Raw genomic sequence first — 229321 nt, forward strand, 5'->3', positions numbered from 1 at the left:
TATTGATGCTGCGGGTCGCTGTATCGATAGCGAGCGCGTTGGCCTGGATGCGACCTTGCTGGTTGTCGAGCGAGGCGCCGGTAAGGGTCAGTTTTTCTCCGGCGTTGGCGATGATCCCACCGCGGTTATCAATCCCGTCCTGATGGGCCAGCGTCAGGGCCGCCTCACCACGTTGTTGCAGCACGCCTTCGCGGTTCGACAGCTGGCGGGCGGTGATGTCCAGCGTGTCGGCGGTAATGTTACCGCCGTCATTATCCAGTTTCCCCCCCGTGCGCACCGTCACTGTCCGGGCTTCCGTGCTGGCTTGTGCCGTGCGGATGTTACCCTGAGTTGCCGTCAGTTCGATCTGCCCAGCGCGGCTCTGACTGGCGCTAAAATTAAGGTCTGTTCCGCGGGCCGATATCTTTCCGGCGGCCTGATTTTGCCCGCTCACCTTCAGCGTACCTTCGCTGGTGAGCGTCAGGTTGCCCGTTGCGTTTGCGCTACCGTCGGGTTTTATCCCGGCTGCCAGCACGCCGCTGCTCTGGATGCCGCTGCGGGAGGAGAGGTGGATGGTCTCCTGCGCCTGAATCTGGCCGCTGTTGGTAAGGGTTCCGTCCGCATTCACCACCACATCGCCCGCCGAGGCGCCAATCACGCCGGCGTTACGCACGCCAAGGCCGCGCTCGGTTCCGCGCAGATGAATTTTACTGGCGTACATGCCGCCAAGCTGCGCCACGTCGAGCGTAAATTGTGGCCGCGAGCTCTCATCCCCGTTTTTCGCAGTCACGGCCTGATGCGCGGCATCCACGATATTGCGTCCGGTGCTCACCTTCAGCTCTTTTGCCCAGAGACCGGCATTCACTTTTACCGCGCGGGCAATCAGGTCAGTGCTGTCGGCGCGGGTGCTGTCCATCCCGCGCCCCTCGATAACAATCTCGCCGCGCTGCACGTCATAGCCGCTGATTTTCCCGTCGCTCATCTGTACCTGGCCGGTGGTCAGTGTCGTGCGGTTGGCGTTGATAAACCCGCAGCCATCGCAGGTAATCCCTGCCGGGTTAGCGATCACTACCTGTGCTTTTTTACCCGCCACTTCGATGATGCCGTTGAGTTTGCTGGGGTCGCGAGAACTGACCTCGTTAAGAATGACCTTCGCTTCCCCCCGAGCCAGCCAGGGGTTGGCGGCTACCATGCCGGCCAGCTCACTTTGCGTATTACGGGCAGCGTTATTCAGGATCACCCCTTTCTTGTCCACATCGAAACGGGAGAAGCTGTTGCGAGAGACACCGGCGTTGGACGGCGTCTGGATATTGACCTGCGGGGTACCATTCGCGCTACTGATGATGGTCGGCCGCTGGTTTTTAGCCGCTGCGCCGTTGGCGATAATATCGGCCTGCACGGTCTGCACCGCACCCAGCGCCAGCCACAGGCTAAAGCTTAACGCACTAACTTTACCGATCAGGCGGCTCAGCGTATGACCCGTACCGGACGCCCGGGTGCCGATCGCCCGGGCGATCTCCGGCACCACCATGAGCATTCCACGCGCCTGGTTGAAAATAATGCGATACAGATTCTTATTCATGGTCTATTCCTTTAAGCGCGAAAGCGATCACCAGTCCCAGTTGAGGTTAAAGCCGAAGGTGGCGTGGCTTGAGGAGAAGCCGTCTGGCTTCGAAAGGGGTGTGCCGGCGAAGAGGTCATAGTTGACCCGGAGTGCGCTGCCGCGCAGGCCAACCACGCCGCCCGCCAGGTGATGACCCAGCAGATACTCTGAGCCGACGCCGCTAATCTCGCCGTAATCCACACCGAGATAGAGCTCCTGTGCGGACAGTGGCGTACGCCAGGCGACATCGTTACGCACATACCACCCTTCGCTGGCATTGAGCGTGAGCTCACCATCGAATCCGCGTACCGACCAGCGGTTGCCGATAGCAAACTGATCCTGCGGCGTAAGCGGGGTGTTACTCATCTGGCGCAGGTACTGCAGGGTGTAGCGAAAGTTTTGTGAGCCGAGTGCAAAGGGCAGATCCAGCCCGGCGTTTATTTGCAGGATTTTGCTGAGTGCGGTGGCATAGCCGGGATACTCTTCCGGTGCGCGCTGAGCGCCAAACCAGCGGGTACCGCGCTGATAGCTGATGCCTGCATCCAGCGTCGCGGGGCCGATATAGTGGCGATGCTGTAATCCGGCCTTCCACGCGGCGGTTTGACGGCGCTGGACATCAACTTCGGTGTCATCGATAAAGTTGCGACTTTCCCGCGCTGAGACGTGATAGCTGAAAGTGGTTTTCTGGCTGCCGCTGCGGTGCAGTACCCGGCTGAGCTGCAGATCGAGATTTTTGCTCTTTCCGCTGTAGCGGTAATCCCCGTTGAGGCCGGGGCTGGTCTGGTAATAGTCGTAATCACTGGCGGTGATGCCCGCCAGCCAGTAGCCAAAGGGCACCGAATAGTGGGCCGTGTAGTTTGTGGTGCCTTTGCCATCTTTGCCGTTCAGATCGTGGCTGGCCGAGAGGTACATCAGGTCGCTTAAGGAAAAGGGATTATCCAGCGACAACGTGATACCAGCCTGATAGCGCCCGGTGGCGTTGCTGCCTGAGTCATCCAGCGACAGTCCCACGCGCCACGGCTTCTGCTGGTGGCGCGTAATGAGGATGTCGCTCTCGCCAGGCTTATTACCGGGCAAAATCTCCATGCTGGCTTCCACCGTGGGCAGCCGCTGTAAATTCTCCAGCCCCTGCTCGATATCGCGCAGATCCAGCAGGTTGCCCTCACGGGCAGGGAAGGCGCTGTAAAGCTGGATATAATTGCTGCTTTCCTACGTCAGGGTGACGTGACGGATATCGCCAGGCACCACCCTGAGCGCCAGTGTACCCTGACGTAAATCCTGAGCAGGCGCCAGCACTCGGGTGGTGATCCAGCCGTGATCAACCAGCCGATTTTGTAGGGCGCTCATCAACATGTTCACCCCTTTACCGCCGAGGCACTTCCCTTGCGCCTGATTCGCAATGCGCTGCAGCGGCAGCCAGTGGGGCAGGGCCTCTTGCCCACTGAGCGTGACGCGCGCAATGGGGAAGCAGGGGGTTTCCGAGGGAAAAATAAGCTGGCTGGAACGATCGTCGCTACCGGAGAGGCGCACGTCCGGAGTGGGTGGGGTAAGCTGTTGTTCAAGCGCCTTCTGACGCTGTTGCTGAATGATAAACTGATTGTCAGGCTCAGCGGCAAAGAGCGGCTGGCCGAGCGTAAGGCAGGCAAACGCCGCACATATCCCTTGTAGCGCACGAGGCATCATAAGCATTCCATGCTGTGATTGAAAAAGAAGCAGTCAGATCAGGAATGTTAATGTTTTTGCCGGGCAGATAAAGGGGCGTAATTCTTAAAAAGCAGTTAAATCTGAAAGATAGGGCGGGTGAGTACGAAAACGGACGGCCTAAGCCGCCCCTTTTCCTAATGGAACCACCAGCGGCGTCCCGGCCACCGGATCGTCAATAATCATGCAGCGCATGCCGTAGATCTGTTCGATCAGATCCGGCGTTACGATCGCTTTTGGTGCGCCTTCCGCCACGATCTTCCCGTCGCGCAGGGCAATCAGGTGGGTGGCATAGCGGCAAGCCTGATTAAGATCGTGTAATACCGCCGCCAGCGTATAGCCCTGAGTGCGGTTCAGCTCACTCAGCAGCTCCAGCAGATCAATTTGATGGCTGATATCGAGCCAGGTGGTCGGTTCGTCCAGCAGCATGATGGCGGTCTCTTGCGCCAGCACCATGGCGATCCACGCCCGCTGTCGTTGTCCACCAGAAAGGGTATCCACGCTTTGAGCGGCCAGATCGGTGATGCCCGTGGCCTGCATTGCGCGGGTTACCGCGGCCTCATCCTCTTTACGCCAGCGGGTAAACAGTGGCTGATGCGGGTAACGGCCGCGCGCCACCAGCTCCTGTACGGTGATATCTCCCGGGGTGGTGGCGTTCTGCGCCAGCAGACCAATACGGCGAGCCACCTCTTTGCTGGCGTAGCGCTGGATCTGCTCGCCGTCGAGATACACGCTTCCGGCCAGCGGCGTCATCAGGCGGCTCAGGGTGCGCAGCAGGGTCGATTTCCCGCAGCCGTTGGGGCCGATAATCGCCGTAAAGTGCCCGTCGGGAATGGAGACAGTCAGATCCTGCGCCACGGTTTTTTTGCCATAGCCAAGGGTAAGATTTTCGCCGCGCAAGCGGGTGGGTATTGTGCTCATTTCTTGCGTGACTCCTGAACAAGCAAGACGATGAGATAGATACCGCCAAGACTGACGGTAACTACCCCGACCGGAAGTTGATAAGGCATAAACAGCTGCTGGGCACAGAGATCGGCTGCCAGAAGCAGCAGCGAACCGCAAAGCGCGGCCTGGGTTAAGCCCCAGCGCGCGGTGCCGCTCAGACGGCGGGCGATATGCGGTGCGACCAGCGCAATAAATGAAATCGGCCCGGCGATGGCGGTGGCGGCCGCGGTCAGCACCACCGCCACCAGCATCAGCATTAAGCGCGAACGCTCCACGCCCACGCCCAGGGCACAGGCGCTGTCATCGCCCATCTCCAGCAATCGCATACGCTTCACCAGCAGCCAGGCACACAGCAGCATCAGGCCGATAATGGGGGTGGCTGGCAAGGTTTTCGCCCACGTCAGGCCATTTAGCGACCCCGCGTTCCACAGCCCGGCGGAGAGGGAGGTTTCCAGCGAAGCACGCAGCAAAAGCCAGGTATTGAAAGCCATCAGCATAGCCCGAACGCCAATGCCGATAATAATAAGACGGAAGGTTTCGATCCCGTTACGCCATGCCAGGGTCCAGACCACCAGCGAGGTCAGGATCCCGCCCAGCATCGCCGCCAGGGCTATCGCCGTCAGATGCTGACCAAAGAGCACCATGGCCACCAGCACGCCGCTCCAGGCCCCGGTGTTGAAGCCCATCACATCCGGGCTGCCTAATGGGTTACGCAGTAACGACTGGAATATGGCGCCGCTGACGCCAAGGGCTGCGCCCACCAGTATCGCCATCATCACGCGCGGCAGGCGCCACTCGGTGACCACCAGGGTGACGTTGCGCGGCGCGCTGCCAAGCAAGGCATCGATAACCTGCTGTATATCGAGGGTAACGGCGCCGCTGCACAGGCTCCAGAGGGCCACCAGCAGACTGGCGGCGACCAGCAGAAAACAGCTCAGCAGTAAACGTGGCGACGGGGCATTCACAGGCCACCTCCGCGTTTACGTCGTACCAGGAAAATAAGCACCGGCGCGCCGATAAAGGCGCTGACCACCGAGACCCGCAGCTCGCCCGGCACCAGCAGACGGCCAATAACGTCGGCATACAGCAGCAGGGCAGGGGTGGCAAGCAGGGTGACCGGCAACGACCAACGGTGATCGGCCCCCACCAGCCAGCGCGCCATGTGCGGCATCATCAGGCCAATAAAGGCAATGGGGCCAACGACCGCCGTCGCGCTGCCGCACAGGACGGTGATGGCCAGCAGGCCGATAAGCTGAGTGCGTGCCACCCGGCTGCCCAGCGCGGTGGCCGTGTCTGCGCCCAGGCTAAGACTGTTCAGGGCCCGGCTTAACATCAGTGCCACCACGGCGGCGATGACCACCGGTAACGTCACCACTTTAAGCGTCTGCAGGGTGCGGATATCCAGCGAGCCCGCCTGCCAGAAACGCAGCTGATCCCACACGTCCGGATTGAGCAGGGCGATGCCGTTGGATAAGCCTTCCAGCACGGCGCCCAGCGCCACCCCCGCCAGGGTTAAGCGCACCGGGCTGAGCTGCCCGCCCCCCTGACTGCCGGTAAAGGCCACCAGCAACGAGGCCGCCAGCGCGCCGCAAAAGGCCATCATCAGTTGTTCTACGGGGGAGGAGAATCCAAACAGCGCGGCGCCCAGCACGATGGCAAAACTGGCCCCGGAATTCACCCCCAGGATGCCGGGGTCGGCCAGCGGATTACGGGTCAGGGTCTGCATGAGGGCACCGGCCAGCCCCAGCGCCGCACCGGCCAGCAGGCCAGCAAGGGTACGGGGCAGGCGGGCATCCAGCACAATAGTACAGTCCGCGCTTTGACAGGTGCCGGACAGGGCATCGACAATCACGGCGGCGGGCAAAGGTTTTGCGCCAACCAGCAGGCTGAGTGCAGCGGCAAGAATTAACAGGAGCAACAAACCGGGCACGGCAAGGGCACGCCCGGTAGAAGGTGAAAACGACATAGCAACGTCCATGACTTGATAATGATAGTAATTATCGTTATCTATCTTATTTGGCTATGTTAGCATGTGCGGCCATGGAATTGGTAAAAAAAGAAACCATTAAGGCGTTGTAATGACCCAAAAATCCTGGCTGCTCAACCTCAGCCTGCTGAAGACTCACCCGGCGTATCGCGCCGTCTTTATCGCCCGCTTTATCTCTATTTTGTCCCTTGGCCTGCTGGGCGTCGCCGTGCCGGTACAGATCCAGGCCATGACGCACTCCAGCTGGCTGGTAGGGCTCTCGGTGACGCTGACCGGCGGGGCGATGTTTGTCGGCCTGATGGTGGGCGGGGTACTGGCCGACCGCTTTGAGCGAAAAAAACTGATTCTGCTGGCGCGGGGAACCTGCGGCGTCGGCTTCGTCGGGCTGTGTCTGAACGCGCTGCTGCCGGAACCGTCGTTGATTGCCATCTATGCGCTCGGACTCTGGGACGGCTTCTTTGCCTCTTTAGGGGTGACGGCGCTGCTGGCAGCAACGCCAGCGCTGGTGGGGCGTGAAAACCTGATGCAGGCGGGGGCGATCACCATGCTCACCGTGCGTCTGGGCTCCGTGATTTCGCCGATGGTGGGCGGCTTGTTGCTGGCTACCGGTAACGTGGCCTGGAACTACGGCCTGGCGGCGGCAGGCACCTTTATCACCACGCTGACCTTACTGCGTTTACCGCTGCTCCCGCCGCCCCCTCAGCAGCGTGAGCATCCGCTGAAATCCCTGCTGGCGGCGATTCGCTTCCTCTTTACCAATCCGCTGATTGGCGGCATTGCCCTGCTGGGCGGGCTGCTGACCATGGCCAGCGCAGTGCGCGTGCTCTATCCGGCGCTGGCGGGTGAGTGGCAGATGAGTGCCTCGCAGATTGGCCTGCTCTATGCGGCGATCCCCCTCGGCGCGGCGATCGGCGCGCTCACCAGCGGCAACCTGGCCCAGAGTGCGCGCCCGGGGTTAATCATGCTGGTGGCGACTTTCGTGTCGTTTATTGCCATCGCGCTCTTTAGCCTGATGCCTGTCTGGGCGCTGGGTGTGGTCTGCCTGGCACTGTTTGGCTGGCTGAGTGCGGTGAGCTCTCTGCTGCAATACACGCTGATTCAGACCCAGACGCCGGAAAATATGCTCGGACGGATTAACGGCCTGTGGACGGCGCAGAACGTGACCGGCGATGCCATCGGCGCGGCTATTCTGGGCGGCCTGGGCGCAATCATGACGCCGGTGGCCTCAGCCAGCAGCAGTGGATGTGTGCTGGCGATAGTGGGGGCGATTTTACTGGTAGGACTGGTGAAGCTGCGCCGGTTCAGAAACGAACCGGCCGCCTCTCAGGCTTAATGAAACAGCGACTGCAATCGGGTTAACACCCGCATCGCACTGTAGTAATCCAGGCGGAAGGTCTCGGTTCCCAGCGCCCAGACGCGTTTGTTCTGCACCGCGGGCAGGTGGGCCAGTAGCGGGTTGGCATAAATCGCGTCGACGTCTTTTTGATCCCCGGCGAACAGGAACAGCCCTTCGCCGTTCAGACCCGTCGCCAGATTTTCACCACCCAGTTGAATAATGTCATGGCGTTTACCCTGGCTTTGGGAGGTGGATAGCCCGGCGGGCAGCGTGGCCAGGCTAAAGCCCAGCTGTTGCAACAGTTGCCCCTGCGCAGAATCGGCAGTCCAGAGGTTCGCGCTGTGGGCTGCCGCAGTGTAGACCAGCGCATTTACCGGCTGCGGTGGCAGTTTCATCTGCTGCTTAACCTGGGCCAGCTGTTTATCGAACTCATGGATACGCTCCGCAGCCTGCTTTTCCTGACCGGTGATCGTGCCCAACTGCGTCAGCAGCGTCTGCCAGCTTTTATCGTCGTAATTGATCACAAGCGTGGGCGCAATGGCCGACAGCTGATCGTAAAGGGCCAGGGCCGAGTCGCCGCCGGTGGCGCTGATCAGAATCAGATCGGGCATCTGGGCGGCCACCGCTTCGGCGCTCGCCTCACCAATATAGAGACGCGAGAGTTTGCGCTGTTTGGCAATGTCACCCCACTGGCGCAAAAAGCCCTGGTCGTCTGCCACGCGGTTGTTAGGCGTGGTCGCCCCGCTGGCCACCACCGGCGCGTCGATTGCCAGCAGAGAGCCGGTAAGGGTCACGCTGGTCGAGACGATGCGCGTGGGTTTGCTTTCAAGGGTGTGCGTGCCGTGGCTGTCGGTCACCTGACGGGGCCAGTCGGCGGCGGTGGCTGAGGTTTCTCCTAAAACGAAAATGGCGCCCAGGAGCAGGGCATGACGGCAAACGGCGGGGAATTTCACAAAGCGGCGTCCTGTATTTGCTGAGGTTAATGCTTCTCATTTTCATGAAAGCGTCACGGGGATGCAAGCGATAGTCGCACAAGATGCGCTGTCTGCGGTTGACACCCTTGCGATGAGCGATTAGGTTAGCCACCAAAATATAAATGATAATAATTCTTACTGCTTTTATCATTTCAGGAGGATGATATGGATACGTCATTGGCCGAGGAAGTCCAACAGAACCCGGCCACGCTGCAATCAGACAGTTTCTTCTTTATGTCGCCTTATCGCAGCTTTACCACGTCCGGCTGTTTTGCCCGCTTCAACGAACCCGCTGAAAATGGCGAACATCTCTCGAGCGCTTTCCAGCAAAAACTGGCGCAGGCCTTTGCACAGGCGAAAGCCAGCGGCATCGCGAACCCCATCATGGTAGGCGCGATCCCCTTTGATACCCGTAAACCCTCTTCACTGTTTATTCCGCAACGCTGGCAGAGCTTTGCCCGTCCGGCACGTCAGCAGGCTGCGCGCTATGCCAGCCCAACGCAGACGCTGACCGTCGCCCAGCGCAGCGAGATCCCCGGCCAGCCGGTGTTCGAAGAGATGGTTGCCCGTGCCGCCGCGCTGACCGCGACGCCTCGCGTCAACAAGGTGGTGCTGTCGCGACTGATTGATATCGTCACCGAGGAGCAGATCGACAGCGGCGCGCTGCTGGAGCGTCTGATTGCGCAGAACCCGGCGAGCTTTAACTTCCACGTCCCCCTGGAAGATGGCGGCGTACTATTGGGTGCCAGCCCAGAACTGTTACTGCGCAAAGAGGGCAGCCACTTCAGCTCCCTGCCGCTGGCGGGATCGGCGCGTCGTCAGCCCGATGACATGCTCGACCGCGAAGCGGGTAACAAGCTGCTGGCCTCTCAAAAAGATCGTCACGAGCACGAGCTGGTGACCCAGGCGATGAAAAGCGTCCTGGAAACCCGTAGCCATCAGCTGACTATGCCCGCCTCGCCGCAATTGATCACCACCCCGACGTTGTGGCACCTGGCAACGCCGGTAGAGGGCGAGGCGCGTGCCGATGAAAACGCCCTGACGCTGGCCTGTTTACTGCACCCGACGCCGGCGCTGAGTGGCTTCCCGCATCTGGCCGCGAAAGCCCTGATTGCCGAACTGGAGCCCTTCGATCGCGAGCTGTTTGGCGGCATTGTTGGCTGGTGCGACAGTGAAGGCAACGGCGAGTGGGTGGTCACTATCCGCTGCGCACGCCTGCAGGCGAACACCGTGCGACTGTTCGCCGGCGCGGGTATTGTGCCGGCCTCCTCTCCGGTCGGTGAATGGCGCGAAACCGGCGTCAAACTCTCCACCATGCTGAACGTTTTTGGTTTGCACTAAGGAACAATCATGACCATTCCCTTTACCCGTTGGCCTGAGGATTTTGCCCGGCGCTATCGCGAAAAAGGTTACTGGCAGGATCTGCCGCTGACTGACATTCTGACCCGCCACGCCAGCAGCGACGCGACGGCCATCATCGACGGTGACCGCCAGTACAGCTATCGCCAGTTCCACCAGGCGGTGAACAATCTGGCCGCTTCGCTACAGGCGCAGGGCATCAAGCGCGGTGAGACGGCGCTGGTACAACTGGGCAACGTGGCCGAGTTCTACATCACTTTCTTTGCGCTGCTGCAGTTGGGCGTGGCGCCGGTTAATGCGCTTTTCAGCCATCAGCGCAGCGAGCTTAATGCCTACGCCAGCCAGATCGAACCGGTGGTGCTGATTGCCGATCGCGGGCATGCCCTGTTTACCGGCGATGATTTCCTTAACACCTTCGTCGATGAGCACCGTTCGGTGCGCATAGTCATGCTGCGCGGTGATAACGGTGAACACGCGCTGGAGACGGCGATGGCTCGCCAGGATCCTCACTTTATCGCCTCGCCGACCCCGGCCGATGAAGTGGCGTTCTTCCAGCTATCGGGCGGCAGTACCGGTACGCCGAAGCTGATCCCCCGCACCCATAACGACTACTACTACAGCATTCTGCGCAGCAACGAGATTTGCGCCATCACTGCCGATACACGCTATCTGAACGCGCTGCCTGCCGCCCATAATTTTGCGATGAGCTCGCCGGGTTCGCTGGGGGTGTTTATGGCGGGCGGTTGTGTCGCGCTGGCGCACGATCCCAGCGCCACCCACTGCTTCCCGCTGATTGCTCAGCATCAGCTGAACATGGCCTCGCTGGTGCCGCCGGCGGTTAGCCTGTGGTTACAGGCCATTGCCGATGGGGCAGATAAAAGCCAGCTCGCCTCTCTCACGCTGTTGCAGGTTGGCGGCGCACGGCTCTCTGCGACCCTGGCGGCACGTATTCCTGCTGAGATCGGCTGCCAGCTGCAGCAGGTATTTGGCATGGCGGAAGGGCTGGTGAATTACACCGCGCTCGACGACGCGCCGGAGAAGATTATGAATACCCAGGGCCGCCCAATGTGTCCGGACGACGAGGTCTGGGTGGCCGATGAAAACGGCAATCCGCTGCCGCGTGGGGAAGTGGGGCGCCTGATGACCCGCGGGCCCTATACCTTCCGTGGCTATTACAAAAGCCCGGAACACAACGCCAGCGCCTTCGATGCCAACGGTTTTTACTGCTCCGGCGACCTGATCGCTATCGATGAGCAGGGCTATATCACCGTCCAGGGGCGCGAGAAAGATCAGATCAACCGCGGCGGCGAAAAGATTGCCGCAGAAGAGATTGAGAACCTGCTGTTACGCCACGAGGCGGTGATCCATGCGGCACTGGTCAGCATGGAAGATAGCCTGCTGGGCGAGAAGAGCTGCGCGTATCTGGTGGTGAAACAGCCCCTGCGTGCCGTAGAGGTTCGCCGCTTCCTGCGTGAGCAGGGCGTCGCCGAATTTAAGCTGCCGGATCGCGTCGAGAGCGTGGATGCGCTGCCGCTGACGCCGGTGGGAAAAGTAGACAAGAAACAGTTGCGCCTGTGGCTGGCTGAACGCGCCCAGGGCTGAGGAACAGAAGATGGCCATTCCAAAATTAACCGCTTACGCGCTGCCGACCGTGGCAGATCTGCCTGATAACAAAGTGAACTGGGCGTTTGAACCCGAGCGCGCCGCGCTGCTGATCCATGATATGCAGGAGTATTTCCTCAATTTCTGGGGCGAAAACAGCGCGATGATGCAGCAGGTCGTGGCAAATATCGCTCGCCTTCGTGACTTCTGCAAAGCCCACAACATTCCGGTCTATTACACCGCCCAGCCGAAAGAGCAGAGCGATGAAGACCGTGCCCTGCTGAACGATATGTGGGGGCCGGGGCTGACCCGCTCCCCGGAGCAACAGCGCATTGTGGCCGGGCTGACGCCGGACGAAGCGGATACCGTGCTGGTCAAGTGGCGTTATAGCGCCTTCCATCGCTCCCCGCTGGAGCAGATGTTGAAAGATACCGGCCGTAACCAACTGATCATTACCGGTGTCTATGCGCACATCGGCTGCATGACCACCGCCACCGACGCTTTCATGCGAGATATTAAGCCTTTCTTCGTCGCCGATGCGCTGGCTGACTTTACCCGTGACGAGCACCTGATGTCACTTAAGTACGTGGCGGGTCGCTCCGGCCGCGTGGTGATGACCGATGAACTGCTGCCCTCTATTCCGGCATCAAAGGCGGCGCTGCGCGAAGTGATCCTGCCGCTGCTGGACGAATCCGACGAGCCGATGGATGACGAAAACCTGATCGATTACGGCCTCGATTCCGTACGCATGATGGCGCTGGCTGCCCGCTGGCGCAAAGTACACAGTGATATCGACTTCGTGATGCTGGCAAAAAATCCGACCCTCGACGCCTGGTGGGCGCTGCTCTCTCGCGAGGTGAAGTGATGGCCGGATTTGATTTTACCGGCAAAACCGTCTGGGTGACGGGGGCGGGTAAGGGGATTGGCTATGCGACGGCGCTGGCCTTCGTTGAGGCGGGGGCGAACGTGACCGGCTTTGACCTGGCGTTTCCGGCGCAGGATTATCCCTTTGCCACTGAAGTGCTGAACGTGGCGGATGCTGCCCAGGTGAGCACGATCTGTGCTCCTCTCCTTGCCGCTCAGGACCGTCTTGATGTGCTGGTCAACGCGGCCGGTATTCTGCGCATGGGGGCCACCGATGCCCTCACGCAAGAGGCATGGCAAGAGACGTTCGCGGTGAACGTCGGCGGTGCGTTTAACCTTTTTCAGCAGACGATGGGCCAGTTTCGTCGTCAGCAGGGTGGGGCGATAGTCACCGTGGCTTCGGATGCGGCACATACCCCCCGTATCGGCATGAGCGCCTATGGCGCCTCGAAAGCGGCATTAAAAAGCCTGGCGCTGACCGTCGGGCTGGAGCTGGCGAGCAGCGGCGTGCGGTGTAATCTGGTCTCACCGGGGTCAACGGACACCGATATGCAGCGCATCCTTTGGGTGAGCGATGATGCCGAGCAGCAGCGCATCCGCGGCTTTGGCGAGCAGTTTAAGCTGGGTATTCCGCTGGGCAAAATCGCCCGTCCGCAGGAGATTGCCAGCACCGTATTATTCCTGGCCTCCGATGCCGCCAGCCATATCACCCTGCAGGATATCGTGGTGGATGGCGGTTCAACCCTGGGGGCCTGAATGATCTGGAAACGTCACTTATCACTCGACGCGCTGAATGCCACCAGCCAGAACACGATGGTGGCCCACCTCGGCATCCTCTATACCCGCATCGGTGATGAGACGCTGGAAGCTGAAATGCCGGTAGATACCCGCACCCATCAACCCTTTGGTTTGCTGCACGGCGGGGCATCGGCTGCGCTGGCGGAGACGCTTGGCTCAATGGCCGGCTATCTGATGACCCGTGATGGGCAGAGCGTGGTGGGTACTGAGCTTAATGCCACGCATCACCGGGCAGTGTCGCAGGGTAAGGTGCGCGGCGTGTGCCAGCCGTTACATCTGGGGCGCACCAGCCAGAGCTGGGAGATTGTGGTCTATGACGAGCAGGGGCGGCGTTGCTGCACCTGTCGGCTAAGCACCATGGTGCTGGGATAATTGTTGCCCCCTTATCCTACGGGTGAGGGGGGCTGCTGCACCCGAAAGTGATCGGGTTAACAATGTGTTGTAAATACCTGGTTTTACCCCCCATTTCTACGTTTCAAAGTTGTTAAAAATGTCCCTGTGATCTAGAAACAAAATGTAACACCTCCTGTTTCACGCTAACGGACATCAACTATGAACAACTCAGGGAAATACCTCGTCTGGGCCATGCTCTCCGTAGTGGGAGCATTCGCGCTGGGCTACATCGCCCTCAACCGTGGTGAACAGATAAATGCGCTGTGGATTGTGGTTGCCTCAGTCTGTATCTATCTGATTGCTTATCGCTTTTATGGCAAGTTTATCGCCCGCAATGTGCTCTCAGTGGACAGCACGCGCATGACGCCTGCGGTGCGGCACAACGACGGTCTGGACTATGTGCCAACCGACAAAAAAGTGTTGTTTGGTCACCACTTTGCCGCTATCGCCGGGGCGGGGCCGCTGGTGGGGCCGGTACTGGCCGCACAGATGGGGTATTTACCTGGCATGATCTGGATCCTCGCCGGCGTGGTACTGGCCGGTGCGGTGCAGGATTTTATGGTGCTCTTCGTCTCCACCCGTCGCGACGGACGCTCGCTCGGTGAGCTGGTGAAAGAGGAGATGGGGGCCACCGCCGGGGTGATCGCGTTGATCGCCACCTTTATGATCATGGTGATCATTCTGGCGGTGCTGGCAATGATCGTGGTGAAAGCCTTAACCCACAGCCCGTGGGGAACGTACACCGTCGCCTTCACCATCCCGCTGGCGCTGTTTATGGGGATCTATATTCGCTATCTGCGTCCTAGACGTATTGGCGAAGTGTCGATCATCGGTCTGTTCTTCCTGGTGTTCGCCATTATCTCTGGCGGCTGGGTGGCGGAGAGCCCGACCTGGGCACCGTACTTTGACTTTACCGGCGTACAGCTGACCTGGATGCTGGTGGGCTACGGTTTCGTTGCGGCGGTACTGCCGGTGTGGCTGCTGCTGGCGCCGCGCGATTATCTCTCGACCTTCCTGAAAATCGGCACCATCGTTGGGCTGGCGATTGGCATTCTGATTATGCGCCCGACCCTGACCATGCCAGCGCTTACCAAGTTTATCGATGGCACCGGCCCGGTATGGACGGGTAACCTCTTCCCGTTCCTGTTTATCACTATCGCCTGCGGGGCGGTGTCGGGGTTCCATGCCCTGATCGCCTCCGGTACCACACCGAAGATGCTGGCCAATGAGAACCAGGCCTGCTTTATCGGCTACGGTGGGATGCTGATGGAGTCCTTCGTGGCGATTATGGCCCTGGTCTCTGCCTGCATTATCGATCCCGGCGTCTACTTCGCGATGAATAGCCCGATGGCGGTGCTGGCCCCGGCCGGTACGGCAGACGTGGTGGCCTCTGCGGCGCAGGTGGTGAGCGGCTGGGGCTTTGCGATCACGCCAGAAACCTTAACCCATATCGCGAATGAAGTAGGGGAGCAGTCTGTCATCTCCCGCGCGGGCGGGGCACCGACCCTGGCGGTGGGGATGGCATACATCCTGCACGGTGCGCTGGGTGGGCTGATGGATGTGTCGTTCTGGTATCATTTCGCCATTCTCTTTGAAGCGCTGTTTATTCTGACGGCGGTGGACGCGGGTACCCGTGCGGCACGCTTTATGCTGCAGGATCTGCTGGGGGTGATCTCACCCGGCCTGAAGCGCACCGATTCGCTGCCGGCGAACCTGCTGGCTACGGCGCTGTGCGTACTGGCGTGGGGCTACTTCCTGCATCAGGGGGTGGTGGATCCGCTCGGCGGCATTAACACGCTGTGGCCGCTGTTCGGTATCGCTAACCAGATGCTGGCAGGGATGGCACTGATGCTTTGCGCGGTCGTCCTGTTTAAGATGAAACGTCAGCGTTACGCCTGGGTCGCGCTGGTGCCGACCGCCTGGCTGCTGATTTGTACCCTGACCGCCGGCTGGCAGAAAGCCTTCAGCCCGGATACGAAGATCGGTTTCCTGGCGATTGCCAATAAGTTCCAGGCAATGATCGACAGTGGTAATATTCCTGCTCAGTACACCCAGTCGCAGCTGACACAGCTGGTGTTTAATAACCGTCTGGATGCCGGGCTGACCATCTTCTTTATGGTGGTCGTGGTCGTTCTGGCGTGGTTCTCTCTGAAGACCGCCCTGGCGGCGCTGAAGGTGGATACCCCAACGGCAAAAGAGACGCCGTATGAGCCGATGCCTGAAAACCTGGATGAGATCGTCACCCAGGCAAAAGGGGCGCATTAAACGAACCTCCCCCTCTCTCCGCCGGGGAGAGGGGTTAACAGAAGAGATATGGCATGTTCGACACCCTCTCCAAAGCAGGTAAATATTTAGGCCAGGCCGCCAAAATGATGATCGGCGTCCCGGACTACGACAACTACGTCGAGCATATGCGCGTCAATCATCCCGATCAGACGCCAATGACCTACGAGGCCTTTTTCCGCGATCGGCAGGATGCGCGCTACGGGGGCAAGGGCGGGGCGAAGTGCTGTTAACCCTCTTTCGGAAAGTAGAGGCTTATCTGCTCTTGTTTGCAGCCATAAATTGCGGCCAGTTTTTCGCGGGTGCGTTTTTGCGGGCGGGAATCAGGTGATTCAAGCTGTGAGACGGCAGACTGGCTGATGCCCAGTTTGTCGGCCACCTCCTGTTGGGATAACCCGCGCAGAATACGCCAGGCGGCCTGCAGACTGACATCCTGATAAGTCATGATACTGCATACCTCTCCGGGCAGTTCAACGTCATCATAACCGTCATGTTCAATTTCTATTTCTTCCAGATCGTCGTCGGTTTCATCGTCGATCTCTGCCATTTGTAAGCACATACGGAAGTATTCGTCATAGGGAATAACTGCGTACTGAGCGTTTCCTTCATCGTCCTTAATCAGTTGAACAGCCATAGGGCATATTCTCCTCGTGTGAATAAGTGGTCGTTGTACGACGCTTTACGGCAATCACATAGCAGTGCTTATCAGTTGTAAGCGCCTCTGCCGGGCGACAGAGGCTTACATCACTTGTGCGATCAGGCGTTCAACCCTCCATCCACGTCCAGACCCGTTCCGGAGATCTGCCCGGCGGCAGGGCTTGCCAGGAAGGTGACCGCGGCGGCGACATCCTCCGGTTGGCCATAGTGACCAAGCGCAATGAGCTGGCGCTGCGACGCGGCCTGCTCGCCATGCTCCGGGTTCATATCACTGTTTGTCGGGCCAGGATGGACAAGATTCACGGTGATGCCGCGTGGCCCTAAATCGCGCGCCAGCCCGCGAGTCAGAGAGTTGAGGGCAGATTTGGTCATTGAGTAGACAGCAATGCCCGGCTGGGCGACGCGGTTTGCCAGGCAACTGCCGATATTGATAATGCGCCCCCCCTCAGACATATGGACAAGGACTTCCTGGATGGCAATCACCACGCCGCGAATATTCACGTTGATCAGGGCGTCGATATCCGCCAGGGTCATCGATTCCAGCGGGCCGCCGCGCGCAATACCGGCATTGTTGACCAGGATATCCAGCCCACCAAGGGAACGTGCCGCCTGAGTAACAGCATCCTGGATCGCCTGCGCGTTGGCGCTGTCGGCCTGAATCGCCTCGCTGTGCCGACCTAGCCCCTTTATCTCATCCGCCACGGCCTGCGCTTTATCGGCGGATTTTTCGTATGTGATAACCACATCGGCGCCGGCGCGTGCCAGAGAGAGTGCGATGGCACGACCCAATCCACGGCTGGCGCCGGTAACCAGCGCCTTCTTACCTGTTAAATCGATCTGCATGATGACCTCGTTGCGAGAGTGGTGATAGCCATCATTAGTTATAGTCAATCTGTGCAACTATCGGTGGAAGGATTCGACCTTCTCAAACGCCGCGCGCAGAACCGCAGGGGTTAGCGCTACCGACAGATAATGAATCGACTCTACCGGACGCAGGGTGTGGGCGATCACCTTATCCAGCGCGGCGGTATCGTTGATATCGACGTCCAGCTCACGCAGCGTGGTAGGCAGATTGAAGCGCTGATAGGCCGCCACCAACTGTGCCAGAACATCATCCTGGCCGAGCAGGGCGCTCTGCACCAGAATACCGTAAGCCACTTTTGTGCCGTGCAGATATTTGTCTGTTTGCGGCAGCACGGTCAGCCCGTTATGCACTGCATGCGCTGCTGCGACGCGGGTATAGCGCTCGCCCAGGCCGCCCACCATCCCGCCACCCGCAATGATGGCATCAACCACATCGCGAAAACGTTGCGTCTGCTCACCGCGCGCCTGGTCCGCCAGCGCCTGTTCGCTGCTTTCCAGTAACACATCGCGGATCGCCAGGGCGCCGTTGATGCCCAGCCGCACGGTTAACGGCAGGGTTTCAGGCTGCGGGGCCAGCACCACCGCCTCGTACCATTTCGCCAGCGTGTCGCCGATGCCCGCCAGCAGATACTCCGCCGGGGCGTGAAGGATAATGTCAGGCTCGACCAGCACCAGGAAGTTGGCGTCGTCGAAAATCTCAAAGTGCAGGGCGGAACCCGCGTCGTTGTACCAGACCGAGAGCGGCGTCCAGGCCGCACAGGTGGCGGCGATGGTGGGAATGGCAACCACCGGCAGACCCAGACGTCGTGCCACGGCTTTCACCGTATCCAGCAGCGCACCGCCGCCAATGCCAATCACCACGCTGCGATCGTCGCCGGACTGTTTCACAAGATCTGCAACGTCGCGCTCACTGCAGTGGCCTTTAAACAGAATCTGCTTTGCCCCCTCAGCGTTAAAGCTCTCTGGCAAGAACGGGCGTGCGCCTTCGATGGCACGTTCGCCATAAATCCAGACCGCCCGGGAGAGCTGTTCTGGAGTGAAAAAGTCGTGCAGGCGTTGCAGGCTGCCGTTGTGAGAGAAGTAATTGGCCGGACCCGGAACGACGCGAATATCGGTGTTGCTCATGTTGTTATCCTTTTTGCGAAATGCTAACCTGATGTTATGTCTGGACATCTGGATGGCTAATGATATTTTGCTTTATCTTATGCCTTTTCCGTCGTTGTCAGTCAACCGTAGCTGTGAAAAATTCCATAAATCATAATATTAAAGAAGGATTTAACGCCGATGGTTTCAAGTCGCCTGGAGATGCGCGGCATCAGCCTGGCCTTTGCGGGCTTTCAGGCGCTGTCGCGTGTCGATTTCACCCTGATGGGCGGCTCTGTGCATGCCCTGACGGGCGCCAACGGTGCGGGGAAGTCCACGCTGATGGCGGTGCTTTGCGGCACCCACGACCATTACGAGGGCGAAATCAGCATTAATAACCAGGCGGTGACCATTCGCGAACCCCTGGATGCCAAACGGCTGGGGATTCATCTTGTACAGCAGGAGGTGGATGTCGCGCTGATCCCGGGCTTGAGCATTGCTGAAAATATCATGCTCGATCATCTGGCGCAGCCAGGGCACCGCTTTCGCTGGCGGAGTGTGCGCCAACAGGCGGAAGCGGCGCTGGCCCAATTGGATGTTCAGCTGGACGTACGCCGCCCTATCGACAGCTGTACGCTGGCGGAAAAACAGCAAATCTTGCTGGCGCGCGCCCTCTCGCATCACTGTCGTTTCCTGATCCTGGATGAACCTACCGCTCCGCTGGATGCGCATGAAAGCGAGCGTCTCTTTAACGTGGTGCGCCGTTTACAGCAGCAGGGGATCGGCGTGGTGTTTATCTCCCACCGCATTCATGAGCTGAAGGCGATTTGCGATACCTTAACCGTGCTGCGTGACGGCAAGCTGATTGAGACAGGCCCGATGGCGGCCCTGAGCGGCGAAGCGATCGTTGAGAAGATGCTCGGCCATGAGCTGAGCGACATTTACCCGCCCGCCCGCCCGCGCGTCAGCGACGAAACCTTGCTGCGCATTGAGGGGCTGCATGATGACGCGCTGCTAAAAGATATCTCCCTGCATCTGCGCAAAGGCGAGATTTTAGGTATCGCCGGGCTCGCGGGCGCAGGCAAAACGGAACTCTGCAAGGCGCTGTTCGGCGCCAGTAAAAGCCGGGTTGACCGCGGTGAACTGAATAACCGGGCCTGGCGCCCCCGCGATCCCGCCGATTCGGTCCTGCGCGGGCTGGCGCTGGTGCCGGAAGAGCGGCGCAAAGAGGGCATCTTTATCGATGAGCCGGTGAGCATGAACCTGGCGGTCAGCGCCGATAACACTTTCTCTCGCTGGAGTCTGTTTGGCCATCGCCAGGCATGGCGCTGGGCGGAAGAGGTGATCGCCCGTGTGGGCGTGCGAGCGCGCGGGCCAGGACAGGTACTGCGGCGACTCTCGGGTGGCAACCAGCAGAAGGTGGCGATCGGCAAATGGTTACGTGGCAACGCGCAGGTGCTCATTTTTGACGAACCCACCAAAGGGGTGGACGTGAAAGCCAAAACCGATCTCTTCCAGCTGATTGACGGCCTGGCGCGCGAAGGCAAAGGGGTGATCTACGCCTCTGGCGAATTTGCCGAGCTGGTCGGGCTTTGTGACCGCATCTGCGTCTTATGGGATGGGCGCATCGTGGCAGAGATTGCCGGGGCCGAGGCCCGGGAAGAGACATTACTTTACTATTCAACCGGAGGAACCGCGTCGTGAGCAAGGCCCTTTCAGTGAATGCGGCGGCGTCTGGCCGTCAGCAAATATTCGATTTTCTCTACAAATGGGGCATGTTGCTGACCGTTGTCGCCTTGATTGCGATATTTGGTATCGCATCAGACAACTTCCTCGATCCCTTCAACATTATCAATATCCTACGATCTATCGCCATTGTGACGGTGATTGCCATTGGCGTCTCCATCTCCCTGACCGTGGGCGGTTTTGACTTGTCGGTGGGCTCGACGGCCTCGCTTGCCAACGCGCTGGTCATTTCGCTCTTTGTCTGGCATGGCTTCGGCACCACGGAATCGATTCTGATCACCCTGGCGCTCTGTACGCTGGTAGGGCTGTTTAACACCTTTCTGATCGTCATCCTGCGCATTCCGGACATGCTCGCCACCCTTGCGAGCCTGTTTGTGATCCAGGGGGTAGCGATGACATACAGTTACGGCGGATCGATTACCGAAAATATGGTGCTGCCGAGCGGAGATATGGCGGAAGGGACGATTCCGGCAGCTTTTGGCGCGCTGGGGCAGGTACCCACGATCGTGATCATCATGCTGGTGGTGACCCTGGTGGCGCAGCTGGCGTTGTCACTCACGACCCACGGCCGTCGCATGTACGCCATTGGCGGCAATCCGGAAGCCGCGCGTTTATCCGGAATTCGTACGACCCGCTATAAGGTCGCTGCCTACGTCATCGCCTCATTGCTGGCCGGACTGGGCGGTATTCTGCTGGCCTCGCGCATTGGCTCGTCACAGGTGAACGCCGGGGGCGGCTATCTGATGGATGCGGTGGCGGCGGCGTGGATCGGTTTCTCACTGGCAGGCTCGGGTAAACCCAACGCACTGGGTACGCTGGTGGGGGCGGTGATCCTTGGCGTACTCTCCAACGGACTGGTGATGCTTTCGGTCCCCTATTACGCCATGGACATTATAAAAGGGCTGGTGCTGGCAGCGGCGCTGGCGATCACCTACATACAAAAACGCTAATAATTCACAACAACACAACGGGATAACAGAATGAAAAAAATGGCGCGCTCTTTGGTGGCACTGGGATTACTTGCAGCCTTACCCGGCTTTGCCGCCACGCCGGCTCCGGTTCCGGCGGCGATTGCTAACCATGACGGGCAGATCCGCATCGCGGTGATCCGTAATCTCGGTTCGGACGACAACACCACCCAGTTTGTCTCCGGTGCGATTCAGGAAGGGAAAAAGCTCGGCTTCAAAGTCAGCACCTTTTTAAGTAACGGTGACGATGCCAAATTCCAGGACTTCGTTAACCAGGCCATCAGCCAGAAATATGACGGCATTATTCTCTCCCAGGGGCGTGACCCGTACTCCACGGCGCTGGTGAAAAAAGCGGTAGATGCCGGCATAAAAGTGTCGGTGTTCGACACCGCCGTAAAGGGCGATATCCCGGGCGTGACCGTCACGCAGCAGGATGATGCCTCCCTGACCCATCTCTCCTTCGGCCAGCTGGCGAAAGATTTCAACGGCAAAGCCAATATCATTAAGCTGTGGGTCGCTGGCTTCCCGCCGATGGAGCGTCGTCAGGCGGCGTACCAGGAATTACAGAAGCAGTATCCGGGCATTAAAGAGCTCGAATCTATCGGCGCGGTCTCGTCTGACGTGCAGGGCGACACCGCCAACAAAGTCGGCGCCGTGCTGGCGAAATACCCGAAAGGGCAGATCGACGCTATCTGGGGCACCTGGGATGCCTTTAGTCAGGGAGCCTACAAAGCCCTGAAAGAGAACGGTCGTACAGAGATCAAACTCTATAGCATTGATATCTCCAACCAGGATCTGCAATTGATGCGTGAATCCGGCAGCCCGTGGAAAGTGAGCGTGGCGGTGGATCCGAAGCTAATTGGTGCTACCAATGTGCGGCTGATTGCCAACAAGATTGCCGGGGAAACCACGCCAGCAACCTATGACTTTAAAGCGGCCGCCATCTCTCAGGCGCTGCTGACGGCGCAGCCTGGGGCAGTTAACGTGGCATCGCTTGGCAAAATCATCCCGGGCTGGGGCCAGACCCAGGACTTCATCGCCCCGTGGTTTGCTACGCTCGAAGCCAAAAATAAATGAGTACGCTTCCCACGCCTGAATACAGCCGCAATATGCGGCTGATTGGCCATAGCGATCAGGGCGGTCGCCCGGACGGGGTGCAGCTGATGGTGCACCGTGGCTTTGCCTATATTGGACATATGGTGTCGCAGGGTTTTTCGATTGTGGATGTGCGCGATCCCAAAAATCCTCGCGCGGCCGGGTATGTGCCCGCACCACCCTGCACCTGGAATGTCCACCTGCAGGCGCATGACGATCTGCTGCTGGTGATCAATGCCCGGGATCTCTTTGCCGACGCCCGCTTCGCAGACGAGAAGGTCTACTACACCCGACAGGTGGGGGAGACCGTTAGTGACGTGCAGGACAAAGGCTGGAGCGCCGGGCTGCGTGTGTTTGATATTTCGACCCCTGACAAACCAAGTGAAATTGGCTTTTTATCGCTGAACGGTATCGGTATTCACCGCATCTGGTATGTGGGTGGACGCTGGGCTTATGTTTCGGCGCTGATCGACGGTTTTACCGATTACATATTTCTCACCATCGATCTGGCGGATCCGCGCAGGCCAGAGGTGGCGGGGCGCTGGTGGTTGCCGGGCATGAATCAGGCTGAAGGCGAGAAGCCAACGTGGGCGGACGGTAAGCGCTATGCGCTACATCACGCGATTATCGCCGGCGATACCGCCTACGGAAGCTGGCGCGACGGCGGACTGACGCTACTGGACGTGAAAGACAAAACCCAGCCGAAGCTGATCAGCCATCGCAACTGGAGTCCGCCGTTTGGCGGCGGTACGCACACGGCGCTGCCGTTGCCGGACCGGGATCTGCTGGTGGTGTTGGACGAAGCGGTACTCGACAATCAGGAGGATGGTGAGAAGCTCATCTGGCTTTTTGATATCCGCGAGCCGTCGAACCCGGTCAGTATTGCCACCTTCCCGCAGCCGGATGAGAGAGATTACGTAGCGAAAGGGGCGCACTTCGGTCCACACAACCTGCACGAGAACCGGCCTGGTAGCTTTGTTAGCTCGACGCTGATTTTTGCCACCTACCAGAACGCTGGGGTGCGCGCGTACGATATCTCGAATCCGTATCGTCCGGTGGAGACCGGGGCGCTGGTTCCGGCGGCGCCTGAGAGGATGATGGATACACGACCGAATCGCCCGCAGGTGATCCAGTCGTGTGATGTGTTTGTGGACGCGCAGGGGATTATCTACAGCACCGATTATAACGGTGGGCTGTCGGTGATTGAGTATTTGGGGTAAGTGCGGGTTGCTGCCCTCACCCCGGCCCTCTCCCACAGGGAGAGGGAGAAAATACCGGCCTCTCTTCTACAGGGAGAGGGAGAACTCAGCTGTACTGGCGCACCCGCGCCACCAGCTCTTCTGCGCTGTCGATGCGATCGGCAATGACTATCAGCGCTTTACCTAACTGAATGGCATGGCGCAGGCATTCATGGCGCATCGCCTCATCCTGAATGGTGTCGATATCCGCCACGTGCGACAGGCCGACGCTACGGCGAATCAGCTCGGTGCCGCAGAAGCCAATGGCATCCTTCCAGACCTTTTTGAGAAATTCCGACGCATAGCCGGGTTCACCCAGGGCGGCATCGCGGGTTTTTTCGCTTGCCAGCGCCTGGAAACGCTCTGCGAAGGTATTCCACAGTGTCTGAATATCCCTCAGACGCTGTTCGCGGGCGGCGGCGGCATCGCGAATGCCCAGATGCCCCGGCAGGCCGCAGAAGTTAAGCAACAGGTTGCCGATGGCGGTGCCCACGTCAAAACCGATTGGTCCAAAGTAGCCAAACTCGGCATCGATTGCCTTCAGGCTCTCTTCGGCGACAAAAATCGAGCCGCTGTGAATATCCCCATGCAGCAGCGCTTCGGCCTGCGAGAAGAAGCGGTGTTTCAGGGAGGCTACGGCAATTTTTAGCTGTCCATCGTTACGCAGGGCGGCAACATCATTTTCCAGCTCAGCCGGATAGTTGTTGCGCTCGTGCACCTGATACGGATCGTTAAAGAACAGATCTTCAGTGATCTCGCACATTTCCGGGTTGATGAATTTCGCCACCTGCGCTTTTTTATCGTGCGGGTGGAGGTAGAAATCGCTGGTATGGAACAGGGTATGCGCCAGATACTCCCCAAGCTGGCGTGCGGCCTGCGGGTAGTCCACATTTTTTATCAATTCACCGCGCCAGATACGGTGGCTGGAGAGATCTTCCATGACCATCACCGCCAGTTGCGGATCGTAATGGTGAATCTTTACCGTGTGCTGCGGGCTATGTTGATAGTGGGCAACCAGGGTTTCTGCCTCAAGACGCGCGCGATCCAGGGTTAATGGCCAGGATTCGCCCACGCAGCGTACGTATGGAAGCGCCTGTTTCACGATGATGCGACTGACACCCTCGGTATCAAAAATTTTAAAGACCAGGTTGAGATTGCCGTCGCCCACCTCTTTCGCCTCCACCAGCGATGACGGGTTATCGAGGCCGCCAAACTGTTGTGCGTACGCCACGGCGTCCTGAGCGGTAAAGGTACGGTATTGCGACATTGCCTGTTCCTCACTGATTCTGGTAATTAAGACATTTAGACGTCTATACATCTGAATTTTATCCTGACACAATGTTATACAACAACGCAACAGAGAATTAACGACATGCAGACATTACAGACGACCAGCCTGCGGGTGGTGGAAAATCAGTTATTTATTCTCGATCAACAGGCGCTTCCGCAGGAGAAACGCTGGCTGGATGCCTCCAGCGTAGAGGCGCTGGTCGGCCATATTCATGCCTTACGTGTACGCGGCGCGCCGCTGATTGGTCTGTCGGCCAGCCTGCTGTTGGCCCTGCTGGCCGAAGCGGGTAAAAACCGCGACGAGCTGGCACAGGCGCTTGAGACGCTGCGGGCCTCGCGGCCAACGGCGGTGAACCTGATGAATAATCTGGATCGCATGAAGCAGGCGTTGCAGCAGGAGAATTTTGTGCCAGCGCTGGTGACCGAAGCGTTACGCCTGATCGACGAAGATAAACAGCTGTGCGATGCCATTGCCCGCGCAGGCAGTCAGCTTGTGAAGCCGGGTAGCCGTCTGTTGACCCACTGTAATACCGGCGGGCTGGCAACGGCGGGCGTAGGCACGGCGCTGGGCGTGATTGCGCTGGCGCATCAGCAGGGCAATGTACGTAACGTCTGGGTGGATGAGACCCGTCCATTATTGCAGGGCGGCAGACTGACGGCGTGGGAACTGGGTGAATTAGGGGTGCCTTACCAACTGATCACCGATTCAATGGCCGCCAGTCTGATGGCGAAAGGGCAGGTGGATGCCGTCTGGGTGGGGGCTGACCGCATTGCCGCCAATGGCGACGTGGCGAATAAAATCGGCACTTACTCTCTGGCGGTACTGGCGAAGTTTCATGGGATTCCATTTTACGTTGCCGCGCCGCAAACGACGCTGGATCCGCACTGCCCAAACGGCGACGCGATCCCGATTGAACAGCGCGCCGCCAGCGAAGTCACGGGCGTGGCGGGGAGTTTTGGCGCAGTCCAGTGGGCCCCCACGGATGCGCAGGTTTACAACCCGGCGTTTGACGTGACGCCAGCAGCCTTGATTAGCGGTTGGGTGCTGGATACGGGCGTGGTTACGCCGCAGCAGGTGGCAGAAGGGAAATTTTCCTGAGTCTTCGAAGGAACTGAAGCGGTAGTGCTTTTAGACCCCCTCTCCCCGGAAGGGAGAGGGGGAGATATCATGCGAGGCGTGGATAGCCGTCAGCAATTGCATCGCCCGTAAACTGTGCGATCCAGCCTTCGGGATTATCGAAAATACGAATGGCGGTAAAGTTCGGCTCCGAACCCATATCAAACCAGTGCGGCGTGCCGGCAGGCACCGAGATCAGATCGTTTTTCTCACACAACACCTGATACACCCGATCCCCGATGTGCAGGCAGAACAGCCCTGCGCCCTCGACGAAGAAACGCACTTCGTCTTCGCCATGGGTGTGTTCGTTGAGGAACTTCGCACGCAGCGCCTCTTTTTGCGGGTTGTCGGCGCGCAGGCTGATCACATCCCAGCTCTGGTAGCCTTTCTCTGCCACCAGTTTATCGATCGCATGCTGGTAGGCGTTGATCACCGCCTCCGGTGCCGGATCCTGGCCTAAATCACGATCCGCCGCCCAGCGTTCAAACCGCACACCTTTGGCGTTGAGCTGTTCGGCAATTTCGGCGGCATCGGTGCTGTGCCACTGCGGCTGGCTGGCGTCTTTATCAGAATAAATCGTTAATGCGCTCATGAAGGGATCTGCTCCGGGTTAATGTCGTCAAACTGGTGCACCTGATGGTGATGGCTCGCGCCGTCGTCATCGCCGCGAATCAGTTGCAGGGTGCGAAAACCGGCCTGCTCAGCGGCGTCCAGCTCCTGATGTATATCGGACAGGAAAAGGATTTGCGACGGTGCAACGCTAATCTGCGCCGCGATGTTCTGATAAGACTGAACGTCGCGCTTAGCGCCCACATGGGTATCAAAATAGCCGCTGAAGAGATGCGTAATATCGCCCTCATCGCTGTAGCCAAATAACAGTTTTTGCGCAGCAACAGAGCCTGAGGAATAGACATAGCGATCAATGCCCTGAGCTTTCCATTTCTCCAGCGACGGCAGCACGTCGGGGTAGAGGTGGCCGGTAAAATCACCGTTAACGTAGCCGTCGTGCCAGATGATCCCTTGCAACGCTTTTAACGCGGTGGATTTGCGGTCTTCATCCATAAACTGCAACAGCGCGTCCGTTAGCTCGCTGACGCTGGCCTGCGGTGCGCCGATTTCATCGCGTAGATTATCCAGAATGGATTTCACCGGCTCGGCGTATTGCTGGGCTGCGACAAACGCTGTCAGCCGCTCACGCGCGTAGGGGAATAACACATTATGGACAAAACGAATATCAGTGGTCGTCCCTTCAATATCCGTCACAATCGCGCGAATCATACTCTCTCCAGTTGGCGTAAACGCATTTCACATTCAAATAAGAATTCAAGACCTTCCAGGTGACGACGGGCCTCAGCCACGTCGCGTCCCCAGCAGGTTAAGCCATGGCCGCGCAGAAGAAAACCATAATTAAGAGGGCGCTCTTGTGCGTAGTGGGCGATTCGCGAGGCGAGGGCATCAATATCCTGATCGTTATCGAATACGGCGATGGCCAGCGTATCCAGATGCGTGGTCTGGCCGGTCAGGGATTTCTGCATTTCAAAACCGCTGATCTTCAGCTCTGCCGTTTTGACGAGACGTGACAGCACGGTGGCATTCACCGTATGGACATGTAGCACGGCGTTGGCATCAGGAAACAGACGGTAGATTAAGGTATGCAGACCTGTTTCCGCCGACGGCTTACGCCCGGAAGGGGCACGGTTCGTCGCGATCTCTACTTGCAGAAAGTCTTGTTCGGTCAGGCTGCCTTTATCTTTGCCCGATTCGCTAAGCCAGCAAAACTGCGCGTCCTGACGGACAGACATATTGCCACCCGTGGCAGGCGCCCAGCCTTTGGCGCCAATCCAGCGGCAGGCGTCGACCAGTTGAGTAAGTTGCAGGTTTTCTGTCATATCCGTTCTACCTCTGTCTGTCAGTCAGGAAGCGTTATCTTATATAGACGTCTAAGCGTCTTGATTGCTAAAGACTAACATCGTGTTATAGTGGCAGCAACATAAGTATTACAAACAGGCATAACACAATGAACGATAACCCGTTGATTCCCAACTGCAAACTCCCCAATCTTGGCACCACCATCTTCACGCAAATGAGTGCTCTGGCCCAGCAGCACAACGCCATTAATCTTTCGCAGGGGTTTCCGGATTTCGATGGCCCGGGCTATTTGCAGGCCCGGCTGGCGCATCACGTTGCCGCCGGCGCAAATCAATATGCGCCGATGACCGGCGTTCAGCCTCTGCGCGAAGCCATTGCTGATAAAACGGCCGAGCTTTACGGCTACACACCAGATGCGAATACAGAAGTAACGGTTACCGCCGGCGCAACCGAAGCGTTATATGCGGCCATTACTGCGCTGGTACGCGCCGGTGATGAGGTGATCTGTTTTGACCCGAGCTACGACAGCTACGCGCCCGCGATTGAACTGGCTGGTGGGGTCGTGAAACGCATCGCGCTGCAGCCGCCACACTTTCGCCCGGACTGGCAGGCCTTTGCTGCTTTGTTGAGTGACAAAACACGTTTAGTGATCCTGAATACGCCGCATAACCCGTCAGCGACGGTATGGCGCAAGGCCGATTTCGCCGCCCTGTGGCAGGCGATTGCCGATCATGAAATCTACGTGCTGAGCGATGAAGTCTATGAGCATATCTGCTTCGCCGAAGAGGGACATGCCAGCGTGCTGTGCCATCCCCAGCTGCGCCAGCGCGCCATTGCGGTATCGTCCTTTGGCAAAACCTATCACATGACCGGCTGGAAAGTAGGTTACTGTGTGGCGCCGGCGGCCATCACCGCCGAGTTGCGCAAGGTGCATCAGTACCTGACCTTTTCGGTTAATACCCCGGCTCAGCTGGCGCTGGCAGATATGCTGCGCGCCGAACCGGGTCATTATCGCGAATTACCGGCGTTTTACCGGACGCGTCGGGACTGTTTTGTTAACGCCCTCGGCAATAGCCGCCTGAAGCTATTGCCCTGCGAGGGTACCTATTTCTTGCTCGCTGACTATAGCGCCATCTCCGATCTTGATGACGTGAGTTTCTGTCAGTGGCTGACAAAAGAGGTGGGCGTGGCCGCCATTCCGCTCTCAGTATTTTGTGCCGGGCCCTTCCCACATAAGCTTATTCGGCTCTGTTTTGCCAAGCAGGAGTCAACGCTTCTGGCCGCCGCAGAACGATTAAATACGTTGTGAAACGTAGATAAAATAATGCGATTCTGATCCCGGTGTAATACCCGATCAGAATCGATTATTTTTATGGACTAATTTGCGCAATAAAATGGGAGAAGCTGTTGCTGTTCAATGCGGAACGGTTATACATCATATGTATTTTCATTCGCGGCAGCTCAAAATCAGCATTGATCGCTCTCAATTCAAGAAAATCGGCATATCGCTGGAAAACAATTTCCGGGGCGATGCCAATCATATCTGAAGTGCTAACCATAGAGAGTATTGTCATGTAGGAGTCGCTACGAAAAGCGACATTGCGATCCGGGAGCGCTTCCGCAATGGTTGACTGGAAGTTTTTAACCCCTGGCTCCTCACTTAAAAAGGCGGTGAATTTCTCCTGCAGCAAGCTTTCGCGATCCGGGGCCTCCCCAATACGCGGATGGTCTTTTCGGCAGAACAGAACGAAGGGTATCTCTCTGAAATCGGTACAGGTAATCGACCGGTTTTGTAACGGCGTGAAGGAGAAGATCAGGTCGGCTTTTCGGTAGGCCAGTAAATCTTCAGCCGACTCACGCGTCACCATCATGTCATGCAGTTCAATTTCATAATTATGTTCGCCTATCAGCAGCTTTAGCGGCTCCATAATCACTTTAGTGGTAATTATTTGCGGACAGTAGATGATGAAGTTTTTCTTCAACTTACTGTTGTGCATGATATTAATGGTCTGCTCCAGCTGGTTTAGATTCTGTTCCAGATGGATATGCAAATTGGTGCCAACCGTCGTGGGCGTAATACCTTTACCCGAGCGGGTAATGACTCCAACTTATTGATAGTGTTTTATGTTCAGATAATGCCCGATGACTTTGTCATGCAGCTCCACCGATTTTGAGAACGACAGCGACTTCCGTCCCAGCCGTGCCAGGTGCTGCCTCAGATTCAGGTTATGCCGCTCAATTCGCTGCGTATATCGCTTGCTGATTACGTGCAGCTTTCCCTTCAGGCGGGATTCATACAGCGGCCAGCCATCCGTCATCCATATCACCACGTCAAAGGGTGACAGCAGGCTCATAAGACGCCCCAGCGTCGCCATAGTGCGTTCACCGAATACGTGCGCAACAACCGTCTTCCGGAGCCTGTCATACGCGTAAAACAGCCAGCGCTGGAGCGATTTAGCCCCGACATAGCCCCACTGTTCGTCCATTTCCGCGCAGACGATGACGTCACTGCCCGGCTGTATGCGCGAGGTTACCGACTGCGGCCTGAGTTTTTTAAGTGACGTAAAATCGTGTTGAGGCCAACGCCCATAATGCGGGCGGTTGCCCGGCATCCAACGCCATTCATGGCCATATCAATGATTTTCTGGTGCGTACCGGGTTGAGAAGCGGTGTAAGTGAACTGCAGTTGCCATGTTTTACGGCAGTGAGAGCAGAGATAGCGCTGATGTCCGGCGGTGCTTTTGCCGTTACGCACCACCCCGTCAGTAGCTGAACAGGAGGGACAGCTGATAGAAACAGAAGCCACTGGAGCACCTCAAAAACACCATCATACACTAAATCAGTAAGTTGGCAGCATCACCACCCGAGCGAATAAAAAGCGGATCGTTGAGTTGATTGCGCAACCGCTGTAATGACTGACTGACCGCCGAAGGGGTAATAAAAAGCGTTTCTGCCGCTTTGCTTATACTCAGATGCTGATAAATGCACTCAAATATCACCAGCAGGTTAAGGTCAAATTTCTTCAGATCATAAAGGTTAGCCATGTTTCTTCCTGATGTAGCTGTGCCGATAGCGCTTTTCGTATAAATGATAGCTATAGATTTAATTTAGCCATTTACAATCCATTTCAATGGCTAGCTTAATTACGTTTGAACGTGAACTAAATATATCATGCCTGTGGATTTATTCGAGACGAAGATTTTTATTAAATTATCCACGAAAGGGGTGGTGGCGGAGAGAAATGGCCGCCACCGGGTAACATTATTGTTTACCCATCATCATATCCAATTGTTTTTTTTCGGGCAGCCCGGTCACTTGTTGTAATTCGTTGTCGCTGTTCATGTAATAAATGGCGGGGGTGGCGTTTGCCCCGAGGGCATCCATAATGGCCTCGTGATCCTTCAGCGTTTTAAGGTGTTCAGCAGAGGGGGAAGAGGGGACATCTAACGACAATTTGCCGCCTGAGCTTTCATACTCATGCCAGACTTTGGCCGGATCTTTCGCCGCCAGAATGGCCGCAGCGGTGGCTTTGCTCTCGGGTTTGATGACGCCTACCAGCAACGTACGAAGTTGTACTTTTCCTGCCTTCACCCAGGGCTGTGCTTGCTGCCAGAACTGTTTGCAGTAAGGGCAGAACGGATCGGCGAAGACATAGATAACGCGCGGTGCCGCTTTATCCCCCTCCAGGAGCCATTGTGCTTTCTCCATGCGCTGCCACAGCTCGCGGCCGGCGGGCGCATAGATCTCTTTCTGAATCACCTTTTCGCTAAGGTTGGTCCCTTTATCATCGTACATGTACCCGGAGATAGCATGCTTGCCGTCTGGGGTCAGATAGATGGTGACCCCCATATCCTGATATTTGCCCAGCCAGCCTTTTACGCCGCCGGGTGCCTCGAAGGGTTTGATAATGGTGATACCCTGTTTTTCAATAGCTTTAACAGGGGCGGGTAACTCCTCTGCCTGCACCAGAGCGGGAATGAGAGAGAGTAAAAGGGTACGTTTCAACATAAAAATCCTTATATATCAGAGGCCAGGCAACTGATTCGACAAAACCTATCGCAACCATAGGCACAAGTGCGGTGCCGGGTAATTGTCCTTTATCATACAGGATGGTGTAATCCATAGCGCTGTTACGACCTTGCTAAAGGTAATGTAGAGCGCAACACATCGCCAGCTTCGGCTGGCACTGAAGTTACCCACGGGTATTTCAGGTATCAGGGCCGCCCGTAAAGGCGGCCTTTTTACGTTTAAGGGTTGATAACCGGTTTCAGGTGGGTTGTTAGGTATGGCTGATTGATTTGATAACGCCTACCCATTAGCCCCGATGAGCAAAGTTGGTTACCTTACACCTCAACGAAAACACGGAGGAAGTACAGATGTCTTTGATTAACACTAAAATTAAACCTTTCAAAAACCAGGCGTTCAAAAACGGTGAGTTCATTGAAGTAACCGAGAAAGATACCGAAGGTCGCTGGAGCGTCTTCTTCTTCTACCCGGCTGACTTTACTTTCGTTTGCCCGACCGAACTGGGCGACGTTGCAGACCACTATGAAGAGCTGCAGAAACTGGGCGTGGATGTTTACTCTGTCTCTACTGACACCCACTTCACCCACAAAGCATGGCACGGTAGCTCCGAAACCATCGCGAAAATCAAATACGCGATGATCGGTGACCCGACTGGCGCCCTGACCCGTAACTTCGACAACATGCGTGAAGACGAAGGCCTGGCAGATCGTGCAACCTTCGTTGTTGACCCGCAGGGCATCATCCAGGCAATCGAAGTTACCGCTGAAGGTATCGGCCGTGATGCGTCTGACCTGCTGCGTAAAGTGAAAGCGGCTCAGTACGTTGCTTCTCACCCAGGCGAAGTGTGCCCGGCGAAATGGAAAGAAGGCGAAGCGACCCTGGCTCCATCTTTAGATCTGGTTGGTAAAATCTAAGTTTTACTACCCGTTCATCAATGGGCGCGCCCGCGCCCATTTATTTCAGCACCATGATGCAAGTTGCATTCAGGCGGCCCAAATAAGGCGGCTTGCATGATGACGTTTTAAGAGAGGGAAGAACAATGCTCGACACAAATATGAAAACCCAGCTCAAGGCTTACCTTGAAAAACTGACCAAACCTGTTGAGCTGATTGCCACGCTGGATGACAGCGCTAAATCGGCAGAGATCAAGGAACTGCTGGCAGAGATTGCCGAACTGTCACCGAAAGTGACCTTTAAGGAAGATAACGCGCTGCCTGTGCGTAAGCCCTCTTTCCTGATTACTAACCCTGGCTCTGTGCAGGGGCCGCGCTTCGCCGGTTCTCCACTGGGCCACGAATTTACCTCCCTGGTACTGGCGTTGCTGTGGACCGGTGGGCATCCGTCCAAAGAGGCGCAGGCGCTGCTGGAGCAGATCCGCGATATCGACGGTGATTTCGAGTTCGAAACCTATTACTCGCTCTCTTGCCATAACTGCCCTGACGTTGTGCAGGCGCTGAACCTGATGTCGGTGCTGAATCCGCGTATCAAACACACGGCTATCGACGGCGGCGTGTATCAGAATGAGATCACCGAACGTAACGTAATGGGCGTTCCCGCGGTCTTTATGAACGGTAAAGAGTTTGGTCAGGGCCGTATGACGCTGGCTGAAATCGTGGCGAAAGTGGATACCGGCGCGGAAAAACGCGCAGCAGACGAGCTGAACAAACGCGATGCTTACGACGTACTGATCGTGGGCTCTGGCCCGGCAGGTGCGGCAGCGGCGGTCTACTCGGCACGTAAAGGTATTCGTACCGGTCTGATGGGCGAGCGTTTTGGCGGCCAGGTGCTCGACACCGTGGATATTGAAAACTATATCTCTGTGCCGAAAACCGAAGGCCAGAAGCTGGCCGGTGCCCTGAAAGCGCATGTTAGCGATTACGAAGTGGACGTGATTGACAGCCAGAGCGCCAGCAAACTGGTTCCGGCAGCGGTAGAAGGCGGGTTACACCAGATTGAAACCGCCTCCGGCGCGGTGCTGAAAGCACGCAGCATCATCATTGCAACCGGTGCCAAATGGCGCAACATGAACGTGCCGGGTGAAGATCACTATCGCACCAAAGGCGTGACCTATTGCCCACACTGCGACGGCCCGCTGTTTAAAGGTAAACGCGTGGCGGTGATCGGCGGCGGTAACTCCGGCGTGGAAGCGGCTATCGACCTGGCGGGTATCGTTGAACACGTTACGCTGCTGGAGTTTGCCCCTGAAATGAAAGCGGACCAGGTCCTGCAGGATAAAGTGCGTAGCCTGAAAAACGTCGATATCGTTCTGAATGCGCAGACGACGGAAGTGAAGGGCGACGGTAGCAAAGTGACAGGTCTGGAATACCGCGACCGCGTGAGCGGTGATGTGCACGGCGTACAGCTGTCGGGGATCTTCGTGCAGATTGGGCTGTTGCCAAACACTAACTGGCTGGAAGGCGCCATTGAGCGTAATCGCATGGGCGAAATCATCATTGACGCGAAATGCGAAACCAGCGTGAAGGGCGTGTTCGCAGCGGGCGACTGCACCACCGTACCGTACAAACAGATCATCATCGCTACCGGCGAAGGGGCGAAGGCGTCACTGAGTTCCTTTGATTATCTGATTCGCACCAGGACGGCATAAAAAAAAGTAAGACTACACCTGCAAAGTGAAGAGGCTACCCCCAGGGTAGCCTCTTTTTTTACCTGACGACCAACACCGGAATAAAGGCGTGGCGGATGACGCTTGACGCGTTCGAACCCAGCAGGTGGGTGGAAATTGAGGGGTTGCGCGAGCCAATCACCACCACATCGGCATTGAGTTCGCTGGCGACTTCATTAACCACATCGCGCACATTACCAAAACAGACGTGCGTTCTGATCCTGGACGGGTCAATGCTGAAATGGCTGACCATGGTCTTCAGGCGCGTTTGTGCTTCGTGCTCAATGTGCTCTTCGAAGCGGCGAATGTCCGCGGCGAAACGATGCAGGCCGAAGCTGGATGATCCGGGCAGGACATGCAATAAATGAATGATGCCATCCTGTTGTGCCAGGAATTCGGCGTGGCGAATCGCTTTATCACTCAGTTCCATTTCAAAAACATCCACCGGCATAATAATTGTCTGATACATGCGACTTTCTCCCTGTTAATTAACGCACTATCCATTCAATCACAAGAGAATGTCCGTTTCTGCCAGGCGGGTGGCACTTTTAATATCGTCTGAATAAATCTTTCAGGCAGAAAAGAGGGGCAAAAAAAGCCAATCGGGAGCGGGGAATTTATAGAGGTTAGTTACCAGTGCCGTTCAAGATAAAGCACAGCCATAATAATGACTGCCATTAACACCAGGAAAAAGAGTGAGATAACAAGCCCTTCGTTCATGACCGTCCCCGCGGCACTGAAACAAATTAAGCCTGGATTAACGGGAATTTACGCTCAATAGCACGAAAGTATGATTTTGCGGAAAGAGGATGCGCGGGCATCCTCTGTTCAAAGCGTCGGGACGCTTATTCAGAAAGGTTAACGCAGGTATTCACCGGCTGCTTCAGGTTGCCAGAGCAGCTCCAGCACCTCCAGATGCGTCGATGTGCCACCAGGTAATGCCCAGTTGATGGTATCTCCGGCGCGTAAACCAATCAGCGCTGCGCCAACCGGAGCCAGCACCGAAAGCTGGGTCGCGCTGTCGGTCATCTGCGCGGGATAGACCAGGGTGCGGACACGCACTTCCCCGGTGGTCAAATCGCGAAACTTTACCTTGCTGTTCATCGTCACCACATCATGCGGCATATTTTGCGGCGTGCACATCTGGGCGCGATCCAGCTCGGCATTGAGGGCATCAGCAACGGGCAGAGAAGCAAACGCCGGCTGCTCTAACAGGCGGTCGATACGTTCAGCATCGAGTTCATTAATGATGATTGTTGGTCGTGACATAATTTACTCCATGTCGTTAATGCTGCGACAACCGCAGAAAAGATCCCAAAAGAAAACCCTCGCCGTCTGGCAGCGAGGGTTTATCGTCTGATGATAATACTGACTCTGGCGCCATGTTTGAAGTGATCAAGCGCACATTCACAGAGGTGATTGTTCATAACCCGTCTCCCTGAGTCGTTTGTATGATTTTAGGCCCCGGCGCGTGATCCTTCGCCGTTTTGCATTATAGTTTTTAAGCGCCCGGATGGGGCGACTCAGGCAGACAGAAGACGGCCTGCCCGGGTGATAACGTCGTAAAATCTAACAGATTGCGTTACGCTGATTCTCCTGGGGGCAGGGGAATGAGCGAAGCGCAATTTACGCCCTGCCAGTCTCCATACTGTTCAGAGAGCGCTATGTACTTTTACCAACCTTCACAGGGGCACGGCCTGCCGCATGACCCGCTGAATGCCATCATTGGCCCGCGTCCGATTGGCTGGATCGCCTCTCGTAATGCGTCAGGGCAACACAACCTGGCACCCTACAGCTTCTTTAACTGCTTTAACTACCATCCGCCCATTATTGGCTTTGCCAGCAGTGGCTGGAAGGACAGCGTGCGTAACATCGTTGAGACCGGCGAGTTTGTCTGGAATCTTACGACCCGCACGCTGGCCAGCGCGATGAACGAAACATCCGCCAGCCTGCCGCACGGTGAGGATGAGTTTATTCGTGCCGGGCTAACCAAGGCTGAAAGCCGGGTTGTACAGGTACCACGAGTGGCTGAAAGCCCGGTGAACTTCGAATGTCGCTTATCACAATGTATTCAGCTCACCGCCGCGAATGGCGAAGCCATTGACACCTGGCTGGTGCTGGGGGAGGTGGTGGGGATTCATATCGATGAAGCGCTACTGCAGGACGGTATTTATCAGACGGCACGGGCGGAGCCTGTGCTCCGCGCCGGTGGACCGAGTGCTTACTTTGCAATAAGCGAAGACCAGCGTTTTGACCTGGTGCGCCCGGACGCGCGTAAGTAAGCGCTTAATATCCTACTTTATCGAGAACAAACTTTTTCCCACAGTTGCCCGGATGCGGCTGTGGGGCAAAGGATGAGGCCGCAAGCGGCGCGTTAACCTGGCTGGCCTGCAGCGAGATTTGCATTTCGGTGAGATAGGCAGGGTTGCCGTTACAGGTCAGCTTTACGGCTTTTACCGCTGGCTTGCCAAAGCTTTGGGCCACGGCCGCATCAAAAGCGCTGCGGCTGATGGTTTTGCCATAATTGGCGGCGAGGAACTGTCCCAGAGGGCTGCTTTTGACCTCCTGATTCATCCGCACCATCGTGCCAAAATAGGCGTCAGGATCGAATCCAAAACAGACGCCGTGCTTCGCATATTCATACCGTTCAAGGCAGGAGTTCCCTCCTGCGCCCGGCATGGACTCGCTCAGCTTTGCGGCCCCTGTAAGTGATAAACCCGTTTCTGCCGCGGCGCATTTCATCCCCGCTTTGGCTTCTGGCATGTTAGGAATCGGGCGAGTCGCGCAGCCGAAGCGCATCCAGCGGCGTTCATCCACACCACGCGCAGCAACCGACTTCGGCAGACCCGGCCACAGGCCATGGATCGTCAGGACCGCAGTTTTGTCCGTGCTCTCTTTTTGCAGGCGACACTCGTCCGGCTCGGCGCTCTTTCTGTCGTGCAGGCTCTGACAGAATCCTGACTGCCACGACAATGCCAGCACGTAGCGGTCAAAATCCCCGTACTGGGTTGCCTTCAGTGGCGTAGCTTGTGCGGCGCAGGCAAACATCGCCACGGCGGCGGCGCTGAGACGGTAAACGAAATCCTTCCTGAACATGTCAATTCCTGATAGTTGAAAGCAAATAATTACTTGCCGTAATTAAAACACAAAAAGCGCCAGACGGCGCTTTTTGCTGAGCGGCAGGTTAACCTGCTGCGGTGCCGGGCACCAGAATCTCGGTGGCGACAATCACAATCACTAGCCCCACCAGTACCGGAACTGAGGTGCGTTTTACCACTTCGAAAGGCGAAATTTTTGCCATACCGGCAACGGCAACCACCACACCAGAGACGGGAGAGATGGTACGGCCAAGATTGGAGGCCTGCAACATCGGGATCGAGAGATAGGCTGGGTTAATCCCCGATGAGTGCGCCAGTTTTGGAATCATCTCGACAAACGCATAAAACGGAGCATTGCCGGAGCCAGTGGTCATCGCGGCCAGCATGGTCAGTACCACCAGCACCAGCATCAGGATAATGCTTGCCGAGCCAAACGAGGTGGCGATAGAGATCAGGCTCTGAATAAAGCCTATGGTGCTCAGCCCCTGGGCGAAGACCCCGGCTGCCACCAGCAGCATCACTACGTTGGCAAAAGCATCGGCCATACCGCGCCACGCAACGTCGAGACCGCTAAAGACCTTCTGGATATTAAAACCCCGTACGAATTCCAGCACGGCGGCCACCAACATACAGATAACCAGGATGGTGATGATATGCAGCTGTGGGCCCCATTTGCCGTCGAAAATCAGGACGCCCACAATGGGTGTGAACGGCAGGGTGGCATAAAACGACGGTGCCGTGGTGGTGATCTCGTTCACATCCATCATTTCGTGAGAGATGTTCTCTTTTTTATCGAGGTAGCGCTGCCAGAAGAAGTGCGCGATAGCCATACCAATAATGGCCGCAATGGAGATGGGCAGGGTCGTTTTAAAGGCAAAATCAATCAGCGGCATTTCTGCGGCTTTCGCTGCAAGCACCACATCTCCGGAAGTGGGGGAGAGAATAATGGCTGCGGGGGAGGCGCAAATCGCCGCGGCGGCACCACGACTGATCCCCACGTTTACCATTACCGGGAACAGCGTTGCCATCAGTAGCACGCCCAAACCGGTGGCCGATGAAACTGCCAGCGACATCAGGCAAGCCACGAAATAGGCAGCAATCATCAACATATAAGGAGAATTGATGTATTGAAGCGGTTTTGAGGCCAGCTTCACGACCATGTCGTTGGCACCGATGTGCGTCATGTAAGCGGCAAAACCGCATAACATCATGATCATCATGCCGAGGTCGCCGCCGCGACTCATTAGCAGGATTTTGATGTACTCAACAATATCAGTCGCGGTGTAACCGGTGCTTTCCGCACTGGCAGGTAAAACCTGATGGCCCATCAGCGCGCTGACGATCAGCAGGGCCAGCCCCCCCACGAACAACACGCCGGTGGCTGAGTAGCCTTTGATGATATAGCGCGCGACGCCAACGATGACGACCACGCCGATAAGAAGCTCAATAACGGTAAGCATGTTTTCCCCTGTCCCCGACGCCCAGAGCGTATGGATAAAAGTAGTAAGAATCATAAGGTGTAAAAATGTGCCGAAATAATGGCCCAATATTGCTGACCAAAATCAATAAATCTACTACTAAAGGGGAGATCAGCGATATTTAGCAGACCTGGTAACGAAAGCCGTCCGTGTAAGGCCTACGCCTCCACTTTCACGTCGGTTACGCACCGCCGTCAAGGTGCTGCGCAAACATCGGAAGCTAAAAATTTCTTTGCGGAGCAAGGTGTTATATTTATTCGCGAGGTTCGGTTGGAGGTGTTATTTTCCACTCGCTTTTATTCATTGTAGAAATATATTTTTACCGGATGGTAAATGGGGTAAATAATTATTATCGCTGAGTTAATAATTATGCAGATAGCATATTATTTTTTTAGCCAGTCATTAGCAAACTCAGCGTGGGAGTGGCGTACAGCGTGCCTTGCCACCTTTTGAGCCTTTTTTAGCTGTATGTAGAGGATTATTAGCGTAATGGACAGGGTTATCCAGGATAAATCTTATTAGTAGTGATTAATAATTAAGAGTAGCGCTAATGTTGTTAAGGGTTCATTCAATTAAGCTATGCGAAGATAAGCGTTGAATACATAGCATGGTAATAGAATCGTGACAGTAATTAATAAATTTGCCCTGGTTTTTTTGTTTATTTTTGGTCAGCTTACACTCTCTTCCGCCGCGTTATCCGCTGAAAATGGAAGCGACAAAGGGTGGTTTTCAACGTTTAAGGATAACGTTGCGCAAACATGGAACGAACCCGAACATTATGACCTCTACGTACCGGCCATCACCTGGCATGCCCGTTTTGCCTATGATAAAGATAAGACCGACCGCTATAACGAGCGCCCATGGGGTGCTGGCTTTGGTCAGTCACGCTGGGATGAGAAAGGTAACTGGAACGGTATCTATCTGATGGCGTTTAAAGACTCCTATAACAAATGGGAGCCGATCGGGGGTTATGGCTGGGAAAAGACCCGGCGACCGCTGGCAGATGATAATTTCCACGTCGGATTGGGCTATACCGCTGGCGTCACCGCACGTGATAACTGGAAGTACATCCCCGTACCTGTATTGCTACCCCTGGCTTCCGTGGGTTACGGTCCGGCAACTTTCCAGATGACCTATATACCCGGAACGTATAATAACGGTAACGTCTATTTTGCCTGGATGCGCTTCCAGTTTTAACTGAGATAACTTTACATTTTGGTGAAAAAACAGTCAGTCATTGAATCGCAAAGGATAAAAAGGAAGTGGCAAAGATTAACGCGACTTTTGTCACTTTTTATAAAATCTCCGCTGGACAAAACGTCTCACAATTGATGTACTGATACCCGACACAGCATTAGTGTCTTTTTTTCATGTAAAGGTAATTTTGATGTCTAAGATTAAAGGTAACGTTAAGTGGTTTAATGAGTCCAAAGGATTCGGTTTCATTACTCCGGAAGATGGCAGCAAAGACGTGTTCGTACACTTCTCTGCAATCCAGAGCAATGGTTTCAAAACTCTGGCTGAAGGTCAGCGCGTTGAGTTTGAAATCACTAACGGTGCCAAAGGCCCTTCTGCTGCTAACGTAATCGCTCTGTAATCCAGACGAGACAGCAAGAATTTCAAAACCCGCTCACTGAGCGGGTTTTTTTCGTTTCAGCTTAGCTAAACAGATATAAATTCAGAAAGCTGGCGACGATAAGCAAACTCAGCATCACCATCCCCGCGCACATCATGTTCTCTTTCATCCCGGCACCCCTTCTCACAAGTTGGGCTCAGGGTGCCAGAGAAAAATTAAGACAACATTAACGCGCGGTTTCTATTGCGCGTTTGCGCCAGAAAAAAGCCAGAATGCGATCGCGGTCATCATCAGCGACCCCAGCAGGTTTAACGCGATATTCAATAACGCCCACGAAACACGGCCTTCCTGCAGCAAAAAGACGACTTCCGCCGAAAACGTAGAAAAGGTTGTCAGGCCACCACAAAAGCCGGTGGTGATCAGAAGCTTCCAGACAGGGTCAATGTGCGTCATGCGGTTGAACCAGGCCAGACCCATACCAATGATAAACGCACCGATCAGGTTGGCGGCCAGCGTGCCCAGGGGAATGATCTGATGCAGTGGGTTGAAGCGCATGCTTAACAAACAACGCGCAACGCTGCCCGTTCCGCCGCCAATAAATACGGCTAAAAGTAGTTGAAACACGAACAATACCTGCTATTTGATGTGTAGAGGTTATGAGTGTAACGCCGTTTATGGCAGGGGGAAAATATGTATGTCGCGGTAGGGCAGTTTGCAGTAACGCCGGAATGGCAAAAAAATGCAGAAACCTGTTTATCGCTGATGGAGCAGGCCGCGGAGCAGGGGGCCTCGCTGCTGGTGTTACCCGAAGCGCTGCTAGCGCGTAACGATAACGATCCGGATCTCTCAGTGAAATCGGCTCAGCCGCTCGATGGTGGTTTTCTCACATTGCTACTGGCTGAGAGCGCACGCAATACTATGACAACCGTCTTGACGCTGCATGTGCCTTCCACTGCGGGCAGGGCGGTGAATACGCTGGTTGCATTGCGGAGCGGCAAAATCGTTGAGCAGTACGCCAAACTGCATCTCTACGATGCGTTCAGTATTCAAGAGTCGAGGCTGGTGGATGCCGGAACGATCGTGCCGCCGCTTATCGAGATCGAGGGGATCCAGCTTGGGTTGATGACCTGTTACGATCTTCGTTTCCCGGAGATGGCGATCAATCTGGCGCTAGCGGGCGCACAGGTACTGGTACTCCCTGCGGCCTGGGTCCGGGGCCCCCTGAAGGAGCATCACTGGTCGACATTGCTGGTGGCCCGGGCGCTGGATACGACCTGTTATGTCGTGGCGGCAGGCGAGTGCGGGAACAAAAATATCGGGCAAAGCCGTGTCATCGATCCGCTGGGCGTGACCGTTGCCGCTGCGGCGGAGGCACCTGCGCTGTTAATCGCTGAAATCAACCCACAACGTATCGCCTATGCCCGGCAACAATTACCGGTGTTACGTAACCGCCGTTTTGCGCCACCGCAATTATTATGACGTTTTTTTCAACAAGGCTTGATTCACCTTGTTACAGATTGCTATTGTGTCAGCGCGCCAAATGACCGTTAATAAACTCGGGTTTTAAGGGCGCATTACGCAGCCTGTTTCAAGTCAAGAAGGTATCTATGGGTGAGATTAGTATTACCAAACTGCTGGTGGTTGCCGCACTGGTGGTCCTGCTGTTTGGTACTAAAAAGTTACGCACGCTGGGCGGAGATCTGGGTGCAGCCATTAAAGGCTTCAAAAAAGCGATGAACGACGATGATGTAACGGCAAAGAAAACGGCCGATGCAGACATCACCGCTGAGAAGCTCTCTCACAAAGAGTAATAGGCTCGCAGTAAACAAAAAAACCGGCTCAGGCCGGTTTTTTTATGGGGGAAATGTAAGCGGGTGTGATCCGCTTATTTCACCTCTTCCCCTTTCGCCTGCATATCGGCGTGGTAAGAAGAGCGGACAAACGGACCACAGGCTGCATGGGTAAAGCCCATTGCCATGGCTTCAGCTTTCATTTCATCAAACTCTTCCGGGCTGACGTAGCGCTGAACCGGCAGGTGGTGACGGCTTGGCTGGAGATACTGGCCCAGCGTCAGCATGGTCACGCCGTGACGACGCAGGTCGCGCATCACTTCAATAATCTCTTCGTTAGTTTCGCCCAGACCCACCATCAGACCCGATTTCGTTGGGATATCTGGATGCGCCTCTTTAAAGCGCTCCAGCAGCTTCAGAGACCAGTTGTAGTCTGCACCAGGACGTACCTGACGATACAGGCGTGGCACGTTTTCCAGGTTGTGGTTAAACACGTCTGGCGGCGTCGCGTTCAGGATCTCCAGAGCGCGGTCCATACGGCCACGGAAGTCAGGCACCAGCGTTTCAATTTTGATGTTCGGACTTTTCTCGCGAATCGCGGTAATGCAGTCGGCAAAGTGCTGAGCACCGCCGTCACGCAGATCGTCGCGGTCAACGGAGGTGATAACCACATAGCGCAGCGCCATGTCGGCAATTGTCTGTCCCAGTTTCTGCGGCTCATTCGCATCCGGCGCGACAGGGCGACCATGGGCAACGTCACAGAACGGGCAACGACGGGTACAGATGGCACCCAGGATCATGAAGGTCGCTGTACCGTGGTTGAAACACTCGGCCAGGTTAGGACAAGAGGCCTCTTCACAAACGGAGTGAAGGCCGTTTTTACGCATCGCCGCTTTGATTCCCTGGATACGCGACGAGTCGGCCGGAAGTTTGATTTTCATCCATTCCGGTTTTCTTAACAGCGCTTCGCGCTCCGTAGCCACGTTTTTAACCGGGATAAGGGCCATTTTATCGGCATCGCGGTATTTAACACCGCGTTCCATCACAATGGGTTTACTCATAGCGTGCGTGTTCCAGTTGCGAAATTCGAGGGAAAGCGTTTCTATTCAAGGGAATGTTGCAATTATCAACTATATTTGAACGAACGACAGGCAGTATATCATTGATACGGACGATAAAGCAGCCTGAGCGGTCGCCAATTTGTAAAATAGTTGTTGGATTGTGCGATTTGACCTACCCGCGACAGGCGTCAGGGGTAGTGTAATGACTCAAAACGTCTGACGGATAACGTTGATGACGTTTTCCAGTACCGGATCGCGCAGGCTCAGCTTGTTGTAATACAGCGAAATCTCAGCCGTTTCTGCATTGAGTTGCGCCAGAGGGATCTGCTCCAGCGGCCAGCAGTTGCGAAGCAGACTGAACATGCGCGTCGGCATGATACCAATCAAATCGCTGCTACCGATCAGGGCGGCAATCGTAAACATATTGTAACTACTAAAGCTCACCGGACGCTCCGGGAAGATCTCATTCACCCGCTGACGCAGGCCGTTCATACTTTGCCCTTCGGTAATTAGTAGCGTTTGTTCGTAATGGCGCAGATTTTCAATCGTGGCCGGCTGGCTCAGCGCCGGGTGATGCTTACGACACACCAATAACAAGGTGTCGGTAAACAGCACGGTATGGCTGAGCGCGCGTGCATTGAGCGTATTAGCATCAATAATCAGGTCGGTCTGAAATTGGGCAAGTTGCGCTTCCGCATCGGTAATCGGAATGTTGCGCAGCAGCAGTTGCGGTGCGTGAGTTTTGACGGCGTGGTAGATCTGTGGCATCAACAGTGCGCCGATGGAAGGCGTGGTACCGATGGTAATAGTACGCTGTTTGTCATAGCTGCCAGTCAGGTCCAGTGCCCCAAGGATCGACTCAAGCCCCTGACTAATATATTCATGCAGATGCGTGGCATACGCGGTTGGCGTAACCCCCTGGCCTTTACGAATGAAAAGCGGATCGGGAAATATGGCGCGTAACTTCTGGATAGACTGGCTTATAGCTGACGGCGTGAGATTAAGAATTTTCGCAGCATTAACGATTCCTTTGTGGACATATACTGCCTCGAATATTGTCAATAAGTTGAGGTCAATATTGCGTAAAGTCCGAAAAATTTGCGGTTTCGCATCTCCGCTCGGATCACTAAGGCGTTTTTCTGGACGATTATTATAATCCACGCTTTCGCTCCATTCTTGTTCGCAATATAAATAATAGTTGAAATTAAATATTATGCTTATTGTTCTGATTGAACAGTTTTGCCGTAGTTACTTGCTGTTAGGAATCAAACGGTTGCTTGACTGCTGCGCAGGTAGTGACTTGCCACTCGGATGGCCGTGCCGGCACAGGCTATTATTTAGCGCTTATTGGCAGGGGCTTTGCAGGCTTTTTGAAAATATAGAAACTCGTGTTTATTGTAAAGTCAAAATGCGGGGAAATAAGGATGGCCCGACAAATAAGTGGGCCAAAAAGGAATAATTTTAAGCATCCATATATTCATGGGGTGGATAGTTTAGCAGTGCTAAAAAAGCATTAACTAAACGAGGGCGAACATTATCAATCGCTATATTATCGCTGAACTGACGCATTTGGGTCATTTCCATCCCTGCGTAACCGCATGGATTGATTCGATGGAAAGGCGAAAGATCCATATCGATATTCAGGGCCAGTCCGTGAAATGAACAGCCTTTGCGGATGCGTAAACCAAGTGAGCAAATTTTCATCTCGCCCACGTAGACGCCTGGTGCATCGGCACGTGGATGGGCTTCAATATCGAATTCCGCCAGCGTATTGACCACCGTCTCCTCAAGCAGTGTGACCAGCTCCCGCACGCCCAGCTTTCTGCGCTTCAGGTTGAGTAACACATACATCACCTGCTGGCCCGGGCCGTGGTAGGTGACCTGACCGCCGCGGTCGCTCTGGATCACTGGAATGTCACCCGGCATCAGCAGATGCTCGGCTTTACCTGCCTGGCCCTGAGTGAAGACGGGCGGATGTTCAACCAACCATATTTCATCCAGGGTGTTTTCATCGCGGGTATCAGTGAATTCGTGCATAGCAATGGAGACTGGTTCATAGGGCTGTAGCCCCAGATGGCGGACAAGAATTTTATCCTGATGCAAAACAACATCTCCGAAAACGAGAGGAAAAGTGTAGCGGGGAGTATATCACAGGGGGAAAACGGGTTACCCGGCAAACCGGGTAACCGAGAGGATTAGAGCACCATACGTACGATTTCGATGTTACCGAGCTCTTCGTACAGGGTTTCCACTTGCTCAATGTGCGTCGCGGTGATGGTGATTGAAACCGAGTGGTAGTTACCTTTGCTGCTCGGTTTGACCGACGGAGAATAGTCACCCGGCGCATGGCGCTGTACCACTTCCACCACCTGATCAACCAACTCAGGTTTCGCCAGACCCATTACTTTGTAAGTAAAAGGGGTAGGGAATTCAAGCAGTTCGTTAAGTTTGGTTTTCATGTCAGCTCCGGTATTGCATAAAAAAAAGAATAACTCCCACGCGGGTGGGAGTTATCAGGTTACATAGTATATGGGGACGGAAATCACACTTTCAAGTGTTCAGATTTCAACCAAACCAGTGGTGGAACATCAATTTAATGTAATCAATGATTTTGCCAAAGAAATTGCCTTCCGGAATTTCTTCCAGCACCACCAGCGGACGCTGATCGATGGTTTTGCCATCAAGCTGGAAATTGATGGTGCCGACAACCTGATTTTTCTGCAACGGTGCATGCAGCTCGCTGGAAGTCAGCACATAGCTGGCTTTCAGGTCTTTCATACGGCCACGGGGAATGGTGAGATAGAGATCTTTATCCACACCTAAAGAGGCGCGATCGTTGCTGCCAAACCAGACGGGCTCGGAAGCAAACTCTTTACCGGCTTTCAGCGGGTTCACGGTTTCGAAGAAACGGAAGCCCCAGGTCAGCAGTTTTTTGCTCTCGGTTTCGCGACCTTTATAAGTACGACCGCCCATTACGGCAGAGATCAAGCGCATCTGACCTTCGGTGGCGGAAGCAACCAGGTTATAGCCGGCTTTATCGGTATGGCCGGTTTTGATGCCGTCTACCTTCAGGCTGTTATCCCACAGCAGGCCGTTACGGTTCATCTGGCGGATGCCGTTAAAGGTGAACTCTTTCTCTTTGTAGATAGAGTATTCGTTCGGCACATCACGAATCAGCGCCTGACCAATCAGCGCCATATCCCGTGCGGAGCTGTACTGCCCCTCTGCATCCAGGCCGTGTACCGTCTGGAAATGGCTGTTCTTCAGGCCCAGCGCGTTCACATAGCTGTTCATCAGACCGACGAAGGCATCCTGGCTACCGGCAGCAAAATCGGCCATCGCCACGCAGGCGTCATTACCGGATTGCAGGTTAATGCCACGAATCAGCTGGGATACCGGAACCTGCATGCCTGGTTTCAGGAACATCAGAGACGAGCCTTTAAAGACCGGGTTGCCCGTCGCCCAGGCATCGTTACCGATGGTGACCAGATCCGTCTCTTTAAATTTACCCGCTTTCATTGCCTGGCCGATGACATAGCTGGTCATCATTTTGGTCAGGCTGGCCGGATCACGGCGCGCGTCAGCGTTCTGTTCCGCCAGCACTTTGCCGGAGTTGTAGTCGATCAGGATATAAGATTCCGCGTCAATCTGCGGAACGCCAGGGATCATGGTCTTGATGTTAAGGTCATCGGCGTGAGCGGCAGACAGTGTGGCTGCGCAAAGCGCCGTGGTGAGCGCCATGCGCTGCACAAAACGAGCGGAGAGAGTGGTCTTCATGGTCAGAACAACGACGTCCGTGATGAAATTAAAAAAAGTGCCTTACTATAGCAAAAGCTATACAGGCAGGCATCCGACTTTCAGCGTGAGAGTGTTAACCACTCTGACAAAAACTGACAATTCGGACACCGCCGATTAATCATTTTGCAACAGCGATAAAGGACTGCAGTTGCGCTTCATTTTGTAAACGTTGTTGCAGCGCTGCGGCTTCACTCTTGCTGGCAAACGGGCCTAACTGGATACGCCAGACGGCGCCATTTTGTTCCAGACGACCCGGTACGCCAAACTTCTGGCTGAGCCCCTGCTGATACTGCTGGGCGCGAGCCTGATCGCTGACTGCACCAACCTGTACGACAAAGTTACCCGCAGCAGCAGGGGAGGCGGCAACGGCACCCTGGGTAGCGCCTGGCGCCGTGACCGGTGCTGTGTTTTGCGGCGCCGTAACGGGTGCAGCCGTTTGCGGCGCTGCAACCGGCTGCGGTGCCGGCGGCTCGCTACCTTCCAGCACGCCAGAAGCCAGCGTGGTTGGCGCACCGAGGAAGCCACTGCTGCTGACTGGCGCGCCCATGCTGTCTTCACTTTTCAGCGTATCGTTGCTGATAGCACGTACATCACCCTGGGGAACCGCAGGCTCAGCCGGGGAGGAGACGCTACCCATTCCGCCGCTTAAATCGGGGCGAGCAGGCAGAGCGTAGGTCTGTTTAGCGACCGTAGTGCAGGCCATACCCGGACCTGAAAGCGAACCATCCTGCGCCACGATGATAGGATCGATGCGCACTTTGGTATTGTTTGAGGTGTTCAGTCGGTCTGCCGCCGCGCGGGAGAGCGAAATAACGCGATCATTACCGTACGGGCCGCGATCGTTAATGCGCACCACAATCATCCGGCCATTGGCCAGGTTAGTGATACGGGCATAGCTCGGGATCGGCAGCGTTGGATGGGCGGCAGTAAGCTGCATAGGGTCGAACGCTTCGCCAGAAGCCGTCAGGTTACTGCCGGGCTCGGCATCATAAATCGCAGCCAGGCCAGCCTGACTGAAGCGCGAGGCATCCTGCACAATTTTATAGCTTTTGCCGTCACGCTCGTAATCCTGATTGGCGGTAGCGCTCAGCGGTTCAAAACGTGGATCGGCACCACTAATCTCAACAATCGGACCATTACAGACCGCTGGCTGCGCGGGTGCGACTGTCGCTTGCTGCTGACCATCGTCACTTGTACAGGCTGCCAGTAAACTTACTGCGATGCAGATCCCAGGCCACTGCTTGCGCATTGCGCTCCCCTTATACGCTCTTCGACAACATTTTTCTGTGGGTATGGATCGACATGACGATACCAAACCCGGCCATCAGCACGATCAGTGCCGACCCTCCGTAACTTACCAGCGGCAGCGGTACGCCAACCACCGGCAGAATACCGCTCACCATACCAATATTTACGAAAACATAAACGAATAAAATCAACATCAAGCCACCGGCCATTACACGACCAAAGGTGGTTTGCGCCCGCGCCGCAATCCACAGCCCACGCATGATAAGCAGTAGATAAAGCGCCAGCAGGATTAAGATGCCAACCAGCCCCAGCTCTTCTGCCAGTACCGCAAAGATAAAGTCGGTATGACGTTCAGGTAAGAACTCCAGCTGCGACTGGGTACCATGGAGCCAACCCTTTCCGCGCAGGCCACCGGAACCAATAGCAATCTTCGACTGTATAATATGATAGCCCGCCCCCAGTGGATCGCTCTCTGGATCCAGCAGCATCATGACGCGTTGACGTTGATAGTCGTGCATCAGGAAGAACCACAGGATGGGAATAAAGGCTGCCACCAGCACCACCGCGATGCCAATCAGACGCCAGCTCAGGCCGGAAAGGAACAGTACAAACAGACCGGAAAGGGCGATAAGAATCGAGGTTCCCAGGTCAGGCTGTGCCGCCACCAGCAGGGTAGGCAGGAAGATCAGCACCAGTGCGATAGCCGTGTTCTTCAGTGAGGGGGGGCAGACGTCGCGGTTGATAAAGCGCGCCACCATCAGCGGCACCGCAATTTTTGCAATCTCTGAGGGCTGAAAACGCACTATCCCCAGATCAAGCCAACGCTGTGCACCCTTGGAAATGGCGCCAAACGCATCGACGGCGACCAGCAGAATGATACAAAAAATATAGAGATAGGGGGCCCAGCCTTCATAGACACGAGGCGGGATCTGCGCCATCACCACCATCACCACCAGGCCCATGGTAATCTGGCCGATCTTGCGCTCCGTCATACCCAGGTCCTGGCCGCTGGCGCTCCAGATAACCAGCGCGCTATAAACCAGCAGCGCCAGCAAAATCAGCAGCATGGCCGGATCGATATGGATTTTGTCCCACAGCGATTTTTTATTCGGATTATCCGTCACGATTATTGGTCCTCCGCGGCGGCGGTAGCCGGGTTTTCATTTGGCAATTCGGTGTTGTTATCACCCAGCATGATGTGATCGAGGATCTGGCGCATGATGGTACCAACCGCCGGGCCGGCGCCGCCGTTTTCCAGAATAATCGAGACGGCAACCTGCGGGTTGTCATAAGGGGCGAAGCCGATCATCAGTTTGTGGTCACGCAGACGTTCGGCAATTTTATGCGCGTTATAGGTTTCGTTAGCCTTAAGGCCGAAGACCTGCGCAGTACCGGATTTCGCCGCAATTTTATAAGGTGCGCCCGCAAAGTATTTATGCGCCGTACCGTTCGCACGGTTCGCAACGCCAAACATCCCGTCTTTGGCAATTTCCCAATAACCGGAATGAATATCGCCCACCGGCGGCTCGTGCGGCTGAATCCAGGGGACTTTCTTGCCATTTTCAACGGTGCTCATCAGCAGGTGCGGCACTTTTACCACCCCGTCGTTAATCAGCGTCATCAGCGCTTTGTTCATCTGGATCGGCGTAGCGGTCCAGTAACCCTGACCGATACCCACCGGTATGGTATCGCCCTGATACCAGGGTTTTTTGAAGCGTTTTAGCTTCCATTCGCGGGTTGGCATGTTACCGGAGCGTTCTTCCGAAAGATCGATACCGGTGTAGTGGCCATAGCCAAATTTCCCCATCCACTCCGACAGCCTATCGATACCCATGTCGTAAGCGACCTGATAGAAGAAGGTATCGGCAGACTCTTCAAGTGATTTGGTGACATTCAGATGACCGTGACCCCATTTTTTCCAGTCACGGTACCGCTTTTCAGAACCTGGCAGCTGCCACCAGCCGGGGTCAAAGAGGCTGGTGTTACGGGTGATCACCCCAGAACTGAGGGCAGAAACGGCCACATACGGCTTCACGGTGGACGCCGGCGGGTAGACGCCCTGGGTGGCGCGGTTAATTAGCGGGGTGTTCGGGTCGTTCAGCAGGCCGGAGTAATCCTTGCTGGAGATCCCATCCACAAAGAGGTTCGGATCATAGCTTGGCGTTGAGACCAGCGACAGAATGCTGCCGGTACGCGGGTCGGTAACAATCACCGCCGCACGGCTGCCAGCCAGCAGGGTTTCGATATATTGCTGCAGCTTCAGATCGAGGGTCAGGTAGATATCATGCCCTGCCTGCGGCGGCACCTCTTTTAACTGGCGGATGACGCGGCCACGGTTGTTAACTTCAACCTCTTCATAGCCCGTCTGGCCATGCAGCACGTCTTCATAGTAACGCTCAATCCCCAGCTTGCCGATATCATGGGTCGCCGCGTAGTTAGCGAGTTTGCCATCTTTATCCAGGCGTTCGACGTCTTTATCGTTAATTTTAGAGACGTAGCCAATAACGTGGGTCAGGGCCGAGCCATAAGGGTAGAAGCGGCGTTTATAGCCTTTCACCTCAACGCCAGGGAAACGGTACTGGTTTACAGCAAAGCGGGCAACCTGGACTTCGGTCAGGTTCGTTTTCACCGGAATGGAGGTAAAGCGGTGTGAGCGTGAGCGCTCTTTTTTAAAGGTCGCGATATCTTCGTCATTCAGGTCCACCACGCTGCGCAGGGCTTCCAGCGTCTGCTGAACATTATCGACCTTCTCAGGCATCATTTCGATTTGGTAGATCGTGCGGTTCAGCGCCAGCGGCGTGCCGTTACGATCGTAGATAATGCCGCGACTCGGCGCGATGGGAACCAGTTTGATACGGTTTTTGTTAGAACGCGTCTGGTAGTCGGTAAAACGGACGACCTGCAGATTATAGAGGTTGGCAATTAGCACGCCAGTAAGCAGCAAAATCCCCAAAAAGGCGACCAGCGCCCGACGCACAAACAGCGCGGACTCAGCCGAATAGTCGCGAAAAGAATTCTGTAGTTTCATCCGCTGCTTAATTTATCCAGAACGTAATCATTACTCACGGTGATAAGGATGGTTGGTTGTGATACTCCACGCGCGGTAGAGGCTCTCGGCAACCAGCACCCGCACCAGAGGGTGGGGAAGTGTCAGCGCGGAGAGAGACCAACTCTGTTCTGCTGCCGCTTTGCAGGCAGGAGATAACCCCTCCGGGCCGCCAATCAGCAGGCTGACGTCGCGACCATCCTGCTTCCAGCGTTCGAGCTCGTGCGCCAGTTGGGGCGTATCCCAGGGTTTCCCCGGAATATCGAGAGTGACGATGCGGTTTTTACCTGCTGCAGCCAGCATCATCTCACCCTCTTTATCCAGAATGCGTTTGATATCCGCGTTTTTGCCACGCTTACCCGCCGGAATTTCGACCAGTTCAAACGGCATATCCTTAGGAAAACGGCGCAGATATTCAGTGAAACCGGTTTGTACCCAGTCGGGCATTTTGGTGCCAACGGCGACCAGCTGCAGCTTCACGCATTAACCCCAGAGCTTTTCCAGCTCATACAGGCGACGACTCTCTTCCTGCATGACGTGGACAATAACATCGCCTAAGTCAACAACGACCCAGTCTGCGGTCGCTTCACCTTCCACGCCCAGCGGTAACATACCTGCCGCGCGAGACGCCTGAACCACATGGTCAGCAATAGACGCGACATGGCGCGTGGAGGTACCGGTGCAGATGATCATGCAGTCGGTGATGCTTGATTTGCCCTGAACGTCAATGGCAATGATGTCCTGACCTTTCAGGTCATCAATTTTGTCGATAACAAAATCCTGGAGTGCTTTACCCTGCAAGTGTTCCCCCTGGGGTGAGTGAGATTGAGCAATATTAAATTCGTAGCCAGACAGTATACCTGAACTGACGGCGGCGTCGGGACAATTGTCACCGGACGGGCGTTTGGAGGCGGGTATCATCCCACCCCCGGTCAGAGATTGCATCGCCATTTTTGTAAAACAGTTTTTGTAAAAGCATGCCTGGCATCGCCTGGCTGCGGAGGATATCAGCCTGGATGGGGCTGTCAATGGCGAGAGCGTGAATGGACGGCTTTTTCAGCCTTTCAGCGCGTCGTTGTCGGTTTTCTGGTACAGACCCTGCTGCTGAATGTAACGAAGTACCGCTTCGGGTAACATTTCTGCGCAGGATTGGCCGTTCTGCAGGCGCTGACGAATCTGGGTGGCAGAGATATCAAACCACGGCGTTTCAGCCAGATAGATTTTACCGGCAGGCAAGGTATGCAGGTCGTCAACGTGGGGCGTCAGGTGCGCTTCCAGCCACTGCTGGTGCACCTCTTCTTTCATCGTTAAAGGATAGCCCGGGCGACGGCAGACAATAAGATGGCTGTTATTGAGGATGGTGTCGTACTGATACCAGGAGGGAAAGCTGAGTAACGAATCCTGCCCAATAATAAAGGCCAGCGGTGCGTCCGGGCCTTGCTCTTCTCGCCATGCCTGCAAGGTTTGCGCAGTCCAGGAGGGGGTATCCCGACGGAGCTCGCGCTCATCGAGGCGAAAAAGGGGTTTATCGGCAATCGCCAGCTCAAGCATAGTTTTACGCTGTTCGCTGGTCGCCTCCGGCTGAAGGCGATGAGGGGGCACATTGTTAGGCATGATGATAACCCGCTGCAGCCCAATCAGGTTTGCCAGTACCTCTACCGGCTTCAGGTGCCCATAGTGAACTGGGTCGAAAGTGCCGCCATACAGCGCCTGTAGCGTTTTCATATCAGCCTTCGATAAAAACATCAGCCAGTGCTTTATGGCACAGCAATAACGACAAGCTCTCCAGCTCTGACCATATCGACTGGCCGTAATCCTGTTTCAGCGTGAGTTCAGCGTGGGTCAACAGTTGCACGGCCTGACGCAATTGCTCCGGGCTGAGGCGGTTCAGCGCCTCGGTGGTTATCCCCCGGCGGTTTTGCCAGACGCGGTGCTTATCGAACAGCGCGCGCAGCGGCGTGTGAGCTGACTGACGTTTCAGATTAACCAGCAGCAAGAGTTCGCGCTGCAGGGTTCTGAGTAGGATCACCGGCTCGCTGCCCTCAAGACGCAGCTGCTGCAAAATGTGCAGGGCACGTTTGCTTTTGGCGGCCAGCAGGGCATCTACCCAGTGAAACGGGGTAAAGTGAGCGGCATCGTTCACCGCCTGCTCCACGCGGGGCAGGGTCAGTTTGCCATCCGGCCAGAGCAGAGAAAGACGCTCCAGCGCCTGGGCGAGGGCCAGCAAATTCCCTTCATAACAGTAACAGAGCAGCTGGTTGGCGGCATCGTCGAGCTGAAGGTTGTTCTGCCGGGCGCGGGCGGCCACCCATTTGGGTAGCTGCGCCTGTTCCGGTGTCTGGCAGGTGACCAGCACGGACTGGTTTGCTAACGCGGCGATCCAGGCGGCATTTTCTTGTGCTTTAGTGAGCTTATTGCCTCGCACTATCAGCAGCAGATCGCTGTGCAGCAGGCTTACCAACGTAGCGAGTTGCTCGTTGATGGCGGCGTTAGGGCCGTTTTCGGGTAGCTGGATCGACAACGTCTGTCGCGTGGCGAACAGGCTCATCGCCTGGCAAAGCGAAAAAATCTCCTGCCAGTCGGTGCTGTTATCCAGCGTAAAGCTATGGTGTTCGTCGAACCCCTGGGTCGCGGCTATCTGACGCACCGCGTCATGGCTCTCTTGTAACAGCAGCGGATCGTTTCCGAGTAACAGATACGCCGCGCGCAGCCCCTCTTTGAGCTGCGCGCGGAGTTGTTCAGGGTACAACCTGATCATCAGTTACCCAGCGTCGTGGAGACGCGAGGCGTGGTCGTAACGGGCGTCGCTTCTGCCGTCTCTTTTTTATCCGCAGCCTGGATACTCGGCAGCTTACGGATCAACTGTTCAGCCACTTTGTCGTACATTTCGTTGACGATAATGGTGCGTTCAGCATCTTTTGCCAGAGCTGCCTGCGGGTTATCGAAGAACGAACGGTACACTTTAGTACTGATCGGATAGATATCATGGCCCGGAATCAGTACTGCTGCGCTCACCTGCATGACCATCTGGTATTCCGCGGTACGACCATCCTGGAAGATGGAAGCGGTATCCTGGCTCAGGGATGAGCGCAAGACACGGAACGATGGCACATCCTGACGCAGAGAACCTTTTTCGATCAGTTCAACGCCGTTAAGGCGCAATTGGTTACGGATGGCACGGCTAAGCGGGCCATTCGGATCCCCGGAATCGAAGATCATGGTTTTCATCTGATCCGGCACCGCGGTGGTATTACGCAGGTGCCAGCCACAGCCAGCGGTGACAAGCACCGCCAGAGATAACAGTAATGTTGCCAGTTGTCGCACGCTTCCTCCTGCGCTTAGCCAACGACCAGATTCAGCAGTTTACCGGGTACGTAGATCACTTTACGTACGGTAACGCCGTCAAGGTACTTCGCCACCAGAGGCTCCTGAGCTGCACGTTCACGTACCTGCTCTTCAGAAGCATCCACTGCCACGGTGATTTTGCCACGCACTTTGCCGTTAACCTGCACCACCACCAGCGTGGTGTTTTCAACCATGGCTGCCTCGTCGGCAACTGGCCACGGCGCGTTGTCGATATCGCCTTCGCCGTTGAGCTCTTTCCACAGGGTAAAGCTGGCGTGCGGGGTGAACGGGTTCAGCATACGAACAACAGCCAGCAGCGCTTCGCGCATGACGGCACGATCCTGCTCGCCCTCCTGCGGGGCTTTCGCCAGTTTGTTCATCAGTTCCATAATAGCCGCAATTGCGGTATTGAAGGTCTGACGGCGACCAATATCGTCCGTAACTTTGGCAATCGTTTTATGCACATCACGGCGCAGTGCCTGCTGATCTTCAGTCAGAGCGTCAACCTTAAGATCCGCGACGTCGCCCTGTGCAAGGTGTTCATAAACCAGTTTCCAGACGCGTTTCAGGAAGCGGTTAGCCCCTTCAACGCCTGATTCCTGCCACTCCAGCGTCATATCTGCCGGTGAAGCAAACATCATAAACAGACGCACGGTATCCGCGCCGTAACGCTCAACCATCACCTGCGGGTCGATGCCGTTGTTTTTCGACTTGGACATCTTGCTCATGCCGGTATAAACCAGTTCATGACCTGCGGCGTCTTTCGCCTTAACAATACGGCCTTTCTCGTCGCGCTCAACAATCGCATCTACCGGGGAAACCCAGTTACGCTCGCCGTTCGCGCCCACGTAGTAGAAGGCATCTGCCAGCACCATACCCTGACACAGCAGCTGTTTGGCTGGCTCGTCAGAGTTAACCAGGCCTGCGTCACGCATCAATTTGTGGAAGAAGCGGAAATAGAGCAGGTGCATGATGGCGTGCTCGATACCACCGATGTAGATATCCACCGGCAGCCAGTAGTTTGCTGCTTCGGAATCCAGCATGCCTTCCTGATACTGCGGGCAGGTATAGCGCGCGTAGTACCAGGAGGACTCCATAAAGGTGTCGAAGGTGTCAGTTTCACGCAGCGCAGGCTGACCGTTCACGGTGGTTTTTGCCCACTCCGGATCGGCTTTGATTGGGCTGGTGATACCGTCCATGACGACGTCTTCCGGCAGGATCACCGGCAGCTGGTCTTCTGGCGTTGGCATTACGGTGCCATCTTCCAGCGTCACCATAGGGATTGGCGCACCCCAGTAACGCTGACGGGAAACGCCCCAGTCGCGCAGACGGTAGTTCACTTTACGCTCGCCAACGCCCATGGCAGCCAGCTTGTCGCCGATAGCGTTAAAGCCCTCTTCGAAGCTCAGACCGCTGAATTCGCCGGAGTTGAACAGGGTGCCTTTTTCGGTCAGCGCCTGTTCGGACAGGTCAGGCTCAGCGCCATCTGCCGCCAGGATAACCGGCTTGATGGTCAGGCCGTATTTCTTAGCAAACTCGTAATCGCGCTGATCGTGTCCCGGAACCGCCATCACAGCGCCGGTGCCGTACTCCATCAGTACGAAGTTAGCTGCCCAGACCGGCACGGCTTCGCCCGTCAGCGGGTGGATAGCGTTGAAACCGGTCGCAACACCTTTTTTCTCCATGGTCGCCATGTCGGCTTCGGCCACTTTGGTGTTACGGCATTCATCAATGAAGGCAGCCAGCTCTGGATTGTTTTCGGCGGCTTTCTGCGCCAGCGGGTGCCCTGCGGCTACGGCCAGGTAGGTCGCACCCATAAAGGTGTCCGGACGCGTGGTGTACACGGTCAGGGTCTGATCGTAGTTTTCTACGTTAAAGGTGATTTCCACCCCTTCAGAACGACCGATCCAGTTACGCTGCATGGTCTTCACGGTATCTGGCCAATGATCCAGATTATCCAGATCGTTCAGCAGCTCGTCAGCGTAAGCGGTAATTTTAATAAACCACTGCGGGATCTCTTTACGCTCAACTTTAGTGTCGCAGCGCCAGCAGCAGCCATCGATAACCTGTTCGTTCGCCAGTACGGTCTGGTCGTTCGGGCACCAGTTAACGGCAGAGGTCTTCTTATAGACCAGCCCTTTTTTGTAGAGCTCGGTGAAGAACTTCTGCTCCCAACGGTAATATTCCGGGGTACAGGTGGCCAGCTCGCGGCTCCAGTCATAGCCAAAGCCCAGCATTTTAAGCTGGTTTTTCATGTAAGCGATGTTGTCATAGGTCCACGGCGCAGGGGCCGTGTTGTTTTTCACCGCCGCCCCTTCAGCCGGCAGACCGAACGCATCCCAACCAATTGGCTGCAGCACGTTTTTGCCCAACATGCGTTGGTAGCGGGCGATCACATCACCGATGGTGTAGTTACGCACGTGGCCCATGTGTAGTCGACCAGAAGGATAGGGAAGCATCGACAGGCAGTAATACTTCTCTTTGCTCTCGTCTTCGGTGACTTCAAAGGTGCGCTTCTCGTCCCAGTGTTGCTGGACGTGGGATTCTATCTCTTCCGGGCGGTATTGCTCTTGCATGGCAGCCAGTGGTCCTGTGTTCAATACAGCTACAAATGTAGCCAATGTAAGTGGTATTCCAGATCCGCATAGCATAGCCCAAACGCCCGCGTCAAAACAGCCTTTAGCATAAAAGCGGCGGACATGAATTTACGCTATCTGTGGCAGAACTGACAAAGCGCTGAATAAATAAGGTCTATTATTAGAGACAGTTACTCACCCAGGAGGCATAAAGATGAACAAGGTTGCTCAATTTTACCGTGAACTGGTCGCCACGTTGACTGAACGTCTGCGTAACGGCGAGCGCGATATCGATGCGTTGGTAGAGCAGGCGCGTCTGAGGGTAATCCAGACGGGGGAGTTAACGCGGACAGAGGTTGAAGAGCTGACCCGGGCTGTGCGCCGCGATTTAGAAGAGTTTGCCCGTAGCTATGAAGAGAGCCAGGGCGAGGTGGCAGACAGCGTATTTATGCGGGTAATTAAAGAGAGTCTCTGGCAAGAGCTGGCGGATATCACCGATAAAACGCAGCTCGAATGGCGCGAGGTGTTTCAGGATCTCAACCATCATGGGGTCTATCACAGCGGCGAAGTGGTGGGGCTGGGGAATCTGGTTTGCGAAAACTGCCACTACCATCTGGCGGTTTATACCCCGGATGTGTTGCCGGTCTGCCCGAAATGCGGTCACGATCAGTTCCAGCGCCGCCCCTTCGAGCCGTAACCGTTTTGTGAACGAGTGAGAGGGGACGTGACGTTCCCTCAGCCCTGAGTCGGCGCGCTGAATCTGCGGAATGAGAGCGATGTCTCGGGGGTGTCCCACACCAGAATGAGCTGCAGCACAGGAGAATCTGACGGCTGCGGTGGAATATCGATCAACGACGTAATATATCCCCTGGCAATAAGCGCATTCTGTAGCGTGCGTGAAAAGAGCCGTACCCCTTCAACCCCAAGACATTTATTGACGGCCTGCTGAATAATCCCGCCAAAGAGCGTATACGCCAGCTGTGGGTTATCCGTATCAAATGTTACGTGAGTAATTTTTCTGCACGTGGTCTCGTGGGGAAAAAGGATCCGGTTCGGGCGTCGCTGAGGAGGCGCTGGGGCATATTTAGGCCTGTCCCAGCTGAAAGTCTGCTTTCGGTTATGACTTTGTCCGTGGAGATCCGGGATGCTGTTGGCAACGCTGGCGTGAGCAAATTGACAACCAAATAAGAGAAACAACAGGCCGGTGAACAGGCCATTGAAAATCATTGTCATGAAGCAACATCCATTTTGTTTCATTCACTGAGGTATAACGACGATCGTCACATCGCAAGATCCCTTCTCGCGAGGTTATAGCTTTGTCGTAATGGTGAAACAAAGCAAATAATGTCTGATTTAAGAAGCGCTAATTATGTCGGGGACGAATCAGGGCCGGATTGACTAACCCGGCCGCGCAGGGTTATTGCTGATAAAAAGCCAGTCGTTCTGCCAGCAGATCGACAAACGCCTGACGATCAATATCCAGCATCACTTCAGTATTCGGCGCGTTGCCACTGAGGAAGTAGTAATCGACCACGGTCATGCCTTGCGTATATTTGCCCTGCGTCTCAACGCCGACCCAACGTGTTACGGTAGTGAAGATCTCCGGCTTCAACAGCCAGGCGATGGTACAAGGGTCGTGCAACGGCGCTCCGTTAAAGCCCCATTTCTCGGTTTTATGATATTCCATAAAGAAGTCGAGGAGCTCGGCGACCGTGGTGGCGACGGGGTTGCCAATGCTGCGAAAACGTTCGATATCAGCGGCCATAATCTGCGCCCGATGAGTAACATCAAGGCCGGCCATCACCACCGGAATTCCGGACTGGAAGACAATTTCGGCAGCTTCAGGATCGACGAAAATGTTGAATTCCGCGCTGGGCGTCCAGTTGCCGAGCGTCATCGCGCCGCCCATAATCACGATTTTCGCGATCCTGTCATGCAATTCAGGGTGGCTGTTAAGCAGCAGCGCCACGTTAGTCTGCGGGCCTGTGGCAACCAGGGTGACGGGCTCGCTGCTTTCACGTAGCACCTTCGCCATCAGCTCAACTGCGGTGCAATTTTGTGGCGCAAAGCTGGGTTCCGGCAGCGCCGGGCCATCCAGTCCACTTTCGCCATGGACGTTGTCGGCAATAATCAACTCACGCATCAGCGGTTTTTGCGCGCCGCCGGCAACCGGAATATCGGTGCGCTGTAGCAGGGTGAGCATCCGCAAGACATTGCGCAGCGTTTTATCCGGGGTCTGGTTTCCGGCGGAAGAGGTCACCGCTTTGACATCCAGTTCGGGGGAGGCGAGGGCAAGAACAAGCGCTATCGCGTCATCATGACCCGGATCGCAGTCGAGGATTATTGGCTGTGCCATAGGACTCTCCGTTTCTCAGTGTAGTTTTGTGACAAGGCTAACGCTTACGCCATGAGCAGACGAGAACAAGAGAGTAAAAGCGTGAGGAGGTGCGCAATCCTGCGATTGCGCACCTTGGGTTTAGTGCAGAATTTTGGCGAGGAAGTCTTTCGCGCGGTCAGACTGTGGATTAGCAAAGAACTCTTCTTTGGCGGAGTCTTCGACGATCTTCCCTTCATCCATAAAGATGACGCGGTTAGCCACCTTGCGGGCAAAGCCCATCTCGTGGGTAACCACCATCATGGTCATGCCTTCGTTGGCCAGCTCAACCATTACGTCCAGCACCTCGTTGATCATCTCAGGGTCGAGCGCGGAGGTCGGTTCATCAAACAGCATAGCGACCGGATCCATGCACAGGGCGCGAGCAATGGCGACGCGCTGCTGCTGGCCGCCGGAAAGCTGCGCCGGGAATTTATCAGCATGCGCCGAAAGCCCAACGCGCTCCAGCAGCTTCAACCCTTTGTCACGAGCCGCCGCTTTATCGCGCTTGAGAACTTTCACCTGCGCCAGGGTTAGGTTCTCAATGATCGACAGGTGAGGGAACAGCTCAAAGTGCTGGAACACCATGCCCACCTTCGAACGCAGCTTCGCCAGATCGGTTTTCTTGCTATTTACCACGGTACCATTGACCGTGATCTCACCCTGCTGCACGGGTTCAAGGCCGTTCACCGTTTTGATAAGGGTGGATTTACCGGAACCCGATGGACCACAAACCACCACCACTTCGCCTTTCTTCACTTCCGTAGAGCAGTCGGTCAGCACCTGAAAGTGCCCATACCATTTAGAAACATTTTTCAGGGAAATCATTACACTGTCCTTTTCTTCAGCCAACTGACCAACAGCGACGCGCTTAAACTAATGACAAAATAGACCGCACCTGCAAACAGGATCATCTCGACCTGCGTACCGTCACGCTCACCAATCGTGGAGGCGGTACGGAAGAAGTCCGCCAGACTGAGTACATACACCAGCGAGGTATCCTGGAAGAGAACGATACCCTGAGTGAGCAGCAACGGAACCATGGCGCGAAATGCCTGCGGCAGAATGATCAGTTTCATCGACTGCCAGTGGGTCATCCCTAACGCCAATGCCGCACTGGACTGCCCGCGTGAAATACTCTGGATCCCGGCGCGGATAATCTCGGAGTAGTAGGCCGCTTCAAATATTGAGAAGGCCACCATCGCCGAGATCAGGCGAATATCGGACTTCGGCGAAAGCCCCAGAACATCCTGCAAGAATCCTGGAACGATCAGATAAAACCACAGCAGCACCATCACCAGCGGAATGGAGCGGAACACGTTTACGTATGCGGTCGCGAACCAGGCGACTGGCTTAAAGCTCGACAGACGCATGACTGCCAGCAGGGTGCCCCAGATAATCCCGACGATCACCGCCGTGATGGTAATCTTCAGGGTAATGACCAGACCGTCCAGCAGGTAGGGCATGGAGGGAACAATAGAACTCCAGTCAAACTCGTACATTATTTGCCCCCCAGGTTGCCCGGCAGGCGTACTTTACGTTCGACCAGGTTCATCACCAGCATGATGATGGCGTTAATCAGCACATAGGCCAGCGTAATCGCGGTGAAGGATTCCCAGGCGTGCGCGGAGTAATCCAGCAGTTTCCCGGCCTGTGCCGCCATATCCACCAGACCAATGGTTGAGGCGATGGCCGAGTTTTTCACCAGGTTCATCATCTCCGAGGTCATCGGTGGAACAATCACCCGATAGGCATTCGGCAGCAGTACGTAGCGGTACGCTTGCGGCAACGTTAGTCCCATCGCCAGCGCGGCGTTTTTCTGCCCACGGGGCAGCGACTGAATGGCGGCGCGTACCTGCTCGCACACGCGCGCAGCGGTAAACAGCCCCAGACAGAGCATCGAGGAGACAAAGAACTGAATGTTAGGATCCAGTTCCGCCTTGAACCACATGCCGATATCTTCCGGCAGCAGTTCTGGCACCACGAGGTACCAGGTAAAGAACTGAACGATTAATGGGACATTTCGGAACAGCTCCACGTAGAGCGTGCCGATTGATGAGAGAAAGCGATTCGGTACGGTGCGTAAAATACCGAACAGGGAGCCGACGAAGAAAGCGATGATCCAGGCCGTAATCGACAACGCGACGGTAACCTGAAAGCCGCTCCACAGCCAGCCAAGATAGGTGGTGTTGCCGAACGGGGCTTGTTGCAGAAAAATGCCCCAGTTCCAGTCTATTGACATAATAAACTCCAGAAAAAAAAGGGTAGCAGCGCTACCCTCGAAGATTGGTGAGAAGCTCATTTTTCGCGCTGAGTGGGGAACGACCACTCAACGTATAGTCTGTCCATGCTTCCCGACAATCGAGAGGGCAGGAGATCCCGCCCCTGTTGTTCTAATTAGTTAAGAGCCTTGTCGTTTGGTGATTTGAACAGCGCTTTCATGTCGTCAGACAGTTCAAAGTTCATATTCAGATTTTTTGGTGGGATAGGGTTCTTGAACCACTTATCGAACCATTTTTCCGCTTCGCCGGACGTCTGCACCTGAGCGATGGTGTCATCGATCAGTTTCTTAAAGTCCGCGTCATCTTTGCGCAGCATACAGCCGTAGGCCTCTTTCGACTGCGCTGTGCCGACGATTTCCCAGTTGTCTGGTTTCTTCGCCTTCGCACGTTCGCCCGCCAGCAGGGCATCATCCATCATGAACGCCACCGCGCGGCCGCTCTCCAGCGTACGGAAAGAGTCGCCATGGTCTTTGGCGCTGATGATACGCATATCCATTTTTTTCTCGTCGTTCAGCTTGTGCAGCAGAACTTCGGACGTGGTACCGGACGTCACGACAACCGCTTTACCTTTCAGGTCAGCGAAGTCTTTGATCTCACCGCCTTTTTTGGTCAGCAGGCGTGTACCTACGACAAAAATAGTGTCAGAGAAGGCGGCTTGTTTCTGGCGCTCCAGGTTGTTGGTGGTGGACCCACACTCAAAGTCGAAAGTCCCGTTCTGCAGCAGCGGAATACGGTTCTGGGAGGTGATTGGAATAAGCTTCACCGCCAGGTCAGGCTTGTTCAGCTTCTTCTTCACCGCTTCAACGATGGCGTTGGAATAGTCCTGTGAGTAACCCACGACTTTTTGCGTGTTGTCGTAGTATGAGAACGGGACAGATGATTCACGGTGGCCGACCACGATAACGCCGTTTTTGGCAATCTTGTCGAGCGTGCTGCCCGCTGCCGGCGCAGCGTCTTCAGCGTGCACCACGCCTGCGGACATTCCCATCACCAGCATTGCTGTGGCCAGTTTACGTAATTGCATACCCAACTCCTTTCTTATCAGCGCCAGAGACGCATTGATACCCATTGTGATGTTGTTATATCTCGCGCTATGCGAGTGCAGTGTTATGCAAGCTTGTTAACATTTAGTCTGGCTTAATGTAAAGATTTTGCTGCGTTATTGTTTATTTTTGCGAAGCGCGCCGCACCATTCAGAGGCAAAAATCCCTCGTTGCACCGTTTCGGTGCTACCGCTGAACTACGGTGGTGCGACCAGGTTGTACATCAAGCCAGATTGCGTTTGCTTGAATAAACAAAGCAATAGCCGTGCCAGAATTGGCAGGTTTACGGTCAGAGAGATAAATAGCGAAGACTAGGGGAGAACGGGGGGCGTAAACAGCCCCTCTCCCCGGTGAGGAGAGGGGCCTTCAGGCTTACTTACGACGCTGACGCAAGCTCATCAGCACCGCACCAAAGCCAAACAGGGCGGTGATAATCCATACCGGCCAGTTGCCGGTACGCGCATACGGCGTCAGGCCCGTCGTTGGCGTAACGCTGGCGGTCAGCACCTGGCGGGTAAACTGCGGGATCATCGCCTGAATCTCGCCCTGCGGGCCAATAACAGCGGTGATGCCATTGTTGGTGCTACGCAGAAGCGGGCGGGCCAGCTCCAGCGAGCGCATGCGCGCCATCTGGAAGTGCTGCCACGGGCCGATAGACTTACCGAACCACGCATCGTTAGAGATAGTCAGCAGATAATCCGTATTTGCACGGAAATTATCCCGCACCTGTTCGCCCAGGATGATTTCGTAGCAGATGGCAGGAGTCAGCAACATGCCGTGAGCATTCAACTGAGGCTGCACGTACGGGCCACGGCTGAATGATGACATCGGCAGATCGAAGAACGGTGCCAGCGGCCGCAAAATTGACTCCAGCGGCACGAACTCACCAAACGGCACCAGATGGTTCTTGTTGTAGCGGTTGGCCGATTCGTAGTTGTAGGCGTTATCTTTGCCCAGCGTGATGATGGTGTTATAGGTGTCGTAGCGGTTCTGTTTATTCAGTCGCGCATCGACGATACCGGTGATCAGGGTGCTGTTATGCTCGCGCATCAGGTCATCGACCCGGCGCAGGAACTGCTGCTGATTAATCTCCAGATCGGGGATGGCAGATTCTGGCCAGATGATCAGCTGCGATTTGCCCATCTCTGGCTCAGAGGCCTCAAGATAGATCTTGAGGGTATTAAGCAGCTGGTTTTCATCCCATTTCAGTGCCTGGGGAATATCACCCTGCACCATAGAGACCTGCATGGTGCGCTCGGGCTCGGGGGTAAACCACTGAATAAAACGTAGCGGGAAGGGGAGCGCGAATAACACCACGGCGGCAGCCAGCGGGCGCCAGTTGCGCTGCACCATCGCCAGCACCAGCAGGCCGCTTACTACCATCAGCAGGAAGTTGATGGCCTCAACGCCCATCACCGGTGCCAGCCCCTTTAACGGGCCGTCAATCTGGCTATAGCCAAACTGCAGCCATGGGAAGCCCGTCAGCACCCAGCCGCGTAAGAACTCGGTCAGTTGCCAGACGACCGGAGCCGCAATCGCCACGCGCCATACGTTGGCCTTTGGCCACAGGCGCGCCAGCACCCCGGCAAACAGGCCGGTATAGAGCGACAAATACGCGGCCAGCAACACAACCAGGAAAACGTTGACCGGGCCAGGCATGCCGCCAAAGGTGGCGATACTGACATATACCCAGTTTATACCGGTGCCAAATAGCCCCATGCCCCAGGCGTAGCCAATGGCTGCGGCCTGTACCGGACGTCGGTTCAGGGTAAGCCCCTGTAGCCCCATCAAAGAGAGCAGGGCCGCGGGCCAGATGTCATAAGGAGAAAAAGCCAGCGTTCCGCTGGCTCCGAGAATTAGCGCCAGCAGCAGACGTACGCGCTGGCGTTCAAGCAATGGGGCAAATGCCATTTAAATCATTCTTCCATTGTGGGTTGCGGAGCATCGTCCGGCATTCTGACATGAACCTGAATAATACGACGACTGTCGGCCATGGCGACCTTAAACTGGTAACCGTCTATTTCAACCGTCTCACCGCGAGCCGGGAGATGGCCAAACGCCTGCATCACCAGACCGCCGATGGTATCCACCTCTTCATCACTGAAACGCGTGCCGAAGGTATCGTTAAAGTCTTCGATTGGCGCCAGCGCGCGGACGGTCCAGGTGTGGCGGCTCAGCTGACGGAAATCGATATCCTCTTCTTCGTCATACTCGTCTTCGATTTCGCCGACGATAAGCTCCAGAATATCTTCAATGGTCACCAGGCCAGACACGCCGCCAAATTCATCGATAACAATCGCCATGTGGTAACGCTGAGAGCGGAACTCTTTCAGCATGCGGTCAACCCGCTTACTCTCCGGAACAACCACCGCCTGACGTAACACTTTATCCATGCTAAAGGCTTCGGCATCGCTGCGCATAAACGGCAGCAGATCTTTCGCCATCAAAATCCCTTCGATGTGATCTTTGTCCTCGCTGATGACCGGGAAGCGCGAGTGTGCCGATTCGATGATCACATCGAGGCACTCGTCCAGAGGCTGGTTGCGTTTCAGGGTAATCATCTGCGAGCGGGGGATCATAATATCGCGAACGCGCTGGTCGGCGATGTCCATTACCCCTTCGAGCATTTCGCGCGTATCTTCGTCGATAAGGTCGTTCTGCCCGGAATCACGGATCAGCTCCAGAAGTTCATCACGGTTTTTGGGTTCGCCGTGGAACAGCTGGCTCAGAATAAGGGAGAAAAATCCCTTTTTGCTGTTTGTCGTGTCGCTACTGTGTGAATTGTCGTCGCTCATGGCGTTTGTTAAGGGTTCTCTTGTTAGTTAAATAATAACCGCCGCGCTATCTCCTTACGCGGCGGCATGATAGTCAGTCTGTGACCGACTACTCTTTCTCGGCAATGTACGGATCCTCATAGCCCAGAGCAAGCATTATCTCTGTCTCGAGGGACTCCATCTCTTCCGCTTCCTCATCTTCAATATGATCGTACCCCAGCAGATGCAGGCTGCCGTGCACCACCATATGGGCCCAGTGGGCCTCGAGCGGCTTCTGCTGCTCTTGTGCTTCCTGCTCAACCACCTGACGGCAGATGATCAGATCGCCCAGCAGCGGCATTTCAATACCCGGAGGGGCTTCGAAGGGGAAAGAGAGCACGTTAGTCGGCTTATCTTTCCCGCGGTAGGTCAGGTTAAGCTCATGGCTTTCTGCTTCATCCACCAGGCGAATCGTCACTTCTGATTCTTCCTGAAACTGAGGGACAACGGCATCCAGCCATTTCTGAAATTGTGCCTCTTCTGGCATGCCGGAATTATCTTCACAGGCCAGCTGTAAATCGAGGATCACCTGACTCATTTATGTTCTTGCTCCTGCGCTTCGCGCTTACGTTCTGCGGCCAGTTCGGCCTTGCGCTTCTGATCGGCCTCTTCCCAGGCCTCATAAGCGTTAACGATGCGGGCAACCACCGGGTGGCGCACCACGTCTTCACTGTGGAAGAAGTTAAAACTGATTTCATCGACTTCTGCCAGCACTTCGATGGCGTGGCGCAGGCCAGATTTAGTGCTGCGCGGCAGGTCAATCTGCGTGATGTCCCCTGTGATGACGGCTTTCGAGTTAAAGCCGATACGCGTCAGGAACATCTTCATCTGTTCGATGGTGGTGTTCTGGCTTTCATCAAGAATGATAAACGCATCGTTCAGCGTGCGGCCGCGCATATAGGCCAGCGGGGCAACTTCAATCACGTTACGTTCAATTAGCTTCTCGACCTTTTCAAAGCCGAGCATCTCGAACAGGGCATCGTAAAGAGGACGCAGATAGGGGTCGACCTTCTGGCTTAAATCGCCCGGCAGGAAGCCTAGTTTTTCACCGGCTTCCACAGCAGGACGGGTAAGCAGAATACGGCGGATCTCCTGACGCTCCAGGGCATCTACCGCAGCAGCCACCGCCAGATAGGTTTTACCCGTACCTGCCGGGCCGACGCCGAAGGTGATGTCATGATCAAGGATGTTCGCGATATACTGTGCCTGGTTAGGCGTACGCGGCTTAATCACACCCCGTTTGGTCTTGATATGGATAGCTTTGCCATAGTCCGGCACGCTTTCGGCGCTCTGTTCCAGCACGCGGGCTTCTTTAATGGCCAGATGAATCTGTTCAGGTTCGATATCCTGCGTTTGACCGCGCATCGGCGCGGTGTCGACATAAAGCGTGTGCAGAATATCCGCAGCGGCATTAACGCAAAGGGTGCGGCCGGTGAGTTTGAAGTGATTATCGCGACGATTGATCTCGATACCCAGACGTCGCTCCAGTTGTTTGATGTTGTCATCAAACGGCCCACAGAGGCTCAGCAGGCGAGCGTTGTCTGCAGGCTCAAGGGTAATTTCACGCGTATCTATATTCAAACCGTTCCTCTTGATGTCTCGCATCCCCGAAAAAGGGGGCTTTGATGGAATTATTTACGCCACAGAATAAAGGCGCAAGCATTGCGAAGGATATTGGGGGCGGAAGCAGGAAATACAAGGCCTGCCAGAATTGGCAGGCCTGTTGAGGTCAGGGCTGATAAACACCTACGCCCAGGTCGTTCTCTTTACGGGTACGTGCCATTACGGACTCAGGCGTTTGCGCTACGCGCAGACCCATCTCATCTTCAGTCCGTACCACTCTGCCGCGCAGGGAGTTCGTCAGCACTTCCTGAATTTCGATATCCACGAACTTGCCGATCATATCTGGCGTACCTTCGAAGTTCACCACGCGGTTGTTCTCGGTACGACCGGATAACTGCATGATGCTCTTACGTGAAGTGCCTTCAACCAGTACGCGCTGAACGGTGCCGATCATACGACGGCTCCAGGCGTTGGCCTGCTGGTTAATACGCTCTTGCAGGATATAAAGACGCTGCTTCTTCACCTCTTCTGGCACGTCGTCCACCATGTCGGCGGCTGGCGTACCCGGACGGGCAGAGAAGATGAAGCTATAACTCACGTCGAAATTCACATCGCCGATCACCTTCATCGTCCGTTCAAAGTCTTCATTGGTTTCGCCAGGGAAACCGACGATAAAGTCAGAACTGATTTGAATGTCCGGGCGCGCTTCACGCAGTTTGCGGATAATCGCTTTATACTCCAGCGCGGTGTGGGTACGGCCCATCAGATTCAGTACGCGGTCAGAACCACATTGAATCGGCAGGTGCAGGAAGCTCACCAGCTCAGGCGTATCGCGATAGACATCAATGATGTCATCGGTGAATTCAATCGGATGGCTGGTGGTAAAGCGGATACGGTCGATACCGTCAATGGCCGCCACCAGACGCAGCAGTTCAGCAAAGCTGCCGGTGCTGCCGTCAAAATTCTCGCCGCGCCAGGCGTTCACGTTCTGGCCGAGCAGGTTCACTTCACGTACGCCCTGGGCCGCCAGTTGGGCGATCTCATACAGGATGTCATCGCACGGACGGCTCACTTCTTCGCCGCGGGTATAAGGCACCACGCAGTAGGTACAATATTTATTGCAGCCTTCCATAATGGAGACAAAGGCTGTCGGGCCATCTGCGCGCGGTTCCGGCAGACGGTCAAATTTTTCGATTTCCGGGAAGCTGACATCGACGACCGGGCTACGATCGCCGCGAACCTTATTAATCATCTCCGGCAGGCGGTGCAGGGTCTGAGGGCCAAAGACGATATCCACGTAGGGGGCTCGCTGGCGAATCAATTTCCCTTCCTGCGACGCAACGCAGCCGCCCACGCCGATAATCAGCTCCGGATTTTTTCGTTTCAGAAGCTTCCAGCGACCTAACAGGTGAAAGACTTTTTCCTGCGCTTTTTCACGAATTGAACAGGTATTCAGCAGCAGCACATCGGCTTCTTTCGCATTTTCAGTCAGCTGGTATCCGTGGGTAGCATCCAGCAGATCGGCCATCTTTGATGAATCGTACTCGTTCATCTGACAGCCCCAGGTTTTTATATGGAGTTTTTTAGTCATCGACATGCTCATGCTCAGGATTGCAGGGCGCGTATTGTAATGCTTTGGTCCGGTTGTGACCAGTATGAAGGTTGTCGGCCTCATGGGGAAAAAAATCCGGTAAACTTAAGGGATTCTCCAATAAGGACAAATGACCATGACTATCCAACAAGCCGGAGTCGCCGTCGTCGGCGGCGGTATGGTCGGCGGGGCGCTGGCGCTGGGGCTGGCGCAACACGGGTTCGACGTTACTGTAATTGAACAGGCTGCGCCGCCTGCATTTGACGCCGCCGGGAAGCCGGACGTGCGTATCTCTGCGATTAGCGCCGCCTCGGTGGATCTGCTGCGCGGGCTGGGCGTATGGGAGGCGGTGCTGGCCATGCGCGCTCATCCCTGGCGTCGCCTTGAAACATGGGAGTGGGAAACTGCCCGCGTCCAGTTTGATGCAGCAGAACTTAAGCTGCCCCTGCTGGGCTATATGGTTGAAAATACGGTTCTACAGCAGGCGCTCTGGCAGGCGCTGGAAGCGCATCCCGGCGTGACCCTGCGGGTGCCGGCGTCGATAAAGGCTCTCCATCGCCATAACGATCATCATGTGCTGGCGTTGAGCGAAGGTGACGAGCTGGCGGTAAAACTGGTGATTGGCGCGGACGGAGCGAATTCCAGGGTCCGGGAGATGGCCGGAATTGGCATTCATGCGTGGGCGTATCCGCAATCCTGCATGCTGATTACAGTGCAATGCGAGAGCGAACCGGGTGATTGCACCTGGCAACACTTTACGCCGACGGGGCCCCATGCTTTTCTGCCGTTGTTCGACAACTGGGCCTCGCTGGTGTGGTACGACACGCCCGCACGCATTCGTCAGTTGCAAGGGATGACGATGGAACAGCTGGGGCGTGAAATTGCGCACCATTTCCCGCAGCGCCTCGGCAAGGTCACGCCAGTGGCAGCGGGTGCCTTCCCGCTGGCCCGGCGTCATGCGCTGGACTATGCGCGCGAAGGATTAGCGTTGGTGGGCGATGCGGCGCATACCATCCATCCGCTGGCGGGGCAGGGCGTGAACCTGGGATACCGTGATGTTGAAGCCTTACTGGACGTAGTGGGTAATGCGCGCGCTCACGGCGAAGCCTGGGCGAGCCAGCAGGTATTGAAGCGTTACCAGATGCGACGTATGGCGGATAACTTCATCATGCAGTCAGGGATGGATCTCTTTTATGCCGGGTTCAGTAACGACCTGGGGCCGGTGCGGATCCTGCGCAATATTGGTTTGATGGCGGCGGAACGCGCCGGTGGCCTGAAACGTCAAGCCCTGAAATATGCGTTAGGTCTGTAAGCATTACACTGACGATTCCCTCACCCCTGTGGGTGGGGGCTCAGACCGCGCTGAAGACAAAAACAAAAAAGCCCGCAGAGCGGGCTTATTTGTTTTTAAATGGCTGGGGTGCAGGGATTCGAACCCCGGAATGCTGGTATCAGAAACCAGTGCCTTACCGCTTGGCGACACCCCAATTGCGTTAAACAAACCGCTTAACGACTTTTTAAAATGGCTGGGGTACGAGGATTCGAACCTCGGAATGCTGGTATCAGAAACCAGAGCCTTACCGCTTGGCGATACCCCAACAATTTTTTCTAGTCTACCGAATAAATCGACAGATGACTAATTTGGTGGCTACGACGGGATTCGAACCTGTGACCCCATCATTATGAGTGATGTGCTCTAACCAACTGAGCTACGTAGCCAGTACTGCAATCTTCGATGGCTGGGGTACCTGGATTCGAACCAGGGAATGCCGGTATCAAAAACCGGTGCCTTACCGCTTGGCGATACCCCAATACCGCGGAGAACCGCAAATCGAAGAAATATGGCTGGGGTACCTGGATTCGAACCAGGGAATGCCGGTATCAAAAACCGGTGCCTTACCGCTTGGCGATACCCCATCCGTGCAACGCTTACCTGGGAATGGTGCGGGAGGCGAGACTTGAACTCGCACACCTTGCGGCGCCAGAACCTAAATCTGGTGCGTCTACCAATTTCGCCACTCCCGCAAAAAAGATGGTGGCTACGACGGGATTCGAACCTGTGACCCCATCATTATGAGTGATGTGCTCTAACCAACTGAGCTACGTAGCCATCTTTTTTTCGCGTTACCTTATCGGCGTTGCGGGGCGCATTATGCGTATAGACCCTTGCAGCGTCAACACCTTTTTCAACGAAAATGGCCGGAATGTGACTGTTTGGTTAGGTTGCGAACAGCGTGGCCGAATATTCGGCAATTATTGGTTATTAATCGATTTTACAGCCTTTAATTCAGAATAAAAAAAAGCCCCAGAGGGCCTTTTTCGATCGTGCAGATCGGTCGCTCAGATTATTGATAAGCAGACTGGTGAACGCCTACCGCACGCCCTGACGGATCGTTCATGGATTTGAACGATTCATCCCATTCAATGGCTTTCGCAGAGGAACACGCTACGGATGGACCACCCGGTACACACTCTGCGGCGCTTGGCACAGGGAAGAGCTCTTCAAAGATTTCACGATACAGATACGCCTCTTTCGAGCCTGGCGTGTTGTACGGGAAACGGAAGCTGGCGGTCTCCAGTTGTTGATCGGAAATCTGTTTTGCCGCCACCTCTTTCAGGGTGTCGATCCAGCTGTAACCTACGCCATCAGAGAACTGCTCTTTCTGACGCCATGCCACGCTCGCCGGCAGATAGGATTCAAAACATTCACGCAGGATATGTTTTTCCATTTTGCCGTTGCCGCACATCTTGTCCTGCGGGTTGATGCGCATCGCCACATCGAGGAACTTTTTATCAAGGAACGGCACGCGCGCTTCCACGCCCCAGGCCGACATCGCTTTGTTGGCTCGTGCGCAGTCAAACATGTGCAGCGCCTGAAGTTTACGCACGGTCTCTTCGTGCAGCTCTTTGGCGTTTGGCGCTTTATGGAAGTAAAGGTAACCACCAAAGACTTCGTCAGAACCCTCGCCAGAGAGCACCATTTTGATGCCCATCGCTTTGATCTTACGCGACATCAAGTACATCGGCGTGGAGGCGCGAATGGTGGTCACATCGTAGGTTTCAATGTGGTAGATCACATCGCGGATCGCATCCAGACCTTCCTGCACGGTGAAATGAATTTCATGGTGTACGGTGCCAAGATGGTTTGCCACTTCCTGGGCGGCTTTCAGATCCGGCGCCCCTTCCAGACCCACGGCGAAGGAGTGCAGCTGCGGCCACCAGGCCTCTGAACGTTCCTGATCTTCTACACGACGCGCGGCAAATTTCTTGGTGATTGCAGAGATCACCGAGGAGTCCAGCCCGCCGGAGAGCAGTACGCCATAGGGCACGTCTGACATCAGATGGCTTTTTACGGACTCTTCCAGCGCCTGACGCAGCTCGGCTTTGTCGGTAACGTTGTCCTTAACGGCGTCGTAATCAAACCAGTCGCGTTGGTAGTACGGGCGGATCTCACCGTCCTGGCTCCACAGGTAGCTGCCCGCCGGGAACTCTTTAATGGTGCGGCAAACTGGTACCAGGGCTTTCATTTCAGAGGCGACATAGAAGTTGCCGTGCTCATCGTGCCCCATGTACAGCGGGATAATACCGAGGTGGTCACGGCCAATCAGGTACGCATCTTTTTCGCTGTCGTACAGGGCAAAGGCAAACATCCCCTGCAGGTCGTCGAGGAATTCAGGTCCTTTCTCCTGATACAGCGCCAGAATGACTTCGCAGTCAGAGCCGGTCTGGAAGGTGTAACGGTCACTGTACTCAGCACGCAGCGCCTGATGGTTGTAGATTTCACCGTTAACGGCCAGCGCGTGGGTTTTTTTCTCGTTATACAGCGGCTGGGCGCCCGCGTTGACGTCGACAATCGACAGACGTTCATGGGCCAGGATGGCCTTGTCGCTGGCATAGACACCGGACCAGTCCGGGCCGCGATGGCGCATCAGACGAGAGAGTTCCAGTGCTTTTTTACGCAGCTCGCCCGCGTCAGTTTTGATATCCAGTACGCCAAAAATTGAACACATAACCTTCTCCGTTAACCCTGTTGCAGTGTGATGTTGCTTGCTTATGAAAATGCCGCAAAAGGTGAGGGGCGGCAAGGGTTTCGCCGGCTAAAACGAAAATAATGCAATGGTCATTGCAGAATGTTGAAAAATGCGTATGTCTTAACCTTATTCTTTGATGGATTTTTAGTAAAGAGGGGTTTTTATTAGATGTAATAACTTTTTACTGGCAATGAAATGAAAAAACCACGTCGGATGACGTGGTTTCAGCTTACAGAACATCGATTTCGGCGACCGAGGGGTAAATCCAGCTCGGACGGAACGGCATGGAGTCAATATCGTCGAGGGTCGAAACGCCAGAGAGCACAAGGATAGTCTCCAGCCCCGCCTGGAAGCCGGCGAGAATATCGGTACGCAGGTTATCGCCCACAATCACCGTATCTTCGGAATGGGCCTGCATCTTGTTGAGCGCCGCGCGAATAATCCAGGGGCTGGGTTTGCCCACATAGAATGGCGTGCGGCCCGAAATTTTCTCAATGCCCGCGCAGAGTGCGCCGCAAGCCGGGTAGAAACCGCGACCGTGGGTATCGGGATTGGTGGCGATGAAGCGAGCGCCGTTTGCCACGAAATAAGCGGCTTTGTGCATCATCTCCCAGTTATAGGAGCGGGTTTCACCCACGATGACAAAATCCGGATTCACATCAGTAATAGTGAAGCCGGCTTTATAGAGTTCATGAATTAGCGCACCTTCGCCCACCACATAGGCTTTCTTACCCTCCTGACGCTTCAGGAAATCGGCGGTGGCCATGGCAGAGGTATAAAACACGCTCTCTGGCACATCTACGCCGGCGGTGGCAAAACGGTTCGCCAGATCTTGCCCGGTCTGCGACGGAAAATTGGTCAGCAGTACCAGCGGCATCCCTTTTTCCATGATGGCGTTAAGAAATTCCGCTGCGCCCGGCACGGCAACGTTGTCGTGCATCAGCACGCCGTCGATATCACAAATTACATTCTTAATGGTCATGGACTGTCCGACATCTGAAAAAGAAGGCGTCACTATAAAACCCCGTTAGCTTTCCAGCAAACGTTGCAGCAGGATCCCGTTAAGCATGGCGCGTTTCACCAGCGCAAAGGCACCAATGGCAGAGCGGTGATCCAGCGTCGAGCGCACTACCGGCAGGTTCTGGCGAAATGCTTTTAACGCCTGGGTATTAATGCAGCCTTCAACGGCCGGTAACAGCACCTTTTCGGCTTCAGTGATCTCACCGGCAATCACCACTTTCTGCGGGTTGAACAGGTTAATGGCGATGGCGATGGTCTTACCCAGGTGGCGTCCAACCTGCTCAATCACTTCACAGGCCAGCGCATCGCCTTTGTTGGCGGCTTTGCAAATCGCGCCAATTTTACACTCTTCTAGGGTCAGGCGGCTCTGGTAGCCCTGTTCGAGCAGGTGGCGCACCCGCTGTTCTATTGCGGCATTGGCGGCGATGGTTTCCAGGCAGCCAAAGTTGCCGCAGTGACAGCGCTCGCCCAGCGGCTCTACCTGAATATGGCCAATTTCGCCCACGTTGCCATTACGGCCGATAAAAATGCGACCATTCGAGATGATCCCGGCCCCCGTTCCGCGGTGAACACGCACCAGTATTGAGTCTTCACAATCCTGACTCGCACCAAAGTAGTGCTCAGCCAGCGCCAGGCTGCGAATATCGTGGCCGACAAAGCAGGTGACGTTAAAACGTTTTTCCAGCGCCTTAACCAGTCCCCAGTTTTCAACCTGAATATGAGGCATGTAGCGAATCACGCCGCTTTCCGGGTCGACAAGGCCGGGCAGAATCACGGAGATGGCAATCAGTTCGCGAATTTTACGCTGGTGGGTCTCAATAAAGAGGGCGATGGTATTCAGCAGGGCATGTTCCAGCGTCTCCTGAGTCCGTTCTGGTAGGGGATAGTGCTCTTCGGCAACGGCTTTACTGCTCATGTCATACAGGGTCAGCGTAGTGTCGTGGCGACCCAGACGCACCCCGATGGCATGGAAATGACGGGTTTCGGTAATGATCGAGATGGCGCGACGGCCTCCGGTGGAGGCCTGCTGATCCACTTCTTTGATCAGGCCGCGCTCAATCAACTGGCGGGTAATTTTCGTGACGCTGGCGGGGGCAAGCTGGCTCTGTTCCGCGATCTGAATTCGGGAGATGGGCCCATGCTGGTCAATCAGGCGGTAAACCGCCGCACTGTTCAGCTGTTTTACGAGATCAACATTACCAATTTGAGCTTGTCCGCCTGATGTCATACTTTTACTTACTCAGTGACGACCTCGTTACCGTTAACGATGGTCTTGATGATTTTAAAATCGTGCGTGAATGCGGTCAGGTTTGCCACCATGCCTGGCGCAATGCTGCCCAGCCTGGTCGCGACGCCCATCGCGCGCGCCGGGTAGAGCGTTGCCATACGCAGGGCTTCATCCAGCGCAATACCACAGTGTTCAACCAGATTGCGGACACCTTCGATCATCGTCAGCGCAGAGCCGCTGAGGGTGCCGTTCTCATCCACGCACAGTCCATTCCGGTAGTATATTGTTTTACCAGCAAAAATGAACTGCTCAATATTTGCACCTGCGGGCGCGGTCGCATCTGTAACCAGACAGAGCTTGTCGCCTTTGATGCGTTTGGCATTGCGGATATTGGCATAATCTACGTGCAGACCATCCGCGATGATGCCGCAATAAACGTCTGGCTCATCGAAAATCGCACCAACCAGCCCTGGTTCACGCCCGGTAATATAGGGCATTGCGTTATAGAGATGCGTCGCAAAAGTAATGCCCGCGCGGAAACCGATTTTGGCTTCTTTGAGGGTAGCGTTGGAGTGGCCCGCAGAGACCACGATACCCGCGGCAGACAATTTGCTGATGACCTCAGGCCCGGCCATTTCAGGTGCCAGGGTCACTTTAGTAATCACGTCGGCGTTAGCGCACAGGTAATCCACCAGTTCGTTATCCGGTTTACGTACGTAGTCCGGGTTATGGGTGCCTTTTTTAACGATATTGAGCCACGGCCCTTCAAGATGCAGACCCAGAGCCTGATTTGGGTGTTGGCTCAGGTAGTCGCGCATGACCGCAATACCCTGTTTCATCAGCTCATCGCTGGTGGTAATCAGCGTCGGTAAATAGCTGGTGCAGCCGGATTTCTCATTCGCTTTCTGCATGATCTCCAGCGTTTCTACCGTGACCGCTTCAGCCGTGTCGTTAAACTGCACGCCGCCGCAGCCGTTAAGCTGCACGTCGATAAAACCGGGGGAGATGATGGCACCATTCAGCGCGCGTTGCTCGATGTCCGCTGGCAGTTCGCTCAGCGGGCAGATACGTTCAATCAGGCCATTTGCGACAACAATCGCATGGTCATCCAGAATTTCATGGCCGGTATAAATCCGACCGTGGGTTAAAGCGTACATAACGACCCCCGGTATTAAAAAAACTGCCCGCCCCAAATGAAAGAGGCGGGGCTATATTACAGACCTTTGATGTTTTCTGCTTCTAACTCGTTGAAGTATTTCAGCGTTTTGACTTTCAGTTCCATCGTAGATGGCTCATCACACACCACAACGGCCTTCGGATGCAGCTGCAGACAGCTGATGGTCCACATATGATTAACGTTGCCTTCAACGGCCGCCTGCAGCGCCTGCGCTTTCACGTTGCCCAGCACCAGAATCATTACCTCTTCTGCATCCAGCAGCGTACCCACGCCAACGGTCAGGGCGTATTTTGGTACCTGATTAACGTCGCCGTCAAAGAAACGGGAGTTTGCCACGCGGGTGTCATGGGTCAGGGTTTTAATACGGGTGCGTGAGGCCAGGGAAGAGGCGGGCTCGTTAAACGCGATATGGCCATCGTTGCCCACGCCACCCATAAACAGGTGAATTTTACCGTAAGCACGGATTTTTTCTTCGTATTGGCGGCACTCTGCGTCAATATCAGGCGCGTTGCCATCCAGCAGGTTGATGTTTTCAGTCGGGATATCAACGTGGTCAAAGAAATTACGGTGCATAAAGCTATGGTAGCTTTCCGGATGCTCCTTCGGCAGGCCAACGTATTCATCCATGTTGAAGGTCACCACATGCTTGAAGCTGACCTGGCCCGCTTTGTGCATCTCAACCAGAGCTTTATACGCAGTAAGAGGCGTGCCTCCGGTCGGCAGACCGAGTACAAAAGGACGATCGGCGGTAGGTTTGAACGCGTTGATACGGTTTACGATGTGGCGTGCAGCCCATTTACCGACCTGTTCTGCTGAAGCCAGGGGGATCAGTCTCATTATTCACCTCTGAGTTTGAAAATAAAAAGTTGGCGGATTGAGCGCCTGGGCACGATCTAAGCCTAACCTGGTTCTTGCCGTGAGGGGTCAATTCGTCTTGATTTTTTGAATCATAAAATAAGTTTTCGCTGTTTGCCAGTGCAGGGAGGAGTAATTAACGATATTTGGTGACAAAAATCACAAAAAGTACGCGTTTAATTTGCGATACGAATTAATTTTTCACACACTCAATCAGCCAGTGAATCATCAACTGTATTTATAAGTTAGTGACACAATAAAAACACAGCTGAGAACGCGCCTTAACGGGGTCTCATAGGGGGAAGAAAGTGAGTATTCTAGGTTATTTACAAAAGGTTGGCCGTGCCTTAATGGTACCGGTCGCCACGCTGCCAGCCGCAGCGATATTAATGGGTGTCGGTTACTGGATTGACCCGGTGGGTTGGGGTGGAGACAGCGCGGTAGCGGCGTTCTTCATTAAATCCGGTTCTGCCATCATCGATAATATGTCCGTTCTGTTCGCCATCGGCGTGGCGTACGGCATGTCCAAAGATAAAGACGGTGCTGCGGCACTAACCGGTTTTGTGGGCTTCCTGGTGCTGACCACGCTCTGCTCGCCTGCTGCGGTTGCAATGATTCAGAAAATCCCGGCGGAACAGGTTCCGGCGGCGTTCGGTAAGATTAGCAACCAGTTCGTGGGTATTCTGGTGGGTATCATCTCTGCTGAGCTGTACAACCGCTTCAGCGGCGTAGAGCTGCCGAAAGCGCTCTCCTTCTTCAGCGGCCGTCGTCTGGTACCGATCCTGACCTCCTTCGTGATGATCGTGGTTGCCTTCATCATGATGTACATCTGGCCGGTGATCTTCGATGGCCTGGTGAACTTTGGTGAACATATCCAGAAGCTGGGTTCCGTCGGTGCGGGCGTCTATGCGTTCTTCAACCGTCTGCTGATCCCGGTGGGGCTGCACCACGCTCTGAACTCCGTGTTCTGGTTTGACGTGGCAGGCATTAACGATATTCCTAACTTCCTCGGCGGCGCACAGTCCATCGAAGCCGGTAAAGCGGTCGTGGGTATCACTGGTCGTTATCAGGCGGGCTTCTTCCCGATTATGATGTTCGGTCTGCCGGGTGCGGCGCTGGCTATCTACCATTGCGCGCGTCCAGAGAACAAAGCAAAAGTGCTGGGTATCATGATGGCGGGGGCGTTCGCAGCCTTCTTCACTGGTATCACCGAGCCGCTGGAGTTCTCCTTCATGTTCGTAGCACCGGTACTGTATGTGATCCACGCGGTGCTGACCGGTATCTCTGTCTTTATCGCTGCCAGTATGCAGTGGATTGCAGGCTTCGGTTTCAGTGCCGGTCTGGTGGATATGGTGCTCTCCTCCCGTAACCCGCTGGCGGTTCACTGGTACATGCTGATCCTGCAGGGTCTGGTGTTCTTCGCTATCTACTACGTGGTGTTCCGTTTCACTATCACCAAATTCAATCTGATGACGCCGGGCCGTGAGCTGGCCGTTGCCGGTAGCGAAGCAGATGGTGAAGATGTGAATGTTAGCGCAGATAAAGACCAGGACGTTGCAGGTCTGGCGCGTCAGTACATCGCCGCAGTCGGCGGTTCTGACAACCTGACCGGTATCGATGCCTGCATCACCCGTCTGCGCCTGAACGTGAAAGACTCCTCGCTGGTGAATGAAGCGCTGGCAAAACGTCTGGGTGCCTCTGGCGTTATTCGCCTGAACAAAACCAGCGTGCAGATTATCGTTGGCTTTGTGGCTGAGAAAATTGCTAACGCGATGAAAACCACAGGCCCGGTAGCAGCGGCAGAAACCGCGCCGGCGCCAACAGCCGCACCGGTTGCAAAACCGCAGGCTGTACCTAACGCCGTCACCATCGCGGCGCTGGTCTCTCCGGTTACCGGCGAAGTGGTAGCGCTGGAGCAGGTGCCTGACGAAGCCTTTGCCAGCAAAGCGGTAGGCGACGGCGTTGCCGTGAAACCCACTGAAAAAACCGTGGTTTCTCCAGCAGCCGGTACCGTGGTGAAAATCTTTAATACCAACCACGCGTTCTGCCTCGAAACCGATAAAGGCGCGGAAATCGTTGTCCACATGGGTATTGATACCGTTGCGCTGGGCGGCCAGGGCTTCACTCGCCTGGTCGAAGAGGGGGCTGAAGTGGTTGCAGGCCAGCCGATTCTGGAAATGGATCTGGATTTCCTGAACGCCAACGCACGCTCGATGATCAGCCCGGTGGTTTGTAGCAACATCGACGACTTCAGCGGTCTGGTTATTCAGGCGCAGGGTCAGGTGGTTGCCGGTCAAACCCCACTGTATGAAATTAAAGGCAAGTAAGTGCTCCTGAGTTAGCGTTGATGCCTGAGCGGCGGGGATATCCCCGCCGCTTTTTTTTGCAGCACTCGCCCCCATTATTTACATCCAGGGCGTTTTTAGAGGTTGTCACTGCGACCAGCTTATAAGATCATACGCCGTTATATGTCGTTTACGCTTTGAGGAATCCACGATGAGTGAGGCTGAAGCCCGCCCGAGTAACTTTATTCGTCAGATCATTGATGAAGATCTGGCTACTGGTAAGCACACCACTGTTCACACCCGTTTCCCGCCGGAGCCGAACGGCTACCTGCATATTGGTCATGCGAAATCTATCTGCCTGAACTTTGGCATCGCGCAAGACTATCAGGGTCAATGCAATCTGCGTTTCGATGACACCAACCCGGCGAAAGAAGATATCGAGTACGTAGAATCCATTAAGAACGACGTACAATGGTTGGGCTTCAACTGGTCTGGCGACATCTGCTACTCCTCTAACTATTTTGATCAGCTTTACGCCTACGCGGTTGAGCTGATCAATAAAGGCCTCGCCTACGTTGACGAACTCTCTGCTGACGAAATCCGCGAATACCGTGGCTCCCTGACCGCTCCGGGTAAAAACAGCCCGTTCCGCGATCGTAGCGTGGAAGAGAACCTGGCCCTGTTTGAAAAAATGCGCGCCGGTGGCTTCGAAGAGGGTAAAGCCTGTCTGCGTGCCAAAATCGATATGGCCTCGCCGTTTATCGTCATGCGTGACCCGGTGCTGTACCGCATTAAGTTCGCGGAACACCACCAGACCGGGAACAAGTGGTGCATCTACCCGATGTACGACTTCACCCACTGCATCAGCGATGCGCTGGAAGGTATTACGCACTCCCTGTGTACGCTGGAGTTCCAGGACAACCGTCGTCTGTATGACTGGGTGCTGGATAACATCACCATCCCTGTGCATCCGCGTCAGTACGAGTTCTCTCGTCTGAATCTGGAATACACCGTGATGTCCAAGCGTAAACTGAACCTGCTGGTTACCGACAAGCATGTTGAAGGCTGGGATGACCCACGTATGCCGACCATTTCCGGTCTACGTCGTCGTGGTTATACCGCGGCTTCTATTCGCGAATTCTGTAAACGCATTGGGGTAACTAAGCAGGACAACACCATTGAGATGGCCTCTCTGGAGTCCTGTATTCGTGAAGATCTTAACGACAACGCACCGCGCGCAATGGCCGTTATCGATCCCGTGAAGCTGGTGATCGAAAACTACCCGCAGGGTGAGAGCGAGCAGGTCACCATGCCTAACCATCCAAACAAACCTGAGATGGGCAGCCGTGATGTGCCGTTCAGCGCTGAGATCTGGATCGATCGTGCAGATTTCCGTGAAGAAGCGAACAAGCAGTACAAACGCCTGGTGCTGGGTAAAGAAGTGCGCCTGCGTAACGCCTACGTAATCAAAGCAGAACGCGTTGAGAAAGACGAACAGGGTACCATTACCACCATTTACTGCAGCTACGATGCAGAGACCCTGAGCAAGGATCCTGCCGATGGCCGTAAAGTGAAGGGTGTTATCCACTGGGTGAGCGCTGCTCATGCACTGCCGGTAGAAATTCGCCTTTATGACCGTCTGTTCAGCGTACCTAACCCAGGCGCTGCGGATGACTTCCTGGCAACCATCAACCCGGAATCGCTGGTCATCAGACAGGGTTATGCGGAGCCTTCTCTGGCGAATGCTGAAGCTGGCAAAGCCTACCAGTTCGAGCGTGAAGGTTACTTCTGCCTCGACAGCCGCTACGCAACGGCAGACCATTTGGTCTTTAACCGTACCGTGGGGCTGCGTGATACCTGGGCCAAAATCGGCGAGTAATCAGGTCAACCACAAACAAACGCCGCTTCTGCGGCGTTTTTTTTTGCTTATCGATCAGGATTTTATTTATTAGCCGCTTTAACCCCTCGCGAAATTAGTGGTCAATGAGCTGCTACTTTTTTTATAAAATAAACTTACTCATTCCCTAAAAAATGTACTTTTAGAAAGATTAAAGATAATAATTATTCTTAACTATCGATTTTTACTTGAATTTATTATGAAAATATCTGGCTTCTGTTGAATGTTTCAAAACACTACTGATTATGTGCACTTCGTCATAATCCTGCATTTTCCTCTCTTAAAAGCATTGATAATTCGCGTCGCGAAAAATAGTCTAAAGGCGGTGGCAATTTCGGGGATATTTCCAGCCACCGTGACCGCAGGTCTTTTTTATTTTTACGCCGCTTAAGGCGTTTTTAAATCGTCAATGAGGAATACATTATGCGTACGTTTAATGGCAAACGTAGTGCGCTGTCGCTGGCTATCGCCGGTATCACAGCCATGTCAGGTTTTGTGGTCGCCCCTCAGGTGCAGGCCGCCGGTTTTATCGATGACTCTACTCTGACGGGCGGCATCTATTACTGGCAGCGCGAGCGCGACCGTAAAGATGTTACCGATGCGGATAAATATAAAACCAACCTTTCTCATTCGACCTGGAACGCCAATCTCGATTTCCAGTCGGGTTATGCGGCCGATATGTTTGGTCTGGATATTGCAGCGTTCACCGCTATTGAAATGGCAGAGAATGGCGACAGCGCCCATCCAAACGAAATTGCCTTCTCAAAAAGTAATAAAGCCTATTCTGAAGACTGGTCCGGCGATAAGAGCGGGATCAGCCTCTATAAAGCCGCGGCGAAATTTAAATATGGCCCGGTCTGGGCGCGTGGCGGTTATATTCAGCCAACCGGTCAGACACTATTAGCCCCGCACTGGAGTTTTATGCCCGGTACCTATCAGGGTGCCGAGGCCGGAGCCAACTTTGATTACGGTGATGCCGGTGCGTTGAGCTTCTCTTACATGTGGACGAACGAATATAAATCGCCGTGGCACATCGAAATGGATAAGTTTTATCAAAATGATAAAACCACCAAAGTGGATTATCTTCACTCCTTCGGCGCGAAATATGACTTCAAAAATAACCTGGTGCTGGAAGCGGCATTTGGCCAGGCGGAAGGCTATATCGATCAGTACTTCGCCAAAGCCAGCTACAAACTGGATATTATCGGCGGCCCACTGACCACCACTTATCAGTTCTACGGTACGCGCGATAAAGTCAGCGACGGCAGCGTTAACGATATTTATGATGGCACCGCATGGCTGCAGGCGCTTACCTTCGGCTACAAGGTAGGGCAGGTGGATTTACGCCTCGAAGGGACCTATGTGAAGGCCGACGGGCAGCAGGGTTACTTCCTGCAACGTATGACGCCAACCTACGCCTCCTCTAATGGTCGACTGGACGTATGGTGGGATAACCGTTCTGACTTCAACGCCGATGGCGAAAAAGCAATCTTCTTTGGCGCTATGTATGATCTGAAAAACTGGAACCTGCCAGGCTGGGCGGTGGGAGCATCTTATGCTTACGCCTGGGATGTAAAACCGGGCGATATGGCGACCCCAGACGCCTATTACGATCCTAACTACCGTCTGAAAGAGTCTGCTTACAGTCTGGACGCGATTTATACCCTGCAGGATGGGCGTGCGAAAGGCACCATGTTTAAGCTGCACTTCACCCAGTACGACAACCACTCCGACATTCCGAGCTACGCTGGTGGCTATGGCAACATCTTCCAGGATGAGCGTGACGTGAAGTTTATGGTTATCGCACCGTTCACCATTTTCTGATGCGCATCGCGCAGACTGGAGCAAAGAGTATGTTGAAAAAAATGGTTCTTGTGGCCGTGCTGGCCTCGGGGCTGGCGGCTTGCGCCCACTCTCCGGCACAGAAAGAGGATTCACGCCTGAAAGAGGCTTACAGCGCCTGTATTAATACGGCGCAAGGCTCCCCGGAAAAACTGGAGGCCTGCCAGAGCGTGCTGAACGTGCTAAGGAAAGAGAAAGCACATGAACAGTTTGCTACGCAGGAGAACGTTCGCGTAATGGATTATCAGGCCTGTATACAGGCGCGTAAAACAGGTAACGATCAGGAAGTGGCAAAACGCTGCGATAAAATCTGGCAGGAAATACGTAACAACAACGCACAGTAAGTGGTTGTTATCATACCCGGTGGCGCATTCATCTGCGGCACCGGTTTTTTTTGCCTTCTGATGGGCAAAAAAAAGCCAACCGTCAGGTTGGCTCAGAGTACGAGAAGTGATTAACGGGCGTCGTGCGCGTGATCGTCTTCGCGGCAATCGCCTTCAGCACAGTGACCATACAGGTAGAGGCTGTGGTTGGTCAGACGAATGCCATGACGAGCGGCGATTTCGCGCTGACGTAATTCGATGGAATCATCACTGAATTCGATCACTTTGCCGCAATCCAGGCAAATCAGGTGATCGTGATGGTGCTGCTGAGTCAGTTCGAAAACAGACTTGCCGCCTTCGAAATTGTGACGGGTTACAATGCCGGCGTCATCAAACTGGTTCAGAACACGATAAACGGTAGCCAGACCAATCTCTTCGCCCATGTCGATAAGACGTTTATATAAGTCTTCCGCACTGACATGATGGTTTACCGGTTCCTGAAGTACTTCCAAAATTTTAAGACGAGGAAGCGTGACTTTCAGCCCGGCCTTCTTTAATGCGGTATTGTTGTCAGTCATGCGGAATCTGTCCTGTTGCTAAACGATTCACTTCAAACAGAGAAGTGACAGAAAATGCAGTTGAGATAATGCGTCTCATTATAGAACTGCCATGCTTAAATGAAAACTGCAAGCCTCAAGCAAAGTATGCTTATAAAAACGTGGTGCTGCCAACAAAGTTGTTATCAAGCTACCCCGTTTGACCTGGATCATTGTACAGGTATGAAAGCAAAAGTTAAAAATTTGTAGCAATTATTTTGATTGATATTACCTATCAATACAGCGCAGCGTCATCGCTGCGCTGTATTGCAATCAGGCATTGATAATGGCGTCGAGCTGCAGCTCTTCACGAATCTGCTTAACCCATTTATCAACGCGCTCTGCGGTCAGCTCTGGCTGACGATCTTCATCGATGGCCAGGCCCACAAAGTTATTATCATCCGCCAGACCTTTAGAGGCTTCGAAGTGATAGCCCGCCGTTGGCCAGTGACCCACGATCACGGCGCCGCGTGGTTCGATGATGTCGCGAATCGTACCCAGGGCATCGCAGAAGTACTCTGCGTAGTCTTCCTGATCCCCACAGCCGAAGAGGGCAACCAGCTTACCGGTGAAGTCTACCTCTTCGAGGGACGGGAAGAAGTCATCCCAGTCACACTGCGCTTCGCCGTAGTACCAGGTCGGGATGCCCAGCAGCAGAATATCGTAGCCTTCCAGATCTTCTTTGCTGCTTTTAGCTATGTCATGAACATCGGCAACGTCTTTACCCAACTGTTTTTGAATGTTTTTTGCGATGTTTTCCGTGTTACCGGTGTCGCTGCCGAAAAAAATGCCGATGATAGCCATGAGTAAAATAACCTCTTGAAACTTAATAGTATGGTGGCGCAAATTGTCCACGGATAAGGGCAATCATAGCAGAACAGAGAAGCCTGCGGAAACTGCTATCGCGCAGGACTGCACTCTGTGCTACATGAAAACAAGAAGAAGGGGATTTTTCTGACTTAGGCTTTGCCGTGCAGCTGTTCCAGCTGCAGCATCAGCATCTCTTCGATAAGTTCGCTACGGCTCATCTCCCGGGCCGCGGCCAGTTCGTTCAGGGCATCTACGGCGTCAGCGTTCAATTTTAACTCGACGCGTTTAAGCCCACGACTTTTATCGCGTTTAAGTTGGTTGCGCTTATTGATGCGCAGCTGTTCATCGCGCGAAAGCGGATTGGTTTTCGGTCGTCCCGGGCGACGCTCATTCGCGAACAGATCTAGTGTCGTGCGGTCCGTTTGTTCTTTGGCCATGATTTTGAGACTTCGGGGGAAACAAAGACGCCCTGCTAAAGCCCGGGCGATAAGCGCGCCATCATACATCACCGAAAACAGCACGCCAACGACTGGTCGCCCCCAGACGACCGGTCGCTTTCTTTTTAATCAATTTTTTAATCAATTCTCGCCTTCAGCGAGGTAACGACGGATGGCACGTAGCACGGCATCAGGTTTTTCAGCATGAACCCAGTGTCCTGCCCCCGCAATGACATGCGCCCGGGCCTGAGGGAATTGCGCCAGAAGTGCTTCACGGTAAGCCTCGGTAACGTAAGGTGAGTTGCCACCGCAAATAAAGAGCGTCGGATGCGGCCAGACCGGAACGGTCTGCCAGCCCACAATATTGGCATATTGATCCCACAACACAGCAACATCGAAGCGCCAGGCGCCATCAATAAAGGATTTCAGCAAGAACTGCACCACCCCCTCTTCATCGAGATGCTGGCGCATAATCGCAGCGGCCTGCTGGCGTGTCGTCACCGCTGCGTCCGTGACCGCATTGATAGCAGCAAAGATCTCATCATGACGACGTACTTGATAATTAACCGGCGCCACATCAATGACCACCAGCCCCGCAATGCGTTCCGGGGCCAGCGCCGTCAGCGCCATCACCGCTTTGCCGCCCATCGAGTGGCCAATCAATACGGCTTTCTCAATGTTGTGCGCATCCAGCGTGTCCAGCAGATCCTGAGCCATCGCGGCGTAGGTCATTTCAGAGGAACGAGGCGACTGACCGTGGTTACGCATATCCACCTGCAGGATATCGTGATCGGTGACTAAATCCCGCGCCAGCACGCCCAGGTTATCCAGGCTACCAAACAGACCGTGAACCAGAACAACGGGAGAATTATTGTGCGGCGATTGTGCAGATTGCGCTCGGGTATTTAATTTCATGGCAAAGTTCTTTTTTTACGGATGTCAGGTTAGGGTATTATGTTGACCATTCTGCCGCCCGGCTGCAAGGAAACAGTTTAATCTGACTTTTGCCGCCACTCAGGTTTGACGCTATCCGCTGTTGGGTTTAGACCTTATACTCCCAACGACTTGTATTCAGATAAGATATCGCACTGGATTAAGATGAAAACAATCGAAGTTGATGACGAGCTCTATCACTATATTGCCAGCCAGACCCGGCATATCGGCGAGAGCGCGTCCGACATTTTACGGCGCATGCTGAAAGTTTCTAATGCCACCCTGTCTGCCGCTCCGGCCACCAAAGAAGTGCGCCTGCCTTCTGCGCCTGCGCAAGAAAAGCCGAATACCCCGGCAAAAGACAGAGTGCGCGCGATGCGCGAGCTCCTGCTCTCGGACGAATACGCGGAACAAAAGAAAGCCGTCAACCGCTTTATGCTGGTGCTGTCTACACTGTATTCACTGGATAACAAGGCATTCGCTGACGCAACAGAATCTCTGCATGGCCGCACCCGCGTCTACTTCGCGGGCGACGAGCAGACCCTGTTGCAGAATGGCAATCAAACTAAGCCCAAACATGTTCCTGGTACGCCGTACTGGGTCATCACCAATACCAACACGGGACGCAAGCGCAGCATGATCGAACATATCATGCAGTCCATGCAGTTCCCGGCGGAATTGACTGATAAGGTTTGCGGTACAATCTAACCCTTGCATTGGAAGGATCAGGCAATGGCAAATCACACTCGTGCGGGTCAGCCTGCACAACAAAGCGATTTGATTAACGTCGCTCAACTGACATCTCAGTACTATGTGCTGAAGCCTCAGGTGGGCAACGCAGAACACGCAGTGAAGTTTGGTACGTCTGGTCACCGCGGCAGCGCGGCGCGCCACAGTTTTAACGAACCACACATTCTGGCCATTGCCCAGGCCATCGCGGAAGAGCGCGCCAAAAATGGTGTAACCGGTCCATGCTACGTGGGTAAAGACACCCATGCGCTCTCTGAGCCCGCATTTATCTCCGTGCTGGAGGTGCTGGCTGCCAACGGCGTAGACGTGATCGTGCAGGAAAATAACGGCTATACGCCGACCCCTGCCGTCTCCAACGCCATTCTGGTGCATAACAAAAAGGGCGGGGCGCAGGCCGATGGTATCGTCATCACCCCGTCGCATAACCCGCCGGAAGATGGCGGTATCAAATATAACCCACCTAATGGTGGCCCGGCTGACACCAACGTCACCAAAGTGGTGGAAGATCGTGCTAACGCGCTGCTGGCCGATGGTCTGAAAGGCGTGAAGCGTATCTCTCTGGACGCGGCGATGGCCTCTGGCCACGTGAAAGAGCAGGATCTGGTGCAACCCTTCGTTGAAGGGCTGGCGGATATCCTCGATATGGCGGCTATCCAGAAAGCGGGCCTGAAGCTGGGCGTCGATCCGCTCGGCGGCTCCGGTATTGAATACTGGAAACGTATCGCCGAGTTTTACAAGCTGGATCTGACCCTGGTTAACGATCAGGTCGATCAAACCTTCCGCTTTATGCACCTGGATAAAGACGGCGCAATCCGTATGGACTGCTCATCGGAGTGTGCGATGGCGGGGCTGCTGGCGCTGCGCGACAAGTTCGCTCTGGCCTTCGCTAACGACCCGGATTATGACCGCCACGGCATCGTCACCCCGGCTGGGCTGATGAATCCGAACCACTACCTGGCGGTGGCGATTAACTACCTGTTCCAGCACCGTCCACAGTGGGGCAAAGAGGTCGCCGTTGGTAAGACGCTGGTCTCCTCCGCCATGATCGACCGGGTGGTGAACGACCTCGGCCGCAACCTGGTCGAAGTTCCGGTAGGCTTCAAATGGTTCGTGGATGGTCTGCATGACGGTAGCTTCGGCTTCGGTGGCGAAGAGAGCGCAGGGGCCTCTTTCCTGCGTTTCGATGGCACCCCGTGGTCGACCGATAAAGACGGCATCATCATGTGCCTGCTGGCTGCCGAAATTACCGCGGTTACCGGTAAAAACCCGCAGGAGCACTATAACGAACTGGCGGCACGCTTTGGCGCACCGAGCTATAACCGCATCCAGGCGAGCGCAACCTCTGCCCAGAAAGCGGCGCTCTCTAAACTCTCTCCGGAGCAGGTGAGCGCAGATACCCTGGCGGGTGACCCGATCACCGCCCGTCTGACTGCGGCCCCGGGCAACGGCGCCTCTATTGGCGGCCTGAAGGTGATGACGGAAAACGGCTGGTTCGCGGCGCGTCCGTCCGGCACGGAAGATGCGTATAAAATTTACTGCGAAAGCTTCCTCGGCGACGAACACCGTAAGCTGATTGAGAAAGAAGCGGTAGAGATCGTGAGCGAAGTGCTGAAAAACGCCTGATAGCGGAAGGCGGAAAACATACCCGGTAGGCGGTCGCGCCACCGGGTTTTTTTATGGCCTGCGATCAGAGCAAAAAGCGATACCCGACCCCGGTTTCAGTTAACAGATGGCGCGGGCGCGCGGGATCGGCTTCCAGCTTCTGGCGCAAGTGGCCCATATAAATGCGCAGGTAGTGGCTGTGCTCTACCGCGTTCGGCCCCCAGACCTGATTCAGCAGCTGGCGCTGGGTCAGCACCTTGCCATGATTGTTAAGCAGTATCGCCAGCAGGCGAAATTCAATAGGGGTGAGGTGGATCTCCTCTACGCCACGCACAATACGGCGCGCCGCCAGATCAACGGTGATATCCGAGAAGCGATAAACGGGATCTGGAGAGGCCGTACTCCCATGACGACGCAGCGCCACACGCAGGCGCGCCTGCAGTTCGCCAATGCCGAACGGCTTGCTGAGATAATCGTCTGCACCGGCATCCAGCGCGGCAATCTTGTCATCCTCTTCTACCCGCGCCGACAAGACGATAATCGGCATCTGGCTCCACTGGCGCACGTCGCGAATAAAATCCAGACCGTCGCCATCCGGCAGGCCGAGATCGAGGATCACCAGATCGGGTTTGCGCGTCGCCGCTTCCAGCAGACCGCGCTGCAGTGTTCCCGCTTCGTAGACGCGCAGACCGTCGGCTTCCAGAGCGGTGCGCAGAAAGCGGCTGATAGCCAGTTCGTCTTCGATTATCAGGACGTTAATCACATATCCTCGGGTAAGTCATTGAGTTCAGGGGGCGGTTCGAGCGGGAGTGTAACACAAAAACGGGCCCCTCCCTCGGGGCGGTTTTGCGCCGTAATTGTCCCGCCATGCACCTCGACTATCGCCTGGCAGATAGCCAGCCCCAGCCCGACGCCAGGAATGGCCGACTCTTTGTTCCCGCGAGCAAACTTATCAAAGATAGCGCGCTCTTGCCCGTCAGGAATGCCCGGTCCGTTATCCCACACCGTCAGCGTAAACCGGTTTTCGGCTGTCCGGGCCTGAATACCGATATCGGCTTTCGGGCCGGCATATTTCACCGCATTCTCCAGCAGATTGATGAGGACCCGTTCAAACAGCGGGCCATCGACGTGGATCAGCGCCAGGGGCTCAGGCAGATCCAGCGCGATATGCCGCCCACCCGAGCCCGGCTCCAGCGTTTTCAGGGCGCTGCCGACTACCTCTTCCAGCGTCAGCCACTCTTTTTTCAGGTTAAAGCCGCCAGACTGGATGCGCGCCATATCCAGCAGATTGTTGACCAGTCGGGTGGTATTCAGGACATGCTGGCGGATCTCACTGGCCTGCGTAGCATGCGGCGACCCCTCAGCCGCCAGGTCGAGGGTCAGAATTTCTGACTGGCCAAACAGCACCGTCAGCGGCGTGCGGAGATCGTGCGACAGGGCGGCGAGCAGTGAATTACGAATACTCTCCCGCTCGCTGGCAAGCCTTGCCTGCTCTTCGCTGGTGGTGAGTGCCAGCCGTTCCAGCGCACTGGCGACCAGCAGGGTAAAGGTTTCCAGTAGCCGTTGCTGCTCGGGGATCATCAGCTGGCGCAGATTTGTCGGCTCAACAATGGCCAGCCCCTGAATATTGGCTGCGCTGCGTAATGGTAAAATTTGATACGGCACGCCGGGCAGGGTATCCGTGCCGGCACCCGCCGGTAAGCCTTTATCAAAGCTCCAGCGCGCTATCGCCTCGTCCCAGGGCGTCATGCCGGTGGCGGGGGTGAGCGGGCCGAGCTTGCCTTCGGCGTCCGGCAGCAGAATCAGGCTGTGGGCATGAAAGGTGGAGTGAATAAATTGCTGGCTGGTCTGGACGATCTCCAGCGGGGTGCGGCCCACTGCCAGCGCTTTCGACATCTCATACAGGTGGCGGGTGCGCTGTTCACGATAGCGGGCAATCCGCGCCTGGTAGCGTACTCCGGCGGTGAGGTTACCGATGAGCAATCCCACGGCGAGCATTACCGCGAAGGTGAGCACATACTGCACGTCTGAAACCGCCAGCGTGCCGCGTGGCGCAATAAAGAACAGGTCAAAGCTGATGACATTAATCACCGTCGCCAGGACCGACGGCCAGCGCCCGAAAAACAGCGCCACCACCACGACTCCCAGCAGATAGATCATGACCAGGTTGGCCGCATCAAAACCGGGCAGCCATTGACTGGTGATAAAGGTAATGAGGGCGCAAAGCAGCACAGCCACCAGACAACCGCGCAGCTGGATGCGCCACTTCTCGTTAAAAGTGCGATTATCGGGCGTTTTGACCAGTAGCGGGGCAGGGGTATCATCCAGCGCCACCACCACCAGATCCAGCTCCGGTGCGCGCTGGGCCAGCTTGTCGGCGAAGCTGCTGCGATCGAACCAGCGACGGCGATTGCGACGTCCGAGCACGATTTTGCCGAGGTTATGTTCCCGGGCATAGCGCACAATGGCCTTATCTTCCGCCGGGTCGGTGAGCGTGGCGGTCTCGGCCCCGAGCTCCTGGGCCAGGTGCAAGGCACTGAGAATGGCGCGCCGTTGCTGCTCCGGCAGGCGATGTAGCTGCGGGGTTTCGACGTAGACCGCGTGCCAGACGCTGCCAAGCTTCGCCGCCAGTCGCGCGGCGGTACGTACCAGCTTCTCATTACCCCGGCTATGCCCAATGCACAGCAGGATGGCGTCGCGGGTGTGCCAGACCTTCTCTTCTCCCTGGCGGTCGCGCCAGGCTCGCATCTGATCGTCCACCCTGTCGGCGGTGCGACGCAGCGCCAGTTCGCGCAGGGCGATAAGATTACCTTTACGGAAGAAATGTTCGATGGCGCGCTCGGCCTGGCCGGCAATATAGACTTTGCCCTCATGCAGGCGCTGACGCAGATCGTCCGGCGGCAGATCCACCAGCACAACCTCGTCGGCGGCGTCGAAGAAGGGGTCGGGGACCGTCTCACGCACCTGAATGCCGGTGACGCCGCTCACCACGTCATTGAGGCTTTCGAGATGTTGCACGTTGACGGTGGTAAACACATCGATGCCCGCTTCCAGCAGCTCTTCCACATCCTGCCAGCGCTTGGGATGGCGGGATCCGGGCACATTGCTGTGGGCCAGTTCGTCCATCAGGATCAGCGCCGGGCGGCGGGCGAGGGCGGCATCAAGGTCAAACTCCGTGACCGTACGGCCACGGTGCGTGAAATGCCGGGGTGGCTGTGTCGCCAGCCCGGTAAGCAGTGCGGCGGTCTCCTGACGGCCATGGGTTTCAACCACGCCGATCAGGATATCGAGCCCCTGGGCGCGTAAACGCTGCGCTTCCGCCAGCATGGCGAAGGTTTTTCCTACCCCCGCGCAGGCGCCAAAGAAGATTTTTAGCTTACCGCGGTGGGGCGCAGCGGTCTGTTCCAGCAAACGATCCGGATCCGGGCGCAGGGGCTCGTCGGTCATATTAAGGGTTCCTTAGTGCGTCCAGCGCCAGGTTTACTTCAACGATATTCACTATCGGCATGCCCAGGAAGCCGACCAGCGGTTTTTGGGTATGCTTTGCCACCAGTTCACTGACCTGGGCAGGGGTTAGCCCGCGGGCCTGCGCGACACGGGGGATCTGCCAGGCGACTGCGCCGGGGGTGAGGCTGTAATCCAGTCCGCTGGCCGAGGCGGTAATCAACTCAACCGGTACCGCCGCCGTCGCTTGTGGATTGGCGGCCCGCAGGGCCGTCACCCGCTCTGTTACTGCGCTGTCCAGCGCCGGGTTACTGCCGGCCAGATTACTGCCCCCGGAGGCCATAGGATTATACGGGCTTTCTGCCGTGGCGGAAGGCCGCCCCTGGAAGTAACCCGCGCCGGTAAAGTTCTGCCCAATCAGCCGCGAACCGCGAACCTCACTCCCCTGCATAATCAAAGAGCCGTTGGCCCGATCATGAAACAGCCACTGCCCCAGCGCGGTGGTCACCAGCGGGTAGAGCCCGCCGGTAATGGCGGCCAGCAAGATAAACAAAAGTATAGCGGGACGTAACATAGCCATTTGAATTACCTCTTAAACCAGTCCGAACACGGTCAGCAGCAGGTCGATCGCTTTAATGCCGATAAAGGGCACCAGTAGTCCACCCAGACCGTAGATCCATAAATTACGACGTAGCATGGCGGCGGCGGTGAGCGGCTTGTAACTCACCCCTTTCAGCGCAAGCGGGATCAGGAAGACGATGATCAGCGCGTTAAAAATCACCGCGCTGAGGATCGCCGATGCGGGGGAGTGCAACTGCATCACATTCAGGGCGTTGAGCTGCGGATAGGTCACCGCAAAGGCCGCCGGGATAATGGCAAAATATTTCGCCACGTCGTTGGCAATACTGAAGGTAGTAAGCGAGCCCCGGGTCATCAGCATCTGTTTACCGATGTGTACCACTTCAATCAGCTTGGTCGGGTTTGAGTCCAGATCGACCATGTTGCCCGCCTCTTTCGCCGCCTGGGTACCTGAGTTCATGGCGACCGCCACGTCCGCCTGGGCCAGCGCTGGCGCATCGTTGGTGCCATCGCCGGTCATTGCCACCAGCCAACCTTCGGCCTGATACTGGCGGATCAACGCCAGCTTCGCCTCGGGGGTGGCTTCAGAGAGAAAATCATCCACCCCGGCTTCAGCCGCGATGGCCGCTGCGGTCAGACGGTTATCACCCGTGATCATCACCGTTTTGATGCCCATCTTACGCAACTGAGCAAAGCGCTCTTTGATGCCGCCTTTAACGATGTCCTTCAGGGCGATGACCCCCAGCACGCTGGCGCCTTCGGCCACCACCAGCGGGGTAGCACCCTCCCTGGCGACGCGCTCTACCAGCGCATCGACTTCAGCAGGAAAGTGGCCGTTATTGGCCGCGATATGGCGGCGAATGGCATCCACTGACCCTTTACGGATCAGGCGATCCTGAATGTTGATGCCGCTCATCCGGGTCTGCGCGGTGAAAGGCACGAAGGTAGCCTGCAGGCTCTGTACATCGCGCTGACGCAGATTAAAGCGCTGTTTCGCCAGTACCACGATGCTGCGGCCTTCTGGCGTCTCATCCGCCAGCGAGGCGAGCTGCGCTGCGTCGGCCAGGGTCTTCTCCTCAACGCCAGGTGCGGGCAGAAAGTCAGACGCCTGGCGATTACCCAGCGTAATAGTGCCGGTTTTATCCAGCAGTAATACGTCCACGTCGCCCGCCGCTTCGACCGCGCGGCCGCTGGTGGCGATAACGTTGGCCCCCAGCATCCGGCTCATCCCCGCTACGCCGATGGCGGAGAGCAGCCCGCCGATGGTGGTGGGGATCAGGCAGACCAGCAACGCCACCAGCACCGTCACGCTCACAGGCGTGCCGCCGTAAGCCGAGAACGGCCACAGGGTGGCTGTCGCCAGCAGGAAGACCAACGTCAGGGCCACCAGCAGAATGGTCAGGGCAATTTCGTTAGGCGTCTTGCGGCGCTGGGCCCCTTCGACCATGGCGATCATCCGATCAAGAAAGGTTTCACCAGGGTTAACGCTGCACTGAATCACCAGCCAGTCCGAGAGAATACGCGTGCCGCCCGTTACGGAGGCAAAATCCCCGCCGGATTCACGGATCACCGGGGCCGATTCACCGGTGATGGCGCTCTCGTCCACCGAGGCGCCGCCTTCGATCACCTCCCCATCGCACGGAATGATATCGCCGGCTTCCACCAGAACAATATCCCCTTTGCGCAGGGTCTCTGCCGGAACCTTATCGCTGGCGGCGCCGTACTTCGGCTCACGCAGTTTGCGGGCAAAGGAGGTTTTCTTTACCCCCTTCAGGCTATTGGCCTGGGCTTTACTCCGCCCTTCGGCCAGCGCTTCGGCAAAGTTGGCAAACAGGACGGTAAACCACAGCCACAGGCTGATGGCTGCGGTGAACAGCGCATTGCCCGGCAGTTTTCCCCCCGCCATCGCGATGGCAAGCAGGGTAGTGAGCAGGCTGCCAATCCAGACGATAAACATCACCGGGTTGTGCCACTGCACGCGCGGACTCAGTTTTTTTACCGCATCCAGCAGCGCCTGGCGAACCAGCGAGGGTTCGAGCAGGGCCAGTTGCTTACGACTCATGACTAATACTCCGCAAAATCAGCGTAAAGAGAGATGTTCCGCGACCGGGCCTAATGCGAGGGCGGGAATAAAGGTCAGCGCACCCACCAGCAGTACCGTGCCGATCAGCAGGCCGATAAACAGCGGGCCGCTGGTGGGCAGCGTACCGGTAGAGGCAGGCTGGATTTTTTTGTTAACCAGAGCCCCGGCAATCGCCATCACCGGAATAATCACCCCAAAGCGTCCCAGCAACATGCAGGCCGCCAGCAGGCAGTTCCAGAATGGCGTGTTCGCACTTAAACCGGCAAAGGCGCTACCGTTGTTATTGGCCGCGGAAGAGACCGCGTAGAGCACCTCGCTAAAACCGTGGATGCCGGGATTAAAGATGCCGCTGCGTCCTGCGTCGGTTATTAGCGCCAGGGCGGTACCGAGCAGCACCAGCGCGGGGGTGACCAGAATAGCCAGTGCGGTCAGCTTCATTTCGCGCACGTCAATTTTCTTACCCAGATATTCCGGCGTGCGGCCAATCATCAGCCCGGCGATAAATACTGCCAGCAGGACGAACAACAGCATGCCGTACAGACCAGAACCCACCCCGCCGAAGACCACTTCCCCAATCTGCATCAGCCACAGCGGGATCATCCCGCCCAGCGCGGTAAAGGAGTCGTGCATGGCATTCACCGCCCCGCAGGAGGCCGCCGTGGTTACCACCGCGTACAGGCTGCTGGCCAGAATACCGAAGCGGCTCTCTTTGCCCTCCATGTTGATTGCGCTATCCGCGCCGAGAGCCAGGAAGTGGCTGTTGCCCTGCCACTCGGCCCACATGACCAGCCCGGCGCACACCACGAAGATCGCCGACATCGCCCACAGGATCGCCTGACCCTGACGGCGATCGCGAACGGCCTCACCAAAGGCAAAGCACAGCGCAGTCGGAATTAAAAAGATCGCCAGCATCTGGGCGAAATTGGTTAGCGCGGTGGGGTTCTCGAAAGGATGTGATGAGTTTGCGTTAAAGAAACCGCCGCCGTTGGTGCCCAGCATTTTTATCGCCTCCTGAGAGGCAACCGGTCCCATTGGCAGCAGCTGTTTTGCCCCTTCCAGCGAGGTGTAATGCTGGTAAGCGTGCAGGTTTTGCAGCGTCCCTTGCTGGATAAAGAACAGCGCCAACAACAGCGAGATCGGCAACAGCACCCACAGCGTAATCCGGGTGAGATCCACCCAGGCGTTGCCCAGCGTCGACACGCTTTGACGGGCAAAGGCGCGGGTCAGGGCGAAAATGACCGCAATGCCGCTGGCGGCAGAGAGGAAGTTTTGCACCGTCAGGCCAGCCATCTGGCTGAAGTAGCTCAGCGTTGACTCCCCGGCATACGACTGCCAGTTGGTGTTACTGACGAAGCTCACCGCCGTATTCAGCGCCAGATGCCAGGAGAGGCCGGGCAACTGCTGAGGGTTAAACGGCAGGGCGCCCTGTAGCATCAGCATGGCAAACAACACGACCAATCCCACCAGGTTCAGCAGCAGAATTGCCGCCAGATAGCGCCGCCAGCTCATCTCCTCACAGGCAATATCTAAGCCGCGCAGCAGGGCGCTATCCAGCCGCGCGATAGCTGGCAGCGGGGTGCCGGTAATCATGCGGGCAAGTAGCGAACCCAGCGGTTTTGCCAGCACGAACAGGACCAGCAGAAAGCTGGCAATCAGCAGAAATCCTTGCGCGGCCATCAGAATGCCTCCGCATTAATCAGGGCATAAACCAGGTACGCCAGTAACAGGAACACCAGCACGATGCCGGTAATCACACCTGCAGTCACAATTCACCTCCGGGTGACGTTGAAATTGATGAAAAAGGTAGGATTTCCGGCGCAAAGATTTCGTAAAAAAGCGGGGGGCAGGGTGTAAAAAAAGTATAAAAATATCAAAAACCACAATTTAACTAATGATTAGTATTAATTTAACTTTTTTGTAACTCGCTTACGAAGGAAGTGTAAATATTCACTAAATGAATAAAAAAGAGTGGTCGGATGAGTAGTAAACTTTCAGTCAACGCGGTACTATTTTACCCAGATAACCTGTTTAACTTTTTCCGGAGCATGTTTCCGGCCAACTTAGGGGAGAGAATAATGGATCACTACAAAGAGTTTCCGGCACATATCGTATTATTACGCCGCGCTTTCGCCGTGGTGGCTGGCATCCTGGCGCTGCCGGTGATGTTGTTCTGGAAAGATCGTGCCCGTTTTTACAGCTATCTGCACCGCGTCTGGGCTAAAACCAGCGATAAACCGGTCTGGATGGCGCAGGCGGAAAAAGCCACCTGCGATTTTTACTAATAAGAAAGACGATACACAGCAATAAACCCGCCGCCACAGCAATGTGGCGGTTTTTTTTGTCCGCAGGATGGGCAACCAGAGAAGATCGCTTCATTTCAGAATGGCTACAATTGTTAATGCGAAGTATTCTGAATCGCTCAACTCTGTTACGGACGAACACTCTGGAGTTTTATGCCCATCCATCTGGTCTGGTTTCGCGCCGATCTGCGCATCCATGACAACCTGGCGCTTGCCGCCGCCTGTCGGAACAAAAATGCACGCGTACTGGCGCTCTTCCTGGCGACACCCGGTCAATGGCAGCGCCACCTTATGGCGCCGCGCCAGGCGGCTTACCTTCATGCGCATTTAAATAATCTGCGTCAACAACTGGCCGAAAAAGGCATTCCGCTTCTTTATGATGAGGTTGATGACTTTGCCGCCCAGGCTGAAAAAGTGGCGCAAATCTGTGCCGAACATGAGGTAACGGATCTTTTTTACAATTATCAGTACGAAGTGAACGAGCAGCAGCGCGATCGGGCGCTTGAGCGATCGCTGCAGCAGGTAACGTGTCAGGGTTTTGATGACAGCGTGATCCTGCCACCCGGCAGCGTGATGACGGGCAATCATGAGATGTACAAAGTCTTTACGCCGTTCAAAAACGCCTGGCTACGTCGCCTGAAGGAGGGCATGCCGGAGTGCGCATCGGCACCCACCCCGCGGGGAGAGGAAGCGGTGCCTGCGCACGCCTCGCCGCTCGATTTCGATTATCCTCAACAGCCCTTTGATGCCGGGCTCTTCCCCCCCACGGAAAAAGAGGCTATTGCCCATCTGCGCCATTTTTGCAAGGAGGGGGCAGGGGAGTATGAAGCTCAGCGCGATTTCCCGGCCATCGAAGGAACCAGCCGTCTTTCCGCTTGCCTGGCCCTCGGGGTGTTATCGCCGCGCCAGTGTCTGCATCGCCTGGTGGCCGAACAACCCAGGGCGCTGGAGGGGGGACCGGGTGCGGTCTGGCTCAATGAACTTATCTGGCGTGAATTTTATCGTCATCTGATGACGTATCACCCTGATTTATGTAAACATCGGCCATTCATCCGCTGGACAGAACAGGTCGCCTGGCAGCACGATGAAAAGCAGCTTCATGCCTGGCAACAGGGGCAAACCGGCTATCCCATCGTCGATGCGGCCATGCGTCAGCTCAATGAAACGGGCTGGATGCACAACCGTCTGCGCATGATTACCGCCAGTTTTCTGGTAAAGGATCTGCTTATCGACTGGCGTATTGGGGAGCGTTATTTTATGTCTCAGTTGATTGATGGCGATCTGGCCGCCAATAACGGCGGCTGGCAGTGGGCCGCCTCAACCGGCACCGATGCGGCTCCCTATTTTCGCATTTTTAACCCGACAACCCAGGGGCAGAAGTTTGATGCCGACGGCGCGTTTATCCGCCGTTGGCTGCCGGAGCTGGCAAGTTTGCCAGACAAGGCGATTCACGACCCGTGGATCTGGGCGGATAAACAAGGGGTGACCCTCAACTATCCGCGTCCGGTTGTCGACCATAAACAGGCGCGCGCCGCCACCCTGGCAGCCTATGAAGCTGCCCGTAAAGCGTAAGAGAGTGATGATGAAGAATAGCGAACTGGAAAGCCTGATTAACGACAAACTCAACAGCGCCAAATTTAGCGACTACGGCCCTAATGGTCTGCAGGTCGAAGGGCGCGAGCAGGTACAGAAAATTATTACCGGCGTGACCGCCAGCCAGGCGCTGCTGGATGAGGCCGTGCGCCAGAATGCGGATGCGGTGATCGTGCATCATGGTTATTTCTGGAAAAACGAAGCGCCGATTATCCGCGGCATGAAGCGTAACCGTTTAAAAACGCTGCTGGCCAACGATATCAACCTGTACGGCTGGCACCTGCCGCTCGATGCCCACCCGGAGCTGGGCAACAACGTCCAGCTGGCTCAGCTACTGGGCATTACGGTGATGGGCGAAATTGAAGAGCTGCTGCCGTGGGGCGAGCTGGCGATGCCGGTACCGGGTCTGGAGTTGGCCTCCTGGATTGAAGCGCGTCTGGGACGTCGCCCGCTCTGGAGTGGTGATACCGGACCGGATCTGGTGAAACGCGTCGCCTGGTGCACCGGCGGCGGACAGGGCTTTATCGACAACGCGGCCCGTTTCGGGGTGGATGCGTTTATCACCGGTGAAGTTTCGGAGCAGACTATCCACTCCGCCCGCGAGCAGGGGCTGCATTTTTATGCCGCAGGACACCACGCCACCGAACGCGGCGGTATCCGTGCGCTCAGCGAGTGGCTGACTGAAAATACTGACCTGGATGTCACTTTTATTGATATCCCTAATCCAGCCTGATGAGAGGTGCTTAAGTGCAGCGAGCGCGTTGTTATCTGTTAGGCGAGACCGCCGTGGTGCTGGAGCTGGAACCTCCCGTCACCCTGGCGACGCAAAAAAGGATCTGGCGTTTAACCCAGCGGCTCGGGGAAATTCCGGAGGTGGTGGAAGCGATCCCCGGCATGAATAACATCACCGTGGTATTACGCAACCCACACTCGGTGGCGCTGGACGCCATTGAACGGCTGCAACGCTGGTGGGAAGAGAGCGAGGCGCTGGAGCCTGAGTCGCGCGCCATCGAGATCCCGGTGGTCTACGGCAAAAGCGCCGGGCCCGATCTCGGTGAAGTGGCCCGTCATGCGGGGTTGTCGGAGAAACAGGTTGTCGAGCTTCACGCATCAGTCGATTACGTGGTCTGGTTCCTGGGCTTCCAGCCGGGATTCCCCTATCTGGGAGGTTTGCCAGAAAAGCTGACCACGCCACGTCGCGACGAACCCCGTCTGCAGGTGCCTGCCGGTTCCGTGGGCATTGGCGGCGCGCAGACGGGAATTTATCCGCTCGCGTCCCCCGGCGGCTGGCAACTGATTGGGCATACCTCGTTGCCGCTGTTTGATCCGCGTCTGGATGAGCCGGTCCTGCTGCGTCCTGGCGATACCGTGCGCTTTGTCCCGCAAAAGGAGGGGGTATGTTAAAGGTTATTCGTGCCGGGCTATACACCTCCGTGCAGGATGGCGGGCGGATTGGCTTACGCCAGTCGGGCATTAGTTATTGTGGCGCGCTGGACAAACCGGCATTGCAGATTGCCAACCTGCTGGTGGGCAACGCACCCGACGCCGCCGCGCTGGAGATCACGCTCGGCCAGTGCTGTTTTGAATTTGAACAGGACGGCTGGTTTGCCCTGACGGGGGCAGGCTGTGATGCGAAGCTCGACGACGCGGCGGTCTGGACGGGATGGCGTCTGCCGGTGAAAGCCGGGCAGCGGTTGACCCTGAAGCGCCCTGTACACGGTATGCGCAGCTATCTGGCCATTGCCGGGGGCATCGACGTGCCGCAGGTGATGGACTCCTACAGTACCGATCTCAAAATTGGTATGGGCGGTTTTGAAGGCCGGCTGCTAAAAGATGGCGATTGCCTGCCCATTTGCCCGGGCGGCCACCCATTTATGGAGGCGCAGGGGGTAAAACAACTGCTCTGGAATAACCGTGTGCGCGCGTTGCCTGGCCCGGAATATCATGAATTCGATCAGGCCTCGCAGGATGCGCTCTGGCGCTTGCCCTGGCAGCTCAGTCCGCAAAGTAACCGTATGGGCTACCGCCTGCAGGGGCAGAAACTGCAGCGCACCACCGACCGTGAAATGGTGTCGCATGGCCTGCTGCCGGGGGTGATCCAGGTGCCGCATAACGGTCAGCCGATCATACTGATGAACGATGCCCAGACCACCGGCGGTTATCCACGCATCGCCTGCATTATTGAAGCGGATATGTATCATCTGGCGCAGATCCCGCTGGGACAACCGATTCACTTTGTGCCCTGCACCCTGGAAGAGGCGCTGGAAGCGCGACGTGTACAGAAGCAGTATCTCGAACAGCTGGCATGGAGGTTACATGAACGTGATTGATTTAAATGCCGATTTAGGCGAGGGGTGCGGCAGCGATGCCGCCCTGCTGCAGCTCGTTTCGTCCGCCAATATCGCCTGCGGTTTTCACGCCGGGGATGCCGAAACCATGCTCACCTGCGTGCGTGAAGCGCTGAAAAATGGCGTAGCCATCGGGGCGCATCCCAGCTTCCCGGATCGGGAAAATTTTGGCCGCACGGCAATGACCCTGCCGCCGGAGACCGTCTACGCCCAGGTGTTGTATCAGATTGGTGCCCTGGCGGGGATGGTACGCGCAGAAGGGGGGCAGCTACGCCACGTCAAACCCCACGGTATGCTCTATAACCAGGCGGCCAAAGAGCCGATGCTGGCTGACGCTATCGCCCGTGCGGTGCACGCCGCCGATCCCGCGCTGATCCTTGTCGGTCTGGCCGGGAGCGAGCTGATCCGTGCCGGGGAGCGTTACGGCCTGGTGACGCGGGAAGAGGTCTTTGCCGACAGGGGATATCAGGCGGACGGTAGCCTGGTGCCGCGAGGTCAGCCAGGCGCACTGGTCGTCGACGAGCAGCAGTCGCTGGCGCAGACCCTGGAGATGGTGCAACACGGTCGGGTGAAAAGTATTACCGGCGAGTGGGCGACGGTGAAGGCGCAAAGCGTGTGCATTCACGGTGACGGTGAACATGCCCTGGAATTTGCCCGACGCCTGCGCAGTGAATTTGCCGCACAACAGATAAAAATTAGCGCGTAGCGCACTTAAAACACAACACAACCAACAGGAACGTCATCATGGCAGAGACGCTAAACCTCTGGCCACTCATCGGTATCGCGGTGATTGTGGTCGGATTTCTTTTACGCTTTAACCCGGTGCTGGTGGTCATTGTCGCCGGGATCGTGACGGGGCTGGCGGCGCAGATGCCGATTGCAACCATCCTCGAAAAATTGGGCGAAGGGTTTCTCAATACCCGAAACCTGCCTTATATCCTGCTGATCCCGCTGGCGGTGATCGGCCTGCTTGAGCGTCACGGGCTGAAAGAGCGCGCCCAGGCGTGGATCGCGAAGATCCGCAGCGCCACCTCGGGCCGCCTGCTGATCGTCTACCTCTTTGTGCGCGAAGCCTCTGCCGCGATGGGATTGACCAGCCTTGGCGGTCATCCACAAATGGTGCGACCGCTGCTGGCGCCGATGGCGGAAGGGGCGGCTGAGCAGAAGTACGGCGAGCTGCCGGGTGCCGTGCGTTATCGTCTGCGCGCCATGTCGGCCGCGACTGACAACGTCGGGCTGTTCTTCGGAGAAGACATTTTTGTCGCCTTCGGGGCCATCATCTTTATGCACAACTTTATGCTGGAGTCCGGAGGGATTCAGACCGAGCCGCTGCACATTGCCTTGTGGGGGATCCCGACCGCGATCTGCGCCTTTGTGATCCATGCTACCCGTCTGTGGCGCCTGGATAAACACCTTGAGCGCGAGCTGGCGAAAACCCTCCGCACGCCGGGAGGTGCCGAATGAATTTCCAGCAAAGCTATCTTTACTGGCTTGCCGGCCTGGTGCTGATTATCGTCGCCTTGATGTCATTTCGCGATAAAGCCAACCCACGCCGTATCACTACCGGGCTGTTCTGGGGCATCTATGGCCTGATGTTCCTGCTCGGTGACTGGACCTATCAGCTGGTGGGCGACAAACGCACGGTGCACATTGCCGTGGGGGCAGCGGTGGTGGCGCTGGCGCTGATTGCCGGCTTCGGGGGCGTGCGTCTGGGAAGCTATCATCAGCGTAAACCGGAAGAGCGTGAAGCCAGCGCCAAACGACTCGGCAACCGGCTCTTCTATCCGGCACTGGCGATCCCGGTGGTGACGGTGGTAGGCGTGCTGATGTTTAACCATATTCCGGGCCTTCAGGAAGCGCTGTTCGGGCCTGGCAACCACTCCACGCTGGTGACGCTCTTCTCGATGACCGTCGGTTCGCTGATTGGCCTGGGCATGGCGGTTAAAATGACCCATGAGAAGGTGCATCAGCCGATTCAGGAGGCGCGCCGTCTGCTGGACTCCATCGGCTGGGCCTTTATTCTGCCGCAAATCCTCGCCACGCTGGGGCTGTTGTTCACCGCGGCGGGCGTCGGGGAGGGGATCTCCTGGCTCACCCAGACCTATCTGGCTGTCGATAGCCGCTTTATCGCCGTGGCGGTCTACGCCATTGGGATGGCGCTGCTGACCATGGTCATGGGCAACGCCTTTGCCGCCTTCCCGATCGTGACGGCAGGGATTGGTATTCCGATCCTGGTACTGCAGCACGGCGGTAACCCGGCGGTGATGGCGGCGATCGGGATGTTCTCTGGCTACTGCGGCACTCTGATGACGCCGATGGCGGCAAACTTCAATATCGTGCCGGCGGCGCTGCTGGAGTTGCCAGATAAAAATGCGGTGATTAAGGCGCAGGTGCCGACAGGCGTGCTGCTGTTGATTGCCAACGTTTTCTTACTCTACTTCCTGATGTTCTTGTAAGGAGAGACGATGCAAACCGTATTAGTGACCGGTTTCGAACCCTTTGGCGGCGAGACCGTAAATCCTTCCTGGGAAGTGGTAAAACAGCTTGAAGGGATGACCATTGAGCACTGTCGCGTGGTGACGCGGCAGTTGCCGTGCGTGTTTGGCGAGTCGCTGGCGGTGCTGAATGCGGCCATTGATGAACTGCAACCGTCGGTGATCCTGGCGATAGGGCAGGCGGGCGGCCGCGTGGACATTACCGTAGAACGGGTGGCGATCAATGTCGATGACGCGCGCATTCCGGATAATAAAGGTCAGCAGCCCGTTGACGTGGCGATTGTGCCAGACGGCCCGGCGGCATGGTTTAGTTCTCTGCCAATCAAAGCGATGGTGGCTGCCTTGCGTGAGGCAGGCGTTCCTGCTTCGGTTTCCCAGACGGCAGGCACTTTCGTCTGTAATCATGTGATGTATGGCCTGCTGAATACTATCGCTAAGCGGCCAGGCGTGAAGGGCGGGTTTATCCACATCCCTTATCTGCCGGAACAGGCCGCCGCCCATATAGGGGCTCCGAGCATGGCGGCACACACGGTACAGCGAGGCCTTGAGGTTGCCATTGCGGTGGCTATTCGCCAGCAGGTTGACAGTAAAATTACCGGCGGTGCGACACATTAACTAAGGACGATATTATGCCAGAAGGCCCGGAGATCCGCCGTGCGGCGGATAACCTGGAGGCGGCGATCAAAGGCAAACCCCTCACCGGAGCGTGGTTTGCCTTCCCGCAATTAAAGCCCTATGAGTCCCGGCTGCTGGGGCAGACGATCACCCATATCGAAACGCGCGGGAAAGCGCTGCTGACCCATTTCTCTAATCAGCTGACGCTCTACAGCCATAATCAACTGTACGGCGTATGGCGGGTAGTGAAAACCGGCGAAACGGTGCAGACCAACCGCGTGCTGCGGGTCAAACTCCAGAGCGCCGAGAACACCATTTTGCTCTACAGCGCCTCGGATATAGAGATGCTCACCCCCGAACAGCTCACCACCCATCCGTTTTTACAGCGTGTAGGGCCCGATGTGCTGGATCCGCGGTTGACGGTGGAGGAGGTGAAAGCCAGGCTGCTCTCTCCTGCGATTTCGCAATCGGCAATTTTCCGGGCTGTTGCTCGATCAGGCGTTTCTCGCCGGGCTGGGAAATTACCTGCGGGTGGAGATCCTCTGGGAGGTGGGGCTGGCGGCGCAGCGCAAAGCGTCGCAGCTCAGTGAACCCCAGCTTGATGCGTTATCCCAGGCGCTGCTGGCCATACCGCGGCTCTCTTACCAGACGCGCGGCGTGGTGAATGAGAACAAACATCATGGGGCGTTGTTCCGCTTTAAGGTCTTTCATCGGGACGGGAAACGGTGCGAGCGCTGCGGCGGGGTGATTGAGAAGACGACGGTCTCATCGCGGCCATTTTACTGGTGTCCATACTGCCAGAAATAAAAAACGCGCCCGGAGGCGCGTTTTTAATATCCTTCGCAGATTACTGCTCAGTGATGTCAGATTTAAAATCACGCTGCTCGTAGCCGGTATACAGCTGACGAGGACGGGCGATTTTCATGCCTTCGCTGTGCATTTCGTTCCAGTGTGCAATCCAGCCCACGGTACGTGCCATGGCGAAGATCACGGTGAACATGGAAGACGGAATACCCATCGCTTTCAGGATGATGCCGGAGTAGAAGTCGACGTTCGGGTAGAGTTTCTTCTCGATGAAGTACGGGTCGTTCAGCGCGATGTGTTCCAACTCCATCGCCACTTCCAGCAGGTCATCTTTGGTACCCAGCTCTTTCAGCACTTCGTGGCAGGTTTCACGCATTACGGTGGCGCGCGGGTCATAGTTTTTGTAAACACGGTGACCGAAGCCCATCAGGCGGAAGGAGTCATTCTTATCCTTCGCACGGCGTACGAATTCCGGAATGTGTTCAACAGAGCTGATCTCTTCCAGCATTTTGAGCGCCGCTTCGTTCGCGCCGCCGTGCGCCGGTCCCCACAGGGAAGCGATGCCCGCAGCGATACAGGCGAACGGGTTTGCGCCCGAAGAGCCCGCGGTACGTACGGTAGAGGTCGATGCGTTCTGCTCGTGGTCAGCGTGCAGGATCAGAATACGATCCATGGCGCGTTCCAGGACCGGGTTCACTTCGTACTCTTCACACGGCGTGGAGAACATCATGCGCAGGAAGTTACCCGCGTAGGAGAGGTCGTTACGCGGATAAACGAACGGCTGACCGATGGAGTACTTGTAGCACATCGCGGCCATGGTTGGCATTTTGGATAGCAGACGGAATGCCGCGATATCACGGTGACGTGGGTTATTCACGTCCAGTGAGTCGTGGTAGAACGCTGCCAGCGCACCGGTAATCCCGCACATCACCGCCATTGGGTGAGAGTCACGACGGAACGCATGGAACAGACGGGTAATCTGCTCATGGATCATGGTATGACGGGTTACGGTGGTTTTGAATTCATCGTATTGCGCCTGCGTCGGTTTTTCGCCGTTCAGCAGGATGTAGCACACTTCCAGATAATTGGAGTCGGTAGCTAACTGATCGATGGGGAAACCGCGGTGTAACAGGATACCTTCATCACCGTCGATAAAGGTGATTTTGGATTCGCAAGATGCGGTAGAGGTGAATCCAGGGTCAAAGGTGAATACCCCTTTAGAACCCAGCGTACGGATATCAATAACATCCGGACCGAGTGTGCCTTTTAGCACATCCAGTTCAATAGCATTATCACCACCCAGGGTGAGCTTTGCCTTTGTATCAGCCATTTACGGTCTCCTTAGCGCCTTATTGCTTAAGACCACGGTTTACCGGATTTGCATTCTGCTGATTTAACACCGTTACCAGTTTGTTATTTGGCTTACCGCTCAGCTCACGAGGAGAAACCAGGGTACAGAGCTATGGCGCCTTGCAGGTAATGAGTTGAAAAATCAGTGAAACAACAGCAAATCAGTGTCTTCGCGGTCCGAATTATTCAAACCTGTATATCACTAATAACTGTCCTGATAACTTCGGTCAATACCACCACACTGTTACATAACTTATTCTCAGGTGAAAGCAAGACCTCATAACTTTTGCGCATTATATGCCTTTTCTGGTGATGTTTGTAACAATAATGTTTAACATTTGTCAAATCAGATGATTAAAATTTAAAAAGATGTTGTTATCGTGACCCTGATCACTGTTCGGCATAAAACCCGACAAACTATATGTAGGTTAATTGTAATGATTTTGTGAACGCCCTATACTGCGGCCAGGTCTCCGGAAAACCCTGCAATCCCGAGCCACCCAGCGTTGTAATGTGTCATTTGAACATCTGGAAGCAATGTTTTACATGACGCACAGTTATAGAAAAGGCACGCTGTCTGACCCGCAAGCAGTCCGGAGGAAGGAAACAATAAGAACAGCATGTGGGCGTTATTCATGATAAGAAATGTGAAAAAACAAAGACCTGTCAATCTGGATCTTAAAACGATCCGATTCCCCGTAACGGCAATAGCGTCCATTCTCCACCGTGTATCCGGTGTGATTACGTTTGTGGCGGTAGGCATTCTGCTGTGGTTGCTGGGTACCAGCCTCTCTTCCCCGGAAGGATTCCTCCAGGCGTCTGCCATCATGGGCAGCTTCTTCGTGAAATTTATCATGTGGGGCATTCTCACCGCACTGGCGTATCACGTTGTCGGTGGTGTTCGCCATATGCTGATGGATTTCGGCTATCTGGAAGAGACCTTCGAAGCGGGTAAACGTACTGCCAATATTTCATTTGTGATTACTGTCGTGCTTTCACTTCTTGCAGGAGTTCTCGTATGGTAAGCAACGCCTCCGCATTAGGACGCAACGGCGTACATGATTTCATTCTGGTTCGCGCTACCGCCATCGTCCTCACCCTCTACATCATCTATCTGATCGGTTTCTTCGCCACCAGCGGCGACCTGACGTGGGAAATCTGGAGCGGATTCTTCGGCTCGGCTTTCACCAAAGTCTTCACCCTGCTGGCCCTGTTCTCCATTCTGATCCACGCCTGGATTGGTATGTGGCAGGTACTGACCGATTACGTTAAACCTCTGGCAATTCGTCTGCCGCTGCAGCTGGCTATCGTTGTGGCGTTAGTGGTTTACGTTATTTATGGATTCGTTGTGGTGTGGGGTGTGTGATGAAACTGCCAGTCAGAGAATTTGATGCTGTCGTAATTGGTGCGGGTGGCGCAGGTATGCGTGCCGCACTGCAAATTTCCCAGAGCGGCCAGACCTGTGCGCTGCTCTCTAAAGTGTTCCCGACCCGTTCCCATACTGTTTCAGCCCAGGGTGGCATCACCGTGGCGCTGGGTAATACCCATGAAGATAACTGGGAATGGCACATGTACGACACGGTGAAAGGTTCCGATTATATCGGTGACCAGGATGCCATCGAATATATGTGTAAAACCGGCCCGGAAGCGATTCTGGAGCTGGACCATATGGGTCTGCCGTTCTCCCGTCTGGAAAATGGCACTATCTATCAGCGTCCGTTTGGCGGCCAGTCGAAAGATTTCGGCGGCGAGCAGGCGGCACGTACCGCGGCGGCGGCTGACCGTACCGGTCACGCCCTGCTGCATACCCTGTACCAGCAGAACCTGAAAAATCACACCACCATCTTCTCCGAGTGGTATGCGCTGGATCTGGTGAAAAACGCAGATGGCGCAGTGGTAGGTTGTACCGCACTGTGCATCGAGACCGGCGAAGTGGTCTACTTCAAAGCCCGTGCAACCGTGCTGGCGACCGGCGGTGCAGGCCGTATTTATCAGTCCACCACTAACGCCCACATCAACACCGGTGACGGCGTTGGTATGGCTATCCGCGCGGGCGTGCCGGTGCAGGATATGGAGATGTGGCAGTTCCACCCAACCGGCATCGCCGGCGCGGGCGTTCTGGTGACAGAAGGCTGCCGTGGTGAAGGTGGCTACCTGCTGAACAAACATGGCGAGCGCTTCATGGAGCGTTATGCCCCGAATGCGAAAGACCTGGCGGGTCGTGACGTGGTGGCGCGTTCCATCATGATCGAAATCCGCGAAGGCCGCGGCTGCGATGGTCCATGGGGTCCACACGCGAAGCTGAAGCTCGACCACCTGGGTAAAGAGGTACTGGAATCCCGCCTGCCGGGCATTCTGGAGCTGTCCCGTACCTTTGCCCACGTTGACCCGGTTAAAGAACCTATCCCGGTTATCCCAACCTGCCACTACATGATGGGCGGTATTCCGACCAAAGTGACCGGTCAGGCATTGACCGTGAACGCGCAGGGCGAAGATGTGGTCATCCCAGGCCTGTTCGCCGTCGGCGAAATTGCCTGCGTCTCCGTGCACGGTGCAAACCGTCTGGGCGGCAACTCCCTGCTGGACCTGGTGGTATTTGGTCGCGCGGTGGGTCTGCATCTGCAGGAATCCATTGCCGAGCAGGGTGACCTGCTTGACGCCACCGACGCTGAAATCGATTCCTCCCTCGAGCGCCTCAACCGCTGGAACGGCAACCGTAACGGCGAAGATCCGGTGGAAATCCGTAAAGCGCTGCAAGAGTGCATGCAGCATAACTTCTCGGTCTTCCGCGAAGGTGACGCGATGGCGAAAGGGCTTGAGCAGCTGAAAGCGATCCGTGAGCGTCTGAAAAACGCCCGTCTGGACGATACCTCCAGCGAGTTCAACACCCAGCGCGTTGAGTGTCTGGAGCTGGATAACCTGATGGAAACCGCATTCGCGACTGCGATGTCGGCAAACTTCCGTACCGAGAGCCGTGGCGCGCATAGCCGCTTCGACTTCCCGGATCGTGACGACGAAAACTGGCTGTGCCATTCCCTGTATCTGCCAGAGTCGGAAACCATGACGCGTCGTAGCGTGAACATGGAACCGAAACTGCGTCCGGCGTTCCCGCCGAAGATTCGTACTTACTAATGCGGAGACAGGACAATGAAACTCGAATTCTCAGTTTATCGTTATAACCCGGATGTAGATGATGCTCCGCATATGCAGGATTACACCCTGGAAGCGGAAGAAGGCCGTGACATGATGCTGCTGGATGCCTTAATGCAGCTGAAAGAAAAAGATCCGACACTGTCATTCCGTCGCTCTTGCCGTGAAGGGGTGTGTGGCTCCGACGGTCTGAACATGAATGGCAAAAACGGTCTGGCCTGTATTACCCCAATCTCTGCGCTCAACCGTCCGGGCCAGAAGATTGTGATCCGCCCGCTGCCTGGCCTGCCGGTCGTGCGCGATTTGGTGGTGGACATGGGGCAATTCTATGCACAATATGAGAAGATTAAGCCTTACTTGTTGAATAATGGGCAAAATCCACCCGCTCGCGAGCATTTACAGTCGCCAGAGCAGCGTGAAAAACTCGATGGTCTGTATGAGTGTATTCTCTGTGCATGTTGTTCGACCTCGTGCCCGTCGTTCTGGTGGAACCCGGACAAGTTTATCGGCCCGGCCGGCCTGCTGGCCGCGTATCGCTTCCTGATCGACAGCCGCGATACTGAAACCGATAACCGTCTGGAAGGGTTGAGTGATGCTTTCAGCGTATTCCGCTGCCATAGCATCATGAACTGCGTCAGTGTATGTCCTAAGGGGCTGAACCCGACGCGCGCCATCGGCCATATTAAGTCGATGCTGTTGCAACGCAGTGCGTAAGTAATGAGAGAGGGGAGTGCTGTTCCCCTCACTCTGACCCTCTCCCAAAGGGAGAGGGAATAGATTGCAGGAAATCTTTAAAAACTGCCGACGACATTCCCCCTCTCCTGTGGGAGAAGGTCGGGGTGAGGGGAAACCCTTAAGACAGTTTCTAAAGGTTCCTTCGCGAGCCAACAAGAGCTCGCAGGTGAACCCCGGCACGTACACGAAGTGTGCGTGGTAGTTTCTACGGCGAAAGTAAGCATAAAAATGCTTAAGGGATCACGATGCAGAACGGCGCTTTGAAAGCCTGGCTGGACTCTTCTTACCTTTCTGGTGCGAACCAGACCTGGATAGAACAGCTCTATGAAGACTTCTTAACCGATCCTGACTCAGTGGACGCAAACTGGCGTTCTATGTTCCAGCAATTACCAGGAACAGGGGTCAAACCGGATCAATTCCACTCCAAAACACGTGATTATTTCCGTCGTCTGGCGAAGGATGCCTCACGTTACTCTTCTGCTATTTCCGACCCTGACACCAATGCGAAGCAGGTTAAAGTCCTGCAGCTTATCAACGCTTATCGCTTCCGTGGTCACCAGCATGCGAATCTCGATCCGCTGGGACTGTGGCAGCAAGATCGCGTAGCGGATCTCGATCCGGCTTACCACGATCTGACCGAGGCCGATTTCCAGGAGAGCTTTAACGTAGGTTCATTTGCCATCGGCAAAGACACGATGAAGCTGGGCGATCTGATTGATGCCCTCAAGCAGACCTACTGCGGCTCCATCGGCGCGGAATACATGCACATCACCTCAACAGAAGAGAAACGCTGGATCCAACAGCGTATTGAGTCCGTGGCGGGCCACGCGACCTTCTCCCCTGAAGAGAAAAAACGCTTCCTGGGCGAACTGACCGCAGCAGAGGGCCTTGAGCGCTATCTGGGCGCGAAATTCCCGGGTGCGAAGCGCTTCTCGCTGGAAGGCGGCGACGCATTAGTCCCAATGCTCAAAGAGCTGATTCGTCATGCTGGTAAAAGCGGTACCCGTGAAGTGGTACTGGGTATGGCGCACCGTGGCCGTCTGAACGTGCTGGTCAACGTCCTGGGTAAAAAACCGCAGGATCTGTTCGACGAATTCGCGGGTAAACATAAAGAACACCTCGGCACCGGCGACGTGAAGTACCACATGGGCTTCTCATCGGATATCGAAACCGAAGGCGGGCTGGTGCATATGGCGCTGGCGTTTAACCCGTCTCACCTGGAAATTGTTAGCCCGGTGGTTATCGGTTCCGTGCGCGCGCGTCTGGATCGTCTGGACGAGCCGAGCAGTAACAAAGTGCTGCCAATCACCATCCACGGTGACGCGGCCATTACTGGTCAGGGCGTGGTTCAGGAGACCCTGAACATGTCCAAAGCGCGGGGTTACGAAGTGGGCGGTACCGTTCGCATCGTGATCAACAACCAGGTGGGCTTCACTACCTCTAACCCGCTGGACGCGCGTTCTACGCCGTACTGTACCGATATCGGTAAGATGGTGCAGGCGCCAATCTTCCACGTTAACGCGGACGATCCGGAAGCAGTGGCCTTCGTTACCCGTCTGGCGCTGGACTACCGTAATACCTTCAAACGTGACGTGCTGATTGACCTGTTCTGCTACCGCCGTCACGGCCACAACGAAGCTGATGAGCCAAGTGCAACCCAGCCGTTGATGTATCAGAAAATCAAAAAACACCCGACGCCGCGCAAGATCTATGCCGACAGGCTGGAAGGCGAAAACGTGGCGACGCTGGAAGATGCGACCGAGCTGGTCAATCTTTACCGCGACGCGCTGGACGCGGGTGAATGCGTTGTGAAAGAGCTGCGTCCGATGAATATGCACTCCTTTACCTGGTCGCCGTACCTCAACCACGAGTGGGATGAGAGCTACCCGAACAAGGTCGAGATGAAGCGCCTGCAGGAGCTGGCAAAACGCATCAGCACCGTGCCTGACGCTATCGAGATGCAGTCTCGCGTGGCAAAAATTTACGCTGACCGTCAGTCCATGGCGGCAGGCGACAAGCTGTTCGACTGGGGTGGCGCTGAGACGCTGGCCTACGCCACGCTGGTAGACGAAGGCATTCCGGTTCGTCTGTCCGGTGAAGATGCGGGCCGTGGTACTTTCTTCCACCGTCATGCGGTTGTGCACAACCAGTCAAACGGTTCAACTTACACTCCGCTGCAGCACGTACATAACGGCCAGGGCCAGTTTAAGGTCTGGGACTCCGTTCTGTCTGAAGAAGCGGTACTGGCATTTGAGTACGGCTATGCCACCGCGGAACCGCGCACCCTGACCATCTGGGAAGCGCAGTTCGGTGACTTTGCTAACGGTGCTCAGGTGGTGATTGACCAGTTCATCTCTTCTGGCGAACAGAAGTGGGGCCGTATGTGTGGTCTGGTGATGCTGCTGCCGCACGGTTACGAAGGCCAGGGTCCGGAGCACTCCTCCGCGCGTCTGGAACGTTATCTGCAACTCTGTGCTGAGCAGAACATGCAGGTCTGCGTGCCGTCTACCCCGGCTCAGGTGTATCACATGCTGCGTCGTCAGGCGCTGCGCGGTATGCGTCGTCCGCTGGTGGTCATGTCACCGAAATCCCTGCTGCGCCATCCGCTGGCGGTCTCCAGCCTTGATGAACTGGCTAACGGCACCTTCCTGCCAGCCATCGGTGAGATTGACGAGCTGGATCCGAAAGGCGTTAAGCGTGTCGTAATGTGTTCTGGTAAGGTTTATTACGACCTGCTGGAACAGCGCCGTAAAAACGATCAGAAAGATGTCGCCATCGTGCGTATCGAACAGCTGTATCCATTCCCGCATCAGGCGATGCAGGAAGTGCTGAAACAATATGCTCACGTCCATGATTTTGTCTGGTGCCAGGAAGAGCCGCTCAACCAGGGCGCATGGTACTGCAGTCAGCATCATTTCCGTGAAGTGATTCCATTTGGGTCTGCTCTGCGTTATGCAGGTCGCCCGGCCTCCGCCTCTCCGGCGGTAGGGTATATGTCCGTTCACCAGAAGCAGCAACAAGATCTGGTTAATGACGCGCTGAACGTCGATTAATTAAAGGATAAATAATGAGTAGCGTAGATATTCTTGTTCCCGACCTGCCTGAATCCGTAGCAGATGCGACCGTCGCGACCTGGCACAAAAAACCGGGCGATAGCGTTAAGCGCGATGAAGTGCTGGTAGAAATCGAAACTGACAAAGTGGTACTGGAAGTACCGGCATCGGCGGATGGCATCCTGGACGCAGTGCTGGAAGATGAAGGGACCACCGTGACCTCTCGCCAGATCCTGGGTCGCCTGCGTGAAGGCAACAGCGCGGGCAAAGAGTCCAGCGCTAAATCTGAAGAGAAAGCCTCTACGCCGGCCCAGCGCCAGCAGGCTTCTCTGGAAGAGCAGTCTAACGACGCGCTCAGCCCGGCGATCCGTCGCCTGCTGGCTGAACACAGCCTCGATCCGGCGGCCATCAAAGGCACCGGCGTGGGCGGCCGTCTGACCCGCGAAGATATCGATAAGCATCTGGCAAAAGCGCCTTCTGAAGCGAAAGCTGAGGCCAAAGCCCCTGCGGCAGCGCCAGCAGCGCAGCCTGCACTGGGCGCACGCAGCGAAAAACGCGTGCCGATGACCCGCCTGCGTAAGCGTGTGGCTGAGCGTCTGCTGGAAGCGAAAAACTCCACCGCGATGCTGACCACCTTTAACGAAGTAAACATGAAGCCAATCATGGACCTGCGTAAGCAATACGGTGACGCGTTTGAAAAACGTCACGGTATCCGTCTGGGCTTTATGTCCTTCTACGTGAAGGCGGTGGTTGAAGCGCTGAAACGCTACCCGGAAGTGAACGCTTCCATCGACGGCGATGATGTGGTTTATCACAACTACTTCGACGTGAGCATGGCCGTTTCTACGCCGCGCGGTCTAGTGACCCCGGTTCTGCGTGACGTAGACACCCTGGGCATGGCTGACATCGAAAAACGCATTAAAGAGCTGGCGCTGAAAGGCCGTGACGGCAAGCTGACCGTAGAAGATCTCACCGGTGGTAACTTCACCATTACCAACGGCGGCGTCTTCGGTTCGCTGATGTCCACTCCGATCATCAACCCGCCGCAGAGCGCGATCCTGGGCATGCACGCCATCAAAGATCGTCCAATGGCCGTTGACGGTAAAGTCGAAATTCTGCCGATGATGTATCTGGCGCTCTCCTACGATCACCGTCTGATTGATGGCCGTGAGTCCGTGGGCTTCCTGGTCGCCATTAAAGAGCTGCTGGAAGATCCGACTCGTCTGCTGCTGGACGTGTAGTTTCGCACCATTGCCCGGCGGTCTCTCCCGCCGGGCCTACAAAAGCATGATCTAACGATTACCTGAAGGATGGATAGAACACATGAACTTACATGAATATCAGGCCAAACAGCTGTTTGCCCGGTATGGCTTACCGGCTCCGGTGGGTTATGCCTGTACTACCCCGCGTGAAGCAGAAGAAGCCGCATCAAAAATCGGTGCTGGCCCGTGGGTAGTTAAATGTCAGGTTCACGCTGGTGGCCGCGGTAAAGCGGGCGGTGTGAAGGTAGTCAACTCTAAAGAAGAGATCCGCGCCTTTGCGGAACATTGGCTGGGCAAACGCCTGGTGACCTACCAGACAGACGCGAACGGCCAGCCGGTTAACCAGATTCTGGTTGAAGCGGCGACCGATATCGCAAAAGAGCTGTACCTCGGCGCGGTAGTAGACCGTAGCTCCCGTCGCGTGGTGTTCATGGCCTCTACCGAAGGCGGCGTGGAAATCGAAAAAGTGGCGGAAGAGACCCCGCACCTGATCCACAAAGTGGCTATCGATCCGCTGGCCGGCCCTATGCCGTACCAGGGTCGCGAACTGGCGTTCAAACTGGGTCTGGAAGGTAAACTGGTTCAGCAGTTCACCAAGATCTTCATGGGCCTGGCGACCATCTTCCTGGAGCGCGACCTGGCGCTGATCGAAATCAACCCGCTGGTGATCACTAAGCAGGGCGACCTGATCTGCCTCGACGGCAAACTGGGTGCCGACGGCAATGCCCTGTTCCGCCAGTCCGATCTGCGTGAAATGCGCGACCAGTCTCAGGAAGATCCGCGTGAAGCGCAGGCTGCACAGTGGGAACTGAACTACGTGGCGCTGGATGGCAACATCGGCTGTATGGTTAACGGTGCGGGCCTGGCAATGGGCACCATGGACATTGTTAAACTGCACGGCGGCGAACCGGCCAACTTCCTCGACGTGGGCGGCGGCGCAACCAAAGAGCGCGTGACCGAAGCGTTTAAAATCATCCTCTCTGACGACAACGTGAAAGCCGTTCTGGTGAACATCTTTGGCGGTATCGTACGTTGCGACCTGATCGCAGACGGCATTATCGGTGCGGTAGAAGAAGTGGGTGTTAACGTTCCAGTGGTAGTGCGTCTGGAAGGTAACAACGCTGAACTCGGCGCGAAAAAACTGGCTGACAGCGGCCTGAATATTATTGCAGCTAAAAGTCTGACGGATGCAGCTCAGCAGGTTGTTGCCGCAGTGGAGGGGAAATAATGTCCGTTTTAATTAATAAAGATACCAAGGTTATCTGCCAGGGCTTCACCGGTAGCCAGGGGACTTTCCACTCCGAACAGGCGCTGGCCTACGGTACGCAGATGGTTGGCGGCGTGACGCCGGGTAAAGGCGGCACTACGCACCTGGGTCTGCCGGTGTTCAACACCGTGCGCGAAGCGGTCGAAGCGACCGGCGCAACCGCGACCGTGATCTACGTTCCTGCGCCGTTCTGCAAAGATTCCATTCTGGAGGCCATCGATGCAGGCATCAAACTGATCATCACTATCACTGAAGGCATCCCGACGCTGGACATGCTGACTGTGAAAGTGAAGCTGGATGAAGCCGGCGTGCGCATGATCGGCCCGAACTGCCCGGGTGTTATCACCCCAGGTGAGTGCAAAATCGGCATTATGCCAGGCCATATCCATAAGCCAGGTAAAGTGGGCATTGTTTCCCGCTCTGGTACCCTGACCTATGAAGCGGTTAAACAGACCACTGACTACGGTTTCGGCCAGTCTACCTGCGTGGGCATCGGCGGTGACCCGATTCCAGGCTCTAACTTCATCGACATCCTGAAGCTGTTCCAGGAAGACCCGCAGACCGAGGCGATCGTAATGATCGGTGAAATCGGCGGTAGCGCAGAAGAAGAAGCGGCCGCTTACATCAAAGATCACGTGACCAAGCCGGTAGTAGGCTACATCGCGGGTGTTACCGCGCCGAAAGGCAAGCGTATGGGCCACGCTGGCGCCATCATCGCAGGCGGTAAAGGTACTGCTGATGAGAAATTTGCTGCGCTGGAAGCAGCGGGTGTGAAAACCGTTCGCAGCCTGGCTGATATCGGCGAAGCACTGAAATCCATCATTAAGTAAATCCTCTCTGCTCCCCGTGCGGGGAGCTTTGACATAATAAATGTCCGTTTCGACATGGTTGGCCATCGTAAGATGGCCTTTTTTTTATGCGAGGGGAGGGGAGACGATGCGCCAAAAACAGGCGTCAGTCAGTGATGGAAAGGGGATAATCCAGCGGTCTGTTATTTCGCTTTCACTTTATAGTAACAATGCGGTGTTAATTTACGGATTGTGAAAAGTAAAATATTTGTAATATGTTTCTTTTCTGTGAGTAAGATAAAAAATTAACATCCCCAGGATATTGGGACTAATTTGCCTTAATAAAAAGATTCCCTTCAAGTATGGTTAATTTAAATGACTATTATTCATAGTATGTCGTTTAATTGATAACTAATGCCCGCCAATTTATACATATCATTAACATGGTTTTTACTATGTTTACCGCGAAGATACACAGTTAACAACTGGGCTTAATATTGATTTAAATCAATATTTAATACCTGGAAAAGAGCGTGAAAAACCGTTAAATTGTTCGCGATCAAACTGGTCCAAAAGTGGTAAATTCGCCATATATTGATCGCTGTCGTAAAACGTAAATCTGATTCAATAAAAACCTGTTTATTGTAAGGGTTTTACGGCGTAATATATTGCAGGATCAATTTGGTGTTTTAATTAACGTATCTGCAACCTTTCATCATGGCTTTTTTCTCCAGCGAAGAATAAGTAAGGAAGAAAGGATGCTGAAAACTTTTTTATTGGGGCATGCGGGTGAGTCCTTTCTAACGGGACTTACTCTCGAGGTCTTCATGCGATGAGCAAGGAGTCATGATGTTAGATATAGTCGAACTGTCGCGCTTACAGTTTGCCTTGACCGCGATGTACCACTTCCTGTTTGTGCCACTGACGCTCGGTATGGCGTTCTTGTTGGCCATCATGGAAACGGTGTACGTCCTCTCCGGCAAACAGATTTATAAAGATATGACCAAGTTCTGGGGCAAGTTGTTTGGTATCAACTTTGCGCTGGGCGTGGCTACCGGTCTGACCATGGAGTTCCAGTTCGGGACTAACTGGTCTTATTACTCCCACTACGTTGGGGATATTTTCGGTGCGCCGCTGGCCATTGAAGGTCTGATGGCCTTCTTCCTCGAATCCACCTTTGTAGGTCTGTTCTTCTTCGGCTGGGATCGTCTGAGTAAAGTTCAGCACATGGCGGTAACCTGGCTGGTCGCCCTCGGCTCCAACCTCTCTGCTCTGTGGATCCTGGTGGCAAACGGCTGGATGCAGAACCCTATCGCCTCTGATTTCAACTTTGAAACCATGCGCATGGAGATGGTGAGCTTCTCTGAGCTGGTGCTGAACCCGGTCGCGCAGGTGAAATTCGTGCACACCGTGGCTTCGGGTTATGTCTGCGGCGCGATGTTCGTGCTGGGTATTAGCGCCTACTATATGTTGCGTGGCCGCGACTTTGCTTTCGCAAAACGCTCCTTCGCCATTGCGGCGAGCTTCGGTATGGCAGCCATCCTCTCTGTTATCGTGCTGGGTGATGAATCCGGTTACGAGATGGGTGACGTGCAGAAAACCAAGCTGGCGGCAATTGAAGCAGAATGGGAAACGCAACCGGCTCCGGCGGCCTTTACCCTGTTCGGTATTCCGGATCAGGATGCGCAGGAAAACCGCTTCGCCATCCAAATTCCTTACGCGCTGGGTATTATTGCTACCCGCTCCGTGGACACGCCGGTCATTGGCCTTAAAGACCTGCTGGTTCAGCATGAAGAGCGTATCCGTAACGGGATGAAAGCCTATTCCCTGTTAGAGCAGCTGCGTGCGGGCTCTACCGATCAGGCCGTTCGCGACCAGTTCAACGACGTGAAGAAAGACCTGGGTTATGGTCTGCTGCTGAAACGCTATACCCCGAACGTCTCTGACGCGACGGAAGCGCAAATTCAGATGGCGACCAAAGACTCCATTCCGCGCGTTGCGCCGTTGTATTTCGCGTTCCGTATCATGGTCGGGAGCGGCATCATTATGCTGCTGATCATTGCTGCCTCCTTCTGGTCGGTTATTCGTAACCGTATCGGCGAGAAAAAATGGCTGCTGCGTACGGCGCTGTACGGTATTCCGCTGCCATGGATTGCCATCGAATCCGGTTGGTTCGTTGCGGAGTATGGCCGTCAGCCGTGGGCTATCGGTGAGGTGTTACCAACGGCTGTGGCGAACTCGTCGCTGACCGCGGGCGACCTTATCTTCTCCATGTTGCTGATTTGTGGTCTGTACACCCTGTTCCTGGTGGCTGAGCTGTTCCTGATGTTCAAGTTCGCTCGCCTCGGCCCAGGCAGCCTGAAAACCGGTCGCTATCACTACGAGCAGTCCTCCGTGGCTTCTCAGCCGGCACGCTAAGACAGGAGTCGTCAAATGATCGATTATGAAGTATTGCGTTTTATCTGGTGGCTGCTGGTTGGCATTCTGCTGATTGGCTTTGCTGTCACCGACGGGTTCGACATGGGGGTGGGCATGCTCACCCGTTTCCTCGGTCGTAACGACACCGAGCGTCGTATCATGATTAACTCCATCGCTCCTCACTGGGACGGTAACCAGGTGTGGCTGATCACCGCAGGCGGCGCGCTGTTTGCTGCCTGGCCGATGGTCTACGCCGCGGCGTTCTCCGGCTTCTATGTGGCGATGATTTTGGTGCTGGCCTCTTTATTCTTCCGTCCGGTAGGCTTTGACTACCGTTCCAAGATTGAAGATACCCGCTGGCGTAACATGTGGGACTGGGGCATCTTCATCGGTAGCTTTGTGCCACCGCTGGTGATTGGCGTGGCCTTTGGTAACCTGCTGCAGGGCGTACCGTTCCACATCGACGAGTACATGCGTCTTTACTACACCGGTAACTTCTTCCAGCTGCTGAACCCGTTTGGTCTGCTGGCAGGTGTGGTGAGCGTGGCGATGATCATTACTCAGGGTGCGACCTATCTGCAGATGCGTACTGTGGGTGAACTGCACCTGCGCTCTCGCGCAACGGCGCAGGTTGCTGCGCTGGTGACGCTGGTCTGCTTTGCCCTGGGCGGTGTCTGGGTAATGTATGGTATTGATGGCTACGTTGTGACCTCTGCGATCAACCACGCTGCGCCGTCTAATCCATTGACGAAAGAAGTGGCGCGTCAGGCAGGTGCATGGCTGGTGAACTTCAACAATATGCCTGCGCTTTGGGCTATCCCCGCGCTGGGCGTGCTGTTGCCGCTGCTGACCGTGCTGACCTCTCGTCTGGAAAAAGGCGCGCTGGCGTTCGTCTTCTCGTCACTGACCCTGGCGTGCATTATCCTGACTGCCGGTATCGCGATGTTCCCATTCGTTATGCCATCAAGCACCATGATGAATGCAAGCCTGACCATGTGGGATGCGACCTCCAGTCAGCTGACGCTTAATCTGATGACCTATGTTGCGGGTGTGTTCGTACCCATTATTCTGCTGTACACCTCCTGGTGTTACTGGAAAATGTTTGGTCGTCTCACCAAAGAACATATCGAAAGTAACACCCACTCTATGTACTAAGTAAGGAGCTGAATATGTGGTATTTCGCATGGATTTTAGGGACGCTTCTTGCCTGTGCATTTGGGGTGATTACCGCCCTGGCGCTGGAGCACGTTGAAGCGTCCAAAGCCGGTGAAGAAAAACACTGATGGAAATTATCGCGACCCTCTATCGCGTAATGGACAAGCGCCCGTTAAGGGCGCTTTCCCTTGTGATGGCATTAGTGTTGGCAGGATGCGTATTTTGGGATCCGGCGCGCTTTGCTGCCAGAACCAGTACGCTCGAGATCTGGCACGGGTTTCTTATTATGTGGGCCGTCTGTGCGGGGGTGATCCACGGCGTCGGTTTTCGTCCGAAAGCCCCTCTCTGGCAGGGCATTTTTTGTCCGCTGGTGGCCGACCTGGTGCTGTTCGCTGGCCTGATTTTCTTTTTCAATTGAATAAGAACCCTCCGTTAATATTATGGGCTTACTAGGGCCCATAAAAATTTACTCTCCGTTTACTTTCCCCCATTCCAAACCATCATTCCCGCGCGTATAGTAGCGAAGTTTAAAAGCGCTAACTTTTGTTGCATTACCGGGATGTAAAGTGAATACAACGCTGTTTCGATGGCCGGTTCGTATCTATTACGAAGACACCGACGCCGGGGGTGTGGTTTACCACGCCAGCTACGTTGCCTTTTATGAACGAGCACGCACTGAGATGCTGCGCCATCATCACTTTAGCCAGCAAGTGCTGTTGGCTGAGCGAGTTGCCTTTGTGGTACGCAAGATGACGCTGGAGTATTTTGCGCCCGCCAGACTCGACGATATGCTCGAAGTCCAAACGGAAATTACATCAATGCGCGGAACCTCGCTGGTTTTCACGCAGCGTATCGTCAACGCAGAGAACACTGTACTGAACTCAGCAGAAGTACTGATTGTCTGTGTTGATCCAACCATAATGAAGCCTCGTGCGCTTCCTAAGTCTATTGTCGCGGAGTTTAAGCAGTGACTGACATGAATATCCTTGATTTGTTCCTGAAGGCTAGCCTTCTGGTTAAACTTATCATGTTGATTTTGATTGGTTTTTCTATCGCATCCTGGGCCATTATCATCCAGAGAACGCGTATCCTTAACGCCGCAGGCCGCGAAGCCGAAGCCTTTGAAGACAAGTTCTGGTCCGGTATCGAACTGTCTCGCCTGTATCAGGAGAGCCAGGGCCGTCGTGATAACCTTTCGGGTTCTGAGCAGATTTTCTACAGCGGGTTTAAGGAATTTGCGCGCTTACATCGAGCGAATAGCCACGCGCCGGAAGCGGTTGTTGAAGGGGCATCCCGTGCGATGCGTATCTCAATGAACCGCGAGCTTGAGACGCTGGAAACGCATATTCCATTCCTCGGCACCGTCGGCTCCATCAGCCCGTATATCGGCCTGTTTGGTACCGTGTGGGGGATTATGCACGCCTTTATCGCGCTGGGCGCGGTAAAACAAGCCACGCTGCAGATGGTTGCTCCGGGGATCGCAGAAGCGCTGATCGCGACGGCAATCGGTCTTTTCGCCGCTATTCCTGCGGTAATGGCTTATAACCGTCTGAACCAGCGCGTGAATAAACTGGAACTGAATTACGACAACTTTATGGAAGAGTTCACCGCAATTCTGCACCGTCAGGCGTTTACCAGCACCGAGAGCAACAAGGGGTAAACCATGGCCAGACAGCGTGGACGAGGTCGTCGCGAACTCAAGTCCGAAATCAACATTGTACCGCTGTTGGACGTACTGCTGGTGCTGTTGCTGATCTTTATGGCAACGGCTCCCATCATTACGCAGAGCGTAGAGGTTGATCTGCCGGATGCGACAGAGTCGCAGGCTGTGAGCACCAATGATGACCCGCCGGTCATCATTGAAGTGTCAGGGGTCGGGCAATACAGCGTGGTGGTGGAAAAAGATCGTCTGGATCAACTTCCGCCGGAGCAGGTTATTGCTGAAGCACAACGCCGCCTACAGTCAAATCCGAAAACGGTCTTCTTAATCGGTGGTGCGAAAGATGTGCCTTACGATGAAATCATTAAAGCGCTGAACCTGCTGCATAGCGCGGGTGTTAAGTCGGTCGGCTTGATGACGCAGCCAATTTGATTATCTGCGTACACAAAAAAGTTTTTGGGAACCAATAGTGTCAAAGGCAACCGAACAAAACGATAAGCTTAAACGGGCGATTATTATCTCGGCGGTGCTGCATGTCATTCTGTTTGCAGTACTGATCTGGAGTTCGTTCGACGAGCATATAGATGCATCAGCAGGTGGCGGTGGGGGATCCTCCATCGACGCCGTTATGGTGGATCCCGGCGCCGTCGTTCAGAACTATAATCGTCAGCAGCAACAGCAGGCGAGTGCAAAACGTGCTGAAGAGCAGCGAGAAAAACAGGCGCAACAGCAAGCTGAGGAACTGCGTGAAAAGCAGGCCGCAGAGCAAGAGCGTCTGAAGCAGCTTGAAAAAGAGCGTTTGCAGGCGCAGGAAGCGGCGAAAGAGCAGGCACAGCAGCAGAAACAGGCGGAAGACGCGGCGAAAAAAGCCCAGGAGCAGCAGAAGCAGGCTGAAGAGGCTGCAGCCAAAGCGGCCGCAGACGCGAAAGCAAAAGCGGATGCTCAGGCTAAAGAAGCCGCAGAAGCCGCGAAGAAAGCTGCTGCAGACGCGCAGAAACAAGCTGAAGCCGAGGCGGCGAAAGCGGCCGCAGATGCGAAGAAGAAAGTAGAAGCGGAAGCGGCAAAGAAAGCCGCCGCAGAAGCACAGAAGAAAGCTGAAGCAGAAGCTGCGAAGAAAGCGGCTGCTGCCGAGAAGGCCGCGGCTGAAAAAGCGGCTGCCGCTGAAAAAGCTGCAGCTGATAAAAAAGCGGCTGCCGAGAAAGCTGCCGCAGATAAAAAAGCGGCAGCCGAAAAAGCCGCTGCCGATAAAAAAGCTGCCGCTGAAAAAGCGGCTGCCAAAAAGGCCGCTGCTGAAAAAGCCGCTGCAGCTTCGGGCGTTGACGATCTCCTGGGCGATCTAAGCTCTGGTAAGAATGCGCCGAAAACGGGCGGAGGGGCGAAAGGAAATAATGCTGCCCCGGCCGGAAGCGGTAACACTAAGAGTAACGGTGCCTCAGGCGCTGAGATCAACGGTTATGCCCAGCAGATTAAAGCTGCTATTGAGAGCCGATTTTATGATGCGTCTTCCTATACAGGCAAAACCTGTACGCTGCGTATAAAACTGGCTCCAGACGGCATGCTGCTTGATATTCAGTCCGAAGGTGGCGATCCAGCCTTATGTAATGCTGCTCTGGCAGCTGCGCGTCAGGCCAGAATGCCTAAGCCGCCGTCTCAGGCTGTGTATGAAGTCTTTAAAAATGCGCCGCTGGATTTCAAACCTTAAGGAAAATTTTCCTCGTGAAAACGGGGAAAATAGACCAGGTTTAATCACAGGGTTCTGGTAGTGTTGTCTATTTGGGTTTGTTAATATTCTGCTAAATTATCGCGGGTAATGTTACCCAGGTAAGGGAGATATGATGAAGCAGGCATTACGTGTAGCATTTAGTTTCTTAATGCTGTGGGCAGCCGTGCTGCACGCAGAAGTACGTATCGAGATCACCCAGGGGGTGGACTCGGCACGTCCGATTGGCGTTGTTCCATTCCAGTGGGCTGGCCCTGGAGCCGCGCCTGAGGATATCGGCGGCATTGTTGCGGCTGACCTGCGTAACAGCGGTAAATTCAACCCCCTGGATCGCTCTCGCCTGCCACAGCAGCCGGGTACAGCACAGGAAGTACAGCCTGCTGCCTGGTCTGCGCTGGGTATTGACGCGGTCGTCGTCGGTCAGGTAACGCCTGCGCCGGACGGTGGCTATAACGTCGCTTACCAGCTGGTGGATACCGGCGGTGCGCCAGGTACCGTACTGGCTCAGAACACTTACAAAGTGAACAAGCAGTGGCTGCGTTATGCGGGCCACACCGCAAGTGACGAAGTGTTCGAGAAGCTGACTGGCATTAAGGGTGCCTTCCGCACGCGTATCGCCTATGTCGTACAGACTAACGGCGGCCAGTTCCCGTATGAGCTGCGTGTGTCTGATTACGATGGCTACAACCAGTTCACCGTTCACCGTTCACCACAGCCGCTGATGTCTCCGGCCTGGTCACCGGACGGTTCTAAACTGGCTTACGTAACCTTCGAAAGCGGCCGTTCTGCGCTGGTTATCCAGACGCTGTCTAACGGTGCTGTGCGTCAGGTGGCTTCGTTCCCGCGTCACAACGGTGCTCCAGCCTTCTCGCCGGACGGGTCTAAACTGGCCTTTGCCTTGTCTAAAACAGGCAGCCTGAACCTGTACGTGATGGATATTGGCTCGGGTCAGATACGCCAGGTGACCGACGGTCGTAGCAACAACACCGAACCAACCTGGTTCCCGGATAGCCAGAATCTGGCCTTTACCTCTGACCAGGCCGGACGTCCGCAGGTTTATAAAGTCAATGTTAACGGCGGTGCGCCGCAGCGTATTACCTGGGAAGGTTCACAGAACCAGGATGCTGACGTCAGCACAGACGGTAAATTTATGGTGATGGTGAGCTCGGCCGGTGGTCAGCAACACATTGCTAAACAGGATCTGGTAACGGGTGGCGTACAAGTTCTGTCGTCAACGTTCCTGGATGAAACGCCAAGTCTGGCACCTAACGGCACTATGGTAATCTACAGCTCTTCTCAGGGGATGGGATCTGTGCTGAATCTGGTTTCTACAGATGGGCGTTTCAAAGCGCGTATTCCGGCAACTGATGGACAGGTAAAATCACCTGCCTGGTCGCCGTATCTGTAAATAATAATTAATTGATTACTAAAGGAATCATAGAAATGCAACTGAACAAAGTGCTGAAGGGGCTGATGATCGCTCTGCCTGTAATGGCAATCGCGGCATGTTCTTCTAACAAGAACGCCAGCAATGACCAGAGCGGCGAAGGCATGATGGGTGCCGGCACCGGTATGGACGCGAACGGCAATGGCAACATGTCTTCTGAAGAGCAAGCGCGTCTTCAGATGCAGCAGCTGCAGCAGAACAACATCGTTTACTTCGATCTGGATAAATACGACATCCGTTCTGACTTCGCTGCGATGCTGGATGCTCACGCTAACTTCCTGCGTAGCAACCCATCTTACAAAGTCACCGTAGAAGGTCACGCGGACGAACGTGGTACCCCGGAGTACAACATCTCCCTGGGCGAGCGTCGTGCTAACGCTGTTAAAATGTACCTGCAGGGTAAAGGCGTTTCTGCTGACCAGATCTCTATCGTTTCTTACGGTAAAGAAAAACCTGCAGTACTGGGCCACGACGAAGCGGCTTACTCCAAAAACCGTCGTGCCGTACTGGTTTACTAAGAGAATTGCATGAGCAGTAACTTCAGACATCATTTGATGAGTCTGTCGTTACTGGTTGGAATAGCGGCCCCCTGGGCCGCTTTTGCTCAGGCACCAATCAGTAGTGTCGGCTCAGGCTCGGTAGAAGACCGGGTCACTCAACTCGAGCGTATCTCTAATGCTCACAGCCAGCTTTTAACGCAACTCCAGCAGCAACTTTCTGACAACCAAAACGATATTGATTCTCTCCGTGGTCAGATCCAGGAAAGTCAGTATCAGCTAAACCAGGTTGTGGAACGTCAGAAGCAGATTTTGCTGCAGATGGATAGCCTGAATAACGGCGGTGCGGCAGCACAGCCAGCAGCAGGCGATCAGAGTAGCGCGACGCCGGCAGCACCAGCCCCTTCCGCAGATGCGTCCGCCTCGGGTGGCGCGCCTGTACAGAGCGGTGATGCCAATACAGACTACAATGCGGCAATTGCCCTGGTGCATGACAATGCGCGTCAGGACGATGCCATTGCGGCTTTTCAGAACTTCGTGAAGAAGTACCCTGATTCAACCTATCAGCCTAATGCTAACTACTGGCTGGGACAGTTGAATTATAACAAGGGGAAAAAAGACGATGCGGCGTTCTATTTTGCCTCCGTGGTGAAAAATTACCCGAAATCACCAAAAGCGCCGGATGCTATGTTTAAGGTCGGCGTGATCATGCAGGACAAAGGCGACACCGCGAAAGCGAAGGCCGTTTACCAGCAGGTAGTTGCGAAGTACCCCGGTACCGATGGTGCCAAACAAGCGCAAAAACGTCTTGGGTCGATGGGATGATTACCGCATGACCAGAAAACGCGTTATTTCTGGTCGTGCAGCATGAATCGTAAGCAGTTAAGTGATCTCTATCGAAATTTTTGTTGCGCAGAATTCTTAAATCAGTAATATATGCCGCCGTTGCCACGGGATATCACACTCCGTGAAAACAGCGTGAAAGTGGGTCGTTAGCTCAGTTGGTAGAGCAGTTGACTTTTAATCAATTGGTCGCAGGTTCGAATCCTGCACGACCCACCAATAATTAGGTGGACGCAGTAGTAAAGCGTGAAGGATAGCGTTGCTTTAGCAACGACCCGTAGGGCGAGGCAAAGCCGAGTCATCCTGCACGACACACCACTTAAAGTAGTTCCGGCAGTACAGAGTGGGTGATTAGCTCAGTTGGTAGAGCATCTCCTTTACACGGAGGGGGTCGGCGGTTCGAGCCCGTCATCACCCACCACTCGGGTCGTTAGCTCAGTTGGTAGAGCAGTTGACTTTTAATCAATTGGTCGCAGGTTCGAATCCTGCACGACCCACCAATTTTAATATCTTACTCAGATGTTAAACGTGTAGGATAACGTTGCGTCAGCAACGGCCCGAAGGGCGAGGCGAAGCCGAGTCATCCAGCACGACCCACCGATTTGTTGATGGGTACCGAGTAAAATCTTCGAAGTCAGCACCCGAATGGGTCGTTAGCTCAGTTGGTAGAGCAGTTGACTTTTAATCAATTGGTCGCAGGTTCGAATCCTGCACGACCCACCACTTCGAAGAGAAAGCAGTAAATCCCGCAAGGGGTCGTTAGCTCAGTTGGTAGAGCAGTTGACTTTTAATCAATTGGTCGCAGGTTCGAATCCTGCACGACCCACCAATTTTAATGTCTTACTCAGATGTTAAACGTGAAGGATAACGTTGCGTCAGCAACGGCCCGAAGGGCGAGGCGAAGCCGAGTCATCCTGCACGACCCACCCATGTAAAAAGGCGCCCTAAAGGCGCCTTTTTGCTATCTGCTATTCCATAACGCCTTCTTCTTTAAAATGCGCCTGGCAGGGTTTCCCATTTATCAATAACGCGCACCGTTGACGGTGACTTTTATTCTCAATTTCGCTATCTTGTTTAGTATACAAAACGAAATTGTCTCTCCTTCGCTTTCACACGCATATCAGAGGCAAAATTGTTAAGCCAGTAAAACGAGAAGCCATAATGAGCGTGATGTTTGATCCAGAAGCCGCAATCTATCCTTTTCCGCCTAAGCCTGCCCCGCTGACGCTGGACGAAAAACAGTTTTACCGTGAGAAAATCAAGCGTCTGCTGAAAGAGCGTGATGCGGTGATGGTCGCACACTATTATACCGACCCTGAAATCCAGCAACTGGCGGAAGAGACCGGCGGCTGTATTTCAGACTCACTTGAGATGGCGCGTTTTGGAGCCAAACATTCCGCATCCACGCTACTGGTAGCGGGCGTGCGCTTTATGGGTGAAACTGCAAAAATATTAAGCCCCGAAAAAACCATTCTCATGCCGACCCTACAGGCGGAATGTTCGCTCGATTTAGGCTGCCCAATCGATGAATTTACGGCCTTTTGCGATGCCCATCCGGACAGGACAGTGGTGGTCTATGCCAATACCTCTGCTGCGGTTAAGGCGCGAGCTGACTGGGTCGTCACCTCAAGCATTGCCGTTGAACTGATTGAACACCTCGACAGCCTGGGCGAGAAAATCATCTGGGCACCGGACCGGCATCTGGGCAATTATGTACAGAAACAGACCGGGGCCGATGTGCTCTGCTGGCAGGGGGCCTGCATTGTGCATGACGAGTTCAAAACGCAGGCGCTGGGACGTATGAAGGCCCTCTATCCCCAGGCGGCTATCCTGGTACACCCGGAATCACCCCAGGCCATCGTAGATATGGCTGATGCGGTAGGCTCTACCAGCCAGTTGATTGCTGCAGCAAAAACATTGCCACAGCAACAACTTATTGTGGCAACCGATCGTGGGATCTTTTATAAGATGCAGCAGGCGGTACCGGAAAAAGTGCTGTTCGAAGCGCCTACCGCCGGAGAAGGGGCGACGTGTCGCAGTTGCGCTCACTGTCCATGGATGGCCATGAACGGGCTGAAAGCCATTGCAGAGGGGCTGGAATCAGGTGGCGCGGCACATGAGATTCATGTTGATGCTGCGCTGCGTGAAGGCGCGCTGAAGCCGCTTAACCGCATGCTGGATTTTGCGGCTACACTTCGTCCTTAAGCATTAAATTCATAACGATACGCTCAGGGGAAAAGATGGACTTTTTTAGCACGCAAAACATTCTGGTACATATACCGATTGGGGCTGGCGGCTACGATTTGTCATGGATTGAGGCGGTAGGCACCATTGCTGGTCTGCTTTGCATCTGGCTGGCCAGTCTGGAGAAGATTGTTAACTACGCGTTTGGGCTGGTTAACGTCACACTCTTTGCCATCATCTTCTTTCAAATTCAGCTCTATGCCAGCCTGCTACTGCAGCTCTTTTTCTTTGCTGCCAATATCTATGGCTGGTATGCCTGGTCCCGGCAAAACAGCCAGCAGCAGGCGGAACTGCAGATCCGCTGGTTGCCCTTGCCAAAAGCCCTTGCCTGGCTTGCGGCCTGCGTGGTGGCGATTGGTCTGATGACGGTCTGGATCGATCCGGTGTTTGGTTTCCTCACCCGCGTAGCCGTATCGGTAATGAGCAGCATCGGCCTGAATGTCTCTATGCCTGAGCTTCAGCCGGATGCTTTCCCGTTCTGGGACTCCTGCATGATGGTGTTGTCGATCGTGGCCATGATCCTGATGACCCGCAAATATGTCGAAAACTGGCTCTTGTGGGTCATCATTAACATTATCAGCGTAGTGATTTTCGCCCTGCAGGGGGTCTACGCCATGTCGCTGGAGTACCTGATCCTCACCTTCATTGCCCTGAATGGCAGCCGTATGTGGATGAACAGCGCACGTAAACGGGGTTCTCGCGCGCTTTCTCATTAATGGTGGTGATGATGCTCATGACCGGTCTGCGCCTCATTGAGGCGGCATTCCGGTCCGCTACAGGGGCGGTACTCCATCTGGATGGTGGCGTGTGATATCTGGTAATGCTCTTCAAGGAAGTGCTGAATGCGTTCCAGCAACGCATCATGATCGTGCGGGGGAATAACCTGCACGTGCAGGGTCATAATTGGTTTCTCACCCACCATCCACACATGCACATGGTGCACATTTCTCACCTCCGGGATGGAGCGGCACAGGTTGCGCTTCAGTGCAGCGATATCCAGCGAGGCTGGCGCGCCTTCCAGCAGTTCATTTACGCTCTCTTTTAACAGTTGCCAGGCGCTACGCAACACCAGGCAGGAGACCAGCACCGAGAGGATAGGATCTATTGGCGTCCAGCCCGTCCACAGAATTATCAGCGCCGCCAGAATCGCCCCAACCGAACCCAGCAGATCGCCCAGTACGTGCAACGCCGCCGCGCGAACGTTAAGATTTTTTTCTGCGCTACCGCGATGCAGGATCCAGAACGCCAGAATATTGGCCACCAAACCGGCCACTGCCACTCCCATCATCGTCGCGCCGGCGACCGGTTGCGGGTGATAAAAGCGCTGGATTGCCTCCCAGACGATAAGTGCGGTAATGCCCACCAGCGCCAGCGCATTGACGAACGCAGCGAGCGTCGTCAGGCGCAACCAGCCGAAAGTCCGTCCTTTGCCAGCAGGCTTATGGGAAAACTGGACTGCCAGCAGTGCAAACAGCAACGCGGCGGCATCGGTGAGCATATGGCCTGCATCCGCCAGCAGCGCCAGCGAGCCAGAAACCAGCCCACCAATCACCTCAATAACCATAAAGGTGGCAGTGACTCCGAACGCCAGCATGAGTCGTTTAGCGTTATCGTCCTTTGGAGCGTGAGAGTGGGCGTGCGCCATGAAATATGTCCTGTTACTTTAATCCGGGAAGTGTAAAGTTTTTAACATGATGCCCAAAAAAGTGGCACAAAAAAGGAGAGCTTTCGCTCTCCTTTTTGCGCCGCCGGCTATCTATTACTGCGAAGTACCGTCGGTTTTACGTTCCTCAGTACTCATGTTCGGTTCAACTTTCGTGTTGGTGTCCGGACATTTGCCATCTTTACACATTGAGTTTTTGTGCACTTCATCTTTACTCATATGCTCGCCAGTCGCGGAAGTACTATTGCTGTTGGAGTGAGACATAGTGCCGCTAGCGCCGGTGTTAGTATTGCCCGTATTAATGTTGCTGTTATCAACATTATTTGGCGCAATATTCTGATGAGCATCAGGGGCAACCTGTCCTGCTTCAGCGGCGGCGTTTGCCTGGCCATTACCGCCATCTGAAGCGCTATCCGCTGCAAGCGCTGCACCGCTTGCCATTGTCAGGGTTGCTGTCAGGAATAAGGTTGCCAGTTTAGTCATTTTCATAGTGCTGCTCCTGTTCTGGTCGTTATTTGCTGGATAACTTCTTCCAACAGTGCATTCGCGAAATAAAGATTCGAATTAATGGTGAAAGATTCCAACATCACTATTTAGGTCAGTATGGAATTTTGCAAAATCTCTTCAAGAGAGTGTTTACAATTAAAAAGTCTAGGGCAGATCTCATTTTTCGCTAGATTGTGGCGTTTTTTTAGTAAATTCCAGGATTTATCTGTGCGTAGTGTAAAAGCGTGTTTACACTTCACCACAGCCGGGATAGATTGAAGGGATTGCATTCAATACCAAAAATATGTCTAGCGGAAAGAAAATGAATTATCAGAATGACGATTTACGTATTAAAGAGATCAATGAGTTACTGCCCCCTGTAGCGCTTCTGGAGAAGTTTCCCGCCACTGAAAATGCTGCCAATACCGTTTCGCACGCGCGTAAAGCGATCCATAAAATCCTGAAAGGTAACGACGATCGCCTGCTGGTGGTTATCGGACCCTGTTCCATTCACGATCCGGTGGCAGCGAAAGAGTATGCAGCTCGCCTGCTGACGCTGCGGGAGGAGTTAAAGGATGAACTGGAAATCGTCATGCGCGTCTACTTCGAAAAACCGCGTACCACCGTGGGCTGGAAGGGGCTGATTAACGATCCGCATATGGATAACAGCTTCCAGATTAACGACGGCCTGCGTATAGCCCGTAAGTTATTGCTGGATATCAATGACAGCGGATTGCCTGCGGCGGGTGAGTTCCTGGACATGATCACCCCTCAGTACATGGCCGATCTTATGAGCTGGGGTGCCATTGGCGCCCGCACCACCGAGTCTCAGGTGCACCGTGAATTGGCCTCCGGTCTCTCTTGCCCGGTTGGCTTCAAAAACGGTACCGACGGCACCATTAAAGTGGCGATCGACGCCATCAACGCTGCCGGGGCACCGCACTGTTTCCTGTCTGTGACCAAATGGGGCCACTCGGCCATCGTCAACACCAGCGGTAATGGCGATTGCCATATCATTCTGCGTGGCGGTAAAGAGCCGAACTACAGTGCCAAACACGTGGCGGAGGTGAAAGCCGGTCTGGAAAAAGCAGGTCTGCCTGCACAGGTAATGATTGATTTCAGCCATGCCAACTCCAGCAAGCAGTTTAAGAAGCAGATGGAAGTGGGGGCAGATGTGTGCCAGCAGATCGCCGGCGGCGAAAACGCGGTCATTGGCGTGATGATTGAAAGCCACCTGGTGGAGGGGAATCAGAACCTCGAAAGCAGCGAACCGCTGGTCTACGGTAAAAGCGTTACCGACGCCTGCATCGGCTGGGAAGACACCGACACCATCCTGCGTCAACTGGCGAATGCAGTGAAAGCGCGCCGTGGCTAAGCCGTCAGCGCCAATAAAAAAGCGCGGAATGCTCCGCGCTTTTTTTACGTCTGGCGAAACTTATTTCGCTTTACCCTGGTTCGCCACTGCCGCTGCTTTTGCCGCGATTTCGTCAGCGTTGCCCAGATAGTAATGTTTGATAGGCTTGAAGTTTTCGTCGAACTCATACACCAGCGGTACGCCCGTTGGGATGTTCAGTTCGAGGATCTCATCTTCGCCCATGTCATCCAGATATTTCACCAGCGCACGCAGAGAGTTACCGTGAGCGGCAATAATGACGCGCTCACCGCTCTTCAGGCGTGGCAGAATGGTTTCGTTCCAGTAAGGCACAACACGATCGATGGTCAGCGCCAGGCTTTCGGTGGTTGGCAGCTCTGCATCGGTCAGTTTCGCATAGCGCGGGTCATGGCCTGGGAAACGCTCATCGTCTTTGGTCAGCTCTGGCGGGGTCACAGCAAAGCCGCGGCGCCACTGTTTAACCTGCTCGTCACCGTATTTCTCAGCGGTTTCTGCTTTGTTCAGACCCTGCAGCGCACCGTAGTGACGCTCGTTCAGCTTCCAGGATTTCTCAACCGGCAGCCATGCCTGGTCCAGTTCATCCAGAACGTTCCACAGGGTATGGATGGCACGTTTCAGCACAGAGGTATAAGCAAAATCGAAGCTAAAGCCTTCGTCTTTCAGCAGTTTACCGGCCGCTTTTGCTTCGCCAACGCCTTTCTCAGACAGGTCCACATCATACCAACCGGTGAAGCGGTTTTCGTTGTTCCACTGGCTTTCGCCGTGACGCACCAGAACCAGCTTAGTTACAGCCATATTTCACTCCTCACGAGCATTAATTGAATGATAACAATTCTCATTATATTGCCGTGTTCATGTCAGCGGCAATCCTTAACCCTAACCATAGCGAAAATAGTCTCTCAGTGTAAGCTGCTTGTGAATTGAGGGTTATGATTTTGTCGGCAAGTGGCGCTATTTTCAGCAAAATGGGCAAAAAAAAGCCCTCCGTCAGGAGGGCCAGAATCAGTGGGCGATAAACTGATATTCCGTCAGGCTACGCCAGGTTTGGCCAGGGCGTAATACGCAGTCTGGCTGCGGCCATTCGGGGTGGTTCGGACTGTCGGGTAACAGTTCGCTCTCCAGCGCCAGGCCCTGCCAGTCGCTGTATTCGCCGTGTTCACGCGCCGGCGTACCCGCCAGGTAATTACCGGAGTAGAACTGCAGGGCAGGGGTGGAGGTATAAACCGTCATCTGCAGCTTTTTATCTTGCGACCAGAGGTGAGCGGCAGGTTGCGTGACGTCGCCCTGCGCCTGCAACAGGAAAGCGTGATCGTAGCCTTTAACCTTACGCTGATGGTCATCGCTGAGGAAATCCTGAGCGATAACCTTTGCATCACGGAAATCGAAGCTGGTGCCCGCGACGGATTTTAATCCTTCTTGCGGAATGCCCATCTCATCCACCGGCAGATAGGTATCAGCCAGCAGCTGGAGCGTGTGATGACGCACATCGCTCTGATCGCCATCGAGGTTGAAGTAAGCGTGGTTAGTCAGATTCACCGGGCAGGGTTTATCGACCGAGGCGCTGTACTCAATGGCAATGCGGTTATCTTCTGTCAGGCGGAAATGGGCGCTGGCAGAGAGATTTCCTGGGAAGCCCTGATCGCCGTCAATGGAATCCAGGGCAAAGATGGCTTCCGCGTCGTTTTGCTGCACAATGCGCCAGCGTCGTTTGTCGAAGCCCTCCGGGCCGCCATGGAGTTGGTTCTCTCCTTGGCTTGGCAGCAACGCATAGCGCACGCCGTCCAGCTCGAAGCTGCTTTTAGCAATACGGTTCGCGTAACGGCCTACCGAGGCGCCAAGATAGGCGTTCTGGGTAATATATTGCTCCGGTGACGCGCATCCCAGCAGGGTTTCACGTACGCAGCCGTCAGACATGCGAACGCGCGCTGACAGTAAGGTGGCGCCCCAGTCCATCAGCGTTACCACCATACCTGCGTTGTTACGCAGGGTGATCAGGCGGTACGGCAGTCCATCCGGGGCGAGGGTGGGGGTTTCATTTAGCACTGGCCCGCTCCTTGTGAGGCATTACAGACATAAAAGGTCTCTTTGATACCGGTTTTGGCTTCGTACTGCTCTTCAACCGCTTTTTGCACCGCAGGCACTAAGGCTTCAGGTACCAGCGCTACGATACAGCCGCCGAAGCCGCCGCCGGTCATACGTACACCGCCCTGTTCGCCGATAGCAGATTTAACAATCTCCACCAGGGTGTCAATTTGTGGAACAGTGATCTCAAAGTCGTCACGCATTGAGGCATGCGATTCCGCCATTAGCTCACCCATACGTTTCAGGTCACCCTCGGCCAATGCGGAGGCCGCTTCAACGGTGCGGGCGTTCTCGGTAAGCACGTGACGTACACGTTTCGCGACCACCGGATCCAGTTCGTGCGCCACTTTGTTGAACTCTTCCAGGGAGACATCACGCAGCGCGGACTGCTGGAAGAAGCGAGCGCCGGTTTCACACTGCTCGCGTCGGGTGTTGTATTCGCTGCCCACCAGAGTGCGTTTGAAATTACTGTTGATAATCACCACCGCCGCGCCTTTTGGTAGGGGAACGGCTTTGGTTCCCAGCGAGCGGCAATCGATCAGCAGGGCATGATCCTTTTTACCTAGCGCAGAGATCAATTGATCCATAATGCCGCAGTTGCAGCCTACGAACTGGTTCTCTGCTTCCTGGCCGTTCAGGGCAATTTGCGCCCCGTCCAGCGGCAGATGGTAAAGCTGCTGGAAAACAGTACCTACTGCGACCTCCAGAGAGGCCGAGGAGCTAAGACCGGCACCCTGAGGCACATTACCGCTGATCACCAGGTCGGCACCGGCGAAGTCCTTGTTACGTTTTTGCAGGTGTTTCACTACGCCACGAACATAGTTAGACCACTGCTGGTCCGGATGCGCCACAATCGGCGCATCGAGGGAAAACTCATCGCTCTGATTATCGTAATCGGCCGCAATAACACGCACTTTCTGGTCATCACGTTTTGCACAGCTGATTACCGTCTGGTAATCGATGGCGCAGGGCAAGACAAAACCGTCGTTGTAGTCGGTATGCTCACCGATCAGGTTTACGCGGCCCGGAGCCTGGATGACGTGAGTGGCCGGATAGCCAAATTTTTCAGCAAACAGGGCTTGGGTGTTCTCTTTCAGACTCATTGTTATTCTCCAGATTCGCGAAAATGGACATCACTCACTGCACGCAGGCGTTCTGCGGCCTGTTCTGCTGTCAGGTCACGCTGGGTTTCCGCCAGCATCTCATAACCCACCATAAATTTGCGCACGGTTGCCGAGCGCAGCAGTGGCGGATAGAAATGGGCGTGCAGTTGCCAGTGCGCGTTCTCTTCGCCGTTGAAAGGTGCGCCGTGCCAGCCCATGGAGTACGGGAAAGAGCACTGGAACAGGTTATCGTAACGGCTGGTCAGTTTTTTCAGCGCCAGCGCTAAATCGCTGCGTTGTTCCTCACTGAGTTCGGTAATGCGCAGGACGTGCGTCTTAGGCAGCAGCAGGGTTTCGAATGGCCATGCTGCCCAGTAAGGCACCACTGCCAGCCAGTGTTCGGTTTCCACAACGGTACGGCTGCCGTCGGCCAGTTCGCGCTGAACATAGTCCAGCAGCATTGGGCTGTTCTGCTCTGAATAATAGGTTTTCTGCAGGCGATCTTCGCGTTCAACCTCGTTAGGCAGGAAGCTATTCGCCCACACCTGACCGTGCGGATGGGGATTGGAGCAACCCATCGCCGCACCTTTATTTTCAAAGACCTGTACCCAGGGATACGTCTGACCCAGCTCGGCGGTCTGCGCCTGCCAGGTTTTGACGACCTCAGACAGGGCCTCTACGCTGAGTTCGGGCAGCGTTTTGCTGTGATCGGGGGAAAAACAGATCACCCGGCTGGTACCGCGTGCACTTTCACAGCGCAGCAGCGGGTCGTCACTCTGCGGCGCGTCCGGTGTATCAGTCATCAGGGCGGCAAAGTCGTTCGTGAAAACGTAAGTGCCGGTGTAATCAGGGTTTTTATCGCCCGTCACGCGAGTATTGCCCGGACACAAGAAACAGTCCGGGTCGTGCTGCGGCAGCGTCTGTTTGGCAGGGGTTTCTTGCGCCCCCTGCCAGGGGCGCTTGGCGCGATGCGGGGAAACCAGAATCCATTGCCCGGTTAACGGGTTAAAGCGACGATGCGGATGATCGACGGGATTAAATTGGGTCATGACAGATCCTTAGTCTGGATACCCCTGGGGGTGGCGAGACTGCCAGCGCCAGGTATCCTGTGCCATTTCATCAAGCGTGCGAGAAACACGCCAGTTAAGCTCTTTATCTGCTTTAGTCGCGTCTGCCCAGTAGGCTGGCAAATCGCCTTCGCGCCGTGGGGCGAAATGGTAGTTCACCGGTTTGCCACAGGCATTGCTGAAGGCGTTAACCACGTCCAGCACGCTGCTGCCCACACCCGCACCGAGGTTGTAGATATGTACGCCCGGTTTTCCGGCAAGCTGCTGCATGGCAGCAACGTGGCCATCGGCCAGATCCATGACGTGGATGTAATCACGCACGCCGGTTCCGTCCGGGGTAGGGTAGTCATTACCAAACACCGCCAGCGAATCGCGACGACCTACGGCAACCTGCGCGATATATGGCATCAGGTTATTTGGAATACCCTGCGGATCTTCACCCATATCTCCAGACGGATGGGCGCCGACCGGGTTGAAATAGCGCAATAGGGCGATGCTCCACTCCGGCTGTGCTTTCTGCAGGTCAGTGAGGATCTGCTCCACCATCAGCTTGCTTTTGCCATACGGGCTTTGCGGTGTACCCGTAGGGAAGCTTTCAACGTAAGGAATTTTTGGCTGGTCGCCGTAAACGGTAGCAGAGGAGCTAAAGATAAAGTTCTTCACGCCGGCAGCGCGCATGGCTGAAACCAGGCGCAGAGTGCCGTTGACGTTGTTATCGTAATACTCCAGCGGCTTTGACACGGATTCACCCACCGCTTTCAGGCCGGCAAAATGGATCACCGTATCGATGGCGTGATCGTGAAGAATTTCGGTCATCAGCGCTTCGTTGCGGATATCACCTTCCACGAAGGAGGGCTGTTTGCCACCCAGATGCTCAATCACGGGCAGCACGCTGCGCTTACTGTTGCACAGATTATCGAGGATGATGACATCGTGGCCGTTTTGCAGCAGTTGTACACAGGTATGACTTCCTATGTAACCGCTACCACCTGTTACCAGAACTCGCATATATCGCTCCATTAGGCTTATGATATGTAATAAACATAGCATAACAGAGACGCAAAAAGTGTGACATGGGATAAAATAGTGGAATCGTTTACACTGCTGCGTTTTCACCGTTCTGCTGTCGTTCAGACGATTGTAAATCAATAAGATAGGTTTGTATTGATGCAGGTTATCTGAAAAAGCAGGGGGCAGTGCCCCCTTGAAGAGGGGGTCAGACCGGACCAATGGCGTAGCGATAGCTCTCGCCATCCGGCACAAACTCCAGCCTGTGAGTAATACAGGAGGGTGCATCTTCCGCATGATGAGAAACAAACAGCAACTGCGTTTCCCCTTCGCTGATCAGGATATCGACAAAGCGGCGAATTAACTGGCGGTTCAGCGGATCCAGCCCCTGTAAGGGTTCATCCAGAACCAGCAAGGTAGGGTGTTTAACCAGCGCGCGGACAATCAACGCCAGCCGCTGCTGCCCCCAGGAGAGGCTGCTGAACGGGGCATCCGCCACCCGGTTATTCATACCAAGAATATCGAGCCATGACTGCGCCAGCTTGTGCTGCCTGTCAGATACCGCCTGATAAATGCCAATAGAGTCAAAATAACCCGACAGAATCACGTTGCGCACCGTGGTGCTGACGCGGTAATCCAGATGCAGGCTGCTGCTGACATAGCCGATATGCTTTTTGATATCCCAGATGGTTTCACCGCTACCGCGGCGGCGGCCAAACAGGGTGAGATCGTTACTGTAGCCCTGCGGATGATCGCCGGTAATCAGGCTGAGCAGGGTTGATTTACCGGCACCGTTTGGCCCGGTTATCTGCCAGTGTTCACCGGGGTTTACCGTCCAGCTGAGGTCGTTGAGGATAGGGCGGTCGTTATAAGAGACGACGCCGTGATTGAGCACAATGCGTGGTCGATCGTGCGCCAGCTCCTGGCGGGCTGCAGGGGCGTCCGGCTCGGGCAGTGTCAGGTTGTTCAGATTCTCACTGTGTGCCAGCTGGGCAATAAGGGCCTGTTGCAGAAGCTCGGCTTTCGCGCCGACGTCGGTCAGGGTGCAATCGGCCAGCACGCCCGCAAATTGCACAAAGGCCGGGATTTCATCAAAGCGATTGAGCACCAGCACGATGGTGTACCCCTGCTGATTCAGCGAGGCCAGCAGAAGGGCAAGCTGTTCGCGTGATTTCACGTCCAGGCCGTCAAAGGGTTCATCCAGAATCAACAGTTCCGGCTCGGCCATCAGGGCCTGACAGAGAAGGGTCTTGCGGGTTTCGCCCGTGGAGAGGTATTTGAAGCGGCGTTCCAGAAGCGCCGTTATCCCAAATTGCTCGGCCAGCAGGCGGCAGCGCGCCTCGTCTTTGACCTCATCCTGAATAATCTCGGCAGTGGTGCGGCCGGTATCCTCTTCGCCGGGGCTGAGGAGATCGGTATTGTTACGCTGCCACTCGTCACTGACCAACTTTTGCAACTGTTCGAAGGAGAGACGTGTCAGACGGGTAAAGGTAGAACGTCTCTCGCCTTGCAGCTGCGTCAGCTCGCCTGCCAGTGCGCGTGCCAGCGCAGATTTACCGCTGCCGTTACTGCCAACAAAAGCCCAGCTTTCGCCAGCGTTAAGCGTGAAATCGGCAAGCGTAAGTTTACGTGTATCGCTAAGACGAAACGTGCCTTGCGAAATTTGCAATGATGACATGATGTATCCCGTTTTGTGCAGCAATTACCCTCAGGGATACTCATTGGGAAGACGAATGTCAATGCGCTTAGCACAACGTGGCGATAATCACCCGGTCAGCATTAAAATATGCGGTCACCTCAGTACCTTCCTCTAGATTCACTGCCTGGGCGTGAGGCAGCGTGGCGCAAAGGGTCTGACCATCGGGCAGCGCCATCAGCACTTCGCACTGTTCATCACCCCGGTCAATATGGGTGACGACGCCCTGAAGCTGATTATCGGCCTGAAGCGCGTCTGTCGGATCCCGGGTGATATTGACCCAGGGTGCTTTTAGCAACACCAGCACCTCCTTTCCTTCCTCCAGAGCCAGGCGTTTGCCGCTCTGGGCCGTAATAGCCACCTTCAGCCGCGTGGTGCCATCAGCGAGTAAAATCGCCACATGCTGCTGGACAGGATCGCGATCGCGAGCGGTAACGGTGCCAAACCATTGATTGCGGGCGCTGGTCTGCAGTGAGAAGCGTGAAATGGCGGCAAGAAGGCTATCGAGAGGCAGGGCATCGTCATGGCTCAGCACGTCAAAGGCTTTTTGCTGGATCTGCCCCAGCAGTTCATAAAGCTCAATTAAGCGTTGACCATAGCGCGTAAGATGGGCCCCGCCGCCGCCTTTACCGCCGGTGGCGCGTTCAACCAGCATCTGCTCGCTCAGGGCGTTCATCTCATTTATGGCATCCCAGGCACTTTTATAACTGATCCCCGCATTCTTCGCGCCCTGGCTAATAGAGCCGGTTTGCGCTATCTGTTTAAGCAGAGCAATACGGCGTGGATCGGCAAAAAGTTTTTGCTGAAGACGTAGGGTGAGAAGAATTTCGGCCTGCATAACAGTGTCCTGGCAAAAAGCGTATTGTGACGCAATTCAGGGGAGTCGCAAACTGTACCGCACAAAAGGGGATGTATTTCTCGCTTTAACGGTTAGAATATGGCAATTCACATTGTCTGGAGAAACCCATGTTAGAGTTGTTGAAAAGTCTGGTGTTCGCCGTGATCATGGTACCAGTGGTGATGGCTATCATCCTCGGTGCAATCTACGGCCTGGGTGAAGTGTTCAACGTGTTTTCCAACATTGGACACAGAAAGCAGCCTAAAAAACAGCATTAATTCCCGTTAAAACGCCCGGCTTGTCCGGGCGTTTTGCTCTCAAGTTTGCCTCTTCCACGCCGATATTATCTTTAGCATCACACTCATTTACTCATTAAGCGGTACGATTTAAGGCTGGGAAAACCCTGTGGCAATCGTTATATTCTTAAGTATATAACGACATGCAAAAGGAGTTACAGATGGCACGTACAGGCTTAGGCTTTTTCGCAGGGGCAGCGCTGGTATTAACCGTAAGCGGACATGCACTGGCAGACGAAGGTAAAATTACCGTTTTCGCTGCCGCTTCGCTAACGAATGCCATGCAGGATATTGCTGCTGAGTATAAAAAAGAGAAAAACGTCGAGGTGGTTTCATCCTTTGCCTCTTCCTCAACGCTGGCCCGCCAGATTGAGGCGGGCGCGCCAGCGGATCTCTTTATCTCTGCGGATCAGAAATGGATGGACTATGCGGTGCAGAAGAAATCAATCGACACCGCCAGTCGGACAACGTTACTGGGGAACAGCCTGGTCGTCGTGGCGCCTAAAACAAGTCCACAGGGCGAAATGACAATCAATAAAGAGACGCCCTGGACCAGCCTGCTGAAAGACGGACGTCTGGCGGTTGGCGATCCGGAACATGTACCTGCGGGTATCTACGCGAAAGAGGCGCTGCAGAAACTGGGCGCATGGGATACGCTTTCGCCAAAGCTGGCGCCGGCGGAAGATGTTCGCGGCGCACTGGCGCTGGTGGAGCGTAACGAAGCGCCGCTGGGCATTGTTTATGGCTCCGATGCCGTTGCCGGTAAAGGGGTAAAAGTCGTCGGGACCTTCCCGGAAGACTCGCACAAAAAAGTGGAATATCCTGTTGCCATCGTTGATGGACATAAAAACGCGACGGTCAGCGCCTTTTACGATTATCTGAAAGGGCCGCAGGCGTCGGCAATCTTTAAACGCTATGGATTTACGACTCACGAATGATTTTGACCGATCCCGAATGGCAGGCCGTGCTGCTGAGCCTGAAAGTCTCCTCCCTCGCGGTTGTGTTTAGTCTGCCCTTTGGGATCTTCTTTGCCTGGCTACTGGTTCGCTGTACCTTTCCCGGTAAGGCGCTTCTTGATAGCCTGATCCATCTGCCGCTGGTGCTACCGCCCGTGGTTGTGGGCTATTTACTGCTCATTGCGATGGGCCGACGCGGCATCATTGGTGAATGGCTATATGACTGGTTTGGGCTGACCTTCGCCTTCAGCTGGCGCGGTGCGGTGCTGGCGGCGGCGGTGATGTCCTTCCCGTTGATGGTCCGCGCCATCCGTCTGGCGCTGGAGGGGGTGGATCGTAAACTGGAGCAGGCCGCCTGTACTCTGGGGGCCGGACGCTGGCGAGTTTTATTCACCATCACGCTCCCCCTGACCCTGCCCGGAATTATCGTCGGCACGGTACTGGCCTTTGCGCGTTCGCTGGGCGAGTTTGGTGCCACCATCACTTTCGTTTCCAATATTCCTGGTGAAACCCGCACGCTGCCGTCTGCCATGTATACCTTAATCCAGACGCCAGGTGGCGAAGGCGCCGCCGCGCGACTCTGTATTATCTCCATTGTGCTGGCTATCGTCTCGCTGCTGGTGTCGGAATGGCTGGCACGTTTGAGCCGTGAACGGATGGGGAACTGAAATGCTGGAACTTAATTTTAGCCAGACGCTGGGCGAACACTGTCTGACCATCAACGAAACCCTGCCAGCACGGGGTATTACGGCGATTTTTGGTGTGTCGGGGGCGGGCAAAACCTCGCTGATTAACGCCATCAGCGGCCTGACACGACCTCAGAGCGGGCGCATTGTGCTGAATGATCGTGTGCTCAACGACGCAGAACAGCGTATCTGGTTGTCACCGGATAAGCGCCGTATTGGGTACGTTTTCCAGGATGCCCGGCTCTTTCCGCACTATAAGGTTCGGGGTAATCTGCGCTACGGCATGGCGAAAAGCATGGCCGGACAGTTCGATAAACTGGTTGCGCTGCTGGGAATTGAGCACCTGCTCGACCGTCTACCCTCCTCTTTGTCGGGGGGCGAAAAACAGCGTGTGGCCATTGGTCGCGCACTGCTCACCGCGCCGGAACTGCTCCTGCTGGACGAGCCGCTGGCCTCTCTCGATATTCCGCGTAAGCGCGAACTGCTACCCTATCTGCAGCGACTGGCGCGTGAAATCAATATCCCGATGCTCTACGTCAGCCACTCGCTGGAGGAGATCCTCCACCTGGCCGATAACGTGCTGGTGCTGGAAAACGGTAACGTGAAGGCGTTTGGTCCTCTGGAGGAGGTGTGGGGCAGTAGCGTCATGCATCCGTGGTTGCCGGCAGAACAGCAGAGCAGCATTCTGAGGGTCAGCGTTCTTGAACATCACCCGCACTATGCCATGACCGCGCTGGCGCTCGGCGATCAACACCTCTGGGTGAATAAGCTAGATAAACCGCTACAGGCCAATTTGCGCATCCGCATTCAGGCTTCAGACGTCTCGCTGGTACTGCAGCCGCCGGTACAGAGCAGTATTCGTAATATCCTGCGAGCAAAAGTCGCCCAATGCTATGACGATAACGGGCAGGTAGAAGTGCAGCTGGAGATTGCCGGTAAGACGCTCTGGGCGCGTATCAGCCCCTGGGCCAGGGATGAACTTAGCATTAAGCCTGGCCTGTGGCTGTACGCGCAGATTAAGAGCGTGTCGATTACAACCTGATCAAATCAGGTTGCTGTAAATAAACTGGGCGATGCTGTCGCGCGTGTTATCGCCGATAACGACGTTGGCGCGCGCCTTCACCGCCTCGTCCGCATTGCCCATCGCCACACCGGTGCCTGCAGCTTCTAACATGCTGATGTCGTTATAATTATCGCCAAAGGCAATAACATCCTGCATCGACCAGCCCTGGGACTCGACATACTGCGTCAGGCGCTTACCTTTGCTGTTGCCTTTGCGGGCAATATCCACCTGATCGTGCCACGACCACTCGCACTCCAGCCCCAGCGTGTTTTCAACGAGTTTAGCAAAATCATTCAGCTTGCTGGTGTCTTCATCGGTCAGGGCAAATTTCCAGATGGCAGAGACCTCCCGGGCCGCCTGCGCCAGCGAAGCTACCTGCGTAAACACCGGGCGTTGCGCCTCTGGCAGAGATTGCGCCCAGGCGCGGGTGCGAATCACGTGGCCGGTAGGGCGCTCATACAGCATGGCTTCGTCAACGTACATCAGACCGTGAACATTATGTTCATCAAGCAGTGTAATCAGCTGTTGTGCCTGCGCAACCGGGAGCGGATCCGATTCGAGAACCTTTTTTGCATGATAATCATACAAATAAGTGCCATTACAACAAATTGCAGGTGTATCTAAAGCCAGTGCCTGATAAAAAGGATGAATAGCAACGTGATGACGACCCGTCACAATAATGAGTTGATAACCCGCTTCGCGCGCGCGTTGTAGCGCTTCGAGCGAAGAGGGGAGCAGGGTTTTTTGCGGGGTAAGTAACGTACCGTCTAAATCCAGTGCAATCACGCGAGAGGTCATTTGTTATTCCGGTTAATGATGAAAAACAGATTGCTGAGATGGTACACCGCGAGACGATCGCTGCAAAATTCCTGGCTAAAATTCAGCATCTACCGTTAAACGATCATCCTTGTACATTACTTTCACGCGCAGTGAGGAAGGAGCATTCATGAAACAAACCGTTTATACCGCCAGTCCTGAAAGCCAACAGATCCATGTCTGGCGTCTGAACCCTGAAGGGTCACTCACCCTTGTTCAGGTTGTCGATGTGCCGGGGCAGGTTCAGCCGATGGTAATCAGTCCGGATAAACGTTTCCTGTACGTGGGTGTGCGTCCGGAATTCCGCGTGCTGGCCTACCGTATTGCACCTGAAGATGGTGCTCTCACCTATACCGCCGAAGCGGCGCTGCCGGGCAGCCCGACGCATATCTCCACTGACCTGGAAGGGCGCTTCATCTTTAGCGGCTCCTATAACGCCGGTTGCGTCAGCGTGACGTGCCTGAACGACGGTATCCCGGGCGAAAGCGTAGACATGGTTGATGGGCTGGAAGGTTGCCACTCTGCCAATATCTCACCAGATAATAAAACGCTTTGGGTGCCGGCGCTGAAGCAGGATCGAATCTGTCTTTTCACCCTGGGTGACGACGGTAAACTGGCGGCACAAAATCCGGCGGAAGTGACCACTGTGGAAGGTGCAGGCCCGCGTCATATGGTCTTCCACCCGAATCAGAAGTTCGCTTATGTGGTGAACGAGCTGAACGGCTCGGTAGACGTCTGGGCGCTGAGTGATGCCCACGGCAATATCGAATGTATCCAGACGCTGGATATGATGCCTGCAGATTTTACCGATACCCGCTGGGCGGCCGATATCCACATCACACCGGATGGACGTCACCTCTATGCCTGTGACCGTACGTCCAGCCTGATCACCATCTTCAGCGTGTCTGAAGATGGCAGCGTGCTGGCCGTGGAAGGTTTCCAGCCGACGGAAACTCAGCCGCGTGGCTTCAATATCGATCACACGGGCAAGTACCTGATCGCGGCGGGGCAGAAATCGCATCACATTGCGCTGTATGAAATTCAGGGTGAGCAGGGGCTGCTGGAAGAGAAAGGACGCTATGCCGTCGGCCAGGGCCCAATGTGGGTAGTGGTTAACGCGCAGTAACGCGTTAGAACGTCGCAATAAAAAAACCTCGCCAGTGCGAGGTTTTTTTATACCCGATGGTGGCCGGATGTGCACATCAGCAAATACCAACCCGGTCATCGTAGTCTCATGAGTGAGTAAAGTAAAATAGTGCAAGCCAGGCGCTAAAAGCAGGTGTGGGTGCTACTGAATTGAATTGATTGCTATTTTTTCAATGAGTTTGATGAATTCTGATTTTGAGCTGGACTGTTTTTATATACAGATATTTATCGCTACAATCGCTGGGTTGGTGAGATGTGTAGCAGATCCGCAAAACAGGCACCTTTTTAAGTCCTGGCTGGCGGGTGGTGCCGTCAGTGCCTTAGCTGTGGAGCACATCAGCAAGCACCAACACCCACTGGCGACAGGCAGCGGAAAGGTAAGTCAGTGGCAGTGCTCCTGACCAAAGGAGTGGCGTATGAGCTTTACAGGATGGTGTATTCTGATCCTGCAACTCATGGTTGCGATACTGCAACTGCTGGACGCGTATCTACAGACGGTTGCCTGACGCTTCCAGGCGCAGCATAAAGGGGGAGTTGCTCCCCCTTTTTGCTAATAGCGCCGTTACTGCTTCGGTTCGGCGACGATCTTGCTACCTACACCGCGGTTGTTGTATTCCCACATGCGATTGAAGTTAGCGTCGTTCAGGTTGCGCTGTACATTGCCTTTATCATCAACGGTTCCCGTGTTGCCAGCATAAGGGCGCTGAGAGATCGCCGCATTAGCCCAGGGTTTCGCCATGTTGAAGCCTTCATTGATGACGCTATCGCGAATGACGACCTGGCCATTCGAGTTGGCATCGGCATCCAGAGCGCGGCCGAGCTGCGCGATGCCGTCCCCGGCAGCCGTAAAGCGACTATTTACCGCCAGGAAGCCATAGAACATGTTCGACAGGGTGGCTGGGGCAAAGACGTAACCCTCTTTTTGGGTACGGGAATTCACCACGCGGAAGTCGGTATTATCAAACACGACGGCGCCACGGCCTGCAACGATATCTACGTCACCTTCAATATAGCTATTGGTCACCAGCGTACGGGTCAGGCGGGTGTTCTGCAGCGTATTTTGCACACCGCTATTGGTCACAAAGAAGGTGTTCTGGCGACCCAGAATGTTCACCTTATCGATCTGCACCTGGTCGCCATCGCTACGCAGCGCCACGGCCTGGTGATTACCTGCATCCACGCTGTCGCCCAGATTGTTTTCGATGGTCAGGTTTTGCAGCTGCAGGCCATTGTTCTGTGACCAGAATACCGCAGAGCACATCACGCCAACGGTGGCGCTTTGCTTGCTCTGGCAGCGATCAAACATATACCACGCCGGTTTACCTGGCATGTATTTACCGCCCGGATTCACCAGATGGCGCCAGGTGGCGGTGTCGATTTCAGAATCGATCGGCAGGCCAATTTTCACATCAGCAGGTTTTTCACCCATACCGTACAGCGTCACGCTGCCCGGCGCAGCCGGAACATAGACGGTCCCTTCGTACTCGCCAGGCATGATGGCGATGTACTGACGAGAGCTGCTGTGTTTGGCAATGGCAGCATCAACGGCGGCCTGAATAGAGGTATGAGTCACCCCCTGAGTTCCCGCCGGGCCTACCACGAAATTCGGTTGTGCTGGCAGACGAATGGCATACGGCTTCCACGGCGCGGCATCAGGATTCATGGCGGTGAAATAGCGCGCCTGCTGGAAGTTCTTCGCTTCTTCAGCAGAGAGAACAGGACGGGAAGCGGTGCCAGGGGCCGCCTGTTCAGACGGAAGCTGGTCTGGTGGCGTTGAGCTACATGCGGACAAGGTCACGCCAAAAGCCAGTGCCAGCGCCAGACGGTAGTGGCTGGAAATATTCAAGGGAAAGCTCCTTGCTGTGCGAATCAAATGGGGATAAAGGAAATAGCCTGCTTTTTTATACTAAGTTGGGCGAAACGGGAAGATGAAACGGCAAAAATTGACTTTTTATTCCCAGGCTTAGCGGGAAAATCGTCACAAACTGATAACAATATCGGTAAAGGCGATTGACAGTGGGGCGGGAATGAAAATAAATGTCTATACAACCCATGACAAGTGGAAGCCTGATGTTGCAACTTCATCCTGACGACGTCATCTTGCGTAACGCGCGCCTCGCTACCCTGGATCCCGATAAGCCAGCCCCTTATGGCCTGATGGAAAAGCAGGCGTTAATCCTCCGCGGCGAAACGATTCTGGCGCTGATCCCCGACGCTGACCTGCCGGCTCATCTGCCTGGACAGCATGATATGCAGGGGCGGCTGGTCACGCCGGGCTTAATCGACTGTCATACCCATCTAATCTTTGGCGGCAATCGTGCGGCGGAGTGGGAGCAGCGCCTGAACGGTGTCTCTTACCAAAGCATCAGCGCACAGGGCGGCGGGATTAATGCCACCGTGACCGCTACCCGCGACAGCACCCCGGAAGTGCTCTTCCAGCTTGCGCAGGCGCGACTTGTGCGCATGATGCGCGAAGGCGTAACGACGCTTGAGATCAAATCGGGGTACGGTCTGAACGATGAAGCCGAAGAGAAGCTCCTGCGCGTGGCGCAACGACTCGCTCAACATCATCCCATTGAAATCAGCCCAACGCTGCTGGCGGCCCACGCGGTTCCGCAGGAATATCGCCAGCATCCCGACGGTTGGATTGACCACATCTGTCAGCACACGCTCCCCACGCTATGGCGAAAAGAGCTTTTCGAGGCGGTTGATGTTTTCTGTGAAACGGTCGGTTTCACCCCTGCGCAAACTGAGCGGCTGTTCCAGGCGGCACAGCGGCTTGGGATCCCGGTAAAAGGCCATGTCGAGCAGTTGTCGAATCTGGGTGGTACGGCGCTGGTGAGCCGCTATCACGGCTGGTCAGCGGATCATATCGAGTATCTGGACGAAGCCGGCGTGGCGGCGATGGCACAAAGCGGCACCGTCGCCGTGTTGCTTCCGGGAGCATTCTATTTTCTGCAGGAGCGTCAGCGTCCCCCTGTCGAGCGGCTGCGCCAGCACGGCGTTCCCATGGCCGTCGCCACGGATTACAACCCGGGTACTAGCCCTTTCGCCAGCCTGCATCTGGCCATGAACATGGCCTGCGTCCAGTTTGGCCTGACCCCGGAAGAAGCTTGGGCTGGCGTGACGCGAAATGCCGCCCAGGCGTTAGGGCGTGGTTCTACACAGGGTCAGCTGAAAGCTGGATATAAAGCCGATCTGGCTATCTGGGACGCTGAAAGCCCCGTTGAAATGATCTACGAACCTGGCCGCAACCCGCTCTGGCAGAGGATATTCAGAGGACAAATACAATGAAGCTCTGGCAGCCTGTTTCCCCGGATATCTGGCAAGGGCGCGACGATCGTGCCGAGGCCAGCAACGCGCTGCGCCTGTTTCAAACCGTGCAGCAGAGCCCGACTTTCCAGCCAGGCCGGGAGGGGATTGCGCTGTTGGGTTTTTGCTGTGATGCCGGGGTTAAACGCAATCAGGGCAGGCCGGGCGCAGCAGAGGGGCCAGACGTCCTGCGTGCCGCACTGGCCAATATGGCGAGCTATGGCGGTCACGAGCGTCTGACCGATCTGGGGAATATCACCGTAGAAGCCGATGCGCTGGAAGCGGCACAGCAGGCGCTCAGTGAGGCAGTGACCACCTGTCAGCAGGCAGGAATGCGCACTCTGGTGCTGGGGGGAGGACACGAAACCGCCTGGGGCCACGGCAAAGGGGTGCTGGACGCTTTCCCCAATGAGCGAGTGGTGATTGTGAATCTCGACGCCCATCTCGATTTACGCCAGGCAAGCCGCGCGACTTCGGGTACGCCGTTTCGCCAGTTGGCCCGTTACTGCGAGGCGCAGCAGCGCGATTTTGTCTATGCCTGCCTGGGTGCCAGTCGGGCAGCGAACACCCAGGCTCTGTGGGACGAAGCAGCTCGTCTGAAGGTAACAGTGGTAGAAGACCTCGATTTTCAGCACGCGGCGTCAGACGCCGTGTCAAACCTGATTCAGCAGGCAGATCGTCTCTATCTGACGCTCGATCTCGATGTGCTGCCCGCCGGCGAGATGCCTGCGGTATCGGCGCAGGCAGCGCTGGGCGTGCCCGCGCGGGATCTGCTGCGGGTAATCGAACCGATTTGCCGCAGTGGCAAGCTGCAGGCGGTGGATCTGGTGGAGTTTAGCCCGCGTTTTGATCGCGAGGGGCAGGGGGCAAAGCTCGCCGCGCGGCTGGCGTGGCAAATTGCTCACTGGTGGGCGTAATACGCGGATATACTCGACTTTTTACGGCTTAAGGAATGGTTATGTTCACACGCGCTTCGCAGCGGCAAACTAACGCCCCGGCACCTTTTTACGAAAAGGTGAAACAGGCGATCAGCCATCAAATCGCCACGGGCGTCTGGCGGGCACACGATCGTATTCCATCCGAGGCGGAGCTGGTGGCGCAGTTCGGATTTAGCCGTATGACCATTAACCGCGCATTGCGGGAGCTTACCGACGAAGGGTTACTGGTCCGTCTGCAGGGGGTTGGCACCTTTGTGGCCGAACCTAAAGGGCAGTCGGCACTGTTTGAGATCCGCAGCATTGCCGACGAAATTGCCGCCCGCCAGCATCAGCACCGCTGTGAGGTGCTGCTGCTGGAGGAGACGCAAGCCTCTGCCCGGCAGGCCATGGCCCTGGATGTGAAAGAGGGCACGGCAATTTTTCACTCTCTGATGCTGCACTTCGAAAACGACGTCCCGGTGCAGATTGAGGATCGCTGCGTCAATGCGCTCAGGGTGCCAGCCTATTTAGAGCAAGATTATACCGCTACCACACCGCATGCTTATCTGTCACTGATTGCCCCGCTCACCGAAGGGGAACACATTGTCGAGGCTGTCCGTGCGACCTGGCAGGAGTGCGAACTGCTGCGCATCAAAGAACACGACCCCTGTCTGATGATCCGTCGACGGACCTGGTCGGCATCGAACATTGTCTCTCATGCGCGCCTGCTCTTCCCGGGCGACCGCTACCGGCTGCAAGGCCACTTTATGTCATAAGTTTTAAAAGCGTGATTGCTGACGCAATATAATAAAAATGTATATTTTTTGTTAAATCTCGCCTTGTGTGCACTTGTCTATACAAGTATATCTAATTGTATATTCTCTCCCCAATGAGGAGCACATCATGTCGTCAGGCAAGTATCGCCAGCAGACGGTGCGCGCACCCCGCGGCACCACCTTAACCGCAAAAAGCTGGCTCACCGAAGCCCCGCTGCGTATGTTAATGAATAACCTCGACCCCGATGTGGCCGAAAATCCGAACGAGCTGGTGGTTTACGGCGGTATCGGCCGCGCAGCGCGCAACTGGGACTGCTACGACGCTATTGTCGAGGCGCTCACGCAACTCGACGCAGACGAAACCCTGCTGGTGCAATCCGGCAAGCCGGTAGGGGTATTCAAAACCCATTCCAACGCGCCACGTGTGCTGATTGCCAACTCCAACCTGGTACCCCACTGGGCGACCTGGGAACACTTTAACGAGCTGGATGCAAAAGGGCTGGCCATGTACGGCCAGATGACGGCGGGCAGTTGGATCTATATCGGCAGCCAGGGGATCATCCAGGGCACCTGGGAAACCTTCGTTGAAGCCGGACGCCAGCACTATAACGGCTCCCTGAAAGGGCGCTGGATTCTTACCGCCGGTCTGGGGGGAATGGGCGGGGCGCAGCCGCTGGCCGCCACCCTGGCAGGGGCCTGCTCACTCAATATTGAGTGTCAGCAGAGCCGCATCGATTTCCGTGTGCGTACCCGCTATGTGGATGAGCAGGCCGACACGCTGGACGACGCCCTGGCGCGCATCAAAAAATATACCGAAGAGGGCAAAGCCGTTTCGATCGCACTGTGCGCCAACGCGGCGGAGATCCTGCCTGAACTGGTGGCGCGCGGCGTGCGCCCGGACATGGTCACCGACCAGACCAGCGCCCATGACCCGCTGCACGGCTACCTGCCGAAAGGCTGGCGCTGGGATGAGTATCAGCAAAAAGCGCAGCAGGATCCCCAGGGCACCGTGCGGGCCGCGAAGCTCTCCATGGCAGAGCACGTCAACGCAATGCTGGCCTTTAGCCAGCAGGGTATCCCCACATTTGATTACGGCAATAACATCCGTCAGATGGCGAAGGAGATGGGTGTACAAAACGCCTTTGATTTCCCGGGCTTTGTCCCTGCCTATATTCGTCCACTTTTCTGCCGGGGTATCGGCCCGTTCCGCTGGGTGGCGCTCTCCGGCGATCCGCAGGATATCTATAAAACCGACGCCAAAGTGAAAGAGATTATCGTTGACGATGTCCACCTGCATCATTGGCTGGATATGGCCCGGGAACGTATTAACTTCCAGGGGCTTCCGGCGCGTATCTGCTGGGTCGGGCTGGAGTGGCGCCAGAAACTCGGCCTCGCATTTAACGAAATGGTACGGAGCGGTGAAGTCTCCGCCCCTATCGTTATTGGCCGCGATCATCTCGATTCTGGCTCGGTTGCCAGCCCGAACCGAGAAACCGAAGCCATGCGTGACGGCTCTGACGCGGTCTCCGACTGGCCGCTGCTTAACGCATTACTGAACACGGCCAGCGGAGCGACCTGGGTCTCGCTGCACCACGGCGGCGGGGTGGGGATGGGCTTCTCCCAGCATGCCGGGATGGTCATCGTCTGTGACGGCAGCGATGACGCGGCCGCCCGTATCGCCCGCGTCCTGCATAACGATCCGGCCACGGGCGTGATGCGTCATGCAGACGCCGGATACGACATTGCGATTGATTGCGCCAGAGAGCAGGGACTCAACCTGCCGATGATCACCGCTCAACGAGGAGAGCACCGATGAATGCCTTTACGCTTAACCCCGGTACGCTAACTCTGGCCCAGCTTCGTCAGCTCTGGGGAAGCCCGATGCAGCTCACGCTCAGCGAGGCGGCATTTGGCGCCATTAATGAGAGCGTCGCCTGCGTTGAGGCGATTGTGGCAGAAGGTCGCACCGCCTATGGCATCAACACCGGTTTTGGCCTGTTGGCCCAGACGCGAATTGCCACGCATGACCTGGAAAACCTTCAGCGTTCGCTGGTGCTATCTCACGCCGCCGGCGTGGGGGAACCGCTCGACGATGCGATCGTGCGCCTGATGATGGTGCTAAAAATTAACAGCCTTGCCCGGGGATTTTCCGGTATCCGTCTCAGCGTGATTCAGGCGTTGATTGGGTTGGTCAATGCCGGCGTGTACCCGTGGATCCCGGCGAAGGGCTCGGTGGGGGCCTCCGGCGATCTGGCCCCGCTGGCGCATATGTCGCTCACGCTACTGGGCGAGGGGAAAGCGCGTTACCGGGGAGAGTGGCTGCCCGCCCGCGAAGCATTGCAACAAGCAGGCCTGACGCCGGTGACGCTGGCGGCGAAAGAGGGGCTAGCGCTGCTTAACGGCACTCAGGCCTCCACCGCGTTTGCGCTGCGCGGCCTGTTTGAAGCAGAAGATCTCTTTGCCTCAGCGGTCGTCTGTGGCGCGCTCACCACCGAAGCGGTGCTCGGCTCGCGGCGTCCGTTTGATGCCCGTATTCACGACGTGCGTGGCCAGCGCGGGCAAATTGACGCCGCAGCGCTATACCGTCACGTCCTGACGGACACCAGCGCCATCGCTGAGTCGCACCATAACTGCGACAAAGTGCAGGATCCGTACTCCCTTCGCTGTCAGCCGCAGGTGATGGGCGCCTGCCTTACCCAGCTGCGTCAGGCGGCGGAGGTACTGCTGGTCGAGGCAAATGCGGTGTCCGATAACCCGCTGGTCTTTGCGCAGGAGAACGAGGTGATCTCCGGAGGCAATTTCCACGCCGAGCCGGTGGCGATGGCGGCAGACAATATTGCTCTGGCGATTGCCGAAATCGGTGCGCTGGCTGAGCGGCGGATTGCGCTAATGATGGATAAACACATGTCGCAGTTGCCGCCCTTCCTGGTGCGCAACGGCGGGGTGAATTCCGGATTTATGATTGCCCAGGTAACCGCGGCGGCGCTGGCCAGTGAAAACAAAGCCTTGTCACACCCGCACAGCGTGGACAGTCTGCCCACCTCAGCGAATCAGGAAGATCACGTTTCAATGGCGCCTGCCGCAGGGCGGCGTTTATGGGAGATGGCCGGTAATACCCGTGGCGTGCTGGCAGTAGAGTGGCTGGCGGCCTGCCAGGGGATGGATCTGCGCGAGGGCTTAACGTCCAGCCCGCTGCTGGAGCAGGCACGACATACCCTGCGCGAGCAGGTGGCGCACTATGATGACGATCGGTTTTTTGCGCCAGACATTGATGCAGCGATTGCGCTGCTGAGCCAGCGCAGCCTGGTGGGGCTGCTTCCGGCCATATTGTAACGATAAGCCCGGCGCAGAGCCGGGCAGGTTTTCAGACATACATCGCCGTGATCGACGCGCTGCCCAGCGTGTGGAAATGCACGTTAAAGCCTACCATCGCGCCGCTTGCGCCTTCATCGACCTCGATTCGCTCTACGTCCAGCGCATGCACCGTGAAAATATAGCGATGGGTTTCGCCCTTCGGCGGCGCCGCGCCGCCATAGCCCGCTTTACCAAAATCGGTACGGGTTTCAACCGCGCCTTCCGGCAGGGCCACCAGCGATGAGCCCGACCCCTGCGGCAACACGCGGGTATCGGCAGGCAGATTCGCCACGATCCAGTGCCACCAACCTGAACCGGTAGGCGCATCCGGGTCATAGCAGGTGACTACAAAACTCTTCGTGCCCGCCGGCACCTCATCCCAGGCCAGGTGGGGGGAGATGTTATCGCCCTGATAACCCATGCCGTTAAAGACATGACGCTCCGGGAGTTTTTCGCCGTCGCGCAGATCCTGACTGATTAACTTCATACCGTTTCTCCGTAGCGAACTCTGCAAAAAGTGTAATGCAAAACGAGAGTACAAAACGTAACGCTATGGATTAAATCGCAAAATGTGCGGGATTGTGTACGGCATCGACCACCGCCGTGGTGAGCTTTTGCAGCTGTTCAGGGCTGATCAGGTACGGCGGCATCAGATAGATGAGCTTACCAAACGGCCGGACCCACACGCCCCGTGCCACAAAGAAGCGTTGCAGCGCCGCCATATTGACCGGATGGTGCGTTTCAACCACGCCGATGGCGCCCAGCACCCGCACGTCAGCCACGTATTCGGACTCACGCGCCGCCGCCAGAGCTTGCGAAAGCTGCGTCTCGATGGCCGCAACCTGTGCTTGCCACTCGCCGCTCTCCAGCAGGGCCAGACTTTCACTCGCCACCGCACAGGCCAGTGGATTACCCATAAACGTCGGGCCGTGCATAAAGCAGCCCGCTTCACCCTCGCTGATGGTGTCGGCCACCTGACGGGTCGTGAGGGTGGCAGAAAGCGTCATGGTACCGCCGGTTATCGCCTTGCCCAGACAGAGAATATCCGGCGCGATCCCGGCATGTTCGCAGGCAAAGAGCTTACCGGTGCGGCCAAAGCCGGTGGCGATTTCGTCGGCAATCAGCAAGATCCCCTCCCGGTCACACATTTTGCGAATACGTTTAAGCCACTCGGGATGATACATCCGCATACCGCCAGCGCCCTGCACGATAGGTTCGAGGATCACGGCGGCAATCTCATGACGATGCGCCGCCATCAGGCGAGCAAAGCCGACCATGTCTGCCTCATCCCATTCGCCATCGAAACGGTTTTGTGGGGCGGGTGCAAAGAGGTTTTCCGGCAGATAACCCTTCCACAGGCTGTGCATTGAGTTATCAGGATCGCAGACCGACATCGCGCCGAAGGTATCGCCGTGATAGCCGTTGCGGAAGGTGAGGAAACGCTGACGGGTTTCGCCTTTGGCATGCCAGTATTGCAGCGCCATTTTCATCGCTACTTCTACCGCCACCGAGCCCGAGTCGGCAAGAAACACGCACTCCAGCGCCTGCGGAGTCATGGCCACCAGCCGACGACAGAGATCCACGGCGGGCTGGTGGGTAATACCGCCGAACATGACATGAGACATCTGATCGATCTGCGCCTTCATCGCCGCGTTCAGACGCGGGTGATTGTAGCCATGAATGGCCGCCCACCAGGAAGACATTCCGTCCACCAGCAGCTCGCCGCTGGCGAGTTTCAATTCGCAACCCTGCGCCGAGGCGACCGGGTAAACCGGTAACGGCTGGGTCATAGAGGTGTAAGGGTGCCAGATGTGGCGCTGATCGAAAGCGAGATCGTCCGTTGTCATAATCGACTTGTAAACCATTTTGAAAACATTTAGGTTTACAAGTATAAACCGAACCCACCCTGAACTAAACCCCTTTTGGAGATGCCCCATGGCTCACCAGACACGCTGGACGATGTCGCAAGTTACTGCATTATTTGAAAAACCCCTCCTTGAACTGCTGTTTGAAGCCCAGCAAATTCATCGTCAGCACTTCGATCCGCAGCAGGTGCAGGTCAGCACCTTGCTGTCGATTAAAACCGGCGCCTGCCCGGAAGATTGCAAATACTGCCCGCAAAGTGCGCGCTACAAAACTGGCCTGGAATCTGAACGTCTGATGGAAGTTGAACAGGTGCTGGAGTCAGCCCGTCAGGCGAAAAACGCAGGCTCCACCCGCTTCTGCATGGGGGCCGCCTGGAAGAACCCTCACGATCGCGATATGCCTTATCTGGAGCAGATGGTACAAGGCGTGAAGGCGATGGGGATGGAGGCCTGTATGACGCTGGGTACGCTGAACGAAACCCAGGCTCAGCGCCTGAGCGCGGCGGGGCTGGATTACTACAACCACAACCTCGACACCTCCCCGGAGTTTTACGGCAATATCATCACCACCCGCACCTATCAGGAGCGTCTCGACACCCTCGACAAGGTGCGCGATGCGGGCATCAAAGTCTGCTCGGGCGGGATCGTCGGTTTAGGCGAAACGGTGAAAGATCGTGCAGGTCTGCTGCTGCAGCTGGCCAACTTACCGACGCCGCCAGAGAGCGTGCCTATCAACATGCTGGTGAAGGTAAAGGGCACCCCGCTGGCCGATAACGATGACGTCGATGCGTTCGATTTTATTCGCACTATTGCCGTGGCGCGCGTGATGATGCCGACCTCCTGGGTACGTCTGTCCGCCGGTCGCGAGCAGATGAACGAACAGACCCAGGCGATGTGTTTTATGGCCGGGGCGAACTCCATCTTCTACGGCTGCAAGCTGCTGACCACCCCGAACCCGGAAGAGGACAAAGACGTTCAGCTGTTCCGTAAGCTGGGGCTCAATCCGCAGCAGACCGCGGTAGCCACGGGCGACATTGAGCAACAGCATCAGCTGGAGCAGCAACTTTTCAACGCCGACACTGAACAGTTCTACAACGCGGCAACGGTATGACCTGGCAGCAACGGATCACCGCCGCCCTGGACGCACGCCGGGCGGCAGACGCGCTGCGCGTGCGCACGGTGGTAGAGAACGGCGCGGGCCGGTTTCTCACCCGCGACCAGCAGCGCTACTGCAACTTCTCCAGCAATGACTACCTTGGGCTGAGCCAACATCCTGAGGTTATTCGTGCCTGGCAGCAGGGGGCTGAGCAGTACGGTGTCGGCAGCGGCGGCTCGGGCCATGTCAGCGGCTATACCCGTGCGCATCAGGCACTGGAAGAACATCTGGCCGGCTGGTTAGGCTATCCACGTGCGCTGCTGTTTATCTCGGGCTTTGCGGCGAATCAGGCTCTCATTGCGGCTCTGCCGGGTAAAGCGGATCGGATCCTGGCCGACCGTCTGAGCCATGCTTCGCTGCTGGAGGCGGCCAGCCTCAGCCCGGCGCAGTTACGCCGCTTTGCGCACAACGATCCTGCGCAGCTGGCCGAATTGCTGGATAAACCCTGCGCCGGCCAACAGCTGGTTGTGACCGAGGGGATTTTCAGCATGGATGGCGACAGCGCGCCCTTAGCGGCGCTGGCCTCAGCTACCTGGCAGAGACAGGGCTGGCTGCTGGTGGACGATGCCCATGGGATCGGCATCACCGGCCCGGAAGGGCGGGGCAGCGCGGCTTGTCAGCAGGTCAAACCGGACCTGCTGGTCGTCACCTTCGGTAAAGGGGTGGGCGTCAGCGGCGCGGCGGTGCTGTGCAGCGACGAGGTTGCCGATTATCTGCTGCAGTTTGCACGCCATCTCATCTACAGCACCAGCATGCCGCCTGCCCAGGCGGTCGCGCTGCTGACGGCGTTTAACCTCATTCGGGGTGAAGAGGGCGATGCGCGGCGACAAAAACTGGCACAGCATATTCAACAGTTCCGCCGTGGTGTGAAGGGTTTGCCGCTGCAGGTGACCCACTCGCACAGTGCCATTCAACCGCTGATTGTCGGCGAGAATGGCCGGGCGCTGCATCTGGCGCAGCAGCTCAGAAGCCAGGGCATTTGGGTGACGGCGATCCGACCGCCTACGGTGCCTGCGGGCACGGCGCGTTTGCGCCTGACCCTCACCGCCGCTCATAAAGCGGCAGATATCACGACGCTTCTGGAGGCGCTCCATGCCGCAAGTGAATAAACAGGCGATTGCCGCTGCCTTTGGCCGCGCTGCCCAGAGCTATGCTAACCATGACGCGCTGCAGCGACACAGCGCGCAGGGGCTGCTGGCCCTGTTGGGGGACATCGCCCCCAGCCGGGTGCTGGATGCAGGCTGCGGTCCGGGCGGGAATAGCCGCGTTTGGCGCAGTCGGGGCTGCCACGTGACGGCGATGGATCTCAGCGCACCGATGCTTGAACAGGCCCGCAGCAACGAGGCCGCAGACGCCTACCTGCTGGCGGATATCGAGGCTATCCCGCTGGCGGATGCCGGTTTCGATCTGGTCTGGAGCCACCTGGCGGTACAGTGGTGCGCCAGCCTGCCGCAGGCGCTCGCCGAGCTCTACCGGGTGACGCGGCCTGGAGGGCAGGTGGCATTTACCACACTTCTGAACGACTCCCTGCCGGAGCTGAATCAGGCCTGGCGAGCGATAGATGACCGCGCCCACGCTAACCGCTTTTTAACGGCGCAGCAGCTCACAGAAGCCCTCTCTGGCTGGCGTTGCCGGGTAAAGCGTCAGACGGTCACTTTGCCGTTTGATGATGCCCTGCAGGCGATGCGATCCCTGAAGGGAATTGGAGCCACCCATTTGCACGAAGGGCGTGCCGGTAAACTGCTGACCCGTAGAGCGTTACAGCAGTTAGCGCTGGCCTGGCCGCAGCAGAACGGAAAATTTCCGCTAACTTATCAACTCTTTCATGGAATTATCGAACGTGATTAACCGCTTTTTCGTCACCGGCACCGACACTGAGGTAGGCAAAACCGTTGCCAGCACCGCGCTGTTACAGGCAGCTTCCGCCCTGGGGTACCGTACGGCAGGTTACAAACCGGTTGCGTCGGGCAGCGAGATGACCGTAGAGGGGCTTCGTAACAGCGATGCGCTGGCATTACAGCACAACAGCAGCGTGGCGCTGCCCTACGATCGGGTGAACCCTTACACCTTTGCGGAGCCGACTTCCCCGCACATCGTCAGCGCTGACGAAGGGCGCCCCATCGATTTTTCGATCCTCTCTGCCGGCTTGCGTACCCTTGAACAGCAGGCCAACTGGGTGCTGGTAGAGGGGGCCGGTGGGTGGTTCACGCCACTCTCAGAGACACAGACTTTTGCCGACTGGGTAGTGACTGAGCAGTTGCCGGTGATCCTGGTGGTAGGGGTGAAACTGGGCTGTATTAACCACGCCATGCTGACCGCGAAGGCGGTAGAGCAGGCCGGACTCCGGCTGGCGGGCTGGGTGGCCAACGATGTCGTACCGCCGGGTAAACGCCACGCGGAGTATATGGCGTCGTTGACCCGGCTCATCCCCGCACCGCTGCTGGGCGAGATCCCCTGGCTGGGTGAGCACGGCGATACGGCAGAGGTGGGGCGCTATCTCTCCCTTAGCGCGCTGACGCCATCCAGTGGGCCAGCAGGGGATCGTCCAGCTCGCTAACGCGTCCCTGCGCAACGTTGCGCCCGCGATAGAGTAAACAAAAGCGATCCGCGACCCGGCGGATCAGCGACAGCTGCTGTTCTGCCAGTAAAACCGATAACCCTAACTCCCGGTTAAGCCGCACCAGCAGCTGCGCCAGCTTCACGGCGAACGACTGCCCTGGCCCGCGGCTGGGTTCATCCAGGATCAGCAGCCGGGGACGGGTCACCAGCGTATTCGCCAGCGCCAGCTGGTACTGCTCTGCCTCACCGATACCCGACGCGCGTAACCGGCGCAAAGGGTAGAGTTCCGGGAAGAGGTCGTAGATCTCGCCATTCATGGTGCCGCCCATGTCTCCCTTTGCCATCCGCGCAACCTGTAAGTTCTCCTCTACCGTCAGCTGTGAAAAGATGCGCCGCTCTTGCGGCACATAGCCAATGCCTAGCTGATGGCGCGTCTGCGCTGCCACGCCTAACAGATTGTAGGGAGGGGCGCCCGCCTCATGCCACACCATGCTGCCGCTGGCGACGGGCAGCAAACCCGCAATACAGTGGATCAGCGTGGTTTTCCCCATGCCGGGCTGGCCGACGATACCGGTACACACGCCGGGGGGCAGGTCGAGATCGACATTCCATAGCGTATGCTGATTCCCGTAGTACTGGTTAACGGCTCGGAGGCTCAACATCGTGTTTTCTCCTTAGGCTGGCGACGATGACCTGACATGTACTGCAAAACCCTTGCCACAGAGTCAGAAGAGGGCAAAAAACACCGTTTTTTCGGAACCCGCCGCAAAGTTTCTCCCTCAATCGCAGAAGATTGCACTGCCGCAGTGCCAGCCATGAAGAGTAATGGTGCAGCGCCTTTCTGCCGGGAGTGTGAGCAAGATCCCACCAATTTGCTCTGCCTTTTTTCGCTGAGGATCACCAAAATTTAGCGATAAAAAAATTTCTTGCCGCGTTGGGTTAAAAAACCGGGAATTAGCAGAGCGGCGGCGGCTACGGGCTGGAATGAGTTATCCACTATTCCTGTGGATAACCTTGTGCATTAGAGTTAGAAAACGTGAGGTAAGCGAGAGAATACGCGGCCTGCGCCTGAATTGCTGCGAAACCCGTCTTTTCTTAATATTTTTTTATTATCAATAAGTTATATAAAAGCAATGTCTGTCAAGAAAGTGTCATGGTTAATGACAAAAGTACGTGGGCTCGTCTTGACAAATGTTAAAAAAGGAAAAGTTTTGGGGATAACCGAAAAAGTTCCGCATTCTGGCGGGTTGCAGGCGAAATTTTGCGCAGTAAACCGGTTAAAGAGTAGGCGGTAACAGAAATGGCAATTCACGTTACTGGTTTTTCATCCAGTATAATTTACTGGCAAAAAACCGTATCGCGAGTAAAATTACTCACCTGCCGTATAATTGATCATCAGGTCGTTGTTAATGAGTAAACCGTTCAAACTGAATTCCGCTTTCCGTCCTTCTGGCGACCAGCCAGAAGCGATTCGCCGTTTGAAAGAGGGGCTGGAGGATGGTCTCGCGCATCAGACGTTGCTGGGGGTAACCGGCTCGGGTAAAACCTTTACCGTTGCCAACGTCATTGCCGACCTGCAACGTCCGACCATGGTGCTGGCGCCAAATAAAACCCTGGCGGCGCAGCTGTACGGCGAGATGAAAGAGTTCTTTCCTGAAAACGCCGTTGAGTATTTCGTCTCTTACTACGACTACTATCAGCCTGAGGCCTATGTCCCAAGTTCGGACACCTTTATCGAGAAAGATGCCTCGGTAAACGAACATATTGAGCAGATGCGACTCTCTGCCACCAAAGCGCTGCTTGAGCGTCGCGATGTGGTGGTGGTGGCCTCGGTATCGGCGATTTACGGTCTGGGCGACCCGGATCTCTATCTGAAAATGATGCTGCACCTGACGGTGGGCATGATTATCGATCAGCGCGCCATTTTGCGCCGTCTGGCCGAGCTGCAGTACACCCGCAACGATCAGGCCTTCCAGCGCGGTACGTTCCGCGTGCGCGGCGAGGTGATTGATATCTTCCCCGCCGAGTCCGACGATATCGCCCTGCGCGTGGAACTGTTTGATGAAGAGGTAGAGCGGCTGTCGCTGTTCGACCCGCTTACCGGCCATGTGGAGTCGGTGATCCAGCGTTACACCATCTATCCAAAGACCCACTACGTGACCCCACGCGAGCGTATCGTACAGGCGATGGAAGAGATTAAAGTCGAGCTGGGCGATCGCCGTAAGGTGCTGCTTGCCAACAATAAATTGCTGGAAGAGCAGCGCCTGAGCCAGCGCACCCAGTTTGATCTGGAGATGATGAACGAGCTGGGCTACTGCTCCGGCATCGAAAACTACTCCCGGTACCTCTCCGGGCGCGGGCCGGGCGAGGCGCCGCCGACCCTGTTTGACTACCTGCCGGCGGATGGCCTGCTGGTGGTGGATGAATCCCACGTAACCATTCCGCAAATCGGCGGCATGTATCGCGGTGACCGGGCGCGTAAAGAGACGCTGGTGGAGTATGGCTTCCGCCTGCCTTCCGCGCTGGACAACCGCCCAATGAAATTTGAAGAGTTCGAGGCACTGGCACCGCAAACCATCTACGTTTCAGCGACGCCGGGCAACTATGAGCTCGAAAAGTCGGGCGGCGACGTAGTGGATCAGGTTGTGCGTCCGACCGGTCTGCTTGATCCGATCATAGAGGTGCGCCCGGTGGCGACGCAGGTTGACGATCTGCTCTCTGAGATCCGCGCCCGGGCCTCTATCAACGAGCGCGTGCTGGTAACGACCCTCACCAAGCGCATGGCGGAAGATCTGACCGAATACCTGGAAGAGCATGGCGAAAAGGTGCGTTATCTGCACTCGGATATCGATACCGTCGAGCGTATGGAAATTATCCGCGACCTGCGTTTGGGCGAGTTTGATGTGCTGGTGGGCATCAACTTACTGCGAGAAGGGCTGGACATGCCTGAGGTGTCGCTGGTCGCGATTCTCGACGCTGATAAAGAGGGCTTCCTGCGCTCTGAGCGTTCACTGATTCAGACCATTGGCCGTGCCGCGCGTAACGTAAACGGTAAGGCGATTCTCTACGGCGATAAGATCACCCCGTCGATGGCGAAAGCGATTGGTGAGACCGAGCGTCGTCGTGAGAAGCAGCAACAATACAACGAAGAGCACGGCATCACGCCACAGGGTCTGAACAAGAAAGTGGTGGATATTCTGGCGCTGGGTCAGAACATTGCCAAGACCAAAGCCAAAGGCCGCGGTAAAGCGCGCCCGGTCATAGTGGAAGACGATTCCGCGTTACTGACGCCAAAAGCGTTGCAGCAGAAAATACACGAACTGGAAGGCCAGATGATGGAGCATGCGCAGAACCTCGAGTTCGAAGAGGCGGCGCAGCTTCGCGATCAGCTGCATCAGTTGCGAGAGTTGTTTATTGCGGCGTCGTGATTAATCTCGGTTCCCTCGCCCGAGAGGTGAGGGAACCGGTCAAAACGTCATTCAGCCCAATGCCTGAATGGCGCTTTCCAGCGCGACACGCAGCAGATGTCGATCGTGACGATATTTGATATCGCTGGCCTCCAGCGGCTCCTGGATCACCACGCGTCCCTCCATTCCTGAAGTATCCACTTTGGGCCCCACGACCACCGCATCGATAATTTTCTTACCGACCCGCTCCTCCATCAGCTGCAATTTGTTCGCCAGCGTTAAGCTGGCCGCGGCCGGGCTGAGTTCGCGCCCCAGGTTACCGATATAGACCACCGGTGCCGGTGTACGGCGTAGCGCCTGCGCCAGCTCGTTAATCAACAGCAGCGGCATCAGGCTGGTATAAAAGCTGCCGGGGCCAATCAGTATCAAATCTGCTTCGCCTATCGCTTCTACCGCTTCGCGGGTGGCAGGCACGCTTGGGTAGATCATCAGCTCTTTTGGCGCTACGGTGAGCTGATCAATATTCACTTCGCCATAGACTTCGTGGCCGTCGGCATCAATAGCCATCAGATCGACCGGCAATTCGGACATCGGAATCAAAAACGCATCCACTTTAAGCAGGTTGCGAATGAGATTGATCGCCTCCAGAGGCCTGACGCTGAGATGGTCCAGCGCCTTTAACATGAGATTTCCGAGGTTATGACCCGAAAGCTCGCCATTACCGCCAAAACGGTACTCAAACATGGCCGAGGCGACGCTGGGTTCGGTAATTAACTGGTTTAAGCAGTTACGCATGTCGCCCCAGGCGATCCCCCCTTCAGAGCGGCGAATTCGACCCGTTGAGCCCCCGTTATCAGTGGTAGTTACAATCCCTGTCAGGCGTGAGCCAAGAGATGACAGAGATGACATCACTCGTCCCAGGCCGTGCCCTCCACCGAGGGCCACCACGCGATCGAGGTCGGCAAAAGTGCGGTTGCGCATAAACATTCCTTCAAATTACGAACCCGCTAACAGTAACCTAACTACCCCTAAAAGACGATGCCCGTCCGGAGGCAAAATGACGTACATCAATGCAAAAACAGGGTATTTGCGTATTCTGTTGCGAAAATAGACGATAAGCGCGTTATATATAAATTTATATAGCGAAAGCGCGGGATGGCGAAATCCCCTTTAACGCGCTACTATCGGCTTAACCACGTTTTCATTACTGAAAACATACACTCTAGCCTTAACGCCTGTGTCCACAATGATATGGCGTTCTGGCCGTGGCGGTTCCGCCACCAGGGTACAGAAAGAAATGACTGTGCCTCCCATATTTGGAAAGGTGTACATGGCTTCACAACTTACCGATGCTTTCGCGCGTAAGTTTTATTACTTACGTTTGTCGATTACCGATGTGTGCAACTTTCGTTGCACCTATTGCCTGCCCGAGGGTTACAAACCGGGTAGAGTAACCAATAACGGCTTTCTCTCCGTGGATGAAGTGCGCCGCGTGACGCGCGCCTTTGCTGCAATGGGCACCGAAAAGGTTCGCCTTACGGGAGGAGAGCCCTCACTGCGCCGTGATTTTGTCGATATTATTGCCGCTGTGCGTGAAAACGACGCCATTCGTCAGATTGCGGTCACAACCAACGGATACCGTCTTGCACGCGACGTCGCCCAGTGGCGCGATGCGGGCCTGACGGCAATTAACGTTAGCGTCGATAGCCTCGATGCCCGTCAGTTCCACGCCATCACCGGGCAGGACAAGTTTCAGCAGGTGATGGAGGGGATCGATGCCGCCTTTGAGGCAGGCTTCGACAAGGTTAAAGTCAACACCGTGCTCATGCGCGATGTGAATCATCATCAGCTCGACACCTTCCTGGCGTGGATCAAACCGCGTCGCATTCAGTTGCGTTTTATCGAATTAATGGAGACCGGTGAAGGTAGCGAGCTGTTCCGCCGTCATCATATCTCTGGCATGGTGCTGCGCGATGCGCTACTCAAACGTGGCTGGATCCATCAGATTCGTCAGCGCAGCGACGGCCCGGCACAAGTCTTTTGCCATCCTGATTACGAAGGCGAAATTGGGCTGATCATGCCTTATGAGAAAGATTTCTGTGCCAGTTGTAACCGCCTGCGCGTTTCGTCGGTGGGTAAACTGCACCTCTGTCTGTTTGGCGATGGCGGCGTGGATCTGCGCGATTTGCTTGCCGAGGATGCACAACAGCAGGCGCTTGAAGCGCGTATCTCCGAGGCATTGACGCACAAAAAACAGACCCACTTCCTGCATCAGGGCAATACCGGAATCACCCAGAACCTCTCTTATATTGGCGGTTAAGCGCATAAGGAAGCAGAACATGAGCCAGGTTAACGCCGAATTTATCCCGACGCGGATAGCCATTCTTACCGTCTCTGAACGCCGCGGCGAAGAGGATGACACCTCTGGTCACTGGCTGCGCGAGGCGGCGCATGATGCGGGCCATCAGATTGTCGATAAGGCCATTGTTAAAGAGAATCGCTACGCCATACGTGCGCAGGTCTCTCAGTGGATCGCCAGCGAAAATGTGCAGGTGGTACTGATCACCGGTGGCACCGGTTTTACGGCCGGGGACCAGGCACCGGAAGCGCTGCTCCCGCTCTTCGATCGCGAAGTCGAAGGTTTTGGCGAGGTGTTCCGTATGCTCTCCTTTGAAGAGATTGGCACCTCCACGCTGCAGTCGCGCGCAGTGGCTGGCATCGCCAATAACACCCTGATTTTTGCTATGCCGGGCTCCACGAAAGCCTGTCGTACCGCGTGGGAGAACATTATCGCTCCGCAGCTTGATGCCCGTACGCGCCCGTGCAATTTCCATCCTCATCTTAAGAAGTAAGCTATGTCGCAACTGACCCATATTAACGCCGCGGGTGAAGCCCATATGGTGGATGTCTCTGCCAAAGCGGAAACCGTACGCGAAGCGCGCGCAGAAGCCTTCGTCACCATGTTGCCAGAGACTCTGGCGATGATTATTGATGGCAGACACCACAAAGGCGACGTCTTTGCCACGGCGCGTATCGCAGGCATTCAGGCCGCTAAACGTACCTGGGAGTTGATTCCGCTCTGCCATCCGCTGATGTTAAGCAAAGTCGAAGTGAATCTGCAGGCCCAGCCGGAACAGAGCCGGGTGCGTATTGAGTCGCTGTGCCGTCTGACGGGTAAAACCGGCGTTGAGATGGAAGCCCTCACCGCCGCCTCGGTTGCGGCGCTGACCATCTATGACATGTGCAAAGCGGTCCAGAAAGATATGGTAATTGGCCCGGTGCGCCTGTTAGCGAAGAGCGGCGGTAAATCGGGGGATTTCAGGGTGGAAAGCAATGATTAAAATTCTGTTTTTTGCGCAGGTGCGCGAGCTGGTTAATACCGACAGCCTGACGCTGGATGCCACCTTCGACGATGTTGAAGCGCTGCGTGCGCACCTGGCGGGGCAGGGTGACCGATGGGCACTGGCGCTGGAACCCGGCAAACTGCTGGCGGCGGTCAACCAGACCCTCGTTGAGTTTAACCATCCCGTCCGTGCCGGTGACGAAGTCGCCTTTTTCCCACCGGTCACCGGAGGCTAACATGAGTGAAACCTGCATCCGCGTGCAGACCGCGCCCTTCAACGTAGGTGAAGAGTACCGCTGGCTGGCCGAGCGCGACGAAGACGGCGCGGTGGTGACCTTTACCGGTAAAGTGCGTAACCACAACCTGGGCGACAGCGTTAAAGCGCTCACGCTGGAACACTACCCGGGGATGACTGAGAAAGCGCTGACGGAAATCGTTGCTGGTGCGCGCGAACGCTGGGCATTAGGGCGTGTCACTGTCATCCATCGCATTGGTGAGATGTGGCCGGGCGAAGAGATTGTCTTTGTCGGCGTCACCAGCGTTCATCGCGGCAGCGCCTTCGACGCGGGCGAGTTTATTATGGATTATTTGAAAACGCGCGCCCCCTTCTGGAAACGCGAAGCCACGCCGGAAGGTGAGCGCTGGGTCGAGTCCCGCGACAGCGATAAAGCCGCAGCCCATCGCTGGTAGCCGGATTGCCGGGATGTGTTAGGCTTATGAGTATGTTTTCTTAACAGGAGTGAGTCATGGATCGATTTCCGCGTTCCGATTCGATAGTTCAGCAGACCCGCAGCGGGCTGCAGACCTATATGGCGCAGGTGTACGGCTGGATGACGGTCGGGCTGCTGCTAACCGCGTTTATCGCCTGGTATGCGGCGAATACGCCTGAGTTGATGATGTTTATCTTCTCAAGCAAAGTCACCTTCTTTGGGCTGATCATTGCGCAACTGGGGCTGGTATTTGTGCTCTCAGGCCTGGTGCATAAGCTCAGCGCCGGGATGGCAACAACGCTATTTATGCTCTATTCGGCGCTGACGGGGCTCACGCTCTCCAGCATCTTCCTCGTCTATACCTACTCATCTATCGCCAGCACCTTTGTGGTGGCCGGTGGGATGTTTGGTGCCATGAGTCTGTATGGCTACACCACCAAACGTGACTTGAGCGGCTTCGGCAATATGCTGTTTATGGCGCTGATTGGTATCGTGTTGGCTTCGCTGGTGAACTTCTGGCTGAAGAGCGAGGCGTTGATGTGGGCGGTGACCTATATCGGGGTGATTGTCTTTGTCGGGCTGACGGCTTACGACACTCAGAAGCTGAAAAACATCGGCGAGCAGATGGATGTGCGTGACAGTAGCAACCTGCGTAAATACGCCATTCTGGGGGCGTTGACCCTCTATCTGGACTTCATCAACCTGTTCCTGATGCTGCTGCGTATTTTCGGCAACCGCCGTTAACGCTCAGGCCCGGCGAACCCTTCGCCGGGCCATTATCACTGTTTCTGCATCGCCTCTTCGTTTTTCGCCCGCAGCTTCTTCGCCCGACCTTCCAGAATCAGATACCCCACCGTCGCCAGCGCCAGCGGCAGGAAGTAATAGAGCACGCGGTACGCCAGCAGGGCGGCAATTATCTTGCCGTGCGAAACATGTTCCCCGGCCAGCAGGGCAATAAATACGGCCTCGAGCACCCCGATCCCGGCAGGAATATGGACGATGACCCCGGCGATGCTGCTCACCAGCAGAACCCCAAGCACGAAGAAGTAATTCACATCTTCGCCGATCAGCATCCAGATGATGACTCCCATCGCCATCCAGTTTGCCGCCGAGATGGCCATCTGCGCCAGCGCAAACTTCCACGACGGCAGTACCAGCTTCTGGCCCTTAATGGTCATATGACGGCGTTTAGCAAAGGCGCAGGCCCAGAGATAGAACGCAATCATCGCCAGCAGCACAATGCCAATAATCCGTAGCGTACCCTGGTCGATATACCAGTGGTCGGGCAGTTGCACCACGCCTGCGGTAAAGATCACCCCGCCCAGCAGGATATAGCCCAGCCAGTTGGTAGTGATACTCAGCGAAAAGATGCGGGTGATGGTGCTACCGGGTAGGCCAAGACGGGAATAGAGGCGATAACGCATACCGATGCCGCCCACCCAGGTGCTCAGGGTCAGGTTAAAGGCATAGCAGATAAACGACACCAGCATCACCTGCCGCTTTGCCAGTTTGTGACCACAATAGGCCCGCCCCAGTAAGTCATAGCAGCCATAAATCAGGTAGCTCACTATCACAAGACCAAAAGCGCTCGCCAGGATCCACGGGTTATAGTCGCGGATAACTTTGCCCACGTCCTCCCAGTCCACTTTCTGCGCGTAAATCACCAGCAGCACCGCTACGGCGATGAAAAAGAGCCCGGTGAGAATTTTTTTGGCCACCCGCCAGCGGGAATGTTTTTTACTCATCAGGGTTTCGCCCCCGTATTTTCAGCTTCGACACGATCCTGCGTCTCCATCTCGGGTTGCACTGGCGGGTCAACCTGCGCCAGCTTGGGCGTATGGGCGGGCAGCCAGCCAACCAGCGCCGGGAAATGACGCAGGAAGTGGAACACCACCACGCTTTTTGTCAGGTTCCACCAGGTGCGTTTCGGCACCATCGACTCATCCACGCGTACGCAATCCTTTTCAATAATGGTGTTCAGGTTTTCACGCAACGTATGGTTAAACTCGCGATCGTGAATAATCAGGTTAGCCTCGAGATTCAGGGAGAGGCTAAGGGGGTCGAGATTACTGGAGCCCACGGTCGCCCAGTGATCGTCCATCACCGCCACTTTGCCATGCAGCGGACGGCGGCGGTATTCGTAGATCTGTACGCCGCCTTTCACCAGATAGTGATACAGCAGACGCGCGCCTACGGTGACAATCGGCATATCAGGCTCGCCCTGAACGATAAGCTTCACCCGAACCCCACGCCGTGCCGCGTTACGCATGGCGTGCAGTAGCCGATAGCCCGGGAAGAAATAGGCATTGGCAATGATCACTTCCCGACGGGCGTTAGCCAGCATCTTCAGATAGTGGCGCTCAATATCATCCCGGTGTTCTTCGTTGTCACGCCAGACGAACAGCGCCTGAGCCTCACCGGGTTTGGTGTTCTCTTCCGGGCGGTGGCGGCGCTTCCACCACCGGCGGGCGGCGGCGTTGCCGGGCAGGTTCTCCAGCTCAAACTGTAGGATGTCCTGCACCACTGGGCCTTCCACCTCTATCGCGTAATCCTGCTTGGCTTCCGGGCCGTAGTCCGACATATGTTCATCGGAGTAGTTAATGCCGCCGACAAAGGCGATGCGGTCATCAATGACCACAATTTTGCGGTGCATACGGCGAAAGACGTTGGTACGCATGCCCAGCAGGGGAGGGCGTGGATCGTAATATCGGAACACCACGCCGGCCGCGGTCAGCTCACCGACAAAATCATCGCTTAAATCGGGTGAGCCGTAGCCGTCCAGCAGGACTTCAATCTGTACACCGCGCTGAGCCGCACCGAGCACTGCAGCATGCAGCTGGCGGCCTACGCCATCTTCAAACCAGATAAAGGTTTCGAGAATAACTCTGCGTTCCGCTTTGCCAATGGCGGCAAAAACGGCGGGATAAAAGTTATCTCCGTTTTCCAGAAGCCGTATCCGGTTACCCTCTTGCCATGAGCATTTCATAAGTGGATCTCCGCACTCAAAGGGGCATGGTCGGACAGGTGACGCCAGTTTCTCAGCGCCAGCGCGGTAGGGGCGCTGGCATGGGCATTTTTCACATAAATACGGTCGAGACGCAGCAGCGGAAAGCTAACGGGAAAAGTGCGTGCCGGTCGACCGTGGGCGCGGGTAAAAATCTCATCTAATCCCGCTCGGGCTTTCAACGGATGGTTAGCCCGCTGGCGCCAGTCATTAAAATCCCCGGCCACCACCACCGGATCGCCCTCCGGCAGGCCATTGACCCAGGTGGACATCATATCCAGCTGCGCCCGGCGGTGCGCCTCTCGTAGCCCCAGATGGACAGAGGCCACGTGCAGGGGGGCGTCGAATTCCGGCAGGGCGATACGGCAATAGAGCAGCCCGCGCTTTTCGCTCTCGCCCACCGAAACGTCATGGTTTTCGTAATGTTCAATAGGATAGCGTGAAAGCACCGCATTGCCATGGTGCCCTTCGGGGTAGACCGCGTTGCGCCCGTAGGCATAGTCGCTCCACATGGTATCGGCAAGAAACTCATAGTGGCTGGTATCGGGCCAGTTCTCCACGTGCAGCGGATGCACTTCGTGCGCCCCCATCACCTCCTGCAGGCAGACGATATCCGCGCTGACGGTGCGAACCGCGTCGCGTAGCTCCGGCAAAATAAAGCGGCGGTTAAATGCCGTAAAGCCTTTATGGATGTTGATCGTCAACACTTTTAGCGAAAAATGGCGGCTTTGTTGGCTCATAAGCTCCCTCCGGCGTTACTATCCTGATGAAAATAAAGTGTAGTCGTCGTCACAAAAAGATGCTGGGTTACGGAATTTTCCGTAAAGTGCGGTAGTCTGAAGAAGCAGAGAAAAATCCTCCAGGAGAGAAGCCATGAAGTGGCAACAACGCATTCGCGTCGCAACCGGCCTGAGTTGCTGGCAGATTATGTTGCATTTAGCGGTTGTCGCTGTGCTGGTGCTGGCGTGGACCAGCGGAGCGCTGGTGCGCGTTGGGTTAGGTTTATGCGTGCTGTACGGGGTGACCGTCCTGCTGATGCTCTTTTTACAGCGTCACCATGAGCAACGCTGGCGTGAAGTGGCAGATGTGCTTGAAGAGCTGACCACCACCTGGTACTTCGGCGCAGCCATGATTGTGCTGTGGCTGCTGTCACGCGTGCTGCAGAACAATATATTACTGGCTCTGGCAGGCCTGGCCATCCTCGCCGGGCCGGCAGTGGTGTCACTGCTGACCCGGGAGAAAAAGCTACGCGATATTGCGTCTAAACATCGCGTAGGCCACTGAGCCCGTCGTGGCCGCTATCACCAGTAGCGGCCACAAACTTCCCCAGACAATATCCAGACTCGCGTCCTTCAGGTAGATCTGCTTGGTAATATCGGTAAAGTGACGAATAGGGTTTACCCACGTCAGATTCTGTAGCCATACCGGCATGTTCTCGACCGGCGAAACATACCCCGACAGCAAAATGGCGGGCATCATAAAGACAAACACCCCGATAAAGGCCTGCTGCTGCGTAGAGCAAAGCGCCGAGATCAACAGCCCAAATCCCACCAGCGACAGACCATAGATCACCATCGTGAAGTAAAACAGCGCCAGCGACCCCGCGAAGGGGATGTGATAGGCCCAGATACCGATCCCCAGCACGATGGTCGCCTGGAACGTCGCGACAATCAGCGCCGGTACCGCTTTACCAACAAAGATTTGCCAGGTGGCCAGCGGCGAGACCAGCAGTTGGTCGAGCGTGCCCTGTTCCCGTTCACGGGCCACGGAGAGCGAAGTGACGATCATCACCCCAATGGTGGTGATCATGGCGATAAGCGACGGCACCACAAACCACTTGTAGTCGAGGTTAGGGTTATACCAGTTGCGCACCACCAGTTCGCTGTTGTTCGGTTTGGGTTTGTCCGCCATCAGCTCTTGCTGATACTCCTTCACCACCTGCTGCAGATAGTTCGCGGCAATCTGGGCACTGTTGGAGTTCCGCCCATCCAGAATTAATTGCATAGGGGCGGTTTGCAGCCTGTCCAGGTTGCGCGAAAAATCGGCCGGGAAGCGCACCAGCAACAGCGCCTTTTGGGTATCGATGGTAGGCTGGATCTCCTGTGGGCTTTTCAGCAGCAGCACGTGAGTAAAGGCTTTAGCGCGGGCAAAGCGCTGGGTCAGCTCTACCGAATGTTTACCATTGTCTTCGTTATAGATAGCAATAGTGGCGTTGGTCACCTCCAGGGTGGCGGCGAAGGGGAATAACAGCACCTGAATGAGCACCGGTAGCACCAGAATGGCGCGGGTCTGCGGCTCACGCAGCAGCGACTGTAGCTCTTTACGAATTAACGTCCATAAACGATGAAACATGGCTGCTCCTTAATCCAGTCGCCGTTTCGTTTTCATCCAGGTGAGGCCGATAAACATCACCGCCGAGGCGATCAAAAACAGCAGATTGACCACCAGCACCGCCGGAATGTTACCTGCCAGAAACAGGCTCTGTAGCGTACTCACGAAATAGCGCGCCGGAATGATATAGGTCACGGCGCGGATCACCGCCGGCATACTGTCGATCTGGAAAATAAACCCGGACAACATAATCGAGGGTAAAAAAGCGGCATTCAGCGCCACCTGGGCAGCGTTAAACTGGTTTTGGGTGATGGTGGAGATGAGAAGCCCCATTCCCAGCGTGCTCAACAAGAAAAGCGAGGTGATAAAAAAGAGCACAATCAGCGAGCCGCGATAAGGCACCCCCAGAATAAAGACCGACACCAGCATGCAGAGCAGCATCGCCAGCATGCCGAGGAAATAGTAGGGGATGAGCTTGCACAGCAGCAGCTCCGTACGCGTGACCTCCGTGGAGAGCAGCGCCTCCATGGTGCCGCGCTCCCATTCACGGGCGATAACCAGCGACGTGAGGATGGCGCCAATCACCGTCATGATGATGGTCACCGCGCCGGGAATGATAAAGTGCTGGCTGATGGCCGCCGGGTTAAACCAGTAGCGGGTCTGCACATCGATAAGCGGCTCAAAGGTCTCGCCCCGGTCTTCGGCACGCTGCATCTGCCAGAGCTGCCAGATCCCCTCCGCATACCCCTGCACAAAGTTGGCGGTGTTGGGCTCGCTGCCGTCGGTGATCACCTGGATCGGCGCACTGTCGCCCGGCGTGGCCATTCGGGCGGCGAAATCCACCGGGATCACAATCAGACCGCGAATACGCCCGGCCTGCATCATCTGGATCAACTGCTGGCGATTATCGCTGACGGTGGCGTCGATATAGGGTGAGCCGGTCATGGTATGGGTGAAGTCGAGCGCCTCTTCGCTCTGCTGCTCCAGTAAAATGCCCACCCGCAGCTTGCTGGAGTCGAGGTTAATGCCATAGCCGAAGATAAAAAGCAGCAGTAGCGGGATCACCATCGCAATCAGCCAGCTGCTGGGGTCGCGCACGATCTGCCGCGTCTCTTTGATACAGAGTGCGCGCACCCGGCGCCAGGAGAGGGCGTTATGCGCCATGGCCTTGCTCCTTATCCCAGTCGTTAATCAGCGTGATGAAAGCCTGCTCCATCGTCGGGTCAGGCATCGCTTCATCGGCGGCCTGCGCTTTAAGATCGTCCGGCGTACCGTGGGCAATCAGCTTGCCGCGATAGACCAGCCCAATGCGATCGCAATACTCCGCTTCGTCCATAAAGTGGGTGGTCACCATCACCGTCACCCCTTTTTCCACCATGCTATTGATATGCAGCCAAAACTCACGGCGGGTGAGGGGATCCACCCCCGAGGTGGGCTCATCCAGAAACAGAATGTCAGGCTCGTGCATCAGGGAGCAGGCCAGTGCCAGACGCTGCTTAAAGCCAAGGGGGAGCGCATCGGTGGCGTGGCTGGCGATGCTTTTCAGTCCGAAGGCTTCGCTCATGCGCGCAATCTTGTCGTTCTGTGCTCGCCCCCGCAGGCCATAGACCCCGGAGAAGAAACGCAGGTTCTGCTCTACTGTCAGGTTGCCGTACAGCGAGAATTTCTGCGCCATATAGCCCAGATGCTGACGGGCCTTGCCCGAGCTGACCTTGAGATCCATATCCAGCACCAGCGCCTTGCCGGACGTCGGCACCAGCAGGCCACACATCATCTTGAAGGTGGTGGATTTCCCAGCGCCGTTCGGCCCCAGCAGGCCAAAAATCTCTCCGCGCTTCACGGCAAAGTTAACGTCATCCGTGGCGGCGAAATCGCCAAATTTTTTGGTCAGTGATTTGGCTTCAATCACCGTCTCGCCGGGCGTGCCTTCAACCGTATGCAGAATGGCCCCAAGCGGGGACTCCTCAGTCCCCGCGCCACCCAGCAGATCGATAAACGCATCTTCAAAGCGGGGGGCGGTCTCATTCATCACAATGTCCGGCATCCCCGGGGCGCGACGAATATCCTCCGCGCTGGCCTCTTTTTTCAGGATCAAGCGTACCGATTTCCCCTGAATCATGCCGTCGCTCACCTGGGGTAGCGTCAGGACCCGCTGCAACAGACGGCGGTTGTTTTCGTCGGGGCTGTGCAGCAGAAAGCTGCGACCGTTCATGCCGGCGGTGAGGGCAGTAGGATCGCCCTGGTAGAGCAGCTTGCCTTCGTTCATCAACAGGACATCCCGGCACTGTTCGGCCTCGTCCAGATAGGAGGTACTCCAGAGGATCAGCATGCCGTCGCCAGCCAGCTCATGCACCATCTGCCAGAGTTCACGCCGGGAGATCGGATCTACGCCCACGCCAGGCTCATCCAGTAGCAGAACCTTCGGCTCGCCTACTAGGGTGCAGGCCAGCCCCAGTTTCTGCTTCATCCCGCCGGAGAGCTTGCCCGCCAGCCGCCCGGTAAAAGGCCCCAGCGCGGTAAACTCCAGCAGCCGCTGGAAGGTTTTTTGCCGGGTTTCGCCGGTGACGCTGCGCAGGTCGGCATAGAGGGTCAGGTTTTCCATCACGGTCAGATCTTCATACAGCCCGAATTTTTGCGGCATATAGCCCAGTAAGGCGTGCAGGGCGCGATCGTCTTCGATGGGATCTAACCCCAGTACCCGCGCCTGCCCGTCGTCGGGCTTGAGCAGCCCGGCGAGCATACGCATCAGGGTTGTCTTTCCGGCACCGTCCGGGCCGACAAGCCCGGTCACGTAGCCCTTTTGCAGGGTACAGTTCAGGGGCGCCACGGCCGGGCGGTCCATTCCGGGAAACGTCTTCAGCAGTCCTGTGAGTTCAATAACCGCATCATTCATGACCATCCCCATCGTTGAGCGTAACGGTCACCGGCATCCCCTGGCGCAGGGCGTCGTCGGCATCGGTCACGATAATGCGTAGGCGATACACCAGGTCAGTACGCAGATCCGGCGTTTCGACGGTTTTTGGCGTAAATTCAGCGGTGGGCGAGACGAAGCCCACTTTACCGTGATAAGGCTTATCCGGGCGGCCATCCGTGTAGAGCAGCAGCTCGCGCCCCGGCTGCATCTGACCCAGGTTGGGTTCATCAATATAAGCGCGCACCCATACCGGGCGAGTCAGGGAGAGGGTCAACACCGTGCTGCCGGCGTTAAGCATGCTGCCCGGCTCGACGGCGCGGGTCATCAGCGTGCCGTTTGCGGGGGCGGTAAGGGTGGTATCACGCAGATCCAGTTCGGCCTGCGCCAGCTGGGCCTGAGCCTGTTCAAGGCTGGCTTTTGCCTGGGCGATATCCTGCGGGCGGTTACCGGTGCGATATTGACTTAACTTATCCTGCGCCGATTTCAGCGTGGCCTGGGCCTGGTCGCGGGAGGAGCGGGCATTTTCCAGATCGTTAGCGGAAATTGTCCGGCTGCCCCACAGCCCTTGCTGGCGTTGATAGAACTTCTGCGCATAGTCATAAGCCGCCTGCGCCTGTTTCACCGCTGCGGCGGCCTGCGCCACCTCTTCTTCGCGATAGCCCGCCTGCATCAGGTCATATTGCGCCTGCGCAACGGAGACGCCCGCTTTGGCCTGCAGCAGTGCATTTTCAAACGGCGCTTTATCCAGCTGTCCCAGCGTCTGCCCGGTGGTGATGGCATCGCCTTCATCTACCGTTAACGACGCCAGCCGCCCCCCCACGCGGAAACTCATATTAACGGTACGAATATCCACATTACCGTACAGGGTCAGCCCTTTATCCTGATGGCCCTGATACCAGAGCCAGCCTCCCGTCACGATGGCAACCAGCGCCAGCGCGGCCAGGATAACAACCACGGGTTTTTTCATCACTCCGGACTCCTTTGCGTTAATCCCTCTAAAACGAGATCGATATGGCAGCTCACGACCTGAAAAATTTGCTCTGCCCGCTCTTCATCAAAATGACTCCAGCCTGCGCGCAGCAGGATGGTCTCGCGCCCGAGGCGAAAGGCGAGGATCTCGCCCAGCAGCGCATGGGTGTGCAAAATGGTTTGAGTATCCTCCGCTGCGCGCCCGGTATAGGCGGCAATCAGCCGGGTCAAATGACTGTGCATCGGGGCGATAACCTGGTCATGCACGTGCTGATACGCCGAGGTGGGGGAGAGCTGCTCGCGGGAAATAAATTTACTGAGGTTCAGCGTGTCGTCGTGGGTCAGCAGCTGGATCATGTTCCTGGCCGCCTGCAGGATCAGGGCGCGCACCGCGCTTTTATCCGGCACGGGTTGCGCAAGCAGGGTTGTCGCGGCCTCCACATGCGGGCGGAAATGGGTGCCAATAAAATCGGCGATCCACTGGGCGCAGGCGAGGTACAGATCCTCTTTTGAGCCAAAATAGTAGGTGATGGCGGCGATGTTCTGCCCCGCCTGTGCGGCGATATCGCGAGTGGTAGCATGCAGGCCATACTCGCCAAACTGGGAGAGTGCAGCGGCAATCAGCTGGCTGCGGGCTTGTTCGCCTTTACTGGTGGTGGGGATTGTATTCATCGTCGCGCCAAAAAATTAATCAATCGATTGATTAACTTTATGGTTAAATTTTCGCCTTGTCCAGCCGGCCGGAGATTTATTTTGTCATGCCCGCCGTCAGGGATATTTTATGCGCCAAGTCACAAAATCTGCTACACTCCGCAGCTTCGTGACATTGTGGTTTTTGTCCTGTCTATTCGTCTTATCTCCCTGAAAACTACACCTGTGACGGTCGGGGCGGTTCGGAGTTGTTATGTCTTTTGATACCCTTGGCCTGAATCCTGATATTCTGCGCGCCGTCGCAGAGCAGGGCTATCGCGAACCTACCCCTATTCAGCAGAAGGCGATCCCCGCCGTGCTGCAAGGCCGTGACCTGATGGCGAGCGCCCAGACCGGTACCGGTAAAACCGCAGGCTTTACGCTGCCGCTGCTGCAACGTCTGATCGAGAATCAGCCGCATGCGAAAGGCCGCCGTCCGGTTCGTGCCCTGATTCTGACCCCAACCCGTGAGCTTGCTGCTCAGGTGGGCGAGAACGTCCGTGAATACAGCCGCTATCTGAATATTCGCTCGCTGGTGGTCTTCGGCGGCGTGAGCATTAATCCGCAGATGATGAAACTGCGTGGCGGCGTGGATGTGCTGGTGGCAACGCCGGGCCGTCTGCTCGATCTGGAACACCAGAATGCGCTGAAGCTGGATAGCGTAGAGATTCTGGTGCTGGACGAAGCCGACCGTATGCTGGATATGGGCTTTATCCACGACATCCGCCGCGTACTGGCTAAACTGCCGGCGCGTCGTCAGAACCTCCTCTTCTCTGCGACCTTCTCGGATGAGATCAAATCGCTGGCAGAAAAACTGCTTCACAACCCGCTGGAAGTGGAAGTGGCGCGTCGTAACACTGCGTCTGAGCAAGTGACCCAGTATGTGCACTTTGTTGATAAGAAGCGTAAACGCGAGCTGCTCTCCCAGATGATCGGTCAGGGCAACTGGCAGCAGGTGCTGGTCTTTACCCGCACCAAGCACGGTGCCAACCATCTGGCAGAACAGCTGAACAAAGACGGCATTCGCAGTGCGGCGATCCACGGCAATAAGAGCCAGGGGGCACGTACCCGCGCGCTGGCCGACTTTAAATCGGGTGACATCCGCGTACTGGTCGCCACCGATATCGCCGCCCGTGGTCTGGATATCGAAGAGCTGCCGCACGTAGTGAACTACGAGCTGCCGAACGTGCCAGAAGATTACGTTCACCGTATTGGCCGTACCGGCCGTGCTGCCGCCACGGGTCAAGCGCTGTCGCTGGTCTGCGTCGATGAGCATAAGCTGCTGCGCGATATTGAGCGCCTGCTGAAGAAAGAGATCCCGCGCATCCAGACTCCAGGTTATGAAGTGGATCCCTCTATCAAAGCCGAACCGATCCAGAACGGTCGCCAGGGCGGTGGACGCGGGCAAGGCGGAGGCGGCCGTGGTCAACAGCAGCCGCGCCGTACTGAAGGGGCAGCCGCTAAGCCTGCCAGCAAACCGCCGCGCCGTGATGGCGAAGGCAAGCCCGCCGGAGAAGGGCAGCGCCGTCGCCGTCCGCGTAAACCGGCGGCAGGACAGTAATCTGGAAGCCCGGCCGTAGAGCCGGGCTTTTTTTTTTGCCGCTGGCAGGTGAACGTGCCACAATAGTGGCTGTTTATACAGTATTTCAGGTTCCCCGATGGCTTTAACCGCTGCGCTAAAAGCGCAAATTGCCGCCTGGTATAAGGCGCTGCAACAGCAGATACCCGACTTTATTCCCCGAGCACCGCAGCGGCAAATGATTGCCGATGTGGCGAAGACGCTTGCGGGCGACGAGGGCCGGCATCTGGCGATTGAAGCCCCAACCGGCGTCGGGAAAACCCTCTCATATCTCATTCCGGGTATCGCCATTGCCCGTGAAGAGCAAAAAACGCTGGTGGTCAGTACCGCCAACGTAGCCTTGCAGGATCAAATCTTCAGCAAAGACCTGCCTCTGCTGCGCAAAATTATTCCTGAGCTGCGCTTTACTGCCGCCTTTGGGCGTGGGCGCTATGTCTGCCCGCGTAACCTGACGGCCCTCGCCAGCAGCGAAGCCACGCAGCAGGATCTGCTGGCCTTTCTGGATGACGAACTGACCCCGAATAATAAGGCCGAGCAGGAGCAGTGTGCGAAACTGAAAGGCGATCTCGACAGCTACAAGTGGGATGGCCTGCGGGATCATACCGATCAGGCCATCAGCGATGATCTCTGGCGGCGTTTAAGCACCGACAAAGCCAGCTGTCTGAACCGCAACTGCCACTACTACCGCGAGTGCCCGTTCTTTGTCGCCCGGCGTGCAATTCAGGAAGCAGAGGTCGTTGTGGCTAACCACGCGCTGGTAATGGCGGCGCTGGAGAGCGAAGCCGTTCTGCCGGAGCCGAAGAACCTGCTGCTGGTGCTGGATGAAGGACATCATCTGCCGGACGTGGCGCGTGATGCGCTGGAGATGAGCGCCGAGATCACCGCCCCGTGGTTTCGCTTGCAGCTGGATCTGTTCTGCAAGCTGGTTGCCACCTGCATGGAGCAGTTCCGTCCAAAAACGATCCCGCCGCTGGCGGTGCCGGAACGGCTCAGCGAGCACTGCGAAACGGTCTACACCCACATCGCTTCCCTGAATAACATTCTCGATCTTTATCTTCCGGCAACCCAGCAGGCCGAACACCGCTTCGCCATGGGGGAACTGCCGCAGGAGATCATGGCGATTTGCCAGGAGCTGGCGAAGTTGCTGGAAAAACTGCGCGGGCTGGCAGAGCTGTTTTTAAACGATCTGAGCGAGAAGACCGGCAGCCACGACGTGGTGCGTCTGCACCGGGTGTTATTACAGATGAACCGCGCGCTGGGGATGTTCGAGGGGCAGAGCAAACTGTGGCGGCTGGCCTCTATGGTTCAGGCCTCCGGCGCCCCGGTGACCAAATGGGCGACCCGCGACGTTCGCGACGGACAGATTCACCTCTTCTTCCACTGCGTGGGGATCCGCGTTAGCGATCAGCTGGAAAAGCTGCTCTGGCGCAGCGTACCGCATGTGGTGGTCACCTCGGCCACCCTGCGCTCGCTTAACAGCTTCTCGCGTCTGCAGGAGATGAGCGGCCTGAGAGAGAAAGCGGGAGATCGTTTCGTGGCGCTCGATTCGCCCTTCAACCACTGCGAGCAGGGTAAAATTGTTATTCCGCGTATGCAGTATGAACCGCTGATCGATAACGAAGAGCAGCACATCGCCGAGATGGCCGCCTTCTTCCGTGAGCAGCTCGAAAGCAAAAAATATCCCGGCATGCTGGTGCTGTTTGCCAGCGGCCGCGCCATGCAGCGTTTTCTGGAAGAAGTGCCCGATCTCCGCCTGCTGCTGCTGGTACAGGGCGACCAGCCCCGCTACCGGCTGGTGGAACTGCACCGCAAGCGGATAGAAAACGGCGAGCGGAGCGTGCTGGTGGGGTTGCAGTCCTTTGCCGAAGGGCTGGATCTGAAAGGGGATTACCTCACCCAGGTGCATATTCATAAGATTGCGTTCCCGCCGATCGACAGCCCGGTGGTGATTACCGAAGGGGAGTGGCTCAAGAGCCTGAACCGCTACCCGTTTGAAGTCCAAAGCTTGCCTGCAGCGTCGTTTAATCTGATTCAGCAGGTGGGGCGTCTGATCCGTAGCCACGGCTGCTGGGGGGAAGTGGTTATCTATGACAAACGCCTGCTGAGTAAAAATTACGGCCAGCGATTGCTGAACGCGCTGCCTGTTTTCCCTATTGAGCAGCCTGACGTGCCGCCGGTAAAAAAACGCCCGACAAAACTGACCGTCGGGCGTAAAAGGAGCATCCGTGCTAAGGGGCGCAGTCCTACTGGTAAGTGAATGTCACCTGCACCACGCTGCTGAAGGTGCCGGCGGTGACGGGCAACGATGTGGTGTAATAGCGGGCCGCGAGCGGAAAGGTCGCGGAGTGGTCGGTCTGGTCGATCAGCACGTTAAAGCTTGCCTGCGGGGCAATGAACATATTGTCCTGCGGGTCTGCAAGCTCCAGGGCCAGACCTTTGGCGCTGCCCATATTGGCGAATTTGGTGGGGTGTTGGCTGTCCGCCTGCCCGTAAAAAAAAGCGTTCGCCAGCGTGAGGGTTTTCGGGCAATGGGTCACCTTCAGGGTAAAATCCTTCCACACGCCGGTATCCCCCACATCTTTGAAATTACTGGATGCCGCCTGGCCTAAATCAACGGTTAACGCTTTGCTGGCGCTATCAACGGTGCAGGTATTGGCATAGATATTCCCCACCATCTGCACCTGGATCTCCTCAGCATAACTCTGCGCCATTAGCGCGGCTGTCAGCAGAAAAATACGTGTTTTCATCATTATCACCGGTAGGCGAGCGTAATGGTCGCAACGGTGTTGGCCGGGCCGGGCGTGACCTCGTCGCGGGTCTGGATGTAGCGAACCTGGAAGGGAATATCCAGCGTCTGATTCTCGATCGCCTCGCCCTGGGTAGGGACATACTGATTGAAGGTGGCGATATGATCGTCAAACAGCATTCTTACGCCGACCCCTGTGGCCATCCCGTTTTCCGGGGTGAGTTTGAGTACGCCGTCGAGACCCGGTTCATAGCCGTTGGCGCTGGTAATTTTGATCTCTGGCTGTACCGTTGAAGTACAGTTAACGGTGGCATTAAACGTTTTCGCCGGGGTAGAAAGGGTACCCACCCCGGTAAAGTCGCTGATGGGGAAATCCCCGAGGTTAACGGTCAGGTTTTTTGGCGATACGGAACAGGTGACGATGTTGAGATTGACGTTGCCGGCATAGGCGATGGAGTTGGGGCTACCGATCCCGTCGTGACCGTAAACGCCAAGCCCGAACTTGGTCTGGCTTTGCTGTAGCGTACCCGACACCACCTTCATGCTCGTTTTAATGAGCTGAAGCGAAAGGTTAAAATCAAAGCTGGCGTTCCCGTCGGTTGATACATAGCTGATGGGCGTACTGCGCGAGTCGCAATAGACGCCGCCTGCGCCGGTAATACGCTGCCCTTTATCGTTCACCAGGGCGACGCCAATGCCTTCCACGCCAGATTCATACACTCCCGCCATGCCGGATATTTCACTGCCGGTACCGTAATAGCAGGCGACAATCTCCATCCCCCCCTCAAGGCCGTTGTCACAATGACCGGCTATATGCACGGACTGGTCAGTCCCCGGGATCGTCGATCCGACGGGGAGCGTCGTGGGCACGGAAATCGACGAAATATTAATTTGCTTCGGCATATCCGACGAGAGACAGGCCGCTTTGGCATGCGGCATAATGAGTGCGCCGGTGACCAGAACGAGTAACAAAAGGCACTGTTTAACAAGCTGCATAATCAAACCTTCAGGGTAATTTACTGACACTGCGCGGCAGCGTTAATAATGTGTGTTTTATCTTTCTCGTCCGTTAGCACGTAGTCCGCTACGCAGTGGTCGCGGGCATCCTGCCCCCAGTTGACGGTCAGATGTCCGCGCTGAGGTAAACCGGTAAGCCAGGTTTGGCCATCATTGCCTACGATAAACTCGTTATCCTTGTCCTCTGTGGTCACCGTTGCGCCAAAGGGCAGCGGCTTGCCGTTGTGCGTTAGCGTCATTAATACGCGTCGACCTACGCGGGTGCTAAAGGTGGCGCGTACTATCGCGCCGCGCGTCGGGGTCACCACCTGTGCCGCATGAGTCACGTCGGCATCGTCCGGCAGGGTTTCCGTATTCAGTGCGATAGTGTTGTGGCGATAGGCGGTAACAAACGGCACCACGGTATAGCCGCGGAAGTCTGTTTCGACGCCGGTCTGGTTAGTCACTTCTGTTCCGTGGGTGCCCGGTGCTTTAACCAGCGCGATGGTTTCGCCCAGCGGCTGGCTCAGGGTCACGCCATTTGCATGGGCCACGACGCCCCCCTGCAGGCCAAGGTTGGCGGTGCGCTGGTACTTATCCTGACTGAGGCCGCCACTGGCTTCGCCATAGGTGGCTTTGTAATCGGCGTTCAGGCTGGTGGAACTGCCAGCGCCAGTATTGCTGAGCCCCTCCTGAACATTCCAGTTAAGGTTGTTCTGCGCCAGCGCCGTGCCGTTCAGGCCGAGGGTCTGGGTAGTGCCTTCTTTACTGTTATTCAGGTTGTAGCTGGCCCAGGTGTTGTGCATCCAGCGATCGAGCGGTAGAGAGACGCTCAGGGCGAAAAGATTGTCATTGCTGACCGCATCCCCGTTCTCATCACTGTCGTGCGTATTTTTATTCAGACTGTAGCTCAGGCTGTAGGTCACCCCATCCCAGCTATTGTTGTAGCTGAGGCTCATGGAGGTCATATCCTGGTCCTGGCTCCAGTAACGCTCTTTCACCAGACTCAGCGTGAAGGCGCCCCAGCCCTCCGGCAGCACCTGGTCGATGGTCGCTTCAGCGCGATCCTTGCGCTGTTCTGGCGCGCTCCAGTCGTCGGAACGGGTCCAGGACTCCATCGTCTCCTGTAGCGTATAGAACCCCTTGCTGTTGTAGCGATAGCCAGCCAGCGAAAAGTTGGTGCCTGTGCCGGCAAAATCTTTGCTATACCGCACGCGCCACGATCGACCCTGGCTGCGCTTTTGTTTTTTGAGCAACGCCTTCGCCCGCGTCACGTCGATGGAGAACGCACCCAGATCGCCAACGTTTTTACCGGTGCCCAGCGCCTGGGCCTGGTAATGGCTACTCTGCTGCACGCCGCCGTAGAGTGTCATTCCGTGCGATAAACCATAGATGGCGCTGCCCTGGGCGAACGGCGTCTTTTCCACGTTGCTGTCATACGAGCGGTAACGCCCGGCGGTGACGCTGTAGCGCAGATGTTTTTCACGCTGCAAAACCGGCACTGAGGCGTAGGGCACCACGAAGTGGCGCTCGCTGCCGTCCGTCTCTTTCACCGTGACTTGCAGGTCGCCGCTGCTGCCTGTGGGGTAGAGATCATTTATCTCGAAGGCGCCCGGGGCGACGGTGTTCTGATAAATAACGTAACCGTTCTGGCGCACAACGACCTGCGCGTTACTGTGGGCGGTACCGCGAATAATTGGGGCATAGCCTTTTTCGCTATCTGGCAGCATGTCGCTGTCGGAATTTAACTGCATCCCGGTAAAAGAGACGCTATCAAAAACGTCGGCCGGTGAACTGCTCTGCCCCAGCGTCAGGTCGCTTTTCATCGCCACGATATCGCGCTGGGCATAGGTATAGACCGAAGAGAAATGGTGCTGCTCCTCGTGACCGGTGATGCTGCGATTCCAGGTCGAGTAGTTACGTAAACGCCACGCGCCAAGGTTAAGTCCGGGGCGAAGGTTAACGTACTGGCTGCTGTTATCCGGCGTGTCTGGGGTACGCGCCTGACTCTGGCTGGCCGTTGCGCTGTAGTTCAGCAAACCGGCGGTGATACCTTCATCAAACTCCTTCGGGTCGATATAGCCACGCGGTATCTGGCCCAGCGCAGATTGCGGAATGCTCAATAGCAGCTGCTGGTGGCTGATACGAAAGGTGGCGGTCGCGGCGGGAATAGCGCCTAAATCGGCACACCCGCCTTTTGCGGTCAGTTGCGGAAAGAGGGAGGTCTTAATCCCCAGCTTTTTGAGTTCGTCCAGACTGAAGCAGGGTTGCAGCGTGCTATTACCTGCCTGCGCTTTGCGTAAGGTGAAGGTGACGTCGCGGGTAGCAATTTCAGTGTTATTAATGAAAATAGAGACCAGATATTTTCCAGGGGCCTGGCCGGGTCCTTTTTCATATATTGATAGATCGGTTTTCGCCTGCTGAGGATTATCAATATCCAGCAGCGCCGGGTTAAAGTAGTCATCCGCCGAACTTTGCTGCGCAATACAGAACATTACCAGCCCCATAAGCAGGGCTGGCAACGAAGGTATTTTCCAGGAGAACGGTTTTTTATGACTATACATAACGTATTGCGCCAGAGGCAGTAATTAGTTAATTGTTTTTGTCCATGTCTGGCTAATACTGCCGTAATCGGTAATGACCGAATACGCCAGGGTATTTCCGCTGCTATGGGCCGGCAGCGCGATATGGGTTTCGCCTTTCGGCACGGCCCAGGTCGCTTTTTTAACGTTGTGACCGTTCAGCGTCACGCTCTGGAAATTCATGTAAAACGGCGTGGGGTTATTCACCACCAGGTCATTTCCTTCCCGATGCCAGGACAACCGATCGGCAACGGCTTCCGGCTTGCCTTTCACGGCGGCAGGGCGGTAGATGAGCTTTATGCGGGTATTGATAGCAATTTGCAGCGTGTTCACCCCATCCATTTTTTTAGAAGAGGGGATGGATTTAATATTTAGCCAGAAGAGTGATTCACGATCTTCGGGCAAATTTCCCCCCGTGCGCACCACACGTAATACATTCTCCTCATTGCCATTCAGACGAAACAGTGGAGGGGTGATCAGAAAAGGGGCTTTGGCCAGGTTTTTACCGCCGGCATCGACCCAGGATTGCACCAGATAATCCGTATCGTCTGGATTCGAAATACCAAGAGAAGACTCCTTTTTTTCTCCCTGATAGACCAGGCGTGTGCCGTTAATAATTACACCGGCATGCGCTGTTGCGGCTACCAGTAAAAAAGAGCTCAGTAAATAACCGTGACGCATAAATATATCTCAACGTGAATAAGAGATATCAGCCCTGGCACAGGCTGATATCTCGGGAGGGATCATTTCAGTTATAGATAACGGTAAAGGTCGAAACAGAATTAGCCGGGCCGGCTGTTACCGTAGGCCCTGTCTGGATATAACGTCCTGCAAATTCCAGATCGTTTACCGTACTTCCCGCCGGTAATGACTCCAACTTATTGATAGTGTTTTATGTTCAGATAATGCCCGATGACTTTGTCATGCAGCTCCACCGATTTTGAGAACGACAGCGACTTCCGTCCCAGCCGTGCCAGGTGCTGCCTCAGATTCAGGTTATGCCGCTCAATTCGCTGCGTATATCGCTTGCTGATTACGTGCAGCTTTCCCTTCAGGCGGGATTCATACAGCGGCCAGCCATCCGTCATCCATATCACCACGTCAAAGGGTGACAGCAGGCTCATAAGACGCCCCAGCGTCGCCATAGTGCGTTCACCGAATACGTGCGCAACAACCGTCTTCCGGAGCCTGTCATACGCGTAAAACAGCCAGCGCTGGAGCGATTTAGCCCCGACATAGCCCCACTGTTCGTCCATTTCCGCGCAGACGATGACGTCACTGCCCGGCTGTATGCGCGAGGTTACCGACTGCGGCCTGAGTTTTTTAAGTGACGTAAAATCGTGTTGAGGCCAACGCCCATAATGCGGGCGGTTGCCCGGCATCCAACGCCATTCATGGCCATATCAATGATTTTCTGGTGCGTACCGGGTTGAGAAGCGGTGTAAGTGAACTGCAGTTGCCATGTTTTACGGCAGTGAGAGCAGAGATAGCGCTGATGTCCGGCGGTGCTTTTGCCGTTACGCACCACCCCGTCAGTAGCTGAACAGGAGGGACAGCTGATAGAAACAGAAGCCACTGGAGCACCTCAAAAACACCATCATACACTAAATCAGTAAGTTGGCAGCATCACCCTTCCCGCCGTCAGTGGATATTGACGAGAGGGGGTGTATAAGCTGACCGGTTGATCGGTGGAGTCCAGCAATTGAATTGCCACGCCTGTCGCTGCGTCCGCATCGGGTGTCAATGCCAGCGCACTGTTGTTATCACTGTCCGGGGTGCCGCCAAAATTAATGGCAGCGGAGGTGACGGATTCCGGGCAATTCTTTAGTTGAATATCAAATCGTGTCGGCGTGCTGGTGGAGCCTGCACCGGTAAAGACCGTTTTAGAGACCTGGCCCAATTCGACATTCAGCGGGTTACTTATTCCATTCACGACCTGACAGGCGGAATCGATAATTTCGCCCGTAAAGTTAATTTGTCCTTCGCCATCTGTCGCCGCCAATGCGGATGCCGAACATCCTATTGTTGCAGCAATAAAAAAACCTAAAGCAACCTTGTTCATACGTAATCCTGATTGTGTTACCTCAACAACTTTTCGCTGCTTATTTAATCAGATTGTCCCTCTGTAAGAATCTTTTGCCCGAACCACTAATATTTCATTAAGCGCTTGCATTCATTTTTTTATTGAAAAAACAGCGCATTCAACGCGGCGGATAAAAAGCTTTCGGGGCGCTGTTTATCAGGGCTATAGTGTTTACATCATGCCGCAAGGAGAGATGCCGTGGATTATCGTAAAATTATCAAAGAGGTAGGTCGGGGAAAGAACCACGCCCGCGACCTGGATCAGGAGACCGCACGTGCGCTCTATAGCGCCATGCTTAATGACGAGGTACCTGACCTTGAGATGGGCAGCATCCTGATCGCGCTGCGAATCAAGGGTGAGGGCGAAGCAGAGATGCGTGGGTTTTATGAGGCGATGCAGTCACGCACCCTGCGCCTGACGCCGCCGGTGGCGAAACCGATGCCGATTGTGATCCCAAGCTATAACGGCGCGCGCAAACAGGCCAACCTCACGCCGCTTCTGGCCATCCTGCTTAATAAACTCGGCTTCCCGGTGGTGGTGCATGGCGTCAGTGAAGATCCTACGCGCGTGCTGACCGAAACCATCCTGGCACTCCTGGGCATTCAACCCACCCTGACGGCCGGGCAAGCTCAGGCCAAACTTGAAGGAAACCAGCCGGTTTATATTCCCGTACATGCGCTTTGCCCGTCGCTGGACAAGCAGCTCGCCCTGCGCTGGCGGATGGGGGTTCGCAATAGCGCACATACCCTGGCAAAACTGGTGACCCCTTTTGAAGAGGACAAGGCGCTGCGTCTTTCCAGCGTGTCTCATCCGGAGTATGTCACCCGGGTGGCGAGCTTTTTCGCTGACATTGGCGGACGGGCGCTATTAATGCACGGCACGGAAGGGGAAGTGTATGCCAATCCGCAGCGCTGTCCGCAAATCACCCTGATTGAGCCGGCTGGTACGCGCGTGGTATGGGAAAGAGGCGAGGAGCAAAGCGAGGTGGTCTTGCCGGAGGGTAAAGATCCACAGGTGACCGCCCACTGGATCACCCAGTGCCTTTCTGGGCAGGTGCCGGTGCCGCACTCCATTAAGTTACAGCTCGCCTGCTGTCTGTTGGCGACCGGGCAGGTTGAGACGGTAGAAGCGGGTTTAGCTCGCGTCGCACAGTCATTTTAGGCAAAAAAAAAGCCCGTCCAATCCAGGACGGGCCAAAACAAGGGTAATAACAACAGGGTCAATGAGGGTTGGAGCAGTGATTCAGTAAAACAGGCGATTATTTATAGATAACCGCGGTACCGCTAAGTTTGTTATTGGTGTTCGCAGACGTAATGGTATAACCGCTTGCACCTGCCGCTGCGGCTTTCTGAGCCAGCTGCGCTTCAAGACCGTCCAGCGTGGTCGCACCTTCTGCGCTTACCACACCGATTTTATTCATGCCGCTTGCCTGAGAAGGCGAAACAGATTGTGCCGCAAAGGCACCAAAGGAAAGCGCAGACAGGGCAACAGCAGCAACAGCATATTTGATGGTTTTCATGGTTAATCTCTCGCAGGTTATTCTGTAAAGGGGACGATGTTCCGTCGATGTGATAAGTATCACGCTTTTTTGCGAAAGATAAAATCGAAGAGAATTGACGTCATTGTTCGAAAAAATTGAATGACAAATAAGTTATTGAATATTAATAAATTCAGGGCGCGTCTTTACGTATCTTCGCGCAGCGCTTTACAGACGAAACGGTAAGGGCACATTTTGCGAAACGCATGCTGAAATTTCGTGCACGTAAACGAAACCGCTTGCGTTGCGAAGAAGGGTAAAGAAAAGTCAGCGTAACTGGCTATCCTTAGATCCTCTGCGATTATATCCTGCATATCCGTTACTTTGTGAATCTTTATCCTGCTGACAGGTGATGCACAACCGTACCCCTGGCACTGCCTTGCGCCGCGCTTCAGGAATCGGGTTGTCGCACTCTTCACAGAATGCCAGACTTTCACCCTGCGGGATCTCGCCGCGCGCCCGCGCAACGGCATCTTCAATCGTACTGTTGATCTGTTGATTGACCGCGTCATCATTTGCCCAACCGGAAGCCATCGCCTTACTCCTGCCTCTGTTAACCCTTCTTCAAATATGGGGTTAAAAAAGAGGCAGTCAAGGCGCGCCATCAGATTTCAGACCACTCTCGCAGCAGGTTGTGATAATGGTTGAGTAACGACAACACCTCCTCACTTTCACCGTGACGGGTGCGCAGCGTCTGGATATTGCGGTCCAGCTCGAAGAGCATCGCTCGTTTTTTATCGTCGCGGATCATCGACTGGATCCACATAAACGAGGCTACCCGCACGCCGCGCGTCACCGGGGTGACACAGTGCAGGCTGCTGGCGGGATAAAGAATCAGATCGCCGGCCGGTAGCTTCACGCTGTGCTGCCCGAAGGTGTCGTTGACCACCAGCTCGCCGCCATCGTAACTCTCGGGTTCACAGAGAAAGAGGGTGGCGGAGAGATCGGTTCGCATCCAGCCGCTTTGCGGATGGCTACGCACGGCACCATCCACGTGAAAGCCATAGGTCTCCTGCTGCTGATAGCGGTTAAACAGCGGGCTGGAGATTTGACGGGGCAGGGCGGCGGCAAAAAAGAGTGAGTGCTGATTGACGGCCTGTAGCACGGCGGACTGGAGCTTCTGGTACAACTCGCTCTGGGTATCGACCTGCTGATTATTTTTGACCTGCGCGCCCTGGTTGCCCACCGTCGCACGGCCATCGATCCAGGGGGCGAGCGCCAGCTGCGCGCGAAGCTGGGCGACTTCATCAGTCGTGAGTACGCCAGGAATGTGATACATCATAAGAACTTCTCCGGGAAGAGGCTGTGGGGAGAAAGGTGGGGCCGTAGCCCCACACGACATCAGAAGTGCATGTTGGCGGTTAACATCCAGGTACGTGGTTCACCCGGATGGTAGCGATATCCGCTCTTGTTAATCGAAGAGACATACTCTTCATCAAACAGGTTATAGACGTTCAACTGCAGATCCAGATTGCGGTTGATGCGATAGCCCAGCTTCGCATCAGCGACCCAGTAGCCTTCGCTGAAGGATGGTGTGCCCACGGCGCCATCGGTGCCGCGATGCATACTGCCGATGTAACGCGCGCCTGCGCCAACAGAGAGCGCATCGGTGGCCTGGTACTGGCTCCATAAGGTGAAGGCGTGCTCCGGAGTGTATGGCAGGGAGGAGCTGCCATCCTGCGCGACATCTTTACCGCTGCGCACCGAGGCGTGCTGCTGGGTATAACCGCCGATAATTTGCCACTGCGGCGTAATATTCCCCACCGCCGACAGCTCGTAACCCTCTACGCGTTTTTTGCCGTACTGAGAGTAAGTGCCGTCTTCGTTTTGCTCCACTTCGTTTTCAATATCGGTACGGAACACCGCCGCCGAGAGCAGCAAGCGTTTATCCAGCAGCTCCCACTTGGTGCCAATCTCGCTGGTTTTCGCTTTCTGCGGTTTAAAGTCGGTACGGTTAGCGCTGCTACCGGTGCCCCCCTGGGCCAGCGCGAAATTGCTGCCCCCCGGTGGTTGCTGGGAGATGGCATAGTTGAGGTAAACATTGCCATTGTCGGTCAGGTGGTAGAGCGCACCCGCTTTCCAGTTCACCAGGTTACCGGATTTCGCCGTATCGACGGTGGTGACCGGCGACCCTTTTGTTACGCCCGTCGGGCAGGCGACCGCACCGCGCCCGGTACCGCCGCAGCTGCTGGCGCTGTCATATTCGGTACGGTAGCTGTCGAGACGAATACCGCCGTTCAGCTCAAAATCACGGGTAACTTGCAGGGTATCAAAAGCGTAAATGCCGAAGGTATCGGTCTGGCCGTTGGCATTCGCCCCATTGCGGTTGAGGCCGCCAATATGCACGCTGCTGTCTGGGTGATAGAGATTGACCGCCGGCGGGGAAATGGCATTTACCCCGTAGTTGGTCTGGGTTTCGCGTGTGAACTCGACCCCTGTGCTGATGTCATGGCCCACCGATCCGGTAAAGAATTTGGTGGTCAGGTTGGTCTGGTTAGTCAGGATCTTATTGCTGACATCTTTGGTGTTGGCCAGGCGTGACCAGGTCCAGCTATCCACATTGTTAGGATCTGGCCGGGTAATGTTGTTGGCGCCGCCCATCACCGCCGTCATCAGATAATCCTGCTTCACGCGCGACCAGCGGGTGGTGTTACGCAGGGTCGTGACGTCGTTGATGTCGTGTTCAAAGCGCAGGGTGGCGGTATCGGTGGTGGAGTCGTCGTAATCGGAATCCGTACCGTAGAAGTTATGGGTATCCACTTTGCCAGCGCCATTCAGCGCCGAAGTTGCGGCATTGGGGGCCGAGTAGCCCGGCAGACCCACGGTCGGAATACCCCCGTCCGGGGTGTTGTGCTGCGTGACGTGGAGATAGTTCAGATAGAGACGGTTTTCCGTACCCAGCCCCCATGCCAGCGACGGTGCCACACCGTAGCGTTCATTTTTAACGTTATCGCGGCCCGCGTCGTGGGTCTTTTCACCCATCAAATTGAGGCGAAACGCAGAGGTCTCGCCCATTGTCTGGTTGATATCCAGCGTGCCCCGGCGCATATAGGCGCTGCCGAGACTGGCTGAGGCGTCGATGCCCGAGTCCAGACGCGGCTGCTTGCTGATCATATTAATCGAGCCGCTTGGCGCGCTGCGGCCATAATCGCTGCCGGACGGGCCCTTGATCACCTCGACCTGCTCCGTATTGAAAGTGTCTCGCGATACGCTGCTGATATCCCGAATGCCATCTACATAAATACTGTTTGAGGTGTCCACACCGCGCATATAGACCGCATCGCCGGTAGTCGAGTTACCATTCTCACCCGCAAAAAAGGCGCCGACGCCCGGCACGTTTTTCAGCGCATCGGTCAGGTTGGTCACCCCCTGATCCTTTAATACCTGCTCAGAGACCACCGTCATGGTGCGAGTGGTGTCGGCGATGGGGCGCGCAAACTTCGGATCGGCGGAGTGGGTGGGGGCATACAGAGAGGGCGGTTGAGCTTCAACCACCAGCGTATCGTCAGATTTTTTATCGGTTTGATCCGCAGCAATAGCGGTAGCGACAGGCGTCAGGCCGATACACAGACCCGTGAAGAACGTCAGCGAAGAGAAGCTGCTGAACGGAGTATTGCGATTGTTTTCCATATTGTTTAGCGACTTATAATTTTTAGAATCACATTTCATTACGTCTATGCCACGCGAATACAGTAATGAACCTACAAATGATAATAATTGTGATAAACATTATCATTTGGCGTGAATTTTTATCACTCTCCTGAAAAAAATGAAATACATAAATTTACATTAGCTACTAAAAATCTTCACATTGCTGCATCGCTGCCAGCACCCTTATGCGCAGGGGTGACATCTTGTCTCTAACTTTCCGTACCTGTTTTCGGCGATAAATTATAATTCAGGACAGCAAGCCAGCTTAGGCTGCCTCTGGCGCAGCGCCTCTCGCTTTTGAGTCTGGTCTAATGCGATGAGCAATAGGGGCAAATAAGGGTAATGCGATAACCCGAATGCGAGATCAGCTGTGCGACAACGTTAATGCGATAGCGGGGGCGATATGTTCATCAGAGCTTATTTACAAGCGTCTGCAGAGGATCCCTGGGCCGATCGGGTGAAAGAGGTACTGGACGGCTTTGTCCAGGCCCGGGGTCATCGTATTGCCAGCTACTATCGGGAAAATTTCGCTTCCCTCACGTCTGACCGCCCCGAGTTCGCGCGTCTGCTGGCAGAAAGCTTGCCGGGGGACATCCTGCTTATCGATCGTATTGATCGCTTAATCCGCCTGACGAGCCACGACTGGAGCCGTTTGACCAACCAGGTGACGCAGCACGGGCTACGGATCCTGAGCCTGGATCTCCCGGCGACCTGGCAGATGATGAGCGGCCCTTCAGATCCGGCGGTAGCGGTGGCGATTAATCACACCTTACTGGACACCCTGGCCGCTCTTGCCCAACAGGCACTGCAGCATCAGCGCGTTCGGCAACAGGAGGGAATTGCCCGGGCGCAACGTCTGGGTAAGTTCAAAGGGAAGCCGCCGGATCGCGAGCGGCATAAAAAGGTGTTGTACTGTCGGCAGGTGAAAAAGATGAGTATTCAGGAGACTGCGCAGGCGACCGGCTATAGCCCATCGCAAGTTTGCCGTATTCAGGCTTTATATCGCCAGACGGAGAAACCTCTGGCAGAGCGAGAATAAAAATACTGCGCCCTAAGATGTCATGCCGATCAATCGAGCACGATTACACCACGCTTAACCGATCAGCATTACACCTAAAGATGCAGCCTCAATGGCCGGAAACTTACTTGTAAATAGTGGCAGTCCCGAACATTTTATTATCACCGCTGGCCGATTCCACGGTGAATCCTGTCGCACCCTGTTCACGGGCTTTTTCCGCCAGTTTACTCTGCAGGTCGTCGAGGTTGGTAGCCCCGGAAACGGAGACAGTGCCGGCGGGACGGAGTTGATTATTCGCATCGCCACGCATAAGCGGTTCTGCCGCCAGGGCGGCGAATGATGCGCCTGCCAGCGTACCGGCGGCGAGCATTACGAGATATTTTTTCATGGTCACACCTCTTATCACTTCAGATGAGTCAAGGTAAGTGTAGGACGGCAATGCGTGTGATTCAGCGCAAAAAATTGATGGAGATATGCTTATTTTTTGAACGATATTTTTTGACAATTCAATGACAAATCATAGACATCCAGGCATTTGATTTTTGACGCTTTGTTCTCATGCGTAGAGAATGATTTACCCTTGTGCCAGCAAAGAGTATCTTACGCCGCTGTTTTGAAGGAGAACGCCATGACATCCCAGAAGCCGGGGTTGCACCCACGCAACCGCCATCACAGCCGTTACGACATGAATGCCCTTTGCCAGAGCTGTCCGGCGCTGCGCGATTTTATTATCTCGTCACCTGCGGGCGAGCCAACGGTGAACTTCGCCGATCCGCAGGCGGTAAAGACGTTAAATAAAGCGCTGCTGGCCCATTTTTACGGCGTCGCGCAGTGGGATATTCCGGAGGGCTATCTTTGCCCACCCGTACCTGGGCGCGCGGACTATATTCACCATCTGGCAGATCTGCTGGCGGCGGATCGCGGCGGCGTGGTACCTGCAGAGGCCACGGTGCTGGATGTCGGTACCGGCTCGAACCTTATCTACCCGCTGATTGGCGTCCATGAATACGGCTGGCGTTTCACCGGCAGCGAGATTGACCCGCAAGCCTTTGCCAGCGCCACGGCGATCATTAACCACAATCCGGGCCTGAGCCGCGCCATCCGTCTGCGTCGCCAAAAAGAGGCCACGGCGATCTTCGCGGGCATCATTCATAAGAATGAGCACTACGATGCCACCCTCTGCAATCCCCCATTCCATGACTCCGCCGAAGCGGCACGCGCGGGCAGCGAGCGCAAGCGTCGTAATCTCGGCCAGGCGGCGGATGGGGCGCTGAACTTTGGCGGCCAGCAGCAAGAGCTCTGGTGTGAAGGGGGCGAGGTCGCGTTTATCAGTAAGATGATCGCCGAGAGTGCGCAGTACGCAAGACAGGTTAAGTGGTTTACCACCCTGGTGTCGCGCGGTGAAAATCTGCCGCCGCTCTACCGTGCGCTGACGGCGGTCGGTGCGGTAAAAGTGGTGAAAAAAGAGATGGCCCAGGGTCAGAAGCAAAGTCGCTTCATCGCCTGGTCCTTCCTCGACGATAACAAACGTAGCCGTTAAAGCGTCGGCGTCTGTGGCGGCAGCGTGGGGGGAGCAGGGGAGGCCGGCGACGGCAACACCTGATAGGTTTGAACCGGCATCCGGACGTCGGCCAGATCGAAGTGCTTCTTCACCATGCTGTCGAGAGCGAAACGCACCGTCCACTGCTTCAGCGGCTGGGTAGTGAAGGAGACGCGCAGCGTAAAGGCGGTATTCGTCAGCCCTACAATCCCGGCGAACGACGGCTCGCCGATAATCAGGCCCCGAATATCCTCCTGCTCCATGAGTTCGTCTACCGCCGCCTTTAACGCCCCTTTGGCCTTCTCCGCATCTTCATGGCGATCCACATCGTAATTGGCGACCACCGAACCGATACCGCGAACAAAGTTGGCGAAGGTGGTAATCGAAGACCAGGGGATAATGTGATACGCCCCGGTATCTTGCCGCACCCCCACAGAGCGAATCGACATCCGCTCTACCGTGCCGGTTAACGGCCCAATCGTCACCAGATCGCCGGTGTTCATCCCGTTTTCAAACTGGATAAAGATCCCGGTGATAATGTCTTTGACCAGCGTCTGGGAGCCGAACGAAATCGCCAGCCCCAGCGCCCCGGCACCGGCCAGCAGAGGAGCGATATTCACGCCGATTTCTGAGAGCACAATCATGATAGTGATAGTACTGATGATCACCGCCAGCGCGTTGCGGAACAGCGTCAGCAACGTGCGGGCGCGGGCGCTGGGCAGCGGACGGCCATGAATATCTGACACCAGCCGGTTTTCAATCAGGCTGGCGAGCAGCGTCCAGCCGACGGCAGAGAAGAAGAGGATCAGTGCAATGCGGATCACGATATCCACCGCTTTTTCCCCCGCGCCGTTGTGCAGCCAGTTCCAGAAATCAAACAAGCTCCAGGCATTGAGTAGCAGCATAATCGCCACCGCCACGCAGAGGATCCTGGCCACCTTCAGTGAGGCGGAAATCCAGCCGTTAAGCCGTTTTTGCAATTCCGGGTAGTTGCGCTGCACCTGCGGCGACAGGGTGATGGTTTTGGCCAGCCAGCGTGAAAGCAGGCCAGAGATAAAGGCCGCAATCCCGATAATCGCCAGGCTCTGGAAGGTGGCACCCATCATAAACTTCAGGCTGTTGCCGGGATCGAACAGCGAGAAGAAGCAGAGCACAATAAAGTAGGCGCAAGCCAGCCAGTGCCACACCAGCGCAAACGCGCGAATAAATAGACTGAAGAAGGATAAGGAGCGGTCAGCCAGGTGCAGCAGTCCCTCGGTAATGGCCCGCTTATTATGAAAGATAAGATAGAGCGCCCAGACGGTGATGCAGAGCATAATCAGCACGTTAGCCAGCGCACCGATCTGCACATTGACCTGGTTGGAGATAATGGGCACCGCCACCAGCAGGCCATAACCAATGAGTCCGCTCAGGGTACTCAGGCGCAGCGACCAGTATTTTGCGGTCCGATCGTCGATGTTGAACGGACGTAGCTCCGGAACGTGAGGGCAAAATATTAGCCGTAGAATAGCTTTAAAGAATTCGATCAGCGCGAAAGCGTTAAGGAACAACCCCTGCTGGAAGGCGATGGTTTTGTTGCCGGCATGCAGGTTATCACTGAGCAACTGGCCGACGAAAAGGGTGAGTACCAGCAGCAGCAAGTCGATAATAAAGGCGGTGGTAATCATCAGCGGCAGATGTAGCCAGCTACTCTTCTCGCGGTTTTTCTTTCGTCCCCACGCGCCCATTTTACGGTACAGCGGCCAGGCGCAAAGGCGCACCAGCCAGTAGAACGCAAAGACCAGCCCGGCGAGGATCAGGAAATGGCTGGCGGCATTGAGAAAGGTATCCGGATTAAACGCTTTGTGTGGGGAGCCAATCAGGTTGCGGTAGAGTTGCGCAAAGCGGGTTGCCAGCGCTTCGCCATAGTGACGCCCAACATCCGTGACATTCTCCAGCACCGTTTTCTCTTCTTCGATGGCCGGCGGCGTGATTTTGGGCGCCGTCTCCTGCGGCGGCGTGGCGGCCGCGGTACGCAACTGCCCGATCAACTCCTGACGTGACGCGTCATTTTCAAGGACATCCGCCAGAGCGGAGTAAGCCGCTTTCTTCTGTTCAACGTCGGGCTCTGCCGGGGCTGCCCCCTCTGCTGCCGGGGTCGTCCCCGTGGTGACGCCCGGAATAGTAATCGCCTGCGCAGGGGCACACAGCAGGCTAACAAGCAGCAACAGGATCCACGGCACGGCGTCCTCCGATGACAATATTCAGCAAAAAGATAAGTATAGATGGCGGGGGAGGGAGAAATGGTTTTGAGAACATTCCGGCGTAAAAAAGCCGGGCGAACCCGGCTTAGCGTATTAACAAAGCACCGTCAGGAGACGTGCTGCAGGAACTCCTGCAGACGCTGGCTTGGCGGATTCTCGATCAAGGTCTGCGGGTTGCCATCTTCAGCAATACGCCCTTTATCGATAAAGATCAGACGTGAAGCGACTTTCTCGGCAAAGCCGATTTCGTGGGTCACAATCACCATCGTCATCCCTTCTTCCGCCAGGTCCTGCATCACCTTCAGGACTTCATGGCGCAGTTCCGGGTCAAGCGCAGAAGTAGGCTCATCAAACAGCATCATCTTCGGCTTCACCGCCAGCGCGCGGGCAATCGCCACACGCTGCTGCTGACCACCGGAAAGTTCAGAAGGATAGTGGTGACCACGTTCGGCCAGGCCCACTTTCGCCAGCAGCTCTTTTGCCAGCTTCTCAGCTTCCGCTTTATTGGCACCGCGCACGCGCAGCGGGCCAAACATTACGTTTTCCAGCGCGGTCAGATGCGGGAAAAGGTAGAACTGCTGAAACACCATCCCCGCTTCCTGGCGGATAAGGCGTTCATCGACTTTCGGGTCATTAACCTTCAGACCATCGACAATCAGGTCGCCGCTGGTGATCTCTTCCAGTTTGTTAATGCAGCGCAGCAGCGTGGATTTACCGGAACCCGATGGGCCGATGATCACGACCACTTCGCCCGTTTCGATCTTCAGGTCGATATTATGCAGCACCTGGGTCTGACCAAAGTGCTTGGAGACGTTTTTGAATTCAATCACAGGATTTTCATCCTTCTTTCCAGACGACGTAAAACAAAGCTCAGTGCCAGCGTAATAATCAGATAAACCACGGCAACGGCGGTCCAGATCTCGAGCGCACGGAAGTTACCGGCAATGATCTCCTGGCCCTGACGCGTCAGTTCGGCCACGCCGATCACAATGAACAGCGAGGTATCTTTAATGCTGATGATCCACTGGTTACCCAGCGGCGGCAGCATACGGCGCAGCGCCAGCGGCAGAATAACGTGACGAATGGTCTCGCGGCGAGAGAGACCCAGGGCGAGGCCCGCTTCGCTAAAGCCTTTATGAATCGACAGCACTGCCCCACGGGTGATCTCCGCAATGTAGGCACCGGAGTTGATCATGATGGTGACCACGGCCGCGCTGAACGGATCGATACGCAGGTCAGTAAAGGCCATAGGCAGGGCGAAGTAGATGAACATCACCTGTACAACGATAGGTGTGCCACGAATGATTTCAATGAAAACCAGTGCGATGTGGTTGGCAATCCAGCCGCCGTAGGTGCGGGCGAAACCGGCGACGAGGCCGATAATCAACCCGCCAATGAGACCGAGGACCGAAATCCACAGGGTCATTTTGGCGCCTTCAAGCAACAGAGGAATGGCGGGCCAGATGGCGCTCCAGTCAAACTCCATGATTAGTTCCTGTTTTTACCGTGGTGAAGACAACAGGGGGCGAAGTTCGCCCCCACAGAAGAGCAAACGCGTTATTATTTTGGTTCAGTACCGAACCATTTTTTATAAATTTCGTTATAAGTGCCGTTCTCACGCAGGGTTTTCAGCGCGCCGTTCACTTTAGTACGCAAATCGTCGCTGCCTTTCGGGAAGGCGATACCGTATTCCTGCGCTTCCAGAGACTCACCTACCGCCTTGAACTTGCCGTTGCCTGCGGTTTTGATGAAGTAAAGGATGTTCGGGGTATCGTGCAGCACCGCGTCAGCGCGGTTGGTGCCCAATTCCATATAGGCGTTATCGATGTTCGGGAACTGACGCAGGTCTTTGGTTTTGATGTTTGCTTTTGCGTAGTCAACAGAACCGGTACCGCTCTTCACCGCAACCACTTTACCGTCGAGATCTTTAGCGCTTTTCACATCGTTGTTATCAGCTTTGACCATCACCAGCAGGCCGCTTTTGTAGTAGCCGTCAGAGAAGTCGATCGCTTTTTTACGCGCATCAGTAATGGTGATACCGGCCAGTGCCAGGTCCACGTTTTTGGTCTGCAGTGCCGGAACGATGCCGCTGAAATCCATTGGCTTCAGGGTGTAGTCCAGTTTCAGCTCTTTAGCGATAGCTGCCCACAGATCCACGTCAAAACCAACGTACTGGTCGCCTTGCTTGAATTCGAACGGAACAAATGCGGTGTCGGTGGCAACGATCAGTTTTTTATCAGCAGCCTGAGAAGAAACCGCGAAAGCCAGGGTCAGTGCAGCCAGTGAGACTTTTAATACAGACTTCATAGCATTTCCTTTTATATCCACGGGGCGATCCCCTGCGAGAACGAACGGCTATATGAAAAAATCGTGCCAACTTTGCAAGTGGTTGTTTCACAAAGGAGCTACACCAGAGTCTTGCGCATTCTATGGTGCAATTCGCTTTCTTTGCACCACAATGGAGCACTGTTTTGGTGCAGGTGATTTTTGATCGCTATAGCCCTGCTATTAAGCGCATATATTGATGAAAAAACAATCTCGCGTTAACGATTGTGTGAGGTGATTATTACAAATCTGTCACTTTTGCCTGGCATATAGACGATTTGTTGCACCATAGATGTGCAAAACCCCCGCCGAAGCGAGGGTTAAGGCTGAAAAACAAGGTATTACTCGATGTTAGCTTCGATGAACCACAGATACTGATCCAGATCGCGGGACGCTGCGGTAAAGATGTCAGCGGTATCTTCATCTTTGGCTTCGCCAATGGCTTTACGCACGTCGTTAGCGACTACGGCATAACGGTCTGCCAGCTCTTTCAGATGATCCTGCACGCTGTGAATATCCAGCGGGTAGCTTTTCAACGGAGTTTTATTGTTGATAACCTGCGTGGTGCCCAGCGCCACGCCACCCAGCTGAACGGCACGCTCAGCCATGGTATCCATATGTGCAGTCAGTGAAGTACGGAAGCCATCCAGCATCTCATGTACGGCAATGAAGTTGGCGCCGCGCATATTCCAGTGGGCCTGTTTAGTAATCAGCGACAGGTCAATGAACTGGATCACCTGGCGATTCAGCAACTCGATTGTTGCTTTCTTATCGCTATCCGATACATCGTTGCGGGTATAAAGCAGATTAGACGCTTTCGTTTTAACCAGTTTAGCGGTACTCATAATCTCATATCCTCTTGATGTTTGTGTCCCAGGTAATTACTGGAGATAAGTATAGCACCACATTTTTAGCCTGCGACCCGGTACTGCCTATCGGTTTAATAGAAAGAATAATTAAGACTTATTAAAGGTCCTGAAAATCAGAGGCTTATAATATTTCGTTGTAAAAGATTCTTATTTATAAAAATCGGCAAGAGAGGAGAGAGAATATTTCCGATTGATGACAATTTGTGCGGGCATATTTAATTTCGCGCAATCTGGCTTATATTCTGCATGGCGCATATTGGCCATGCAGAATTACCCGTCAGCGGTTGATATCTACCTCTTCGACCTTGCTTTCGCGCCGCAACGTCAGGGTTGAGCCCATCGACGCGGCAATAATAGAGCAGAGCGCCAGCGTCTGGGTGAAGGTGAGCGTTTCGCCGAGAAACACCATACCTGACATGGCTGCCAGCGCGGGCTCCATGCTCATCAGGGTGCCGAAGATGCGCGTGGGCAGGCGGGTGAGCGCGATCATCTCCAGTGAGTAGGGGAGCGCTGTTGAAAGGACCGCGACCGCCAGCCCGACGGGCAAAATCGACCACTGCCAGATCGACTCGGTGGCCTGCGCCATCCCCAGCGGCACAAAGATGATAGCGGCAATCAGCGATCCCAGCGCCACCGTTGCGGGGCCATGCTCTTCCCCCGCACGCTGACCGGTAAGGATATATAAAGCCCAGCAGGCACCCGCGCCAAGCGCCAGCGCGGCACCGGTTAAATCCACATGCGCAATGTCCTGACCGAGGGGGAGCAGGAACCACAGCCCCAATACCGCCAGCACCACCCAGACAAAGTCTACCGGGCGGCGCGAGGAGAAGAGCGCCACCGCCAGCGGGCCGGTAAACTCCAGCGCCACCGCAATTCCCAGCGGGACGGTCTGTATTGATAAATAGAAGAGGTAATTCATCGCCCCCAGCGACAGGCCATAAAAGAGCAGCGGCAGGCGCTGTGATTTTTCAAAACGCAGACGCCAGGGCTTAAAGATAATTACCAGGATAAGCGTGCCAAGCGCAATACGCAGCGCCGTTACGCCCGGCGCGCCGATCACGGGAAAAAGAGATTTCGCCAGCGATGCGCCGCTCTGGATAGACAACATGGCGATAAGAATAACGACAACCGGCATCCAGACCGGCGATTTGCGGGGCAACCCAGGCATCCTTTCTCCTGTCAATTTATGTCAAACGAAGTAAAGGTGGCAGTGTAATTGAAATAAGCTGTCGCGGTTGAGACTTCGTTGAAAAAAAGTTCCCTGAAATCCGTAGAATGGCATTCATAGACCGGGCTTATTGCCAAGCAGTTTAGGAATAGTCTGGATGAATGTATTGAATCTGACGCGCACTATTACATTTTTGGGATGTATTTTCGGTGAGATTTGAAAGAGATAACTGATTATGGAAATAATTAGTTACACCAAAAGGGCCGTTAGACATCACTAATCAGAAAGAGTTTCACAAGAATTTTTGATATATTTAAAACTTACGGACTTACTTGAAGCACATTTGAGGTGGTTATGAAAAAAATTGCATGTCTTTCAGCACTGGCAGCCGTTCTGGCCGTTTCCGCAGGCACCGCAGTAGCGGCAACTTCTACCGTTTCCGGTGGTTACGCTCAGAGCGATATGCAGGGCGTTATGAACAAAACTAACGGCCTGAACCTGAAATACCGCTACGAGCAGGACAACAACCCACTGGGTTGGATCGGCTCCTTCACCTACACCGAAAAAGATCGCTCTTCCGGTGATGTGTATAACAAAGCACAGTACTACGGCATCACCGGTGGTCCTGCTTTCCGTCTGAACGACTGGGCAAGCATCTACGGTGTAGTGGGTGTGGGTTACGGTAAATTCCAGCAGACTTCCGACACCGGTCTGGTTCGCTCTTCTGACGACACCAGCGACTACGGTTTCTCCTACGGTGCAGGTATGCAGTTTAACCCAATCGAAAACGTTGCGCTGGACTTCTCCTATGAGCAGAGCCGCATCCGTAACGTTGACGTTGGCACCTGGATCGCGGGCGTAGGTTACCGCTTCTAATCACTCCGGTGAGCCAATAAAAAATCCGCCCCTGTGGCGGATTTTTTTTGTCTTCAACAACCCAATCCTTACCGACTTTGGGTGGCGAAAATGTCGCTCCCCAGATGGTTATAGTCCACTTTCTGCAACTTGAAGTTCGTGACATAGACCGGCGGTGCCTTTTGGCTGGAGATAAAGCGGTAGTGACTGGCGATCTCTTTTGCCTGAATTCCCGTCCACTGAGAGAAGAAGCTCAGGAAATCGTTCGCCGAGCGGCGGGCCTTGATGATGCGGTGGCTCTTATCGTCGCTGGAGAGCACCATAAAAGGCACCTGGAAGTTTTGCTGGAAGGCGTCATCATGGGCCAGATACTGCACCGCTTTACCGCGCTCTTTAAACGCCAGCCCGTGATCGGAAAAATAGACCATCGAGAAACTGTCGCCCGTATTTTGCAACTGGCTATACAGCTGACTTAACAGCTGGTCGGTCTGCGTCATGGTATAGAGGTAACAGGAGGTCTCTTTCGACTGCACAAACTCGGCGTATTTGCCTTTGGTGCGATCGCAGGCCTGTGGGTGCGAGCCCATCAGATGCAGCACAATAAGCTGCGGCTGCGTACGATGCGTGCTGAAAACCTGCGCAGTCATCTTCAGCAGTGCCTCATCCTGGGTATTTTTATCGGCTTCAAAATCACCGCTCTTCAGGAACTGCACCTCGTCGGCACGCTTAGCAATACTGGCGATGGCGGTATCATATTCGCCAATCTGGCCCTGATTGGAAAACCACCAGCTCTGGAAGCCGGCACGGTTCGCCAGGGTGACGAAGTTATCCTGATACTGGGGTTTGTTATCCACTACCCGATTAAGCGTCAGCCCCAGTGACTTCTGCGTAGAGCCGCTGGCGGCAATATAATCGGTAAACAGGGTGCCATTCACCGCACTGGCAAAAGGGGTGTTGTTCCAGTGGCCGCCAAAGGCGCCCAGCGCATCGCGGCGAGCGCTTTCGCCTATCACCACCATATAGATGTGATATTTCGGCTTCACCGCCGTCACGTTCCAGGTATCTTTCATCTGCGACAACGCGCTCATGCGCGCCTGTTCGTCGATCACTTCCTGGTTGTTCACCACCACGTCTTTCACAAAACGGAAGACCGGGTAGCCGCTATCTTTCAGCCTGAAGACGCCACCCCATGCCAGGTTCTGCACCGGGGCGACAAAAAAGGCGGCAAGGCTGACGGCCAGGTAGAGGCTGTCCAGTCGGTTCCACCCTTTTTTGGCTTCGGGTTTACGTCGCACAGCAATGACGCCCAGCGCAAAGATAAACAGGCCAACCACATAGCTGTACCAGGGGAAGATGGTCAGGATCTCTGTCGACTCCTCCATATTGGTGGAGTGCATCGCCAGCAGGGTATTAAAGTTGGGTGCTCCATAGGCCTGAGAGAAGGGGAAGTACATTGCCCCCACCAGCGAGCAGATGCCCAGCAGTCCTTTCTGCACGCGCGGTGCGCTACGCCACAGCAACAGCAATACGCAGGTAAAGGCCACCGCGTAGAGCAGACTGAAAGGGTAGCCCAGCGCAAAATTAATCAGCAGTGATTGTAAAAAGTAGAATCCCGTCCACGGGCTTAAGGCCCGGCCGCGGGTCACAAGTGATTCTTTCAGGGTTAAATTCATAGGTCACAATCATGAAAACGCCATGTGCTCACCCTGGCGCCAAGGGTCAAAACCTGCCTGAGAGTGCGGAGAAGGGGAATTGGGGTCCGCGTCTGCGAGCCGCAAATAGTGCAGGGCTGCAAGAAGATAGTGCCAGCGGCGATGAAGGTCAACAGCTATAAAGAGGATGTTTTGCGAAGAGGGCTACAAATCCGTAAAAAAGATCCGGCAATTTGCCTTACGGCCCAGTCTACAAAGGAAGTGTGACAAAAAAATGAAGCGGCGTACCGCGACGCTGCCTAGCGGGAAGGTTTATCGTTCTGCTGTGATTTGCCAGTAATCATGTCGCAAATCATGTTCAGCAGCATTAAGCGTACTGTGAATGGAGAGTGGCTAAACACCTGTATACACCTCTTGAATTCGTTCATCTCAACCTCCTGATGAATGATCCCTTCGATCCCTGAAGGTGACTGCATTACATACAGATATAGCACAGGCTATATTTTATAGCTATGGCTATTACGTTAATTTTTTGTGCTTGTTCACGCATGGTTTACAATGGCCGCACTTGAATTGCGCTGCTGGAAGCGTCACCCCCATTGAGGAAGCACAATGACCCATCGTGCAGGTAAAACCACGACAAGAAAAAAGACGCAGCTGGTAAATGTTGAAGAACACGTTGAAGGATTTCGTCAGGTTCGCGAAGCGCATCGTCGCGAGCTGATTGATGATTATGTTGAGCTGATTTCCGATCTGATCCGTGAGGTGGGCGAAGCACGCCAGGTCGATATGGCCGCACGTCTCGGCGTCTCCCAGCCGACGGTGGCAAAAATGTTGAAACGACTCGCCTCGGTGGGGTTGATCGAGATGATCCCATGGCGCGGCGTTTTCTTAACCCCTGAAGGTGAGAAACTGGCGCAGGCCAGCCGCGAACGCCATCAGATTGTGGAAAACTTCCTGCTGGTGCTGGGCGTCAGCCCCGATACTGCCCGCCGCGATGCGGAGGGGATGGAACACCACGTTAGCGAAGAGACCCTGCAGCAATTCAGCGAGTTTACCCGCAAATACGGGCCTGCCTCTGAATGACCTTTCCAGGCTTGGGGGCGCTGGCCCGCGATCGTTTCTTTCATCTGTTAGTCTTGATTGGCGTCGGGCTCAGTTTTTGCGTTCCTTTCGCCCCCCAGCGCTGGCCTGCCGCTATTGACTGGCACACCATCATTACCCTGAGCGGGCTGATGATGCTCACCAAAGGGGTAGAGCAGAGCGGCTTTTTTGACGTGCTGGGACGCAAAATGGTTCGTCGCTTCGCCACGGAACGTCGCCTGACGCTGTTTATGGTCTTCTCGGCGGCGCTGCTCTCCACTTTTCTGACCAACGACGTGGCGCTGTTCATCGTGGTGCCCCTGACGCTAACGCTGCGCAAGCTCTGCGAGATCCCGGTCAATCGATTGATCATCTTCGAAGCGCTGGCGGTCAACGCCGGTTCACTGTTAACCCCGATCGGGAACCCGCAGAACATTCTCTTATGGGGACGCTCTGGCCTGTCGTTTGCCGCTTTTAGCTGGCAGATGGCGCCCCTGGCGGCGGTGATGATGGTTACGCTGGGGGTGATGTGCTGGTTTGCATTCCCGGCAAAACCGCTGCAGTACCATACCGGCACGGCGGCCACGCAGGCGTCACCGCGTCTGGCGTGGAGCTGCCTGGCACTCTATCTGGTCTTTCTGGTGGCGCTCGATCTGAAACAAGAGCTGTGGGGGGCGCTGCTGGTAGCCGGCGGTTTCTTACTGCTGGCGAGGCGCGTCCTGGTAAGCGTCGACTGGACGCTGCTGCTGGTCTTTATGGCGATGTTTATTGATGTGCATTTGCTGATTCAGGTGCCGGCGCTGCAGGGTGTGCTGCAAAACGTAACTCATCTGTCGCAGACGGGATTATGGATCACCGCTATAGGGCTGTCACAGGTGATAAGCAACGTACCCTCGACCATACTGCTGCTCAATTATGTCCCCCCCAGCGCACTGCTGGCCTGGGCCGTCAACGTCGGGGGTTTCGGGCTTCTGCCCGGTTCCCTCGCCAACCTGATTGCCCTGCGGATGGCGAACGATCGCCGTATCTGGTGGCGCTTCCACCTCTGGTCAATCCCGATGCTGGTCTGGGCATCGCTGGTCGGATTCGGACTATTCCTTCTCATATAATGCGCAATTTGTCAGTTTTTCCTGGCAAATGTATAGCAACGTCCTAGCTTTATTGAACGGCATAGTGTGATGCCGCTCACTGACAGGACCGTTGCTGAACTATGGCTGAAGATCAAAAGTCCCCTGCTGACGAGCAGGAAAAAAACAATAATGAGCGTAAGCGTCCGGGTAAAAAACCGTTAATTATCCTCGGCATTGTCGTGGTGGTGATGGTTATCGTGGCGCTGGTGTGGTGGTTTTTAACCCGTAATGAAGAGACAACCGACGACGCCTTTACCGACGGCGACGTGGTGACCATTGCGCCGAAAACGGCAGGCTACGTCACCGAACTGCGCGTGCGCGATAACCAGCGCGTGAAAAAGGGCGATCTGCTGGTGGTGATCGACCCGAGAGACACCACCGCCCAGCGCGATCAGGCGCAGGCCCAGCTTGGCCTGGCAACCGCACAGCTGCATCAGGCCCAGGCGCAGCTGGCGCTCTCAAAGGTGCAATACCCCGCGCAGCGTGATGAAGCGAAAGCCCAGGTGCTAAAAGCTCAGGCGGATCTCGCCAATGCGCAGGCGGAATATCGTCGTCAGCGCGGGGTCGATCCGCGTGCGACCACCCAACAAAGTATCGATTCCGCTAACGCCCAGCTGCGTAGCGCGCAGGCGGGCCTGGCCAGCGCCCAGGCGCAGCTTGAGGTAGCGGAGCAGGTTCAACTGCAAATCCGCCAGCAGGAGACCAACGTCGAAGCGCGTCAACGCCAGGTGGATCAGGCGAAAGCGCAGCTCGAAACCGCCAACCTCAATCTTTCGTACACCGAAGTCCGCGCCCCGTTTGATGGCTTTGTTACCAAACGCAACGTGCAGCCCGGCACTCTGGTGCAGGCAGGCTCGGCGCTCTTCTCGCTGGTCTCCCCGAACGTCTGGGTGGTGGCAAACTTCAAAGAGTCTCAGCTTGAAAGGATGAAGCCGGGCGATAAGGTACAGGTCTCCGTGGATGCCTGGCCTGACATGGAGCTTGAAGGCCATATCGACAGTATCCAGCAGGGCAGCGGCTCGCGTTTCTCCGCCTTCCCGTCAGAAAACGCCACCGGCAACTTTGTTAAAATCGTGCAGCGCGTGCCGGTGAAAATTGTGATTGATAAGGGGCTGGATCCGAACAAACCGCTGCCGCTGGGGCTGTCGGTTGAACCGAAGGTCACAGTGGAATGACGGATCAGAGTCACGATAACTGGAAGCCCGCCAGTAACCCCTGGGCGGTGGCGATTGTCGTCACCCTGGCGGTGTTTATGGAGATCCTCGACACCACCATTGTCAACGTGGCGCTGCCGCACGTGGCCGGGTCGCTCTCGGCCAGCTATGACGAATCCACCTGGGTGTTAACCAGTTACCTGGTGGCAAACGGTATTGTCCTGCCCATCTCCGCCTTTCTGAGCCGGCTGTTTGGCCGCAAGCAGTTTTTCTTAATCTGCATTGTGATGTTCACCATCTGCTCATTCCTCTGCGGCATTGCCACCGAGCTGTGGCAGATCATCCTGTTCCGCATCATGCAGGGCTTCTTTGGCGGCGGCCTGCAGCCTACCCAGCAGTCGGTGCTGCTTGACTACTTCAAGCCTGAGGACAGGGGCAAAGCCTTTGGCCTCTCGTCCATCGCCATTATCGTCGCCCCGGTTCTCGGGCCGACGCTGGGCGGCTGGATCACCGACAACTACTCGTGGCGCTGGGTCTTTTTCATCAACATTCCGGTCGGGATCGTCACGGTGCTGGCGATCTACCAACTGCTGGAAGATCCGCCCTGGGAGAGCAAATCCAAAGAGAAACTCTCTGTCGACTGGACGGGGATCAGCCTGATCGCGCTCGGGCTGGGCTGCCTGCAGGTGATGCTCGACCGGGGTGAGGACGACGACTGGTTCTATTCAAACGTGATCCGCACCTTCGCGGTGCTGACGCTTATCGGCATCATCGGTGCCATTTACTGGCTGATGTATGCCAAAAAGCCGGTGGTCGATCTGCACTGCATGAAGGACAAAAACTTTGCCGTATCCAGCCTGCTGATGGCGGGGATGGCAATGATCCTCTACGGCAGCTCGGTGGTTATTCCGCAGCTGGCCCAGCAGGATCTTGGCTATACCGCCACCTGGTCGGGCATGGTGCTATCGCCTGGGGCAATATTGATCGTATTGACCATACCGCTGGTGCTGAAGCTGATGCCGGTGGTGCAGACGCGCTGGATCATCGCCTTCGGCTTTACCTGTCTGGCGGTGTCGTTCTTCTGGTCCCGCACGCTGACCCCGGATATCGATTTCGAAACCCTGGTACTGTTCCGCAGCGCCCAGTCGATCGGACTCGGGTTCCTGTTTGTACCGCTCACGACCATTGCGTTTATCTCGATTCCGCGGCAGCTCAACGCCGATGCGGCGGCGCTGTTTACCATGTTCCGCAACGTCGCAGGCTCGATAGGCATTTCGCTGTCGACGGCGGCGATCACCGAGCGTTCCCAGGCGCACAGCGCACATCTGGCCTATCACGCCTCGCCGTTCAACGAGCAGTTCCAGCTGGCGATACGCGAAAGCGCTCAGGCGATCCAGGATTTCACTACCCAGGTCGGCGACCCGACCGGCATCGCCACCGGGCGGATGTACCAGACCATGATCGAGCAGTCGCGCTTTTTGGCCTACATCGACGTCTTCACCCTTCTGAGCGTGGTGGCCTTTTTACTGATCCCGTTTTGTTTGTTGCTCTCGCCGGTTAAGAGCGAGGGGAGTGCAGGAGCACACTGATGATACACAGACGTTTACACCCTCTGATGATAATGCTGTTGCTCGCAGGCTGCGCCGTGGGGCCGGACTACCAACAGCCCGCACCGCCTGCGGTCACCCACTGGAACGACAAGGGGGATGGCGAGGTAAATTCGAAAACCGTTTCGGCCGCCACCAACCCACGCTGGTGGAAAACCTTCAACTCGCCGCAGCTCGATAGCCTGATTGAACGCGCCATCGCCGGAAACCTCTCCCTGCAGCAGACCGTGTTGCGCATTGCCGGAGCGCGGGAACAGATCAACCAGGCGGGCGGGGCGTTTTATCCGTCGGTAAACGGCAGTTTACAAGCAACGCGCCAGCAGCTCGGGCTGGAAGGAGAGCTGAAATCGCACGGGGTATACGACCAGCTTGATAATGTCGACCCGCAGCTGCGGGGCGCGTTAGGCCCGCTGACCCAGCCGATCAACCTTTACCAGGGCAGCTTTGACGCCCAGTGGGAAATCGACCTGTGGGGCAAGGTTCGCCGTCAGGTCGAAGCCGCCGAAGCGCAGCAGCAGGCGGCGATTGAGCAGCGTAATGACGCGCTGGTCTCACTGGAGGCGGAAGTGGCGCGGGCGTGGCTGCAGCTGCGCGGCGCGCAGAGCATTATCGCCACCCTCAATACCCAGATTGAGAGCGCCCGGCAGACGCTGGATCTCACCGACAACCGCCAGCGCGGCGGGTTGTCACCCCAGATGGACGTGGAAAATGCCCGCGCGCAGCTCGGTACGCTTGAAGCGCAGCTTCCGCAATATCAGGCGCAGGCGCGACAGGCGATGAATGGCCTGGCGATCCTCCTCGGCAAACCGCCGGGGGCGCTGGATGCGGAGCTGCAGTCCACCCAGCCGATGCCCGCCCTGCCGGACATTGTGCAGACGGGGATCCCGTCCACGCTGGCACGTCGCCGCCCGGACGTACGCGAGGCGGAGGCCAATCTCCACGCCGCCACGGCGCAGATCGGCGTTTCGGTGGCGCAGCTGTTCCCGAGCTTTACCCTCTCCGGTCAGTTTGGTCTGCGCAACAGCGAAACCAACTGGCTCACCGACTGGAGCAGCCACTTCTACAGTTTTGGCCCGCAGGTCTCCATTCCCATCTTCCAGGGCGGTCGGCTGGTCTCCAGCGTGAAGGTGGCGCGCGCACAGCAGGGCGCTGCGGTGCTGGACTATCGTCAGACGGTGCTAACGGCGCTCGGCGACGTGGAAAATGCGCTGGTGAGCTACCGTACCGATCAACAGCGTGAGGCAGGGCTGGCGAAAACCATCGATGCGCTGCAAAACGCCTTTGATCTGGCAAGCGACAGCTACCGGCAGGGGATTGCCACCTTTATCGACGTGCTGGATGCCCAACGACAGCTGGCGCAGGCCGAGCAACAGCGCGCGCAGGCGCAGGTGCAGAGCGCCCTTGACCTGGTCGCGTTGTACAAGGCGCTGGGCGGTGGCTGGGAGCCGTATCAGCAGGTGCAAATGCCAGACTACCGCGTCTTTGGCGATGCACCTCGCGGATAAGATGGCGAGAATTGGGCAAGAAACGGACAGGAACCGCACATTCGCGGTCGGCGTGCACCGGGTATAACTATGGGGTACTCAACAAACAAGGAGTCTCAAATGCGATATCAAAAACTCGGTAATACCGGCCTGTTCGTCTCTGAACTCTGCCTCGGTACCATGACCTTCGGCGGCGAAGGCGGCATGTGGGGCAAGATTGGCCAGCTCCAGCAGAGCGACGCGGAGCAGCTGGTAGGCCGCGCACTGGATGCCGGTATCAACTTTATCGACACCGCCAACGTCTACTCGGAAGGGCGTTCGGAGGAGATCACCGGCCAGGCGTTAAAAAACCTGAAGGTGCCACGGGAAAACGTGGTGGTGGCGACCAAAGTCTTTGGCGAAACCGGCACGGGCGGGGTGAACTCACGCGGTAGCTCGCGTTACCACATCATCAGCAGCGTAAAAGAGAGTCTGCGCCGGCTGCAGCTCGATCATATCGATCTCTATCAGTTGCACGGTTTTGATCCCGCCACCCCCATTGAAGAGACTCTTTATGCGCTGGATAACCTGGTGCAGCACGGCCATGTTCGTTATATCGGGGTCTCTAACTGGGCGGCCTGGCAGATCATGAAGGCGCTGGGTATCTCCGAGCGGTTGGGTCTGGCGCGGTTCGCCTCTCTGCAGGCTTACTACACCATCGCCGGGCGCGATCTGGAGCGCGAACTGGTGCCGATGATGCAAAGCGAAGGGGTGGGCTTGATGGTCTGGAGCCCGCTGGCGGGCGGCCTGCTCAGCGGGAAATACGATCGCAACGGACAGAGCGAATCCGGCGGCCGTCGTCTGGAATTTGACTTCCCGCCGGTGGAAAAAGCGCGTGCCTTCGATTGCGTCGACGTGATGCGCACTATCGCAGAGAGCAAAGGGGTCTCGGTGGCGCAGATTGCGCTGGCGTGGTTGCTGCATCAGCCGGTGGTCAGCAGCGTGATCGTTGGGGCGAAGCGGGTGGATCAACTGGATGACAACATTGCCGCCACCGAAATACGCCTGAGCGAAGACGAGCTAAAACAGCTTGATGCCGTCAGCGTCTTGCCGCGGGAGTACCCCGGCTGGATGCTGGAGCGCCAGGGAGAATATCGTCGGAATCAACTCGCACAGCAGTAATTTTCCACTTCCTTTCAGGGCCGGAGCCGCAGCGCGGATCCGGCCTTTTTTATTCCACACGCCTCACAAAAAACGATCCCGATCTTTGCCTGCTTTATCCGCTTTGGCTATATGACTAGTCATGAAATTTAAATGACTAGTCATATAGGGAGTGCGCATGAAAGCATCTTTGCCAACCAATTTTTTATGGGGCAACTCGGTCTCCAGCATGCAGACCGAAGGGGCGTGGAACGAGGGTGGGAAGGGGATGTCGGTCTACGATATTCGCGAAGCGGGAGAGAATACCTCAGACTGGAAAGTCGCCACCGACTCGTATCATCGCTACGCGGAAGACTTCGACCTGATGCAGGATCTGGGCATGAACTGCTATCGCTTCCAGATCGCCTGGAGCCGCGTCTGCCCGCAGGGTGACGGTGATTTCAACGACGAGGGGATCGCCTTTTACGATCGCTTTATCAACGATCTGATCGCCCGCGGCATTGAGCCGATGGTCTGTCTCTACCACTTCGATATGCCGCTGGCGCTGGCCCAGGAGTACAACGGATTTACCGATCGCCGGGTGATGGAGGCCTTTATCCGTTATGGCAAGAAGATGATCGACTGCTTCGGCGATCGGGTGAAATACTGGCTGACCTTCAACGAGCAGAACATCTTCCATATGCCCGAGGCGTTTCGCATTTCCGGCTATATGAAAGGCGAGAAAACCCTGCGCGAGCTGTACGCACTCCAGCATCACACCATGGTGGCGCATATGACGCTGACCGAGTACCTGCATCAGTCCCGGCCAGGTCAGCTAATGGGCGGTATGCTGGCGCACCAGCTGATCTATCCCGCCACCTGTAAACCGCGCGATATCTTTTGCGCGCAACAGTATGACGAATTCCTGAACCAGAACCTGCTGCGCGTCTTTGCCGGTCAGGGCTATAGCCCGGCGGTGATGGCGGTGGTGGCGCAGGAAGGTTTTGAAGATATCTACCGGGCCGAGGATCTGGCCCTGCTGGCACGTACCAAAAATGACTATATGGCGTTCAGCTATTACGCCAGTAAGACTCTGGACAGCGACGCGATCCCGGAAGAGACGCCGGTTAACTATTACTTGCTGCACGGCGAGAAAAACAACCCCTATCTGAAGGCGACAGAGTGGAACTGGCAGATCGATCCGCTGGGCTTTCGCACCATTATCACCCGCTACTACAACGACTGGCGGCTGCCGGTCTTCCCGATTGAAAATGGCATCGGCGTGATTGAGTCCTGGGATGGCGTAAATCCGATTGAGGATGACTACCGCATCGACTACCACCGGGAGCATATCGAGGCGATGAAGGCGGCGATGTTTGAAGATGGCGCCGAGGTGATCGGCTATCTCGGCTGGGGCTTAATCGACATTCTGAGTTCGCAGGGGGACATGCGTAAACGCTACGGCGTGGTGTACGTCAACCGCGAAAACTATGACCTGAAAGACCTTAAGCGCGTGCCGAAAAAGAGCTACGCGTGGCTCAAACAGGTTATCCATAGCAACGGGCGCGAGATGTAAGCCGTACGCTGCCGGGCCGTTTTTGTGACTGATTAAGGGAACTATCCGTATGTCTGATACAAAAATTACACCTGCGATGCAGTCCTTTGTCGACAGATTTGTGGAGTTCTCGGCGCGCCTGGCCAATCAGGTGCACCTGCGCTCTCTGCGTGATGCGTTTGCCACGGTGATGCCGATCTTTATCCTCGCCGGGCTGGCGGTGCTGATCAATAACGTGGTCTTCCCGTGGATTTTCACCGGGGAGACGCTGGCCCACTATCAGGTCTGGGGCGAGGCGATTATTAACGGTACGCTGAATATCGCGGCGCTCCTGCTGGCCCCGATCATTGCCTGGTCGCTGGCGCGTAACAAAAATTTCGACAATCCGGTCTCGGCAGTGGTCATCGCCGTCAGCAGCTTTATCATAATGATGCCGATGCGGCTGCAGATCGTCCCCGTCGGCAGCGACACCGCGGTGAGCGTTACGCAGATTCTTACCTTCGCCAATATCGGCTCGACGGGCATTTTCGCCGGGGTGCTGATTGGGCTAATCTCGGCGGAGATCTTTATCGCCATCTCCCGGCTAAAAGCGCTGCACATTTCGCTGGGGGATAATGTCCCTCCGGCGGTGAGCAAATCCTTTACCGCGCTCATTCCCACCATCATTACGCTCTCGCTGTTCGCGGTGCTTGCGGCCTTGCTGGCAAACGTGCTGCACACCGATTTGATTCACCTGATCACCACTTTTATCCAGCAGCCGCTGCGGCTGATCAACACCAGCCTGCCGGGTACGCTCTTTATCTACAGCTTTGGCAACTTCCTGTTTACGCTTGGCATTCATCAGTCAGTGGTTAACAGTGTGATTCTGGAACCCTTCCTGCTGATTAATACCAACGAGAATATGCTGGCCTTCGCCAATGGACAGCCAATCCCGCATATCATCAACAGTATCTTTGTCCCCACCTTCGGCATGGTGGGGGGGACCGGGAGCACCCTCTCACTACTGATCGCCATCTTTATCTTCTCGCGTCAGCAGTCGGCGAAACAGGTGGCTCGCCTGTCGCTGGCGCCGGGGCTGTTTAACATTAATGAACCGGTGATATTCGGCCTGCCCATTGTCTTTAACCTGCCGCTGATGATTCCCTTTGTGCTTCTTCCGGCGCTGGGGATCTGGTTTGCCTGGCTCTGCACCACGCTGGGATTTATGTCGCGCTGTGTTGTCATGATCCCCTGGACCACGCCACCCATACTCAGCGCCTGGCTGGCCACGGCCGGCGACTGGCGAGCGGTAGTGGTACAGTTGGCAATCATCATATTTGGTGTATTCTTCTACCTGCCTTTCCTCAAGGTTGCCGAGCGAGTGGCATTGAAAAACAGTGAGATAGCGAACTAAACATAAGGAAACGGCGATGGCGGCGAAGTACATCACCATAGCGCGGGAAATTAAAAAACGCATTATTAGTCAGCAGTATGCCGCCAACGAACCGCTGCCCGACCAGTTTGCGCTGGCCGCGGAGTTCAGCTCCAGCCGCATGACCATCCAGCAGGCAATGCGTCAGCTTATTGTCGAAGGGCTGGTCTATACCCGGCAGGGGCAAGGCACTTTTATCCGCAAGAATTTTCTACAGCTCTCTCAGTGGGATCTCTCCGGCAGCGACTACTTTGGCGCCACCAAAACCTGGGAGCATCTTGGTACGGTCTCCAGTCAGGTCGTCCATTTCGAACTGCGCTTTCCCAACGAAAAAGAGCAGGCCTCACTGATGATAAACGCCGATGCCCCGGTGTATGACTTTATCCGCCTGCGCCTGCTTAATGGCGAGCCGATGTCGCTGGACGCTACCGTCATGCCGCTCAACCGGGTGCCGGGGCTGAACAAAAGCCATCTCGAAAGCTCGGTGTTCCGCTACGTGCAGGAGACGCTGGGGCTAAAAATCATGGGGTCATATCGGGTCGTCAGAGCCCTGAAACCCAGCGCGCTGGATATGCAGCATCTGGTCTGCGAGCCGTCCGATCCGGTGCTGGAGGTGGAGCAGGTGATCTATCTGGAGGATGGCACGCCGCTGGAGTACGCCCACTGTCACTACCGGTACGACCACGGCGGGATTGTTATTGTGAATAACGGATAAAAAAAAGCGGGCCCCGGGCCCGCTTTTTTATGTCGCTGGTTTATCAGTTCAGGCGAACTGGCATACCGGAGCGGTTCTGAATAGCCTGGTCAACAACGGAGGCATCTACGTCAGCCTGGCTGGTGATCGCCTGCACGTTGCTCTTCAGGGTGATCGGCACGGTAACGTTGTTATCGATCTGATCTTCGCTGGTGGAGAGCGGGTTATGCACTTCCAGATAACGGCTGCCATCTGGCTCGGTGGTCGCTTTTACAGGTTCGTTGATGAACTGTACGCGGGTACCGACCGGCACGTTTTCGAACAGGAATTTGATATCGTCATTACGCAGACGCACACAGCCGTGGCTCACGCGCAGGCCGATACCAAAGTTGGCGTTGGTGCCGTGAATAGCATAAAGGCGGCCAATGTAGAGCGCGTACAGACCCATCGGGTTATCCGGGCCAGCCGGAACAACAGCCGGCAGCGGCTCGCCAGCGGCAATATACTCCGCGTGCATCTTGGCGGTTGGCGTCCAGGTTGGGCCCGCTTTTTTACGCTCAACTTTGGTGGTCCAGTTCATCGGGGTGTCTTTACCCAACTGGCCGATACCGATTGGCAGAACGATGACGGTATTGGTCCCTTTCGGATAGTAGTAGAGACGCATTTCAGCACTGTTGATGATGATACCTTCATGCACGGTATCGGGCAGGATCAGCTGCTGAGGAATATTCAGCACAGTACCGCCTTTCGGCAGGTACGGATCGACGCCAGGGTTAGCTTCCATCATGTTGGAGAGACCCAACTGATATTCAGCAGCAAAATATTCCAGCGGCTGCGTGTTACCTTCTTCGATGGTCACAACCTGATTCTGACCGACCAGACGGCTACCGTCAGTGGGCAGAGGATAGGTGACAGCAGAAGCGGTCTTGCAAAACCCTACGACGGCAAACGCCGCTGCTAATAGCGATGTTAATTTCATATTCATGTTATGCGAGGTATCTGTGCCACTGTGGCATGTAGTTAAAAGGGCTGAATGGTATAGGGAGCGCATTATATGTCCATTACCCCATTCAGGGAATTCAGATGTGTACGAAATCACATTTTTTTCGACATTGTTAAAGTTTAGCGTCTCGTCGCAACATCGGGATCTCAATTCGGAATTGTGGCATAATGCCGCGTTTATCACACTTTTCGCAGGAATCTCTCCGTGTTAGTTACCAGCAACGTCACTATGCAGTTTGGCAGTAAGCCGCTGTTCGAAAATATTTCCGTCAAATTTGGCGGCGGCAACCGTTACGGCCTGATTGGTGCCAACGGTAGCGGCAAATCCACCTTCATGAAGATCCTCGGCAGCGATTTAGAGCCGACGCTGGGCAATGTCTCAATGGACCCCAACGAGCGCATCGGTAAGCTGCGTCAGGATCAGTTCGCCTTTGAAGAGTTCACCGTGCTCGACACCGTGATCATGGGACACGGAGAGCTGTGGGAAGTGAAGCAGGAGCGTGACCGTATCTACGCCCTGGCCGAAATGAGCGAAGAAGATGGCTACAAAGTGGCCGATCTGGAGACGCAGTATGGCGAAATGGACGGGTACTCCGCCGAAGCGCGCGCGGGCGAATTGCTGCTCGGCGTGGGCATTCCAGTAGAACAGCACTACGGCCCGATGAGCGAAGTCGCGCCAGGCTGGAAACTGCGTGTGCTGCTGGCACAGGCGCTGTTCTCTAACCCTGACATTCTGCTGCTCGATGAACCGACGAACAACCTGGACATCGATACCATCCGCTGGCTGGAGCAGACGCTGAACGACCGCGATAGCACCATGATCATTATTTCGCACGACCGTCACTTCCTGAATATGGTCTGTACGCACATGGCGGATCTGGACTACGGCGAACTGCGCGTTTACCCGGGCAACTACGACGAGTATATGACGGCCGCAACCCAGGCGCGTGAACGTCTGCTGGCAGACAACGCCAAGAAGAAAGCGCAGATTGCGGACCTGCAGTCCTTCGTTAGCCGCTTCAGCGCCAACGCCTCTAAATCGCGTCAGGCAACCTCGCGCGCTCGTCAGATCGACAAAATAAAGCTCGACGAAGTCAAAGCGTCAAGCCGTCAGAACCCGTTCATCCGCTTCGAACAGGACAAGAAACTGTTCCGTAACGCGCTGGAAGTGGAAGCCCTGGCTAAAGGCTTTGAAAACGGTCCGCTGTTTAAAAACTTTAACCTGCTGCTGGAAGTGGGCGAGAAAATTGCCATTCTGGGTGCCAACGGCGTGGGTAAATCTACCCTGTTGAAAACGCTGGTGGGCGAACTGCAGCCGGACAACGGTACCGTGAAGTGGTCCGAAAACGCGCAGATCGGTTACTACGCTCAGGACCACGAGTACGAGTTCGAAAACGACCTGACGGTCTTCGACTGGATGAGTCAGTGGAAGCAGGAAGGTGACGACGAGCAGGCGGTGCGTAGCATTCTGGGGCGCCTGCTGTTCAGCCAGGACGACATCAAAAAGCCTGCCAAAGTGCTCTCCGGTGGTGAAAAAGGCCGCATGCTGTTCGGTAAGCTGATGATGGAAAAACCAAATATCCTGGTGATGGATGAACCTACCAACCACCTGGATATGGAATCTATCGAATCGTTGAACATGGCGCTGGAGATGTATCAGGGCACCCTGATCTTCGTCTCTCACGACCGTGAGTTCGTCAGCTCGCTGGCGACCCGCGTGATCGAGATTACCCCAGAGCGCGTGGTGGACTTCACCGGCAACTACGAAGATTACCTGCGCAGCAAAGGTATCGACGGCTAATTTCCTGTCGTTTTCCACGCTGCAGATGCGTTGGCTGCACCTGCTCACCCCGGTTACTTATTTATGTAAGCTTCCGGGGAGTCACAGGCTTACCGCCTTCCTGCAGCGCGAAATACTCAGGGAAAGGTGTCGTGCTTTTATTCCCTCTCCCTGTGGGAGAGGGCATGAGACCGCACTACGACGTTACCTCTCTCTTCCCTCTCCCCGTGGGATAGGGTTAGGGTGAGGGCAACAAGCCGCACTACACCGCCCACTCACCCCCTTCAACACCGTTCACCCGCAGCTTGCGTGTTTCCCCTGCCGGTAACGACACCTTCAGCGCCTTCCACGCCGGGCGATAATCCCCCCGCGCATTCACCTTCAGATTAATGCTCGCCCCGTCGCAGACCATCTCCCACTCCACCCACAGCGCATTGCCCTGCTGATAACCCCAGCTTTCGCCGTCGTCCTCAAACAGCAGGCCAGACGTGGTACCCACGCCTTTTAGCGGGAACAGCTTCAGCTCGCGAGCATCGTCTTTTTCAGCATTCACGTGCGTGATGCGCTCGCTCAGCGGCAACGCGGCCCCGGCACGCACCAGCAGCGGCAGCTTCTCCAGCGGCGCGTCGCGCACAATCCACTGGCCGCCAGCAAACCACTCGTGGGTATAAAAATCGTACCAGCCGGCTTCGTTATCCGGCAGCCAGAGGCGGCGCGCACGCTGCCCGGCTTCGACCACGCTTGCCACCAGCAGGTCGCGGCCCAGCAGGAAGTCGTCGCACTCTTCAAAGGTCTGCGCATCATGCTCATGATCGAGGAAAGTAGGACGCAGCATCGGTTCGTCGTCGGCATGCGCCTGCCAGAGCAGCGTATAGAGATAGGGCAGCAGGCGATAGCGCAGCTCAATTGCGCTGCGAATGGCCGGCGTCACGCCGGGATACATCCACGGCTCGTTAACGGTCTGGTCATCATTCCATGAATGGATGGTAAACCGCGGGTGCATCACGCCGTTCTGTACCCAGCGCACAAACAGCTCGGCATCCGGCTTATCGCCAGAAAAACCGCCGACGTCATGCCCGACGTTAAACAGCCCCGAGAGGCTCATCCCCAGCCCCATACGAATGTTATAGCGCAGGGTCTCCCAGTTGGTGCGGTTATCACCGCTCCAGGTCTGAACGTAGCGCTGCATCCCCGCGCAGCCGGAGCGGGAGATCAGGTACGGGCGTTTTTGCGGGGCGAAGCGCTGCTGCGCCTCCAGCGAGGCGCGCATCATCAGCAGCGGCATCACCGGGCGAATATGCTTGATGGCGATCGGCTGGCCGAAGCCACAGCAGCGCGCTTCGCCGTCCCAGACTTCATACTCGTTGTTATCGTTCCAGGTGGAGTCGATCCCCATCTCCAGCAACTGCGTGGTCACACCTTCCTGCCACCACTGCACCGTCTGCGGGTTGGTAAAGTCGAGGTGCGAGCCTTCGTCATCCCAGAAGCTGGAACGTTCTGGCGCATTGGTTTCTGAATCACGTATGAACAGGCCTCTTTCTGCCACCTCGTTATAGCGCGGGTGATCCTGTAGCAGGCACGGCTTGATGTTGGCCGCCAGTTTTAACCCGGCGTCGTGGAACGCCTGAGACATCACCTTCGGCTGCGGCACTTTGTCATGGTTCCAGTTGAAGACGTAGCGCTTGCCGTTGATGGAGGTGTAGCCGGACGAGAGCTGGAAGGAGTCGCACGGAATCGCGTGTTCTTCGCACAGGCGAATAAAGTGCATCAGCTGATTCTGCGCGTCCGGCGCGTCGGTATAGTGCATGGTCGATCCGCTGTAACCCAGGCTCCATTTCGGCCCGAACAACGTCTTTCCGGTGAGGCGCACAAAGGCTTTGGTGACATCCAGCACCCGTTTCCCGGTAAACATGTAGTAATCGATGTCACCCGCTTCTGCCTGCCAGCGGCGGTAGGCGGTGTGGTAATTATCAATTTCGTTGCCCAGATCCAGCCAGCAGCTGCTCAGGTTGTCGTAAAACAGGCCATAGCTCACGTCATCCCGGCGGGTGAGGGTGAACGGAATGTGTTTGTACAGTGGATCGGTGCTGGCGGCGTTGTAGCCCATCGCGTCGAGGTTACGCATCTCGTAGCGTTTACCGTTGCGCTGCAGATCGCCGGCTTTCTCGCCCAGGCCGTAAAAACGCTCATCCTTGCGGCGGCTCAGGTAGTGTGCCACGCCGTCGCCGTGGGCATTCAGCAGGTAGGCGCTGGTCGGGCGGTCATTCACCAGCGGCTGCCACTCGCCCGCGTCATCGCAATAGTGCCACTCCAGCCACAGCGGCTGGTGGACCGTCACACGCAGCTGCTGGGTAGCAACCGTCAGCATGTCGCCCTGCTGCGTCAGCTGCCAGGCCGGGCAGGAGAAGCCACTCAGATCGTCACGATGTCGTCCTTCCCAGGGCACATCTTGCGCCGGGGCGATACTCCAGGTGCGGTCCAGCGCCAGTTCGCCTTTGCGCTTAATCAGCACGCGGAACAGGTTCTCTTCCAGCACATACAGACACAGCCGGTGCTGATTATCGACCAGCAGCTCAATATGGTTCGCCGACTCTGTTGCGACGGTCCAGTTTTTCAGAGTTTTCATATGCAATAGATCCACTATCAGGCGCGCTTGGCGCGACGTTCAGCAATAAATGCTACCAGGAAAACAGCGCCAATCAGGTCAAAGAAGCCCATGGCAATAAAGAGGGGGTTGAAGCCGATTTTGTCGGCGGTCACACCAATCAACAAAGAGAAGAAGAAGCTGGCGATCCATGCCGCCGAGCCGCGCATCCCGTTGACCGTCGCCATCTGGCCTTTATCAAACGACTCCACGACCAGCGCACTCAGCATGCAGGAGATGATCTGATGCCCGAAGCCGCCGATAGAGATCAGCACGATGGTGATATAGGGATCGCGGGTGATAGCCACTACGGCCAGCGAGATCATCAGAAATGCGCCGGTAACCGAGCTTGCCACCACGGAGTTGACGCGGGTGCAACCGAACAGGCGGGTGTAGAGGCGGGTCAGGTAGCCGCTTGCCACGCTGCCAAGGTCAGCGGCGAGGAACGGCAGCCAGGCAAACATCGCTATCTGCTTCAGGTCCATGCCGTGCTCTTTAGCGAGGTAGAGCGGCACCCAGAAGCTCAGCACAGCCCAGGCCGGTTCCGCCATAAAGGCCGGGATGGCGATACCGTAGAAGCGTTTGTTCTTTGAGACGGTTTTCAGCGCAGTCAGGAAGGGCAGCTTCACCGCAGGTGGTTCGTTGTCCTGCTTAATAAACGCCAGCTCATCCTTGCTCAGGTTCGGGTGCTGCTCCGGGTTGTGATAAAACGCCCACCAGAGGATCACCCACAACAGCGCCAGCACGCCGGTAAACATAAACGCCCCCTGCCAGCCAAAGGAGGCGTGGGCGAAGTAGATGATAGGCGGAGCCAGCATGGCGCCAATCGAGAAGCCTACCCCCGCCCAGCCGGCGGCCACAGGACGTTCTGATTTTGGGAACCATTCGCCGATAGTTTTGGCGTTGGCTGGCGTCGCGGCTGCTTCCGAGGCACCCATAAAAAAGCGCAGGATCGCCAGGTGCAGCCAGCTACCGGCACCCGCATGGAAGATACACATCAGCGCCCAGATACCGGCGCAGACCATAAAGCCAATCTTCAGGCCAATCACGTCAATCAGCCAGCCGCACAAAGGCTGGAAAATGGTGTACGCGATCTGGAAGGCACCCACGATCCAGGAGTATTGCTCGGTAGTGATCCCCTGGCTCTCTTTTAGCTCCGGAGCGAGAATGCCTAACGAGTTACGGGTGATGTAGTTGACGGTGACGCCCATTAAGAACAGTACCAGTACATACCAGCGCAGGTTCTTAATCACGCGACGGGTTTTGCTTGTCGCTACGGTGTTATTGATGTCCTGACTCATTTTACTCTCCACAAGACGGACGGTAGGGGACATAGGTTCAGGTGTCACACGGCGCTTTATGATGTTGATTGTTATCCGTTTACCAGTGCAAAGTTGCTATACAACTAGTATGGAAGTTGTGTGACAAGTTCACCTTAAGGGAGAAAATGAGAGGGTAATAGTGGATTTTGTGCAATAATTCTCATTATTGACCGTAACCCTTTGGCATGATTGCCTCCAGGTCAGTTACAAACTGATAACAAGGCTATGAAAATTTTTTCATTTAGCAAATGGAGCCAGATCACAAAATGGATAAAAGGTTAAAAATCACCGAAATCGCTGCCCGCACGCAGCTCTCTATCAGCACCGTTTCACGGGTACTGGCGGGTAAAGCGAATACCAGCGAAAAAGCGCGTAACCGGGTGCTGGCGTGTGCGCGGGAGTTGGGGGTGATGGACGGTCTGGCGGCTGGGCGCCTGCTGCTGAATAGCCTTGTGGTCTTTGCGCCGCAGCGGGCGTTTGACGAGCGGTCCGATATCTTTTACTACCGGGTGATCCAGAGTGTAAGCAAAGGTCTGGCGTCGCATGATGTGCGCCTGCGTTATTGCGCCCTGGAGGAGAACGACAGCGATGCGCAGCTCTTTCTGGCGCGAATGAATGAGACCGAGACCCAGGCCGCCATCCTGCTGGGTATCGACGATCCCCATATTCACGATCTGGCGGTGGACGTGGGTAAACCCTGCATGCTAATCAACTGTCGCGACCGCCATATGCGCTTGCCCGCCGTGGCACCCGACCACCGGGCAATTGGCGAACGGGCCGCTGAGTACCTGTTCGAAATGGGACACCGGGAGGTGCTAAACGTACTCTGTCTGCGGCGTTACACGATGGAGCTACGTCTGGCCGGGATACGCGATGCGTGGCAGTCACACAACCTGACGTTCCGCGATAAACGCGATCTGCTGGTGGCGCCCAGCTTTAGCGCACGCGAAACAGAACAGCTCATCGGCGAGTGGCTCACGCAAATGCAGGGGAGGGATCTGCCCACCGCGTTTTTAGTGGGGGGGGATTTTATGGCGGCGGGCACCATCAGCGCCCTGCAAAAACAGGGGCTGCGGGTGCCGCAGGATATCTCGGTAATGAGCATCGACGGCTTCAATCTCGCCGCCATTCAGGATGTGCCGCTCACGGCGGTGCATGTTCCCCGCGATGAACTGGGAACCGAAGCGGTGCATATGCTTCAGCAGCGGCTGATGCGCCCCGAGGCGCCGGTTGGCACTTTGCTGCTCAACGGCACGCTGGCCGTGCGGGAATCTGTCCGGCGGATACGTCAGGGGAAACGACGCACCGCCGTAGAACGTGAAGGACTTTACGATAACTAAGCTATGCCCAGCGCACGCTTGCCGTGAATATTGAGATCGTTCAGGGTAAAGCGGTCTTGCCAGTCTGTTTCGTAATCTTCGCGTGGGAAATCTCCCGGTGATGCCCCGGTCTCCAGCGCGGCCTTAACTTTCTTCGCATAGGCGAGATTCTTTTCGCACATCGGCGCGGCCGGGATGTACATGACGTTGCCCCAGCCCTGCTGATTTTCTACCGGTGCGACGGAGTGGATCACATCGCAGTGCCACCAGACGGAATCGCCCGCTTCCAGCGCCGGTATGCTGGTCAGCGCCTCGATGAGCAGCGGATGCCACTTCTCTGAGATGGGCAGCACGCGACCCGGTGCGACACCGCAGAGTTCATCTTCCGGCACGTCGTCCAGCAGCGGACGCAGCAGAATGTAGGCCATTGCTTCCGGGATGGGGACCACGTGCAGCAGCCCCTGATCCGGGATCATGTCCGACAGCGCCGTCCAGCCCTGGAAGGTGCGGAACACAGAGCACTTGGTGGTGTTGTCCACGGTGTACTCCTCCACATCGGTGCGGTGCGCAGCGTTCCAGGGATCATACTGATCCACATTGCCATCAAACACGCGGGCAAAGACCTGTTGATAAGCCGGCAGCAGCCAGCGCTCCAGCGCGCCGGAGTCGGTGTGTGCGCCCAGCCCTTTAGAGGTGGTTCCCGGTGGACGGCGGCGAATGCGATCCGGATAGATGACGCTTACGTCCGGGTTAAACCACTGCTTACCGTTGCTTTCGAATGTCCATAAACGGTTCAGGAATGACTGCACCTGCGCCATCTCTTCACTCTGGCGCGCCTGCATTTGCGCCTGAGACCAGTAGATCGGGTAAATCTCCGGGCGGGAGGCGGTGAGGGTGCCAAAGAAGTTATCCCCTGGCCCTTTGTACACCTCGTCGAAGTGATTACGATCCAGATAGTCGAGCATGGCGTTATCCCATGCCAGCGCCTGCTCACGGGGGAAGTGGCCTTTAATCACTGCGCAGCCGCGGCGTTTCACTGCGGCACGCTGCGCCTCGCTAAGCGTCCCGTTTTTAACGTCGGCGAAGGGGATGACTGGCCAGACGGGATCGCCGCTCTTTTTCAACGCAGCGATCTCAGCCACGCGGTCGGCGATCTTAGCGTGCAGACGATCAAATACCGCTTGTACGTCGCCAATCTGCGCGCGCAGTTCACGCTTCATCTGACGGATTGCCGCTTTGTGGTCGGCGGGCAGGGTTTCACTGGTAAAGGTTAAGCTCATCACACCCTCTCTTTCTTTCATTCGAAAGCAAAAAACATTGCAAGTGATACTTTAAGTTAAAAATAAGTTAATGCAAGTTGAAAAACTTGATCGGGTGCACAGGACGAGAATGAAGAGAAAGAGAAGGCGTTTCGCCGGCAGGGCGCCGACGAAAGGGGAATCACTGACTGAACGGTGCGCTGTTATCGAGCACGGCCTGAATCACGTTCAGGGCACCCTGATGGTTATTGTCATCGGTCTGATAACGGGAAATCGATTTGATCGCTTCCCCCGCATTGCCCATGGCGAAGGGGTAACCGACAAACTTCAGCATTTCGGCATCATTGCCGCTGTCGCCGATAGCGACGCAGGCCTGCGGGGAGATTGCCCAGCGCTTCAGCAGGCGGCTAATGCCGTTCGCTTTATGCAAACCTGGGATAATTAAATCCACAAAGCCAAAACCGCTGGTTACCGGTTTCATGATGCCGTCGAGAGAGACATGCAGCGCGTCGATCAGGTTCGGGATATCAGAGTCGGGCAGGTTCAGTGAGAATTTGAACAGCACATCGTCAATTTCATGATAATCACTGACCCGCTGAAGACGGTGGTAGTGCTTTGACATTAGCGCCACAAACGCGTCCGGGGCCTTATCGCTGACGTAAGCACTCTGCAGCCCGCAGGCCACGAAGTTCAGCTGTTGATCTTTCAGCAGTTCGCCAATCACGATCTGCGATTCATGACGGGTAAGCTCGCCGTGGAAAATCTGCTCGCCGTGATCAAAGACCAGCGCGCCGTTTTCCGCCACGAAAGAGATCTGCTCTTTAAGCTCCGGAAAGAAGGAGATGAGCTGGTAATACTGGTTGCCGCTGGCGACAACGAACTCTATGCCACGGGCCTGAAGCTGTTCGAACTGTGCTTTGAAGCGGTCACGGTCGTACTGCTTGGCGTCATTGAGAAAAGTTCCGTCCATATCGGTGACGATAACTTTAACGGTCATAAATTGCGCTCCTGAATATTGCTGCGACCAGCAACATTCTAATAACAAGGTGACGGGGAGCACAAATTTAATTTCATTCGAAAGTCAAAAACACAACGGCAGCCGGAGCTGCCGCTTAGTGTTTTCTCCCTCTCCCCGTGGGAGAGGGCCGGGGTGAGGGCATCAGCGCGCGCAATTCCCTTCGCCCTCAGGGAGAGAGGCCGCCGCGTTACAGCGTATGCTCCGTACGCGCAATGATATCGTCCTGGGCATCCGGCGACAGGGCGGTAAAGAATGCCGAATACCCCGCCACGCGCACCACCAGGTCGCGATACTGATCCGGATGTCTCTTCGCTTCCAGCAGCGTCTCGCGTGACACAATGTTGTACTGAATATGCCAGCCTTTGTGCACCTCGAAGAAGGTACGCAGCAGCACCATAAGCTTCTGGCGATCGCTGTCGTTATCAAGCGTGGCCGGGTTCAGCTTCTGGTTTAGCAGCACGCCTCCAAGGATCGCTTCGGTCGGTAACTTCCCGACAGAGCCAATCACCGCCGTTGGGCCGAGGTGATCGGTACCGGAAGCCGGGCTTGCCCCCTCCGCCAGCGGCGTATGCGCCTTACGCCCGTCCGGGGTGGCCATGGTGGCAGCGCCAAAGGGCACGTTCGCCGAGATGGACGAGGTCCCGGCATAGTACTTGCCGCCTATCGGACCGCGACCGTAGCGCGGATTGTGGTACTGCTTCAGTTCGTCGATATAGGTCTGGTATGCGCGCGTCAGCAGCAGATCCACGCTGTCGTCGTCATTGCCGTACTTCGGCGCGCCGTTGATAAGGCGCTGGCGCAGCTGTTCGTGCGTCAGCCCGTCGAAGTCGTCCGCCAGAGCGGCGGCAAGCTGCTGCTGCCCAATGGTACCCTGCTCGAAGACCAGTTTCTTCACCGCCGCCAGGCTGTTGCCGAGGTTCGCAATACCCACCTGCAGGCCCGAAACCCAGTCATATTTTGCGCCACCCTGCTTGATACTTTTCGCGCGCTCGATGCAGTCATCCACCAGCGCCGAGCAGAGAATATCGTGGACATTCTCTTCCAGCATGGTGTCCACCACGTACTCAATTTCGATAGATTTACGGGTGTAGTAACGTATCTGGCGATCCCAGGCGGCCATCACCTCGTCGAAATCGGTAAAGTTGCCGGCTGAGAGCGCCTTGACCTGGGGCAAGAACACCTTACCGCTGGTGGCGTCCCGGCCGCCTTCCATTGCCGCCAGCATTACGCGGGCGAAATTAATAAAGCTCATGCCGGTACAGCGGTAGCCCCATTTGCCGCCAACGGCGGTTTCGATACAGCCAATTGCCGCATAGTCGTAAGCATCCGCTTTTTCCACGCCGAGCTTGATAAACTCCGGAATGACGATTTCATCGTTGTTAAACGCCGGCATGCCAAAGCCGCAGCGGATCACCTGCACGCAGGCGTCGAGGAAGTCATTGCTCATGCCCGCGTGATAACGCACGCTGAGGTTTGGCTGGGTAGAGCGCAGACGGCCGCAGGATTCAAGAATCGCGTAGGAGAGCGGGTTCACCGCATCCATCGGTTCACCGTTGACCAGCTTCTGGCCGCCAATGGTCACGTTCTGATAGAGCGGACTCCCGGCCGAGGCTTTCGAGTGCGAGCCGGAGCGGATCTTGTTCACTTCCAGCAGTTTCAGCCAGCAGCTGTGCAGCAGCTCAATGGCGTGCTCGCGATCAAGAGTCTGTTGCAGCTCCACGTCGCGACGGTAGAAGGGGTAGAGGTACTGGTCCATGCGGGCAAACGAGACCGAATGACCATTTGACTCAATCTGCAGGATCAACTGGATGAAATAGCAGAGTTGCAGCGCCTGCCAGAAAGTCTCTGGCGGCTGGTGCGCAATCACATCGCAGTTTTCCGCCATCGCCAGCAGTTCATCGCGGCGGCTTTCGCGGGTTTCAGTGGCGGCCATCTCACGCGCCAGGGCGGCAAAGCGTTCAATATGCAGGCTGACCGCCTCCAGCACGATATCAATTGCCTTCAGTAACTGATCGCCGTGCAGGTCGTCAAGGCAGGTGAGGTTGATTCGCGAACGGCGTTCATCCACCTTATGACGCAGACCATCCAGCCCTTTTTCCAGCAGCAGCGGGAAGTTCACCGCCAGGTGGGCATCGCCGGAGGTCATGTTACCTTCGGCCTTGATGATACCGCTCTCCAGTAACCCTTTTTGCTCATCGGTGAACATGCCGTAGCAGCGATCCTGCACTGTCTGACCACGCCACCACGGGCAGACCTCATGCAGCACGCGTTTGTTCTCATCGCTCACCGCAAAGCCTGCGCCAGGACGGTCGGCCAGGTCGTCGATCTCTTTCTCAATCCAGGCGACGGTATACTCCGGGAAGATGGGCGCGGCGCGGACTTCGCTCGCCTGGTTTCCGATAATCAGCTCATCGTGTTTGATCCAGATGGTCCGCTGCGCCAGATGGTGGGCCAGCGCCAGCGCGCGGCGCACCGGGATCGGTTTGTCCATATGCTGCTGGTACATCTCGGTATAGTGCTGAGCACGCTCGGTACAGACCGGCGGCTTGACGATATGAACCAGCGCGGTTTTATGGGCCTTAATGCGATCGCTCAGGGTAGTGAGATTCAGGCTCGTCATAACGTTATCCTCGTAGGGTCGCCGTTAACCCTTTCTGGCTGGCATACTGCTGTGCAAAGGCCAGTAAATCAGGGTTATCGAGCGGTTTATCAGGGGCAGAGTAGGGTTCGCCGAGCAGGCTGTACTTATTCATGCCCAGCGTGTGATAGGGTAAAAAATGGATATCGCGAACGTTGAGTTCGTCGGCGGCAAAATTAGCAATGGCGGTCACCGAGGCCTCATCGGCGTTAAAACCCGGGATCAGCGGTACGCGGATGGTAAGGGTTTTTCCCGCGGCGGCGAGCCGTTTCAGGTTGTCCAGTACGCGCTTCGCAGAGCCGTTGGTCCACTGTTTAAAGCGTGCGCTATCGACCTGTTTCAGGTCGGCCAGGAAGAGATCGACATAGGGTAATGAGGGTTCAATATTGTGCCAGGGAACATGCAGGCAGGTCTCCACGGCGGTGTGTATGCCTTGTTCCCGGCTGGCCTGAAACAACGCCTGCGCCAGCGCTGGGTTCATAAAAGGTTCGCCGCCGGAGAGAGTCATACCGCCGCCGCTGCGATCGTAAAAAGGCTTGTCGCGAACCACCCTGGCCATGATCTCCTCTACCGGCTGCGCTTCCCCGCAGACGGTGAGCGCCTGGGTTGGGCAGCAATCGATCAGCGCGTTGAACGCGGCCTCATCCAGCTTTTCGCGATGAATGACCAGGCCATTTAACGCGCGTTCAATAACGTCTGGCGTCGCCTGCTGGCACAGCTCGCATGCCTCCATGCAAAGGCGCGCATCAAACAGCAGATCGCGATGACGACGGCGGCTTTCAGGATTTTGACACCAGCGGCAGCTCAGGGAGCAGCCTTTCAGGAACACGACGGTACGGATACCGGGGCCGTCGTGGGTAGAGTAGCGCTGAATGTTGAAGATCATGATTATGCCTCTGGTTTGCGTATGAAGATTAAATGACTTTCGAATGAAAGTTATCTTGATGTGCGTCAACTCCAGGAGAGGTTTTGCCGTGCTAGGGTAAATGCAGATTCATTTTTGAGGACACTATCATGGAACTCTATCTCGACACTTCCGACGTCGCTGCTGTAAAAAGACTGGCGCGCGTCTTCCCGCTGGCGGGCGTGACCACGAACCCGAGCATCGTGGCGGCAGGAAAAACGCCGCTGGAGGTTCTGCTACCGGAACTGCACGACGCGCTGGGGGGCAAAGGGCGCTTATTTGCTCAGGTCATGGCATCACACGCGGAAGGGATGGTGGAAGAGGCCATTAAACTGCGCGGCATGATGGCGGACCTGGTAGTTAAAGTGCCGGTGACGGCAGAGGGGCTGGCGGCAATCAGGATGCTGAAAGCCGAGGGGATCCCGACGCTGGGTACCGCCGTGTACGGGGCAGCGCAGGGGATGTTATCTGCGCTGGCGGGAGCGGAATATGTCGCGCCGTATGTTAACCGCGTAGATGCGCAGGGCGGGGATGGGATCCAGACGGTGGTCGAACTTCAGCAACTGCTCACCCTGCATGCGCCGCAGGCGAAAGTGCTGGCGGCCAGCTTTAAAACGCCGCGCCAGGCGCTGGATTGCCTGCTGGCGGGCTGCGAATCGATTACCCTGCCGCTGGATGTGGCGCAGCAGTTGATTGCTTCTCCGGCGGTTGAGGCGGCGGTGGCGAAGTTCGAACAGGACTGGCAGGGGGCGTTTGGCCGGATGTCGATTTGATTCTGTTGCCGGGTGGCGCTGGCGCTTATCCGGCCTACGGTTTTCTCCCTCTCCCTGTGGGAGAGGGCCGGGGTGAGGGGATCAGACCACAACAAGGCTTAACCTCCGCACACCTCACATCCCGGGTTACGCATCAGCTTCATTTCGCGGAACTGGCAGGTCATGGCGTCATACATCACGATTTTTCCGGCGGCAGGCGTTCCGTAGTGCGTCAGCACCTTGATCGCCTCCATCGCCTGCAGCGACCCGATGATACC

General features: G+C 55.8%; 213 protein-coding genes, 12 tRNA genes, 5 pseudogenes and 1 riboswitch (2 of these 231 cut by a window edge). Of the genes and pseudogenes, 107 read left to right on the forward strand and 123 right to left on the reverse strand.

The window, feature by feature from the left end; genetic code table 11:
- The 5 genes and pseudogenes from JZ655_RS05325 to fepD form a co-directional block, all read right to left on the reverse strand.
- Window positions 1-1561: the beginning of a hemagglutinin repeat-containing protein gene (locus tag JZ655_RS05325; RefSeq protein ID WP_207293188.1), read on the reverse strand. The gene continues 7355 nt to the left of window position 1, outside the view; 1561 of the gene's 8916 nt are visible here — the first part of the coding sequence; its start codon is at window positions 1559-1561; its stop codon lies beyond the left edge, outside the window.
- Window positions 1562-1588: 27 nt separating this feature from the next.
- Window positions 1589-3265: pseudogene (locus tag JZ655_RS05330) on the reverse strand (ShlB/FhaC/HecB family hemolysin secretion/activation protein).
- Between the two features lie 138 nt (window positions 3266-3403).
- The gene (fepC, locus tag JZ655_RS05335; RefSeq protein ID WP_207293189.1) at window positions 3404-4204 is read right to left on the reverse strand and encodes an iron-enterobactin ABC transporter ATP-binding protein; all 801 of its coding nucleotides are present in this window, start codon (window positions 4202-4204) and stop codon (window positions 3404-3406) included.
- Window positions 4201-5193, reverse strand: a complete 993-nt coding sequence (fepG, locus tag JZ655_RS05340; protein ID WP_207293190.1) for an iron-enterobactin ABC transporter permease — start codon at window positions 5191-5193, stop codon at window positions 4201-4203. Before fepG ends, fepC begins: the two co-directional genes overlap by 4 nt.
- Window positions 5190-6194 carry a Fe(3+)-siderophore ABC transporter permease gene (gene fepD / locus JZ655_RS05345; protein WP_046884330.1) on the reverse strand — a complete coding sequence of 335 codons (1005 nt, stop codon included), beginning with the start codon at window positions 6192-6194 and terminating at the stop codon, window positions 5190-5192. The genes fepG and fepD overlap by 4 nt, the downstream gene beginning before the upstream one ends.
- A gap of 112 nt (window positions 6195-6306) precedes the next feature.
- On the opposite strand from fepD, the gene entS reads away from it, so the two are divergent.
- Window positions 6307-7548, forward strand: a complete 1242-nt coding sequence (gene entS / locus JZ655_RS05350; protein ID WP_207293191.1) for an enterobactin transporter EntS — start codon at window positions 6307-6309, stop codon at window positions 7546-7548.
- On the opposite strand, the gene fepB is transcribed toward entS, so the two are convergent.
- Window positions 7545-8504, reverse strand: a complete 960-nt coding sequence (gene fepB, locus JZ655_RS05355) for a Fe2+-enterobactin ABC transporter substrate-binding protein (RefSeq protein WP_207293192.1) — start codon at window positions 8502-8504, stop codon at window positions 7545-7547. The two genes, entS and fepB, sit on opposite strands and share 4 nt — an antisense overlap.
- Window positions 8505-8690: 186 nt before the next feature.
- Here fepB and entC point away from each other — a divergent pair, with 186 nt between their 5' ends.
- The 7 genes from entC to JZ655_RS05390 all read left to right on the forward strand — a co-directional run bounded on the left by entC (window position 8691) and on the right by JZ655_RS05390 (window position 16057).
- A complete protein-coding gene (entC, locus tag JZ655_RS05360) occupies window positions 8691-9866 on the forward strand; it encodes an isochorismate synthase EntC (RefSeq protein ID WP_207293193.1) in 1176 nt (391 codons plus the stop codon).
- Window positions 9867-9875: 9 nt separating this feature from the next.
- A complete protein-coding gene (entE, locus tag JZ655_RS05365) occupies window positions 9876-11486 on the forward strand; it encodes a (2,3-dihydroxybenzoyl)adenylate synthase (RefSeq protein ID WP_207293194.1) in 1611 nt (536 codons plus the stop codon).
- A gap of 10 nt (window positions 11487-11496) precedes the next feature.
- Window positions 11497-12351, forward strand: a complete 855-nt coding sequence (locus tag JZ655_RS05370) for an isochorismatase (RefSeq protein WP_207293195.1) — start codon at window positions 11497-11499, stop codon at window positions 12349-12351.
- Window positions 12351-13106, forward strand: coding sequence for a 2,3-dihydro-2,3-dihydroxybenzoate dehydrogenase (gene entA / locus JZ655_RS05375; protein ID WP_207293196.1), 756 nt, complete (start codon window positions 12351-12353; stop codon window positions 13104-13106). Before JZ655_RS05370 ends, entA begins: the two co-directional genes overlap by 1 nt.
- The gene (gene entH / locus JZ655_RS05380) at window positions 13107-13520 is read left to right on the forward strand and encodes a proofreading thioesterase EntH (RefSeq protein WP_046884323.1); all 414 of its coding nucleotides are present in this window, start codon (window positions 13107-13109) and stop codon (window positions 13518-13520) included. It abuts the gene before it with no gap.
- Window positions 13521-13700: 180 nt separating this feature from the next.
- Entirely contained in the window at window positions 13701-15806 is a 2106-nt protein-coding gene (gene cstA, locus JZ655_RS05385) for a pyruvate/proton symporter CstA (RefSeq protein WP_207293197.1), read from the forward strand.
- Window positions 15807-15859: 53 nt separating this feature from the next.
- Window positions 15860-16057, forward strand: coding sequence for a YbdD/YjiX family protein (locus JZ655_RS05390; RefSeq protein WP_014169079.1), 198 nt, complete (start codon window positions 15860-15862; stop codon window positions 16055-16057).
- Here the strand turns inward: JZ655_RS05390 and JZ655_RS05395 are convergent.
- From JZ655_RS05395 to JZ655_RS05405, 3 genes are all read right to left on the reverse strand, one after another.
- Window positions 16054-16458 carry a helix-turn-helix domain-containing protein gene (locus JZ655_RS05395; RefSeq protein WP_040076612.1) on the reverse strand — a complete coding sequence of 135 codons (405 nt, stop codon included), beginning with the start codon at window positions 16456-16458 and terminating at the stop codon, window positions 16054-16056. The genes JZ655_RS05390 and JZ655_RS05395 overlap by 4 nt on opposite strands.
- 122 nt (window positions 16459-16580) lie before the next feature.
- Window positions 16581-17324 carry an SDR family NAD(P)-dependent oxidoreductase gene (locus JZ655_RS05400; RefSeq protein WP_207293198.1) on the reverse strand — a complete coding sequence of 248 codons (744 nt, stop codon included), beginning with the start codon at window positions 17322-17324 and terminating at the stop codon, window positions 16581-16583.
- 57 nt (window positions 17325-17381) lie between these two features.
- Complete coding sequence (locus tag JZ655_RS05405; RefSeq protein ID WP_046884318.1) at window positions 17382-18470, reverse strand: oxidoreductase; 1089 nt, start codon at window positions 18468-18470, stop codon at window positions 17382-17384.
- A 159-nt stretch (window positions 18471-18629) separates the two neighbouring features.
- Between JZ655_RS05405 and JZ655_RS05410 the strand changes: the two genes are divergently transcribed.
- From JZ655_RS05410 to JZ655_RS05425, 4 genes are read left to right on the forward strand one after another with little or no spacing between them, the layout of a single operon-like run.
- Complete coding sequence (locus tag JZ655_RS05410) at window positions 18630-20132, forward strand: sugar ABC transporter ATP-binding protein (protein ID WP_207293199.1); 1503 nt, start codon at window positions 18630-18632, stop codon at window positions 20130-20132.
- Window positions 20129-21124 carry an ABC transporter permease gene (locus tag JZ655_RS05415; RefSeq protein WP_207293200.1) on the forward strand — a complete coding sequence of 332 codons (996 nt, stop codon included), beginning with the start codon at window positions 20129-20131 and terminating at the stop codon, window positions 21122-21124. The genes JZ655_RS05410 and JZ655_RS05415 overlap by 4 nt, the downstream gene beginning before the upstream one ends.
- A gap of 30 nt (window positions 21125-21154) precedes the next feature.
- Complete coding sequence (locus JZ655_RS05420; protein WP_207293201.1) at window positions 21155-22219, forward strand: sugar ABC transporter substrate-binding protein; 1065 nt, start codon at window positions 21155-21157, stop codon at window positions 22217-22219.
- The gene (locus tag JZ655_RS05425) at window positions 22216-23457 is read left to right on the forward strand and encodes an LVIVD repeat-containing protein (RefSeq protein ID WP_207293202.1); all 1242 of its coding nucleotides are present in this window, start codon (window positions 22216-22218) and stop codon (window positions 23455-23457) included. The genes JZ655_RS05420 and JZ655_RS05425 overlap by 4 nt, the downstream gene beginning before the upstream one ends.
- A gap of 85 nt (window positions 23458-23542) precedes the next feature.
- Here the strand turns inward: JZ655_RS05425 and mtnK are convergent, their stop codons facing one another.
- A complete protein-coding gene (mtnK, locus tag JZ655_RS05430) occupies window positions 23543-24742 on the reverse strand; it encodes an S-methyl-5-thioribose kinase (RefSeq protein ID WP_207293203.1) in 1200 nt (399 codons plus the stop codon).
- Window positions 24743-24847: 105 nt separating this feature from the next.
- Here mtnK and mtnA point away from each other — a divergent pair, with 105 nt between their 5' ends.
- A complete protein-coding gene (mtnA, locus tag JZ655_RS05435; protein WP_207293204.1) occupies window positions 24848-25864 on the forward strand; it encodes an S-methyl-5-thioribose-1-phosphate isomerase in 1017 nt (338 codons plus the stop codon).
- Between the two features lie 67 nt (window positions 25865-25931).
- Here the strand turns inward: mtnA and JZ655_RS05440 are convergent, their stop codons facing one another.
- From JZ655_RS05440 to JZ655_RS05450, 3 genes are read right to left on the reverse strand one after another with little or no spacing between them, the layout of a single operon-like run.
- A complete protein-coding gene (locus JZ655_RS05440) occupies window positions 25932-26474 on the reverse strand; it encodes a 1,2-dihydroxy-3-keto-5-methylthiopentene dioxygenase (protein ID WP_040076603.1) in 543 nt (180 codons plus the stop codon).
- Window positions 26471-27160, reverse strand: a complete 690-nt coding sequence (gene mtnC, locus JZ655_RS05445) for an acireductone synthase (RefSeq protein ID WP_207293205.1) — start codon at window positions 27158-27160, stop codon at window positions 26471-26473. The genes JZ655_RS05440 and mtnC overlap by 4 nt, the downstream gene beginning before the upstream one ends.
- Complete coding sequence (locus JZ655_RS05450) at window positions 27157-27771, reverse strand: methylthioribulose 1-phosphate dehydratase (RefSeq protein WP_046884311.1); 615 nt, start codon at window positions 27769-27771, stop codon at window positions 27157-27159. Before JZ655_RS05450 ends, mtnC begins: the two co-directional genes overlap by 4 nt.
- Before the next feature lie 128 nt (window positions 27772-27899).
- Between JZ655_RS05450 and JZ655_RS05455 the strand changes: the two genes are divergently transcribed.
- Window positions 27900-29060: a pyridoxal phosphate-dependent aminotransferase gene (locus JZ655_RS05455; protein WP_207293206.1), complete on the forward strand. Its 1161-nt coding sequence runs from the start codon at window positions 27900-27902 to the stop codon at window positions 29058-29060.
- Between the two features lie 61 nt (window positions 29061-29121).
- Here JZ655_RS05455 and JZ655_RS05460 read toward each other — a convergent pair whose 3' ends face one another.
- From JZ655_RS05460 to dsbG, 4 genes and pseudogenes are all read right to left on the reverse strand, one after another.
- The gene (locus tag JZ655_RS05460; protein WP_242637302.1) at window positions 29122-29802 is read right to left on the reverse strand and encodes a LysR substrate-binding domain-containing protein; all 681 of its coding nucleotides are present in this window, start codon (window positions 29800-29802) and stop codon (window positions 29122-29124) included.
- Window positions 29803-29859: 57 nt separating this feature from the next.
- A protein-coding gene (locus JZ655_RS05465; protein WP_242637262.1) for an IS1-like element IS1A family transposase occupies window positions 29860-30557 on the reverse strand; the annotation gives its coding sequence in 2 pieces (ribosomal slippage) (window positions 29860-30308 and window positions 30308-30557; 699 coding nt in all).
- A 55-nt stretch (window positions 30558-30612) separates the two neighbouring features.
- A pseudogene (locus tag JZ655_RS05470) lies at window positions 30613-30795 on the reverse strand (helix-turn-helix domain-containing protein); the annotation flags it as partial.
- Window positions 30796-31012: 217 nt separating this feature from the next.
- Complete coding sequence (gene dsbG / locus JZ655_RS05475; RefSeq protein WP_207293207.1) at window positions 31013-31759, reverse strand: thiol:disulfide interchange protein DsbG; 747 nt, start codon at window positions 31757-31759, stop codon at window positions 31013-31015.
- 368 nt (window positions 31760-32127) lie between these two features.
- Here dsbG and ahpC point away from each other — a divergent pair, with 368 nt between their 5' ends.
- Window positions 32128-32691, forward strand: coding sequence for an alkyl hydroperoxide reductase subunit C (gene ahpC, locus JZ655_RS05480; protein ID WP_006818993.1), 564 nt, complete (start codon window positions 32128-32130; stop codon window positions 32689-32691).
- A 125-nt stretch (window positions 32692-32816) separates the two neighbouring features.
- Entirely contained in the window at window positions 32817-34382 is a 1566-nt protein-coding gene (ahpF, locus tag JZ655_RS05485) for an alkyl hydroperoxide reductase subunit F (RefSeq protein ID WP_046884307.1), read from the forward strand.
- A gap of 58 nt (window positions 34383-34440) precedes the next feature.
- On the opposite strand, the gene uspG is transcribed toward ahpF, so the two are convergent.
- The 3 genes from uspG to rnk all read right to left on the reverse strand — a co-directional run bounded on the left by uspG (window position 34441) and on the right by rnk (window position 35669).
- A complete protein-coding gene (uspG, locus tag JZ655_RS05490) occupies window positions 34441-34869 on the reverse strand; it encodes a universal stress protein UspG (protein ID WP_046884306.1) in 429 nt (142 codons plus the stop codon).
- Window positions 34870-35030: 161 nt separating this feature from the next.
- The gene (yldA, locus tag JZ655_RS21590; protein ID WP_353960801.1) at window positions 35031-35120 is read right to left on the reverse strand and encodes a small membrane protein YldA; all 90 of its coding nucleotides are present in this window, start codon (window positions 35118-35120) and stop codon (window positions 35031-35033) included.
- Window positions 35121-35258: 138 nt separating this feature from the next.
- Window positions 35259-35669 carry a nucleoside diphosphate kinase regulator gene (rnk, locus tag JZ655_RS05495; protein WP_207293208.1) on the reverse strand — a complete coding sequence of 137 codons (411 nt, stop codon included), beginning with the start codon at window positions 35667-35669 and terminating at the stop codon, window positions 35259-35261.
- Between the two features lie 395 nt (window positions 35670-36064).
- On the opposite strand from rnk, the gene JZ655_RS05500 reads away from it, so the two are divergent.
- Entirely contained in the window at window positions 36065-36682 is a 618-nt protein-coding gene (locus JZ655_RS05500; protein ID WP_040076594.1) for a flavin reductase family protein, read from the forward strand.
- Between the two features lie 4 nt (window positions 36683-36686).
- On the opposite strand, the gene rna is transcribed toward JZ655_RS05500, so the two are convergent.
- Complete coding sequence (gene rna / locus JZ655_RS05505; RefSeq protein WP_207293209.1) at window positions 36687-37496, reverse strand: ribonuclease I; 810 nt, start codon at window positions 37494-37496, stop codon at window positions 36687-36689.
- 88 nt (window positions 37497-37584) lie between these two features.
- Window positions 37585-38958 carry an anaerobic C4-dicarboxylate transporter DcuC gene (dcuC, locus tag JZ655_RS05510; protein WP_207293210.1) on the reverse strand — a complete coding sequence of 458 codons (1374 nt, stop codon included), beginning with the start codon at window positions 38956-38958 and terminating at the stop codon, window positions 37585-37587.
- Between the two features lie 639 nt (window positions 38959-39597).
- On the opposite strand from dcuC, the gene pagP reads away from it, so the two are divergent.
- Together pagP and cspE are read left to right on the forward strand one after the other, a co-directional pair.
- Complete coding sequence (gene pagP, locus JZ655_RS05515) at window positions 39598-40173, forward strand: lipid IV(A) palmitoyltransferase PagP (RefSeq protein WP_207293211.1); 576 nt, start codon at window positions 39598-39600, stop codon at window positions 40171-40173.
- A 190-nt stretch (window positions 40174-40363) separates the two neighbouring features.
- Window positions 40364-40573 (forward strand): transcription antiterminator/RNA stability regulator CspE, encoded by a 210-nt coding sequence (gene cspE, locus JZ655_RS05520; protein WP_002439184.1) that lies wholly within the window; start codon window positions 40364-40366, stop codon window positions 40571-40573.
- 219 nt (window positions 40574-40792) lie between these two features.
- Here cspE and crcB read toward each other — a convergent pair whose 3' ends face one another.
- The gene (gene crcB, locus JZ655_RS05525; protein ID WP_207293212.1) at window positions 40793-41176 is read right to left on the reverse strand and encodes a fluoride efflux transporter CrcB; all 384 of its coding nucleotides are present in this window, start codon (window positions 41174-41176) and stop codon (window positions 40793-40795) included.
- Window positions 41177-41242: 66 nt separating this feature from the next.
- On the opposite strand from crcB, the gene JZ655_RS05530 reads away from it, so the two are divergent.
- Window positions 41243-42031, forward strand: coding sequence for a deaminated glutathione amidase (locus JZ655_RS05530; protein WP_207293213.1), 789 nt, complete (start codon window positions 41243-41245; stop codon window positions 42029-42031).
- A gap of 128 nt (window positions 42032-42159) precedes the next feature.
- Window positions 42160-42363: a twin-arginine translocase subunit TatE gene (gene tatE / locus JZ655_RS05535; protein ID WP_040076588.1), complete on the forward strand. Its 204-nt coding sequence runs from the start codon at window positions 42160-42162 to the stop codon at window positions 42361-42363.
- A gap of 74 nt (window positions 42364-42437) precedes the next feature.
- On the opposite strand, the gene lipA is transcribed toward tatE, so the two are convergent.
- From lipA to leuS, 14 genes are all read right to left on the reverse strand, one after another.
- Complete coding sequence (gene lipA / locus JZ655_RS05540) at window positions 42438-43403, reverse strand: lipoyl synthase (protein WP_046884300.1); 966 nt, start codon at window positions 43401-43403, stop codon at window positions 42438-42440.
- Between the two features lie 207 nt (window positions 43404-43610).
- A complete protein-coding gene (locus JZ655_RS05545) occupies window positions 43611-44564 on the reverse strand; it encodes a YbeF family transcriptional regulator (RefSeq protein ID WP_207293214.1) in 954 nt (317 codons plus the stop codon).
- 300 nt (window positions 44565-44864) lie between these two features.
- Window positions 44865-45506: a lipoyl(octanoyl) transferase LipB gene (lipB, locus tag JZ655_RS05550; protein ID WP_046884299.1), complete on the reverse strand. Its 642-nt coding sequence runs from the start codon at window positions 45504-45506 to the stop codon at window positions 44865-44867.
- A gap of 92 nt (window positions 45507-45598) precedes the next feature.
- Window positions 45599-45862, reverse strand: a complete 264-nt coding sequence (ybeD, locus tag JZ655_RS05555) for a DUF493 family protein YbeD (RefSeq protein ID WP_003858718.1) — start codon at window positions 45860-45862, stop codon at window positions 45599-45601.
- 106 nt (window positions 45863-45968) lie between these two features.
- A complete protein-coding gene (gene dacA / locus JZ655_RS05560; RefSeq protein WP_207293215.1) occupies window positions 45969-47180 on the reverse strand; it encodes a D-alanyl-D-alanine carboxypeptidase DacA in 1212 nt (403 codons plus the stop codon).
- A 139-nt stretch (window positions 47181-47319) separates the two neighbouring features.
- Entirely contained in the window at window positions 47320-48450 is a 1131-nt protein-coding gene (gene rlpA, locus JZ655_RS05565; RefSeq protein WP_207293216.1) for an endolytic peptidoglycan transglycosylase RlpA, read from the reverse strand.
- A gap of 10 nt (window positions 48451-48460) precedes the next feature.
- The gene (mrdB, locus tag JZ655_RS05570) at window positions 48461-49573 is read right to left on the reverse strand and encodes a peptidoglycan glycosyltransferase MrdB (RefSeq protein WP_032617027.1); all 1113 of its coding nucleotides are present in this window, start codon (window positions 49571-49573) and stop codon (window positions 48461-48463) included.
- 2 nt (window positions 49574-49575) lie between these two features.
- On the reverse strand, window positions 49576-51477 hold the full coding sequence (gene mrdA / locus JZ655_RS05575; protein ID WP_207293217.1) for a peptidoglycan DD-transpeptidase MrdA: 1902 nt from the start codon (window positions 51475-51477) through the stop codon (window positions 49576-49578).
- A 30-nt stretch (window positions 51478-51507) separates the two neighbouring features.
- Window positions 51508-51975 carry a 23S rRNA (pseudouridine(1915)-N(3))-methyltransferase RlmH gene (rlmH, locus tag JZ655_RS05580; RefSeq protein WP_040076580.1) on the reverse strand — a complete coding sequence of 156 codons (468 nt, stop codon included), beginning with the start codon at window positions 51973-51975 and terminating at the stop codon, window positions 51508-51510.
- A gap of 3 nt (window positions 51976-51978) precedes the next feature.
- A complete protein-coding gene (rsfS, locus tag JZ655_RS05585; protein WP_040076579.1) occupies window positions 51979-52296 on the reverse strand; it encodes a ribosome silencing factor in 318 nt (105 codons plus the stop codon).
- Between the two features lie 255 nt (window positions 52297-52551).
- Window positions 52552-53220 carry a nicotinate-nucleotide adenylyltransferase gene (nadD, locus tag JZ655_RS05590; RefSeq protein ID WP_207293218.1) on the reverse strand — a complete coding sequence of 223 codons (669 nt, stop codon included), beginning with the start codon at window positions 53218-53220 and terminating at the stop codon, window positions 52552-52554.
- Window position 53221: 1 nt separating this feature from the next.
- Window positions 53222-54253 carry a DNA polymerase III subunit delta gene (gene holA, locus JZ655_RS05595; protein WP_207293219.1) on the reverse strand — a complete coding sequence of 344 codons (1032 nt, stop codon included), beginning with the start codon at window positions 54251-54253 and terminating at the stop codon, window positions 53222-53224.
- The gene (gene lptE / locus JZ655_RS05600) at window positions 54253-54819 is read right to left on the reverse strand and encodes an LPS assembly lipoprotein LptE (protein WP_207293220.1); all 567 of its coding nucleotides are present in this window, start codon (window positions 54817-54819) and stop codon (window positions 54253-54255) included. Before lptE ends, holA begins: the two co-directional genes overlap by 1 nt.
- 14 nt (window positions 54820-54833) lie before the next feature.
- Window positions 54834-57416 (reverse strand): leucine--tRNA ligase, encoded by a 2583-nt coding sequence (gene leuS, locus JZ655_RS05605; protein ID WP_207293221.1) that lies wholly within the window; start codon window positions 57414-57416, stop codon window positions 54834-54836.
- A gap of 214 nt (window positions 57417-57630) precedes the next feature.
- Here leuS and JZ655_RS05610 point away from each other — a divergent pair, with 214 nt between their 5' ends.
- Entirely contained in the window at window positions 57631-58113 is a 483-nt protein-coding gene (locus tag JZ655_RS05610; RefSeq protein WP_040076574.1) for a zinc ribbon-containing protein, read from the forward strand.
- Between the two features lie 38 nt (window positions 58114-58151).
- Here JZ655_RS05610 and JZ655_RS05615 read toward each other — a convergent pair whose 3' ends face one another.
- The 11 genes from JZ655_RS05615 to miaB all read right to left on the reverse strand — a co-directional run bounded on the left by JZ655_RS05615 (window position 58152) and on the right by miaB (window position 69082).
- Window positions 58152-58649 carry a POTRA domain-containing protein gene (locus JZ655_RS05615; RefSeq protein ID WP_207293222.1) on the reverse strand — a complete coding sequence of 166 codons (498 nt, stop codon included), beginning with the start codon at window positions 58647-58649 and terminating at the stop codon, window positions 58152-58154.
- A 184-nt stretch (window positions 58650-58833) separates the two neighbouring features.
- A complete protein-coding gene (rihA, locus tag JZ655_RS05620) occupies window positions 58834-59772 on the reverse strand; it encodes a pyrimidine-specific ribonucleoside hydrolase RihA (RefSeq protein WP_207293223.1) in 939 nt (312 codons plus the stop codon).
- 120 nt (window positions 59773-59892) lie between these two features.
- Window positions 59893-60618: an amino acid ABC transporter ATP-binding protein gene (locus JZ655_RS05625; protein WP_040076571.1), complete on the reverse strand. Its 726-nt coding sequence runs from the start codon at window positions 60616-60618 to the stop codon at window positions 59893-59895.
- Entirely contained in the window at window positions 60618-61292 is a 675-nt protein-coding gene (gene gltK, locus JZ655_RS05630) for a glutamate/aspartate ABC transporter permease GltK (RefSeq protein WP_207293224.1), read from the reverse strand. The genes JZ655_RS05625 and gltK overlap by 1 nt, the downstream gene beginning before the upstream one ends.
- Entirely contained in the window at window positions 61292-62032 is a 741-nt protein-coding gene (gene gltJ, locus JZ655_RS05635) for a glutamate/aspartate ABC transporter permease GltJ (protein ID WP_040076569.1), read from the reverse strand. The genes gltK and gltJ overlap by 1 nt, the downstream gene beginning before the upstream one ends.
- Window positions 62033-62187: 155 nt before the next feature.
- Window positions 62188-63096 carry an amino acid ABC transporter substrate-binding protein gene (locus JZ655_RS05640; protein WP_207293225.1) on the reverse strand — a complete coding sequence of 303 codons (909 nt, stop codon included), beginning with the start codon at window positions 63094-63096 and terminating at the stop codon, window positions 62188-62190.
- A 391-nt stretch (window positions 63097-63487) separates the two neighbouring features.
- A complete protein-coding gene (gene lnt / locus JZ655_RS05645) occupies window positions 63488-65026 on the reverse strand; it encodes an apolipoprotein N-acyltransferase (RefSeq protein WP_207293226.1) in 1539 nt (512 codons plus the stop codon).
- 5 nt (window positions 65027-65031) lie between these two features.
- Complete coding sequence (corC, locus tag JZ655_RS05650; protein WP_040076566.1) at window positions 65032-65910, reverse strand: CNNM family magnesium/cobalt transport protein CorC; 879 nt, start codon at window positions 65908-65910, stop codon at window positions 65032-65034.
- Between the two features lie 88 nt (window positions 65911-65998).
- On the reverse strand, window positions 65999-66466 hold the full coding sequence (gene ybeY / locus JZ655_RS05655; protein WP_040076565.1) for an rRNA maturation RNase YbeY: 468 nt from the start codon (window positions 66464-66466) through the stop codon (window positions 65999-66001).
- Window positions 66463-67509 carry a PhoH family protein gene (locus JZ655_RS05660; protein ID WP_040076564.1) on the reverse strand — a complete coding sequence of 349 codons (1047 nt, stop codon included), beginning with the start codon at window positions 67507-67509 and terminating at the stop codon, window positions 66463-66465. The genes ybeY and JZ655_RS05660 overlap by 4 nt, the downstream gene beginning before the upstream one ends.
- A gap of 148 nt (window positions 67510-67657) precedes the next feature.
- Complete coding sequence (gene miaB, locus JZ655_RS05665; protein WP_207293227.1) at window positions 67658-69082, reverse strand: tRNA (N6-isopentenyl adenosine(37)-C2)-methylthiotransferase MiaB; 1425 nt, start codon at window positions 69080-69082, stop codon at window positions 67658-67660.
- 136 nt (window positions 69083-69218) lie between these two features.
- Here miaB and ubiF point away from each other — a divergent pair, with 136 nt between their 5' ends.
- Entirely contained in the window at window positions 69219-70394 is a 1176-nt protein-coding gene (ubiF, locus tag JZ655_RS05670; RefSeq protein ID WP_207293228.1) for a 3-demethoxyubiquinol 3-hydroxylase, read from the forward strand.
- Between the two features lie 100 nt (window positions 70395-70494).
- Here ubiF and JZ655_RS05675 read toward each other — a convergent pair.
- The 12 genes from JZ655_RS05675 to nagB all read right to left on the reverse strand — a co-directional run bounded on the left by JZ655_RS05675 (window position 70495) and on the right by nagB (window position 77375).
- A tRNA-Gln gene (locus tag JZ655_RS05675) sits at window positions 70495-70569 on the reverse strand.
- A gap of 36 nt (window positions 70570-70605) precedes the next feature.
- Window positions 70606-70680, reverse strand: a tRNA-Gln gene (locus JZ655_RS05680).
- A gap of 44 nt (window positions 70681-70724) precedes the next feature.
- Window positions 70725-70801 (reverse strand) — tRNA-Met (locus JZ655_RS05685).
- A 17-nt stretch (window positions 70802-70818) separates the two neighbouring features.
- A tRNA-Gln gene (locus JZ655_RS05690) sits at window positions 70819-70893 on the reverse strand.
- 31 nt (window positions 70894-70924) lie between these two features.
- Window positions 70925-70999 (reverse strand) — tRNA-Gln (locus tag JZ655_RS05695).
- 23 nt (window positions 71000-71022) lie between these two features.
- Window positions 71023-71107: transfer RNA gene (locus JZ655_RS05700), tRNA-Leu, on the reverse strand.
- Window positions 71108-71115: 8 nt separating this feature from the next.
- Window positions 71116-71192: transfer RNA gene (locus JZ655_RS05705), tRNA-Met, on the reverse strand.
- A 235-nt stretch (window positions 71193-71427) separates the two neighbouring features.
- Window positions 71428-73092, reverse strand: a complete 1665-nt coding sequence (gene asnB / locus JZ655_RS05710) for an asparagine synthase B (protein ID WP_207293229.1) — start codon at window positions 73090-73092, stop codon at window positions 71428-71430.
- A 250-nt stretch (window positions 73093-73342) separates the two neighbouring features.
- Window positions 73343-74095, reverse strand: coding sequence for a ribonucleotide monophosphatase NagD (nagD, locus tag JZ655_RS05715; protein WP_040076560.1), 753 nt, complete (start codon window positions 74093-74095; stop codon window positions 73343-73345).
- A gap of 45 nt (window positions 74096-74140) precedes the next feature.
- Window positions 74141-75361, reverse strand: coding sequence for a DNA-binding transcriptional regulator NagC (gene nagC / locus JZ655_RS05720; RefSeq protein WP_040076559.1), 1221 nt, complete (start codon window positions 75359-75361; stop codon window positions 74141-74143).
- A gap of 8 nt (window positions 75362-75369) precedes the next feature.
- Window positions 75370-76518 carry an N-acetylglucosamine-6-phosphate deacetylase gene (gene nagA / locus JZ655_RS05725; protein WP_207293230.1) on the reverse strand — a complete coding sequence of 383 codons (1149 nt, stop codon included), beginning with the start codon at window positions 76516-76518 and terminating at the stop codon, window positions 75370-75372.
- A gap of 56 nt (window positions 76519-76574) precedes the next feature.
- Complete coding sequence (gene nagB / locus JZ655_RS05730) at window positions 76575-77375, reverse strand: glucosamine-6-phosphate deaminase (RefSeq protein ID WP_207293231.1); 801 nt, start codon at window positions 77373-77375, stop codon at window positions 76575-76577.
- Window positions 77376-77701: 326 nt separating this feature from the next.
- Between nagB and nagE the strand changes: the two genes are divergently transcribed.
- From nagE to chiQ, 4 genes are all read left to right on the forward strand, one after another.
- On the forward strand, window positions 77702-79720 hold the full coding sequence (gene nagE, locus JZ655_RS05735; RefSeq protein ID WP_072056315.1) for an N-acetylglucosamine-specific PTS transporter subunit IIBC: 2019 nt from the start codon (window positions 77702-77704) through the stop codon (window positions 79718-79720).
- A 169-nt stretch (window positions 79721-79889) separates the two neighbouring features.
- Window positions 79890-81557 (forward strand): glutamine--tRNA ligase, encoded by a 1668-nt coding sequence (gene glnS, locus JZ655_RS05740; RefSeq protein WP_207293232.1) that lies wholly within the window; start codon window positions 79890-79892, stop codon window positions 81555-81557.
- 441 nt (window positions 81558-81998) lie between these two features.
- Window positions 81999-83399, forward strand: coding sequence for a chitoporin ChiP (chiP, locus tag JZ655_RS05745; protein ID WP_207293233.1), 1401 nt, complete (start codon window positions 81999-82001; stop codon window positions 83397-83399).
- Window positions 83400-83431: 32 nt separating this feature from the next.
- Entirely contained in the window at window positions 83432-83761 is a 330-nt protein-coding gene (chiQ, locus tag JZ655_RS05750) for a ChiQ/YbfN family lipoprotein (protein ID WP_425352482.1), read from the forward strand.
- A gap of 110 nt (window positions 83762-83871) precedes the next feature.
- Here chiQ and fur read toward each other — a convergent pair whose 3' ends face one another.
- The 4 genes from fur to ybfF all read right to left on the reverse strand — a co-directional run bounded on the left by fur (window position 83872) and on the right by ybfF (window position 86498).
- Complete coding sequence (gene fur, locus JZ655_RS05755; RefSeq protein WP_040076553.1) at window positions 83872-84318, reverse strand: ferric iron uptake transcriptional regulator; 447 nt, start codon at window positions 84316-84318, stop codon at window positions 83872-83874.
- 291 nt (window positions 84319-84609) lie between these two features.
- Entirely contained in the window at window positions 84610-85140 is a 531-nt protein-coding gene (fldA, locus tag JZ655_RS05760) for a flavodoxin FldA (protein ID WP_046886587.1), read from the reverse strand.
- 155 nt (window positions 85141-85295) lie between these two features.
- Window positions 85296-85583 (reverse strand): LexA regulated protein, encoded by a 288-nt coding sequence (ybfE, locus tag JZ655_RS05765; protein WP_046886586.1) that lies wholly within the window; start codon window positions 85581-85583, stop codon window positions 85296-85298.
- Between the two features lie 141 nt (window positions 85584-85724).
- Window positions 85725-86498: an esterase gene (ybfF, locus tag JZ655_RS05770; RefSeq protein WP_207293235.1), complete on the reverse strand. Its 774-nt coding sequence runs from the start codon at window positions 86496-86498 to the stop codon at window positions 85725-85727.
- A 183-nt stretch (window positions 86499-86681) separates the two neighbouring features.
- Between ybfF and seqA the strand changes: the two genes are divergently transcribed.
- Together seqA and pgm are read left to right on the forward strand one after the other, a co-directional pair.
- Window positions 86682-87224: a replication initiation negative regulator SeqA gene (seqA, locus tag JZ655_RS05775; RefSeq protein WP_040076549.1), complete on the forward strand. Its 543-nt coding sequence runs from the start codon at window positions 86682-86684 to the stop codon at window positions 87222-87224.
- Window positions 87225-87248: 24 nt separating this feature from the next.
- Window positions 87249-88889 (forward strand): phosphoglucomutase (alpha-D-glucose-1,6-bisphosphate-dependent), encoded by a 1641-nt coding sequence (gene pgm, locus JZ655_RS05780; RefSeq protein ID WP_207293236.1) that lies wholly within the window; start codon window positions 87249-87251, stop codon window positions 88887-88889.
- Between the two features lie 64 nt (window positions 88890-88953).
- Here the strand turns inward: pgm and kdpE are convergent, their stop codons facing one another.
- The 6 genes from kdpE to kdpF are packed head-to-tail and all read right to left on the reverse strand — an operon-like array spanning window position 88954 to window position 96740.
- Window positions 88954-89631: a two-component system response regulator KdpE gene (kdpE, locus tag JZ655_RS05785; protein ID WP_207293237.1), complete on the reverse strand. Its 678-nt coding sequence runs from the start codon at window positions 89629-89631 to the stop codon at window positions 88954-88956.
- Window positions 89628-92315 (reverse strand): two-component system sensor histidine kinase KdpD, encoded by a 2688-nt coding sequence (gene kdpD, locus JZ655_RS05790; protein WP_207293238.1) that lies wholly within the window; start codon window positions 92313-92315, stop codon window positions 89628-89630. Before kdpD ends, kdpE begins: the two co-directional genes overlap by 4 nt.
- Window position 92316: 1 nt before the next feature.
- The gene (kdpC, locus tag JZ655_RS05795) at window positions 92317-92892 is read right to left on the reverse strand and encodes a potassium-transporting ATPase subunit KdpC (protein WP_207293239.1); all 576 of its coding nucleotides are present in this window, start codon (window positions 92890-92892) and stop codon (window positions 92317-92319) included.
- A gap of 12 nt (window positions 92893-92904) precedes the next feature.
- Window positions 92905-94953 (reverse strand): potassium-transporting ATPase subunit KdpB, encoded by a 2049-nt coding sequence (kdpB, locus tag JZ655_RS05800; protein WP_207293240.1) that lies wholly within the window; start codon window positions 94951-94953, stop codon window positions 92905-92907.
- A gap of 18 nt (window positions 94954-94971) precedes the next feature.
- Complete coding sequence (gene kdpA / locus JZ655_RS05805) at window positions 94972-96651, reverse strand: potassium-transporting ATPase subunit KdpA (protein WP_207293241.1); 1680 nt, start codon at window positions 96649-96651, stop codon at window positions 94972-94974.
- Entirely contained in the window at window positions 96651-96740 is a 90-nt protein-coding gene (kdpF, locus tag JZ655_RS05810) for a K(+)-transporting ATPase subunit F (protein ID WP_080346643.1), read from the reverse strand. Before kdpF ends, kdpA begins: the two co-directional genes overlap by 1 nt.
- A gap of 309 nt (window positions 96741-97049) precedes the next feature.
- Between kdpF and JZ655_RS05815 the strand changes: the two genes are divergently transcribed.
- From JZ655_RS05815 to nei, 10 genes and pseudogenes are all read left to right on the forward strand, one after another.
- Window positions 97050-97256, forward strand: a complete 207-nt coding sequence (locus JZ655_RS05815; RefSeq protein WP_046886579.1) for a YbfA family protein — start codon at window positions 97050-97052, stop codon at window positions 97254-97256.
- 171 nt (window positions 97257-97427) lie between these two features.
- Complete coding sequence (phrB, locus tag JZ655_RS05820; protein ID WP_207293242.1) at window positions 97428-98846, forward strand: deoxyribodipyrimidine photo-lyase; 1419 nt, start codon at window positions 97428-97430, stop codon at window positions 98844-98846.
- Window positions 98847-98856: 10 nt separating this feature from the next.
- Window positions 98857-99600, forward strand: a complete 744-nt coding sequence (locus JZ655_RS05825) for a type 2 GTP cyclohydrolase I (protein WP_046886577.1) — start codon at window positions 98857-98859, stop codon at window positions 99598-99600.
- 14 nt (window positions 99601-99614) lie between these two features.
- A complete protein-coding gene (gene pxpB, locus JZ655_RS05830) occupies window positions 99615-100271 on the forward strand; it encodes a 5-oxoprolinase subunit PxpB (RefSeq protein ID WP_040076539.1) in 657 nt (218 codons plus the stop codon).
- Window positions 100265-101197: a 5-oxoprolinase subunit PxpC gene (pxpC, locus tag JZ655_RS05835; RefSeq protein ID WP_040076538.1), complete on the forward strand. Its 933-nt coding sequence runs from the start codon at window positions 100265-100267 to the stop codon at window positions 101195-101197. Before pxpB ends, pxpC begins: the two co-directional genes overlap by 7 nt.
- A complete protein-coding gene (gene pxpA, locus JZ655_RS05840; protein WP_207293243.1) occupies window positions 101184-101921 on the forward strand; it encodes a 5-oxoprolinase subunit PxpA in 738 nt (245 codons plus the stop codon). Before pxpC ends, pxpA begins: the two co-directional genes overlap by 14 nt.
- A gap of 38 nt (window positions 101922-101959) precedes the next feature.
- Window positions 101960-102679 (forward strand): DUF969 domain-containing protein, encoded by a 720-nt coding sequence (locus tag JZ655_RS05845; RefSeq protein WP_040076536.1) that lies wholly within the window; start codon window positions 101960-101962, stop codon window positions 102677-102679.
- The gene (locus JZ655_RS05850; RefSeq protein WP_046886575.1) at window positions 102676-103671 is read left to right on the forward strand and encodes a DUF979 domain-containing protein; all 996 of its coding nucleotides are present in this window, start codon (window positions 102676-102678) and stop codon (window positions 103669-103671) included. Before JZ655_RS05845 ends, JZ655_RS05850 begins: the two co-directional genes overlap by 4 nt.
- 9 nt (window positions 103672-103680) lie before the next feature.
- Complete coding sequence (gene pcp, locus JZ655_RS05855; protein WP_207293244.1) at window positions 103681-104325, forward strand: pyroglutamyl-peptidase I; 645 nt, start codon at window positions 103681-103683, stop codon at window positions 104323-104325.
- Window positions 104326-104339: 14 nt separating this feature from the next.
- Window positions 104340-105132, forward strand: a pseudogene (gene nei, locus JZ655_RS05860) (endonuclease VIII).
- 40 nt (window positions 105133-105172) lie between these two features.
- Here nei and gltA read toward each other — a convergent pair.
- Both gltA and JZ655_RS21595 read right to left on the reverse strand, forming a co-directional pair.
- A complete protein-coding gene (gltA, locus tag JZ655_RS05865) occupies window positions 105173-106459 on the reverse strand; it encodes a citrate synthase (RefSeq protein ID WP_207293245.1) in 1287 nt (428 codons plus the stop codon).
- A gap of 206 nt (window positions 106460-106665) precedes the next feature.
- Window positions 106666-106773 carry a hypothetical protein gene (locus JZ655_RS21595; RefSeq protein WP_419395273.1) on the reverse strand — a complete coding sequence of 36 codons (108 nt, stop codon included), beginning with the start codon at window positions 106771-106773 and terminating at the stop codon, window positions 106666-106668.
- 326 nt (window positions 106774-107099) lie between these two features.
- Between JZ655_RS21595 and sdhC the strand changes: the two genes are divergently transcribed.
- The 26 genes from sdhC to pnuC all read left to right on the forward strand — a co-directional run bounded on the left by sdhC (window position 107100) and on the right by pnuC (window position 129434).
- Window positions 107100-107504 carry a succinate dehydrogenase cytochrome b556 subunit gene (gene sdhC, locus JZ655_RS05870; protein WP_040076531.1) on the forward strand — a complete coding sequence of 135 codons (405 nt, stop codon included), beginning with the start codon at window positions 107100-107102 and terminating at the stop codon, window positions 107502-107504.
- The gene (gene sdhD / locus JZ655_RS05875; RefSeq protein WP_040076530.1) at window positions 107498-107845 is read left to right on the forward strand and encodes a succinate dehydrogenase membrane anchor subunit; all 348 of its coding nucleotides are present in this window, start codon (window positions 107498-107500) and stop codon (window positions 107843-107845) included. Before sdhC ends, sdhD begins: the two co-directional genes overlap by 7 nt.
- Window positions 107845-109611: a succinate dehydrogenase flavoprotein subunit gene (sdhA, locus tag JZ655_RS05880; protein ID WP_207293246.1), complete on the forward strand. Its 1767-nt coding sequence runs from the start codon at window positions 107845-107847 to the stop codon at window positions 109609-109611. Before sdhD ends, sdhA begins: the two co-directional genes overlap by 1 nt.
- Before the next feature lie 15 nt (window positions 109612-109626).
- Window positions 109627-110343: a succinate dehydrogenase iron-sulfur subunit SdhB gene (gene sdhB / locus JZ655_RS05885; protein ID WP_039029333.1), complete on the forward strand. Its 717-nt coding sequence runs from the start codon at window positions 109627-109629 to the stop codon at window positions 110341-110343.
- A 266-nt stretch (window positions 110344-110609) separates the two neighbouring features.
- Window positions 110610-113417, forward strand: coding sequence for a 2-oxoglutarate dehydrogenase E1 component (sucA, locus tag JZ655_RS05890; protein ID WP_040076528.1), 2808 nt, complete (start codon window positions 110610-110612; stop codon window positions 113415-113417).
- Between the two features lie 14 nt (window positions 113418-113431).
- Window positions 113432-114658 (forward strand): 2-oxoglutarate dehydrogenase complex dihydrolipoyllysine-residue succinyltransferase, encoded by a 1227-nt coding sequence (gene odhB, locus JZ655_RS05895; RefSeq protein WP_040076527.1) that lies wholly within the window; start codon window positions 113432-113434, stop codon window positions 114656-114658.
- An 82-nt stretch (window positions 114659-114740) separates the two neighbouring features.
- Window positions 114741-115907 carry an ADP-forming succinate--CoA ligase subunit beta gene (gene sucC / locus JZ655_RS05900; protein WP_040076526.1) on the forward strand — a complete coding sequence of 389 codons (1167 nt, stop codon included), beginning with the start codon at window positions 114741-114743 and terminating at the stop codon, window positions 115905-115907.
- Window positions 115907-116776, forward strand: coding sequence for a succinate--CoA ligase subunit alpha (gene sucD, locus JZ655_RS05905; protein ID WP_040076525.1), 870 nt, complete (start codon window positions 115907-115909; stop codon window positions 116774-116776). The genes sucC and sucD overlap by 1 nt, the downstream gene beginning before the upstream one ends.
- Window positions 116777-117583: 807 nt before the next feature.
- Window positions 117584-119152, forward strand: coding sequence for a cytochrome ubiquinol oxidase subunit I (cydA, locus tag JZ655_RS05910; RefSeq protein WP_207293818.1), 1569 nt, complete (start codon window positions 117584-117586; stop codon window positions 119150-119152).
- A gap of 15 nt (window positions 119153-119167) precedes the next feature.
- Window positions 119168-120307: a cytochrome d ubiquinol oxidase subunit II gene (gene cydB, locus JZ655_RS05915; protein ID WP_046886974.1), complete on the forward strand. Its 1140-nt coding sequence runs from the start codon at window positions 119168-119170 to the stop codon at window positions 120305-120307.
- 14 nt (window positions 120308-120321) lie between these two features.
- Window positions 120322-120435: a cytochrome bd-I oxidase subunit CydX gene (gene cydX, locus JZ655_RS05920; protein ID WP_006177208.1), complete on the forward strand. Its 114-nt coding sequence runs from the start codon at window positions 120322-120324 to the stop codon at window positions 120433-120435.
- Complete coding sequence (gene ybgE / locus JZ655_RS05925; protein WP_172657834.1) at window positions 120432-120725, forward strand: cyd operon protein YbgE; 294 nt, start codon at window positions 120432-120434, stop codon at window positions 120723-120725. Before cydX ends, ybgE begins: the two co-directional genes overlap by 4 nt.
- 148 nt (window positions 120726-120873) lie before the next feature.
- Window positions 120874-121278 carry a tol-pal system-associated acyl-CoA thioesterase gene (gene ybgC, locus JZ655_RS05930; protein WP_207293247.1) on the forward strand — a complete coding sequence of 135 codons (405 nt, stop codon included), beginning with the start codon at window positions 120874-120876 and terminating at the stop codon, window positions 121276-121278.
- A complete protein-coding gene (gene tolQ / locus JZ655_RS05935) occupies window positions 121275-121967 on the forward strand; it encodes a Tol-Pal system protein TolQ (RefSeq protein WP_072056387.1) in 693 nt (230 codons plus the stop codon). Before ybgC ends, tolQ begins: the two co-directional genes overlap by 4 nt.
- Before the next feature lie 3 nt (window positions 121968-121970).
- Window positions 121971-122399 (forward strand): colicin uptake protein TolR, encoded by a 429-nt coding sequence (gene tolR, locus JZ655_RS05940; protein ID WP_032617094.1) that lies wholly within the window; start codon window positions 121971-121973, stop codon window positions 122397-122399.
- 37 nt (window positions 122400-122436) lie between these two features.
- Complete coding sequence (tolA, locus tag JZ655_RS05945; protein ID WP_207293248.1) at window positions 122437-123669, forward strand: cell envelope integrity protein TolA; 1233 nt, start codon at window positions 122437-122439, stop codon at window positions 123667-123669.
- Window positions 123670-123802: 133 nt separating this feature from the next.
- Window positions 123803-125095: a Tol-Pal system beta propeller repeat protein TolB gene (gene tolB / locus JZ655_RS05950; RefSeq protein ID WP_040076519.1), complete on the forward strand. Its 1293-nt coding sequence runs from the start codon at window positions 123803-123805 to the stop codon at window positions 125093-125095.
- 35 nt (window positions 125096-125130) lie between these two features.
- On the forward strand, window positions 125131-125652 hold the full coding sequence (gene pal, locus JZ655_RS05955) for a peptidoglycan-associated lipoprotein Pal (protein ID WP_003858578.1): 522 nt from the start codon (window positions 125131-125133) through the stop codon (window positions 125650-125652).
- A 9-nt stretch (window positions 125653-125661) separates the two neighbouring features.
- Window positions 125662-126456 (forward strand): cell division protein CpoB, encoded by a 795-nt coding sequence (gene cpoB, locus JZ655_RS05960; RefSeq protein WP_040076518.1) that lies wholly within the window; start codon window positions 125662-125664, stop codon window positions 126454-126456.
- Between the two features lie 161 nt (window positions 126457-126617).
- A tRNA-Lys gene (locus JZ655_RS05965) sits at window positions 126618-126693 on the forward strand.
- Window positions 126694-126819: 126 nt separating this feature from the next.
- A tRNA-Val gene (locus tag JZ655_RS05970) sits at window positions 126820-126895 on the forward strand.
- A 3-nt stretch (window positions 126896-126898) separates the two neighbouring features.
- Window positions 126899-126974: transfer RNA gene (locus tag JZ655_RS05975), tRNA-Lys, on the forward strand.
- A 147-nt stretch (window positions 126975-127121) separates the two neighbouring features.
- Window positions 127122-127197 (forward strand) — tRNA-Lys (locus JZ655_RS05980).
- A gap of 30 nt (window positions 127198-127227) precedes the next feature.
- Window positions 127228-127303: transfer RNA gene (locus tag JZ655_RS05985), tRNA-Lys, on the forward strand.
- 332 nt (window positions 127304-127635) lie between these two features.
- Window positions 127636-128679, forward strand: coding sequence for a quinolinate synthase NadA (nadA, locus tag JZ655_RS05990; protein ID WP_046886969.1), 1044 nt, complete (start codon window positions 127636-127638; stop codon window positions 128677-128679).
- Window positions 128680-128714: 35 nt separating this feature from the next.
- The gene (pnuC, locus tag JZ655_RS05995; RefSeq protein ID WP_046886968.1) at window positions 128715-129434 is read left to right on the forward strand and encodes a nicotinamide riboside transporter PnuC; all 720 of its coding nucleotides are present in this window, start codon (window positions 128715-128717) and stop codon (window positions 129432-129434) included.
- Here pnuC and zitB read toward each other — a convergent pair.
- Together zitB and JZ655_RS06005 are read right to left on the reverse strand one after the other, a co-directional pair.
- Complete coding sequence (zitB, locus tag JZ655_RS06000) at window positions 129431-130363, reverse strand: CDF family zinc transporter ZitB (RefSeq protein WP_207293249.1); 933 nt, start codon at window positions 130361-130363, stop codon at window positions 129431-129433. The genes pnuC and zitB overlap by 4 nt on opposite strands.
- Window positions 130364-130477: 114 nt before the next feature.
- Window positions 130478-130870 (reverse strand): YbgS-like family protein, encoded by a 393-nt coding sequence (locus tag JZ655_RS06005; RefSeq protein WP_046886966.1) that lies wholly within the window; start codon window positions 130868-130870, stop codon window positions 130478-130480.
- 319 nt (window positions 130871-131189) lie between these two features.
- On the opposite strand from JZ655_RS06005, the gene aroG reads away from it, so the two are divergent.
- Entirely contained in the window at window positions 131190-132242 is a 1053-nt protein-coding gene (gene aroG, locus JZ655_RS06010; RefSeq protein ID WP_040076513.1) for a 3-deoxy-7-phosphoheptulonate synthase AroG, read from the forward strand.
- 60 nt (window positions 132243-132302) lie between these two features.
- On the opposite strand, the gene gpmA is transcribed toward aroG, so the two are convergent.
- The 7 genes from gpmA to modE form a co-directional block, all read right to left on the reverse strand.
- Complete coding sequence (gene gpmA, locus JZ655_RS06015) at window positions 132303-133055, reverse strand: 2,3-diphosphoglycerate-dependent phosphoglycerate mutase (RefSeq protein WP_207293250.1); 753 nt, start codon at window positions 133053-133055, stop codon at window positions 132303-132305.
- 207 nt (window positions 133056-133262) lie between these two features.
- Window positions 133263-134303 (reverse strand): galactose-1-epimerase, encoded by a 1041-nt coding sequence (galM, locus tag JZ655_RS06020; protein ID WP_207293251.1) that lies wholly within the window; start codon window positions 134301-134303, stop codon window positions 133263-133265.
- Window positions 134297-135445 (reverse strand): galactokinase, encoded by a 1149-nt coding sequence (gene galK, locus JZ655_RS06025; RefSeq protein ID WP_207293252.1) that lies wholly within the window; start codon window positions 135443-135445, stop codon window positions 134297-134299. The genes galM and galK overlap by 7 nt, the downstream gene beginning before the upstream one ends.
- A 2-nt stretch (window positions 135446-135447) precedes the next feature.
- On the reverse strand, window positions 135448-136494 hold the full coding sequence (gene galT / locus JZ655_RS06030) for a galactose-1-phosphate uridylyltransferase (protein WP_040076509.1): 1047 nt from the start codon (window positions 136492-136494) through the stop codon (window positions 135448-135450).
- A gap of 9 nt (window positions 136495-136503) precedes the next feature.
- Window positions 136504-137520 carry a UDP-glucose 4-epimerase GalE gene (galE, locus tag JZ655_RS06035; protein ID WP_207293253.1) on the reverse strand — a complete coding sequence of 339 codons (1017 nt, stop codon included), beginning with the start codon at window positions 137518-137520 and terminating at the stop codon, window positions 136504-136506.
- 208 nt (window positions 137521-137728) lie between these two features.
- Window positions 137729-139198, reverse strand: coding sequence for a molybdate ABC transporter ATP-binding protein ModF (modF, locus tag JZ655_RS06040; protein ID WP_207293254.1), 1470 nt, complete (start codon window positions 139196-139198; stop codon window positions 137729-137731).
- 67 nt (window positions 139199-139265) lie between these two features.
- Window positions 139266-140054 carry a molybdenum-dependent transcriptional regulator gene (gene modE, locus JZ655_RS06045; protein ID WP_046886960.1) on the reverse strand — a complete coding sequence of 263 codons (789 nt, stop codon included), beginning with the start codon at window positions 140052-140054 and terminating at the stop codon, window positions 139266-139268.
- 128 nt (window positions 140055-140182) lie between these two features.
- On the opposite strand from modE, the gene JZ655_RS06050 reads away from it, so the two are divergent.
- The 4 genes from JZ655_RS06050 to modC all read left to right on the forward strand — a co-directional run bounded on the left by JZ655_RS06050 (window position 140183) and on the right by modC (window position 143034).
- Entirely contained in the window at window positions 140183-140332 is a 150-nt protein-coding gene (locus JZ655_RS06050) for an AcrZ family multidrug efflux pump-associated protein (RefSeq protein ID WP_040076505.1), read from the forward strand.
- 179 nt (window positions 140333-140511) lie between these two features.
- Window positions 140512-141288, forward strand: coding sequence for a molybdate ABC transporter substrate-binding protein (gene modA / locus JZ655_RS06055; protein ID WP_207293255.1), 777 nt, complete (start codon window positions 140512-140514; stop codon window positions 141286-141288).
- Entirely contained in the window at window positions 141285-141974 is a 690-nt protein-coding gene (modB, locus tag JZ655_RS06060; RefSeq protein WP_046886958.1) for a molybdate ABC transporter permease subunit, read from the forward strand. The genes modA and modB overlap by 4 nt, the downstream gene beginning before the upstream one ends.
- Window position 141975: 1 nt before the next feature.
- The gene (gene modC, locus JZ655_RS06065; RefSeq protein WP_046886957.1) at window positions 141976-143034 is read left to right on the forward strand and encodes a molybdenum ABC transporter ATP-binding protein ModC; all 1059 of its coding nucleotides are present in this window, start codon (window positions 141976-141978) and stop codon (window positions 143032-143034) included.
- Here the strand turns inward: modC and JZ655_RS06070 are convergent, their stop codons facing one another.
- On the reverse strand, window positions 143035-143853 hold the full coding sequence (locus JZ655_RS06070) for a pyridoxal phosphatase (protein WP_040076501.1): 819 nt from the start codon (window positions 143851-143853) through the stop codon (window positions 143035-143037). It lies immediately after the preceding gene.
- 148 nt (window positions 143854-144001) lie between these two features.
- Between JZ655_RS06070 and pgl the strand changes: the two genes are divergently transcribed.
- Together pgl and JZ655_RS06080 are read left to right on the forward strand one after the other, a co-directional pair.
- Window positions 144002-144997 (forward strand): 6-phosphogluconolactonase, encoded by a 996-nt coding sequence (gene pgl, locus JZ655_RS06075; protein WP_207293256.1) that lies wholly within the window; start codon window positions 144002-144004, stop codon window positions 144995-144997.
- 436 nt (window positions 144998-145433) lie between these two features.
- Window positions 145434-145523, forward strand: coding sequence for a hypothetical protein (locus JZ655_RS06080; RefSeq protein ID WP_154298954.1), 90 nt, complete (start codon window positions 145434-145436; stop codon window positions 145521-145523).
- 56 nt (window positions 145524-145579) lie between these two features.
- On the opposite strand, the gene JZ655_RS06085 is transcribed toward JZ655_RS06080, so the two are convergent.
- Window positions 145580-146863 carry a putative acyl-CoA thioester hydrolase gene (locus tag JZ655_RS06085; protein WP_207293257.1) on the reverse strand — a complete coding sequence of 428 codons (1284 nt, stop codon included), beginning with the start codon at window positions 146861-146863 and terminating at the stop codon, window positions 145580-145582.
- 224 nt (window positions 146864-147087) lie between these two features.
- Here JZ655_RS06085 and hutI point away from each other — a divergent pair, with 224 nt between their 5' ends.
- The 5 genes from hutI (at window position 147088) to hutH (ending at window position 153355) form a co-directional block, all read left to right on the forward strand.
- Entirely contained in the window at window positions 147088-148311 is a 1224-nt protein-coding gene (gene hutI / locus JZ655_RS06090) for an imidazolonepropionase (protein ID WP_207293258.1), read from the forward strand.
- Complete coding sequence (gene hutG / locus JZ655_RS06095; protein WP_207293259.1) at window positions 148308-149246, forward strand: formimidoylglutamase; 939 nt, start codon at window positions 148308-148310, stop codon at window positions 149244-149246. The genes hutI and hutG overlap by 4 nt, the downstream gene beginning before the upstream one ends.
- A 41-nt stretch (window positions 149247-149287) precedes the next feature.
- Window positions 149288-150022 carry a histidine utilization repressor gene (locus JZ655_RS06100; protein WP_207293260.1) on the forward strand — a complete coding sequence of 245 codons (735 nt, stop codon included), beginning with the start codon at window positions 149288-149290 and terminating at the stop codon, window positions 150020-150022.
- Window positions 150023-150149: 127 nt separating this feature from the next.
- Window positions 150150-151838 carry a urocanate hydratase gene (gene hutU, locus JZ655_RS06105; RefSeq protein WP_207293261.1) on the forward strand — a complete coding sequence of 563 codons (1689 nt, stop codon included), beginning with the start codon at window positions 150150-150152 and terminating at the stop codon, window positions 151836-151838.
- Complete coding sequence (gene hutH, locus JZ655_RS06110; protein ID WP_207293262.1) at window positions 151835-153355, forward strand: histidine ammonia-lyase; 1521 nt, start codon at window positions 151835-151837, stop codon at window positions 153353-153355. Before hutU ends, hutH begins: the two co-directional genes overlap by 4 nt.
- A gap of 31 nt (window positions 153356-153386) precedes the next feature.
- Here the strand turns inward: hutH and JZ655_RS06115 are convergent, their stop codons facing one another.
- Window positions 153387-153863, reverse strand: coding sequence for a kinase inhibitor (locus tag JZ655_RS06115; protein ID WP_046886949.1), 477 nt, complete (start codon window positions 153861-153863; stop codon window positions 153387-153389).
- Between the two features lie 70 nt (window positions 153864-153933).
- A complete protein-coding gene (gene bioA, locus JZ655_RS06120; RefSeq protein WP_425352483.1) occupies window positions 153934-155223 on the reverse strand; it encodes an adenosylmethionine--8-amino-7-oxononanoate transaminase in 1290 nt (429 codons plus the stop codon).
- Window positions 155224-155311: 88 nt separating this feature from the next.
- Between bioA and bioB the strand changes: the two genes are divergently transcribed.
- Genes bioB through bioD form a run of 4 tightly spaced genes read left to right on the forward strand, consistent with a single transcriptional unit; the run spans window position 155312 to window position 158954 of the window.
- On the forward strand, window positions 155312-156352 hold the full coding sequence (gene bioB / locus JZ655_RS06125) for a biotin synthase BioB (RefSeq protein WP_040076491.1): 1041 nt from the start codon (window positions 155312-155314) through the stop codon (window positions 156350-156352).
- Window positions 156349-157506, forward strand: a complete 1158-nt coding sequence (gene bioF, locus JZ655_RS06130) for an 8-amino-7-oxononanoate synthase (RefSeq protein ID WP_207293264.1) — start codon at window positions 156349-156351, stop codon at window positions 157504-157506. The genes bioB and bioF overlap by 4 nt, the downstream gene beginning before the upstream one ends.
- Entirely contained in the window at window positions 157490-158245 is a 756-nt protein-coding gene (gene bioC / locus JZ655_RS06135) for a malonyl-ACP O-methyltransferase BioC (RefSeq protein WP_046886946.1), read from the forward strand. The genes bioF and bioC overlap by 17 nt, the downstream gene beginning before the upstream one ends.
- A complete protein-coding gene (bioD, locus tag JZ655_RS06140; RefSeq protein ID WP_207293265.1) occupies window positions 158238-158954 on the forward strand; it encodes a dethiobiotin synthase in 717 nt (238 codons plus the stop codon). Before bioC ends, bioD begins: the two co-directional genes overlap by 8 nt.
- Here the strand turns inward: bioD and JZ655_RS06145 are convergent.
- The gene (locus JZ655_RS06145) at window positions 158902-159618 is read right to left on the reverse strand and encodes an ABC transporter ATP-binding protein (RefSeq protein ID WP_207293266.1); all 717 of its coding nucleotides are present in this window, start codon (window positions 159616-159618) and stop codon (window positions 158902-158904) included. The two genes, bioD and JZ655_RS06145, sit on opposite strands and share 53 nt — an antisense overlap.
- 747 nt (window positions 159619-160365) lie before the next feature.
- Here JZ655_RS06145 and uvrB point away from each other — a divergent pair.
- On the forward strand, window positions 160366-162384 hold the full coding sequence (uvrB, locus tag JZ655_RS06150) for an excinuclease ABC subunit UvrB (protein WP_207293267.1): 2019 nt from the start codon (window positions 160366-160368) through the stop codon (window positions 162382-162384).
- Window positions 162385-162435: 51 nt separating this feature from the next.
- On the opposite strand, the gene yvcK is transcribed toward uvrB, so the two are convergent.
- Entirely contained in the window at window positions 162436-163344 is a 909-nt protein-coding gene (gene yvcK / locus JZ655_RS06155) for a uridine diphosphate-N-acetylglucosamine-binding protein YvcK (RefSeq protein ID WP_207293268.1), read from the reverse strand.
- 225 nt (window positions 163345-163569) lie between these two features.
- A riboswitch (molybdenum cofactor riboswitch) is annotated at window positions 163570-163706 on the forward strand.
- Here yvcK and moaA point away from each other — a divergent pair.
- The 6 genes from moaA to JZ655_RS06185 all read left to right on the forward strand — a co-directional run bounded on the left by moaA (window position 163694) and on the right by JZ655_RS06185 (window position 167160).
- Entirely contained in the window at window positions 163694-164683 is a 990-nt protein-coding gene (gene moaA / locus JZ655_RS06160; protein WP_207293269.1) for a GTP 3',8-cyclase MoaA, read from the forward strand. It overlaps the preceding riboswitch by 13 nt.
- 19 nt (window positions 164684-164702) lie before the next feature.
- Window positions 164703-165215 carry a molybdenum cofactor biosynthesis protein B gene (gene moaB, locus JZ655_RS06165; protein ID WP_040076483.1) on the forward strand — a complete coding sequence of 171 codons (513 nt, stop codon included), beginning with the start codon at window positions 164703-164705 and terminating at the stop codon, window positions 165213-165215.
- Window positions 165216-165218: 3 nt separating this feature from the next.
- Entirely contained in the window at window positions 165219-165704 is a 486-nt protein-coding gene (gene moaC / locus JZ655_RS06170; RefSeq protein WP_207293270.1) for a cyclic pyranopterin monophosphate synthase MoaC, read from the forward strand.
- Complete coding sequence (gene moaD, locus JZ655_RS06175; RefSeq protein WP_207293271.1) at window positions 165697-165942, forward strand: molybdopterin synthase sulfur carrier subunit; 246 nt, start codon at window positions 165697-165699, stop codon at window positions 165940-165942. Before moaC ends, moaD begins: the two co-directional genes overlap by 8 nt.
- 1 nt (window position 165943) lies before the next feature.
- Window positions 165944-166396: a molybdopterin synthase catalytic subunit MoaE gene (gene moaE, locus JZ655_RS06180; protein WP_207293272.1), complete on the forward strand. Its 453-nt coding sequence runs from the start codon at window positions 165944-165946 to the stop codon at window positions 166394-166396.
- 56 nt (window positions 166397-166452) lie between these two features.
- On the forward strand, window positions 166453-167160 hold the full coding sequence (locus JZ655_RS06185) for a Bax inhibitor-1/YccA family protein (protein ID WP_040076479.1): 708 nt from the start codon (window positions 166453-166455) through the stop codon (window positions 167158-167160).
- 35 nt (window positions 167161-167195) lie between these two features.
- On the opposite strand, the gene JZ655_RS06190 is transcribed toward JZ655_RS06185, so the two are convergent.
- The 3 genes from JZ655_RS06190 to JZ655_RS06200 are packed head-to-tail and all read right to left on the reverse strand — an operon-like array spanning window position 167196 to window position 170160.
- Window positions 167196-168161 carry a lysylphosphatidylglycerol synthase domain-containing protein gene (locus tag JZ655_RS06190; RefSeq protein WP_046886938.1) on the reverse strand — a complete coding sequence of 322 codons (966 nt, stop codon included), beginning with the start codon at window positions 168159-168161 and terminating at the stop codon, window positions 167196-167198.
- Window positions 168161-169402, reverse strand: a complete 1242-nt coding sequence (gene clsB, locus JZ655_RS06195) for a cardiolipin synthase ClsB (protein WP_046886937.1) — start codon at window positions 169400-169402, stop codon at window positions 168161-168163. Before clsB ends, JZ655_RS06190 begins: the two co-directional genes overlap by 1 nt.
- Complete coding sequence (locus JZ655_RS06200) at window positions 169399-170160, reverse strand: endonuclease/exonuclease/phosphatase family protein (RefSeq protein WP_046886936.1); 762 nt, start codon at window positions 170158-170160, stop codon at window positions 169399-169401. Before JZ655_RS06200 ends, clsB begins: the two co-directional genes overlap by 4 nt.
- A 133-nt stretch (window positions 170161-170293) precedes the next feature.
- Between JZ655_RS06200 and JZ655_RS06205 the strand changes: the two genes are divergently transcribed.
- Window positions 170294-170704, forward strand: a complete 411-nt coding sequence (locus JZ655_RS06205; protein ID WP_040076475.1) for a YbhQ family protein — start codon at window positions 170294-170296, stop codon at window positions 170702-170704.
- Here the strand turns inward: JZ655_RS06205 and JZ655_RS06210 are convergent.
- From JZ655_RS06210 to cecR, 5 genes are read right to left on the reverse strand one after another with little or no spacing between them, the layout of a single operon-like run.
- Window positions 170666-171772, reverse strand: a complete 1107-nt coding sequence (locus JZ655_RS06210; RefSeq protein ID WP_046886935.1) for an ABC transporter permease — start codon at window positions 171770-171772, stop codon at window positions 170666-170668. The genes JZ655_RS06205 and JZ655_RS06210 overlap by 39 nt on opposite strands.
- A 9-nt stretch (window positions 171773-171781) precedes the next feature.
- The gene (locus tag JZ655_RS06215; RefSeq protein WP_207293273.1) at window positions 171782-172915 is read right to left on the reverse strand and encodes an ABC transporter permease; all 1134 of its coding nucleotides are present in this window, start codon (window positions 172913-172915) and stop codon (window positions 171782-171784) included.
- Complete coding sequence (locus JZ655_RS06220) at window positions 172905-174644, reverse strand: ATP-binding cassette domain-containing protein (RefSeq protein WP_207293274.1); 1740 nt, start codon at window positions 174642-174644, stop codon at window positions 172905-172907. The genes JZ655_RS06215 and JZ655_RS06220 overlap by 11 nt, the downstream gene beginning before the upstream one ends.
- On the reverse strand, window positions 174637-175632 hold the full coding sequence (gene hlyD / locus JZ655_RS06225; RefSeq protein WP_207293819.1) for a secretion protein HlyD: 996 nt from the start codon (window positions 175630-175632) through the stop codon (window positions 174637-174639). Before hlyD ends, JZ655_RS06220 begins: the two co-directional genes overlap by 8 nt.
- Window positions 175632-176306, reverse strand: coding sequence for a transcriptional regulator CecR (gene cecR / locus JZ655_RS06230; protein ID WP_207293275.1), 675 nt, complete (start codon window positions 176304-176306; stop codon window positions 175632-175634). Before cecR ends, hlyD begins: the two co-directional genes overlap by 1 nt.
- Window positions 176307-176538: 232 nt before the next feature.
- On the opposite strand from cecR, the gene rhlE reads away from it, so the two are divergent.
- Both rhlE and dinG read left to right on the forward strand, forming a co-directional pair.
- On the forward strand, window positions 176539-177885 hold the full coding sequence (gene rhlE, locus JZ655_RS06235) for an ATP-dependent RNA helicase RhlE (protein ID WP_207293276.1): 1347 nt from the start codon (window positions 176539-176541) through the stop codon (window positions 177883-177885).
- A 97-nt stretch (window positions 177886-177982) separates the two neighbouring features.
- A complete protein-coding gene (dinG, locus tag JZ655_RS06240) occupies window positions 177983-180160 on the forward strand; it encodes an ATP-dependent DNA helicase DinG (protein WP_207293277.1) in 2178 nt (725 codons plus the stop codon).
- Here dinG and JZ655_RS06245 read toward each other — a convergent pair.
- From JZ655_RS06245 to JZ655_RS06270, 7 genes and pseudogenes are all read right to left on the reverse strand, one after another.
- Window positions 180147-180650, reverse strand: coding sequence for a fimbrial protein (locus JZ655_RS06245; protein ID WP_207293278.1), 504 nt, complete (start codon window positions 180648-180650; stop codon window positions 180147-180149). The genes dinG and JZ655_RS06245 overlap by 14 nt on opposite strands.
- Window positions 180651-180655: 5 nt before the next feature.
- Window positions 180656-181645 (reverse strand): fimbrial protein, encoded by a 990-nt coding sequence (locus JZ655_RS06250; RefSeq protein ID WP_207293279.1) that lies wholly within the window; start codon window positions 181643-181645, stop codon window positions 180656-180658.
- A gap of 20 nt (window positions 181646-181665) precedes the next feature.
- Window positions 181666-184209 (reverse strand): fimbria/pilus outer membrane usher protein, encoded by a 2544-nt coding sequence (locus tag JZ655_RS06255; protein ID WP_207293280.1) that lies wholly within the window; start codon window positions 184207-184209, stop codon window positions 181666-181668.
- 24 nt (window positions 184210-184233) lie between these two features.
- Window positions 184234-184908, reverse strand: coding sequence for a fimbrial biogenesis chaperone (locus JZ655_RS06260; protein WP_207293281.1), 675 nt, complete (start codon window positions 184906-184908; stop codon window positions 184234-184236).
- A 67-nt stretch (window positions 184909-184975) separates the two neighbouring features.
- Window positions 184976-185086 (reverse strand): annotated as a pseudogene (locus JZ655_RS21335) (fimbrial protein); the annotation flags it as partial.
- Window positions 185087-185105: 19 nt separating this feature from the next.
- Window positions 185106-185803, reverse strand: a protein-coding gene (locus JZ655_RS06265) for an IS1-like element IS1A family transposase (RefSeq protein WP_242637262.1) whose coding sequence is annotated in 2 segments (ribosomal slippage) — window positions 185106-185554 and window positions 185554-185803 — 699 coding nt in all. Because the reading frame shifts where the segments join, the coding sequence is not laid out codon by codon here.
- Window positions 185804-185860: 57 nt separating this feature from the next.
- Window positions 185861-186289: pseudogene (locus tag JZ655_RS06270) on the reverse strand (fimbrial protein); the annotation flags it as partial.
- 219 nt (window positions 186290-186508) lie between these two features.
- On the opposite strand from JZ655_RS06270, the gene ybiB reads away from it, so the two are divergent.
- On the forward strand, window positions 186509-187471 hold the full coding sequence (gene ybiB, locus JZ655_RS06275) for a DNA-binding protein YbiB (RefSeq protein ID WP_207293283.1): 963 nt from the start codon (window positions 186509-186511) through the stop codon (window positions 187469-187471).
- A 97-nt stretch (window positions 187472-187568) separates the two neighbouring features.
- On the opposite strand, the gene ybiJ is transcribed toward ybiB, so the two are convergent.
- The 4 genes from ybiJ to JZ655_RS06295 all read right to left on the reverse strand — a co-directional run bounded on the left by ybiJ (window position 187569) and on the right by JZ655_RS06295 (window position 191477).
- Entirely contained in the window at window positions 187569-187829 is a 261-nt protein-coding gene (gene ybiJ, locus JZ655_RS06280; protein WP_040076463.1) for a DUF1471 family protein YbiJ, read from the reverse strand.
- A 285-nt stretch (window positions 187830-188114) separates the two neighbouring features.
- Entirely contained in the window at window positions 188115-188381 is a 267-nt protein-coding gene (locus JZ655_RS06285) for a DksA/TraR family C4-type zinc finger protein (protein ID WP_207293284.1), read from the reverse strand.
- A 70-nt stretch (window positions 188382-188451) separates the two neighbouring features.
- Window positions 188452-189129, reverse strand: a complete 678-nt coding sequence (gene ybiX / locus JZ655_RS06290; RefSeq protein WP_207293285.1) for a PKHD-type hydroxylase YbiX — start codon at window positions 189127-189129, stop codon at window positions 188452-188454.
- A gap of 59 nt (window positions 189130-189188) precedes the next feature.
- Window positions 189189-191477, reverse strand: coding sequence for a catecholate siderophore receptor Fiu (locus JZ655_RS06295; protein WP_207293286.1), 2289 nt, complete (start codon window positions 191475-191477; stop codon window positions 189189-189191).
- A 424-nt stretch (window positions 191478-191901) separates the two neighbouring features.
- Here JZ655_RS06295 and JZ655_RS06300 point away from each other — a divergent pair, with 424 nt between their 5' ends.
- Window positions 191902-192537, forward strand: a complete 636-nt coding sequence (locus JZ655_RS06300) for a recombinase family protein (protein ID WP_207293287.1) — start codon at window positions 191902-191904, stop codon at window positions 192535-192537.
- Between the two features lie 103 nt (window positions 192538-192640).
- Here the strand turns inward: JZ655_RS06300 and mcbA are convergent, their stop codons facing one another.
- Window positions 192641-192904 carry a DUF1471 family periplasmic protein McbA gene (mcbA, locus tag JZ655_RS06305; RefSeq protein ID WP_040076459.1) on the reverse strand — a complete coding sequence of 88 codons (264 nt, stop codon included), beginning with the start codon at window positions 192902-192904 and terminating at the stop codon, window positions 192641-192643.
- A gap of 240 nt (window positions 192905-193144) precedes the next feature.
- Here mcbA and rlmF point away from each other — a divergent pair, with 240 nt between their 5' ends.
- On the forward strand, window positions 193145-194056 hold the full coding sequence (gene rlmF / locus JZ655_RS06310) for a 23S rRNA (adenine(1618)-N(6))-methyltransferase RlmF (protein ID WP_040076458.1): 912 nt from the start codon (window positions 193145-193147) through the stop codon (window positions 194054-194056).
- Here rlmF and ybiO read toward each other — a convergent pair.
- The 6 genes from ybiO to rhtA form a co-directional block, all read right to left on the reverse strand.
- Window positions 194053-196278: a mechanosensitive channel protein gene (gene ybiO, locus JZ655_RS06315; protein WP_207293288.1), complete on the reverse strand. Its 2226-nt coding sequence runs from the start codon at window positions 196276-196278 to the stop codon at window positions 194053-194055. The two genes, rlmF and ybiO, sit on opposite strands and share 4 nt — an antisense overlap.
- Window positions 196279-196406: 128 nt before the next feature.
- Entirely contained in the window at window positions 196407-197129 is a 723-nt protein-coding gene (glnQ, locus tag JZ655_RS06320) for a glutamine ABC transporter ATP-binding protein GlnQ (RefSeq protein ID WP_040076456.1), read from the reverse strand.
- Window positions 197126-197785 carry a glutamine ABC transporter permease GlnP gene (glnP, locus tag JZ655_RS06325; protein WP_040076455.1) on the reverse strand — a complete coding sequence of 220 codons (660 nt, stop codon included), beginning with the start codon at window positions 197783-197785 and terminating at the stop codon, window positions 197126-197128. Before glnP ends, glnQ begins: the two co-directional genes overlap by 4 nt.
- Window positions 197786-197859: 74 nt before the next feature.
- The gene (gene glnH / locus JZ655_RS06330; RefSeq protein ID WP_040076454.1) at window positions 197860-198606 is read right to left on the reverse strand and encodes a glutamine ABC transporter substrate-binding protein GlnH; all 747 of its coding nucleotides are present in this window, start codon (window positions 198604-198606) and stop codon (window positions 197860-197862) included.
- 359 nt (window positions 198607-198965) lie between these two features.
- The gene (dps, locus tag JZ655_RS06335; RefSeq protein ID WP_040076453.1) at window positions 198966-199469 is read right to left on the reverse strand and encodes a DNA starvation/stationary phase protection protein Dps; all 504 of its coding nucleotides are present in this window, start codon (window positions 199467-199469) and stop codon (window positions 198966-198968) included.
- A 301-nt stretch (window positions 199470-199770) separates the two neighbouring features.
- Window positions 199771-200661, reverse strand: a complete 891-nt coding sequence (gene rhtA, locus JZ655_RS06340) for a threonine/homoserine exporter RhtA (protein ID WP_046886922.1) — start codon at window positions 200659-200661, stop codon at window positions 199771-199773.
- A 354-nt stretch (window positions 200662-201015) separates the two neighbouring features.
- Between rhtA and ompX the strand changes: the two genes are divergently transcribed.
- A complete protein-coding gene (gene ompX, locus JZ655_RS06345; protein WP_207293289.1) occupies window positions 201016-201537 on the forward strand; it encodes an outer membrane protein OmpX in 522 nt (173 codons plus the stop codon).
- Between the two features lie 68 nt (window positions 201538-201605).
- On the opposite strand, the gene JZ655_RS06350 is transcribed toward ompX, so the two are convergent.
- A complete protein-coding gene (locus JZ655_RS06350) occupies window positions 201606-203189 on the reverse strand; it encodes a phosphoethanolamine transferase (protein ID WP_207293290.1) in 1584 nt (527 codons plus the stop codon).
- Window positions 203190-203467: 278 nt separating this feature from the next.
- Complete coding sequence (gene mntS / locus JZ655_RS06355) at window positions 203468-203596, reverse strand: manganase accumulation protein MntS (RefSeq protein WP_046886919.1); 129 nt, start codon at window positions 203594-203596, stop codon at window positions 203468-203470.
- Between the two features lie 184 nt (window positions 203597-203780).
- On the opposite strand from mntS, the gene mntR reads away from it, so the two are divergent.
- The 9 genes from mntR to JZ655_RS06400 all read left to right on the forward strand — a co-directional run bounded on the left by mntR (window position 203781) and on the right by JZ655_RS06400 (window position 214426).
- The gene (mntR, locus tag JZ655_RS06360) at window positions 203781-204254 is read left to right on the forward strand and encodes a manganese-binding transcriptional regulator MntR (protein ID WP_040076448.1); all 474 of its coding nucleotides are present in this window, start codon (window positions 203781-203783) and stop codon (window positions 204252-204254) included.
- On the forward strand, window positions 204251-205360 hold the full coding sequence (locus JZ655_RS06365) for an anion transporter (protein WP_207293291.1): 1110 nt from the start codon (window positions 204251-204253) through the stop codon (window positions 205358-205360). The genes mntR and JZ655_RS06365 overlap by 4 nt, the downstream gene beginning before the upstream one ends.
- Before the next feature lie 101 nt (window positions 205361-205461).
- Window positions 205462-206556: an HlyD family secretion protein gene (locus JZ655_RS06370; RefSeq protein ID WP_046886917.1), complete on the forward strand. Its 1095-nt coding sequence runs from the start codon at window positions 205462-205464 to the stop codon at window positions 206554-206556.
- The gene (locus JZ655_RS06375) at window positions 206553-208124 is read left to right on the forward strand and encodes a DHA2 family efflux MFS transporter permease subunit (RefSeq protein WP_207293292.1); all 1572 of its coding nucleotides are present in this window, start codon (window positions 206553-206555) and stop codon (window positions 208122-208124) included. The genes JZ655_RS06370 and JZ655_RS06375 overlap by 4 nt, the downstream gene beginning before the upstream one ends.
- Complete coding sequence (locus tag JZ655_RS06380) at window positions 208124-209647, forward strand: efflux transporter outer membrane subunit (RefSeq protein WP_207293293.1); 1524 nt, start codon at window positions 208124-208126, stop codon at window positions 209645-209647. Before JZ655_RS06375 ends, JZ655_RS06380 begins: the two co-directional genes overlap by 1 nt.
- Window positions 209648-209746: 99 nt before the next feature.
- Window positions 209747-210787, forward strand: a complete 1041-nt coding sequence (locus JZ655_RS06385; RefSeq protein WP_040076443.1) for an aldo/keto reductase — start codon at window positions 209747-209749, stop codon at window positions 210785-210787.
- Window positions 210788-210944: 157 nt separating this feature from the next.
- Window positions 210945-212321 (forward strand): glycoside hydrolase family 1 protein, encoded by a 1377-nt coding sequence (locus JZ655_RS06390; RefSeq protein ID WP_207293294.1) that lies wholly within the window; start codon window positions 210945-210947, stop codon window positions 212319-212321.
- Between the two features lie 49 nt (window positions 212322-212370).
- Window positions 212371-213693, forward strand: coding sequence for a PTS sugar transporter subunit IIC (locus JZ655_RS06395; protein WP_040076441.1), 1323 nt, complete (start codon window positions 212371-212373; stop codon window positions 213691-213693).
- 16 nt (window positions 213694-213709) lie between these two features.
- A complete protein-coding gene (locus JZ655_RS06400) occupies window positions 213710-214426 on the forward strand; it encodes a GntR family transcriptional regulator (protein ID WP_207293295.1) in 717 nt (238 codons plus the stop codon).
- Window positions 214427-214469: 43 nt separating this feature from the next.
- Here the strand turns inward: JZ655_RS06400 and ldtB are convergent, their stop codons facing one another.
- Complete coding sequence (gene ldtB, locus JZ655_RS06405; protein ID WP_040076439.1) at window positions 214470-215390, reverse strand: L,D-transpeptidase; 921 nt, start codon at window positions 215388-215390, stop codon at window positions 214470-214472.
- Between the two features lie 222 nt (window positions 215391-215612).
- On the opposite strand from ldtB, the gene JZ655_RS06410 reads away from it, so the two are divergent.
- Window positions 215613-217208 carry an ABC-F family ATPase gene (locus tag JZ655_RS06410; RefSeq protein WP_040076438.1) on the forward strand — a complete coding sequence of 532 codons (1596 nt, stop codon included), beginning with the start codon at window positions 215613-215615 and terminating at the stop codon, window positions 217206-217208.
- 241 nt (window positions 217209-217449) lie between these two features.
- On the opposite strand, the gene JZ655_RS06415 is transcribed toward JZ655_RS06410, so the two are convergent.
- Together JZ655_RS06415 and JZ655_RS06420 are read right to left on the reverse strand one after the other, a co-directional pair.
- A complete protein-coding gene (locus JZ655_RS06415; protein ID WP_207293296.1) occupies window positions 217450-219813 on the reverse strand; it encodes a glycoside hydrolase family 31 protein in 2364 nt (787 codons plus the stop codon).
- A 17-nt stretch (window positions 219814-219830) separates the two neighbouring features.
- Window positions 219831-221132, reverse strand: a complete 1302-nt coding sequence (locus JZ655_RS06420; RefSeq protein WP_207293297.1) for an MFS transporter — start codon at window positions 221130-221132, stop codon at window positions 219831-219833.
- Window positions 221133-221419: 287 nt separating this feature from the next.
- Here JZ655_RS06420 and JZ655_RS06425 point away from each other — a divergent pair, with 287 nt between their 5' ends.
- Window positions 221420-222493, forward strand: coding sequence for a LacI family DNA-binding transcriptional regulator (locus JZ655_RS06425; RefSeq protein WP_207293298.1), 1074 nt, complete (start codon window positions 221420-221422; stop codon window positions 222491-222493).
- Here JZ655_RS06425 and JZ655_RS06430 read toward each other — a convergent pair.
- The 4 genes from JZ655_RS06430 to JZ655_RS06445 all read right to left on the reverse strand — a co-directional run bounded on the left by JZ655_RS06430 (window position 222490) and on the right by JZ655_RS06445 (window position 228273).
- The gene (locus JZ655_RS06430; RefSeq protein ID WP_207293299.1) at window positions 222490-223752 is read right to left on the reverse strand and encodes a DUF1479 domain-containing protein; all 1263 of its coding nucleotides are present in this window, start codon (window positions 223750-223752) and stop codon (window positions 222490-222492) included. The genes JZ655_RS06425 and JZ655_RS06430 overlap by 4 nt on opposite strands.
- Before the next feature lie 160 nt (window positions 223753-223912).
- Window positions 223913-224728 (reverse strand): Cof-type HAD-IIB family hydrolase, encoded by an 816-nt coding sequence (locus tag JZ655_RS06435; protein WP_207293300.1) that lies wholly within the window; start codon window positions 224726-224728, stop codon window positions 223913-223915.
- Between the two features lie 208 nt (window positions 224729-224936).
- Window positions 224937-227369, reverse strand: coding sequence for a formate C-acetyltransferase/glycerol dehydratase family glycyl radical enzyme (locus JZ655_RS06440; protein WP_207293301.1), 2433 nt, complete (start codon window positions 227367-227369; stop codon window positions 224937-224939).
- Window positions 227370-227373: 4 nt separating this feature from the next.
- Complete coding sequence (locus tag JZ655_RS06445) at window positions 227374-228273, reverse strand: glycyl-radical enzyme activating protein (protein WP_207293302.1); 900 nt, start codon at window positions 228271-228273, stop codon at window positions 227374-227376.
- Window positions 228274-228401: 128 nt separating this feature from the next.
- Between JZ655_RS06445 and fsa the strand changes: the two genes are divergently transcribed.
- On the forward strand, window positions 228402-229064 hold the full coding sequence (fsa, locus tag JZ655_RS06450; protein WP_207293303.1) for a fructose-6-phosphate aldolase: 663 nt from the start codon (window positions 228402-228404) through the stop codon (window positions 229062-229064).
- 98 nt (window positions 229065-229162) lie between these two features.
- On the opposite strand, the gene moeB is transcribed toward fsa, so the two are convergent.
- Window positions 229163-229321: the 3' end of a molybdopterin-synthase adenylyltransferase MoeB gene (moeB, locus tag JZ655_RS06455; protein ID WP_207293304.1), read on the reverse strand. The gene runs 594 nt beyond the window's last position; the window shows 159 of its 753 coding nt (coding positions 595-753); its start codon lies beyond the right edge, outside the window — the gene reads right to left on this strand; it ends in the stop codon at window positions 229163-229165.

Origin of the sequence: Leclercia pneumoniae, assembly GCF_017348915.1 — a bacterium.
GTDB classification, from domain to species: Bacteria; Pseudomonadota; Gammaproteobacteria; order Enterobacterales; family Enterobacteriaceae; genus Enterobacter; species Enterobacter pneumoniae.

What these genes read in the sequence shown, in the direction of transcription:
- fepC (WP_207293189.1), bottom strand. Translation starts at nt 4,204, where the DNA reads ATGAGCACAATACCCACCCGCTTGCGCGGCGAAAATCTTACCCTTGGC.
- fepD (WP_046884330.1), bottom strand. Translation starts at nt 6,194, where the DNA reads ATGTCGTTTTCACCTTCTACCGGGCGTGCCCTTGCCGTGCCCGGTTTG.
- entS (WP_207293191.1), top strand. Translation starts at nt 6,307, where the DNA reads ATGACCCAAAAATCCTGGCTGCTCAACCTCAGCCTGCTGAAGACTCAC.
- entC (WP_207293193.1), top strand. Translation starts at nt 8,691, where the DNA reads ATGGATACGTCATTGGCCGAGGAAGTCCAACAGAACCCGGCCACGCTG.
- entE (WP_207293194.1), top strand. Translation starts at nt 9,876, where the DNA reads ATGACCATTCCCTTTACCCGTTGGCCTGAGGATTTTGCCCGGCGCTAT.
- JZ655_RS05370 (WP_207293195.1), top strand. Translation starts at nt 11,497, where the DNA reads ATGGCCATTCCAAAATTAACCGCTTACGCGCTGCCGACCGTGGCAGAT.
- entA (WP_207293196.1), top strand. Translation starts at nt 12,351, where the DNA reads ATGGCCGGATTTGATTTTACCGGCAAAACCGTCTGGGTGACGGGGGCG.
- entH (WP_046884323.1), top strand. Translation starts at nt 13,107, where the DNA reads ATGATCTGGAAACGTCACTTATCACTCGACGCGCTGAATGCCACCAGC.
- cstA (WP_207293197.1), top strand. Translation starts at nt 13,701, where the DNA reads ATGAACAACTCAGGGAAATACCTCGTCTGGGCCATGCTCTCCGTAGTG.
- JZ655_RS05390 (WP_014169079.1), top strand. Translation starts at nt 15,860, where the DNA reads ATGTTCGACACCCTCTCCAAAGCAGGTAAATATTTAGGCCAGGCCGCC.
- JZ655_RS05395 (WP_040076612.1), bottom strand. Translation starts at nt 16,458, where the DNA reads ATGGCTGTTCAACTGATTAAGGACGATGAAGGAAACGCTCAGTACGCA.
- JZ655_RS05400 (WP_207293198.1), bottom strand. Translation starts at nt 17,324, where the DNA reads ATGCAGATCGATTTAACAGGTAAGAAGGCGCTGGTTACCGGCGCCAGC.
- JZ655_RS05405 (WP_046884318.1), bottom strand. Translation starts at nt 18,470, where the DNA reads ATGAGCAACACCGATATTCGCGTCGTTCCGGGTCCGGCCAATTACTTC.
- JZ655_RS05410 (WP_207293199.1), top strand. Translation starts at nt 18,630, where the DNA reads ATGGTTTCAAGTCGCCTGGAGATGCGCGGCATCAGCCTGGCCTTTGCG.
- JZ655_RS05420 (WP_207293201.1), top strand. Translation starts at nt 21,155, where the DNA reads ATGAAAAAAATGGCGCGCTCTTTGGTGGCACTGGGATTACTTGCAGCC.
- JZ655_RS05425 (WP_207293202.1), top strand. Translation starts at nt 22,216, where the DNA reads ATGAGTACGCTTCCCACGCCTGAATACAGCCGCAATATGCGGCTGATT.
- mtnK (WP_207293203.1), bottom strand. Translation starts at nt 24,742, where the DNA reads ATGTCGCAATACCGTACCTTTACCGCTCAGGACGCCGTGGCGTACGCA.
- mtnA (WP_207293204.1), top strand. Translation starts at nt 24,848, where the DNA reads ATGCAGACATTACAGACGACCAGCCTGCGGGTGGTGGAAAATCAGTTA.
- JZ655_RS05440 (WP_040076603.1), bottom strand. Translation starts at nt 26,474, where the DNA reads ATGAGCGCATTAACGATTTATTCTGATAAAGACGCCAGCCAGCCGCAG.
- mtnC (WP_207293205.1), bottom strand. Translation starts at nt 27,160, where the DNA reads ATGATTCGCGCGATTGTGACGGATATTGAAGGGACGACCACTGATATT.
- JZ655_RS05450 (WP_046884311.1), bottom strand. Translation starts at nt 27,771, where the DNA reads ATGACAGAAAACCTGCAACTTACTCAACTGGTCGACGCCTGCCGCTGG.
- JZ655_RS05455 (WP_207293206.1), top strand. Translation starts at nt 27,900, where the DNA reads ATGAACGATAACCCGTTGATTCCCAACTGCAAACTCCCCAATCTTGGC.
- dsbG (WP_207293207.1), bottom strand. Translation starts at nt 31,759, where the DNA reads ATGTTGAAACGTACCCTTTTACTCTCTCTCATTCCCGCTCTGGTGCAG.
- ahpC (WP_006818993.1), top strand. Translation starts at nt 32,128, where the DNA reads ATGTCTTTGATTAACACTAAAATTAAACCTTTCAAAAACCAGGCGTTC.
- ahpF (WP_046884307.1), top strand. Translation starts at nt 32,817, where the DNA reads ATGCTCGACACAAATATGAAAACCCAGCTCAAGGCTTACCTTGAAAAA.
- uspG (WP_046884306.1), bottom strand. Translation starts at nt 34,869, where the DNA reads ATGTATCAGACAATTATTATGCCGGTGGATGTTTTTGAAATGGAACTG.
- yldA (WP_353960801.1), bottom strand. Translation starts at nt 35,120, where the DNA reads ATGAACGAAGGGCTTGTTATCTCACTCTTTTTCCTGGTGTTAATGGCA.
- rnk (WP_207293208.1), bottom strand. Translation starts at nt 35,669, where the DNA reads ATGTCACGACCAACAATCATCATTAATGAACTCGATGCTGAACGTATC.
- JZ655_RS05500 (WP_040076594.1), top strand. Translation starts at nt 36,065, where the DNA reads ATGTACTTTTACCAACCTTCACAGGGGCACGGCCTGCCGCATGACCCG.
- rna (WP_207293209.1), bottom strand. Translation starts at nt 37,496, where the DNA reads ATGTTCAGGAAGGATTTCGTTTACCGTCTCAGCGCCGCCGCCGTGGCG.
- dcuC (WP_207293210.1), bottom strand. Translation starts at nt 38,958, where the DNA reads ATGCTTACCGTTATTGAGCTTCTTATCGGCGTGGTCGTCATCGTTGGC.
- cspE (WP_002439184.1), top strand. Translation starts at nt 40,364, where the DNA reads ATGTCTAAGATTAAAGGTAACGTTAAGTGGTTTAATGAGTCCAAAGGA.
- JZ655_RS05530 (WP_207293213.1), top strand. Translation starts at nt 41,243, where the DNA reads ATGTATGTCGCGGTAGGGCAGTTTGCAGTAACGCCGGAATGGCAAAAA.
- tatE (WP_040076588.1), top strand. Translation starts at nt 42,160, where the DNA reads ATGGGTGAGATTAGTATTACCAAACTGCTGGTGGTTGCCGCACTGGTG.
- lipA (WP_046884300.1), bottom strand. Translation starts at nt 43,403, where the DNA reads ATGAGTAAACCCATTGTGATGGAACGCGGTGTTAAATACCGCGATGCC.
- ybeD (WP_003858718.1), bottom strand. Translation starts at nt 45,862, where the DNA reads ATGAAAACCAAACTTAACGAACTGCTTGAATTCCCTACCCCTTTTACT.
- dacA (WP_207293215.1), bottom strand. Translation starts at nt 47,180, where the DNA reads ATGAAGACCACTCTCTCCGCTCGTTTTGTGCAGCGCATGGCGCTCACC.
- rlpA (WP_207293216.1), bottom strand. Translation starts at nt 48,450, where the DNA reads ATGCGCAAGCAGTGGCCTGGGATCTGCATCGCAGTAAGTTTACTGGCA.
- mrdA (WP_207293217.1), bottom strand. Translation starts at nt 51,477, where the DNA reads ATGAAACTACAGAATTCTTTTCGCGACTATTCGGCTGAGTCCGCGCTG.
- nadD (WP_207293218.1), bottom strand. Translation starts at nt 53,220, where the DNA reads ATGAAAACGCTACAGGCGCTGTATGGCGGCACTTTCGACCCAGTTCAC.
- holA (WP_207293219.1), bottom strand. Translation starts at nt 54,253, where the DNA reads ATGATCAGGTTGTACCCTGAACAACTCCGCGCGCAGCTCAAAGAGGGG.
- leuS (WP_207293221.1), bottom strand. Translation starts at nt 57,416, where the DNA reads ATGCAAGAGCAATACCGCCCGGAAGAGATAGAATCCCACGTCCAGCAA.
- JZ655_RS05610 (WP_040076574.1), top strand. Translation starts at nt 57,631, where the DNA reads ATGAACAAGGTTGCTCAATTTTACCGTGAACTGGTCGCCACGTTGACT.
- JZ655_RS05615 (WP_207293222.1), bottom strand. Translation starts at nt 58,649, where the DNA reads ATGACAATGATTTTCAATGGCCTGTTCACCGGCCTGTTGTTTCTCTTA.
- rihA (WP_207293223.1), bottom strand. Translation starts at nt 59,772, where the DNA reads ATGGCACAGCCAATAATCCTCGACTGCGATCCGGGTCATGATGACGCG.
- JZ655_RS05625 (WP_040076571.1), bottom strand. Translation starts at nt 60,618, where the DNA reads ATGATTTCCCTGAAAAATGTTTCTAAATGGTATGGGCACTTTCAGGTG.
- gltK (WP_207293224.1), bottom strand. Translation starts at nt 61,292, where the DNA reads ATGTACGAGTTTGACTGGAGTTCTATTGTTCCCTCCATGCCCTACCTG.
- gltJ (WP_040076569.1), bottom strand. Translation starts at nt 62,032, where the DNA reads ATGTCAATAGACTGGAACTGGGGCATTTTTCTGCAACAAGCCCCGTTC.
- JZ655_RS05640 (WP_207293225.1), bottom strand. Translation starts at nt 63,096, where the DNA reads ATGCAATTACGTAAACTGGCCACAGCAATGCTGGTGATGGGAATGTCC.
- lnt (WP_207293226.1), bottom strand. Translation starts at nt 65,026, where the DNA reads ATGGCATTTGCCCCATTGCTTGAACGCCAGCGCGTACGTCTGCTGCTG.
- corC (WP_040076566.1), bottom strand. Translation starts at nt 65,910, where the DNA reads ATGAGCGACGACAATTCACACAGTAGCGACACGACAAACAGCAAAAAG.
- ybeY (WP_040076565.1), bottom strand. Translation starts at nt 66,466, where the DNA reads ATGAGTCAGGTGATCCTCGATTTACAGCTGGCCTGTGAAGATAATTCC.
- miaB (WP_207293227.1), bottom strand. Translation starts at nt 69,082, where the DNA reads ATGACTAAAAAACTCCATATAAAAACCTGGGGCTGTCAGATGAACGAG.
- ubiF (WP_207293228.1), top strand. Translation starts at nt 69,219, where the DNA reads ATGACTATCCAACAAGCCGGAGTCGCCGTCGTCGGCGGCGGTATGGTC.
- asnB (WP_207293229.1), bottom strand. Translation starts at nt 73,092, where the DNA reads ATGTGTTCAATTTTTGGCGTACTGGATATCAAAACTGACGCGGGCGAG.
- nagD (WP_040076560.1), bottom strand. Translation starts at nt 74,095, where the DNA reads ATGACCATTAAGAATGTAATTTGTGATATCGACGGCGTGCTGATGCAC.
- nagC (WP_040076559.1), bottom strand. Translation starts at nt 75,361, where the DNA reads ATGACATCAGGCGGACAAGCTCAAATTGGTAATGTTGATCTCGTAAAA.
- nagA (WP_207293230.1), bottom strand. Translation starts at nt 76,518, where the DNA reads ATGTACGCTTTAACCCACGGTCGGATTTATACCGGCCATGAAATTCTG.
- nagB (WP_207293231.1), bottom strand. Translation starts at nt 77,375, where the DNA reads ATGAGACTGATCCCCCTGGCTTCAGCAGAACAGGTCGGTAAATGGGCT.
- glnS (WP_207293232.1), top strand. Translation starts at nt 79,890, where the DNA reads ATGAGTGAGGCTGAAGCCCGCCCGAGTAACTTTATTCGTCAGATCATT.
- chiP (WP_207293233.1), top strand. Translation starts at nt 81,999, where the DNA reads ATGCGTACGTTTAATGGCAAACGTAGTGCGCTGTCGCTGGCTATCGCC.
- fur (WP_040076553.1), bottom strand. Translation starts at nt 84,318, where the DNA reads ATGACTGACAACAATACCGCATTAAAGAAGGCCGGGCTGAAAGTCACG.
- fldA (WP_046886587.1), bottom strand. Translation starts at nt 85,140, where the DNA reads ATGGCTATCATCGGCATTTTTTTCGGCAGCGACACCGGTAACACGGAA.
- ybfE (WP_046886586.1), bottom strand. Translation starts at nt 85,583, where the DNA reads ATGGCCAAAGAACAAACGGACCGCACGACACTAGATCTGTTCGCGAAT.
- ybfF (WP_207293235.1), bottom strand. Translation starts at nt 86,498, where the DNA reads ATGAAATTAAATACCCGAGCGCAATCTGCACAATCGCCGCACAATAAT.
- seqA (WP_040076549.1), top strand. Translation starts at nt 86,682, where the DNA reads ATGAAAACAATCGAAGTTGATGACGAGCTCTATCACTATATTGCCAGC.
- pgm (WP_207293236.1), top strand. Translation starts at nt 87,249, where the DNA reads ATGGCAAATCACACTCGTGCGGGTCAGCCTGCACAACAAAGCGATTTG.
- kdpD (WP_207293238.1), bottom strand. Translation starts at nt 92,315, where the DNA reads ATGACCGACGAGCCCCTGCGCCCGGATCCGGATCGTTTGCTGGAACAG.
- kdpC (WP_207293239.1), bottom strand. Translation starts at nt 92,892, where the DNA reads ATGGCTATGTTACGTCCCGCTATACTTTTGTTTATCTTGCTGGCCGCC.
- kdpB (WP_207293240.1), bottom strand. Translation starts at nt 94,953, where the DNA reads ATGAGTCGTAAGCAACTGGCCCTGCTCGAACCCTCGCTGGTTCGCCAG.
- kdpA (WP_207293241.1), bottom strand. Translation starts at nt 96,651, where the DNA reads ATGGCCGCGCAAGGATTTCTGCTGATTGCCAGCTTTCTGCTGGTCCTG.
- JZ655_RS05815 (WP_046886579.1), top strand. Translation starts at nt 97,050, where the DNA reads ATGGATCACTACAAAGAGTTTCCGGCACATATCGTATTATTACGCCGC.
- phrB (WP_207293242.1), top strand. Translation starts at nt 97,428, where the DNA reads ATGCCCATCCATCTGGTCTGGTTTCGCGCCGATCTGCGCATCCATGAC.
- JZ655_RS05825 (WP_046886577.1), top strand. Translation starts at nt 98,857, where the DNA reads ATGAAGAATAGCGAACTGGAAAGCCTGATTAACGACAAACTCAACAGC.
- pxpC (WP_040076538.1), top strand. Translation starts at nt 100,265, where the DNA reads ATGTTAAAGGTTATTCGTGCCGGGCTATACACCTCCGTGCAGGATGGC.
- pxpA (WP_207293243.1), top strand. Translation starts at nt 101,184, where the DNA reads ATGAACGTGATTGATTTAAATGCCGATTTAGGCGAGGGGTGCGGCAGC.
- JZ655_RS05845 (WP_040076536.1), top strand. Translation starts at nt 101,960, where the DNA reads ATGGCAGAGACGCTAAACCTCTGGCCACTCATCGGTATCGCGGTGATT.
- JZ655_RS05850 (WP_046886575.1), top strand. Translation starts at nt 102,676, where the DNA reads ATGAATTTCCAGCAAAGCTATCTTTACTGGCTTGCCGGCCTGGTGCTG.
- pcp (WP_207293244.1), top strand. Translation starts at nt 103,681, where the DNA reads ATGCAAACCGTATTAGTGACCGGTTTCGAACCCTTTGGCGGCGAGACC.
- gltA (WP_207293245.1), bottom strand. Translation starts at nt 106,459, where the DNA reads ATGGCTGATACAAAGGCAAAGCTCACCCTGGGTGGTGATAATGCTATT.
- JZ655_RS21595 (WP_419395273.1), bottom strand. Translation starts at nt 106,773, where the DNA reads ATGCGCAAAAGTTATGAGGTCTTGCTTTCACCTGAGAATAAGTTATGT.
- sdhC (WP_040076531.1), top strand. Translation starts at nt 107,100, where the DNA reads ATGTGGGCGTTATTCATGATAAGAAATGTGAAAAAACAAAGACCTGTC.
- sdhD (WP_040076530.1), top strand. Translation starts at nt 107,498, where the DNA reads ATGGTAAGCAACGCCTCCGCATTAGGACGCAACGGCGTACATGATTTC.
- sdhA (WP_207293246.1), top strand. Translation starts at nt 107,845, where the DNA reads ATGAAACTGCCAGTCAGAGAATTTGATGCTGTCGTAATTGGTGCGGGT.
- sdhB (WP_039029333.1), top strand. Translation starts at nt 109,627, where the DNA reads ATGAAACTCGAATTCTCAGTTTATCGTTATAACCCGGATGTAGATGAT.
- sucA (WP_040076528.1), top strand. Translation starts at nt 110,610, where the DNA reads ATGCAGAACGGCGCTTTGAAAGCCTGGCTGGACTCTTCTTACCTTTCT.
- odhB (WP_040076527.1), top strand. Translation starts at nt 113,432, where the DNA reads ATGAGTAGCGTAGATATTCTTGTTCCCGACCTGCCTGAATCCGTAGCA.
- sucC (WP_040076526.1), top strand. Translation starts at nt 114,741, where the DNA reads ATGAACTTACATGAATATCAGGCCAAACAGCTGTTTGCCCGGTATGGC.
- sucD (WP_040076525.1), top strand. Translation starts at nt 115,907, where the DNA reads ATGTCCGTTTTAATTAATAAAGATACCAAGGTTATCTGCCAGGGCTTC.
- cydA (WP_207293818.1), top strand. Translation starts at nt 117,584, where the DNA reads ATGTTAGATATAGTCGAACTGTCGCGCTTACAGTTTGCCTTGACCGCG.
- cydB (WP_046886974.1), top strand. Translation starts at nt 119,168, where the DNA reads ATGATCGATTATGAAGTATTGCGTTTTATCTGGTGGCTGCTGGTTGGC.
- cydX (WP_006177208.1), top strand. Translation starts at nt 120,322, where the DNA reads ATGTGGTATTTCGCATGGATTTTAGGGACGCTTCTTGCCTGTGCATTT.
- tolR (WP_032617094.1), top strand. Translation starts at nt 121,971, where the DNA reads ATGGCCAGACAGCGTGGACGAGGTCGTCGCGAACTCAAGTCCGAAATC.
- tolB (WP_040076519.1), top strand. Translation starts at nt 123,803, where the DNA reads ATGAAGCAGGCATTACGTGTAGCATTTAGTTTCTTAATGCTGTGGGCA.
- pal (WP_003858578.1), top strand. Translation starts at nt 125,131, where the DNA reads ATGCAACTGAACAAAGTGCTGAAGGGGCTGATGATCGCTCTGCCTGTA.
- cpoB (WP_040076518.1), top strand. Translation starts at nt 125,662, where the DNA reads ATGAGCAGTAACTTCAGACATCATTTGATGAGTCTGTCGTTACTGGTT.
- nadA (WP_046886969.1), top strand. Translation starts at nt 127,636, where the DNA reads ATGAGCGTGATGTTTGATCCAGAAGCCGCAATCTATCCTTTTCCGCCT.
- pnuC (WP_046886968.1), top strand. Translation starts at nt 128,715, where the DNA reads ATGGACTTTTTTAGCACGCAAAACATTCTGGTACATATACCGATTGGG.
- zitB (WP_207293249.1), bottom strand. Translation starts at nt 130,363, where the DNA reads ATGGCGCACGCCCACTCTCACGCTCCAAAGGACGATAACGCTAAACGA.
- JZ655_RS06005 (WP_046886966.1), bottom strand. Translation starts at nt 130,870, where the DNA reads ATGAAAATGACTAAACTGGCAACCTTATTCCTGACAGCAACCCTGACA.
- aroG (WP_040076513.1), top strand. Translation starts at nt 131,190, where the DNA reads ATGAATTATCAGAATGACGATTTACGTATTAAAGAGATCAATGAGTTA.
- gpmA (WP_207293250.1), bottom strand. Translation starts at nt 133,055, where the DNA reads ATGGCTGTAACTAAGCTGGTTCTGGTGCGTCACGGCGAAAGCCAGTGG.
- galK (WP_207293252.1), bottom strand. Translation starts at nt 135,445, where the DNA reads ATGAGTCTGAAAGAGAACACCCAAGCCCTGTTTGCTGAAAAATTTGGC.
- galT (WP_040076509.1), bottom strand. Translation starts at nt 136,494, where the DNA reads ATGACCCAATTTAATCCCGTCGATCATCCGCATCGTCGCTTTAACCCG.
- galE (WP_207293253.1), bottom strand. Translation starts at nt 137,520, where the DNA reads ATGCGAGTTCTGGTAACAGGTGGTAGCGGTTACATAGGAAGTCATACC.
- modF (WP_207293254.1), bottom strand. Translation starts at nt 139,198, where the DNA reads ATGTCATCATTGCAAATTTCGCAAGGCACGTTTCGTCTTAGCGATACA.
- modE (WP_046886960.1), bottom strand. Translation starts at nt 140,054, where the DNA reads ATGCAGGCCGAAATTCTTCTCACCCTACGTCTTCAGCAAAAACTTTTT.
- JZ655_RS06050 (WP_040076505.1), top strand. Translation starts at nt 140,183, where the DNA reads ATGTTAGAGTTGTTGAAAAGTCTGGTGTTCGCCGTGATCATGGTACCA.
- modA (WP_207293255.1), top strand. Translation starts at nt 140,512, where the DNA reads ATGGCACGTACAGGCTTAGGCTTTTTCGCAGGGGCAGCGCTGGTATTA.
- modB (WP_046886958.1), top strand. Translation starts at nt 141,285, where the DNA reads ATGATTTTGACCGATCCCGAATGGCAGGCCGTGCTGCTGAGCCTGAAA.
- modC (WP_046886957.1), top strand. Translation starts at nt 141,976, where the DNA reads ATGCTGGAACTTAATTTTAGCCAGACGCTGGGCGAACACTGTCTGACC.
- JZ655_RS06070 (WP_040076501.1), bottom strand. Translation starts at nt 143,853, where the DNA reads ATGACCTCTCGCGTGATTGCACTGGATTTAGACGGTACGTTACTTACC.
- pgl (WP_207293256.1), top strand. Translation starts at nt 144,002, where the DNA reads ATGAAACAAACCGTTTATACCGCCAGTCCTGAAAGCCAACAGATCCAT.
- JZ655_RS06080 (WP_154298954.1), top strand. Translation starts at nt 145,434, where the DNA reads ATGAGCTTTACAGGATGGTGTATTCTGATCCTGCAACTCATGGTTGCG.
- hutI (WP_207293258.1), top strand. Translation starts at nt 147,088, where the DNA reads ATGTTGCAACTTCATCCTGACGACGTCATCTTGCGTAACGCGCGCCTC.
- hutG (WP_207293259.1), top strand. Translation starts at nt 148,308, where the DNA reads ATGAAGCTCTGGCAGCCTGTTTCCCCGGATATCTGGCAAGGGCGCGAC.
- JZ655_RS06100 (WP_207293260.1), top strand. Translation starts at nt 149,288, where the DNA reads ATGTTCACACGCGCTTCGCAGCGGCAAACTAACGCCCCGGCACCTTTT.
- hutU (WP_207293261.1), top strand. Translation starts at nt 150,150, where the DNA reads ATGTCGTCAGGCAAGTATCGCCAGCAGACGGTGCGCGCACCCCGCGGC.
- hutH (WP_207293262.1), top strand. Translation starts at nt 151,835, where the DNA reads ATGAATGCCTTTACGCTTAACCCCGGTACGCTAACTCTGGCCCAGCTT.
- JZ655_RS06115 (WP_046886949.1), bottom strand. Translation starts at nt 153,863, where the DNA reads ATGAAGTTAATCAGTCAGGATCTGCGCGACGGCGAAAAACTCCCGGAG.
- bioA (WP_425352483.1), bottom strand. Translation starts at nt 155,223, where the DNA reads ATGACAACGGACGATCTCGCTTTCGATCAGCGCCACATCTGGCACCCT.
- bioB (WP_040076491.1), top strand. Translation starts at nt 155,312, where the DNA reads ATGGCTCACCAGACACGCTGGACGATGTCGCAAGTTACTGCATTATTT.
- bioF (WP_207293264.1), top strand. Translation starts at nt 156,349, where the DNA reads ATGACCTGGCAGCAACGGATCACCGCCGCCCTGGACGCACGCCGGGCG.
- bioC (WP_046886946.1), top strand. Translation starts at nt 157,490, where the DNA reads ATGCCGCAAGTGAATAAACAGGCGATTGCCGCTGCCTTTGGCCGCGCT.
- JZ655_RS06145 (WP_207293266.1), bottom strand. Translation starts at nt 159,618, where the DNA reads ATGTTGAGCCTCCGAGCCGTTAACCAGTACTACGGGAATCAGCATACG.
- uvrB (WP_207293267.1), top strand. Translation starts at nt 160,366, where the DNA reads ATGAGTAAACCGTTCAAACTGAATTCCGCTTTCCGTCCTTCTGGCGAC.
- yvcK (WP_207293268.1), bottom strand. Translation starts at nt 163,344, where the DNA reads ATGCGCAACCGCACTTTTGCCGACCTCGATCGCGTGGTGGCCCTCGGT.
- moaA (WP_207293269.1), top strand. Translation starts at nt 163,694, where the DNA reads ATGGCTTCACAACTTACCGATGCTTTCGCGCGTAAGTTTTATTACTTA.
- moaB (WP_040076483.1), top strand. Translation starts at nt 164,703, where the DNA reads ATGAGCCAGGTTAACGCCGAATTTATCCCGACGCGGATAGCCATTCTT.
- moaC (WP_207293270.1), top strand. Translation starts at nt 165,219, where the DNA reads ATGTCGCAACTGACCCATATTAACGCCGCGGGTGAAGCCCATATGGTG.
- moaD (WP_207293271.1), top strand. Translation starts at nt 165,697, where the DNA reads ATGATTAAAATTCTGTTTTTTGCGCAGGTGCGCGAGCTGGTTAATACC.
- moaE (WP_207293272.1), top strand. Translation starts at nt 165,944, where the DNA reads ATGAGTGAAACCTGCATCCGCGTGCAGACCGCGCCCTTCAACGTAGGT.
- JZ655_RS06185 (WP_040076479.1), top strand. Translation starts at nt 166,453, where the DNA reads ATGGATCGATTTCCGCGTTCCGATTCGATAGTTCAGCAGACCCGCAGC.
- JZ655_RS06190 (WP_046886938.1), bottom strand. Translation starts at nt 168,161, where the DNA reads ATGAGTAAAAAACATTCCCGCTGGCGGGTGGCCAAAAAAATTCTCACC.
- clsB (WP_046886937.1), bottom strand. Translation starts at nt 169,402, where the DNA reads ATGAAATGCTCATGGCAAGAGGGTAACCGGATACGGCTTCTGGAAAAC.
- JZ655_RS06200 (WP_046886936.1), bottom strand. Translation starts at nt 170,160, where the DNA reads ATGAGCCAACAAAGCCGCCATTTTTCGCTAAAAGTGTTGACGATCAAC.
- JZ655_RS06205 (WP_040076475.1), top strand. Translation starts at nt 170,294, where the DNA reads ATGAAGTGGCAACAACGCATTCGCGTCGCAACCGGCCTGAGTTGCTGG.
- JZ655_RS06210 (WP_046886935.1), bottom strand. Translation starts at nt 171,772, where the DNA reads ATGTTTCATCGTTTATGGACGTTAATTCGTAAAGAGCTACAGTCGCTG.
- JZ655_RS06215 (WP_207293273.1), bottom strand. Translation starts at nt 172,915, where the DNA reads ATGGCGCATAACGCCCTCTCCTGGCGCCGGGTGCGCGCACTCTGTATC.
- JZ655_RS06220 (WP_207293274.1), bottom strand. Translation starts at nt 174,644, where the DNA reads ATGAATGATGCGGTTATTGAACTCACAGGACTGCTGAAGACGTTTCCC.
- hlyD (WP_207293819.1), bottom strand. Translation starts at nt 175,632, where the DNA reads ATGAAAAAACCCGTGGTTGTTATCCTGGCCGCGCTGGCGCTGGTTGCC.
- cecR (WP_207293275.1), bottom strand. Translation starts at nt 176,306, where the DNA reads ATGAATACAATCCCCACCACCAGTAAAGGCGAACAAGCCCGCAGCCAG.
- rhlE (WP_207293276.1), top strand. Translation starts at nt 176,539, where the DNA reads ATGTCTTTTGATACCCTTGGCCTGAATCCTGATATTCTGCGCGCCGTC.
- dinG (WP_207293277.1), top strand. Translation starts at nt 177,983, where the DNA reads ATGGCTTTAACCGCTGCGCTAAAAGCGCAAATTGCCGCCTGGTATAAG.
- JZ655_RS06245 (WP_207293278.1), bottom strand. Translation starts at nt 180,650, where the DNA reads ATGAAAACACGTATTTTTCTGCTGACAGCCGCGCTAATGGCGCAGAGT.
- JZ655_RS06250 (WP_207293279.1), bottom strand. Translation starts at nt 181,645, where the DNA reads ATGCAGCTTGTTAAACAGTGCCTTTTGTTACTCGTTCTGGTCACCGGC.
- JZ655_RS06255 (WP_207293280.1), bottom strand. Translation starts at nt 184,209, where the DNA reads ATGTATAGTCATAAAAAACCGTTCTCCTGGAAAATACCTTCGTTGCCA.
- JZ655_RS06260 (WP_207293281.1), bottom strand. Translation starts at nt 184,908, where the DNA reads ATGCGTCACGGTTATTTACTGAGCTCTTTTTTACTGGTAGCCGCAACA.
- ybiJ (WP_040076463.1), bottom strand. Translation starts at nt 187,829, where the DNA reads ATGAAAACCATCAAATATGCTGTTGCTGCTGTTGCCCTGTCTGCGCTT.
- JZ655_RS06285 (WP_207293284.1), bottom strand. Translation starts at nt 188,381, where the DNA reads ATGGCTTCCGGTTGGGCAAATGATGACGCGGTCAATCAACAGATCAAC.
- ybiX (WP_207293285.1), bottom strand. Translation starts at nt 189,129, where the DNA reads ATGATGTATCACATTCCTGGCGTACTCACGACTGATGAAGTCGCCCAG.
- JZ655_RS06295 (WP_207293286.1), bottom strand. Translation starts at nt 191,477, where the DNA reads ATGGAAAACAATCGCAATACTCCGTTCAGCAGCTTCTCTTCGCTGACG.
- JZ655_RS06300 (WP_207293287.1), top strand. Translation starts at nt 191,902, where the DNA reads ATGTTCATCAGAGCTTATTTACAAGCGTCTGCAGAGGATCCCTGGGCC.
- mcbA (WP_040076459.1), bottom strand. Translation starts at nt 192,904, where the DNA reads ATGAAAAAATATCTCGTAATGCTCGCCGCCGGTACGCTGGCAGGCGCA.
- rlmF (WP_040076458.1), top strand. Translation starts at nt 193,145, where the DNA reads ATGACATCCCAGAAGCCGGGGTTGCACCCACGCAACCGCCATCACAGC.
- glnP (WP_040076455.1), bottom strand. Translation starts at nt 197,785, where the DNA reads ATGGAGTTTGACTGGAGCGCCATCTGGCCCGCCATTCCTCTGTTGCTT.
- glnH (WP_040076454.1), bottom strand. Translation starts at nt 198,606, where the DNA reads ATGAAGTCTGTATTAAAAGTCTCACTGGCTGCACTGACCCTGGCTTTC.
- dps (WP_040076453.1), bottom strand. Translation starts at nt 199,469, where the DNA reads ATGAGTACCGCTAAACTGGTTAAAACGAAAGCGTCTAATCTGCTTTAT.
- rhtA (WP_046886922.1), bottom strand. Translation starts at nt 200,661, where the DNA reads ATGCCTGGGTTGCCCCGCAAATCGCCGGTCTGGATGCCGGTTGTCGTT.
- ompX (WP_207293289.1), top strand. Translation starts at nt 201,016, where the DNA reads ATGAAAAAAATTGCATGTCTTTCAGCACTGGCAGCCGTTCTGGCCGTT.
- JZ655_RS06350 (WP_207293290.1), bottom strand. Translation starts at nt 203,189, where the DNA reads ATGAATTTAACCCTGAAAGAATCACTTGTGACCCGCGGCCGGGCCTTA.
- mntS (WP_046886919.1), bottom strand. Translation starts at nt 203,596, where the DNA reads ATGAACGAATTCAAGAGGTGTATACAGGTGTTTAGCCACTCTCCATTC.
- mntR (WP_040076448.1), top strand. Translation starts at nt 203,781, where the DNA reads ATGACCCATCGTGCAGGTAAAACCACGACAAGAAAAAAGACGCAGCTG.
- JZ655_RS06365 (WP_207293291.1), top strand. Translation starts at nt 204,251, where the DNA reads ATGACCTTTCCAGGCTTGGGGGCGCTGGCCCGCGATCGTTTCTTTCAT.
- JZ655_RS06370 (WP_046886917.1), top strand. Translation starts at nt 205,462, where the DNA reads ATGGCTGAAGATCAAAAGTCCCCTGCTGACGAGCAGGAAAAAAACAAT.
- JZ655_RS06375 (WP_207293292.1), top strand. Translation starts at nt 206,553, where the DNA reads ATGACGGATCAGAGTCACGATAACTGGAAGCCCGCCAGTAACCCCTGG.
- JZ655_RS06380 (WP_207293293.1), top strand. Translation starts at nt 208,124, where the DNA reads ATGATACACAGACGTTTACACCCTCTGATGATAATGCTGTTGCTCGCA.
- JZ655_RS06385 (WP_040076443.1), top strand. Translation starts at nt 209,747, where the DNA reads ATGCGATATCAAAAACTCGGTAATACCGGCCTGTTCGTCTCTGAACTC.
- JZ655_RS06390 (WP_207293294.1), top strand. Translation starts at nt 210,945, where the DNA reads ATGAAAGCATCTTTGCCAACCAATTTTTTATGGGGCAACTCGGTCTCC.
- JZ655_RS06395 (WP_040076441.1), top strand. Translation starts at nt 212,371, where the DNA reads ATGTCTGATACAAAAATTACACCTGCGATGCAGTCCTTTGTCGACAGA.
- JZ655_RS06400 (WP_207293295.1), top strand. Translation starts at nt 213,710, where the DNA reads ATGGCGGCGAAGTACATCACCATAGCGCGGGAAATTAAAAAACGCATT.
- ldtB (WP_040076439.1), bottom strand. Translation starts at nt 215,390, where the DNA reads ATGAATATGAAATTAACATCGCTATTAGCAGCGGCGTTTGCCGTCGTA.
- JZ655_RS06415 (WP_207293296.1), bottom strand. Translation starts at nt 219,813, where the DNA reads ATGAAAACTCTGAAAAACTGGACCGTCGCAACAGAGTCGGCGAACCAT.
- JZ655_RS06420 (WP_207293297.1), bottom strand. Translation starts at nt 221,132, where the DNA reads ATGAGTCAGGACATCAATAACACCGTAGCGACAAGCAAAACCCGTCGC.
- JZ655_RS06425 (WP_207293298.1), top strand. Translation starts at nt 221,420, where the DNA reads ATGGATAAAAGGTTAAAAATCACCGAAATCGCTGCCCGCACGCAGCTC.
- JZ655_RS06430 (WP_207293299.1), bottom strand. Translation starts at nt 223,752, where the DNA reads ATGAGCTTAACCTTTACCAGTGAAACCCTGCCCGCCGACCACAAAGCG.
- JZ655_RS06435 (WP_207293300.1), bottom strand. Translation starts at nt 224,728, where the DNA reads ATGACCGTTAAAGTTATCGTCACCGATATGGACGGAACTTTTCTCAAT.
- JZ655_RS06440 (WP_207293301.1), bottom strand. Translation starts at nt 227,369, where the DNA reads ATGACGAGCCTGAATCTCACTACCCTGAGCGATCGCATTAAGGCCCAT.
- JZ655_RS06445 (WP_207293302.1), bottom strand. Translation starts at nt 228,273, where the DNA reads ATGATCTTCAACATTCAGCGCTACTCTACCCACGACGGCCCCGGTATC.
- fsa (WP_207293303.1), top strand. Translation starts at nt 228,402, where the DNA reads ATGGAACTCTATCTCGACACTTCCGACGTCGCTGCTGTAAAAAGACTG.